Origin of the sequence: Collinsella sp. i05-0019-G5 (genome assembly GCF_042851345.1) — a bacterium.
In the GTDB taxonomy this organism is placed as follows: Bacteria; Actinomycetota; Coriobacteriia; order Coriobacteriales; family Coriobacteriaceae; genus Collinsella.
Genome location: NZ_AP031421.1, coordinates 2,001,024 through 2,231,709, shown reverse-complemented (window position 1 = coordinate 2,231,709; position 230,686 = coordinate 2,001,024). Strand labels below are relative to the sequence as shown.

Annotated in this window: 205 protein-coding genes, 3 tRNA genes and 1 riboswitch (2 of these 209 only partly in view); of the genes, 155 read left to right on the top strand and 53 right to left on the bottom strand. The window is 60.0% G+C overall.

From position 1 onward, the window contains the following. The 7 genes from ACGHIZ_RS10430 to ACGHIZ_RS10400 all read left to right on the top strand — a co-directional run. Positions 1–659, top strand: partial view of an aminotransferase class I/II-fold pyridoxal phosphate-dependent enzyme gene (locus ACGHIZ_RS10430; RefSeq protein ID WP_022093863.1) — the 3' portion only. 646 nt of this gene lie to the left of the window's left edge; only the last 659 of its 1,305 coding nucleotides appear in the window; its start codon lies off the left edge, out of view; it ends in the stop codon at positions 657–659. A gap of 66 nt (positions 660–725) precedes the next feature. Further along, positions 726–1,040 (top strand): STAS domain-containing protein, encoded by a 315-nt coding sequence (locus ACGHIZ_RS10425; protein WP_117769921.1) that lies wholly within the window; start codon positions 726–728, stop codon positions 1,038–1,040. A gap of 153 nt (positions 1,041–1,193) precedes the next feature. Further along, complete coding sequence (locus tag ACGHIZ_RS10420) at positions 1,194–1,778, top strand: twin-arginine translocase TatA/TatE family subunit (RefSeq protein WP_390447897.1); 585 nt, start codon at positions 1,194–1,196, stop codon at positions 1,776–1,778. After that, on the top strand, positions 1,778–2,572 hold the full coding sequence (gene tatC, locus ACGHIZ_RS10415; protein WP_199574408.1) for a twin-arginine translocase subunit TatC: 795 nt from the start codon (positions 1,778–1,780) through the stop codon (positions 2,570–2,572). Before ACGHIZ_RS10420 ends, tatC begins: the two co-directional genes overlap by 1 nt. 6 nt (positions 2,573–2,578) lie before the next feature. After that, the gene (hypA, locus tag ACGHIZ_RS10410) at positions 2,579–2,935 is read left to right on the top strand and encodes a hydrogenase maturation nickel metallochaperone HypA (protein WP_117565013.1); all 357 of its coding nucleotides are present in this window, start codon (positions 2,579–2,581) and stop codon (positions 2,933–2,935) included. A gap of 54 nt (positions 2,936–2,989) precedes the next feature. Then, positions 2,990–3,673 carry a hydrogenase nickel incorporation protein HypB gene (gene hypB, locus ACGHIZ_RS10405; protein WP_227790544.1) on the top strand — a complete coding sequence of 228 codons (684 nt, stop codon included), beginning with the start codon at positions 2,990–2,992 and terminating at the stop codon, positions 3,671–3,673. A gap of 54 nt (positions 3,674–3,727) precedes the next feature. After that, positions 3,728–6,322 (top strand): DNA topoisomerase I, encoded by a 2,595-nt coding sequence (locus ACGHIZ_RS10400; RefSeq protein ID WP_390447894.1) that lies wholly within the window; start codon positions 3,728–3,730, stop codon positions 6,320–6,322. A 125-nt stretch (positions 6,323–6,447) separates the two neighbouring features. On the opposite strand, the gene ACGHIZ_RS10395 is transcribed toward ACGHIZ_RS10400, so the two are convergent. Both ACGHIZ_RS10395 and ACGHIZ_RS10390 read right to left on the bottom strand, forming a co-directional pair. Further along, entirely contained in the window at positions 6,448–7,566 is a 1,119-nt protein-coding gene (locus tag ACGHIZ_RS10395; protein ID WP_138111757.1) for an IS1249 family transposase, read from the bottom strand. 280 nt (positions 7,567–7,846) lie between these two features. Continuing rightward, positions 7,847–8,830, bottom strand: a complete 984-nt coding sequence (locus ACGHIZ_RS10390) for a zinc-ribbon domain-containing protein (RefSeq protein WP_390399038.1) — start codon at positions 8,828–8,830, stop codon at positions 7,847–7,849. Positions 8,831–9,080: 250 nt separating this feature from the next. Here ACGHIZ_RS10390 and tmk point away from each other — a divergent pair, with 250 nt between their 5' ends. The 13 genes from tmk to ACGHIZ_RS10325 all read left to right on the top strand — a co-directional run bounded on the left by tmk (position 9,081) and on the right by ACGHIZ_RS10325 (position 22,943). Continuing rightward, positions 9,081–9,764, top strand: coding sequence for a dTMP kinase (tmk, locus tag ACGHIZ_RS10385; RefSeq protein ID WP_390447891.1), 684 nt, complete (start codon positions 9,081–9,083; stop codon positions 9,762–9,764). A 1-nt stretch (position 9,765) separates the two neighbouring features. Beyond that, positions 9,766–10,893: an ATP-binding protein gene (locus ACGHIZ_RS10380; RefSeq protein WP_118081558.1), complete on the top strand. Its 1,128-nt coding sequence runs from the start codon at positions 9,766–9,768 to the stop codon at positions 10,891–10,893. Further along, entirely contained in the window at positions 10,884–12,578 is a 1,695-nt protein-coding gene (gene ricT, locus ACGHIZ_RS10375) for a regulatory iron-sulfur-containing complex subunit RicT (RefSeq protein ID WP_118081560.1), read from the top strand. The genes ACGHIZ_RS10380 and ricT overlap by 10 nt, the downstream gene beginning before the upstream one ends. Positions 12,579–12,679: 101 nt before the next feature. After that, entirely contained in the window at positions 12,680–13,486 is an 807-nt protein-coding gene (locus tag ACGHIZ_RS10370; protein ID WP_118081562.1) for a ComF family protein, read from the top strand. Positions 13,487–13,497: 11 nt separating this feature from the next. Beyond that, positions 13,498–14,610 carry a hypothetical protein gene (locus ACGHIZ_RS10365; protein ID WP_118081564.1) on the top strand — a complete coding sequence of 371 codons (1,113 nt, stop codon included), beginning with the start codon at positions 13,498–13,500 and terminating at the stop codon, positions 14,608–14,610. Between the two features lie 733 nt (positions 14,611–15,343). Further along, complete coding sequence (locus ACGHIZ_RS10360) at positions 15,344–16,369, top strand: substrate-binding periplasmic protein (RefSeq protein ID WP_390449933.1); 1,026 nt, start codon at positions 15,344–15,346, stop codon at positions 16,367–16,369. A gap of 317 nt (positions 16,370–16,686) precedes the next feature. Next, the gene (gene hpf, locus ACGHIZ_RS10355) at positions 16,687–17,271 is read left to right on the top strand and encodes a ribosome hibernation-promoting factor, HPF/YfiA family (protein WP_035137685.1); all 585 of its coding nucleotides are present in this window, start codon (positions 16,687–16,689) and stop codon (positions 17,269–17,271) included. A 79-nt stretch (positions 17,272–17,350) separates the two neighbouring features. Continuing rightward, positions 17,351–18,304, top strand: coding sequence for a DegV family protein (locus tag ACGHIZ_RS10350; RefSeq protein WP_390447886.1), 954 nt, complete (start codon positions 17,351–17,353; stop codon positions 18,302–18,304). Between the two features lie 98 nt (positions 18,305–18,402). Continuing rightward, positions 18,403–19,482: an NAD(P)-binding domain-containing protein gene (locus ACGHIZ_RS10345; RefSeq protein ID WP_368131727.1), complete on the top strand. Its 1,080-nt coding sequence runs from the start codon at positions 18,403–18,405 to the stop codon at positions 19,480–19,482. A 5-nt stretch (positions 19,483–19,487) separates the two neighbouring features. Continuing rightward, on the top strand, positions 19,488–19,913 hold the full coding sequence (locus ACGHIZ_RS10340; RefSeq protein WP_346964050.1) for a hypothetical protein: 426 nt from the start codon (positions 19,488–19,490) through the stop codon (positions 19,911–19,913). A gap of 18 nt (positions 19,914–19,931) precedes the next feature. Beyond that, positions 19,932–20,630, top strand: a complete 699-nt coding sequence (locus ACGHIZ_RS10335) for a HEAT repeat domain-containing protein (protein WP_117564743.1) — start codon at positions 19,932–19,934, stop codon at positions 20,628–20,630. Positions 20,631–20,636: 6 nt separating this feature from the next. Next, the gene (locus tag ACGHIZ_RS10330; protein WP_117802809.1) at positions 20,637–21,722 is read left to right on the top strand and encodes an isocitrate/isopropylmalate dehydrogenase family protein; all 1,086 of its coding nucleotides are present in this window, start codon (positions 20,637–20,639) and stop codon (positions 21,720–21,722) included. A gap of 126 nt (positions 21,723–21,848) precedes the next feature. Further along, the gene (locus tag ACGHIZ_RS10325; RefSeq protein ID WP_161194361.1) at positions 21,849–22,943 is read left to right on the top strand and encodes a hypothetical protein; all 1,095 of its coding nucleotides are present in this window, start codon (positions 21,849–21,851) and stop codon (positions 22,941–22,943) included. 113 nt (positions 22,944–23,056) lie between these two features. Here the strand turns inward: ACGHIZ_RS10325 and ACGHIZ_RS10320 are convergent, their stop codons facing one another. Next, positions 23,057–23,293: a helix-turn-helix transcriptional regulator gene (locus ACGHIZ_RS10320; RefSeq protein ID WP_117847904.1), complete on the bottom strand. Its 237-nt coding sequence runs from the start codon at positions 23,291–23,293 to the stop codon at positions 23,057–23,059. A 9-nt stretch (positions 23,294–23,302) separates the two neighbouring features. Then, positions 23,303–23,980 (bottom strand): hypothetical protein, encoded by a 678-nt coding sequence (locus tag ACGHIZ_RS10315; protein WP_390447880.1) that lies wholly within the window; start codon positions 23,978–23,980, stop codon positions 23,303–23,305. A 664-nt stretch (positions 23,981–24,644) separates the two neighbouring features. Between ACGHIZ_RS10315 and ACGHIZ_RS10310 the strand changes: the two genes are divergently transcribed. The 8 genes from ACGHIZ_RS10310 (at position 24,645) to nagA (ending at position 31,336) form a co-directional block, all read left to right on the top strand. Then, complete coding sequence (locus ACGHIZ_RS10310; protein ID WP_035137680.1) at positions 24,645–25,088, top strand: PTS sugar transporter subunit IIA; 444 nt, start codon at positions 24,645–24,647, stop codon at positions 25,086–25,088. After that, positions 25,088–25,369 (top strand): preprotein translocase subunit YajC, encoded by a 282-nt coding sequence (gene yajC / locus ACGHIZ_RS10305; RefSeq protein ID WP_022094612.1) that lies wholly within the window; start codon positions 25,088–25,090, stop codon positions 25,367–25,369. Before ACGHIZ_RS10310 ends, yajC begins: the two co-directional genes overlap by 1 nt. Before the next feature lie 36 nt (positions 25,370–25,405). Beyond that, a complete protein-coding gene (agaV, locus tag ACGHIZ_RS10300) occupies positions 25,406–25,888 on the top strand; it encodes a PTS N-acetylgalactosamine transporter subunit IIB (protein WP_022094611.1) in 483 nt (160 codons plus the stop codon). A 90-nt stretch (positions 25,889–25,978) separates the two neighbouring features. Next, positions 25,979–26,779, top strand: coding sequence for a PTS sugar transporter subunit IIC (locus ACGHIZ_RS10295; protein WP_022094610.1), 801 nt, complete (start codon positions 25,979–25,981; stop codon positions 26,777–26,779). Next, a complete protein-coding gene (locus ACGHIZ_RS10290) occupies positions 26,769–27,851 on the top strand; it encodes a PTS system mannose/fructose/sorbose family transporter subunit IID (RefSeq protein WP_055251210.1) in 1,083 nt (360 codons plus the stop codon). Before ACGHIZ_RS10295 ends, ACGHIZ_RS10290 begins: the two co-directional genes overlap by 11 nt. Before the next feature lie 185 nt (positions 27,852–28,036). Then, positions 28,037–28,768 (top strand): GntR family transcriptional regulator, encoded by a 732-nt coding sequence (locus ACGHIZ_RS10285; RefSeq protein WP_022094608.1) that lies wholly within the window; start codon positions 28,037–28,039, stop codon positions 28,766–28,768. A gap of 114 nt (positions 28,769–28,882) precedes the next feature. Then, positions 28,883–30,049, top strand: coding sequence for an SIS domain-containing protein (locus ACGHIZ_RS10280; RefSeq protein WP_035137674.1), 1,167 nt, complete (start codon positions 28,883–28,885; stop codon positions 30,047–30,049). 117 nt (positions 30,050–30,166) lie between these two features. Beyond that, on the top strand, positions 30,167–31,336 hold the full coding sequence (nagA, locus tag ACGHIZ_RS10275; protein ID WP_117847910.1) for an N-acetylglucosamine-6-phosphate deacetylase: 1,170 nt from the start codon (positions 30,167–30,169) through the stop codon (positions 31,334–31,336). A gap of 75 nt (positions 31,337–31,411) precedes the next feature. Here the strand turns inward: nagA and ACGHIZ_RS10270 are convergent, their stop codons facing one another. Then, a complete protein-coding gene (locus ACGHIZ_RS10270; RefSeq protein WP_225093927.1) occupies positions 31,412–31,996 on the bottom strand; it encodes a flavodoxin domain-containing protein in 585 nt (194 codons plus the stop codon). A 156-nt stretch (positions 31,997–32,152) separates the two neighbouring features. Here ACGHIZ_RS10270 and ACGHIZ_RS10265 point away from each other — a divergent pair, with 156 nt between their 5' ends. From ACGHIZ_RS10265 to xerC, 4 genes are all read left to right on the top strand, one after another. After that, positions 32,153–33,034 carry an aldose 1-epimerase family protein gene (locus ACGHIZ_RS10265; protein ID WP_117847913.1) on the top strand — a complete coding sequence of 294 codons (882 nt, stop codon included), beginning with the start codon at positions 32,153–32,155 and terminating at the stop codon, positions 33,032–33,034. A gap of 59 nt (positions 33,035–33,093) precedes the next feature. Beyond that, positions 33,094–34,029 carry a hexose kinase gene (locus tag ACGHIZ_RS10260; protein WP_055251199.1) on the top strand — a complete coding sequence of 312 codons (936 nt, stop codon included), beginning with the start codon at positions 33,094–33,096 and terminating at the stop codon, positions 34,027–34,029. A 197-nt stretch (positions 34,030–34,226) separates the two neighbouring features. After that, positions 34,227–34,700: a YhcH/YjgK/YiaL family protein gene (locus tag ACGHIZ_RS10255; RefSeq protein ID WP_117772916.1), complete on the top strand. Its 474-nt coding sequence runs from the start codon at positions 34,227–34,229 to the stop codon at positions 34,698–34,700. 774 nt (positions 34,701–35,474) lie between these two features. Next, complete coding sequence (gene xerC / locus ACGHIZ_RS10250) at positions 35,475–36,458, top strand: tyrosine recombinase XerC (protein WP_250787256.1); 984 nt, start codon at positions 35,475–35,477, stop codon at positions 36,456–36,458. Positions 36,459–36,495: 37 nt separating this feature from the next. Here xerC and ACGHIZ_RS10245 read toward each other — a convergent pair whose 3' ends face one another. Continuing rightward, a complete protein-coding gene (locus ACGHIZ_RS10245; protein WP_390447876.1) occupies positions 36,496–37,275 on the bottom strand; it encodes a hypothetical protein in 780 nt (259 codons plus the stop codon). Between the two features lie 247 nt (positions 37,276–37,522). Here ACGHIZ_RS10245 and ACGHIZ_RS10240 point away from each other — a divergent pair, with 247 nt between their 5' ends. From ACGHIZ_RS10240 to ACGHIZ_RS10220, 5 genes are all read left to right on the top strand, one after another. Beyond that, positions 37,523–37,777, top strand: coding sequence for a helix-turn-helix domain-containing protein (locus ACGHIZ_RS10240; RefSeq protein WP_225093924.1), 255 nt, complete (start codon positions 37,523–37,525; stop codon positions 37,775–37,777). Between the two features lie 5 nt (positions 37,778–37,782). Then, positions 37,783–38,631: a DnaB-like helicase C-terminal domain-containing protein gene (locus ACGHIZ_RS10235; RefSeq protein WP_271807469.1), complete on the top strand. Its 849-nt coding sequence runs from the start codon at positions 37,783–37,785 to the stop codon at positions 38,629–38,631. 358 nt (positions 38,632–38,989) lie between these two features. Beyond that, positions 38,990–39,295, top strand: coding sequence for a plasmid mobilization protein (locus ACGHIZ_RS10230; protein ID WP_225093922.1), 306 nt, complete (start codon positions 38,990–38,992; stop codon positions 39,293–39,295). 9 nt (positions 39,296–39,304) lie between these two features. Further along, positions 39,305–41,209 (top strand): type IV secretory system conjugative DNA transfer family protein, encoded by a 1,905-nt coding sequence (locus tag ACGHIZ_RS10225; RefSeq protein ID WP_390447873.1) that lies wholly within the window; start codon positions 39,305–39,307, stop codon positions 41,207–41,209. A 26-nt stretch (positions 41,210–41,235) separates the two neighbouring features. After that, complete coding sequence (locus ACGHIZ_RS10220) at positions 41,236–42,171, top strand: relaxase/mobilization nuclease domain-containing protein (protein ID WP_225093920.1); 936 nt, start codon at positions 41,236–41,238, stop codon at positions 42,169–42,171. Positions 42,172–42,667: 496 nt separating this feature from the next. Here the strand turns inward: ACGHIZ_RS10220 and istB (ACGHIZ_RS10215) are convergent, their stop codons facing one another. Both istB (ACGHIZ_RS10215) and ACGHIZ_RS10210 read right to left on the bottom strand, forming a co-directional pair. After that, a complete protein-coding gene (gene istB / locus ACGHIZ_RS10215) occupies positions 42,668–43,219 on the bottom strand; it encodes an IS21-like element helper ATPase IstB (RefSeq protein WP_390449931.1) in 552 nt (183 codons plus the stop codon). Further along, positions 43,150–43,461 carry a hypothetical protein gene (locus ACGHIZ_RS10210; protein WP_390449949.1) on the bottom strand — a complete coding sequence of 104 codons (312 nt, stop codon included), beginning with the start codon at positions 43,459–43,461 and terminating at the stop codon, positions 43,150–43,152. The genes istB (ACGHIZ_RS10215) and ACGHIZ_RS10210 overlap by 70 nt, the downstream gene beginning before the upstream one ends. Before the next feature lie 345 nt (positions 43,462–43,806). Between ACGHIZ_RS10210 and ACGHIZ_RS10205 the strand changes: the two genes are divergently transcribed. From ACGHIZ_RS10205 to ACGHIZ_RS10185, 5 genes are all read left to right on the top strand, one after another. Beyond that, positions 43,807–44,667, top strand: coding sequence for a PqqD family protein (locus ACGHIZ_RS10205; protein ID WP_195404846.1), 861 nt, complete (start codon positions 43,807–43,809; stop codon positions 44,665–44,667). An 8-nt stretch (positions 44,668–44,675) separates the two neighbouring features. Next, entirely contained in the window at positions 44,676–45,764 is a 1,089-nt protein-coding gene (locus ACGHIZ_RS10200) for a radical SAM protein (protein WP_271807472.1), read from the top strand. Beyond that, a complete protein-coding gene (locus tag ACGHIZ_RS10195) occupies positions 45,765–45,968 on the top strand; it encodes a hypothetical protein (RefSeq protein WP_195404844.1) in 204 nt (67 codons plus the stop codon). Continuing rightward, a complete protein-coding gene (locus ACGHIZ_RS10190; protein ID WP_217108213.1) occupies positions 45,965–46,306 on the top strand; it encodes a hypothetical protein in 342 nt (113 codons plus the stop codon). The genes ACGHIZ_RS10195 and ACGHIZ_RS10190 overlap by 4 nt, the downstream gene beginning before the upstream one ends. 272 nt (positions 46,307–46,578) lie before the next feature. Beyond that, on the top strand, positions 46,579–48,216 hold the full coding sequence (locus tag ACGHIZ_RS10185; RefSeq protein ID WP_250787250.1) for an ABC transporter ATP-binding protein: 1,638 nt from the start codon (positions 46,579–46,581) through the stop codon (positions 48,214–48,216). A gap of 36 nt (positions 48,217–48,252) precedes the next feature. On the opposite strand, the gene ACGHIZ_RS10180 is transcribed toward ACGHIZ_RS10185, so the two are convergent. After that, a complete protein-coding gene (locus ACGHIZ_RS10180; protein ID WP_195404841.1) occupies positions 48,253–48,501 on the bottom strand; it encodes a hypothetical protein in 249 nt (82 codons plus the stop codon). Positions 48,502–48,797: 296 nt separating this feature from the next. Between ACGHIZ_RS10180 and ACGHIZ_RS10175 the strand changes: the two genes are divergently transcribed. Together ACGHIZ_RS10175 and ACGHIZ_RS10170 are read left to right on the top strand one after the other, a co-directional pair. Continuing rightward, positions 48,798–49,205, top strand: a complete 408-nt coding sequence (locus ACGHIZ_RS10175) for a hypothetical protein (protein WP_250787248.1) — start codon at positions 48,798–48,800, stop codon at positions 49,203–49,205. A 6-nt stretch (positions 49,206–49,211) separates the two neighbouring features. Continuing rightward, on the top strand, positions 49,212–49,757 hold the full coding sequence (locus ACGHIZ_RS10170; protein ID WP_390447869.1) for a hypothetical protein: 546 nt from the start codon (positions 49,212–49,214) through the stop codon (positions 49,755–49,757). A gap of 271 nt (positions 49,758–50,028) precedes the next feature. Here the strand turns inward: ACGHIZ_RS10170 and ACGHIZ_RS10165 are convergent. Continuing rightward, positions 50,029–50,104 (bottom strand) — tRNA-Thr (locus tag ACGHIZ_RS10165). Positions 50,105–50,261: 157 nt separating this feature from the next. Between ACGHIZ_RS10165 and ACGHIZ_RS10160 the strand changes: the two genes are divergently transcribed. Further along, positions 50,262–50,744 (top strand): PTS sugar transporter subunit IIB, encoded by a 483-nt coding sequence (locus ACGHIZ_RS10160; RefSeq protein ID WP_117772918.1) that lies wholly within the window; start codon positions 50,262–50,264, stop codon positions 50,742–50,744. 326 nt (positions 50,745–51,070) lie between these two features. Here the strand turns inward: ACGHIZ_RS10160 and ACGHIZ_RS10155 are convergent, their stop codons facing one another. Next, positions 51,071–52,123, bottom strand: coding sequence for an aldose epimerase family protein (locus ACGHIZ_RS10155; RefSeq protein ID WP_117772920.1), 1,053 nt, complete (start codon positions 52,121–52,123; stop codon positions 51,071–51,073). Positions 52,124–52,329: 206 nt separating this feature from the next. On the opposite strand from ACGHIZ_RS10155, the gene ACGHIZ_RS10150 reads away from it, so the two are divergent. Next, positions 52,330–53,094, top strand: a complete 765-nt coding sequence (locus ACGHIZ_RS10150) for a DeoR/GlpR family DNA-binding transcription regulator (protein ID WP_055251192.1) — start codon at positions 52,330–52,332, stop codon at positions 53,092–53,094. A gap of 196 nt (positions 53,095–53,290) precedes the next feature. Here the strand turns inward: ACGHIZ_RS10150 and lacG (ACGHIZ_RS10145) are convergent, their stop codons facing one another. Beyond that, positions 53,291–54,712: a 6-phospho-beta-galactosidase gene (lacG, locus tag ACGHIZ_RS10145; protein WP_197032106.1), complete on the bottom strand. Its 1,422-nt coding sequence runs from the start codon at positions 54,710–54,712 to the stop codon at positions 53,291–53,293. A gap of 75 nt (positions 54,713–54,787) precedes the next feature. Next, positions 54,788–56,566 carry a PTS lactose transporter subunit IIBC gene (locus tag ACGHIZ_RS10140; RefSeq protein WP_349099565.1) on the bottom strand — a complete coding sequence of 593 codons (1,779 nt, stop codon included), beginning with the start codon at positions 56,564–56,566 and terminating at the stop codon, positions 54,788–54,790. A 284-nt stretch (positions 56,567–56,850) separates the two neighbouring features. Between ACGHIZ_RS10140 and ACGHIZ_RS10135 the strand changes: the two genes are divergently transcribed. Further along, positions 56,851–57,852 carry a LacI family DNA-binding transcriptional regulator gene (locus ACGHIZ_RS10135; protein WP_147344011.1) on the top strand — a complete coding sequence of 334 codons (1,002 nt, stop codon included), beginning with the start codon at positions 56,851–56,853 and terminating at the stop codon, positions 57,850–57,852. 194 nt (positions 57,853–58,046) lie between these two features. Here ACGHIZ_RS10135 and lacG (ACGHIZ_RS10130) read toward each other — a convergent pair whose 3' ends face one another. Continuing rightward, the gene (gene lacG, locus ACGHIZ_RS10130; protein ID WP_117772926.1) at positions 58,047–59,486 is read right to left on the bottom strand and encodes a 6-phospho-beta-galactosidase; all 1,440 of its coding nucleotides are present in this window, start codon (positions 59,484–59,486) and stop codon (positions 58,047–58,049) included. Between the two features lie 66 nt (positions 59,487–59,552). Then, positions 59,553–61,328: a PTS lactose transporter subunit IIBC gene (locus ACGHIZ_RS10125; protein WP_390447862.1), complete on the bottom strand. Its 1,776-nt coding sequence runs from the start codon at positions 61,326–61,328 to the stop codon at positions 59,553–59,555. A 357-nt stretch (positions 61,329–61,685) separates the two neighbouring features. Between ACGHIZ_RS10125 and ACGHIZ_RS10120 the strand changes: the two genes are divergently transcribed. From ACGHIZ_RS10120 to ACGHIZ_RS10090, 7 genes are all read left to right on the top strand, one after another. Further along, positions 61,686–62,690 (top strand): LacI family DNA-binding transcriptional regulator, encoded by a 1,005-nt coding sequence (locus ACGHIZ_RS10120; RefSeq protein WP_225093907.1) that lies wholly within the window; start codon positions 61,686–61,688, stop codon positions 62,688–62,690. A 214-nt stretch (positions 62,691–62,904) separates the two neighbouring features. Beyond that, complete coding sequence (locus ACGHIZ_RS10115; RefSeq protein WP_055252615.1) at positions 62,905–63,243, top strand: PTS lactose/cellobiose transporter subunit IIA; 339 nt, start codon at positions 62,905–62,907, stop codon at positions 63,241–63,243. 300 nt (positions 63,244–63,543) lie between these two features. After that, on the top strand, positions 63,544–64,515 hold the full coding sequence (locus ACGHIZ_RS10110) for a hypothetical protein (protein ID WP_138113293.1): 972 nt from the start codon (positions 63,544–63,546) through the stop codon (positions 64,513–64,515). Between the two features lie 308 nt (positions 64,516–64,823). Further along, the gene (gene lacA, locus ACGHIZ_RS10105; protein ID WP_390447857.1) at positions 64,824–65,252 is read left to right on the top strand and encodes a galactose-6-phosphate isomerase subunit LacA; all 429 of its coding nucleotides are present in this window, start codon (positions 64,824–64,826) and stop codon (positions 65,250–65,252) included. Between the two features lie 63 nt (positions 65,253–65,315). Then, the gene (lacB, locus tag ACGHIZ_RS10100; protein WP_006234831.1) at positions 65,316–65,840 is read left to right on the top strand and encodes a galactose-6-phosphate isomerase subunit LacB; all 525 of its coding nucleotides are present in this window, start codon (positions 65,316–65,318) and stop codon (positions 65,838–65,840) included. A 375-nt stretch (positions 65,841–66,215) separates the two neighbouring features. Continuing rightward, positions 66,216–67,097 carry an aldose 1-epimerase family protein gene (locus ACGHIZ_RS10095; protein ID WP_390447855.1) on the top strand — a complete coding sequence of 294 codons (882 nt, stop codon included), beginning with the start codon at positions 66,216–66,218 and terminating at the stop codon, positions 67,095–67,097. A gap of 53 nt (positions 67,098–67,150) precedes the next feature. Next, entirely contained in the window at positions 67,151–68,086 is a 936-nt protein-coding gene (locus tag ACGHIZ_RS10090) for a hexose kinase (protein ID WP_390447852.1), read from the top strand. A gap of 257 nt (positions 68,087–68,343) precedes the next feature. Here ACGHIZ_RS10090 and ACGHIZ_RS10085 read toward each other — a convergent pair whose 3' ends face one another. The 3 genes from ACGHIZ_RS10085 to ACGHIZ_RS10075 form a co-directional block, all read right to left on the bottom strand. After that, entirely contained in the window at positions 68,344–69,645 is a 1,302-nt protein-coding gene (locus ACGHIZ_RS10085; RefSeq protein ID WP_390447849.1) for an ATP-binding protein, read from the bottom strand. 304 nt (positions 69,646–69,949) lie between these two features. Beyond that, positions 69,950–71,578, bottom strand: coding sequence for a UDP-glucose--hexose-1-phosphate uridylyltransferase (locus ACGHIZ_RS10080; protein ID WP_390447847.1), 1,629 nt, complete (start codon positions 71,576–71,578; stop codon positions 69,950–69,952). Continuing rightward, positions 71,569–72,774, bottom strand: coding sequence for a galactokinase (locus ACGHIZ_RS10075; RefSeq protein ID WP_368156624.1), 1,206 nt, complete (start codon positions 72,772–72,774; stop codon positions 71,569–71,571). The genes ACGHIZ_RS10080 and ACGHIZ_RS10075 overlap by 10 nt, the downstream gene beginning before the upstream one ends. A gap of 383 nt (positions 72,775–73,157) precedes the next feature. On the opposite strand from ACGHIZ_RS10075, the gene ACGHIZ_RS10070 reads away from it, so the two are divergent. After that, positions 73,158–74,144, top strand: a complete 987-nt coding sequence (locus tag ACGHIZ_RS10070; RefSeq protein WP_368156636.1) for a LacI family DNA-binding transcriptional regulator — start codon at positions 73,158–73,160, stop codon at positions 74,142–74,144. A gap of 129 nt (positions 74,145–74,273) precedes the next feature. After that, positions 74,274–75,434 (top strand): FprA family A-type flavoprotein, encoded by a 1,161-nt coding sequence (locus ACGHIZ_RS10065; RefSeq protein WP_390447844.1) that lies wholly within the window; start codon positions 74,274–74,276, stop codon positions 75,432–75,434. Between the two features lie 59 nt (positions 75,435–75,493). On the opposite strand, the gene ACGHIZ_RS10060 is transcribed toward ACGHIZ_RS10065, so the two are convergent. Continuing rightward, positions 75,494–76,297: a DeoR/GlpR family DNA-binding transcription regulator gene (locus ACGHIZ_RS10060; RefSeq protein ID WP_390398971.1), complete on the bottom strand. Its 804-nt coding sequence runs from the start codon at positions 76,295–76,297 to the stop codon at positions 75,494–75,496. A 335-nt stretch (positions 76,298–76,632) separates the two neighbouring features. Between ACGHIZ_RS10060 and ACGHIZ_RS10055 the strand changes: the two genes are divergently transcribed. Further along, positions 76,633–77,490: a ketose-bisphosphate aldolase gene (locus ACGHIZ_RS10055; protein ID WP_368156619.1), complete on the top strand. Its 858-nt coding sequence runs from the start codon at positions 76,633–76,635 to the stop codon at positions 77,488–77,490. 710 nt (positions 77,491–78,200) lie between these two features. Here the strand turns inward: ACGHIZ_RS10055 and vsr are convergent. Next, on the bottom strand, positions 78,201–79,190 hold the full coding sequence (gene vsr / locus ACGHIZ_RS10050; protein ID WP_390447841.1) for a DNA mismatch endonuclease Vsr: 990 nt from the start codon (positions 79,188–79,190) through the stop codon (positions 78,201–78,203). A 148-nt stretch (positions 79,191–79,338) separates the two neighbouring features. Between vsr and ACGHIZ_RS10045 the strand changes: the two genes are divergently transcribed. After that, positions 79,339–80,124 (top strand): ABC transporter ATP-binding protein, encoded by a 786-nt coding sequence (locus tag ACGHIZ_RS10045; RefSeq protein WP_275689291.1) that lies wholly within the window; start codon positions 79,339–79,341, stop codon positions 80,122–80,124. Beyond that, positions 80,114–82,318 carry an FtsX-like permease family protein gene (locus ACGHIZ_RS10040; protein WP_390447838.1) on the top strand — a complete coding sequence of 735 codons (2,205 nt, stop codon included), beginning with the start codon at positions 80,114–80,116 and terminating at the stop codon, positions 82,316–82,318. Before ACGHIZ_RS10045 ends, ACGHIZ_RS10040 begins: the two co-directional genes overlap by 11 nt. A 329-nt stretch (positions 82,319–82,647) precedes the next feature. On the opposite strand, the gene ACGHIZ_RS10035 is transcribed toward ACGHIZ_RS10040, so the two are convergent. Then, the gene (locus tag ACGHIZ_RS10035) at positions 82,648–83,613 is read right to left on the bottom strand and encodes a response regulator transcription factor (RefSeq protein ID WP_158558644.1); all 966 of its coding nucleotides are present in this window, start codon (positions 83,611–83,613) and stop codon (positions 82,648–82,650) included. Between the two features lie 329 nt (positions 83,614–83,942). Between ACGHIZ_RS10035 and ptcA the strand changes: the two genes are divergently transcribed. The 5 genes from ptcA (at position 83,943) to ACGHIZ_RS10010 (ending at position 90,117) form a co-directional block, all read left to right on the top strand. Continuing rightward, positions 83,943–85,016: a putrescine carbamoyltransferase gene (gene ptcA, locus ACGHIZ_RS10030; protein ID WP_390447834.1), complete on the top strand. Its 1,074-nt coding sequence runs from the start codon at positions 83,943–83,945 to the stop codon at positions 85,014–85,016. A 132-nt stretch (positions 85,017–85,148) separates the two neighbouring features. After that, positions 85,149–86,588 (top strand): APC family permease, encoded by a 1,440-nt coding sequence (locus ACGHIZ_RS10025; protein WP_117774343.1) that lies wholly within the window; start codon positions 85,149–85,151, stop codon positions 86,586–86,588. A gap of 367 nt (positions 86,589–86,955) precedes the next feature. Next, a complete protein-coding gene (locus ACGHIZ_RS10020) occupies positions 86,956–88,161 on the top strand; it encodes an agmatine deiminase family protein (protein WP_117635777.1) in 1,206 nt (401 codons plus the stop codon). A 374-nt stretch (positions 88,162–88,535) separates the two neighbouring features. Then, positions 88,536–88,718: a hypothetical protein gene (locus tag ACGHIZ_RS10015; RefSeq protein WP_147327489.1), complete on the top strand. Its 183-nt coding sequence runs from the start codon at positions 88,536–88,538 to the stop codon at positions 88,716–88,718. Continuing rightward, positions 88,708–90,117, top strand: a complete 1,410-nt coding sequence (locus tag ACGHIZ_RS10010) for an APC family permease (protein ID WP_117774345.1) — start codon at positions 88,708–88,710, stop codon at positions 90,115–90,117. Before ACGHIZ_RS10015 ends, ACGHIZ_RS10010 begins: the two co-directional genes overlap by 11 nt. 35 nt (positions 90,118–90,152) lie before the next feature. Here ACGHIZ_RS10010 and ACGHIZ_RS10005 read toward each other — a convergent pair whose 3' ends face one another. Continuing rightward, the gene (locus tag ACGHIZ_RS10005) at positions 90,153–90,344 is read right to left on the bottom strand and encodes a hypothetical protein (protein ID WP_117774346.1); all 192 of its coding nucleotides are present in this window, start codon (positions 90,342–90,344) and stop codon (positions 90,153–90,155) included. Positions 90,345–90,472: 128 nt separating this feature from the next. On the opposite strand from ACGHIZ_RS10005, the gene ACGHIZ_RS10000 reads away from it, so the two are divergent. The 4 genes from ACGHIZ_RS10000 (at position 90,473) to ACGHIZ_RS09985 (ending at position 96,303) form a co-directional block, all read left to right on the top strand. Next, positions 90,473–91,465 (top strand): helix-turn-helix transcriptional regulator, encoded by a 993-nt coding sequence (locus tag ACGHIZ_RS10000; RefSeq protein ID WP_117774347.1) that lies wholly within the window; start codon positions 90,473–90,475, stop codon positions 91,463–91,465. 315 nt (positions 91,466–91,780) lie between these two features. Continuing rightward, entirely contained in the window at positions 91,781–93,409 is a 1,629-nt protein-coding gene (locus ACGHIZ_RS09995; protein ID WP_158550994.1) for an amidohydrolase, read from the top strand. Between the two features lie 96 nt (positions 93,410–93,505). Further along, on the top strand, positions 93,506–94,882 hold the full coding sequence (locus ACGHIZ_RS09990) for an MATE family efflux transporter (protein ID WP_117774348.1): 1,377 nt from the start codon (positions 93,506–93,508) through the stop codon (positions 94,880–94,882). Between the two features lie 251 nt (positions 94,883–95,133). After that, positions 95,134–96,303, top strand: a complete 1,170-nt coding sequence (locus ACGHIZ_RS09985; RefSeq protein WP_197032249.1) for an ATP-binding protein — start codon at positions 95,134–95,136, stop codon at positions 96,301–96,303. 376 nt (positions 96,304–96,679) lie between these two features. On the opposite strand, the gene ACGHIZ_RS09980 is transcribed toward ACGHIZ_RS09985, so the two are convergent. After that, entirely contained in the window at positions 96,680–96,901 is a 222-nt protein-coding gene (locus ACGHIZ_RS09980) for a GNAT family N-acetyltransferase (protein WP_158558647.1), read from the bottom strand. Next, a complete protein-coding gene (locus ACGHIZ_RS09975) occupies positions 96,808–97,320 on the bottom strand; it encodes a GNAT family N-acetyltransferase (RefSeq protein WP_117840477.1) in 513 nt (170 codons plus the stop codon). The genes ACGHIZ_RS09980 and ACGHIZ_RS09975 overlap by 94 nt, the downstream gene beginning before the upstream one ends. A 340-nt stretch (positions 97,321–97,660) precedes the next feature. On the opposite strand from ACGHIZ_RS09975, the gene ACGHIZ_RS09970 reads away from it, so the two are divergent. Further along, a complete protein-coding gene (locus tag ACGHIZ_RS09970; protein WP_117635771.1) occupies positions 97,661–98,692 on the top strand; it encodes a 3-deoxy-7-phosphoheptulonate synthase in 1,032 nt (343 codons plus the stop codon). A gap of 492 nt (positions 98,693–99,184) precedes the next feature. Continuing rightward, entirely contained in the window at positions 99,185–100,108 is a 924-nt protein-coding gene (locus tag ACGHIZ_RS09965; protein WP_390447825.1) for an IS110 family transposase, read from the top strand. Here the strand turns inward: ACGHIZ_RS09965 and istB (ACGHIZ_RS09960) are convergent. Both istB (ACGHIZ_RS09960) and istA read right to left on the bottom strand, forming a co-directional pair. After that, positions 100,105–100,881: an IS21-like element helper ATPase IstB gene (gene istB, locus ACGHIZ_RS09960; RefSeq protein WP_390447822.1), complete on the bottom strand. Its 777-nt coding sequence runs from the start codon at positions 100,879–100,881 to the stop codon at positions 100,105–100,107. The genes ACGHIZ_RS09965 and istB (ACGHIZ_RS09960) overlap by 4 nt on opposite strands. Positions 100,882–100,889: 8 nt before the next feature. Next, a complete protein-coding gene (gene istA / locus ACGHIZ_RS09955; protein ID WP_390447819.1) occupies positions 100,890–102,128 on the bottom strand; it encodes an IS21 family transposase in 1,239 nt (412 codons plus the stop codon). Between the two features lie 134 nt (positions 102,129–102,262). Between istA and ACGHIZ_RS09950 the strand changes: the two genes are divergently transcribed. Continuing rightward, positions 102,263–102,667 (top strand): transposase, encoded by a 405-nt coding sequence (locus tag ACGHIZ_RS09950; protein WP_390449928.1) that lies wholly within the window; start codon positions 102,263–102,265, stop codon positions 102,665–102,667. 515 nt (positions 102,668–103,182) lie between these two features. Here ACGHIZ_RS09950 and ACGHIZ_RS09945 read toward each other — a convergent pair. Genes ACGHIZ_RS09945 through ACGHIZ_RS09935 form a run of 3 tightly spaced genes read right to left on the bottom strand, consistent with a single transcriptional unit; the run spans position 103,183 to position 107,851 of the window. Further along, a complete protein-coding gene (locus ACGHIZ_RS09945) occupies positions 103,183–105,039 on the bottom strand; it encodes an ABC transporter ATP-binding protein (protein WP_390447816.1) in 1,857 nt (618 codons plus the stop codon). Further along, positions 105,039–107,405, bottom strand: a complete 2,367-nt coding sequence (locus ACGHIZ_RS09940; protein WP_390447813.1) for an ABC transporter ATP-binding protein — start codon at positions 107,403–107,405, stop codon at positions 105,039–105,041. Before ACGHIZ_RS09940 ends, ACGHIZ_RS09945 begins: the two co-directional genes overlap by 1 nt. Next, positions 107,402–107,851, bottom strand: coding sequence for a MarR family winged helix-turn-helix transcriptional regulator (locus ACGHIZ_RS09935; protein WP_117646257.1), 450 nt, complete (start codon positions 107,849–107,851; stop codon positions 107,402–107,404). Before ACGHIZ_RS09935 ends, ACGHIZ_RS09940 begins: the two co-directional genes overlap by 4 nt. A 551-nt stretch (positions 107,852–108,402) precedes the next feature. Here ACGHIZ_RS09935 and pflB point away from each other — a divergent pair. The 11 genes from pflB to yihA all read left to right on the top strand — a co-directional run bounded on the left by pflB (position 108,403) and on the right by yihA (position 121,664). After that, entirely contained in the window at positions 108,403–110,454 is a 2,052-nt protein-coding gene (gene pflB, locus ACGHIZ_RS09930) for a formate C-acetyltransferase (protein ID WP_117758359.1), read from the top strand. An 85-nt stretch (positions 110,455–110,539) separates the two neighbouring features. Next, positions 110,540–110,791, top strand: a complete 252-nt coding sequence (gene grcA3, locus ACGHIZ_RS09925; RefSeq protein ID WP_117583521.1) for an autonomous glycyl radical cofactor GrcA3 — start codon at positions 110,540–110,542, stop codon at positions 110,789–110,791. Between the two features lie 301 nt (positions 110,792–111,092). After that, on the top strand, positions 111,093–112,103 hold the full coding sequence (locus ACGHIZ_RS09920; RefSeq protein ID WP_022094949.1) for a LacI family DNA-binding transcriptional regulator: 1,011 nt from the start codon (positions 111,093–111,095) through the stop codon (positions 112,101–112,103). A 183-nt stretch (positions 112,104–112,286) separates the two neighbouring features. Next, a complete protein-coding gene (locus ACGHIZ_RS09915) occupies positions 112,287–113,669 on the top strand; it encodes a family 43 glycosylhydrolase (protein WP_390447809.1) in 1,383 nt (460 codons plus the stop codon). A gap of 45 nt (positions 113,670–113,714) precedes the next feature. Continuing rightward, positions 113,715–115,166, top strand: coding sequence for a PTS transporter subunit EIIC (locus ACGHIZ_RS09910; RefSeq protein WP_052044095.1), 1,452 nt, complete (start codon positions 113,715–113,717; stop codon positions 115,164–115,166). Between the two features lie 101 nt (positions 115,167–115,267). Continuing rightward, positions 115,268–116,710, top strand: a complete 1,443-nt coding sequence (locus ACGHIZ_RS09905; RefSeq protein ID WP_238022595.1) for a glycoside hydrolase family 32 protein — start codon at positions 115,268–115,270, stop codon at positions 116,708–116,710. Positions 116,711–116,985: 275 nt separating this feature from the next. After that, entirely contained in the window at positions 116,986–117,840 is an 855-nt protein-coding gene (locus tag ACGHIZ_RS09900; protein ID WP_229107860.1) for a DegV family protein, read from the top strand. Between the two features lie 174 nt (positions 117,841–118,014). Beyond that, positions 118,015–118,833 carry a pyruvate formate-lyase-activating protein gene (gene pflA, locus ACGHIZ_RS09895; RefSeq protein WP_148346452.1) on the top strand — a complete coding sequence of 273 codons (819 nt, stop codon included), beginning with the start codon at positions 118,015–118,017 and terminating at the stop codon, positions 118,831–118,833. Between the two features lie 264 nt (positions 118,834–119,097). Beyond that, on the top strand, positions 119,098–120,216 hold the full coding sequence (locus tag ACGHIZ_RS09890; RefSeq protein ID WP_390447803.1) for a serine hydrolase: 1,119 nt from the start codon (positions 119,098–119,100) through the stop codon (positions 120,214–120,216). A gap of 78 nt (positions 120,217–120,294) precedes the next feature. After that, entirely contained in the window at positions 120,295–121,035 is a 741-nt protein-coding gene (gene mtnN / locus ACGHIZ_RS09885; RefSeq protein ID WP_390447800.1) for a 5'-methylthioadenosine/S-adenosylhomocysteine nucleosidase, read from the top strand. A gap of 38 nt (positions 121,036–121,073) precedes the next feature. Further along, entirely contained in the window at positions 121,074–121,664 is a 591-nt protein-coding gene (gene yihA, locus ACGHIZ_RS09880) for a ribosome biogenesis GTP-binding protein YihA/YsxC (protein WP_089572350.1), read from the top strand. Between the two features lie 259 nt (positions 121,665–121,923). Here the strand turns inward: yihA and thrB are convergent, their stop codons facing one another. Then, on the bottom strand, positions 121,924–122,805 hold the full coding sequence (thrB, locus tag ACGHIZ_RS09875) for a homoserine kinase (protein ID WP_006234874.1): 882 nt from the start codon (positions 122,803–122,805) through the stop codon (positions 121,924–121,926). A gap of 201 nt (positions 122,806–123,006) precedes the next feature. Continuing rightward, positions 123,007–124,524 (bottom strand): threonine synthase, encoded by a 1,518-nt coding sequence (gene thrC / locus ACGHIZ_RS09870; protein WP_346965434.1) that lies wholly within the window; start codon positions 124,522–124,524, stop codon positions 123,007–123,009. Between the two features lie 103 nt (positions 124,525–124,627). Here thrC and ACGHIZ_RS09865 point away from each other — a divergent pair, with 103 nt between their 5' ends. The 7 genes from ACGHIZ_RS09865 (at position 124,628) to ACGHIZ_RS09835 (ending at position 134,049) form a co-directional block, all read left to right on the top strand. Continuing rightward, entirely contained in the window at positions 124,628–126,016 is a 1,389-nt protein-coding gene (locus ACGHIZ_RS09865; RefSeq protein ID WP_117766542.1) for an aspartate kinase, read from the top strand. 174 nt (positions 126,017–126,190) lie between these two features. Then, complete coding sequence (locus tag ACGHIZ_RS09860) at positions 126,191–127,216, top strand: aspartate-semialdehyde dehydrogenase (protein WP_117640200.1); 1,026 nt, start codon at positions 126,191–126,193, stop codon at positions 127,214–127,216. 403 nt (positions 127,217–127,619) lie between these two features. Then, on the top strand, positions 127,620–128,198 hold the full coding sequence (locus tag ACGHIZ_RS09855) for a methylated-DNA--[protein]-cysteine S-methyltransferase (protein ID WP_346965235.1): 579 nt from the start codon (positions 127,620–127,622) through the stop codon (positions 128,196–128,198). A 227-nt stretch (positions 128,199–128,425) separates the two neighbouring features. Continuing rightward, the gene (locus tag ACGHIZ_RS09850) at positions 128,426–129,109 is read left to right on the top strand and encodes a response regulator transcription factor (protein WP_035137623.1); all 684 of its coding nucleotides are present in this window, start codon (positions 128,426–128,428) and stop codon (positions 129,107–129,109) included. 2 nt (positions 129,110–129,111) lie between these two features. Beyond that, positions 129,112–130,491 carry an ATP-binding protein gene (locus ACGHIZ_RS09845; protein ID WP_346965236.1) on the top strand — a complete coding sequence of 460 codons (1,380 nt, stop codon included), beginning with the start codon at positions 129,112–129,114 and terminating at the stop codon, positions 130,489–130,491. 85 nt (positions 130,492–130,576) lie between these two features. After that, the gene (locus tag ACGHIZ_RS09840) at positions 130,577–131,278 is read left to right on the top strand and encodes an ABC transporter ATP-binding protein (protein ID WP_271758486.1); all 702 of its coding nucleotides are present in this window, start codon (positions 130,577–130,579) and stop codon (positions 131,276–131,278) included. Positions 131,279–131,283: 5 nt separating this feature from the next. Then, entirely contained in the window at positions 131,284–134,049 is a 2,766-nt protein-coding gene (locus ACGHIZ_RS09835) for an FtsX-like permease family protein (RefSeq protein ID WP_346965237.1), read from the top strand. A 541-nt stretch (positions 134,050–134,590) separates the two neighbouring features. On the opposite strand, the gene ACGHIZ_RS09830 is transcribed toward ACGHIZ_RS09835, so the two are convergent. Then, positions 134,591–135,670, bottom strand: coding sequence for an ATP-dependent 6-phosphofructokinase (locus tag ACGHIZ_RS09830; protein WP_346965238.1), 1,080 nt, complete (start codon positions 135,668–135,670; stop codon positions 134,591–134,593). Positions 135,671–135,809: 139 nt separating this feature from the next. After that, on the bottom strand, positions 135,810–136,895 hold the full coding sequence (locus ACGHIZ_RS09825; RefSeq protein ID WP_390447789.1) for a carcinine hydrolase/isopenicillin-N N-acyltransferase family protein: 1,086 nt from the start codon (positions 136,893–136,895) through the stop codon (positions 135,810–135,812). Positions 136,896–137,056: 161 nt separating this feature from the next. On the opposite strand from ACGHIZ_RS09825, the gene ACGHIZ_RS09820 reads away from it, so the two are divergent. The 3 genes from ACGHIZ_RS09820 to ACGHIZ_RS09810 all read left to right on the top strand — a co-directional run bounded on the left by ACGHIZ_RS09820 (position 137,057) and on the right by ACGHIZ_RS09810 (position 139,521). Then, on the top strand, positions 137,057–138,442 hold the full coding sequence (locus ACGHIZ_RS09820; protein WP_390447786.1) for a M18 family aminopeptidase: 1,386 nt from the start codon (positions 137,057–137,059) through the stop codon (positions 138,440–138,442). 214 nt (positions 138,443–138,656) lie between these two features. Further along, a complete protein-coding gene (locus ACGHIZ_RS09815; protein ID WP_195624968.1) occupies positions 138,657–139,037 on the top strand; it encodes a translation repressor RelB in 381 nt (126 codons plus the stop codon). Positions 139,038–139,053: 16 nt separating this feature from the next. Then, positions 139,054–139,521 carry a PIN domain-containing protein gene (locus tag ACGHIZ_RS09810; RefSeq protein ID WP_195624967.1) on the top strand — a complete coding sequence of 156 codons (468 nt, stop codon included), beginning with the start codon at positions 139,054–139,056 and terminating at the stop codon, positions 139,519–139,521. A 235-nt stretch (positions 139,522–139,756) separates the two neighbouring features. Here ACGHIZ_RS09810 and ACGHIZ_RS09805 read toward each other — a convergent pair whose 3' ends face one another. The 3 genes from ACGHIZ_RS09805 to ACGHIZ_RS09795 all read right to left on the bottom strand — a co-directional run bounded on the left by ACGHIZ_RS09805 (position 139,757) and on the right by ACGHIZ_RS09795 (position 142,560). Next, positions 139,757–140,692, bottom strand: coding sequence for a D-2-hydroxyacid dehydrogenase (locus ACGHIZ_RS09805; protein WP_250787705.1), 936 nt, complete (start codon positions 140,690–140,692; stop codon positions 139,757–139,759). Positions 140,693–140,821: 129 nt separating this feature from the next. After that, a complete protein-coding gene (map, locus tag ACGHIZ_RS09800; RefSeq protein ID WP_055286839.1) occupies positions 140,822–141,709 on the bottom strand; it encodes a type I methionyl aminopeptidase in 888 nt (295 codons plus the stop codon). A 74-nt stretch (positions 141,710–141,783) separates the two neighbouring features. Next, the gene (locus tag ACGHIZ_RS09795; RefSeq protein WP_117640218.1) at positions 141,784–142,560 is read right to left on the bottom strand and encodes a radical SAM protein; all 777 of its coding nucleotides are present in this window, start codon (positions 142,558–142,560) and stop codon (positions 141,784–141,786) included. A 176-nt stretch (positions 142,561–142,736) separates the two neighbouring features. Between ACGHIZ_RS09795 and ACGHIZ_RS09790 the strand changes: the two genes are divergently transcribed. The 3 genes from ACGHIZ_RS09790 to ACGHIZ_RS09780 all read left to right on the top strand — a co-directional run bounded on the left by ACGHIZ_RS09790 (position 142,737) and on the right by ACGHIZ_RS09780 (position 146,009). Next, positions 142,737–143,534, top strand: coding sequence for an alpha/beta fold hydrolase (locus tag ACGHIZ_RS09790; RefSeq protein WP_158558631.1), 798 nt, complete (start codon positions 142,737–142,739; stop codon positions 143,532–143,534). A 211-nt stretch (positions 143,535–143,745) separates the two neighbouring features. Beyond that, entirely contained in the window at positions 143,746–145,629 is a 1,884-nt protein-coding gene (locus ACGHIZ_RS09785) for a diguanylate cyclase (protein ID WP_390447780.1), read from the top strand. Positions 145,630–145,652: 23 nt separating this feature from the next. Next, positions 145,653–146,009 (top strand): Hpt domain-containing protein, encoded by a 357-nt coding sequence (locus ACGHIZ_RS09780; RefSeq protein WP_117840239.1) that lies wholly within the window; start codon positions 145,653–145,655, stop codon positions 146,007–146,009. 105 nt (positions 146,010–146,114) lie between these two features. Here the strand turns inward: ACGHIZ_RS09780 and ACGHIZ_RS09775 are convergent, their stop codons facing one another. The 6 genes from ACGHIZ_RS09775 to ACGHIZ_RS09750 form a co-directional block, all read right to left on the bottom strand. After that, positions 146,115–146,924, bottom strand: a complete 810-nt coding sequence (locus ACGHIZ_RS09775; protein ID WP_117846427.1) for a gamma-glutamyl-gamma-aminobutyrate hydrolase family protein — start codon at positions 146,922–146,924, stop codon at positions 146,115–146,117. 52 nt (positions 146,925–146,976) lie between these two features. Next, the gene (locus ACGHIZ_RS09770) at positions 146,977–147,741 is read right to left on the bottom strand and encodes an amino acid ABC transporter ATP-binding protein (protein ID WP_117746439.1); all 765 of its coding nucleotides are present in this window, start codon (positions 147,739–147,741) and stop codon (positions 146,977–146,979) included. A gap of 37 nt (positions 147,742–147,778) precedes the next feature. Beyond that, positions 147,779–148,612 carry an amino acid ABC transporter permease gene (locus ACGHIZ_RS09765; RefSeq protein ID WP_117629933.1) on the bottom strand — a complete coding sequence of 278 codons (834 nt, stop codon included), beginning with the start codon at positions 148,610–148,612 and terminating at the stop codon, positions 147,779–147,781. After that, positions 148,609–149,268: an amino acid ABC transporter permease gene (locus ACGHIZ_RS09760; protein ID WP_022094657.1), complete on the bottom strand. Its 660-nt coding sequence runs from the start codon at positions 149,266–149,268 to the stop codon at positions 148,609–148,611. The genes ACGHIZ_RS09765 and ACGHIZ_RS09760 overlap by 4 nt, the downstream gene beginning before the upstream one ends. 138 nt (positions 149,269–149,406) lie before the next feature. After that, on the bottom strand, positions 149,407–150,399 hold the full coding sequence (locus ACGHIZ_RS09755; RefSeq protein ID WP_390447773.1) for a glutamate ABC transporter substrate-binding protein: 993 nt from the start codon (positions 150,397–150,399) through the stop codon (positions 149,407–149,409). Positions 150,400–150,856: 457 nt separating this feature from the next. Next, positions 150,857–152,638 (bottom strand): 1-deoxy-D-xylulose-5-phosphate synthase, encoded by a 1,782-nt coding sequence (locus ACGHIZ_RS09750; protein ID WP_390447770.1) that lies wholly within the window; start codon positions 152,636–152,638, stop codon positions 150,857–150,859. Positions 152,639–152,866: 228 nt separating this feature from the next. Between ACGHIZ_RS09750 and ACGHIZ_RS09745 the strand changes: the two genes are divergently transcribed. The 8 genes from ACGHIZ_RS09745 to ACGHIZ_RS09710 all read left to right on the top strand — a co-directional run bounded on the left by ACGHIZ_RS09745 (position 152,867) and on the right by ACGHIZ_RS09710 (position 162,885). Next, on the top strand, positions 152,867–153,424 hold the full coding sequence (locus ACGHIZ_RS09745; protein ID WP_117584135.1) for an HD domain-containing protein: 558 nt from the start codon (positions 152,867–152,869) through the stop codon (positions 153,422–153,424). Positions 153,425–153,427: 3 nt separating this feature from the next. After that, the gene (locus ACGHIZ_RS09740; protein WP_233502699.1) at positions 153,428–154,447 is read left to right on the top strand and encodes a putative ABC transporter permease; all 1,020 of its coding nucleotides are present in this window, start codon (positions 153,428–153,430) and stop codon (positions 154,445–154,447) included. 26 nt (positions 154,448–154,473) lie between these two features. After that, positions 154,474–154,620, top strand: coding sequence for a P-II family nitrogen regulator (locus ACGHIZ_RS09735; RefSeq protein ID WP_390447766.1), 147 nt, complete (start codon positions 154,474–154,476; stop codon positions 154,618–154,620). Between the two features lie 87 nt (positions 154,621–154,707). Beyond that, positions 154,708–155,565 carry an HAD-IIB family hydrolase gene (locus ACGHIZ_RS09730; protein ID WP_118094721.1) on the top strand — a complete coding sequence of 286 codons (858 nt, stop codon included), beginning with the start codon at positions 154,708–154,710 and terminating at the stop codon, positions 155,563–155,565. 471 nt (positions 155,566–156,036) lie between these two features. Further along, positions 156,037–156,162, top strand: coding sequence for a hypothetical protein (locus tag ACGHIZ_RS09725; RefSeq protein WP_255413239.1), 126 nt, complete (start codon positions 156,037–156,039; stop codon positions 156,160–156,162). 255 nt (positions 156,163–156,417) lie between these two features. Further along, positions 156,418–157,128: a TetR/AcrR family transcriptional regulator gene (locus ACGHIZ_RS09720; RefSeq protein WP_390447762.1), complete on the top strand. Its 711-nt coding sequence runs from the start codon at positions 156,418–156,420 to the stop codon at positions 157,126–157,128. 11 nt (positions 157,129–157,139) lie between these two features. Continuing rightward, positions 157,140–161,948 (top strand): acyl-CoA dehydratase activase-related protein, encoded by a 4,809-nt coding sequence (locus ACGHIZ_RS09715; protein WP_390447759.1) that lies wholly within the window; start codon positions 157,140–157,142, stop codon positions 161,946–161,948. Between the two features lie 481 nt (positions 161,949–162,429). Next, on the top strand, positions 162,430–162,885 hold the full coding sequence (locus ACGHIZ_RS09710) for a hypothetical protein (RefSeq protein WP_390447756.1): 456 nt from the start codon (positions 162,430–162,432) through the stop codon (positions 162,883–162,885). 56 nt (positions 162,886–162,941) lie between these two features. Here ACGHIZ_RS09710 and ACGHIZ_RS09705 read toward each other — a convergent pair whose 3' ends face one another. Next, positions 162,942–164,081, bottom strand: coding sequence for a DUF389 domain-containing protein (locus tag ACGHIZ_RS09705; RefSeq protein WP_390447753.1), 1,140 nt, complete (start codon positions 164,079–164,081; stop codon positions 162,942–162,944). A 308-nt stretch (positions 164,082–164,389) separates the two neighbouring features. Between ACGHIZ_RS09705 and ACGHIZ_RS09700 the strand changes: the two genes are divergently transcribed. Both ACGHIZ_RS09700 and ACGHIZ_RS09695 read left to right on the top strand, forming a co-directional pair. Next, entirely contained in the window at positions 164,390–166,909 is a 2,520-nt protein-coding gene (locus ACGHIZ_RS09700) for a CAP domain-containing protein (RefSeq protein ID WP_390447750.1), read from the top strand. 173 nt (positions 166,910–167,082) lie between these two features. Further along, a complete protein-coding gene (locus ACGHIZ_RS09695) occupies positions 167,083–167,841 on the top strand; it encodes a hypothetical protein (RefSeq protein WP_390447747.1) in 759 nt (252 codons plus the stop codon). A 201-nt stretch (positions 167,842–168,042) separates the two neighbouring features. On the opposite strand, the gene ACGHIZ_RS09690 is transcribed toward ACGHIZ_RS09695, so the two are convergent. Continuing rightward, complete coding sequence (locus tag ACGHIZ_RS09690) at positions 168,043–169,746, bottom strand: OPT/YSL family transporter (protein ID WP_390447744.1); 1,704 nt, start codon at positions 169,744–169,746, stop codon at positions 168,043–168,045. Positions 169,747–169,964: 218 nt separating this feature from the next. Between ACGHIZ_RS09690 and ACGHIZ_RS09685 the strand changes: the two genes are divergently transcribed. The 13 genes from ACGHIZ_RS09685 to ACGHIZ_RS09625 all read left to right on the top strand — a co-directional run bounded on the left by ACGHIZ_RS09685 (position 169,965) and on the right by ACGHIZ_RS09625 (position 181,734). After that, positions 169,965–170,816, top strand: coding sequence for a type III pantothenate kinase (locus tag ACGHIZ_RS09685; RefSeq protein ID WP_117840020.1), 852 nt, complete (start codon positions 169,965–169,967; stop codon positions 170,814–170,816). Between the two features lie 85 nt (positions 170,817–170,901). Then, entirely contained in the window at positions 170,902–171,426 is a 525-nt protein-coding gene (locus ACGHIZ_RS09680; protein WP_099432128.1) for a dCMP deaminase family protein, read from the top strand. Positions 171,427–171,598: 172 nt separating this feature from the next. Beyond that, on the top strand, positions 171,599–171,877 hold the full coding sequence (locus ACGHIZ_RS09675; protein WP_117637654.1) for a NifU family protein: 279 nt from the start codon (positions 171,599–171,601) through the stop codon (positions 171,875–171,877). A gap of 109 nt (positions 171,878–171,986) precedes the next feature. Next, positions 171,987–172,808, top strand: coding sequence for a prolipoprotein diacylglyceryl transferase (lgt, locus tag ACGHIZ_RS09670; protein WP_117637655.1), 822 nt, complete (start codon positions 171,987–171,989; stop codon positions 172,806–172,808). A gap of 135 nt (positions 172,809–172,943) precedes the next feature. Beyond that, a complete protein-coding gene (locus ACGHIZ_RS09665; protein WP_390447739.1) occupies positions 172,944–175,127 on the top strand; it encodes a DUF6020 family protein in 2,184 nt (727 codons plus the stop codon). A 164-nt stretch (positions 175,128–175,291) separates the two neighbouring features. Beyond that, complete coding sequence (locus tag ACGHIZ_RS09660) at positions 175,292–176,098, top strand: YebC/PmpR family DNA-binding transcriptional regulator (RefSeq protein ID WP_117584122.1); 807 nt, start codon at positions 175,292–175,294, stop codon at positions 176,096–176,098. Positions 176,099–176,264: 166 nt separating this feature from the next. Next, positions 176,265–176,810: a hypothetical protein gene (locus ACGHIZ_RS09655; RefSeq protein WP_118094713.1), complete on the top strand. Its 546-nt coding sequence runs from the start codon at positions 176,265–176,267 to the stop codon at positions 176,808–176,810. Next, positions 176,803–177,180 (top strand): DUF2273 domain-containing protein, encoded by a 378-nt coding sequence (locus ACGHIZ_RS09650; RefSeq protein WP_390447735.1) that lies wholly within the window; start codon positions 176,803–176,805, stop codon positions 177,178–177,180. Before ACGHIZ_RS09655 ends, ACGHIZ_RS09650 begins: the two co-directional genes overlap by 8 nt. 44 nt (positions 177,181–177,224) lie before the next feature. Then, entirely contained in the window at positions 177,225–177,746 is a 522-nt protein-coding gene (locus ACGHIZ_RS09645) for an Asp23/Gls24 family envelope stress response protein (RefSeq protein ID WP_390447732.1), read from the top strand. A gap of 205 nt (positions 177,747–177,951) precedes the next feature. Then, the gene (locus ACGHIZ_RS09640; RefSeq protein ID WP_390447729.1) at positions 177,952–178,974 is read left to right on the top strand and encodes a YitT family protein; all 1,023 of its coding nucleotides are present in this window, start codon (positions 177,952–177,954) and stop codon (positions 178,972–178,974) included. Positions 178,975–179,123: 149 nt separating this feature from the next. Next, complete coding sequence (locus ACGHIZ_RS09635) at positions 179,124–180,440, top strand: zinc-ribbon domain-containing protein (RefSeq protein ID WP_390447727.1); 1,317 nt, start codon at positions 179,124–179,126, stop codon at positions 180,438–180,440. A 195-nt stretch (positions 180,441–180,635) separates the two neighbouring features. Further along, positions 180,636–181,244: a DUF4234 domain-containing protein gene (locus ACGHIZ_RS09630; protein WP_138339567.1), complete on the top strand. Its 609-nt coding sequence runs from the start codon at positions 180,636–180,638 to the stop codon at positions 181,242–181,244. After that, on the top strand, positions 181,237–181,734 hold the full coding sequence (locus ACGHIZ_RS09625; protein WP_161115103.1) for a DUF2752 domain-containing protein: 498 nt from the start codon (positions 181,237–181,239) through the stop codon (positions 181,732–181,734). The genes ACGHIZ_RS09630 and ACGHIZ_RS09625 overlap by 8 nt, the downstream gene beginning before the upstream one ends. A gap of 106 nt (positions 181,735–181,840) precedes the next feature. On the opposite strand, the gene ACGHIZ_RS09620 is transcribed toward ACGHIZ_RS09625, so the two are convergent. Continuing rightward, positions 181,841–183,304 (bottom strand): M20 family metallopeptidase, encoded by a 1,464-nt coding sequence (locus ACGHIZ_RS09620; protein WP_390447722.1) that lies wholly within the window; start codon positions 183,302–183,304, stop codon positions 181,841–181,843. Between the two features lie 162 nt (positions 183,305–183,466). Between ACGHIZ_RS09620 and ACGHIZ_RS09615 the strand changes: the two genes are divergently transcribed. The 3 genes from ACGHIZ_RS09615 to groL all read left to right on the top strand — a co-directional run bounded on the left by ACGHIZ_RS09615 (position 183,467) and on the right by groL (position 187,573). Beyond that, positions 183,467–185,110 (top strand): amidohydrolase, encoded by a 1,644-nt coding sequence (locus tag ACGHIZ_RS09615; RefSeq protein WP_390447720.1) that lies wholly within the window; start codon positions 183,467–183,469, stop codon positions 185,108–185,110. Positions 185,111–185,545: 435 nt separating this feature from the next. Then, complete coding sequence (groES, locus tag ACGHIZ_RS09610; protein WP_022094351.1) at positions 185,546–185,839, top strand: co-chaperone GroES; 294 nt, start codon at positions 185,546–185,548, stop codon at positions 185,837–185,839. A gap of 96 nt (positions 185,840–185,935) precedes the next feature. Next, positions 185,936–187,573, top strand: coding sequence for a chaperonin GroEL (gene groL, locus ACGHIZ_RS09605; RefSeq protein ID WP_006234938.1), 1,638 nt, complete (start codon positions 185,936–185,938; stop codon positions 187,571–187,573). An 87-nt stretch (positions 187,574–187,660) separates the two neighbouring features. On the opposite strand, the gene ACGHIZ_RS09600 is transcribed toward groL, so the two are convergent. The 3 genes from ACGHIZ_RS09600 to ACGHIZ_RS09590 all read right to left on the bottom strand — a co-directional run bounded on the left by ACGHIZ_RS09600 (position 187,661) and on the right by ACGHIZ_RS09590 (position 189,420). Beyond that, positions 187,661–187,927 carry a helix-turn-helix domain-containing protein gene (locus ACGHIZ_RS09600; protein ID WP_390447717.1) on the bottom strand — a complete coding sequence of 89 codons (267 nt, stop codon included), beginning with the start codon at positions 187,925–187,927 and terminating at the stop codon, positions 187,661–187,663. Positions 187,928–187,961: 34 nt separating this feature from the next. Beyond that, positions 187,962–189,103 (bottom strand): IS3 family transposase gene (locus ACGHIZ_RS09595; RefSeq protein WP_390446814.1). Its coding sequence is split into 2 segments (ribosomal slippage): positions 187,962–188,845 and positions 188,845–189,103, totalling 1,143 coding nucleotides; the frame shifts between segments, so codons are not numbered across the junction. Next, positions 189,100–189,420, bottom strand: a complete 321-nt coding sequence (locus ACGHIZ_RS09590; protein ID WP_390447714.1) for a transposase — start codon at positions 189,418–189,420, stop codon at positions 189,100–189,102. Before ACGHIZ_RS09590 ends, ACGHIZ_RS09595 begins: the two co-directional genes overlap by 4 nt. A gap of 605 nt (positions 189,421–190,025) precedes the next feature. Beyond that, positions 190,026–190,216: riboswitch (FMN riboswitch) on the top strand. A gap of 5 nt (positions 190,217–190,221) precedes the next feature. On the opposite strand from ACGHIZ_RS09590, the gene ACGHIZ_RS09585 reads away from it, so the two are divergent. The 9 genes from ACGHIZ_RS09585 (at position 190,222) to ACGHIZ_RS09545 (ending at position 199,591) form a co-directional block, all read left to right on the top strand. Further along, positions 190,222–190,812 (top strand): ECF transporter S component, encoded by a 591-nt coding sequence (locus ACGHIZ_RS09585; RefSeq protein ID WP_055252299.1) that lies wholly within the window; start codon positions 190,222–190,224, stop codon positions 190,810–190,812. Beyond that, entirely contained in the window at positions 190,809–192,713 is a 1,905-nt protein-coding gene (locus tag ACGHIZ_RS09580; protein WP_390447711.1) for an energy-coupling factor transporter ATPase, read from the top strand. Before ACGHIZ_RS09585 ends, ACGHIZ_RS09580 begins: the two co-directional genes overlap by 4 nt. Next, positions 192,713–193,513: an energy-coupling factor transporter transmembrane component T family protein gene (locus ACGHIZ_RS09575; RefSeq protein WP_390447708.1), complete on the top strand. Its 801-nt coding sequence runs from the start codon at positions 192,713–192,715 to the stop codon at positions 193,511–193,513. Before ACGHIZ_RS09580 ends, ACGHIZ_RS09575 begins: the two co-directional genes overlap by 1 nt. Positions 193,514–193,543: 30 nt before the next feature. Further along, entirely contained in the window at positions 193,544–193,990 is a 447-nt protein-coding gene (locus tag ACGHIZ_RS09570) for a pyridoxamine 5'-phosphate oxidase family protein (protein WP_390447705.1), read from the top strand. Positions 193,991–194,034: 44 nt separating this feature from the next. Next, positions 194,035–194,445 (top strand): pyridoxamine 5'-phosphate oxidase family protein, encoded by a 411-nt coding sequence (locus ACGHIZ_RS09565; protein ID WP_368132201.1) that lies wholly within the window; start codon positions 194,035–194,037, stop codon positions 194,443–194,445. Between the two features lie 257 nt (positions 194,446–194,702). Continuing rightward, positions 194,703–195,773, top strand: a complete 1,071-nt coding sequence (gene argC / locus ACGHIZ_RS09560) for an N-acetyl-gamma-glutamyl-phosphate reductase (protein ID WP_390447702.1) — start codon at positions 194,703–194,705, stop codon at positions 195,771–195,773. A 134-nt stretch (positions 195,774–195,907) separates the two neighbouring features. Beyond that, a complete protein-coding gene (argJ, locus tag ACGHIZ_RS09555) occupies positions 195,908–197,176 on the top strand; it encodes a bifunctional glutamate N-acetyltransferase/amino-acid acetyltransferase ArgJ (protein WP_199579871.1) in 1,269 nt (422 codons plus the stop codon). Positions 197,177–197,257: 81 nt separating this feature from the next. Then, positions 197,258–198,238, top strand: a complete 981-nt coding sequence (gene argB / locus ACGHIZ_RS09550) for an acetylglutamate kinase (RefSeq protein ID WP_117583122.1) — start codon at positions 197,258–197,260, stop codon at positions 198,236–198,238. A 69-nt stretch (positions 198,239–198,307) separates the two neighbouring features. Further along, on the top strand, positions 198,308–199,591 hold the full coding sequence (locus tag ACGHIZ_RS09545; RefSeq protein WP_390447699.1) for an aminotransferase class III-fold pyridoxal phosphate-dependent enzyme: 1,284 nt from the start codon (positions 198,308–198,310) through the stop codon (positions 199,589–199,591). Between the two features lie 426 nt (positions 199,592–200,017). On the opposite strand, the gene ACGHIZ_RS09540 is transcribed toward ACGHIZ_RS09545, so the two are convergent. After that, a tRNA-Val gene (locus tag ACGHIZ_RS09540) sits at positions 200,018–200,093 on the bottom strand. Between the two features lie 187 nt (positions 200,094–200,280). Between ACGHIZ_RS09540 and asnB the strand changes: the two genes are divergently transcribed. The 13 genes from asnB (at position 200,281) to lysS (ending at position 212,250) form a co-directional block, all read left to right on the top strand. Then, a complete protein-coding gene (gene asnB, locus ACGHIZ_RS09535) occupies positions 200,281–202,161 on the top strand; it encodes an asparagine synthase (glutamine-hydrolyzing) (protein WP_368132196.1) in 1,881 nt (626 codons plus the stop codon). A 111-nt stretch (positions 202,162–202,272) separates the two neighbouring features. Beyond that, complete coding sequence (locus tag ACGHIZ_RS09530) at positions 202,273–203,835, top strand: Mur ligase family protein (RefSeq protein WP_117774379.1); 1,563 nt, start codon at positions 202,273–202,275, stop codon at positions 203,833–203,835. Between the two features lie 107 nt (positions 203,836–203,942). After that, positions 203,943–204,854, top strand: a complete 912-nt coding sequence (locus ACGHIZ_RS09525) for an HAD family hydrolase (protein WP_117774378.1) — start codon at positions 203,943–203,945, stop codon at positions 204,852–204,854. A gap of 51 nt (positions 204,855–204,905) precedes the next feature. After that, positions 204,906–205,790, top strand: coding sequence for a glutamate racemase (gene murI, locus ACGHIZ_RS09520; RefSeq protein ID WP_117774377.1), 885 nt, complete (start codon positions 204,906–204,908; stop codon positions 205,788–205,790). A 54-nt stretch (positions 205,791–205,844) separates the two neighbouring features. Beyond that, entirely contained in the window at positions 205,845–206,570 is a 726-nt protein-coding gene (gene rph / locus ACGHIZ_RS09515) for a ribonuclease PH (RefSeq protein ID WP_117774376.1), read from the top strand. 143 nt (positions 206,571–206,713) lie between these two features. After that, positions 206,714–207,355 carry an RdgB/HAM1 family non-canonical purine NTP pyrophosphatase gene (gene rdgB / locus ACGHIZ_RS09510; protein ID WP_022094898.1) on the top strand — a complete coding sequence of 214 codons (642 nt, stop codon included), beginning with the start codon at positions 206,714–206,716 and terminating at the stop codon, positions 207,353–207,355. Positions 207,356–207,358: 3 nt separating this feature from the next. Then, a complete protein-coding gene (gene dtd / locus ACGHIZ_RS09505) occupies positions 207,359–207,805 on the top strand; it encodes a D-aminoacyl-tRNA deacylase (RefSeq protein ID WP_089572532.1) in 447 nt (148 codons plus the stop codon). A 114-nt stretch (positions 207,806–207,919) separates the two neighbouring features. After that, entirely contained in the window at positions 207,920–208,216 is a 297-nt protein-coding gene (locus ACGHIZ_RS09500; RefSeq protein WP_006234957.1) for a Veg family protein, read from the top strand. Between the two features lie 2 nt (positions 208,217–208,218). Then, positions 208,219–209,115, top strand: a complete 897-nt coding sequence (gene ispE, locus ACGHIZ_RS09495) for a 4-(cytidine 5'-diphospho)-2-C-methyl-D-erythritol kinase (RefSeq protein WP_117774375.1) — start codon at positions 208,219–208,221, stop codon at positions 209,113–209,115. Positions 209,116–209,164: 49 nt separating this feature from the next. Beyond that, positions 209,165–209,241: transfer RNA gene (locus ACGHIZ_RS09490), tRNA-Pro, on the top strand. Between the two features lie 112 nt (positions 209,242–209,353). Beyond that, a complete protein-coding gene (gene tatA, locus ACGHIZ_RS09485) occupies positions 209,354–209,629 on the top strand; it encodes a twin-arginine translocase TatA/TatE family subunit (RefSeq protein ID WP_022094895.1) in 276 nt (91 codons plus the stop codon). A gap of 106 nt (positions 209,630–209,735) precedes the next feature. Further along, entirely contained in the window at positions 209,736–210,206 is a 471-nt protein-coding gene (gene greA / locus ACGHIZ_RS09480; protein ID WP_006234960.1) for a transcription elongation factor GreA, read from the top strand. Between the two features lie 79 nt (positions 210,207–210,285). After that, positions 210,286–212,250 (top strand): lysine--tRNA ligase, encoded by a 1,965-nt coding sequence (lysS, locus tag ACGHIZ_RS09475; protein ID WP_117840013.1) that lies wholly within the window; start codon positions 210,286–210,288, stop codon positions 212,248–212,250. Between the two features lie 428 nt (positions 212,251–212,678). Here lysS and ACGHIZ_RS09470 read toward each other — a convergent pair whose 3' ends face one another. After that, positions 212,679–213,773 (bottom strand): IS110 family transposase, encoded by a 1,095-nt coding sequence (locus tag ACGHIZ_RS09470; protein WP_118260311.1) that lies wholly within the window; start codon positions 213,771–213,773, stop codon positions 212,679–212,681. Between the two features lie 351 nt (positions 213,774–214,124). Between ACGHIZ_RS09470 and ACGHIZ_RS09465 the strand changes: the two genes are divergently transcribed. The 6 genes from ACGHIZ_RS09465 (at position 214,125) to ACGHIZ_RS09440 (ending at position 221,941) form a co-directional block, all read left to right on the top strand. After that, positions 214,125–215,693 (top strand): threonine/serine exporter ThrE family protein, encoded by a 1,569-nt coding sequence (locus tag ACGHIZ_RS09465; RefSeq protein ID WP_390447689.1) that lies wholly within the window; start codon positions 214,125–214,127, stop codon positions 215,691–215,693. Positions 215,694–215,914: 221 nt separating this feature from the next. Beyond that, positions 215,915–216,508, top strand: coding sequence for a DUF2798 domain-containing protein (locus ACGHIZ_RS09460; protein WP_117840012.1), 594 nt, complete (start codon positions 215,915–215,917; stop codon positions 216,506–216,508). A gap of 186 nt (positions 216,509–216,694) precedes the next feature. Further along, positions 216,695–219,337, top strand: a complete 2,643-nt coding sequence (locus ACGHIZ_RS09455; protein WP_117840011.1) for an ATP-dependent Clp protease ATP-binding subunit — start codon at positions 216,695–216,697, stop codon at positions 219,335–219,337. A gap of 126 nt (positions 219,338–219,463) precedes the next feature. Further along, on the top strand, positions 219,464–219,817 hold the full coding sequence (locus ACGHIZ_RS09450) for a type II toxin-antitoxin system RelB/DinJ family antitoxin (RefSeq protein ID WP_390447685.1): 354 nt from the start codon (positions 219,464–219,466) through the stop codon (positions 219,815–219,817). Further along, a complete protein-coding gene (locus ACGHIZ_RS09445; protein WP_117773490.1) occupies positions 219,814–220,335 on the top strand; it encodes a PIN domain-containing protein in 522 nt (173 codons plus the stop codon). The genes ACGHIZ_RS09450 and ACGHIZ_RS09445 overlap by 4 nt, the downstream gene beginning before the upstream one ends. A gap of 148 nt (positions 220,336–220,483) precedes the next feature. Beyond that, a complete protein-coding gene (locus ACGHIZ_RS09440; protein ID WP_117773489.1) occupies positions 220,484–221,941 on the top strand; it encodes an aminoacyl-histidine dipeptidase in 1,458 nt (485 codons plus the stop codon). 397 nt (positions 221,942–222,338) lie between these two features. Here the strand turns inward: ACGHIZ_RS09440 and ACGHIZ_RS09435 are convergent, their stop codons facing one another. Together ACGHIZ_RS09435 and ACGHIZ_RS09430 are read right to left on the bottom strand one after the other, a co-directional pair. Next, positions 222,339–223,115, bottom strand: a complete 777-nt coding sequence (locus tag ACGHIZ_RS09435; RefSeq protein WP_117773488.1) for a hypothetical protein — start codon at positions 223,113–223,115, stop codon at positions 222,339–222,341. Positions 223,116–223,117: 2 nt separating this feature from the next. Next, complete coding sequence (locus ACGHIZ_RS09430) at positions 223,118–224,644, bottom strand: hypothetical protein (RefSeq protein WP_117773487.1); 1,527 nt, start codon at positions 224,642–224,644, stop codon at positions 223,118–223,120. 156 nt (positions 224,645–224,800) lie between these two features. Between ACGHIZ_RS09430 and ACGHIZ_RS09425 the strand changes: the two genes are divergently transcribed. Together ACGHIZ_RS09425 and ACGHIZ_RS09420 are read left to right on the top strand one after the other, a co-directional pair. Next, positions 224,801–225,454 (top strand): DUF1648 domain-containing protein, encoded by a 654-nt coding sequence (locus ACGHIZ_RS09425; protein WP_390447680.1) that lies wholly within the window; start codon positions 224,801–224,803, stop codon positions 225,452–225,454. 509 nt (positions 225,455–225,963) lie between these two features. Beyond that, a complete protein-coding gene (locus ACGHIZ_RS09420; RefSeq protein WP_390447678.1) occupies positions 225,964–226,377 on the top strand; it encodes a hypothetical protein in 414 nt (137 codons plus the stop codon). Between the two features lie 38 nt (positions 226,378–226,415). On the opposite strand, the gene ACGHIZ_RS09415 is transcribed toward ACGHIZ_RS09420, so the two are convergent. Then, on the bottom strand, positions 226,416–226,994 hold the full coding sequence (locus ACGHIZ_RS09415; protein WP_117773484.1) for a manganese efflux pump MntP family protein: 579 nt from the start codon (positions 226,992–226,994) through the stop codon (positions 226,416–226,418). Between the two features lie 385 nt (positions 226,995–227,379). Here ACGHIZ_RS09415 and disA point away from each other — a divergent pair, with 385 nt between their 5' ends. The 4 genes in view from disA to cysS are tightly spaced (at most 3 nt apart) and all read left to right on the top strand, a layout consistent with a single transcriptional unit that may run on beyond the window. Further along, the gene (gene disA / locus ACGHIZ_RS09410) at positions 227,380–228,420 is read left to right on the top strand and encodes a DNA integrity scanning diadenylate cyclase DisA (RefSeq protein ID WP_369831362.1); all 1,041 of its coding nucleotides are present in this window, start codon (positions 227,380–227,382) and stop codon (positions 228,418–228,420) included. Then, positions 228,420–229,148 (top strand): 2-C-methyl-D-erythritol 4-phosphate cytidylyltransferase, encoded by a 729-nt coding sequence (gene ispD, locus ACGHIZ_RS09405; protein WP_390447674.1) that lies wholly within the window; start codon positions 228,420–228,422, stop codon positions 229,146–229,148. The genes disA and ispD overlap by 1 nt, the downstream gene beginning before the upstream one ends. Further along, positions 229,138–229,632, top strand: a complete 495-nt coding sequence (ispF, locus tag ACGHIZ_RS09400) for a 2-C-methyl-D-erythritol 2,4-cyclodiphosphate synthase (protein ID WP_390447671.1) — start codon at positions 229,138–229,140, stop codon at positions 229,630–229,632. Before ispD ends, ispF begins: the two co-directional genes overlap by 11 nt. A 3-nt stretch (positions 229,633–229,635) precedes the next feature. Continuing rightward, positions 229,636–230,686, top strand: partial view of a cysteine--tRNA ligase gene (cysS, locus tag ACGHIZ_RS09395; RefSeq protein ID WP_117773481.1) — the 5' portion only. The gene runs 416 nt beyond the window's last position; 1,051 of the gene's 1,467 nt are visible here — the first part of the coding sequence; the start codon lies at positions 229,636–229,638; its stop codon lies beyond the right edge, outside the window.

Below are 230,686 nucleotides of genomic sequence, written 5' to 3'. Positions count from 1 at the left end.
CCGCGCCCGATTTCCGCATCTTTTGGGACAACGCCTACTGCGTGCACGACCTGTACGACGAGACCGACGAGCTCGCCAATATCTTCGACCTCGCTCGCGCGGCGGGCACCGAGGACCGCGTGGTGGCTTTTGCCTCGACGTCCAAGATCACCTTCCCGGGCGCCGGCATCGGCTTCATCGGTGCGAGCCCCGCGGTCATCGCCGAGTTCTCCAAGCGCCTGAAGGCCGGCCTTATCAGCGCCGATAAGCTCAACCAGCTGCGTCACGTGCGCTTCCTTCCCACCATCGAGGCGGTCAAGGAGCACATGAAAAAGCATGCCGAGTTTTTGCGCCCGCGCTTTGAGGCCGTTGAGCGCAAACTCACCGAGGGCCTGGGCGATACGGGTTGCGCCACTTGGACACATCCCCGCGGCGGCTACTTTGTGAGCTTTGATGGTCCCGAGGGCTCGGCCCAAAAGGTCGCAGCGCTTTGTGCCGACCTGGGCGTCAAGCTCACGCCGGCTGGTGCCACCTGGCCTTATGGCAAGGACCCGCGCGACACCAACATCCGCATCGCGCCGAGCTATCCCACGGTCGAGGACCTGGAGGCCGCGCTCGATGTGCTGGTGCTGGCCGTTAAGCTTGTCGCTGCCGAGCTTGCGCGTGCCGAGCGCGCCTAACGCGTAGGGCCCCGCAAGTCCGCGCCTAGTACTATCCGCACTTTCGATACGTAAAGGAGCGTATACATGGATTTGGGTATTTCCACCAACCCCACGCCGGAGATCTACACCATTAAGGTAACCGGCGAGATCGATATCTCTAACGCCGATAGCCTGCGCAATGCTATCGACCTGGCGCTCGAGCAGCCCACTGAGGCCGTTGAGCTCGATTTTGCCCAGGTGAGCTACATCGATTCGACGGGCATTGGCGTGCTCGTGGGCGCCGCGCACCACGCGGTCGACCACGGTAAGCGCTTTAGCTGCACTAATGTGCAGCCCCAGGTGATGCGCGTGGTTCAGCTGCTGGGCGTCGACCAGGAGATTTCGATCACGGCGGCATAATCTTTGCCCCCAAAAGGGCGTGCCGTTTGGCATATGTTTGTGATGCGCTCGGACGTTTTGGCGTCCGGGCGCTATACTTGACCGAATGAATAGACGAGTTCCGGCCGAATGGCGCGGTGCGGGCTCGACTCACATCGAGCCTTGGAGGTATGTGTGTTTGGTATTGGAGAGGGTGAGCTCGCGATCATCGTGGTCTTCGGCTTTTTGCTGTTTGGCCCGGATAAGCTCCCACAGATGGGCCGCACGATCGGCCGTGCCATTCGTCAGTTCCGCGAGACGCAGGAAAAGATGACGGCCGTTGTTCAGTCCGAGATCATCGATCCGGTAAGCGAGGCTGCTTCGGCTCCGGTCAAGCCCAAGAAGGCTGCCGTCGATGACGATTCCGATGCGGACGAGGATGCCGTCGAGACGGCCGCGCCCGCAAAGAAGGAGACCTTTGCGGAGCGCCGCGCCCGCCTTGCCGCCGAGAAGGCCGCAAGCGAGGGTGCTGCTGGGGGCGAGAATGCTGCCGAGGAGCCTGCGACCGAGGGCACCGACGCCGGGTCCGCCGATGCCGCTGCCGAGCCCGAGACTGCTGCAGAGCCGGAGCCCGAGCCTGAGCCTGCAGAGCCCACGACGGCTGACCTCTACGCCCGTCGTCCCCGTAAGCGCAAGGCCGTCGTCGACCAGCTCGCTCGCGAGCTCGAGGCCGAAGACGACGCTGCTGCCGCCGACGCCCCGAAGGGAGGCGATGAGTAATGCCTATCGGACCTGCGCGTATGCCGCTCTTCGATCACCTGGGAGAGCTCCGTCGCCGCCTGACCATCGTGGTCGTGTCGGTGTTTGCCGCCGCTATCGTGCTGTATTTCGCCACGCCTGTTGTGCTCGACATCCTGGAAGATCCCATCCGCTCCTTTGTGCCGGACGGTAAGTTCTACATCACTACCACGCTCGGCGGCTTTGGCTTGCGCTTCTCGCTGGCCATCAAAATGGCCGTTGTCATGTGCACGCCCATGATCATCTGGCAGATCTTGGCGTTTTTCCTGCCGGCGCTTCGCCCCAACGAGCGCAAGTGGGTCGTGCCCACGGTGCTCGCCTCGACGGTGCTGTTCTTCCTGGGCGCAATCTTTTGCTACTTCATCATCATCCCTGCAGGCTTTGAGTGGCTCATCGGCGAGACCTCGGCCGTCGCTACGGCGCTGCCCGATCTGGAGAACTACGTCAACATGGAGCTGCTCTTTATGATTGGCTTTGGCGTGGCGTTTGAGCTGCCGCTCATCATCTTCTACCTGTCCGTCTTCCACATCGTGTCCTACGCGGCCTTCCGCAGTGCCTGGCGTTATGTATACGTTGGCCTGCTTGTGGGCTCGGCTGTGATTACGCCCGACGGCTCGCCCGTTACGCTGGGGCTCATGTATGGCGCCCTGCTCTCGCTCTACGAGATTTCGCTCGCCATCGCTCGCGTGGTCATTACCGCGCGCGAGGGCAAGGAGGGCTTGTTTGTGAGCCGTCTGGACCTGTTTTCGGACGACGAAGAGGACGACGAGGAGTAAATCGGTATGCACGAGGTTGGCATTGTCAACGGCATACTCGATACAGTGATTCGCGCGGCGCGTGGGGCGGGGGCCTCGCGCGCCGTTTTGGTAACGCTGCGTATCGGGGATATGACCGAGGTCGTGCGCGAAGCACTCGACTTTGCGTGGGAGACATTTCGCGACGAGGACCCGCTCACGCGCGGCTGCGAGCTTGCCGTGGAGGAGGTCCATCCACAAAGCGAGTGTCTGGACTGCGGCGAGGTCTTCGAGCACGACCGCTTCCATTGCCGCTGTCCCCAGTGTGGCGGCGCCAACGTGCGTCTGCTGCACGGCCGCGAACTCGACATCGCAAGTATCGAGATCGAGACCCCCGACGATTAGCCCGCCAGCAACCTGGGGACGGGGTATAAATGGTAGAAGTAAGGAGCGCCGAGTATGGCCGAGAAAACGATTGATATCGCGTCGCCGATCCTGTCGCGCAACGAGCGCCTGGCAGATCAGCTGCGTCAGCGATTTAATGAGACAAACACCTACGTGATCAACGTCTTGTCGAGCCCCGGCTCGGGTAAGACAACAACGATTCTGGGCACCAACGAGCGCCTGCGCGACAAGGCCGGCTTGCGCTGCGCCGTCATCGAAGGCGATATCGCCTCGGACGTCGACGCCATCACCATGAAGGAAGCCGGCATGCCTGCCATCCAGATCAACACGGGCGGCCTGTGCCACCTCGAGGGCAACATGATCATGGAAGCCGTTGACGCGTTCGACCAGGCCGTTGGGCTCGATAACATCGACGTCATCTTTATCGAAAATGTGGGCAACCTGGTCTGCCCAGTCGACTTTGACCTGGGCGAGAACCTGTCCATCATGATCCTCTCGGTGCCCGAGGGCGACGACAAGCCCATCAAGTACCCGGGCATCTTCCAACACGCCGGCGCGCAGCTGCTCAACAAGGTTGACGTGGCCCCGGCTTTCGATTTTGACATGGATAGGTATACTAAGACACTCGATGACCTCAATCCGCAGGCGCCGCGGTTTGCCGTGAGCGCGCGCAAGGGCGAGGGCATGGATGCCTGGTGCGATTGGCTCATCGGGCAGATTGAGCAAGCAAGGGCGTAAGTCGGCCGCCATACGGGCGGGCGTAGCCGCAGAGATACGAGATAGGAGCCTCTTTTGAAGCTCATCATCGCCGAGAAAAACGACGCCGCGCGTCAGATCGCCGAGCGTCTGTCCACGGGCAAGCCCAAAAAGGACAAGGTGTACAACACCGCCATCTACCGTTTTGAGTGGAAGGGCGAGGAGTGCGTGACGATCGGCCTTGCCGGTCACATCCTTGCGCCCGATTTTTGCGACAGTGTGCTGTTCGATAAAAAGCTGGGCTGGTATTCGGTCACCGAGGACGGCGAGATGCTGCCGGCCGACATACCCGATGGCCTGGCGCGTCCGCCCTACGATACCAAGCGCAAGCCGTTTCTTGCCGATGGCATCTCCATCAAGGGCTGGAAGCTCGAGAGCCTGCCCTATCTCACCTGGGCGCCCGTCATTAAGTTGCCGGCCGAGAAAGAGCTCATTCGCTCGCTCAAGAACCTTGCCAAGAAGTCCGACAGCGTCATCATCGCCACGGACTTCGATCGCGAGGGCGAGCTGATCGGTTCGGACGCCCTCAACAAGGTGCGCGAGGTTGCGCCCGACCTGCCGGTCGCCCGCGCCCAGTATTCTTCGTTTACCAAGGCCGAGATCACGCAGGCCTTCGATAATCTCGTCTCGCTCGACCAGAACCTGGCCGACGCGGGCGAGAGCCGTCAGCACATCGACCTCATTTGGGGTGCGGTGCTCACGCGCTACCTGACGCTCGCCAAGTTTGGCGGCTTTGGCAACGTGCGCTCTGCCGGCCGCGTGCAGACGCCGACGCTTGCCCTGGTGGTCGAGCGCGAGCGCGAGCGCATGGCGTTTGTGCCCGAGGACTATTGGCAGATCCGCGGCATGGGCGCCGCGCAAGGCGCTGCCGAGGACGATCGCTTTAAGATCGCGCACAAGACGGCGCGCTTTACCGACAAGGATGCTGCTGAGACGGCGTACGGTCACGTTGACGGCGCTACGACGGCAACCGTCGCCGCGGTGACCAAGCGCTCGCGTAAGCAGCAGCCGCCCACGCCGTTTGCGACGACCTCGCTGCAGGCTGCCGCCGCGGCCGAGGGCATCTCACCTGCGCGTACCATGCGCATCGCCGAGTCCCTCTACATGGCCGGTCTCATCAGCTACCCGCGTGTCGATAACACCGTGTATCCCGCGACGCTCGATCTGGGCGCCGTGGTGAGCGACCTGGCAAAGATCAACCCGGCGCTGGCGCCCGTGTGCAAAAAGGTGCTCGCCGGCCCCATGAAGCCCACGCGCGGCAAGGTCGAGACCACCGACCACCCGCCTATCTACCCCACGGGCGAGGGCGACCCGTCCACGCTCGACGGCGGCCAGCGCAAACTCTATGACCTCGTCGCCCGTCGCTTCCTGGCAACGCTCATGGGGCCCGCGACCATCGAGAACACCAAGCTCGAGCTCGACGTCAACGGCGAGCCGTTCGTGGCTTCGGGCGACGTGCTCGTGACCCCGGGCTTCCGCGAGGCATATCCGTACGGCCTCAAGCGCGACGAGCAGATGCCGCCGCTTGAGCAGGGCGACACGGTCGACGTGCTCGACATTAAGCTCGAGGCCAAGCAGACCGAGCCGCCCGCGCGCTACAGCCAGGGCAAGCTCGTGCAGGAGATGGAAAAGCGCGGCCTGGGCACCAAGTCCACGCGCGCGAGCATCATCGAGCGCCTGTATGCCGTGCGCTATCTCAAAAATGATCCCGTTGAGCCGAGCCAGCTGGGCATCGCCATCATCGACGCGCTGTCGCAGTTTGCCCCGCGCATCACGAGCCCCGATATGACCAGCGAGCTCGACGGCGACATGACCCGCGTGGAGCGCGGCGAGGATACCGAAGAGCATGTCGTGACGCACTCGCGCGCGCTGTTGGCCGGCGTGCTCGACGAGCTGCTCAAGCATACGCAGGAGCTGGGCGACGCCATCAGCGACGCCGTCACGGCCGATGCGCGCGTGGGCGCCTGCCCCAAGTGCGGCAAGGACCTGGTTATGAAGACGAGCGCCAAGACCCGCGGCAGCTTTATCGGCTGCATGGGTTGGCCCGACTGCGACGTGACCTATCCGGTGCCGAGTGGCGTCAAGGTGAGCCCGCTCGAGGGCGAGGCCGCCGTGTGCCCCGAGTGCGGCGCGCCGCGCATCAAGTGCCAGCCATTCCGCCAGAAGGCCTTCGAGATCTGCGTGAACCCCACGTGCCCCACCAACTACGAGCCCGATCTTAAGGTGGGCGAGTGCAAGGTGTGTGCCGAGGCCGGACGTCACGGCGACCTGATCGCGCACAAGAGCGAGAAGAGCGGCAAGCGCTTTATCCGCTGCACCAACTACGATGACTGCGGCGTGAGCTATCCGCTGCCGGCGCGCGGCAAGCTCGAGGCGACGGGCGAGACCTGCCCCGAGTGCGGCGCCCCCATCGTGGTGGTCAACACGGCGCGCGGTCCGTGGCGTATCTGCGTCAACATGGACTGCCCGACCAAGGAGAAGAAGCCCGCCCGCGGTCGCAAGACCACGACTAAGGCGAGCACGGCCAAGAAGACGACGGCGGCAAAGAAGACTTCGACCGCCAAGAAGTCGACTGCCAAGAAGGCTGCCGCCAAGAAGACGACTACCAAAAAGACCGCTGCCGGCAAGTAACCGAGCACATATCCGAGCACATATAGACACGGCGGGGCCGGGCGCGCAAATGCAAATGCGCGCCCGGCCCCACTTCGGCTTATAGGACAAAATGTGTGTCCCGATAGAACATCCGTTTCTATCCATTAATCAAGCCAGAACGGGTACGGGTCCCTGTGGTGGAGGTCCTCCCACACGGCCCTGTCGCCCCACTCCGGCCCTCCGTCCTCGCGCGACGGCGAGGCGGAGTAGACGCTGAACAGGAAGTCGATGTCCGCGTCGGTCGGCATCGCGGCGAGCTTCTCGCGCGCCGTCCTCGCGTCCCCCGAGTGCGCGTGGCACCACCAGAACACCGCCTTCACGCGCTTGACCGACGTCAGCCCCCGGTGGTTGCGCAGGACGGCCCTCAGCTGCGAGTTCACCCCTCCCTCGATCATGTTGTTGGTCGACGGCAGCGGGCCGGCCTTGGCCAGGGCGGGGTCGAGGTAGGTGAACAGCGTCCCCGCCGACACCAGCGACGACAGCGACGAGCGCGCCCGCCTCAGCCTCTCGTGGGTGTAGACCCTCCTGCCGTCCACCACGGTCCTGTCCTCCAGGAAGTCGGCCCAGAACCCGCACCAGTCGAGGTAGCGCTCGACCCAGAGCTCGGCCTGGTGCAGCGTCTCGATGCCCATGAGGTCGCGCGCGATGAGGTAGAGCTCGCGCCCCGCCTGGAGCTTCGGCCGCGTCGTCGTGTAGCGCTTGACCTGCGAGAAGGCGTGGAAGGTGCACCTCTGGACCCTGGTGCGCGGCCAGGTCTCGCGCACGGCTTTGGCGAACCCGCTCCCGCCGTCGGTGACGACCACCTCGGGCGCCGGGATCGGCGACATGAGGGCCGACCACGCCCTCGAGTTCTCCGACCTCGCCATGTACCAGGAGACCACCCTCTCGCCGCTGCAGCATATGAGCACGACGAGGTCGCGCGCGACCCAGATCCCGTCGACGTGGAGCACGCGGTGCAGCTCGCCGTCGGGGACGGGCATCGGCCAGACCTCCCAGAACTCGGCCGTCCTGCGCCTGAAGGACCGCCCGCCGCCCGGCATCGCCGCCTGGGAGTCCTTGGAGAGGAGCCACCCGAGGAACTCGTCCAGCCTCGTCGCCGTGTCGTCGTACCTCACCGTCGTCGACGCGCCGCAGGCCGTGCACCTCCACCGCTGGGACCCCGATGAGGTCCTGCCGTTGCGCTTGGTCCGACCGCCGCAGTAGGGGCAATAAACGGCCTTCATGGGCACCTCTTCCGAAAGGATATTTAACGGTTCCGGAAAAGGTTATCTACCTGCGGGAACGATAGGCAACCGGACACACATTCTGTCCGAGCGGTTAAAAGCGGGCACGGAATTTAAACGGCTGAAAAAGGGGCATCGACCTGCGCCGATGCCCCCAACGTGGACACACATTTTGTCCTATAAGCCCCACTTCTAAGTTGCGGTGAAATAGGGACTGTTTTTGCTGGCAAAAGGCCTAACTAATCTCTATTTCACCGCAAGTTTTGATCAGTTGTTGGGATTAGTTCACCTCGACGGGCTTGGCGCCGGGATAACGGTCCTCAAAGTCTAGGCGGTACTTATTGTCATTGGTGCCCGCCACGTTGTCGCGTGACAGCGGCGCCACGATCTCATTCTTGTGGTCCGCGGGCTTTGCGTACTTCAGGCTGATCTCCCAGGCATCGCAGATCGCGTCAATGCGGTGGTCCAGGTCGTCATACAGGGCAACGATGTCTTTCCAGGAGCTGTAGTTCTTGGAGCTCGTCGGGACGTCCAGGTCCTCGACGATGTCGTAATACTGCTCGATGGTGTCCTCCGTGCGCTCGGCGACGTCGGCGAGATTTTGACGGGCGGTGCGATCTTCTTCCAGATAGCTGCCATTGAAGGCCTGCGCGCAGGCGCGGACCTGGCTATCGAGATCTTCGAGCAGATCGTAGTATTCGCTCAGGCGACGGTAGAGGTTCTGCTCGGAGAGGGTTGCTTCGCCGTCGTCCTCGTCGTCCTCGTCGTCATCATCGTAGAGGCTATTGGGGTCGTCGAGAGGCTTGAGGTCATCATCGTCAACATCATGGTGCAGCTTAGTAATCTCGGCAGTCGTTTGCGTGGCGGCGTTGTCGAAAGGCTTGATCACAAAAAAGATGACCAAGGCGATGATAATTGCCACGAGCACAACGATAACGGCGATAAGCGCCTTGGTGCTGCTCTTTTTGGCGGCGGGGGCCTGTGGTGAATCAGGCGCGTACGTAGATGCCGGTTGCTGTTGGGGCGGGGTGTCCGCGACGGGTATGCGCTGCGTCGTTTCGACCGCTGCGGGGCTGGCGGCGGGGTCGGGGCGATAGGCGAGGGAGTCGTCCGGCTTAGCTTGCGGCGTATCGAGGAAGCCGGTCTGCTCAAACGCGGGTTGGCCATTGCTTGCGGTTGTCTGCTCAACGGGTGCACCGCATGAGGTGCAGAACTTGGCATCATCTGCAAGAAGTTTGCCGCACGAGGCGCAATACCGAGACATTGCCACTCCTTTCGCCACATTTCAAATCAATACGACGATTATACCCAGCGCTCAAAAAAGTCGGCAGTTAGGGACGTTCCTTTTCTGCCGGCACTTTAGGAACGTCCCTAGCTGTCGCCTAGTCATTTAAGAGCGTCCCCAATGACTACCCAATGACTAGGCCCGATTTGGGACGCACCGAGCACTGGGGTATCATGGCTTGGTTGATATATATCTGCATTTACGCGCCTTGTAGGAAGGGGCTGCGCCCATGGCTTTTGAGCCCGCTCAACATAGCTTCATTACGCTCGAGGGTGTCGATGGCGCCGGTAAATCTACGCAGGCGCGCCTGCTTGCCCGTGCGCTCGAGCTCGCTGGCTACCAGGTTGTGAGCCTGCGCGAGCCGGGCGGTACCGCCATCAGCGAAAAGATCCGTGCTCTGCTGCTCGACCCTGCCAATACGGCGATGGGCGACACCTGCGAGTTGCTGCTCTACGAGGCGGCACGCGCTCAGTTGGTGCACGAGGTCATCGCGCCCGCCCTTGCTGCCGGCAAGGTGGTCCTGTGCGATCGCTTCTACGATTCCACGACCTGCTACCAGGCGTTTGCCGATGGCCTCGATCGTCAGATGGTGCGCGATGCCAACAACCTGGCCGTCGCGGGTACGCACCCGGCGCTCACGCTCGTCTATCACATCACGCCCGAGCAGGCGGCGCTGCGCATGGCAGCCCGTGGCGCGGCAGATCGCATGGAGGCTAAGGGCATGGCCTTCCAAGAGCGTGTCTACCAGGGTTTTTGCGCAATTGCCGCCGAGGAGCCAAACCGCGTAAAGCTCATCGACGCCACCGCGACCATCGAGGAAGTCTTCGAGAAGACGGTCGAGCAGGTTCGCGCCTACGGCCTCGATATTTCCCAGGATGCTGTCGCCGCCGCGCTTGCCAAGGAGGCCGAGTAACATGGCCCCCGCTCAGGCAAGCCTGCTGGCCAAGCTCGACACCCAAGAGCGCGTGCGCGACTTTTTGACCAATGCCGTCGCCAGCGGCCGTGCATCGCACGCCTACCTGTTTTTGGGCGCCCCCGGCGCGGGCAAGCTCGATGCCGCGTGGGCGCTCGCCCAAGCCTTCCTGTGCGAGCAGGACGGCTGCGGCGCATGCGACAGTTGCGTGCGCGTTGCTCGGCATACGCATCCCGACGTGCACTATTACACGCCCGAGAGCGCCACGGGCTACCTTATTGCCCAGACCCGCGAGCTGCTCGATGACGTGCCGCTGGCACCCATTCGCGCCAAGGCCAAGGTCTACATCATCGATCGTGCCGAGCAACTGCGCGCTAACACCGCCAACGCGCTGCTCAAGACACTCGAGGAGCCGCCCGAGGGCGTTATGTTCATCTTGTTGGGCACCTCGGCAGACGTGATGTTGCCCACCATCGTGAGCCGCTGTCAGTGCGTGCCGTTTCGGCTGGTGTCGCCCACCGTGGCCGCGCAGGCCGTGAGCCGCGCGACGGGTCAGGATCTCGCGCGTTGCCGCATGGCGGTCGCCGTGGCGGGAAGCCCCACACGCGGCATCGAGTTCCTTAAGAGTGCCGAGCGCCAGGATGCTCGCCGCCAAATGGTCCGCGCCATCGATTCGCTCATCGCTGCCGACGAGGCTGATGTGCTCAGCCGCGCCAAGTCGCTCATCGTCGCCGTTAAGGCGCCGCTCGCCGAGGTCAAGTCCACACAGGAAAAGGTGCTCGAGCAAAACGCCGACTACCTGTCGCGTGGAGCATTGAAGCAGCTTGAGGACCGCAACAAGCGCGAACTCAACGCGCGCGAGCGTTCGGGTATCATGGAAGCGCTGGCGAGCGCGCGGACGCTCATGCGCGACGTGCTGCTGACACTTCAGGACGAGGCGGCCGACGTCGTGAACGAAGACGTGCGCGACACGATCGGGCGGCTTGCCGCCGCGACGAATGTTGCGGGTGCCACCCGGGCGCTCGAGGCGGTCGCGACCGCCGAGCGCAACATCGCCAGAAACGTTACTCCCCAGCTGGCCATCGAGGTCATGCTGTTCGATATCAGGAAGGCACTGAAATGCCGTTAGTCGTACCCGTTAAGTTTACCTACGCCTCGCGCGACCTGTGGTTTGATCCGCAGGATCTGGATATCCTCGAGGCCGATTATGCCATTTGCTCCACCGAGCGCGGAACCGAGATCGGCCTGGTCACGGCCGATCCCTTCGAGGTGCCGCAAGATGAGATCGGCCAGCCGCTCAAGCCCGTGCTGCGCGTGGCGAGCGACATCGACCTGCAGCTTGCCGACGACCTGGCCATCCAGGGCGACGAGGCCATGGTCGATTTCCGTCGTCTGGTCAAAGAGCTCGACCTCGAGATGAAGCCGGTCGGCGTCGAGTACCTGTTTGGCGGCGAGAAGGCTGTGTTCTACTTCGCGGCCGAGGAGCGCGTCGATTTCCGTCAGCTCGTCAAGGACCTGTCCTCGACGCTGCACATTCGCGTCGACATGCGCCAGATCGGCGTGCGCGACGAGACCCGCCTGGTGGGCGGCTATGCCCAGTGCGGCCAGGAGCTCTGCTGCACGCGCTTTGGCGGACAGTTTGAGCCGGTTTCGATCCGCATGGCAAAGGAGCAGGACCTGCCGCTCAACTCGTCCAAGATTAGTGGCGTCTGCGGCCGCCTGATGTGCTGCCTGCGCTACGAGTTCGAGGCGTACAAGGACTTTAAGAGCCGCGCGCCCAAAAAGAAGACGCTTATCGATACGCCGCTTGGCAAGGCGCGCATCCAGGAATATGACACGCCGCGTGAGCAGCTGGTGCTGCGCCTGGAGAACGGCAAAGTCTTTAAGGTCAACCTGGCCGATATGACGTGCTCGGAGGGTTGCAAAAAGAAGGCCGCCGAGCAGGGCTGCAACTGCCGCCCCGACTGCGTGACGCGCGACGTGCTCGAGCGCATCGAGTCGCCCGAGATGCGTCTGGCGCTCATGGAACTCGATCGCGAAAACGGCGTCGACGTGGGCGATGGCCTGTCGAGCGCCGATCGTCTGGCCGGCACATCGATGCCCAAGCGCCGTCGTCGCGATGCCGAATCCGATGCTCGCACCGCTCAGGGCCAGGGCGAGGGCCGTGGCCGTGGAAAGGGCCGCGGCAAGGCCGAGGCGCCCGAGACCGAGGGAGCAGCCGATGGCCGTCGCCGCCGCAAGCGCACGGCGTCCGTCGACAATGGCGAGGCCGCGGGTAAGAACGCTTCCCGCGAGCGCGAGGCTCAGCAGCCCCAGCAGCAAAATCGCGGCGGTGGCATGAACCCCACGCGCCGTCGTCGCCGTCACCTGTCGAGCGAGGAGCGCGAGGACGCCTTCCGCGCCGCAGCTGCTCGCGAGGCCGGTGCCGCTCCCAAGGGCGCCTCGGCCTCCGACGCGCCTGCCGACAAGGCTGGCAAGCCGCGTGGCGAGGAGGAGCGCGCGTCACGTCCGCGTCGTCGCCATTCCTCGGGCGCGCAGCAGAAACCCTCGATTCCTTCTGTGGCCGATCAGGTTTCGGATGGCGAAGTCAAGGTCACGCGCCGTCGCCCCGGCGATGGCGGAGGAGCTGCCGCCAAGGCTTCGCACGGCGGCGCTCGCGACGAGTGCGAACCGCGTGAGGATCGCGGCGGCGAGGGCTCGACCGACCAGGGTCAAAAGCGTCGCCGTCGCCGTCGCTCCCGCAAGCCGCGCCAGGACGGTGGCGAAGGCTCGACCCGCACCTCGTCCGTACCGCAACCGCCTGCCGGCGAATAACGTCCGTAAGCGGATGTAACCCGCCTGACCCCAGCACCTCTGGGTATCATGGCTCTACACCGACAACCCTCCCTTCGCCTTCGCGTAGGGAGGGTTGTGTCATGAAGAGACATCTGAACGTATTGACTCGCTTGCAGGGCGCAGGCGTCCTACCGTTTGCGGACGAATTGCTACCGCTTGCCGAGCGCGCGACGTATGAGGCGCTCGAGGCGTTGTCGCCCACGCGATGCGCTGGCTGCGAGCGTTCCGGTGCGCTGATCTGCCAGGATTGTCTGGCATCGCTCGCGCTCATCGATCCGTGTCATAGTTGCATCCGATGCGGCGCCCCGTTTGGGGATTTGCTGTGTACCGAGTGCTCGGTCGAGGGCACGTCTTCGGCAATGGCCGAGGCGCTCGATCGCTGCCTGGCGTGTGCCGTCTATGCACATCCGCTGCCGCGCATCATCAAGGCGTACAAGGATGCGGGCGAGCGCCGTCTGGCACCGTATCTGGCGGAGTTGCTCTACGACACTGCCTTGCATGCCCAGGTGGCAGCATCCGATCGCTACGGCGGTGTGTTGTCCGGTGCGGACGCGGTGGTGTTTGTGCCCGCGACTGCGGCGGCGTTTCGGCGGCGTGGATTCGACCATATGGAAGCAATCGCGCGCTCGTTTTGCGATCTTTCGGGTGTCCCGTTGCTGGACGCCCTGGTCAAATACGGTCATGGTGACCAGCGAGAGCTCGGCCGCGATGAGCGCCGGGAGCATGCCCGGGGCATGTACGAGACGGTCGAGGATGTGCGCGGCCGCCGTCTGCTGCTCATCGATGATGTCATTACCACGGGCGCGACCATGGCAGCAGCCTCGGCGGAGCTCAAGCGTGCCGGCGCCGCAGCAGTCGATGGCCTCGCTATCGCACGCGTTTGGTAGGGGGTGGTTTTGTGGCAGTGAAGATAGCGCGGCGCATCGAGCCGACAAGCGAGCAACTGGCGGCCTCCGTAGTCCTGACCGGTGCCTCGGCGCTGCGCATGATGCGCGCCGAGCGCCGACAAATGGGTTACATCAGCTGGAGAGACCTCGATCCCGATGAAGAGCGCCGTGTGCTGCATACATCGTCTCCCTCGGCCGAGGACATTTATCTTCCCGATTTGGTGCGGATCGGGGCCGTGAGTGGCGAGGTCCAAGAAGACTTGTGCCTGCTGGTGGGGTCGGCGAAGCAGCGTCGCCGCATGCCTGGTGCAAGCTGGTCCGTTTGTTCTACAGACCTGCCGGACGCCTCGATTTTGGAGGTGGAGCCGGGAGTGTACAGCTTGTCTCCCGAGGCCCTCTGTGCCGCCGTTGCGCGCGAAGTCGGCTGTATCCAGGCATTTGCCCTGGCCCAGGAGCTGTGCTCCAAGATTTCGCTGAGCGATCGCGGGCAGTATCTGCCCCCTTACAGCTCGCCTACCGTGAACAGGCTTGCAAAGGATAAGGACCAGCCGTCAGATGTGGGCTACTTTGAGGTCGAGCCAGTGCTGACGCCCGATCGCCTGGCAGATTACCTTGCGGCATGCAAGGGGAGCGCGGCCAAGCAGCTGCGGCGGCTGTGCCCCTTTCTGTCGGAAAACCTGCGCTCACCCATGGAATGCATCATGCTTGCCATGTTTTCGCTTCCGTTTTCTTATGGCGGATTTGCCTGCGGTCCCTTTAAGACCGACCACAAGATCGAGTTCAACGACCGTGCGCAGGCGATCTCGGGGATGCCGTATGCGGTTTGCGATGCCTATCAGGAAGCAGCTCGGTTTGACCTGGAATACAACGGTGAGCAGGGCCATTCGTCTCGCGGCGGGCGCATTCACGATGAAAAACGCAATACGGGTTTGGCGTCCATGGGAATCGAGGTCGCGACGGTCAACAACGAGATGCTCTGCGACATGGAAGCGATGGAAGCGCTCGCATGGCGCATCCACCAGCGTATGGGTAAACGATATCAGAATCGTGTAGAGGCTCGTCGAAAGAGGCAAGATGCTCTGCTGAATACGCTCCGAGCGTGCTTTGGGCTCAAGCCGGCGTAAAACTATGGCTTTATAGGGGGTCTGTTTATATGCCATGTGCAAAAAACGGCAAATATGAGTACTGTTACTAGATTAGTGACAGCAAAAATAAAGAAACTTGGGCCGAAAAACTGGATTCAGCGAAGAGATAATAAACGAATGTGGAATATCTTGGCGCCAAGCGGGCTGTGCGGAACTCAAAAAGGGCTCGTGGGGCGGAAATACGCTGCTACTAAATTGGTAGCAGTACTCATATTTGCCGTTTTTTGCACACGGCACCCTGAGACGGGTGCCCCGGGGCTCCCCGTGGGGGAGCTCCGGGCTTCATGGGGGCACGAATGGTCCGCCCCGACCTGCGAAATCTGTGCTCGCGATGCGAATGACGCCCCTAACCTTAAACTTTAGCTTGAACTTAGCTATAATGCGCTACGTTCCTACCAGGCTGTGGTTGCGGACGGACGAAATGCCCGTCCTAGTCCAAGACAGACGCGGTCAAAGGGATCCACGTAAGCGACCGCGTGCGCGCGGCGCGATCATGGCGCGTCCTAGATGTAAGCCGCACCGTCCGTTCTACTTTCTTTGGGGCAATACCGCCTCGCGGGCGAGCGGGCCAGTCGTGAAGGTGGCTGCGGCCTCCCGAGCAAACACCCCGGTGCGCAAGTGTGGGGTCAAATACCAGGTCAGCTGGTGGGAACAATCTGATATTCCGCGCAACGCACGGATCGTATACGACACAGAAGGCAGGGTAGTGGACATGGTGAGGGGCAGCTTGATGCACGCGGCTCGGTTAGGTGCTGGGACCGCAGCGGTCATCGCCGTTTTGGGCCTGAGCGGATGCGCGTTCAACCCGCTGTCTACGTTCACGACTCCCACGATCGACCAGATCGAGTACGAGACCGTCACGCCCGCGGTGTCGGATGATGCCCTGGTCACCCCCGGTACCCTGACGGTTGCCCTCGATACCTCCGATGCGCCGCAGGCCATGCAGGGCGCTGACGGCGAGCTCACGGGGTATGCAGTCGACGCTGCCCGCGCCCTCGCAAGCCGCATGGGCCTTAAGGTCGCCTTTGTCGATGCGTCCTCGGCGGGTTCCGCGCTCGGTGACAAAAAGGCTGATATCTTTATCGGCGAGATCAACTCCACGGATGGGGACGTTAGCTCGCTCGGCACGTGCCTGTACGATGCCGCTTCCGTGTTCGGTAAAACCAGCGATGGTGGGTCGCTGAGCGTTTCCACCGATACCCTTAACACGTCTACTCTGGGTATCCAGATGTCCTCGGCCTCGCAGGAGGCGCTTGCTAAGCAGAGCATCACCTCCAACCAAAAGACTTACTCCAACATCAACGAGTGCTTTGAGGCGCTCGAGTCCGGCGAGGTCGACTATGTGATCTGCGACTCCACGGCTGGCGGTTACCTTGCGCGACTGATGAGCGAGATCTCCTATGTCGGTGCGCTCGAGGCGCCCTCGACGCTTGGTGTTGCAGGCCTTTCGTCCAATGACGAACTGTGTCGTGCCGTGAGCGATGCCCTCGACGGTATTACGGCCGACGGCACGCTCGAGGCGGTCCACTGCGTCTGGTACGGCACGATGCCCTACGACCTCACCACTAAGACGGTTTCGGGCGCTAACGTGCAGCCGGGCGACTCTGAGTCCAGCGAGACCACATCCTCCGGCAGCGAGTCCTCCGATTCCAACAATGAGACCGCATCCTCCGAAGACAAATCGTCCAGCCAGGAAGACACCATCACCGACGACGACATTAACAAGCTTAATAGCTAGTTATTGCTAGGGGTGGTGTCTCCTATGCGCTAGGAGAGATGCCCCTTCACGGTTTCAACACGCACTGCCGGGTTTCCCCAATAGGGGAGCCCGGCTTTTTCATCTCTATAAAACCAGCAGGTCAAAGCCAATTTTCGGGACCAAATACAAAGTCGCCGGCTCCCTCCTATAGCGCACTTTGCCACAGAAAAGTGCGAGACTTCGGTATGCGGTATCAAGCAACCGTTATTCGGGTCTTTCGGAATCCGCGTGATTAAATGCACGGCAATGGGTACATAGCCAGTACAGTAAGTCCCCGAGGCAGATTGGAGCCACGTATGGATATCAAGGTTTCTGGACGCAAGACGACGGTAACCGATGCTCTGCGTGCGCATGTGGATGAGAAAATCGGCGAGGCGCTCAAGGTTTTCGATATCGAGCCCATGACGGTCGACGTTGTACTTCGCTATGAGAAGAACCCCTCGAACCCCAACCCGGCAATCGTCGAGGTCACGGTTCGTGCCCGCGGTTCGGTGATTCGCGTTGCCGAGCACGGTGCAGATATGTACGCCGCCATCGACCTCTCCGCCGATAAGGTCACCCGCCAGCTGCGCAAGTTCAAGACCAAGGTCGTGGACAACCGCCAGGGCGGTGCCAGCGCCGCGGATGTCGCGCCGGTCGAGCGCGTCGAGGATCTGGCCGACCTGCTGCTGCCCGAGGAGGAGGACGACCTGCTCGTCCGCGAGAAGGTTATCGACGTCACCCCGATGACTGAGGAGCAGGCGCTGGTGCAGACCGATTTGCTGGGCCACGACTTCTACGTGTTCGAGAACGCGACGACCGGTCTCATCAATGTGGTGTATCACCGTAAGAATGGTGGATATGGCATCATCAAGCCCCGCATCGAAACACTTGACGAGTAAAATACGTTAACTTGCATGAGTTAACGGTTGGCGGCAATCCCATGCGGGTGGCCGCCTTTTTACGTAAGGAGTCGCTTTGATGGACAAGGCCGCATCCGCCGGTCATTCGGACCGTTGCCGCATCGTCGTCGATACCTGCTGCGACTTTAGCCCCGAGGTCGCCGCGAACCTCGATGTCGATATCCTGGGTTTCCCCTTCATTATCGATGGCGAAGAGCGCACGGATGACATCTGGTCGAGCATCACACCCAAGGAGTTTTACGACCGCATGCGCGCTGGTGCCCGCGTGTCCACCTCGGCTGTGTCGCTCGGTCGCTATATCGAGTTCTTTACCGAGTGCGCCAAAGAGGGCACGCCCACGGTCTACCTGTGCTTTACCTCGGCGCTGTCGTCGAGCTACAACTCCGCGTGCCAGGCGGCAGATGCCGTGCGCGCCGAGTATCCCGATTTTGAGCTGTACGTGGTCGACAACGCTCTGCCCTGCGCGACCGGCGCGCTCTTGGCGCTCGAGGCCGTGCGCCAGCGTTCGGCGGGACTGACCGCCAAGCAGCTGGCCGATTGGGCAAACGAGGCAAAGACCTACGTGCACGGCTACTTTACGCTCGAGAGCTTCGACGCACTGGCTGCCGGCGGCCGCATTCCTCCCGCGGCGGCGCAGCTCACGGCAAAGCTCGACGTCAAGCCCGAGCTCTCCTACGACCTGGCCGGCTCGCTGTCGCTGATCGGCGTCAACCGCGGCCGCAAGAAGGCGCTCAAGTCCATCCTCAAGTCGTTCCGCGAGAACTACGTGCCCGATCGCACCATGCCCATCGCCATCATGACGGCCGATGCCGAAAAGGATGGTGACTGGCTCGAAGCCGCCATCCGCAAGGAGGAGGGTTGCGCCGACGTCACGATCATTCGCGGCTCCGTGGGTCCCACCATCGGCTCGCACGTGGGCCCCGGCATGGTGGGCTGCGCGTTTTGGGGTAAGAACCGCGCCGACAAGGCCTCGCTTTCCGACCGTATCGCCCGCCGCGTGCGCGGTCAGTAGGCAAGCGCTGCGTCCGTAATCGCCCTCGACTCCCAGCCCAAACGCTGGCACCGAGTATTCAACCTGGTAACAACACCCAACCCAAAAGGAAAGGTTTCATGGCAAACAAGCTCTCCGTCGCATTCATCGGCACCGGAATCATGGGTGCCCCCATCGCCGGCCACATTCTGGACGCCGGCTATCCCGTCACGGTCAACAACCGCACCAAGTCCAAGGCGGCGGCGCTTATCCAGCGCGGCGCCGTCTGGGCAGATACGCCGGCCGATGCCGCGGCGAACGCCGATGTCGTCTTTACCATGGTGGGCTATCCCTCCGAGGTCGAGGAACTCTACCTGGCGGGCGACGGCCTGCTCGCGTGCACTAAGCCCGGCGCGGTCTTGATCGACCTCACCACGAGCTCGCCCGAGCTTGCCCGTGACATTGCCGAGGCCGCCCAGGTTTCTGGTCGCATGGCGTTTGACTGCCCCGTCACCGGCGGCGAGTCGGGCGCTATCGCCGGTACGCTCACGGCTATCGTGGGCGCTACCGAGAACGACATTGCGCCGGTCCGCGACATCCTTGCCACCTTTGCGGCCAACATCTGCTGCTTCGACGGCGCCGGCAAGGGCCAGGCTGCCAAGCTCGCCAACCAGGTGTCGCTGGGCGCCTGCATGGTCGGCATGGCAGACGCCATGGCATTTGCCGAGCTGAGCGGCCTTGATCTGGAGAAGACCCGCCAGATGATCCTGGGCGGTACCGGCAAGTCCGGCGCCATGGAGAGCCTGGCTACCAAGGCGCTCGACGGCGACTACAAGCCCGGCTTTATGGTCGAGCACTTCATCAAGGACCTGCGCTTGGCGCTCGCCTATGCCGACGATCGCGAGCTTGCGCTGCCCGGCGCCGACGTGGCCTTTACGCTCTACGACATGCTCGATGCCATCGGTGGTGCCAAGCTGGGCACCCAGGCCATCACGGTCCTCTATAAGGAGGAGGCCGACGCCATCGCCGCCGGTCTGGACTGGTCGCAGTATCGTCCCGAAGAGCACGGTGCTCACGAGGACGGCTGCGGTTGCGGCGAGCACGGCGACGACCATGAGTGCGGTTGCGGCCACCACCATGGCGAGGACCACGAGTGCTGCGGCGGCCACGGCCATGATGATGGCCACGAGTGCTGCTGCGGCCACCATCACGGGGAGTAGCGCCCATGAGCTGGACGTTCGTGGTGCTTGCGCTGGTGCTCTTTCTCTTCGCGATCTACATTGGCTTTTTGTGCGGCCAGTGGGCGTGCGAAAAGCGCGTCATCACCAAGCGCGACTACTGGATTGCCAACTTTGCAGGCGCGGCGGCAGTCGTCCTGCTGACCTGGGTGTTCTCACTGTTCCCGCTGGTGCAGTTTGCGCCGATCGGCTGGCTCGGCGGCTTTATCGCCGGTCTTAAGATGAGCTTTGGCGAGTCCGTCGGTCCGTGGCGCAAACACGACGAGGTCTTTAACGTCAACAAGGCTCATCGCGCCGCCGCCGACGCGGGCGACGCTGAGGAACGCCGCCGTGCGCGTCGCAATGGCGCGGCCGACCGACAGCTCATCTCGGTCACCGATGACAGCAAGGGTGCTGGCAAGCACGCTAAGTAATAGTAAGAAGAGGTAACTATGGCAGAAAACAAAGACGAACAGCTCACCGACGAGGAGCTGGCACAGCTTCAGCTGGCAGAGGAGAACGAGAACGCCGTCGACCGCCTGGTTCAGGAGCTCGGCTGCCCCACGCGCCGCATCCGCCAGTTTGCCGCCCGCGTGCTGCATCTGCTTGCCGAGCGCGATCCCCAGCGCGTCGTGCCCTGCGTGCCCGCGTTGATCGAGGCGCTCGACCGCCCCGAGGCGCAGACCCGCTGGGAGGCCCTCGATGCCCTGACGGCGCTCGCCACCACCTGCCCCGAGCAGCTGGGCGATGCCTTTGAGGGCGCCGAGACCGCACTGTTCGACGAGATCTCCTCCACGCTGCGCTATGCCGCCTTCCGCCTGCTGTGCGTGTGGGGTGCCACGAGCGTCGAGCGTTCGCGCGAGGCTTGGCCCATCCTGGACGAGGCCATCCAGTGCTACCACGGCGACCTTGAGTATCGCGACATGCTCGGTTGCCTGTACGAGTTTTGCCAGGGCGAGATCGACGCCGAGGTTGCCGAGAAGCTTGCGCTGCGCCTTAAGTTCGATGCCGAGAACGGTAAGGGCAGCTATCTTAAGGCCCGTTCGAGCGAGATTTGCGAAATGCTTGTTAAACGTTTTGGCCTGGATCTCTCCAAAAAGAAGAAGCGTGCTAGCGTAAAAAAATCTGACGACGCCGAAGACGAGGAGTAACAGATTATGGCGCACGATGTAGTCCTGATTCCCGGTGACGGTATCGGTCCCGAGATTACGCAGGCCATGCGCCGCGTGGTCGAGGCCACCGGTGTCCAGATCAACTGGAACGTCCAGGAGGCCGGTGCCGGCGTCATGGACGAGTTTGGCACGCCGCTGCCCCAGCACGTGCTCGATGCGGTCGCCGAGACCAAGGTTGCCATCAAGGGCCCCATCACCACGCCGGTCGGCACGGGTTTCCGCAGCGTTAACGTGGCCCTGCGCAAGCACTTCGACCTGTACGCCTGCGTGCGCCCCTGCCTGTCGCAGCCGGGCGACGGCTCGCGCTTCCGCGACGTCGACCTGGTCATCGTGCGTGAGAACACCGAGGACCTCTACGCCGGGATCGAGTTCGATGAGGGCGCTGCCGAGGTCGAGGAGCTCTCACAGCTTGTCGAGCGCTCGGGTCAGAAGACCTTCGCCGCCGATTCCGCCATCTCAATTAAGCCCATCTCCATCGCCAAGAGCCGCCGCATTGTGGAGTACGCCTTTGAGTACGCCCGCCGCTGCGGCCGTAAAAAGGTGACGGCCGTGCACAAGGCCAACATTATGAAGGCGACCGATGGCCTGTTCCTGCGCGTTGCGCGCGAGGTGGCCGCCAACTATCCCGATATTGAGTTCAACGACAAGATCGTCGACGCCACCTGCATGGGCCTGGTCCAGAACCCCAACGACTTCGATGTCCTGGTGCTGCCCAACCTGTACGGCGATATCGTCAGCGACCTGTGCGCCGGCCTGGTAGGTGGCCTGGGTATGGCCCCCGGCTCCAACATCGGTGCCGACTGCGCCATCTTCGAGGCAACGCATGGCTCCGCGCCCGATATCGCTGGCCAGGATATCGCCAACCCCACGGCCGAGATTCTGTCTGCGGCTATGATGCTCGATCATCTGGGCGAGAACGATGCGGCCAATCGTATCCGCGCCGCCGTGTCCGCCACGCTCGACGAGGGTAAGCAGGTTACCGGCGACGTGCGTCGTGCCCAGACCGGCTCCGTCGAGGGCGCCGTGGGCACGCAGGCCTTTGCCGATGCCGTTATCGCGCACCTGGCCTAAGACATGCAGGCTGCAAACGCCTAAATAGTACTTAAGTGTTTGCGTATAACCTAAGAATCAATACGCCCGGCACTCTGTCGGGCGTATTCTATTGAAGACTATGTTTCCTAACAAGGAGTAACTGATATGGGTCTGATTCAAAAGAAGGACGAGAAGGACGAGATCGACGGCATCCAGATCATCGAGCGCGGCGAAGGCCCCGACGGTGACGAGGACGAGAAGATCGATCTGGTCGCCGGTACGTCTGCCGAGCACATTGCCGCCGGCACGACGGCCGAGGAGGAGGACGCCCGACTGGAGGCTCAGATTGCCGCGGATGCCGCTGACGAGAATCTGATGCCCGAGGCCCAGGATGAGGACGATGATATTCTGGGTTCCGATGAAGACGACCATGCATCCAGGCACAAGAAGACGATGATTGCCGCCTTTGTGGTTGCCGTCGTGATCGCCGCCGTGGTCGGCTTCTTTATTGGCAATGGCGGCTTTGGCGGCAAGGGTGTCGGCTCGTCGACCCTGACCGAGGACCAGCTCGATTCGACCGTGGCAAGCTATAGCTACAACGGCAAGAAGAGCGACATCACCGCGCGCGAGGCCATCGAGAGCCAGTACAGCCTCGACACCGTCAAGGATAGCGATGGCAACTACACCGCTCCTTCTGCCGACGTCATCCTGTCCTACGTGCGCAACAAGATCCTGCTCGACGCTGCCGAGGACGAGGGCATTACCGTCTCCTCTAAGGAGATGAAGCAGTACGCCGAGGAATCCATCGGCACTTCGGACTACAAGACCATGGCCACGCAGTATGGCGTGTCCAAGGACCAGGCCAAGCAGATCGTCCGCCAGTCCGCGACGCTGCAGAAGCTCTACAAGAAGAAGGTGGGCGATAGCTCCGCAAGCATGCCGACCGCCCCGACCGAGCCTGCTGACGGCAACGAGGAGACCGCGAGCAAGGACTACGCCGATTACATCATCAAACTTGCCGGCGACGAGTGGGATAGCGAAAAGGGCACCTGGAAGGACGCCGATAGCACCTACGCTAAGGCCTTCGCTGACGATGCCTTTACGGCTGATAGCGCTACCTACAAGCAGGCCATGACCGCCTATTACACCGCCTACCAGCAGTACTCTTCGCAGGCTTCGAGCGCCAGCTCCAAGTGGACCGAGTATGCTAACGGCCTGTATGCCAAGGCCAACATCAGCATCTATGGTCTGTTTGCATAAAGATCTGTCTGAGCCGCCGAGCGCGTAACCGAAATATCTGAATAAGCCCGCTAGAACGGATGTTGTTCTAGCGGGCTATTTGCGTTTAGGCGCTGGTGGCTAAATTATGCCTATCAATCTTTACGTCCAAAAAGGTTATCGGCTTCATCGTCAGGCATATATTCCAGTACATCGCCCGGTTGGCAGTCGAGTGCCCGACATATCGCGTCAAGAGTTGAAAAACGTATGGCAGAAACCTTGCCCGTCTTAATGCGTGACATATTGACCTGGGAGATGCCCACGCGTTCCGCAAGCTCTTTGGATGAGATCTTGCGTTCGGCGAGCATGCGGTCAAGCCGCAGAATAATCATGGATTCCTCCTAGAGCAACTCGTCATCTTGTTTTTGCAGGATATACCCGTAGCGGAAGATGCTGGCAATCAGGCAAATAATCAGGCCTGCAAAGAGCATGGAGGGCTCGAATAACTGGCCGGCGAACGCATCCGTAAAGCTGCCGCCAAATCCTAAGAGTATCATTCCCGTGATTACGGCACCAAGAAGCCTCACGGCAACGCCGACGATAAGGAATAAATGTCCTACTCGACGAAGTGTCTGGTTACATTCAAGGTCAAAGGGCCTGCCTTCCTTTTCAATGTTGAAGAAAAGCCTGCGCACGCTTATCGCGATGGTAAGCGCGAGGCATGTTATCAAGAGGCTCCCTATGGCAGTGTGGCCATCGTGTGCGACGAGCATAAGTGGGGCCTGCGCATCGGTACCGACAATAGCCAGGCACGGCCCTTCGCCGGCTTGAAGTTCTACGGATTGGAGGCACGACCCTTGGGAGAGGCCGGGCAATATAAGTAGAAGGTCAATCGCAATGACTGCGAGGAGTCCCAGAGCGAGCGCTGTGGTAATGCAGATTGTGGCCCATTTGCAGATGCGAGCGAGCTTCCTCAGTTTGGCTATCGTCTGTTCGCGGCTGATGGTTTCATTCGATATAGATGCGTTTCGGTGGACCATAACCTCTCCAATCGGCGTTTTGGATGATACTTGTATCATATCATAATTAACGATAAACGATAAATAATTACGTATACTGAGTAAGTAATGATTGAAAACGATTAGCGTGAGCTATTAGCTCATTTTGGATGCCGGAGTTTGGCGTTCGGGGGATGAGGACAAATGCCAAAAACTTCCCGTGATCGCGCAAGCGCTCCATCGCGCTTCCCTAATTCATCTGGGAAAACAACTGCAAACGATTGCAAGTAACCGGTGAACGGTCGAAAACTACCGTTCACCGATAATCTCAAAACTGGTTCTAACTGGTATTAAGTCAAAAAGACCAATTCACATATCTCCACAATGACCTGCAATTTTTCTTCACGCTATTTTTAGCCGCCCTGCGTTGTTTAGACACAGGAAAAGATCCGATCTTTTGCCATAGCATTTCGAAACGGTTTCAAAACCGCAGGTAGAAGTGTTAACGACCGGTAAACGGTCGATTTATCACCGTGAGCGGTGCAAAAACGTTTTACCGTATGAATCAAGGAAAGCGACCTCTTCTGGGGTGATATAGTGACAACAACACGTCACGTGGTTACTACCAGTTTAGAAACCACTGGTCTTCAAAGAACGCTTTCCAAGAAGCTTTAAGGGCGAGCGCCCGCTGGCTTCCGAAAATCATCGGACTCAGATTGTACACACCTTCGGAAGGGAAATTTGAATGGTTGGCTTTATTCTTACCGGTCATGGACAGTTCGCACCCGGCCTTGCAAGCGCTATCGCGATGGTTGCCGGCGACCAGCCTGCTTTTACCGTCGTTCCTTTTGAGGGCGACCAGGCCGCATCCTACGGTGAGGATCTCCGCGCCGCTATTACCGCCATGCGCGAGGAGTGCGATGGCGTGCTCGTCTTTACCGACCTGCTTGGCGGCACCCCGTTCAACCAGTCGATGATGATTGCCCAGGATGTCGACAACGTCGAGGTTCTGACTGGCACCAACCTTCCCATGGTTATTGAGCTTCTGTTCCTCCGAGGCAATGCCACGCTCGCCGAGCTTGGCGAGCAGGCCGTGACCGTTGGACAGACGGGCGTCACCGCCCAGACGGTCGCATCCGTTGCCGGCTCCGAGGAAGAGGATATCTTCGGCGACGAGGACGGCATCTAATGGCCGATTTCGGAGCCAACGTCCTGAGCTCCTCGGTCGCCCTTTTAGGCCTGCTTGTCATCATGGGCTTGATTTACACCATCTGGTCGCAAATCAACATGAAGAAGAAGCAGAAGTACTTCAAGGAGCTGCACACCGAGCTCAAGCCGGGTCAAGAGGTTCTTTTCGCCGGCGGTATCTACGGAACCGTCAAAGGCATCGAAGGCGAGAAGGTCCAGATCAAAGTCCGATCCGGAGCCGTCGTAGATGTTTCGCGTTACGCGATTCAGGAGATCAAGTAACTGTCGTCAGCAAATAACGAAAGGAAGCTGATCAACATGGCAGAACCCAACATTCTTCTTACCCGCATCGATAACCGACTGGTTCATGGTCAGGTTGCCACCCAGTGGAACTCCACCCTGGGCTCCAACCTCATCCTCGTCGCCAACGACGACGTGGCGTCCAACACCATGCGCCAGAACCTCATGAAGATGGCCGCTCCCGCCGGCGTCGCTACGCGTTTCTTCTCTCTGCAGAAGACCATCGACGTCATTGGCAAGGCGAGCCCGCGCCAGAAGATCTTCATCGTGGCCGAAACACCGGAAGACGTGCTTACGCTCGTCAAGGGCGGTGTGCCTATAAAGAAGGTAAACATCGGCAACATGCACATGTCGGAAGGAAAGCGCCAAGTCGCCACCTCCGTCGCAGTTAACGACGAGGATGTCGCTGCGTTTAAAGAGCTGCAGGAATTGGGGGTGGAGTTGGAGATCAGGCGCGTTCCGAGCACGCCTGTTGAGGACACGAGCAAGCTCTTCTCGTAATCCTCGTGATCCACGTTGTCAGGAGTGAAACCCTGACGTTCTGTACGTGAAATCCAAAGTGCGTACATACATTTTGAAAGGAGGAGCAAGATGGAATACTCGATCATCCAGATCGCTCTGGTCTTCGTCGTCACGTTCATCGCGGCAATCGACCAGTTTGACTTCCTCGAGTCTCTCTATCAGCCCATCGTCACCGGCGCCGTCATCGGTCTTATCCTTGGCGACCTTAACACCGGTCTTCTCGTGGGTGGTACCTATCAGCTCATGACGATCGGCAACATGCCGATCGGAGGTGCTCAGCCGCCTAACGCCGTCATCGGCGGCATCATGGCAGCCATTCTCGCTATCGCCACGGGCCTCGAGCCCAACGCGGCAGTCGGCCTCGCCATTCCGTTCGCTCTGCTTGGCCAGCTTGGCGTTACCCTGGTCTTCACGCTTATGTCCCCGCTTATGTCCACGGCCGATAACATGGCTCACAACGCGGACACCAAGGGCATCGAGCGCCTGAACTACTTCGCCATGGCTCTGCTCGGCCTGATCTTCGCTGTCGTCGTCACCCTGTTCTTCATCGCTGGCGCTACCATCGGTCAGACCATCGCTTCTGCCATCCCGACTTGGCTGCAGACCGGTCTCTCCGCTGCAGGCGGCATGATGCGCTTCGTCGGCTTCGCCGTCCTGCTCAAGGTTATGATGAACCGCGATATGTGGGGCTTCTTCCTCATGGGCTTTGGCCTCGCGCTCATCACCGTTGCCAACGATTCGCTGGCAACCCCTGCTCTGCTCATCCTCGCTCTCATCGGCTTCGGCATCGCTTTCTGGGACTTCCAGCAGCAGACCGAGCTGAAGGGTGCAGCTGTTTCTGACGGAGGTGACTTCGAAGATGGCATCTAATGAGTATGTGATCCCGGAGCACTACGAGGATCTCACTCCTGCTCCGCAGCTCGACCAGAAGACCCTCAACAAGATGGCTTGGCGCTCCTGCTTCCTGCAGGCATCGTTCAACTACGAGCGCATGCAGGCCGCTGGCTGGCTTTACTCCATCATCCCCGGTCTGGAGAAGATCCACACCAACAAGAACGACCTCGCGGCTTCCATGAGCCACAACCTGGAGTTCTTCAACACCCACCCGTTCCTTGTCACCTTTGTTATGGGCATCGTGCTTTCGCTCGAGCAGAACAAGGTTGACATCCCCACGATCCGCGCCGTCCGCGTCGCCGCAATGGGCCCGCTCGGTGGTATCGGTGACGCCCTGTTCTGGCTGACGCTCGTGCCTATCACGGCCGGCATCACCTCCAACATGGCCATCAACGGCAACGCCGCTGCACCGATCATCTTCCTGGTGATCTTCAACGTCGTCCAGTTCGCTCTGCGCTTCTGGCTCATGAACTGGTCCTACAAGCTTGGCACCAGCGCTATTGACGCTCTGACCGCCAACATGCAGGCCTTCACGCGTGCCGCTTCCATCATGGGCGTCTTCGTCGTCGGTTGCCTGGTCGTCACCATGGGTGGCACCCAGATCAACCTCCAGATCCCCAACGGCACCACCCGTGGTCTCTCCGCTACTACCGTGATCGTCTCCGAGAAGGAGGCCGAGAACTTCACCGGTATGGAGGGCATCGATACCGAGACCGCTGAGGCCGGTACCATCGCCATGACCGATAAGGACGGCAACGCCCTTACCGCTTCCGATGCCGACGGCAACGCTGTCGAGTGCGGCGTCACCGATCTGGGTAACGGCATGGAGTCCGTGACCTACGGCACCGTTACCGAGGATCCGGTCAACTTCTCTGTTGCCGACACCCTCAACACCATCGTCCCGAAGCTCGTCCCGCTTATGCTTACGCTGCTGCTTTACTACATGTTCGCTAAGCACAGCTGGACCCCGACCAAGGGCATTCTCCTGCTCTTCGTCCTTGGCATCCTGGGCGCTGGCCCGCTTGGTCTCTGGCCGAGCATCTGGTAAGGCTCTAGCTTGAGGGGTGTGTCCCTACGCGGCTCACACCCCGACCCCTTAAGCCATGTGTATGTTAAAAGCCGCGTGCTCGAAAGAGCGCGCGGCTTTTGTTTTCTTAATGATTCGGGTGTGGCAGACAGATAATGCATAACACCCTAGGTAGTTAGCCGAATTCGAGCAAAAGGGAGGATAGGATGGCGATCGGAGCGCGTAAGCAACCGCTGTACGATCAGCTGGTCGATATTCTGACCGAAAAGATTGACCATGAATATCGCGCCGGTGACATGATTCCTTCCGAGCGCGAACTTTCGGAGCGCTATGGTCTCTCGCGCACTACGGTACGCCTGGCTCTGCAGGAACTGGAGCGTTTAGGACTGGTGGTTCGGCAGCACGGTCGCGGTACCTTTGTGACCGACCGTTCGGCAAAAGCAACCAATCTTATGCAGTCCTACAGCTTTACCGAGCAGATGCGCGCGATGGGTCGAGAACCCGAGACCACGATTCTCGAGTTTTGCGAGATGGAGGCCGATAAGAATCTGGCCGAGCATATGGGATTGCGCATCGGTGATCGCATTTTTAAGCTCAAGCGTCTTCGCTCTGCCGACAACATGCCCATGATGGTCGAACGCAGCTATCTACCGGTTCGTCAATTTCTGTCCCTAAAGCGACCGCTGCTGGAGCGTAAGCCGCTTTACGATGTGATTGAGCAGGACTTTCAGCAAAAGATTCGCGTGGCCGAAGAGGAGTTCTATGCGAGCATAGCCCGTCCCACCGATGCCCACCTTTTGGGAATTGTCGAGGGCTCGCCTGTGCTCGATTTGGTCAGGACTACGTATAACGAGTCAAACGAGGTAGTGGAGTACACACTTTCGGTTGCTCGTGCCGATCAGTTTAAATACAAGGTTTACCACCAGCGCAGTAACTAGTGCTCGCATCGTTTCCATAGGGTGATTCTTTGCATTTAACTGGTTACTACCAGATAACCAACCGAAGTGTATAATTGCACGTCAGAGGATTACTTCTAGAGAGAGGTATTAGAAATGTTCGAGAAGAGTGTCGAGGAGCTCACCGAGCTCGGCGCCCAGATCACCACGGCCGAGATTGCTCAGCAGCCCGAGCTTTGGCGTGATACGCTCAACATCTATCGCGAGAACAAGGAGGCCATCGAGGCCTTCCTGGCCGAGGCTCGCGCTATGGGCGAGGGTCGTCTGTCCGTTGTCTTCACCGGTGCCGGTACGTCCGACTACGTTGGCGATACCTGCGCCCCGTACCTGCGTCACGCTGGCAACACTGATCTCTACGACTTTAAGCCCATCGCCACGACCGACATCGTGAGCGCCCCGCGCGACTTCCTGCGCGCCGAGGATCCCACGCTCGTGGTTTCCTTTGCCCGCTCTGGCAACAGCCCCGAGAGCCTTGCCGCCGTTGCCGTTGCCAAGGAGCTCGTCCACAACGTCAAGTTCCTCAACATCACCTGCGCTCCCGAGGGCAAGCTTGCCGTCGAGTCTGCCGATGATCCCAATGCGCTGACGCTGCTCATTCCGCGCGCCAACGACAAGGGCTTCGCCATGACCGGTTCTTATTCCTGCATGACCCTGCTCTCCACCCTTATTTTCGACACTGCCTCTGACGAGCAGAAGGCCGAGTGGGTCGAGACGATTGCCAAGATGGGCGAGGAGGTCATCTCCCGTGAGCCCGAGATCGCCGATTACCTGGCTGGCGATTTCAACCGCGTGACCTACTTGGGTTCTGGCTCCTTCGGTGGCCTTGCTCAGGAGAGCCAGCTCAAGATCCTCGAGCTCGCTCACGGTCTGGTCGCTACTTCCTACGACACCTCCATGGGCTATCGTCACGGACCTAAGTCCTTCGTCGACGATAAGACGCTCGTCTTCGTGTTCGTCAACAACGACGCCTACACCCGTCAGTACGACATCGACATCCTCAACGAGATCGGTGGCGACGAGATCGCTCAGCACACCATCGCCGTTCAGCAGGAAGGTGCCACCGTCTATGAGGGTGAGTCCTTCACCTTTAAGGGCTACGAGGCACTTCCCGAGGGTTACCTTGCTCTGCCGTTCGTGATGTTTGCCCAGGCTATCAGCCTGCTCAACTCCGTCCGCGTGGGCAACACGCCCGATACGCCGAGCCCCACCGGCACGGTCAACCGCGTGGTTAAGGGCGTGACGATTCACCCCTTCACCGCTTAATCGCGTCCCCCTGTAAGGGCGCCCGTCCGCTCATAACGGCGGGCGGGCGCTTTTTGTTTTACGTGAGCTGGGTATAAGCATTACCACAGTCAACTGCTTTAGAAGCGAGGAGTGCATATGAGCACGTACGCAATTAAGGCTGACAAGTTCTTCTTGCCGGCAGGCCCGCAACTGGGCGGCTATCTTATGGTCGAGGATGGCGTTTTTGGCGCCTGGCAGGCCGACGAGCCCTCTTGCGAGATTAAGGACTACACGGGATCGTGGATCGCACCGGGTATGGTCGATACTCACATCCATGGCTTCTACAACCACTCAACTACCGATAACGATCCCGAGGGCATCGATATCAGCTCAACCGAGCTCGCCCGTCGCGGTACCACCAGCTGGCTGCCCACGACGTTCACCGATGGCGTCGAACAGATCAAGGACGCCTGCGCTGCTATCGCCAAGGCGGACGAGGGCCGCGGCCCCGACTTCTGCGGTGCCCGCATTCAGGGCATCTACCTGGAGGGCCCCTTCTTTACCATGAAGCACGTGGGCGCGCAGAACCCCGCTTACCTGATTGACCCCTCCGAGGAGGTTTTCGACCAGTGGCAGGAGGCTGCGGGCGGTCGCATCGTTAAGAGCGCCATGGCCGCCGAGCGCGACGGTGCCGCTGCTTATGCGGCTGCTCTGAACGCCAAGGGCGTGGTGACCAGCATCGGTCACTCCGACGCCACCTACGATGAGTGCATCGCCGCTATCAATGCCGGTGCCAGCTGCTTTACGCATACCTATAACGGCCAGCGCGGTCTGCATCACCGTGAGCCCGGTGTCGTGGGTGCTGCCATGTCCACGCCCGAGACCTACGCCGAGATCATCTGTGACGGCAAGCACGTAAACCCTGCCGCCATCAAGGCACTGCTGCAGGCAAAGGGCTGGCAGCACACGGTGCTCATCACCGACTGCCTGGGCTGCGGCGGCATGCCCGAGGGCAGCTACACCAGTGGTGGCATGGACGTCATCATGAAGGACAACCTGTGCTGGCTCGCCGACGGCAAAAGCATTGCCGGCTCGGTGCTCACGCTTGCCCAGGGCGTCAAGAACATTGTCGATTGGGGCATCGCCAGCGCTGATATCGCCATTCGCATGGCAACCGAGGTGCCGGCTCGCTCTGCGCACATCGAGGATAAGTGCGGCAGCATCATGCCGGGTCGCGACGCCGACTTTGTCGTGTTCGACCATGAGCTCACCCTCGTCGAGACGTATGTTGGCGGCCAGAGCGTCGGCAACGCCTTTACCGATTAACGATAGAAAAAGACGGCGGGCCCGAATCTGCTCGGACCCGCCGTATGGGTTAAACGCTCAAAAGCACCTTAACAGTTACAGCTTGTTAACGATCTTCTTTGCCGTGCGCTTGACGCCGGCCACAAGACCCCCCGCGGGATGCTCCTTTTCGTATGCTAGACGCTTCTCGCGCTTGGCGTACTCTTCGACGATGATGTCGCCATACTCGTCTTCGATCTTGTCGAAGAAGTCGACGGCGCCCTTAATTTCCTCAGCGGTCGGGTGTCCCTTCTGGACGCCGCCGGTGAGTTTGAACGGCCCCCACGTATCAAAGCCGGGACAGCCGTAGACGCCCATAAAGATGGCCTGCCTCATGCGGCAGATGCCATCGATATCCTTGCCGTACCACTTGTTTTTGCCACCGTAGGTCATAAGGCCAAACACCTTGTCCTGCGGCTGCAGCACGTTCGTGAGCACGCGTGCCATGTCCTTGTCGATCTCGGAGTAATAGATGCCCGTGGCGACACCGATCAGATGGTATTCGTGCAGGTCGGGGTACTCGTTTTTACCGAGTGACTTCACGTCGAGGGTATCGATCTCGGGGTGCGCCTCGACGATGGCGTCCACGAGCTTTTTCGTATTGCCGTGGTGGTGTGAGGCATAAAGGATGATGGTTCGCATAAGAAGGCCTTTCAGCTGTAATTGCATCAATGTCTGTATGGTACCCCGTTGCATGGCTGGGAAACCGGACGCATCGATGAACGTGCGGGTTTGTCCTTTGGTCAGGGCCGAGACGGGTTCTTGCGAGCAAAAAGCAGTTGTTCGAAAGGATGGACAATGGAATACGCTCTCTCCAACGATTCGATTTCTATCAAGGTCTCCACGGCCGGTGGTTCGTTTACCTCGATTGAGGCTGGAGGTCGCGAGTACTTGTGGCAGGGCGATCCCGCCGTGTGGTCCGGCCAGGCACCGATTTGCTTCCCGATTTGCGGAGGTTTGCGCGATAACAGCGCCATGACGTTTGCCGGACATCATGTGAAGCTCGCCCGCCATGGGTTTGCGCGCAAACAGGAGTGGAAGCTGCTGAGCCAGAGCGAGAACGAGCTGGCGATGTGCCTGGCTTCGGAGGATAACGCCGCGCTGCTGAGCGATTATCCGTATCCGTTTAAGCTTGTCGCCCGCTATACGCTCGAGGACGCCGCCGTGCGCGTCTCCTATGAGGTTACCAACGAGGGCACCGAGGACATGCCTTTCTTTATCGGTGGACACCCCGGCTTTAGGTGCCCGCTCGATGAGGGCGAGGCCTATACGGACTACGAGTTGCGTTTTGAGAAAGACGAGGCTGCTGAGCTTTGCGCTGCCGTCCCCTCGACTGGCTTGATTGACGTGACCAACCGCTCCAAGAACCCCATGGTGGGAAAGACGCTGCCTCTGTCACATGAGCTCTTCGATTTTGCGGAGACCATCTTTGACGTGCTCGAGAGCCGTCAGGTCACGCTTTCCAAAAAGGGCGAGGACAAGGGTGTTCGCCTGAGCTTTGAGGGCTTCCCGTACCTCATTGTGTGGAGCAAGCCCGAGGGTGATTTTGTGGCAGTTGAGCCCTGGGGCGGTCTTTCGACCTGCTCCGATGAGGACGACGTGCTTGAGCACAAGCGCGGCTGCCTTATCGCCAAGCCCAAAGAAACCATCGTGCGCTCGTTCACAATCGAGATTCTGTAGTCGCATGTAGCCAATTCGTTTTGCAAGGCATAAGGAGCCTGCGAGATAAGGAGCTAGAAATGATCCTCACCGTTACGATGAACCCGTCCGTCGATACGCGCTATCAGCTCGATGAGCTCATTATCGACGACGTCAACCGCGTGACGCCCGAAAAGACCGCCGGCGGTAAGGGCCTCAACGTGGCCCGCGTCCTGGGCCAGCTGGGCGACGATGTCGTGGCAACCGGCTTGCTTGGTGGTCATATGGGCGCCTATATGGCCGAGCTCATGGATGCTAACGGCATTAAGAATGATTTTGTGCCCATCAAGGGCGAGACTCGCATTTGTCTCAACATCCTCCACGCCGGCAACCAGACCGAGCTGCTCGAGAGCGGCCCGACGATTGCCCCCGAGGAGCTCGATGCCTTTACCGCCAAGTTCGCCGAGCTTGCGAGCAAGGCCGATGTCGTTACCATCTCGGGTTCGCTGCCCCGCGGCGTCGAGGCGGACTACTACGCTAAGATCACGGGCATTGCAGAGAACGCCGGCGCCAAGGTGCTGCTCGATACCTCGGGCGCCTCGCTCGAGGCTGCGCTCAAGTCCGAGGTCAAGCCTGAGCTGGTTAAGCCTAACCTGACCGAAATTAACGGCCTTCTGGGCACGAGCTTTACCACCGACGATGTGGACGAGCTCCGTTCCGCGCTCGCCTCTGACGCCCGCTTCTCCGATATCCCCTGGGTCGTCGTATCTATGGGCGCTGCCGGCTCCGTTGGTTTCCATAACGGCCGTGCGTTCCGCGCCAAGACCCCCGATATCCCCGCCGTTAACGCTACGGGCTCTGGCGATTCGACCATTGCCGGCTTCGCACATGCGATTGCTGCCGGAGCCGACGACGAGACGGTGCTGCGTACCGCCAACACCTGCGGCAAACTCAATGCCATGGATCCCATGACTGGCCACTTGGTTATGGATCGTTGGGACGAGGTTTACAACGGCGTTGTCGTGACCGAGCTGTAGGAGCTTGTGCTGCGGCCCCGGCATCGGTTGCCAGCTCATGTCGACGACAAGTGCAGTAGCATTATGCCGGGGCGCGACGCCGACACTGTCGTGTTCAATCCCGACCTTACCCTGGTCGAGACGCATGTGGGTGGCAACAGCGTCGGTAATGCGTTTGCCGAGTAGCCGCCAAAGAAACGATCCGAGAGGGGATTTAGATGATTTACGGTGCATTGGGCGATATCGAGGAGTACCGTGGAATGCTCAAGGGCCTCGACGTGCTGATCGACTGGCTCGAGGAGAACGATCCGGCGAAGCTCGAGGTCGGCAGCCATCCGATTCTGGGCGACAAGGTCTTTGCGAACGTCATGGCTCCCACGACGCGTCCCGAAGCCGAGGCTCACTATGAGACGCATCAGCGCTATCACGACCTGCAGATCGACGTCGAGGGTCGCGAGGCCTTTAAGGTTGCCACGGGCAGCCTGACGCTGGTTCAGGAGTTTGACGAGAAGGACGACTACGATCTGGTCGATTCCGACGCCTCGATCGCCGGCGATCTTGCTGACGACAAGTTTGCGCTGTTTGTTGCCGGCGAGCCTCACATGCCCACGCTCGAGTTCCAGGGCGATGGCGCGCAGCCGGTCAAGAAGATTTGCTTTAAGCTGCTTGCAGATGCTTACTGGGAGGAGTAGCGCGCTGCTCGGCTGAGCTGTTCGTGTTGCGAGCGTTATCCCTTGGGGGAGCTCGCTTGGGCCCCGCTGAACGCGGTTCCTTTGGGGATTGCGGTTGGCGGGGCTTTTGTTGAGTAGGAGAGTTTCCGGCGGCGTTGTGCTTGGATTGGCGGAAGCGCGCCCGAAATCAGCAACAAAAAAGCCGCCCGAAGGCGGCTATCTTGTGCAATGGAGCCAGCGACCGGGCTCGAACCGGTGACCCCCGCTTTACGAGTACGTGAATTCGGCATTTGACGAGATGAGGCCAATTTCACTGAATTAAAAGGAAGCGCAGGTAGAAATAGGTAATTAACAATTATTGAGCTAGCTATTAGAATCATATTTCCCACTATTTTCACACTTAGAGAGACTTGAAAGTGTGAAAAGTTTCGATTAGGCTTGCTGGCAAAGCTTTAAAGGCTTTGCCAGCAAGCCTAATCGAAAATCTAACGAGGGATATGATTGCAGGGATTGATAAAAAAGACCGCTCGCGGCACATCGGAATGCATCGATAAGAGCAAAGGCGTCTATCGGATTTATTTTTCCCTGGGAAAAGATCCGGAGACAGGACGGTACCGCCGTAGTCCGTCACGCAGGGTTCACTGCAGAAGCAAGAACCCGAAAAACTGGCCGAGTGAAGTCGCCAAGGCGCTGGAGGCCTATAGAGCTGAACTTGAGGGCGCTTCCAACCGTGGCAATGGTCCTCTGGGCCTATCAGATTATGCGGACAGGTTTCACGCGAACAGGGAGTCGACCATGGGATCACCTCTTGCTTATGAGCGTGAAGGTTTGGACATTCGTCACATACGCGAGCTGTTCGGCAATCCCGATCTCACTCGGCTTAAATCGGATGACGTTCGCACTGCTTATGCCAAGGCTAGAAAAGAAGGCCGATTCAGCGAAAGTGAAATTCGCCGCATCCACATCAAGCTCAAACAGGTAATGGAGGATGCCGTCGATAACGACCTCGTGGGCAAAAACCCTTGTAGGGGAGTGAAACTGCCCAAGCAGAATGTCGAGGCTCGTAAGGCGCTGAGCGCCGATGAGGCGGCAAGGCTTCTTGCGGTCCTTTTGGAGGAGAAGCCATCTTCCTTTATCACATGCACAATGCTTCTACTTCTCTGCGGTTTGAGGAAGGGGGAGGCCCTTGGTCTCTCATGGGAGGATTATGACCCCGACGCCAAGACTCTGAGGATAGTAAAGCAATATACGAACGACAGGACATTGAGGCCGCCTAAATCAAAGATGAGCAGGCGTAAGATTTCGGTTGGAAATGAACTTGCCGACTATCTGGACAGGTGGAAAGCCATTCAGCGGAGTGAGTTCGATTCCTTTGCAGTGGGGCAGACTGGAGAAACGCCCATTGTCCATTCCATTGGGATCGTTGACGCCGCCAACGGCAAACGGGCTCTTGTGACCCGGATGGATGGACATAACTATTCAAGGGCGTTTAGGCTGTTTGCGGCGAAAAACGGCTTCGGTACTTTTAAGGAGAGCAGGGAAGTCATTGGGAGTGACGGCGTCAAACGTACCCGCTATACGGGTTATAGCGGGCTGAAGCCTCATGAGCTTAGACATACGCAAGCGACTTTGCTCGTTGGTGCCAATGCGGACATTAAGACGATCCAGGCGCGTTTGGGCCATGCTAGCCCATCGACGACGCTGTCTATCTATAGCCACTTTATCGAGGCAAATGACCAGAAGGCAGCATCAGTGCTGGATGATCTGCTGAAGGGCTAAAAAGGGCTAAAAAAGAGGCCCCAAAGGGGCCTCTTTTTTAAGCGACATTGTTTCGGTAGATCATTGCGCCATATGGCGGCTCCAGCTCCATAGACTGATAGTAGCTGGCATCTAGAAGGTTGAAATAACAAATGATGGGGGCGGCTAGGTGCTCGTCCATATTTAGGTAATGTCCCTCATCATCTGTGACCAGTTTGACCTCGTCGCGCATCACGTCGGTCATGCGGGGCCAGAGTTTGGTTGCGCGCTGCAATTTGTCCTTTTGACTGTACTCTCCGTTATGGAAGAAGGCAAAATGAGGCGCATCGTATTTTGCGCCGCCGCGAATTTCGATAATTCCGACCTGGCTGCAAGACTTCGCGCATTCCTCTGTTTCCAATAAAGTCCAAGAGGAGGGGAGGACAGCGTAATCGCCGCCGAGGAGATCGACCCGTCTCATTCCCTGGGGCCTCTCCTCTTTCTCGCAATATAAAGAGAAATGGTCGTGGAGCCTCTGGAATTGCTCTCGATAAAGTTCCAATTGACTAAAACTCATTTCTTCTGATCCGTCAACGGGAAGGGCCTTCATTTCATTGGTGATTTGCCGAGCTTCCCTGAGGCACGCCTCATCGAGGGCCCTGGCGACCCTCGGCTGCAACCCCGTGAGCAGGTTGCATAGATAGTCGATAGCCTCGCCGGTGCTTCTGACTGATTCGGGGTTCTTGAGGCGTAGCTCTTCGATTTTCTCCGGGGTCGTCGCCTGAACAGTTGTTCCGAACTTAATTTTCCGCATCTTACTTCCGGATAATGGTAAACGTCCCATAACCACTCCAATCATCGTTGTATATATATTAAATCAGTCAGACAATAAAGTCTATACAGTCAGAAAGTGAATTAGAAATTAGAACTGTAACTAGATATGATTGTGCAACAGACAGTGTTACAATATAAACAGTAAGCGCCTGACCAGCTTGTTTGAAAGGAGTTATTTTATTTTCGGTCATTGATTAAAAAGCCGCCCGCCCTTCCCTATCTAAGTTTGGCGACGAAGGGGGAGGGGCGAGCTAGCCTGAAAGGATTCTACCATGATTGTAGAGCCTGAACCGTACGCTGCCGTACAAGCATCAACTGCGGTTTCTTCTGATTCCAACTTGGGCCACGAGCGCCTTCTTGGCATCGCTGAAGTGTGCAAGATAACCGGCTTGAGTCCGGTTACGGCCTCGAAGATGATGAAGGAGAGCGGGCGCGCGATTGCGTTGCACCGCCGCATTTACATCCTTGAATCGAGCTTCTTTGCATACCTCCATGAATTGGAGGCGAGCGAACCGTGCCGGCTTTAAATCCCATGAGCGTCGGCCTCGACGAGACCGCCTTGCGTATCTTAAAGAATAGGCCGCTTGGGCATATCGAACACGGTGCGCTGGATACTATCCTCGGAGGTCTTCGTCAATACCTGTGCATCGTCCCCGGCGGACCCGGTACGGGTAAAACAACGTTTATGCAGCAAATCGCCGACGGATGGGCCATTGCTGGCCATCCGGTGGTCATCTTTGAGGGCGAGCTCGGGCGAGACAGCATGCTCGCGAAGAGCCTCACCCGCATCTCGGGCGGCGAGCTCACGCACGATGATATGAACGGCGATGGCATGTCTGAGGACAAACGCGGGCTCTTCGAGAAGGTTCTCGACATTTACGCCCGCAGCATCGCCGAGCGAATGTATATCATTCCTGGTGAAATTAAATATGCCGGGATGCGAAAGGCAATCGAAGAGGTTGCCGATAAACATGGCGAACCGCCACTGGTTATTGTTGATTACGCGCAAATCGTCTCTTTGCCGCAGGAACTGCGCATTGCCGACGAGCGTATCGGTCTCAAGCTCGTCGCTTCCGAGCTCCGCCGAATCGTGGATGAGGCCCATTGTCCGCTCTTCGCTATCTCATCAATTAACCGCGTTAATTACGACAAGCAGACCACCGGGCTTCAGGCGATAGGCGGGTGCAACATGTTCGAGTATTCGGCAGATCTCGTTATGTCGCTTTCTATTAAGGGCGATAAGCCCGAAGAGCGTAATGCCAATATGTTGCTTAAAAAACGGCCCGTCATTGCTTCAATCACAAAGAACCGTTACGGTTCCTGCGGTATTGTCGAGTTTGAGTTCAACGCACCAGCAGCGATGTTTACCGAAATCGGCTAATTATGGAGCCCGGACCCTACATTGGTGGATACCGGGCTCCCAATCCATGCTTGTCGTCCGATGAGCTCGCGCGCGCCGAGAACAGGGATCTTCCTCTGCTCTCGGCCGATGAGCTCATTTGGGAATGGAAGCGCCTGCTCGATGCTCTCGATATCTATAGAGAACAATGGCGACCATACCGTATATATCTCGGCAGCTTGCCGGGAGTCCCCTTCGATGTCTGGGCGAGGGTGAGGATTGGGCGCATCGGTCAGATGCTCCAAACAATTTCAACTTAATAAAAGGGGCGGGGCCGATGCGTCGGCCCCGCTCGGATTGGATGGTTATGACTTCCATGAATACGCATATCAATGTACGGATGAGTGAGTCGCAGCGTAAGGCTATCGAGGAGAAGGCGGCGGCCATGAACATGCCGGCGTCCTCCTTCATGCGCGATGCCGCCCTGCTCTGCGGCGAGAAGCCGGTCAGGGTCGCCGACGCGGGGGAACTTGCCGGTATCAGGACTGAGTTGAAGAAGATCGGCACGAACCTCAACCAGGCGGTCCGCGCCCTCAACACCTACGGGTCCGATCCGGTCGTCCTCAATAATCTCAACCGGGCGACATCAATCGTCTCGACGGCGGTGGGCTGGGTCAACGACCTACTCGCCCGTGCGAGAGAGTAGGTGGTTCTCGTGAAGGAGAAGGTGGTCATGGCGCTGGTTTTCGCAGCGCTGCTTACCGCGGGGTTTGCGCCACTTATCGCCATTCCCCTCGATTGCATGATCCTCGGATTTCCAATCGAGCTGAGCTCGATCGGATTCACCCTGAGCGTGGATAACACCATTTGGTGGTGGATTAACGTGGGGCCTCATTGCGTCCCTGGCTGTCTCGCCTCGTTCGCGCTGTTCCTGTCGGTATTCGTGCTCATGCAGCTATCGGCTTCCTCGAAGGAGCGAGCCGCCGACGGAGGTGTACTTGGGGAGGCGCGGGTGAAAACGGGGCCGGAGACCATCCGGGGCTCGGAGATTTGGGACGGGCACGGACAGCCGAAAAGCAGAGGATTCGTGTACGGGTTTGAGAAGACGCTGTTCGGCTCCAAGTATCTGTTCGAACCGAGGCGGCACATGTTCCTCGACGGCTCAACGGGTGCCGGAAAATCAAGATCGCTGCTGATCCCGACAATTGATCTGCTGACGTATGGGGCGGATGACGGGGAATCGAGGCCGCAGACCATTATCGTGTCCGATGTGAAGAGTGAGCTCATCGAGTTGACGGGCGACGAGCTGGAGCGTCGCGGGTACCGGGTGCTTCTGCTGGACGCCCAGCATCCCGAGAAGAGCGACACGTTCAATCCACTGGAAATGGTCGATAGGCTCGCGAACGGGGGGAATCTGCCGGGGGCTGAGCAGGCCGCGGATGCCGTCGCCCGTATGCTCATCGCCGGGGAGGGCGATGCGAAGGCGAGCCACTGGACGGAATCCGCGCGGTCGCTGCTCGCCGCGACGATCCTTCTGGTCGTGCTGGACGAGGGCTGCCCGCGGGGCTGCAAGCACCTCGCGACGGTCTACCACATCATGTGCCTGGGGACGGAGGGGGCCGGCGAGGATCCGTGTGAGCCGCTGAAGGGCCTGTTCCGTTCCCTGCCGCAGGGGCATCCGGCCCGCTCGCGTGCCTCACAGTTCATCTCGAGCGGCGGCAACGAGCTGAGGAGCATCGTTTCCACGCTAAAGGTCAACCTGAGGATCTACGCTTCGGCGCCGATTGCGCGAATGGTCTCGGGCGATGATATCGATCCGAGTAGAATCCTGAGCGAGAAGACCGCGCTGTTCCTCCACGTGATGGACGAGGGCTCCCCCTACAACGCGATCGCGGCGGTCCTGTTCGAGCAGCTCTACGCTGCCGTGTATTCCATCGCGGACGCAGCTGGTGGAAAGCTGCCGCGGCCGGTGTCCATCCTCGGCGACGAATGGGGGAACCTGCCGAAGGTCGAGTGCCTGCCTAGCCTTCTCAGCCTTGGGCGCTCGTACGACCTGTTCTGGATGGGCGCAGTCCAGAACATCTCTCAGCTGAACAAGTACGGCGAGCGCGACGGACGGAAGAAGATCCTGGCAAACTGCGGCGTCAAGGTCGCCATGAAACTGGGCGAGGCCGAGGACCGCCAGTATTTCACCGAGCTAGTCGGGAAGACGACGCGGCACACCATGGGAACCAGCTCGAGCAGGGGGCCTTCGGGCGGTACGGGGTCGACATCCTACAGCGAGCACGCCGACGACCTGATTCATCCTTGGGAGTGGACGGAGATGTCCCCCGACAAGGACGGCGTCATCGTGGTGAAGACCGCGGAGAACGGCGTGGGCAGGGAACATGCGGGGTGCTTCCGGGCCCCTGTCTGCGATTGCACGCGGATGCCGACGAAGGAGCACTTCGATCTGGGGACGCGCGAGCACGAGGCGGCCAAGAGGATGGAATACCAGGCCAGGCTGATATCAAGGCAAATGGGTCGTGAGGACGGCGTCGATCTCTGGACTCCCGAATTCGAGGAAGAGGCCGCGGAGCCGCCTGTTGCCGACGGATGGTCCGGCCTCTTCGTCGACTGACGGCGGTTTTTGAAGGGAGTTGGAAAATGACCGCAATCAAGCAGGCGAGCGTCATGAGCGGGGAGCACCTCCAAAACCTCAAGCGGTATTTCGATTGGGACAGGGAGAAAGTCCTGGACCACGATACCCAGCACATCATCGATGAGGATCGATGGTTCGAGGAAATGGACGCCACCCGGGAGGCGGCCGGGCACAACCGGCCCGGGAAGCAGGGCGCAAGGTGCACGTACATGCAGCATCAGGTGATCGGCTTCAACCCGGACGAGTGCTCCTGCAACGGCGGGCCGATGACGCCCTCGCGTTGCATGGAGTACGCGAGGGACTACATCGCCAAGCGCTATCCCAACCAGGAGATCGTGATTGTGCTGCATGAGGAGAGGTGCAGGTCGGATGGATCGGCCCGATTCGCCGCTCACCTCGCCATCAATAGGACGGACCTCGAGACTGGGCGGCGTCTGAACGACGGGCCGGCGAGGGCGGCGGCGAAATCCCGCGTGAGAACGGTGAAGGAGCTCGATACGAAGTACGGCCTGAGCCAGCTCGAAAGGGGCCTCTCGAACTCGAAGGTGCACGCGCGCCAGCCCGGTCGCGAGGAGCGCGAGATGGCAAAGAAGGGGAGATCCGACAAATCCGAGAACGCAAGGGTCCGAGCGATTGTCGCCCAGAGGGCAGAGGAGGTCGGGAGGCTCAAGAGCTGCCCCGACCGCTTCGGAGAGTTTGCAAGGCGGTTGGAATCGGATGGGATCGAGATCGCCCGATCCAAGCGGGGGGCGCTGCAATACCGCTATCACTCGGAGTCCCTCGGCAAGACGAGGAAGATCAACGGCGCGAGGCTCGGCTACGCCGTCAACCGCTCGACCGGGCGGATTATGAGGTTCACGGCAAGGGGAATCGACCTTGCCATACGGGCCGCGTGGGAGCTGGCTCGCGAGGGTGTGGATGACGAAAGAGGCCGGGACTGACTTTCATATCTGAGGTCCGTGCAACAGCCGGTAAGCCTGTTGCACGGTTCTGCGGGAGCGACTTTGGAGCGGTTCGCACATCCCGGCTTCGGCCGGGCAAGATATTCCGTTGCACGGAATACATATCTTGCATGCCCCGAGAAGCGTAGGCCGAATCGACCGGAGTGCAACGGGACAGGTGAGCGGAGGCGCAGTGATGGCGACCCAGGGGAGCCATCGAACGGAGCCGGAGCGAGAGCCGGCGGGGCGATCGCGAGTTGAAGCCGAGTGATTGTCCCGCCGTTCACGGCCCGCCGGCGGCGGCCCGGGGTTCCAAGGGGACTCGTCCCTTTGGCGCGAAGGGGTCCGGGGATGGCGCGAGACATCCCCGTGAAACGCCGCGACGGGCACGCCCCTGTTAGCGTCAATCTAATTTTCACCAGTTTCACTAATCAAACGCGCCGTTCGCGCAAAGGCGGCTTCACCGCTTGCGCTAACGTATTTTCACCGATTCCGGTCACGCCTTGACGGGTCCGTCCCTCGGCAGGTCCTTCAGCCTGTAGGACCTGCCGGCTATCTTGACCAGGTGGCAGTGGTGGCAGTGGTGGCACACCCTGTCCGCGATCGCGCTCGCCGTCACGTCGTCCCCGAACACCCTGCCCCAGCCGCCGATCCCCACGTCGGCGGTGATGATCGTCGAGCGCTGCTCGTAGCGCGTCAATATCAGCTGGAACAACAGGTCCGCGCCCACGCTGCCGACGTCGAGGTAGCCGAGCTCGTCGATGATCAGCAGCCTCGAGTGGGCGTAGTACTTGAGCCTCTTCTTGAGGATGCCGCGCGACGAGGCGTCCTCCAGGTCCTCGACGAGCCGGGCGCAGTCCACGAACCTGACCTCGCGCCCCGCCCTGACGGCCTCAATGCCCAGCGCGACGGCGAGGTGCGTCTTGCCCACGCCGGGGCTCCCCACGAGCAGGACGTTCTCGGCCCGCTCGACGAACCTCAGGGTCGCGAGCTCCTCGATCTCTGCGCGCGGGACCGACGGCTGGAAGTCCCAGTCGAAGTCCGCCAGCCCTTGACGTAGGGGAACCCCGACGACCGAATGCGCTGGTTGGTGATCCTGACCTCCCGGGCGGCGACCTCGACGCGCGTCATCTCCTCGAAGGCGGAGGCGAAGCCCCGCTCGCCCGCGGCGACCATCCTCACGTAGTCGGGCAGGGACGCCGCCATCTCGTGCAGCCCGAGCGCGGAGAGGTCGACCTCGCCAGGTCCATCGCGCGCCACAGCCGCGGCCTTGGCGACCTGTCGTAGCATTCGCTGCCCTCCCGCAGACGGGGCACCGCAGCCCGAAACTCGTCCACGGCCTGACGCCGACGATTATCCTGCCGCCGTCGATGCTGGCGTACTCGATCACGGTGTGGACCAGCGCGAGCGCGCGGCTTAGTATCCTGTTCATGCGTCAGGGCCTTTCCGGTAGGTTGATGTAGCAAGCGAAATCCTACCCTGCCCGGCGCGGAAACGGCCCCCTCTCGGCGCCGTTTCCCTTATATGCGGAACTTTTTTGCATCCACCTGCGGAAAAATTGATGTCTCGTCCACAGAAACTACCGAAGAGCCTAAAATCGGCTCATATTCAAACAGACACAAGGAGGGATTAATTATGGAATGGAGCTTTGACGAAATAAGGGGATTTATCCCGAAATCGATTTCTCTCCCATACTCAAGAGAGGAAAAGAACGGGTACCGCTCTGTTCTAACCGGACGCGATGAGCTGAACTATATCATGTTGAACGGAAGCGGGAGCTACATCGTCTCTCTGTGCGATGGTAAAAACACCGTCGAAACAATCCTTAATCGGATGTGCGACAAGTTTCCAGACGCCAATCCGGACATGCTCAAATCTGACTTAGCCTCGGCAATGAGAGGTTTCAGCGTATCGAGACTAATAGGATGGGTCAAAACTCCGACCGAAAATGGCACACCCATTGCCGATGAGATTTGCGTGGACAATGGGACCCATATACGGCTTGCCCAAGAAAACGATATTCGCCTGATTTGCTCCCTGGCAAGCCAGGCGAGCTCATCAGAACCAGAAAGTCCCACAATTGTCTACGGTTGGCCTCTTTCCGTCGAGCAGTATGAACGACCGCTAGAGGTGCGAAACGGATTGTTCAATCTGAGCAAGGAATTTTTCATTGTATATGAGTCAGGGAGACCAACCGGTCTACTCGGCCTCGCCCCCTCCAGCAATCCCTTACTCAGATACGCAGACATCTGTCTTCTTTTGTGCCCCGCAAGCATCGCCGTTCAATGTATTGCCGCTGCGGCCAGCTTCTATCGTCAAGAATTTTGCGATGTTCCCAATTTTTTCCACCTGAACCTAACCAGCAAGGAAATTGCATCAAACGAAGGAATTCGAAATCTTATCAATGAGCCAGAATTCACTTGCGCTGGCACTTTTCCAGGTGAGTGCAGCGACGGCGACTGCATGAATGTATACTGTTTTTCAGAAGTCTGTTAAGAGGAACCATGGGACGAGTTTCGGAAAACAAGTACACCAACGTTCTCAGAGCGCCACATCACGTCGCCCTTGACATAACAAACAAGTGCAACTTGAGATGTCTGCACTGCTATAACAGCAGCGGCGAGAATGAGGTCATGCACGACGAGTTGACCTCAGATGAACTTTTTGTTTTCGCAAAGGAAATGGCAGACATGTCGCTTTACAGCATGTGTTTCTGTGGAGGAGAAACCTTGTTGCGCAGTAAAGATATCTTGCGCTGCCTTCCCATATTGCGAGATGGGAATGTTGCAGCGAGCCTGGTAACCAACGGGCTTCTCCTCACGGAATCCCTTCTCCGAGATTTAGAAGATTCCGGACTCAAAAGCATCCAATTTAGCCTAGACGGCATTGGGTCAGCTCACGATAGGCTGAGGGGACATGAGGGAGCCTTCGAAATCGTCGAAGAAGCAGTTGCCACCGTACTCAACCATTCCGATTTGCACCTTGCTATCGCATTTACGCCCACGTCGTTCAACACCGAACAGTTTCCCGATGTCATCTCACTATTAGATGAGATTTTCACCAAATCTAACAGGCCGAAGAGGACGCCGGGTGACTTTATCGAACTACGTGTCCAACCCCTCATGGTTTTGGGCCGTGCGCGAAAGAACACATTTATTAGACCGGACTATTCCCAATACCGTACGTTGATTCACGCCATTCAAGAGGACGACTTCCTTCGGAAGCACCCGAATGTCCGACCGCAATGGGGCGACCCCGTCGACCATCTAATTCGCTTCTCTGATAACCGATATCTATTAGATCAGGTTTCAGTGCACGCAAACGGCGACATCGTCGTTTCTCCGTATATCCCGTTAGTGGTTGGCAACATCAGAAACCACCCTCTTGAGGATTACTGGAACAACGGACTTAGCTCAATTTGGTCCACAAAACTGGTTCAAGACCTCTGTAACCACATGTGGACCATTGACGACATGGAGCGTATGTCCGACACAATTTGCGATATAGATATGGGAGGTGATCTACACGTTGACCTGATTGATGATACCGCGGATGAACTGTTGAACTCATCGTTGAAGGAGATGTTGGGTTAAATGTACGAGAAGCCCGTAGTAGACAACATGAATCCGACCAGAGCATCGACTCTTGGAACGGAAACTTGGTTCGACATGTATTACATCGTGTGGGGAGCAAATGTGGCGGTCGGAGTCACCGCAGTTGGAGCCTATGAACTGGTCCTCATCACTTTTGCCGCAGCACTTCCCCTCAGCGAGCAAGGTGGCCAAGACGAGCAATGAGTCCTGAAGCGCTAAGATCATCCATTGGCGGCATGGTAGGAGGAATCTGCTTTCTCGTTGTCGGGGTGTTAATGGTAAAGACCGGCAATCCCGGCCTGATTCACAGTTACCATATCGCTCATATTCCAAGCGAGAAGATTCCTCTTGTTGCCAGATTGGTCGGACTCGGAATAGCGTTGACGGGAGCCGGTCTCGTTCTCGCGGGCATCATTGCCTTTGCGTCCCAAATCCCATTATCGGCATCGGCGGCTTTCATTCTGCCGCTCATCATAATCTTTGCCGGTCTTGGCGTCTCCTTGCTAACGATCGTAGTGTTCACATTTCGACCATGGTCATAATGGATTTCCTATTGCATGAAACTTCAGGCGCATGCCCAACAAACAATGAAAAAATTTACAGCTTTAGTCGGACGGCTGTTTTATTTTTCAGCCGTCCGACTGCCGTGCGCGGCCTATTGATCGAACATAAAATTCCCGTTTCTATGAGGATCCAGCTCGCAAAGACTCTCTATGGAAGCGCTCGTGCCGATTAGTCGCCGCTTCGTTTCCACCGAACCGCGGTGTAAGGTGTCATCAGTTGGTATTTCATACCTGATAGATTGGGGCCATTCTTGATTCGGTACGTCTTATCGAAGTTTAGTAAAACAAAGGGTGCTTTCACGTTCATTGCCATCACGACGATTGGAATCGCCCTTTCCTATGCCGCACCATATGTGAACGGAAAGTTCTTAGATTTCCTTCTTGCCAATCGCAGCGAGAAGGATGCTGTGCTTTTTGCGCTCTTCGTAGCTTCAATAGGGGTCTTTTCTGCCTTATTTTCATATTTTGCAGGAACGTTATCTATCCGTATATCCACAAAGCTTTCTTTTGACCTACTCAGGGAAACCGTCTTGCGCTTTGAGCGAGTTAATTTTCTGACGAACCGAACAACCGACTCAGCCTATACGACGCAAAGGATTTTCACTGACTCAGGTGTTGTTTCTTCTTTCGTTCTAACAAACTTTATCAGCGCTCCCCTGTCTGTTGTCGCCATTCCTTTCGTGTTGCTCGTCATATGGTCGGTTGATCCACTCCTCGCACTATTCTCCATCCTCCTTCTTGTGGCATATCTCTTCGTTATTACCGGATTGCGAAAGCTTCTATATAAAGTCATGTACGAGAAGAAGGAGGCAGATAGCGCTTTCTATGCCGTAATAGCATCGCAGTTGAATCAGATTCTCAACATTCAGTTAACGTCTTCATACAATAAAAGCGAGCTAGCACTTGACACCGGATTTGAAAAGTATTTTCCAAAGGTCTTGCACTCGGGAAAGCTCTCATTCTCACTAACATCGATTGACAGCCTTTTTGCTGCCGTGTTTCAAGCGATAATACTCATCGTATCCGGAGTGCGAATCATCAATGGAACCATGACGATAGGCGAATACACCATCGTCGGTGCATATTTTGCCGTCCTATTTAAAACCTTGAAAAACACGATGAACCTGTTCAAGTCCTATCAGGATGCCAAGGCTTCGTGGGACAGGATGAGCGCCATGGGAAAGGTAGGACCGGAACCAGAGCAAGATCAGACAGGTTTAGTCAAGATTGACACAATAAATCGCATTTCTGTTTCCAAGTTGGATTTTACGGTACCCCTTCCAGACGGATCTCCCCGAAAGGTTCTTGACGGATTTTCCTTCGATTTCTCCGGCCCTGGAACATACTGCATAACCGGAGAAAATGGAAGAGGAAAAACGTCGCTCCTTTACCTGCTCCTTGGGCTGTATCCATCGGCAGGCAAAGTAACATACAACGACATGCCGATTGAAAAATGCAATTTGGATTACATACGTTCAGACACGATATCGTGCTGCCCCCAACCGTGCTTCGCTCCAGATGAGACGGTTCGGGACCTGTTGGATTATTTCAACACCCCATTTTTTACAAAGCACCAGCATATGAATGAGCTACCGTCGTTGACAACCAGCATAGAGGGCTTGCTTGAGAAACGTTGTCCTGAACTTTCGGGTGGTGAGCTGCGCCGTGTATACTTGTGGTCGGCAATTTCCCGTAATCCATCAGTCTTGGTGCTCGATGAGCCTACAACTGGATTGGATGAAACAAGCCGAGCCGAACTCGCTTCGTATGTCAGAAACAACAAATTGAAACAGCTCATTATCATTGTTTCACATGATAATGAGCTGGCAAATGCAGCGGAAACGATCGTCAGTCTAGATAACGCGTCACACCGTTGCGCAAATCGATAGGACCGCATCGAGTCGCAGCAATTGCAGAAGGCTAAGCTATAATGATTGCCCTTTACCCATGCGTATCTCAAGGCCTTCGATGATGATCCTTGATACCGTGGTGTTGTGTTCCGCCGCGTAGGTGCTCATCTCTTGCTTCTGCTCTTCCGTAACCCAAAAGGTGATGCACTCCCCTTTCTTGCGACTTGTCGAATCCCCTTTGTTTCGTGTGTCTTGATTACCCATGAGGGTCATGCTCGCCTCTCCAACGGGCATGACGCGGCGAGTTGGCTTCTTAATTGCCACCGTAAATCTCCTTATCCTCCTCGATGCCCTCCTTCACCTGTTTGAGTAATTGTCCTCTTTGACACCGGCGATATTGCGCTTACACACCGTCCGCTCACATCCCGAATATTGCCGTTCGGCACCGCCGATATTCCCGTCGGCACCGTCCCCCTGGTACGTTCCGGCTGTCCATGCAGCCGAGACCAAGGAGGTACAGCATGGCGAGAAGGATAAGGGCCAGGGAGGCCCTCAGGCTCCGTGCGTCCGGCCTGTCGCAGAACGCGATAGCCCGCGCGGCGCATTGATTGGAAGGCTGTATGGACGTCAGGCTGCTTGGAAAGAAAAACGAGGGCGAGGGCCTTGGGGTCGCTGTTCTCGTTGATTCGGCTTTTGCAGAGTTAAAAGACAAGAGCGATGAGCAGTTGGCGGAGGCCCAGAGATTTTTGATTGACTTTATGAAAAAAGTTGCTCGGCTAAAGGGAGTGAGAATTGATCGGCCCCATTTCCTCCGCTCGGAGCTGAGGAGGAAGGGTGTCCATAAAGATGTCGGCGAGTTTGCCGTGGAAACGACCCCCGTTACCGCCGGAATCGATGTGGGCCTGATCGATAGAATTGCTAGAGAAGTAATTGATTATGAGGCAAAGAAGTCAACCGCCTTTTCCTTTGCAGCGGGTCTTCCCGGAGGTGTCGCGATGGTGGGCACCATTCCTGCCGATATTACGTAATACTACGTGCACGCATTCAGGATTATGCAGAAACTGGCATACCTGTATGGCTGGCAGACCTTTTTTGAAGAATGTGACGACGTTGATGACGAGACTCTCTACGAAATGGCAGTGTTGCTCGGTGTGATGATGGGTGTAGGCAGCGCGAATTCGATGCTAACCGTAATCGCCAAAAACGCCCAAGAGGCGGTCGCGAAAAAGGTCGCTCGCCAGTCGCTAACCAAGACCAGTTGGTATCCGATCCTGAAGAAGCTCTTGAGCTTCATGGGTATCAAGATAACAAAGCAGACGGTGGGGGATGCCGCTGGCAAGGTTGTTGTGGGCGTCGGTGGCGTAATCTCTGGTGCTATCACCTTTATGGGTCTTTCAAAGGGGTCGGCGCGCTTGTGTAGGCAGCTTAAGTGCTTGCCGCAGGCAAACGAGCGGATTCCTGGCACTGGGTACTATGAAAAGGATGAGGCCGCGGTTGCCAAGAAGAGGATTGACGTAGCGGAACCCCTCTTTATCGAAAAGTTCGGATTTTACTCCCATATTCTACGGCTCTATTGTTGAATATGCTGACCGGCTGGAGGAGTCACTGGCGACTAGAGAAGCGAAGCTGGATGCATATAATCCGGACGTTCTTCTCTGATACTCAGCGGAATTAGGCTATGCGTAACAGGATTGTTGTTCGATCTAATGTGAACGTTGGATGATGCTAACTATTTATGGAAAACAGTTAAAAAAGTTTTTCACCCCTTTTTCACTCCTCGGAGAAGGAGGAAAGAGACGCGAAAACAAAAAAGCTCAAAAGCAATTACGCTTCTGAGCTGCACTAATGCAATGGAGCCAGCGACCGGGCTCGAACCGGTGACCCCCGCTTTACGAGAGCGGTGCTCTACCAACTGAGCTACGCTGGCGGCCATGTGATGGCGCAACTGAGGCGTCAACGGCTGTCTATGATACGGGACATCGCAAATCCGCGCAAGTGTTCTGACGGCTTTTCTCACTTTAAATGCACTAATATTGGAGACGCGATGTCTTGCTCTTACGGGTCTCAAACAGAATGGGGCAGCGATGACTCAACCCAAGATTCTTCTCGCACGCATCGACGACCGTTTCATTTACGGACAAGACGTTGAGCTGTGGAACGAAGCCGTGGGTTCCAACCTTGTCCTAATCGTCAACGATGAGATCGCGGCAGATTCGCGCCAATGGGCACCCATGAGGGTGGCGGCGCCAGAAGGCGTTTGGACGCGGTTTTTCTCGGTGCAAAGGACCATCGACGTCATTCATACCGCAACGCCTCGCCAATTGATTCTGATCATGGTGGCCTCACCCTCCGATGCGCTCGCGCTGGTTAAGGGCGGTGTGCCGATCACCAAGATCAGCATTGGTCATATGCAGGCAGGGGAGGGCAAGCGTCCCGCAACGCCCGCAGTTGCCGTAGACGACACAGACGTCGCTGTTCTCAGAGAGCTGCAAAAGCTCGGCATAGAACTAGAAATCCGCTATCTCCCCAGTTCCGCCCCCGACCCCATCGGCAATCTGTTCAACTGATCCCTTGGGGACGGAGGAAAACGGATCATTTTGCCTTCGTAGGGGATCTGTGTGGCGCTGTCCGCCAAAACTATGCCGGTTTACTACGATGAATTGCTTATCGCCGAGCATGCCAAATTTGCAGAGAATAAAACCGCAGGTAGACGAGTTGCTAATTTTTTATAAACCAGCGCGTGGTCGGACATAGTGGGTTCATCGTAGTAATTCGGCATAGTTTTGTTATGTCACCAATTCGGTGGCATCGAAAAGAAGGATTTAGGCATGAAGCAGCGCCCGTCGGCGGTGGTGCCGGCGGGCGTTGCTGTGCGAGATGTCGCGTTGTGGGCCTAGTGCCTCATAAAGTGGTATTCGATCATATTGCTGTAGGGGTGACCCGGACCCACAATGCCCTGCGGGAACAGCGGCTGGTGCGGCGTGTCGGGGTACATCTCGGCCTCGAGGGCAAAGCCGGCGCCCCAGCCATAGTTGGCATCGTCCTTGGCGTGCTCGTCGCCCAGCCAGTTGCCGGTGTAGAGTTGCACGCCCGGGGCGGTGGTGTAGTAGTCCAGCTCACGACCGGTCCACATCTCCTCGACATGTAGGGCGCGACGCAGGTTGCGGCCGTACTGATAGCCATCGATGCACAGGCAGTGATCGTAGCCACGGGCCTGCTTAATCTGCGGGTCGTCGGCCTCCATGCCGGGTGCGACGGGGCGCAGCTCGCGAAAGTCAAACGGTGTTCCCTCGACCGGAGCGATTTCGCCGGTGGGGATGTTCTGCTCGTTAATGGGCAAGTAGTGGGCAGCGTTGGCGATAAAGAAGTGCTCACAGTCCATGCCGGCGTTATGGCCGGCAAGGTTAAAGTACGTGTGGTTGGTCATGGACACGTAGGTGGCGCGGTCGCTCTCGCAACCATACTCGATGCGGAAGACTCCGGTGCGCGTAACGGTAAACACAGCCGTAAAGATTCGGTTGCCGGGCAGGCCCAGCTCGCCATCCTTAAGCGAGGTGGTCATGCGCACGGCGTTGTGAGTCTCGTCGAGCTCAACGTCCCATACGCGCTTGTGCAGACCATGCTCAAGATCGCTGTGCAGGTTGTTGACGCCTTCGTTGGCCGGCATATGCCAGTCCGTGCCGTCGATGGTGATCGTGGCGCCCGCGGTGCGGTTTGCCACGGGGCCGATGGTCGCGCCAAAGCAGGCGGGGTTGTCAAAGTAATCCTCGAGCTTATCGAAGCCCAGCACCACATCGCGCACGTTGCCGGGAATGTCGGGCACATCGATACCCAGCACGGTGGCGCCATAGTCCATAATGCGAACGCAGATCTCGGGCCCGTTGAGGGTGTAACGATGAACGGGGGTACCGCACGGCGCGGTGCCGAAAAGCTCGGAAGTGATCATTTGGTTCCTAACATCGAGGTATTTCCGACAAACTGTAGCGCGAACAGGTGAGATTATCACTACACCCCACTAAAGCAGGGGGTATTTTTCTCAAAAAAGTGATGATTGGAGCTGTGCTGGCGTTGATTTTTGACGCGCACGAGTCTGATACAATTTGTTCGTTACTGTTTGAATGATATGTGCGCAAAGAACGGCGAGGATTCATCGTGATTAAGGCGGAGCGACAGGATAAGGTTCGTCAGCTGCTCGAGGAACAGGGCACGGTCTCGGTCAAGGAGATCTCGGACGCACTGGGCGTCTCGGATATGACGATCCGCCGCGATCTTGAGGAGCTTGCGAGCCTAGGTGAGATTGAGCGCGTGCACGGTGGAGCCCGTAGCGCGCAGGGCCGTCCACATGCTATGTTGCGCCACGAGTATTCGCACAGCGAAAAGCGTACCAAGCATGCCGAGGAAAAGCTGCAGATCGCGCGCCGCGCCGTTGAGCTCATCGAGGAGGGCTCGACCATCTTTTTGGGTACGGGCACCACGGTTGAGCAGATGGCCTCGATGCTGCCGGCGTTTCGCCTGCGCATCGTGACCAATTCGCTTTCGGTGTTTAACTTGCTTGAGGCGCGCGAAGACTGCGACCTGTGCCTCGTGGGCGGCATGTACCGTCGCCGCACCGCCGCTTTTGTGGGACCAACGGCCGAGGATACCCTGCGTGCGTTGGGCATCGACGCGGCGTTTATCGGCGCCAACGGCATTCTGGATGGCGATGTGTCTACGTCCAATATGGACGAGGGCCGTATCCAGCAGCTCGCCTTTAGCAAGGCAGACTCGCGCTACTTGATCGCCGATTCAAGCAAGATCGGCAAGCGCGACTTCTACACCTTCTGCCGCCTGGACAGCTTGGACGCCGTGGTGTGCGAGCCGGGCATCGCCGCCGAGAATCGCGCCGCCATCGAGGAACACACGCAGGTCATCTGCTAGCTTAGGTATTACAGATCTAGATATTTCGAACCGGGTGCCCCCGTTCATCTCAATCTGTAACAATTGGGGCCGAAAATCCCTGCTAGATGTTACAAATCGAGACAAACGGCCTGCTCGGGTCGAGCCAAAACAAAAAAGCCGCATGCGAACCCGTGGAGGGATTCGCATGCGGCCGACAGGGGGTATGCGGCTTGAATTAGGCCATGAGCAGGCCGGTCTCCGCGACGTTCTTGTACCAGTACGCGCTCGCCTTGGGATAGCGCTTCTGGGTCTCGAAGTCGATGTAGAACAGGCCGTAGCGCTTGTTGTAGCCGTTGGTCCAGGAGAACTGGTCCTGCAGCGACCACACAAAGTAACCGTCGACGTTTACGCCGCCGTCGATTGCCTTGAGGATCCATGCGAGATGCTGGCGCATGTAGTCGATGCGAGGGGCGTCGTCGATAAAGCCGTCCTCGAAGTCGTCCTTATAGCCCATGCCGTTCTCGGTGATGTAGATCTTCTTGTAGTTGGGGTAATCGTTCTTAATGCGGAGCAGCAGGTCGTAGAGGCCCTCGGGATAGATGATCCAGTCCCAATCGGTGGTGGGTACGCCTTCGCGCACGCATGACTCGCCCACGCCCTTGAGGAACCAGCGCGAGGAGCCCTTGTCGCCGGTGCCATTGTGGTTGATGTCGTTTTCGCCCTCGGCGGCACGCAGGAACTGGCACTTGTAGGTGTTGACGCCCAGGCAATCGTTGTAGGGGAGCGCGGCGGTCAGCGCGGCGATGTCCTCGTCGCGGACGTCGAGCTCGCCGCCGGCGATATGGGCCAGCTTGGTCGCGGCCTCCATGGTGTCGGCTGCATAGTGGCCGCGGAAGGTGGCGTCGAGTACCCAGCGGTTGTTGATGACGTCGGCCATACGAGCCGCCTCGCAGTCGGCAGCGCTGTTGGGATCGAGGGGATACTTGGGCTCCAGGTTCTGGACAATGCCGATCTCGCCCTCAAAGCCGCCCTCATGGAAGGCGACGACAGCCTTGGCGTGGGCCACCATCATGTTGTGCATGAGCTGGAAGGCCTTGTCCAGGCGGTACTTCTCGCCGTGCGGCCAGTTGCCGACGATAAAGCTGCCCTCGGCGGTTGCGGGAATCTCGTTAAAGGTAAACCAGTGCTTGACCTCGGTGAACTCGGCAAAGCAGAACTTGGCGTACTCGACGAAGGCGTCGATGGTCGTGCGCGTCAGGAAACCCTCGCCGCCGTTCTGGTAAAAGGCCTCGGGCGTATCGAAGTGATCGAGCGTGACATAGGGGATAACGCCAGCTTTGTTGCAGGTGGCGAAAAGCTCGTGATAGAAAGCGACACCCTCGGGGTTAATCTCGCCGGTGCCACTGGGGAAGATGCGGCTCCAAGCGATGGAGACGCGAATGCCGTTAATGCCGAAGCGCTGGCACAAGTCGATATCGACCGGATATTTGTTGTAGAAGTCGCTTGCGGGGTCGGGGGAGAAGCGACCCTGAGCAGCCAGGAAATCGTCCCAGGGCACTTTGCCCTTGCCGTGCGTGCGGGTCTCACCCTCAACCTGGTAAGCGGCGGTGGCGCCGCCAAACACAAAGCCGTCGGGGAACTGCATGGGGTTGGTCATGAGTCATCCTTTCTGTGGGATACGAATAGGGAGAGGTGCCCGAACTGGGGATCCGGGCACCAACAGAGGGAGGAACTAGTCGAGGTTCTCGCGGAGCCACTTGATGGCGCCAGCGGGGTCGCGAGTAAGGTCGATATATTCCTTACCGCGCGGGGCGAGCAGCTTAATGCCCAGACGATCGGTGTCGGCCTTCATGTCGTTGTAGTAGCTACGAACCTGCGGAGCGAGCACGATGACGTCGTACTGATCCATGATGGCAGTGTGCTGGCCATAGGCGCCTGCGGAGGAAGCGATGTTCTCTCCGGTCTGTGCGGCACCTTCCTTGATGGCGTTGGCAAGCATGGCAGAGGTGCCGGCGCCGGCGCACAGGACGAGGACCTTCAGGCCATCGACATCCTTCTTGGCGGATGCATCGGCAGCGGGCTCGGGCTGATCGGCGACAGGCTTGCTGTCGGCGGCGGCAACGGTCGTCTCGACGGAAGCGGTAGCCTGCTCGACAGCGGGCGCAGGGGCGTTGGCGGCGATGGCGGCGGCACCATCGGACTCGAGACCCAGCTCGGCGGCGCGCTCGGCCTCCTGGTCGCAGAGCAGCTTATCGTATGCCTTCAAGAACGGTAGGTAGATGATGGCGTCCAGCAAGATGATGATCGCGACAAATACCAGGGCGATAAGCTGGAAGTTCGTGGTGATGAAGATGCCGATGGGGGCAGGGGTAGCCCAAGGCACCACGAAGGAGAAGCCGTTCATGCCCACGTTGTCGATAAAGAACTTGGCAACACTCACGTTGACGCAGCCGGCGGCAACAAAGGGGATGAGCATGTAGGGGTTAAGGATCATCGGCGCGCCAAAGAGCAGCGGTTCGTTGACAGCGAAGGCAACAGGAACAATCGAGGCCTTACCGACGGCTTTGAGCTGCTTGGACTTCATAAAGAGAATCAGCAGAAGCGGCACGATGAACGTGGCGCCGGTGCCGCCGAACTCACCCACGAGCGACATGTTGAAGGTGAGGGAATGGGCGGGGTGACCACCGGCCAGCAGAACCTGCAGGTTCTCGGCCTGGTTGGCAAGACGGATGGGGTCGATGCCCGGCTGGACGATCGAGGGGCCGTGGACGCCGATGAACCAGAAGAACGCGGTGGCTGCCTGGATAAGGATAAGGCCAGGATAGGTTTCTGCAGCGGTAAAGAGCGGGGAGAGCAGTTTGATAAGCAGCTCGGAGAACGGAACGCCCATGAGGTTGCGCACGACGACATCGATAATGCCGCAGATGATGACGGCGCCGCCAAAGGGGATGATGTCGCGGAAGTTCTGAGCGATGGCGCCCGGGACCTCCTTGGGCAGCTTAATGGTCAGATCGCGCGAGACGCAGAATTTGTAGACCCACACGGTAATGAACGCGGCGATATAGGCCGAGAACAGACCGCGCGTACCCATGCTGGTGCAATCGAAGACCGAAAGCTCGGAGCCGTTGAACTTGGTGGTGAACTGCGTAACAGCGAGCAGCAGCATGCTGCACTGGGCGGCCACCATGGTGGAGCCGTCGTTGAGCACCTTGCCGGCGGGCATGCGACGGTTCATGGAAGCCGTGAAGTTCTTGGCGGTGGTGCCGGCAACCATGATGCCCATGACGCCCATGGTGAAGTTGTACAGCTTGTTGCACCAGTCGATGAGCGGCTGGGGCAGCGTGATGCCAACTACGCCGGGAAGGGTGGCAATGAGCAGAAAGATCGAAGAGGTGAGGACAATGGGCATGCACCCAAGGAATCCGTCCTTAATAGCCTGGAGGTAGATGTTCCTCGAGATCTTCTCAAAGAACGGCTGATGCTTTTCGAGCATCTTTACGATGGCGTCCATAGAGCTCCTTTGCTACTTAATGCGCGACGCATGTGGATGGAACTGGTCGTCGATGGATGGTCAGGACTGCCCGGAAACCTTCCTGCTTAAGGAAGGCATTGCCAAATGACAACGTTGTCATTTCGTTAATGACAACGTAAGACATTTTTGGAAGAGCAACAAGGATTTACGGGTGAACGGTCGATATTGTCCGATAAACGGCTGATTTGTCAGTCGGGCAGGTAGTGTATGCTAGAACACAAAAAACAAGCGATGCAAAACCGACTGGAGAAGCAGTGGCAACGATGGACAAGAAAAACGTCTCGATGAACGATGTGGCGATTGCCGCAGGTGTTTCTCTCAAGACGGTGTCGCGTGTGATCAACGAGCCCGATAGCGTGCGAGAGTCGACACGCGATAAAGTCCATTCCGCAATGGAGGCGCTCGGGTTTCGAACCAACTTTGCCGCGCGTTCGCTCAAGTTGGGCCGTTACGGGTGCATCGGCGTGGTGATGTTTCACTTGTCGGGCGGCGCCGTGGACATGATTGACGGTATCGCCGATGCCGCCGAAGAACGCGGCTTTGCGCTCACGATGATCAAAAAGCGGGCAGGGGAGAAGATGACCCTTGCCGACGCAGCGCGCAGGATGTCGCAGCTGCCTGTTGATGGCATGATCTTCAATCTGCGCCAGATGGTCGATGACTTTGATACCTTTGAGGCGCCGAAAGACCTCAAGACGGTGATTATCACACCGATGGAACATCCTACCTGCTCTACCGTCAGTGACGACCAAGAGGGCGGCGCGCGTATGGCGTGCGAGTACTTTTTGGACCACGGTCACAAGAACGTGTACTTCGTTTCGGGTAAGAAAGAGTCGCTGTCGAGCCAGTGCCGTATGAAAGGTTGGCGTGCGGCACTCGAGGCACGTGGCATTGAGCCGTCCGAGCCTCTGCAAGGCGATTGGAATGCGGATAGTGGCTATGCCGCGGGCCTTGTGCTTGCCGATAAACCCGATTGCACGGCGATCCTCGCTGCTAACGACTGCATGGCAAACGGTGTGATGATGGCTCTACGTGACAAAGGGCTCAGTGTGCCCGACGACGTGTCCGTGATCGGCTTCGACGATGAGCTCTACAAGACGATTCCCAACTCGATTCTGACGTCGGTGAAGTTTCGCCACCGCGAGCTGGGCATCCGTGCGCTTAACGAGGTCGTTGCGGGTTTGGAAGCCCCGAGCTCCAGAAGTCGTACGCTTGTCTCGGGCGTGTTGGTCGAGCGTGCGAGCGTGCGGGATTTGCGGGCGTAGGCGTGCTCGGCTCGTTCATCTCAACCTGTAACAGGTAGGGCCGAAAATCTCAGCTAGATGTTACAGATTGAGACAAACGTGCGGTACGGTCTGCCCAAAAAAGGCCGGGGGCGGCGCGTCGTGTGACGTGCCGCCCCCGGCTGAGAAATGGGGACAGGTTATGTGAGCGGGGCAATTCCGCTGGTCGCAAGCCGCTAGTCCAGACGACGGGTCTGCGCTACGTGCTTATACCAGTAGGCGCTTGCCTTGGGCGTGCGCTTCTGGGTTTCAAAGTCAACGTAGAAGAAGCCATAACGCTTGTTGTAGCCATTGGTCCAGGAGAACTGATCCTGCAGGCTCCACAGGAAGTAACCGCCCACGTTGACACCCACCTCCATGGCCTTGAGCAGCCAGCGCAGGTGCTGCTCGATGTAGTCGATGCGCGGCTGGTCGTCCACAAAACCGTCCTTGCAGGGGTCCTTGTAGCCCATGCCGTTCTCGGTGATGAAAATCTGCTTGTAGTTGGGGTAGCGCTGCTTAATGTAGACGAGCAGGTCGAACAGGCCCTCGGGATAGATGATCCAGTCCCAGTCGGTGGTGGGGATGCCGGGCTTGTTTACGTGCTCGCCAATACCCTTGACGCGCCAGCGGCCGGTGCCCTTCTCGCCCGTACCGTTGTGGTGCAGGTCGTTCTCGCCATCGTAAGCCTTGAGGAAGCGACACTGGTAGTTGTTAACGCCCAGGTAGTCGTTGTAGAGCGCGGCCTCGCGCATGATTTTCAGATCCTCGTCCGGGATCTCGATGGTGCCGCCCGAGACGGCAGCCAGGCGGTTGGCGCACTCGAGGGTGTCGGGAGCATAGTCGCCGCGGAAGGTGGCGTCGAGCAAGAACTGGTTCTGCAGCACGTGCTCGTTATTGGCGGCTTTGATGTCGGCGGGGTCGTTCTCGTTGAGCGGATACTTAAACTCCAACGACTGGATGACGCCGATCTTGCCCTTAAAGCCGCCGTTGTGGAAGGCCAGTACGGCCTTGGCGTGGGCGAGCATCATGTTGTGCTCGCACTGGAAGGCCTCGGCAAGATGCGCCTTGACGCCACCGGGGAAGGTGCCCTCGATGTAGGTGTTGGAGGCGTTCGCCCAGATCTCGTTAAAGGTGAACCAGTAGGTCACCTGGTCGGCGTACTCCTTAAAGCAGAAGGTGGCAAAGTCCACAAATGCGTCGATGGTCTCGCGGTTGAGGAAGTCGCCCTTCTCAAAGAGGGGCAGCGGCGTGTCAAAGTGATGCAGCGTGACGAACGGCTCAACATGGTGCTTATGGCATTCGGCGAAGAGGTCGTGGTAGAACTGGACGCCCTCGGGGTTGATCTCGCCGGTGCCGTTGGGGAAGATGCGGCTCCAGGCGATGGAGAGGCGGATGCCGTTGATGCCAAACTCCTCGCACAGTTCCAGGTCGACGGGGTACTGGTTGTAGAAGTCCGAAGCGGGATCGGGGGAAAAGCGCCCCTGGGCCTCCAGGAAGTCGTCCCAGGCAACCTTGCCCTTACCGTGAGTGCGGGTCTCGCCCTCTACCTGGTAGGCAGCAGTGGCGCCGCCAAAGACAAAGTCCTCGGGAAACTGCGCAGGCGGGTTAGTGACGCTAGCAGGGTTAACGGACATGATGATCCAATCGTCTAAATTGAAGGGCCAGCCGGTCTTGGATGGTCGGCTGGCCCTGAGCGTTACTTACTTCGAGAGTTGCTCGCTTACGAAGGCGAGAGACTTGTCGCCGTTCTGGGAGAGCTCGATGTACTGCTTGCCACGGCAGGCGACGCACTTGTTGCCCACGCGCTCGCAGTCCTTCTGAAGGTCGGCCAGGTAGCTTGCGGCCTGCGGGGCCAGGACGACCAGGTCAAAGTCGGGGAGCATGTCAACGTGGTTGCCATAGGCCTCGGCAGCGGTCTCGAGGTTAATACCGCGCTCCCTGGCAGCCTTGGCCAGCGCGTTGGCGAGCAGGCCCGAGGTACCGCCGCCCTGGCAGAGTACGAGCACGCGCCTGCCGTTGAGGTCGCTGGCGGTCGCAGCCTCGGTGGCGGACGCTGCGGAAGCGGCGGGGGAGTCGGCCTTCACGGCCTCGGCAGCAGCGCCGGCGGCAACGCTCTTGGCGTCAGCCTTGCCCTGGAAGGCATCGTTGAGCTTGGCGGCCTTCTCGGCGTTCTTGGCGGCGAGCTCCTCCTGGGAGATCTCGGCCTCCTCGGCGCACTTCTGGGCGTCATAGGCACGGAAGAACGGGTAGTACAGAACGAAGTCGATGACCAGGATAAGGGCGAGCATCACAAAAGCGAGCGGCTGGAAGCCCAGGCCCATGATGGTGCCGATGGGGCCGGGGACGGTCCAAGGCAGGGTGTACATAAAGCCGTTCATGCCCAAGAAGTCGATAAAGATCTTGAGGATCCAGATGTTGGCGATCGGGGCAAAGACAAACGGGACAAAGAAGACGGGGTTGAGCACGATGGGCGCGGCGAACAGCAGCGGCTCGTTGACGGCAAAGCAGACGGGGACGATGGCGGCCTTACCGACGGCGCGCATCTCCTGAGACTTGGCCAGGAAGCAGAACATAAAGACCAGGACGAGCGTGGCGCCGGTGCCGCCCATGCAGACGACGAAGTACTGGGCACCCTGGGTCAGGACAGCGGAAGCGTGCTGGCCAGCCTGGAACGCAGCCAGGTTGTCGGTCATGTTGGCAACGAGGGCGGCGGCGATGGCGGGCTCGACGATCGAGGGGCCGTGGACGCCCACGAACCAGAACAGGCTCATGGCGCCGTAGATCACAGCGAGGCCGATGTAGCCATCGGCAGCGGTGAACAGGGGCTGGAACACCTGGATGACGCCCTGGGCAAAGCAGAAGCCAAAAGCAGCGCGGAAGGCGATGTCAAAGACCCAAAAGACGGTGATGCAAACGGAGAAGGGGATGATGTCCTTAAAGGTCTGCGAAATGTTGGGCGGAACCTGCTCGGGCATCTTGACGGTGATGTTGCGCTTAATGAAGAACTTGTAGATGATGCCAGTCACAAACGCAGCGATGAAAGCGGTCAGCAGGCCCTTGGAACCAAGGTAGGTGGTGTTGAAACCGCTGGCGGCGTCCGTGGCGATCGTGTCGCTCGAAAGGAGCAAGAAGCCGATGATGGCCGCGCACATGCACGAGATGAAGTTGATCTGGTTGTTCTTGGGCAGATCGCGGTTCTGAGCGTCGGCGAAGTGCTTGGCCGTGGTGGCGGCGCAGGCGATGGCCAGGATGCCCATGGAGTAGTTGTAGCACTTCCACAGGGCGTTGTTGATGTCATCGGGCCAGTAGAAACCCCAGATGTTGGGGACCGAGGCTACCAGGCAAAAGATGGACGAGAAGATGATGATGGGGATGACGGAGATAAAGCCGTCGCGGATCGCCTTGAGGTACTTGTTGCGGGCGATCGCGTTGAAAAAGGGCTGGCCCTTTTCGATGATGGCGATGAGTTGCTCCATGCAATGCTCCTAAGAGTCGGTGGGTTAGCAACGATGGTAGCTTTTGGCGTTCGGTTGCCAAAATGTTGACGTTGCCATTTTGTGACACAAAAAAAGACGCGAACCGGTGGTTCCTGTGCCTGCGAACCGTCGATTCCTTACGCGTAAACGTTTGAGCCGCCCGGTGGCTCTGTGTTTGCACAATGGCAACGTTAACATTTGGGCACCAAAAGCCGTTCGGGGAAGCAAAAATGTCGGTGAACGGTAGGTTTTGGGTGGTGAGCGTATGGTGGGGGAGGCGTTGGATATACTTGAAGGCGTTTCATTTGAATGCGCAGGGTGCCACCAATGGCATCGTTGACATAGAAAGATCAATCTATGGCCGCTGTTAAAAAATCGGTATCCGTCAAAGACGTGGCGCGCCTCGCGGGCGTCTCGGAGCAGACGGTCTCGCGCACCGTGCACGATTCGCCCAGCGTGCGCCCCGAGACCAAGGAACGCGTGCGTGCCGCCATGCGCGAGCTGGGGTATCGCCCCAATTTTGCCGGTCGATCGCTGCGCCGTGGCAGGTTTAAGACCGTCGGCGTCGCCATGTTCAACATTACCGGTACCGGCAACCTCGACCGTATGGAGGGCTTTGCCGCCGCGGCCGACAAACATGGCTATGCCATCACCCTCACTAAAGTAGACGGGCATCCGTATACCCTCGAGAGCGCATCGTCGCGCATGAGCGCACTGCCGGTGGATGGCATGGTTGTGATTATGAACCGCATGCCGGCGGACTTTGGAACCTTCGAGCCGCTGCCCGGCATGCAGACGGTGCTCGTTACGATGTTGGAGCACCCGCTCTGTTCGACGGTCGATAACGACCAGTTCGATTGTTCGCGCCAGGTGGTCGAGTACTTGCTGGGGCGGGGGCACAAAACCGTGCACTTTATCTCGTGTCCCGAGCGCTCGCTTTCGGGCATGCGGCGCGAGGAAGGCTGGCGCGAGACATTGCGTGCGCATGGCATTGAGCCCCCGCAGCTCGTGCGCGGCGATTGGACGGCACAGAGCGGGTATGCTGCCGGTCAGGCTCTGGCGGACGATCCGACCTGTACGGCCATTTATGCCTCCAACGATGCCATGGCATATGGCTGCATCCGTGGGCTCGAGTCGCGCGGGAAGCGCGTGCCCCAGGACGTGAGCGTGGTGGGTGTTGATGACAGTCTGGGCGACATCGTGCCCGATTGTCGCCTGACTACGGTGCGCTTTGACAACAAGCGCGTCGGCATGTGGGCGGTCGATAAGATCGCCGGTGCCGAGGGCGTTGAACCCGGTGTGGAGCACATGCTGTTTCCGGGCGTACTCGTCGAGGGCGATACGGTGCGCGATTGGCGCTAGGGCACGGGCCTGTTTGGGTTTCCGCTAATTGTGTTCGATATTGTTCAGATTGGTTTAAAAACCGTTCGCGGGCGAAAAGTGACCGTTCATAGCTTGAAATTACGTTTTGCGCTGTTCTTTTTTGTTTGAATGTTAATGTTTCTGCCATACAGAACGCAGCGCGTATGCCCGGACGCGATGCTCTCCATTGGTTCATATGTGAAAGGAACGCAATATGGCAACCAAAGAAGAAATCTCGATGGTTGGATTCGAGATTGTCGCATACGCAGGTGACGCCCAGACCGATCTGCTTGCAGCGCTCGATGCTGCTCGCGAGGGTGACTTTGAGAAGGCCGAGCAGCTGCACAAGGATGCCAGCGATGCGCTCATCGGTGCCCACGACACGCAGACCAAGCTGCTTTCGCAGGAGGCCGGCGGTGGCGAGATGGAGATGACCTTCATCATGGCTCACGCTCAGGACACCCTCATGACCACTATGATCCTGGAGAAGCAGGCCCGCTTTACCATCGATGCCTACAAGCGCATCGCCGAGCTCGAGGCCAAGCTCGCCTAACGAGCCCTCACAACCAAGTCCCCTTCCATAAGCCCTGCCGCTATCCGCAGCAGGGCTTTTTCTGTCCTCCTCCAAGTTGCGGTGAAATAGGGACTGAATAGGGGCCGACGGGCGCAAAACAATCCCTATTCCACCGCAACTCATCCGGAGATAGTCATTGGGGACAGTCTTGGTGCGCTCTGTTCGTCTTCCCGTTCGTTTTTTGCTCGGTGGGTATACTTCCTTTCGCATTAAGCCCCGGACTGAGGAGGTATCCAAATGCCGGATAACGGGTCAATACAAAAAAGAGACGCGCACGAGATGGCTCATGGGCGTCCTGTCCAGATAACCGAGCACACGACGGTAACCGAGCTGCAGCCCAGTCTGTCCGATGTCGTGTGCGCAAACAAAAAGCTGCAGATTGGCTTTATCGTTGCGCTCGTGGTACTGGCGCTGCTGTCGGGCTTTGTAGCTCGTCCGCATTTCGCCGATACCAAGACTTGGGACTCCACCATCGAGGTCATCGATCAAAAGAAGGGCAATGTTTTGGCGCTCACGACCTCGTGCGTCGCCCTATCTGCGGGTATCACTGCGCTGCCGGGCGATACGGGAACGCCGGTTGCCGAGCAGCTCGCGCAGCTTTCGGGTAACTTGGGCATCGTGCTTGCCGTGCTCTACCTCGAGAAATACCTGCTGACCATTTTGTGGTCGGTTGGCCTGGGCATCCTGATCCCGTTTGCGCTGGTGCTCCTTGCGGTGTCGCTCGGCATTCACGGGCGCTGGAGCACGAGCGCCGTCCTGCGCCGCGTGGCGACTCGCGTGCTGGTGGTCGCCACGATCGGCATGGCGTTGGTGCCTGCAAGCGTATGGGTGTCGCAAAAGGTCGACGAAACGTATCGAGTGAGCATCGAAGCGGCCGAGCAAAAGGCGGCCGACGCTGCGGGTACGGCAAATAGTGATAGCTCCAAAGCAAGCAAGAAAAAGACCGAGTCCACAGAGTCCAAGAACGTGCTTGAGCAGCTTGCCGACGGTGCCTCAAGCCTGGTCACGTCGGTAACCAGTGGTGCCAAGCAGATGACCGACGAGATCGTGCAGCAGGTGACCGACCTTATCGAAGGCGTCATCGTGATGATCGTGACCTCGTGCGTGATTCCATTGCTGGTGCTCGCGGCGTTTTTGTGGCTGGGGCACACCCTGCTGGGGATTGATATTTCCGGCCCGGCGAACTATTTGACGGGTCGCTTTCTGAGCGCTCCGTCCAAGCACGCCAAAAAGGGCGGGCAGTCCGAGTAGCTAAAACAGCTGTATATACCGGGGAATACCGCCGAAGGGCGGCCGAGACACGTTCTCGGCCGCCCTTTTGTTTGTTGAATACGTGGCAGGGCGGGCTTTCCCCGATTCCAAACGGTCAGCAATCATCCGCGAACGGTATTTGTTCAAAAAAGAACAAAGACAAACAAATAATTCTTGCAGTTGATGTTCGAATGTGTTCAAATAAACATGAACAGTGAAGAACCGCACATTCAGATGCCCGGACCTGAACGCGATTCAACACTTCCAAACAGAAACTACGCACCTGCGTATCTCTCAAGGAGGATGTCATGAGGGTTGTAATCGCTTCCGATGCCGACGGTATGTCGATGAAGGAGTCCATCAAGGAGATGCTCATCGCCGACGGTCACGAGGTCGTCGACTATTCCGAGACCCCTGCCGCGGACTTTGTCGATTCCGCGACCGCCGTTGCCAAGGACCTGCTGGAGCACAAGGATTCCCAGGGCTTCGCATTCGATAAGTACGGCGTCGGCTCCTATATGGCCGCCGTCAAGATCAAGGGCATGGTCGTCGCCAACATTTCCGACGAGCGTTCCGCTTACATGACCCGCGAGCACAACGGCTCGCGCATGGTCACCATGGGCCCGGGCGTTGTGGGCACCGAGGTCGCCAAGAAGATCGCCCGCGAGTTCCTGCGCGCCCAGTACGCCGGCGGCCGTCACCAGATCCGTGTCGACATGCTCAACAGGATGGCCTAACGAGAGCCACCGAGAACTCGAACTTCTACCTCAACTTGTGAATTCAGACGAAAGGACGTTCTGATGAAGAAGACCATCGCAATCGGTTGCGACCATATCGTTACGGACGAGAAGATCTATCTGGCCGACCGCCTGGAGCAGGCTGGCTACAAGGTGCTCGACTGCGGCACCTACAGCCACACCCGTACGCACTATCCCATCTACGGCAAGGCCGTGGGCGAGGCCGTTGCCAGCGGCAAGGCCGACTTTGGTGTGGCCCTGTGCGGCACCGGCATTGGCATCACCAACGCCGTCAACAAGGTCCCCGGCGCCCGTTGCGCCCTGGTCCGCGACATGACCTCTGCCCTGTATGCCCGTCGTGAGCTCAACGCCAACATCGTGGGCTTTGGTGGCAAGATCACCGGCGAGTTCCTGATGGCCGACATCATGCTTGCCTTCCTGGAGGAGCCCTACGAGAAGACTCCCGAGCACGATGCCCTGATCGCTAAGATCGACGCCTGCAACAAGGCCGATGCCGAGGCTCAGGCCGACCCGCACTTCTTTGACGAGTTCCTCGAGAAGTGGGACCGCGGCGAATACCACGACTAAGGAGGTTACGCGGTTTTACCAAACCGCGTAACCGGCCGACGCTGCGAAGCCATCTGGTGGGCAATCTGCCGTTCAGCTTCGACGGCATGACCAGAAGGTCAATGCCGCCTTGCTTCACGGCACCTTGCCTCACCAGCTGGCTTCTCGCTGACGTTGGGGGTACCTGTGGGGTTACCGCTGTTGTTGCGAAGCTTTCTGGTTCGGTAAGCTGCTCCGATAACACGTTTGCTTGCTGAGCTTGTGTGCTTCGTTTTGGTGGTACCCGGCATTCTGCAGCTTTTCAATTGACGGCTCGCGTTTCTGTGAGGGGGCGCGGGCCGGTTTTCTATCAGCCCTATTGACTTGGCGGGCTGTCGTAAGAAAGGGAAGGCTCCTATGGAGTTTGTTCTTGATAACGGTTCTATCCGCGTAGCACTGAGCACGGCGGGCGGGTCGTTCACTTCTATTGCGGCCAACGGCCGTGAGTACCTGTGGCAGGGTGACCCGGCGGTCTGGTCGGGCCAGGCGCCCATTTGTTTCCCGATCTGCGGTGGCCTTCGTGACGGTCACGCAATGACCATGGGCGGCCGCGAGGTAAAGCTCGCCCGCCACGGCTTTGCGCGCAAGCAGGAGTGGAAGCTCGAGGAACAGACCGACAACATGGTTGCGCTGAGCTTAAGCTCTGCCGACCATGCCGAGTTGCTCGAGCAGTACCCGTATCCGTTTAAGATCGTTGCTCGTTACACGATCGATTCGGAAAAGGTGGCCGTGTCGTACGAGGTGACCAATGAGGGCACCGAGGACATGCCGTTCTTTGTGGGCGGTCACCCCGGCTTTAAGTGCCCGCTCGACGAGGGCGAGTCCTATGACGACTACGAGCTTCGTTTTGAGCAGCGTGAGGCCACCGACCTCTGCACTGCCGTTCCCTCGACGGGCCTGATTGATGTTGAGCATCGCAGCAAGAACCCCATGATCGGCCAGAACCTGCCGCTTACCCATGAACTCTTTGACTTCGCGGAGACCATCTTCGACGTGCTCGAGAGCCGCGTGGTTACGCTGACCAAGAAAACCGAGGACAAGGGCGTGCGCCTGACGTTCCCCGATATGCCGTACCTGATTGTGTGGAGCAAGCCCGAGGGCGACTTTGTGGCTGTTGAACCGTGGGGTGGTCTGTCCACCTGCTCCGACGAGGACGATATCCTGGAGCACAAGCGTGGCTGCCTGGTGGCCAAGCCGGGAGAGACTGTCACCCGCGGCTTTGAGATCGAGATCCTTTAACGAGTTATCGTATGTTTGGGGCGGGTCATGCCGCCCCGGAACAGGAGTTCAACATGATTCTGACCGTTACCATGAACCCGTCGATTGATACGCGCTATCAGCTCGACAAGCTGATCATCGACGATGTTAACCGTGTGACGCCCGAAAAGACCGCTGGCGGCAAGGGCCTCAACGTGAGCCGTGTGCTGCTGCAGTTGGGCGACGATGTGCTCGCGACCGGTCTGCTCGGCGGCCACATGGGTGCCTATATGGCCGAGCTTATGGATGCCGACGGCGTCAAGAACGACTTTGTGCCCATCGCCGGCGAGACGCGCATTTGCCTGAATATCCTGCACGAGGGCAATCAGACCGAGCTGCTGGAGAGCGGCCCGCAGATCGCCCCGGCCGAGCTCGAGGCCTTTACGGCCAAGTTCGCCGAGCTTGCAGCGAAGGCGGACGTTGTGACGCTTTCGGGCTCGCTGCCGCGTGGCGTCGATGCCGGCTACTATGCCGAGCTCGTCAGGATCGCCGAGGAGGCGGGCGCCAAGGTGCTGCTCGACACCTCGGGTGCATCGCTGGAGGCCGCGCTGGAGTCCGACGCAAAGCCCGAGCTCGTAAAGCCCAATCTGACCGAGATTAACGGCCTGCTGGGTACGTCCTTTACGACCGATGATGTCGATGCCCTGCGCGAGGCGCTTGCCGCCGATGACCGTTTTGCCGGTATCCCCTGGGTTGTCGTTTCGATGGGCGCTGCCGGTTCGGTGGGCTTCCATGAGGGCCGCGCGTTCCGCGCCAAGACGCCCGCGATTGCGGCTGTGAACGCGACGGGTTCCGGCGACTCGACCATCGCCGGCTTTGCGCATGCCATTGCTGCTGGTGCCGACGACGTCACGGTGCTCAAGACCGCCAATACCTGCGGCAAGCTCAACGCCATGGATCCCAAGACCGGCCACCTGGTCATGGACCGCTGGGATGAGATCTTCAACAACGTTGAAGTAACGGAGCTGTAGGGTTACGCGGTTTTACCAAACCGCGCAACGGCTCGACGCTGCGCGGGCCGCATTTGGACAATCTGACGTTCAACTTCAAGGGCGCGACCAGAAGGTCAGCGCCCTTTCGTTTCACGTCACCTTGTCTCAAATGCGGCCCGCTCGCTGCCGTTGCCAAAACATCGGCGTTGCCTTGCTTCGGGAATGCGGCAGATAGGGACGTTCCTTTTTTGCCGGCAGTTTGGGACACTCCTTACGGGGCACCCCCTCCACAGCGCCTATGCTAGCTTGTCGATTTGCCCAATCTCCCAGAGCGGAATGTTGACGAGCGTGCCTTCGTCTCTATATGCCGCTAACGATGTTCTCACGCAGCGCTCGAGCTTGAACTTCTCGCAGGCAATCCTCAGGCTCTTTGCTTTGAGATTCTCTGCCGCCTTGACCTCGAGCGGAAGCACGGTCCCCGCATGGTCGACGGCAAAGTCAGTCTCTGCATTGCCGGAGGAGGATGACCAATACGCGGGAGTTTTGCCTTGGAGCAAAAGCTCCTGTGCGACGTATTGCTCGGTCAGCGAGCCTTTGAACTCCGTAAAAACAGCGGGCCCGTTCAGAACAATGGCTGGCGAGAGGCCGGAGAGTGCTCCGAGGATGCCGGTGTCGATGCAGAACAGCTTGAAGCCCGAGAGATCCTCGTAGCTTGTGAGCGGTGCTCTTAGGGCGGAAACACGTGGTACCTTATGAACGATTCCATAGTCCATGAGCCACTGGAGGCTTTCCTCAAAATCGCGTGCGCGCGCCCCGGGGCGGAGCGCACCGTAGACGAACTTCTTGTTTTCCTTTGCGAGCTGGCCGGGAAGGGATTTCCAAACCAGCCTCATGCGCTCGACGATGCGGGCTGGCGCATGCTTGCCAAAATCGGATTCGTAAGCTTCGATGATTTGCTGCTGAAGCCTGCGGGCCTCGATGAAATCGTGGGAGGCGGCGAAAGCGGAGACAACTTCTGGCATGCCACCGACAACGAGGTATTCCTTGAGCAGGCGCTCGAGCTTTTCGGAAACGTTTGCCAGCAGGTCCATGTCTGCGGCAAGGATGGCATCTGCGAGCGGATCGCCATCGACGGCACGAACGAACTCGACAAACCCCATGGGGCGCATGGTAAGCTGGTCGATCTTGCCGACGGGGAACGACTCGTTTTCGCGTCGGAGCGCGAGCCCCATATAGGAGCCGGCTGCCATGATATGGTATTCCGGCGCCAGCTCGTTGAAGTATTTGAGCGAGGTGATGCCACGCGGTGCCTCTTGGATTTCGTCGAAGATGATGAGTGTGTCTGTCGGCGTTATGGTCTGGCCGCGCAGGAGCTCTATCTGGGAGATGATGCGTTTGGGGTCAAGGCTTCCGTCGAACAGCGAACGTGCGCCCGGTTCGAGCATAAAGTCAAAGCGGATGACGTTTTGATACTGCTGGCCTGCGAATTCGTTAAGAAGCCAGGTTTTTCCCGTCTGGCGGGCCCCCTTAAGCAGGAGGGGCTTGCGGTTTGCCCTAGATTTCCAAGCGATGAGTTCGTCCATTAGCTGTCGCTGCATACTGCCTCCTAACGATCATGGTTAATATAAGACTGTTTTGGTCTTTCCATTGAAAAATGTGGGAATGAACCACGTCTTTCCATCGAATAATGTGGGAGGCAATCACGTTTTTCCATCGAATAATGTGAGGGTTTAGGTAGGCATCTGGGGACGTTCTTTTTCTGCCGGCAGTTTGGGACACTCCTTGTTTTGGTGCAAATTAGTTACCCTTGCATCAGAAAACGGCACCCGTCGGCGATGTTGCCGGCGGGCGCCGTTGTCTTGAAGACGAAATGATCCGTTTTCCTTCGTCCCCAGGGGATCATTACAGTGAGTCGATAAAGCGCTGCTGGGCGGCGCGGCCGGATTCGTCCCATTTAAAGACGCCGGCGTTGTCGAGTACGTGGCCAAACACCACGCCGACCTCCTCGTGCAGGATGTCGATGGCATTATCCGCCGTAAGATCGTCGGCGCGGCGAGCAAAAACGTCCTCGGCCCATGCGGCGTGGCTGTGGCAAAGGTCGTCGCCCTCGAGCGCGCTGGCAAGGTCGTAGCTGGCATCGGCCTTGGCCGCCAGCAGGTGCTCGCGGACAGCGCCGAGCTCGGGAACCAAGCGCGGCGGCAAAATCGCCAGGCCCATGACCTCGATCAGGCCGATGTTCTCCTTCTTAATGTGGTGATACTCGGCATGCGGGTGGAACACGCCCAGCGGATGCTCGTCGGTCGTGATGTTGCAGCGAAGCGCCAGGTAGGCCTCGTAGATCTCGCCGCCGGCATTGCCGCGGGAGTCGACGCGGCGGATGACCGGCGTCACGGTGTTGTGCGCCACGCCGTCGGCCGTGTGCGCGATGACGCCCACCGACTCATCGGTCCACTCGCGCCAGGCGAGGATAATCTTCTCGGTGGCATCGAGCAGCTGAGCGCGGTCGTGCGAGCGCAGGCGCAGCACCGAGAGCGGCCACTGCAGCACAGTGCCGGTGACCTGGTCAAAACCGGGCACGCTAAACTGCGAGACCTCGGCGGCATGCATCATGGGGAACTCGTGCGCGCCGCCCTGGAAGTGGTCGTGCGACAGAATCGAGCCGCCCACGATAGGCAGGTCGGCGTTGGAGCCGATGAAGTAATGCGGGAACAGGTCCACAAAGTCGAGCAGGCAGGTCAAGCCCTTGCGGTCGACGTGCATCGGACGATGCTCGGAGCTCATGGCAATGCAGTGCTCGTTAAAGTACGCGTACGGACTGTACTGGAAGCCCCAGCGCTCGCCGTCGAGCTGGATGGGGATAACGCGCAGGTTCTGACGGGCGGGGTGGGCGCCGCCGTCGGCTGTTGCGGAACGTCCTGGATAGCCCTCGTTTTCGATACAGAGCTGGCAGGCGGGATACTTCTCGCCCGTGTTCTTGGCCGCACCGGCCGCGGCGATATCGCGCGGGTCCTTTTCGGGCTTGGACAGGTTGATGGTGATCTCAAGATCGCCCCAGTTGGTGGGGGTGCTCCATTTGATGTTGCGCGCGATGGCGGCACGGCGCACGTAGCCGGCGTCGCAGCACAGGCCGTAGAACCAGTCGGTCGCGGCGCGGGGCTCGTTGACGCCCATACGTCCGTTGAACTCCTCGTTTACAACCGAAGGCCTCGGCATGAGCGCGCCCATGATGCGCATGGTGATGCGGTCGCGGCCCGACACCGTGTCCTCGGCGGCACCGTTGGCAACGGCAGCCTCGGCAAGCGCGGCAAGCGTGCCTTCAAGGTCAAAGTCGGGCAGGGTATCGGGGTGCAAGAGCGAGAGTTTTTCGACCTGGAGCGCCCAGGCCATGTCGAGTGCGGGGCCCGTGGCGCCGATGCACTCCAAAATGGTGTTGTATGCCCAGATGCGATCGTCCTGGCCGATCATCGATCGGTGGATAGCGTACTCGATCAGGTTCTGCGCGGCCTCGCGCACGTCAGTCATTACAGCCATGCCGCGTAAGCCCCCTTGTCAGAAATTGCGTAGTGGCGGGCAGAGCCCTCGCCCAGCCAGCCGTTCATCTTGGCAATGAAGGTGTCGACCAGATCGAGCGGCACGAAGGCCTGGATGGTACCGCCGAAGCCGCCGCCGTGGATACGGACGGCGCCGCGGCCGTCGAGCACATGCTCGGCCAGTGCCAGGGCATACATCGAGGGCTGCTCGGAGCCCAGCTTGGCAACGACATTCTGCAGGTACATGGCAGAGCTGGCGCCGGACTCGCGCGTCAGGACCAGGAACTGGTCGATGTCGCCGGCGTTCAGGGCAGCCCAGCGCTTGTCGACTAGGCCGTTTTCGTACCAGTAGTGAACGGCGCGCAGGCAGGCACGGTCGCCCAGCTTGGCGCGCAGCTCGGGGAGTTTGGCGTCAAAGTCCGCCACGTTTACCTCGCACAGACGCGCCTTGCCAAACTCGGCGGCGACGTCCTGCATCTCGCGCGGAACGGCGGCGTAGTCGTCGGTAGCTGCCACATGGTCGGCACCGACCTTAACGAGCACGAGCGCATAGCCGTGATCCTCAAAGTTGAGTTTGAGCTTCTGGGTCTTGGGCTGGGCCTGATCCTCAAAGTCCATGTAGGCGAGTCCGCCCAAGCAAACGGCGGCCTGGTCCATCAGACCGCAGGGCTTGCCGTAGTAGTTGTTCTCGGTGCGCTGGCTCATCTGGGCGAGCGTGACGGGCTCAATGGCGGGCGCGCCCCAGAGCGTCTCCATGGCACGACCGTACGCGGCTTCGACGGCGGCAGAGCTGGAAAGGCCGCCGCCCGAGGGGACGGAGCAGGTAAAGGCAAAGTCGAAGCCTTTGGGCTCAACGCCAAGGGCTGCGACCTCGTGGGCCATACCGCGCACGAGGCTTGCGGACGTGCCCTTCTCGGACTCCTGAACGTCTAGCGTGTCGAGCGCGATTTCAAACGTGGGATAGCCCTCGTCGGCTACGCGAACCTTGTTGGAATCGGTTGCCACGGCGATGCCGTCGACGGCGACATCGAGCGAGCCGGCGATAACGTGGCCACCCTCGTGGTCGGTGTGGTTGCCGCTGATCTCGGAACGGCCGGGCGCGTGCACGTAGAGCACCTGGCGGTCGCCGATGGGGCCAAACTCCTCCTCGAACAGCTTGGTGAGCGTGGCGAATGTCTTTTCGTCGGGGGTGGTCATGGGAGTCCTTTCCTTGGCGCGCACGGGTGGGTTTTGCGTCGTTATGAGTACGTTAACAACTTGAAGCGGCATGAACCAAGTGTTCACAATACCGCACGCTACGGGCTATGTTAACGTACTCATAACACATCGCTTGTCACTTTTTGAGAATCTGGTAATCGGTAGAAATTCAGCCGTGAACGGTACTGCCGTATGGACTTATAAAGCAGAAGAGATGCAGATAGAAAAAGTAGAGTACGTTAACATGCGTCCGACGATAGCGGGCCTCGGCGCGGGATGTATTTCTGCCCGGGCCGGCATTCACGCTATTCAGATCTCGCAAGGGTGAAGGTGATCCTGTGGCAAGGCGCCCGTCCAACGATACCAGTTCGCGTCCGGTCTCCATGGCCGACGTCGCCCGCGCTGCCGGCGTTTCGCAGCAGACGGTCTCGCGCGTTGCCAACGGCTTGCCCAATGTGAACGAGCAGACGCGCCAGCGCGTACAGGCCGCGATGCAAGAGCTCGGCTTTCGTCCGAGTTATGCCGGTCGCTCGCTGCGCGACGGCCGTTACCATTCGGTCGGCCTGTGCGTCAACGATGTGACCAAGTTCGGCAACCTCTCAATGATCGACGGCATCGCCAGCGCTGCTCGTGAGCATAATTGTGCCATCACGCTGGTCGAGATGTCCAAGACCGAGGAGTTTTCGCTTGCCGAGGCCACGCGTCGTATGGCCGCATTGCCGGTGGACGGCATCATCATCGGTATGAGTCGCATGGCGCCCGATTTTGAGACGTTTGATCCACTGCCGGGCATTGGCACGGTCATCGTTACCATGTACGCGCACCCGCGGGTGACCACGGTCGATTCCGACCATTACGGCTGCTCGCTATTGCTTATGGATCACCTGTTTGAGCTAGGGCACGAGCAGATTCGCTATATTGGCGGCCCGTCATTCTCGGTCGACGAGCAATTTCGTCGCGCCGGTTGGCAGGATGCACTCGAGCGTAAACACATCGAGCCGGCAGAGCCGCTCGAGGGCGACTGGTCTGCCAACAGCGGCTACGAGGCCGGCAGGTACCTGGCCGAGCACGATCGCACCATGACGGCGATTTACGCGGCAAACGACCAGATGGCAAATGGCGCGATTGCAGCGCTGCGCGATAGCGGTCTGCGCGTGCCCGAGGACGTGAGCGTGGTGGGCGTCGACGATTCGCTCGATGATTTTGTGGCACACAACGAGCTCACGACCGTGCGATTCGATCTACATCAGCGCGGACGCGAGGTGTTTGAGCATGCGGTTCCCGAGGCGGGTACGGCGGGCAAAACCGTTGCCATCCGTATTCCCGGCCAGCTCATCGTTCGACATAGTACGGCGGCACCGCGCGCATAGTTTTCGCAGGTCAACGGTGATATGTTGAACATCAATAACAATCGGTAAGGATGTCGGTAGATAGCTGTTGGGATGTAGCCGAGTGCTATGATAGACGGGCTCTTTTGTCTATCTAGGAGGCTTTGCCTGATGGAGATCACCAAGGATATCCGCTACATTGGCGTCGACGATCACGACATTGACCTGTTCGAGGGCCAGTACGACGTGTCCGAGAACGGTATGGCATATAACAGCTACGTTATCTTGGGCGACAAGATCGCTGTCGCCGATTCGGTCGACGCCGGCTTTGTCGACGAGTGGCTCGGCAACCTCGAGGCCGTGCTTGATGGCCGTACGCCCGACTACCTGGTTGTCCATCATATGGAGCCCGATCACTCCGCCGGTATCGCCGCCTTTATGGAGCGCTACCCCCAGGCGCAGATTGTGGCCAGCATGGGCGCTTTCCGCATGATGGTCAACTACTTTGGCACCGACTTCCCCGAGCGCAAGATGGTCGTCAAAGATGGCGACGTGCTCGACCTGGGCGGCCACAGCTTGACGTTTGTCGGCGCCCCCAACGTGCACTGGCCCGAGGTGCTCTTCTCCTATGAGGCCACCGACAAGGTGCTCTTTAGTGCCGACGGTTTTGGCAAGTTCGGTGCTAACGACATCGAGGATCCCGAGGGCTGGGCTTGCGAAGCGCGCCGCTACTACTTTGGCATCGTCGGTAAGTTCGGCAAGTTCGTGCAGGCCGTGCTCAAGAAGGCCGCCGATCTGGATATCCAGATCATCTGCCCGCTCCATGGTCCTGTGCTGACCGAGAACCTGGGCTATTACCTCGACACCTACAACACCTGGTCGAGCTATCAGCCCGAGGACGAGGGCATCACGATTGCCTATGCGAGTGTGTATGGGCATCTGAAGGCTGCCGTTGAGGAGCTCGCATCTGCGCTCGAGGCCCGCGGCCAGAAGGTCTCCGTCTTTGACTTGGCTCGCGATGATATGGCTGAGGCCGTTGAGGACGCGTTCCGCTACGACCGCCTGGTGCTCGCCTCCATCACCTATCAGGGCGAGATCTTCCCGTTCATGAGCACCTTTATCCATACGCTTGCCGAGCACGCCTATCAGAACCGTACAGTTGCGCTCGTCGAGGCCGGTTCCTGGGCGCCTGCCGCTGCCAAGGTTATGACCAAGGAGCTCGAGGGCATGAAGGACATCACCCTGACGCAGAACAAAGTGACCGTGCTGGGCTCGCTCAACGACGCCTCGCGCGCCCAGATCGAGGCCCTCGCCGACGAGCTTTCCAAGTAGCGACACATTCACTTCTGATGCTCAACCACCACAAAGGAGACCTTTGTGGTGGTTTTTGTTTAAGCGTCAGCGATGAGGAGATTTGGGCGGGCGTCGTCGACGATCTCGGCGATTGAGGTGGCAACGGCATGATCGGGGTCACGGTCCATCACGATGGTGTCGACATCTGCCAGCTCGGCAAAGCGGTACATGCCACGTCCGTTAACCTTGCTGGCGTCCATGAGGGCGACGCTTTGACGGGCGGCGCCGACCATAGCCGCTTTGGTCTCGGCCATCTGCGGAAAGTCGGTCGTAAAGCCGCAGCGGGGGACAAAGGCGCCGGGGCACATGACGGCAAGGTCGGCGTGGACCATTTGGAGCGCCTGCATGGTAAGTGGGCCGTACAGATAGCGATGACCTTTGCGTAGTGCCCCACCCAGCATGACGACATCGACCGAGGGCATGCTCTCGTCGATATAATCGGCGATGGTAATGTCGGCCGTGATGACGGTGATGCCGTCGCGCTGATCGAGGAGCCGGACGAACTCGAGCGCCGTGGTGCCCGAGTCGACAAGCAGCGTGTCGCCATTGCCGACGAGCTCGATGGCGCTTTGCGCGATGGCCTGCTTGGCGGCGACATTGACGTTGATGCGGCGATCCTGGGTGGATACGGTCAGTCGCTTCTGGAGAGACACGGCGCCACCATGCGTGCGGCGCAACTTGCCGGACTCGGCGAGCGCGTCCAGGTCGGCGCGGGCGGTAACGGAGGACACGCCAAAGGTCTGGGCGATTTCTGCCACTTGCACCGAGGCGTTATGTTCGAGCATTTCCATGATGGCGGAACGACGCTCATCGGCGAAAGCTCGGGTTGTCGCATGGGCCATAGCTGCTCCATTCTCAACCGAAATTTGCAGGAATTGTGTTGAGTCTATTTTCGTTCATTTTCTTTTTGAGTAAGAAAACGCCTTTCGATTACTTATCTTTTCTATAAAAGAAAGACGCTGAACGCCCAAAATTCAATATCGAATACGCCCACTCGGCTCCAATTCCTTCCGTTTACTTTTCAAAAACGACTGTATTGACCTGCATGGGCTCAATATCTCGCGCGTGTAAAGCCGCTGAATTTCATACAATGAGCGCAGTAAAACGCAAGGTAAAACGCCTTGTGAACAACTACGCCCGATGTCCAGATGCGGGCGAGGGAGAGGAGCAAACGCTCATGGCACTTGTTACCACCGAAAAGATGCTCAAGGACGCTCAGGCCGGCCACTACGCCGTCGGCGCGTTCAACGTCGAGAACCTCGAGTTTGTTATGGCCGTTCTGGCCGCTGCCGAGGAGACCAAGTCCCCCGTCATCATGCAGACCACCCCGGGCACCATCAAGACCGCTGGTCTGGACTACTTCTACGGCATGGTCAAGGCTGCCGCCGAGCGCGCTTCCGTGCCCGTCGCTCTGCACCTCGATCACGGCGATGGCTATGACCGCTGCATGCAGGCTTTCCGCACGGGCTACACCTCTGTCATGATCGACGGTTCGCACGAGTCCTTCGAGGACAACATCGCCCTGACCAAGTCCGTCGCCGCCGCTGGCCGCGCCATGGGCGTGCCCGTCGAGGCTGAGCTCGGTAAGGTTGGCGGCAAGGAGGACGACGGTCCCGCGGTTGAGGGCGAGAGCCCCTACACCGATCCGGCCGAGGCCAAGGAGTTCGTCGAGCGTACCGGCTGCACCTCCCTCGCTATTGGCGTTGGCACCAGCCACGGTGTGTACACGAGCGATCCGCACATCGAGCAGTCCGTGGTCAAGGCCATTCGCGACGCCGTCGACGTGCCGCTGGTTCTGCACGGCACCTCCGGTGTGCCCGATGAGCAGGTTGCCGAGGCTGTGAAGAACGGCATCTGCAAGGTTAACTACGCCACCGAGCTGCGTCAGGCCTACACCAAGGGCTTCATGGCCTACATGGCCGAGAACCCTGCCTGCTTCGATCCCAAGAAGCCGGCCAAGGAGGGTATGCGTGAGATCACCGAGCTGGTTAAGATCCGCATGACCAACCTTAACTCTGTGGGCAAGGCAGAGTAACAGCAAGGGTACTCCGATCCCACCGGACGGCTTGGGCGGGTCCCCGTACTTAGTTTCCAAAACGTCCTCGCGCATGAAGGCCCCCGTTGCCTCGCTTCTACGAAGCGTTGGCGACGGGGGCCTTCGCGCTGCGGAATGATTTTGGAAACTAAGTACGGGGACCCGCCCAAGCCGTCCTGCTCGATTGCCCTTGTGGCGTTAGGGCAGAAATGGGTGGGGCGTTAGGGCTTCTTTGCTGATGGGGGATTGGTATGCCCGGGCTTGGTTGGGGAAGGTTTTGTCTAGGGATGCTTGGAGCTTTTCGAAGGATGCTCGCAGGTTGAGTTCCTGGTCGGTTGAGCGTTTGGTTTTTGTGGTGGGGGAGTCGAGGAGGCCGTTTCTCTGTGTCGGGGGGAAGGAGAAAAGGTCTGCATGTTTTAGGGATGGCTGCTGTGCTGCGTCATTGGAAGAATGCATGCTTATGCGGCCTCCTCGATGTCCACCAAAAGGTTGCGCACGGGGTATGCTGCTAGATCCCGTGCGTTGGCAGTATTATGCCGCGGCTGCTGCAAAGAAGCGCTAAAGAAAGGCTTAACCTGGTTTGGTGTTACGATGAAACCGCAGGTCAAAGCTATCGAGTAACACTCTTGAAAGGTTTTGGGCTTAAGGGCTTTCTAAGGTTTGTGGCGTGGATGTGGCTCGCCTGTGCGGGGCGTGTGGACGGCTCGTTCCTAGCGCTGCGGCTCTGCGGCCCGCACCTGCTCGATGACCTTTTCCATCGTGCCGTCGATGCGGTCTTTTTTGAGTTCGCATTCCCAGATGGTTATAGGCGTCCAGCCCATTTGAGTGAGTGCTGCCACGGCAGCGCGGTCGCGCTCGACGTTGCGACGGAACTTTGCCTCCCAAAACTCAACGTTGCGCTTGGGCTGGCTAGGGTTGCACTTGGGGCAGCGGTGCCAAAAGCAGCCGTTGACGAAGATGGCGATCTTGCGCCCGGGGAAGGCGATGTCGGGTTTGCCGGGAACCTTCCATTCCAAGCGATAGCCCGTAAGGCCCGCGGCGCGCAGGCGCTGTCGTACGAGCAGCTCGGGCTTGGTGTTTGCACGCTTGTTGCCCTTCATGGACTTTTTTATAGCGGCGCGACGGCGCACGAGTTCACGCTCGTCGGCGGAAAGGTCCGAGGTGTCGATGCCGTCCAACAGACCGGGCTTTGGACGCTTTTTGCTGCGGCGCTTAGGTGCGCGCTTGGGCTTGGTGGCGGGCTCGTCGGTCGCGGTGGCCTCGGCGTCGTTGGCAACGCCGTTGGCCTCAAGCCGGTCTTCCTTCAACTCAATTAGGGCATCAATGAGTCCCTTGTCGGCGGGCATCCACTCAACGGTGGCAAGCGAGGTGCGCGGAATCCAGCGGATATCGAGCTGGCGGTCGTGCTTCTGGGGCTCGCCAGACTCTTTAGCCAGCGAGCAGTAGTAGCACTCCATGGAGAGATGAAAATCGGGGTAGTCGTACTCAACGGTATAGAAATCGCGCAGATTGGTGACTTTTACCTGCAACTCTTCCATGAGCTCGCGGCGTACGGCGTCCTCGGGCGACTCGCCGCGCATGAGCTTGCCGCCCGGGAACTCCCAAAGTCCTCGCATGTCGCCGTAGCCGCGCTGCACGGCAAGCAGCTCGTCAGATCCTTCCTTGCGAATGATCCCAGCGGCAACATGAACAGTTTTCAACAGGAGTCCTCTCTCAACATCAACAAGTGACAGGCTAGCTACCCGTACCTTACACAACGGTAAGGCAAGCGTAAGCCATATCGATGGTAGCCGACTCGTCTTCTTGCGACTATAGATGCCGTAGACTAATCGCAAGAAAGGACTCGGTATGCAAACCACGCACATGGCGACCCCGGTACTGGAGGTCGCGCATCTCGAAAAGGTATATGGAGCGCTGGGCAACGTGACCCGCGCGCTCAACGACGTCAGCTTTACCGTCAACCGCGGCGAATTCGTTGGCATCATGGGCGCCTCGGGCTCGGGCAAGTCGACGTTGCTCAACTGCGTCTCGACCATCGATAGCGCCACAAGTGGCACGATCCGCATCAACGGCCAGGACGTGACGCGCATGAAGCAGGCCAAGCTTTCGCAGTTTCGCCGCGAGGAGCTCGGCTTTATCTTCCAGGATTCCAACCTGCTCGATACGCTCACGGCACGCGAGAACATAGCCCTGCCGCTCACCATCGCCCGTGTGAATTCGGCCGAAATCTCGACCCGCGTGCAGGACGTGGCCGCGCGTCTGTCCATCAGTCAGGTGCTCGACAAGTATCCCTACCAGATGTCCGGCGGTCAGCAGCAGCGCGTTGCCGCGGCTCGCGCGCTCGTCACCGACCCCACTATGATTATGGCCGACGAGCCCACCGGCGCCCTCGATTCCAAGAGCGCCCGTTTGCTGCTCGAGAGCCTGGAGGCTCTTAACCGCCGTCTACGCGCCACCGTGCTCATGGTCACGCACGACAGCTTTGCCGCCAGCTACACGAGCCGTGTGCTGTTTATTCGCGACGGCAAGATCTTCACCGAGCTGCGCCGCGGCGACACCGATCGCCGAGAGTTCTTCGACCGCATTATGGAGGTCGTTGCCATGATGGGCGGTGAGGGCTCCGATGCTCTGTAAACTCGCTTGGGGTAACGTCCGCCGCGCCGGCCGCGACTACCTCGTCTACCTTTTGACGCTCACCCTGGGCGTCACGGTCTTCTATGCCTTCAATACCGTCTCGATGCAGGTCGACATTGCCGGAATCGATGAAGAGGGCTTGGTGCAGGTTATGGGCAGCATGCTCGGCGACCTGACGTACTTTTTGGCCGGTGTCATGGCCTTTTTGATGGTGTATGCCAATAACTTCATCATGAAACGCCGCAAGAAGGAGTTTGGCCTGTATCAGGTGCTCGGCATGGGGCGCGGACGCGTCGCCACGATCATGGCGCTCGAGACGGTGATTGTCTCGGTCGTGGCCTTTGTCGCCGGCATTGTGCTGGGTGTGGGACTCTCCCAGCTCATGACGTTCTTTACGGCCTCGCTTTTTAAGACACAGATCGCCAATTTCCACTTCTTTTTCTCGGTGCATGCGTTCAATCTGACCCTTGCCTGCATGCTCGTAATGTTTGTGCTTACGCTACTGCTGAACCTTCGCGCCGTGCGTCGTACCAAACTCATCGAGCTTATGGGTGCCGAGCGTCGCAACGAGAGCATCAAGACGCGCAACCCCTGGATTGCGATTGCCATCTTTGCCGTGGGCGTGGTGCTTGTGGGTGTGGCCTATTACCGTCTGCTACGTGATGGGTTCCCGCTAACCGCGACGGACAGCAAGCTGCAAGAGGCCATGAACCAGTTTGGCATTACGACCGCTATGGTTACCGTGGGCACCTTTGCCCTGTTCTGGGGACTCTCGGGCATGCTCATCAAGCTGCTGCAGAGCCTGCGCGGCGTGTATTGGCGCGGCCTCAACATGTTTACCGTGCGCCAGCTTGCGGCCAAGGTCAACACGGTGTGCTTTTCGATGGGCGTCATCGCGATGCTCCTGTTTTTGGCCATCACCTCGGTGACGTGCGGTATGTCGATTGCCAATGTGATGAACGAAAACCTGGAGCGCTATAACCCTGTTGACGTGTCACAGACGTATGTCTATTACACGCCCGATACGCTCGACTACTACAAAGAGTACGTCAATCCGTCTGATGAAGCCGATCGCATGGTGCCGGCCGATACAACGGTCGATTTGTACCCCGCATGGCACGGCAGGGACAGTTCGGCGGACAACAACGACGAGACCGGCAAGAAGGTCGATATCGCCGATGTTGCCGGTGAGCATGTGCAGATCGATTCGTATCTGAGTTACCCGTTTGGCAGCTCGAATCCTTCGGTGACCCCAAGTGAGATGTGCAAGATCATGGGCGAAAAGCTTCCCAAGGCGTTCGGGGGTAGCAATGCCGATACGATGGGTCTGTTTGTGACGCCGGCGAGCCAGTACAACAAACTGCGTCAGATGATGGGTGAGGAGCCGGTGCACATCGGTCACGACCAGTATCTGCTCACGTGTGATATGGGCGGCGAGCTGGTCGACCTGTACACCAAGTATATGGCTGGTGGCCATGCCCTTACCTTGGGCGGGCATACGCTCAAGCCCGCAACCGATAAGTCGGACGAAGATACGGCGGCCATCGCCAACTCGGCGATGGGCAGTAATCTGGGTACCGTCGTCGTTGCCGACGAGCTGTTGTCCCAACTTAATCTGCAGCCGTATTCCAGTAGCCTGCTCGTTAACTACAAACAGGGGATGGATACGACCGAGGCAGACGAGAGCATTAAATACACTCTGCTCGACGATCTGCTCGTTGACGGCAAGAAGCCGGGGTCGTGGGGAACCTTCATCACACGCTCCGAGATGTACACGCAAACAGCGCAAATGAACGGTCTTATTAGCTACCTAGCCATCTACATCGGCTTTGTATTGGTCGTTGCATGCGCGGCGATTCTGTCGATCCAGCAACTCTCCAACGTGGCCGATGGCAGCCGCAGCTATCGTGTGCTGGCACAGATCGGCTGCGACGACCGCCAGATTCGCCATTCGGTGATGGCGCAGCAAGCGGTATTCTTCCTGTTCCCGCTGGCAGTGGGCCTAGCGCACTCCTTTGTGGCACTTAAGGTGATCATCGAGCTGGTGAGCATATTCGGAAATATGAGCATCGGCGGCACCGTGGGCCTCACCTGTGCGATCTTCCTGGCAGCCTATGGTGGCTACTTCCTGGTGACGTACCTCATGAGCGCCGGCATGGTACAAGCTGCCATCGCCACCCGCTACAGCGAGTAACAAGCGGGCAAAACCGTCGCAAAACCAACGCGAACAGCCGCCGCGAACGGGGTCCGGACCCTTTTCGCGGCGGTTTTTTGTCTATCGGATGCCTCTCAGATGCAAGTGAGTAGACTTTTTTGGACTTGTCGAGCACACCGCGCCAAACGCTCAATAAAACCGCAGGTCAGGGCGGTGGTGTTTTGGGGCGTGCTCGGCATCCCGCCAAAAGCCTACTCACTTGGTTTTACTGCTAGAAAACCGCCGCGAGGGAAAGTAGCTCCCTCGCGGCGGTTTTGGCATTTGCCCAGATAAAACCTGCCAAAATAAACCTGTCCCTTTTTGGTAGGTTATCGTTTCCAAAAGTGGAGGATGAGCGTCGTGCGGTTTTGCTGCTCAGTTTTGACCAGGATGTTGTGGATATGGGTCTTGACGGTGCCCACGGCAAGGAAGAGCTCGTCAGCGATCTCTTGGTTCGATTTGCCCAACACAACCAGACGCATGACTTCGGTTTCGCGGTTGGAGAGCTTGTAGGCGTTGCGATAGAAGGGCATCTGCTCTTCGATGTGTCGATCAAGATCGCTGACGTTCTTTTCCTCGGGCGCCTCCTGCATGCGAATCGAAAGCACGTGATAGGCATAGATGATCAGCAGAATCGCAAAGTAGCACGCAAAGATGTTCTCGCTAAAGTTGCGCTCGGACAGGTACAGCTGCAGCCAAGAGGGTGCCAGGCTCATGGGAACAACAAGGATGTTGTAGAAATCCTCGGCAACGATGCACCCGACCAGAATGGCGCCGATAATGAGGTGCTTTCGTTGATTGTTGACGCGCGCCTTAAGCTCGACCTGCGTGCTTTTATGCGCCGTCCAAAAGATATACAGTCCCACAAATACAAGGAATACCTGACGCATCGTGTAGTAGAGCCATTGATGCATGGGGCCGTAGGGGACAGCGACAATGACCAGCAGCTCGCTCAGGAAGAACGTTGCGACGGGAATAACAAACTGCTTTTTTGAATGTTTGTCGAGCAAGTCCATGGCAATGAGCCAGATAAAAGCTTGTGAAGCGGTCGCCACAAGGGTCCGCAACACAGGCATGGTAATTGAGTAATAGTCGCTGGCTGGAAAACTCTGGTTTTGCAACGTGTATTCAAAAAAGAAGATCTCGGTCATCTCGATGGCATAGCAAATAAAAACGCCGCTGCCATAGATAAAGAAGCGTCGACGAGACGAGGCATAGGCGGCAAGCGAAAGCACTGCCGTCACAATACAGATCACGAGTATCGCTAGGGTATAGAAGAACATCAGGGTGTTCATCTGCCACCGTCCCATCTCATTTCATCTATGGCCGAGCCCTGTATACCTTGTGGGATATAGACGTCTCAACCCTTCGTTCCATTGCGGATTAGGCGCCGAGATACAGCATAGCCGTATACCGTTCGCGGTTCTAGATAGTAAACCCCCTGCAAGCTGGCTACCTGCGGGTTTATATTGGTTTAGAGGGGGTGTAACTCCGTGAACGGTCTTTAATCCCGAATAAACTAGGTAAAAATTGCATACGGGTGAATGATGGTCTTGTCAACACGAGGCGTGATGTTCGAGCGCCTCATAGCAATAGTCGGCACGACCGGCGGAAAGGAATCGACATGGCGCTGCCTAAGGATTTCATCGACACCAACGACTTCACCAAAGAGCAGATCCTGGCTATCGAGGATCTTGGCCTGGCAATGAAGAAGGCCATCAAGGTTGACGGTTATTATCCGCACCTGCTCCGCAACCAGAGCCTTGGCATGATCTTCCAGCAGGTTTCCACCCGCACCCGTCTTTCCTTCGAGACCGCTATGACCGACCTCGGCGGCCATGCTCAGTTCTATGGCCCTGGCACCATCCAGCTCGGCGGTCACGAGTCCCTGGGCGACACCGCTCGCGTTATGGGCTCGCTGCTCGACATCATGATGGCTCGCGTTGACCGTCACAAGGACGTCGTCGGCCTCGCCGAGGGCTCCGCTGTGCCCGTCATCAATGGCATGTCCGAGTTCAACCATCCCACGCAGGAGATGGGCGACCTCATGACCATGCTCGAGAACCTCCCCGAGGGCAAGAAGATCGAGGACTGCACCCTGGCCTTCATCGGCGACGCCACCCAGGTCTGCGTCTCCCTCATGTTCATCGCCTCCAAGGTCGGCATGAAGTTTGTCCAGTTTGGACCCAAGGGCCACCAGATCCCCGACGGCGGCCTGCACGTTGGCACCGTTGAGGAGCGCGCCGAGTTCGGCAAGCAGATGATGGCCGTCGCCGAGGAGAACTGCAAGGTCTCCGGCGGCTCCGTCGTCATCTCCGACGACATCGAGTGCATCAAGGGCGCCGACTTCATCTACACCGACGTGTGGTATGGCCTGTACGACGAGGAGGTCTCGGGCGAGAACTACATGGACGTGTTCTACCCCAAGTATCAGGTCACCATGGACATGATGAACTTCGCCGGCCCCAACTCCAAGTTCATGCACTGCCTGCCGGCCACTCGCAACGAGGAAGTCGTCGACGAGGTTATGGACGATCCCGAGCGCTCCCTGTGCTGGGTCGAGGCCGAGAACCGCAAGCACTCCATCCGTGCTCTCCTCGCTGCCCTGGGCAAGCGCACCCCGCTCAACGACGAGGGTGTCGAGTACTCCGCCAAGGCCGAGCTTCACGCCGCTCTCGAGGCTCTCGAGCAGCTCTAAGCCTTAAGCCTGCTAAACGCACGTTTGCGGGCGGCGGATGCTCGTCTCCTGTCGCCCGCTCACCGAGGCTCAGGCAATTGCCTTAGTACCTTGGGCCTCGGATCTGTCCAAGACTGAGCGAAGGAGCTCATCATGAGCGACGGAAAGAAAAAGCTTTCCTTTTTGACGGTCATTTCGACCATCATCTGCGTCGTCTTCGTTTGCGAGGCCGCCGCTCCTGCTGCTGCCATTGGCAACCAGCAGTTCTTCTGGTGGATCTTCCTGATCCTGACCTTCCTGCTTCCTTATGGCATGGTTGTTGCCGAGCTCGGCACCACCTATGACGGCGAGGGCGGCATTTACGACTGGGTACGCGATGGCCTGGGCGACAAATGGGGCGCCCGCATCTCGTATTACTACTGGGTCAACTACCCGCTGTGGATTGCCTCGCTGGCTACCATGTTCCCCGACATTTTGGGCATGGTCTTTGGCGTTGAGTTCAACTTGATCGCCAAGATGGGTATCGATCTTGCCTTTGTGTGGATCGTCTACCTCATGGGCCGCTCCAAGGCGGCCGACTCCGAGTGGGTCCTTAACGGTGGCGCCATCATCAAGGTCGCCGTCGCCGTTATCGTTGGCGCTTTGGGCATTTGGTATGCCATGGAGAACGGTTTTGCGAACGACATGTCCGCTGCCACCTTCCTGCCCGAGCTCACCAACACCAACGCTCTCGGTTACCTGTCGATCATCATCTTTAACTTCATGGGCTTCGAGGTCATCTGCACCATGACCGATGACATGGCCGATCCCGCTCGCGATATTCCCAAGGCTATCATCGTCGGTGGCCTGTCCATCGCCGTGATCTACCTGTTCGCTGGCTTTGGCATCGGCGCTGCTGTGCCGGCCGATTCCATCGACCCCGACTACGGCATGATTTATGCAGTCCAGACCATGGTGGGCGACTCCATGATCTTTAAGGTCATCTGCATTGCCTTCCTGATCACCCTGTTCGCCAACATGGCTGCTTGGTCCTTCGGCGTTAACTCCGTTGCTCGCTACGCTGCCGAGCACGGCAACATGCCCAAGGTCTTCGCCTCGATGATCTCTGATGACGACATGCCCAACGGTGCCAACCTGGTCAACGCCGTCGTTGCCTCCCTGGTGCTGTGCCTGCAGCTCGTTCCCATCGATGCCATCTCCAACGGCGTCTTCTGGATGCTCTTCGGCACCTCCGTCGTCTTCCTGCTGCTGACCTACATCCCGATGTTCCCGGCGTTCCTCAACCTTCGCAAGAACGACCCCGACCGCGAGCGCATCTTCACGTTCCCGTTTAAGGGTGCCATGATGAAGGTCATGCTGGCCATCCCTTGCATCGAGCTGATCCTGGCCATCGTTGCAACGCTGGTGCCGTTCTCTGCCGCTGAAATTGGCGACAAGCTCCCGATGATCGTTATCTTCATCGTGCTTCTGCTCATCGGCGAGGTTGTCCGCGTCGTCAGCGCTAAGGGCCGCGAGACCGAGTACAAGGGCCTCACTCCCGAGCTGGCAGCTCAGCGTCTCGCTGAGGAGGCCGCCGAGGCCGAGGAGAACTAGAGCACCCGGTTCTGGGGCTCCAACCCTCCTCGCGTACCAACGTGCGCTTCGTCGGGCTTGTCGCTCCCGACTCCAGGCACTCTAGCCTCTTCGAGGGCGTGCCCAAAGCGACAAATTTGCTCACTATTTCCTGGGGCGGGTGCGAGCGATAGCTCCGGTAACCACCGCCCGCCCCAACCTCTCTCTCGTATCCTTCGTGCGTTTGTCTCCACGCACTTGGTTACGTTGCCGCTCGTCGGTGCGGCTCCGTGAAAACCGGCACCGGGCGCCCCGACCTTTGCCGGGGGACGGGCGCCCACTATCTCTTGGTTTTAGGCTGCGGGTAATCCGCCCGCGGCAAACGATCGTTCGATTTGGAGGAAATCTTATGCGTACGATCACCGAGTCCGAGTCCACCCCCAAGGCCGACGGCTTCTTTATGCCCGCCGAGTTCGCCCCGCAGGATCGCGTGTGGATGGGCTGGCCCCACCGCACCGACACCTGGGCCCACGGCGCCAAGCCGGCTCAGAAGCAGTATGCCGCCATCGCCCGCGCCATCTCCGAGTTCACCCCGGTCTATATGTGCGCCAACCAGGTCGACTATGCCAACTGCAAGGCCGTCTTCGAGAACGACGAGAACGTCACCGTTATCGAGATGACCACCGACGACGCCTGGTTCCGCGACACCGCCGCCACCTACGTCATCAACGGCAAGGGCGAGAAGCGCGCCAACCACTGGCACTTCAACGCCTACGGCGGCCTCGTCGACGGCCTGTACTTTCCGTGGGACAAGGACGAGCAGATCGCCCTCAAGATGGCTGAGCTCTCCGGCTGCCGTCGCTATCGTCCCGACGACATGATCCTCGAGGGCGGCTCCATCACCGTCGACGGCGAGGGCACCCTTGTCGTGACCGACCAGTGCCTGCTTTCCCCGGGCCGCACCTGCTCTGCGGTTCTGGAGGAGGAAGAGGATCCCGAGTCCATCTGGCCCAAGTTCCACAAGAAGTTTGAGCCTTGGAGCGAGGAGCTTCGCGCCTACATGGACGAGCACCTCAAGGATTACCTGGGTGTCGAGAAGGTCATCTGGGTCAAGGAGGGCATCGACCCCGAGGAGACCAACGGTCATATCGACGACGTTGCCACGTTCATCGCTCCGGGCGTCATGGCCTGCATCTGGACCGACGATCCCGAGTATCCGTTCTACGAGCAGTGCCACGCTGCCTACGAGACCCTCTCCAACGCCGTTGACGCCAAGGGCCGCAAGATGAAGGTCTACAAGCTCTGCATGCCCGTGAACCCGCTGTTCATGGACCAGGCCTCCTGCGACACCATCGACGCCGACGAGAACGCCGAGCCGCGCGTCCCCGACGAGCCGCTGATCGCGTCCTACATGAACTACCTGGTCACCAACCACGGCGTCATCGTCCCGCAGTACGGCGACGAGAACGACCAGCTGGCCGTCGACACGCTCCAGAAGATCTATGACGAGGTCTGGGGCGAGGGCGTCTACAAGTGCGTCGGCGTCCAGTCCGAGCAGGTCGTCTTCGGCGGCGGCAACATCCACTGCATTACGCAGCAGGAGCCGTCCGCGTAATTGTCTGGCTTCCCGAGGCACGGCACCTTGCCCTTCAATCGTCGGGCATGACCCTTAAGGTCTATGCCCTCCTCTTTCAGGGCAATCTGCCGCACCTCGGAAACCCAGCCGATCAATCGGACAGTCGATGAATCGCACCGTGACCATCTCGGGGCATTGATGGTCGGTTTATTCGATGTCTTGGTCGGCTGGGTTTTTCTTTGGGCACTCCGTTGCCTCCACTTCGGAGTGCCCGCCTCTTTGATTGAGTACGCGTCTGATCTGGGATTTATTGCGGGTTAGGCCAATTGTTCGCTTGAATATCCCAGGTCAGACGCGTCTTCAATTGCCAAAAGATTCCGGTCGCAATCGCGGCCGTTTTGATCGGAGTATCTATGTACCAGCGTATCGTTATCTACACGCGCCTGTTCCGCGAGCGTTGGTCCAACAATTGCATCCTCTCTTCTCTTTGGGATGGCACCTGCACCGGTGACGCGGCCTGCAACCCTACCTTGGGCTGCGCCTTCGGTACAGATGCCATCCTTTTTGCTGTAGGGGGAGCGTGTCGTGGCAGGTAAAAAGTTCTCCCTGTTCGAGGTCATCCTCTCGGTTATCTGCGTTGTCTTTACCATCGAGGCGGCCGCTCCGGCATCTGCCATGGGTAACGTGCAGTTCTTCTGGTGGATCTTCCTCATCATTACGTTTTTGCTTCCCTATGGCCTGGTGGTGGCCGAGCTCGGTACGGCGTTCGATTCCGAGGGCGGTCTGTACGATTGGGTTCGCCTGGGCTTGGGCGACCGTTGGGGCGCCCGCTGCTCCTGGTGCTATTGGGTCAACTTTCCACTGTGGGTGGCAAGTATCGCCTGCATGTTCCCCAGTGTCATCAATGCGGTATGGGGCATCGAATTTTCGCTTGGGGTCCGAATTGCCATCGAGCTTGCCTTTGTGTGGGGCGTCACGGTCATGGCAATGCAGCCGGTGGCCGAGGCCGATTGGGTCATGGATGGCGGCGCCGTCATCAAGGTGCTCATTACCGCCGTGGTGGGAATCGTCGGCATCTGGTTTGCCTGCAATAACGGCTTTGCCAACGATATGTCGTTTAAGACCTTTGTCCCCGATCTGGGAGACACTAACTCACTGACGTATCTTTCAATCATCCTATTCAACTTTATGGGCTTTGAGGTGGTCGCGACCTTTGCCAGCACGATGAAGAACCCATCGCGCGATATCCCCAAGGCGGTTATCGCCGGTGGCGTTGCCATCGCGGCGATCTACATTATCTGTGGCATCGGTATTGGAGCCGCGGTTCCCACCGAGCAGCTTTCACTCGATTCGGGCATTGTGGACGCGGTTGCCGCCATGGTGGGGCGCGCTCACCCGCTGACGATGGTCGTGGGCGTGGCCTTTTTGGTGACGCTGTTCGCCAACATGATCTGCTGGAGTTTTGGCGTCAACAACGTGGCGAGCTATGCCGCGCGCCACGGCAACATGCCGCGCCCCTTTGCGCTGGTGTCCAAGAAGACCGGCATGCCCAACGGCTCAGCACTCATTAACGGTTGTTTTGCCAGCTTGGTGCTGCTACTTCAGATTCCGCTGGGCGAAGGTTCCGACGTCTTTTGGGTCTTCTTCTCGATGAACGTCGTCTTTCTGCTCATGAGCTATATCCCGATGTTCCCGGCGTTTTGGCGCCTGCGTAAATACGACGACCGCCCACGTGTGTTCCGCGCGCCCTTCGAGGGCAAGGTGCTTGCGGTAGCGCTTGCGGTGCCGGTGGTAGAGCTCGTGCTTTCGATTGTTGCGACAATCGTGCCGCTTAACAGCTCGCCCGCCGAGATGTCAAAGTTGCCGATCCTCATGGGTGTGGTGATCGGCGTGTTGCTGGGCGAGGTTTCGCGCCTCATATCGCGCCGCGGCCGCAGCATCGACAATCCCGGCGTTGGCGCAAGGGGGACAGGTCGCTTTGCGCCAAAACAGTAGCGCCGCGAGTTGTGCGGTGCTAGATGCATCTTGGATTACTGCTCACGCTGCTCGGGATCAGATGCGAGCTTGGGTGCAAAGTAGGGGACGTGGCCCAGGTAGGGGCAGCTGTCCGAACGCGCCTCAACGGCGCAGGGGACATCGTCGTAGGTCATGGAAGAACCGAGTCGGGTGATGGCCTTGGCGGCGGGCGCGACGAGCATCTTGAGCGGAGCGATCGGTGCCATGGCATCTCCTTTCATCGGTGAGACACAGCTTGTTTATCTAAACGATACAGTACGTTTAATCGGTGAGTCTAATCTTGCGGCAAAGAATCTGTCAACATCCTCACAGCATCTAGACAGGGGAGGCGGGCATGAGTTTCGCGTTCTATATCTACACCACGATTATCATGGGTGTGGCTCTGGTGACCAGTGCCGTGGCATTGGTGGTTTGGCTCATGACGCACCGTCGCGACAGCCTAGTGGCCGCGGCGGGCTTTTTGCTCTACATGCTCGATATGTCGGTCATCTTTTTTGACGAGTACACTCGGCTCAAATATGACTACGCCGTTACCTTTAGCGAGCCGCTGCAGCACCCCTTGCTGCGCTGCGTGCTCGGTATTGCCATCTATGCTTGCATTGTGCTGTGGATGTTTGCGCGCTTGCGCAAAAGGCCGACGTCGCGCATGCTCGGACTTGTTATCGTGCCGTTTTCAATCTTGCAATTGGTGCTGGTGCCTCGCAGCGGTGCTGCCGGAGAGATGCAGCAGTATCTCTTTTGGCTCACGCGTGACCTGGGCAATGTAGGATGTCTTGCCTATGCCGCCTGGCATTACCGGCACAGGGCCACGCGTGTTGAGAAACTCGACCTCGACCGCTCAAAGCTCTTTTGGAAGGTGGCACTCGTTCTTGCGTTTTGCGTAATCGCCGAGGACACCTACATGATTTTGCTCTGCCGCCCCGACTCTCAAAACCCCGTCATCAGCCTCTTTTTGTGGTATCTGTCCGAGCGCAATATCTCCGAAAACGTGCTGCTCGTGGCATGCGCGGTCCAACTCTTTTGCCAGTTTAGCCATATCCTGCGCGTGTATGCCCGTCATCCGCGTGCCGATGAGGACGTGGCGGCCGAGAGCGCACGCTCTGGGGACGATCTAGCATCACGCGTTGTGATCTATGCCGATGCCCGTAAGCTGTCGCGGCGCGAGCAGGAGGTGCTCACGCTGGTGCTGAAGGGCAACGACGCCCAAAACATCGCCAGCGAGTTGGTCATCAGCCCTGGCACTGTCAAGGCGCACTTGCATCGCATCTACGTTAAAAGCGGTGTCTCCAACCGAGATGACCTCATAGATGCCTTTTGGCGTTCCTAGTCCTATTCTTCCTTGCATGCGGGTCTTGCCGTGTGGGCGGGCACGCCGTTGGGCGTAATGACGCGGTAATAATCTCAGACAATAAACCTGCAGGTAAAGCGTGTAAACCTGCTTAAACTGACCGTTTGCGATCCCTGGCCTTGGCACGGATTTGCCCCTGTGTATCAATGGGTGTAGCGCGAAGCCGCGGACGTGGGACAGACGTCCGAGCACGGCTTGTAGGCACGCGCCGATGCGGGAGCGCTACGCTCCCAACCGAGTGCCCACGCGGGCGGTGCGTCCGCGTTGCAACCAAAGATGCCTGAGGAGGCTCACATGGACAAGGCTGATGTAGTTATCAAGAGCAACGCCGTCTTTACCGGCGATGGGCTCGAGCCGTTTAAGGGCGGCGTTGCCGTGCGCGGTGATAAGATTGTTGCCTGCGGTGACGATGCTCACCTGGCACCGTTTATCGGTCCCGATACCGAGGTGCGCGACTTTGGCGACCAGCTCGTCATGCCCGGCCTGATCGACTCACACACGCATTTTGCCCAGGGCGCGTTTATGACCGACCCCGATTTTGCCGTCAACCTCATCGACTGCACCAGTTTTGAGATGGCGATGGAACGTGTCGTGGCGTTTGCGGCCGACCATCCCGATAACGAGTGGATTCTGGGCTGCCAGATTATCCAGTTCCAGTGGGATGTCCCCGAGATGCCCACAGCCGCGATGATCGATGAGTACATCTCGGACCGCCCGGTCTTTCTGCAGCAGGTTGACCTGCATACCTTTAGTGCCAATACCTGCGCCATCAACAAGGTGGGAGTAACTTCGCAGACGCCCGATCCCGCAGGCGGCAAGATCCTTAAGGATGCCGAGGGCAATCTGACGGGCGTGTTTTCCAACAACGCCGGCGTCTTCTTTATGGACGAGGTCTACGACCCAGCGCCCGAGGTTGTTGACGCGTCGTTTGCAAAAACCGCCCGGCGCGCCAATGCCCTGGGAATCACTACGGTCGGCATGGTCAATCCTACGTTTGTGAGCATGGAAAACCCGTATGCGGTGTTGGCAGGTCTTAATGCCAAGGGCGACTTGCCACTGCGCGTGTTCCTGTACACCGATCTGTTCGAAAACGAGTCCTTAACGCTCGAGCAGATCAAGGAGAAATACGCCTTCTCGGGTACGCAGGTCGAGTGGCACGGCTTTAAGCAGTTTCTTGATGGCGTGTGCTCCGACCACACCGCTTGGATGCTTGAACCCTATAGCAATGCGCCCGATACCTGCGGTGAGCCCGCGGAGGATCCAGAGCGCATCCGTGCCGCCATTGTCAGGGCGCAGGAATGGGGCGTTGACACGCGCGTCCATACGATCGGCGATCGCTCGGTGCGTTTTGTGCTTGATTGCTTTGAGGAGGGCGAGCGCTTGCATGGTAAGCGGGGTTGCCGCCACTCCATGGAGCACAACGAGACGGTTCAGCCCGAGGATCTGCCGCGCTACGCGGAGCTTGGTATATGCCCCGGCATGCAACCGTGGCACATGCTGCTCGATATGGCTGACCTTGCCAAGGACGATGCCGTGGGCCCCGAGCGTGCAGCGCTTTCGTGGCCCCTGCACAGCCTGCTTGCCAGCGGTGCCGTGGTGCACTTGGGCAGCGACTTCCCCGTTGTGGGCTTGGAGCCCATGGAGGAGGTGTACGGCGCGGTCTTCCGCATGCTCGAGGACGGCTCCAACCCCGAGGGCTGGTTCCCCCAGGAGCGCATTACCATGGCCGAGGCCCTGCGCGCCTACACCTACGGCAGCGCCTACGCCATGCATGCCGAGGATCGCATCGGTACGCTCGCATGCGGCAAACAGGCTGATATCTGTGTGCTCGACCGCAACCTCTTTGACTGCGAACCGGCTGAGGTCCTCGAGGCCACGGCGTCTCTCACGATGATTGCCGGCAAGGTGGTCTACGAGGCCTAGCGGGGCTGCTGCATCGCTGGGCGGTGCCACAGCCTGTGCGTGCCGCCCATCCATTCATCCATCCATTCATCAATCTCTCATGGAAAGGGGAGAACAATGGCAGAAGAGACAACCGCCGCTGTTGAGGAGGAGCGTGAGCTTGCCTCGCAGCCGATTCCCGGCCTGGTGCGCAAGTACACCATCATCACCGGCCAGGGTATGCTCGCCCAGATTATCATGGTGGTCCTTGAGGGCCTCGTGATGGGTTGGGGCCTGGGTGCACACGGCCTGGCCTGTGTTTCGATCATCATGTCGGTCGAGTACATTAACCTGGCCTTTGGCAACCTGTTTGGCACCGGCGTGCCCGCCGTGGTGGGCAACCTTTTGGGTGCCGGCGACATTAAGGGCGCCAGCAAGGCGTTTAGCCAGGGTTTTTGGCTTACCACGATTGTGAGTGTGCTGCTTGCTGTGGTGATGGCTGTGTTTACCGAGCCCATCTGCGCATTCTTCGGCGCCACGCCCGACATCATGACCGATACCGTTGCCGGCGTGCGCACCTTCTCCGTGCTGCTGCCGCTCACGGTCATTGGTCAGATGGTCACCGCCGTCATGCGTGTGGACGAGAAGGTTCAGATCCAGGCCAACCTCATGACCGTGTCTGCCATCGTCGCTATCTGCTGGCTTGCGCTTTCCACGTTTGTGCTCAAGCTTGGCGTTATGGGAGCTGGCGTGTACTACGGTCTTTCCATCGGTATCTGGGCCATCGGTATCTTCTGGTTCATCGGCGGTAAGAAGTCGCAGCTCCAGATCAACGCCGCCGACCTCAAACTCGACATGGCCATCTGCGGCCAGATCATTAAGATTGGTTTCCCGTTCTTTTTGGTGCAAGCTGCCACGTTCATCTTCAACACCGTTGCCAACTCGTTGCTTGGCCAGCTCGGCGGCGACATGGGTTCGCTCTACATCGCGGCCTTTGGTGTGATCAACGGCTACATCCTCTACATTACCATGATGGTCGCCCAGTGCTTCTCGTACGGCCTGCAGCCCATTGCCGCCTTCAACGCCGGCGCCAAGGCGTGGGCGCGCCTCAAGGAAACGCTCTCCTGCACGCTTAAGTACCAGGTCGTGACGCTTGCTGCGGTGTCTGCTGTGCTATGGGTGGCCGCAACGCCGGTCTGCGCCTTTTTTGCTGGTAGCGACCCGGCGCTCGTCGAGGTTGCCGCCAACGCCACGCGCATCGTTATCCTGGCCGTGGCCCTGGGCTATCTTGCCATGACCATGTCGATGTACTTCCAGGCGGTTGAGAAGGTGGGTATCGCCACGTTCACCGGTCTGCTCCGCTACGTGATCTGCTCCGTGCCGCTTATGTACCTGCTTGGCAACATGATGGGCGTTCAGGGTGTCTGGTTTGCCTTGGTGGCGGCTGACGCCATCACTGGTCTTATCTCCATCGCCCTCGCCGTCCGCGAATCCAAGCGACTTGCCACGCTCTAGACTCGGACACGGCCGGCCCGCGATAGTCGAATAAGTCAACTCGCCTGCAAGCCACCGCAATGGGGACAGTTCCCATTGTGGTGGCTATTGTTATTTAGGGTCTGAGATTTCGGCTCTATAAATAACGTTTTTGAACTGGGCTACTATAAGATTGTGGAAAACACTACTACAAGATTATGGAAAACGCTACTGCGAGATTATGGCAAATGATACTATACGATTATGGTAACAGCGTTATAAGGGGCGTTGATATGGCCGAGTACATTAACAGGGATTTGCATGAGTTGCTCATTCGCATGGCGGGTTGGTTTCCTGTTGTGTCGTTGACGGGGCCTAGGCAGAGCGGAAAGTCTACGCTGGTTAGGCATGCCTTTCCCGACTATTCCTATGTCACGCTTGAGGACCCCCAAACGAGGCGCGCGGCCTTGGAGGATCCGGTGAGTTTTATCCGCAACCGAAAGGGCGGACTCATCATCGATGAGGCGCAATACGCCCCGGATTTGTTCTCGATGATCCAGGTTGTTTCGGATGAGCGGGGAGATGCCGGTCAATACATCCTTACGGGATCGCAAAACTTTTTGATGATGAAAAGCATCGGCCAGTCTCTTGCCGGGCGAGTCGGGATCTTAAAATTGCTGCCATTTTCGTTTCGAGAAGCGGAGAGGGGCCAGCAGGGGCAGTTGGAAGTGGATTTGTTTGCGCTCGAAGGGGGATACCCTCGCCTGCGTTCCGCCGGAATGCCGTCCTCGGTTTATTTCCCCAGCTATATTGATACCTATGTTGAGCGCGATGTTGTGGGCTTGCTTGACGTGCGCAATAAAGCGGAGTTTCATAAGTTACTGTCCATAATTGCCCAGAGCGCCGGTGCTCTCATTAATATATCTTCGCTTTCTCGAGATACGGGTGTGAACGTATCGACCATTAAAAGCTGGTTGTCTATCCTGGAGCAGAGCTACCTGACGTTTTCACTGCAGCCTTATTATGCAAATGCCAGGAAACGTTTGACTAAAACGCCCAAGCTTTATTTTTACGACACGGGGCTGCTCTGCTACTTGCTCAAAATTGGATCACTGGAGCAACTTTTGGAGAGCCCTTATCTGGGGGCAGTTTTCGAAAACCTCATCGTTTCCGAAACGGCGAAGAGCCATCTCAACGTGGGCGAGAATCCCGAGTTGTATTTCTATAGGGACGACGGCAAGCGAGAAATCGATTTGCTCGACTGCACAAACTCAGGGAGTCCCAAGGCTATCGAAATAAAATCATCCAGAACGTATCACGATAAGTACGCCCGCCATTTACAGGCTGTATGCGATGAGATCGACATTGCAAAAGATGCGCGCTATGTTGTGGCCCGCGTGGATTCAACGTATGAGTCGAAAGACTGTAGCGTGGTCTCGGCGCGTGATTGGCTTTTGCGATAACAAGTTCGGCGTATTAACAACTGCCGCGAAGGGTCCGGATCCCTTTCGCGGCGGTTTTTTGCCGATCCGGTGCGCCTCAGATGCAAGTGAGTAGACTTTTTTGGATTTACCGAGCACATCGCGACAAATGCTCGGTAAAACTGCAGGTCAGCGCTGTGGCGATTTGGCGTGTGCTCGGATTCCTGCAAAAAATCTACTCACTTGGTTTTTGCTGTTAGAAGGCCGCCGCGAGGGAAAGTAGTTCCCTCGCGGCGGCCTTGGTGTTTTCCCAGATAAAACCTGCCAAAATAAACCTGTCCCTTTTTGGCAGGTCTCTATTTGGTATGGCTGACCGGTTTGGGCTGTCTTGGAGAAAGCCCATGAGGCGGCACACAGGCTAATCCTGCGTGTCGCCTCCGTACATGTAGACGATAAAGCCGTCGCCGGTGTCTTGGCTGTGATCTTCTAGGATGCGCTTCATGTTGAGGTGCTCGTAGAACTGCCAGTCAGAGTTGCAGTCGCTCATCAGGAAGAACTTGGTGCAGCCTGCCCGGGCGAGCTCGGCGCGGGCAAGGTCGATGAGCGCGCGGCCGAGCCCTTTGCCCTGCCACTCGGGCACGATGATGATGAGCCCTGGGCATACTCATTGCCCGTGGCGGCAAAGCGGTCGGCCGTGGCCTTCTCGCGGCTGTCGCCAAAGAGCGAGCCCTCGAGCTTGGCGTCGGCGGTCTTTGCCATCTCGGTTGCCTGGGCGAACATCTCGTCGTAGCAGGGCACCCACGTGGGATTGGTACGCGGCTTGCCGTCCTCGAAGATGCCGATGCAGCAGGCGGCGATAATGCGGCCCTCGGCCTCGGCGACAAGCGCGATAGGTGAGCGCTGTAGCTGCATGGTGATGTTAAAGCGCGCGCAGAAATCGGCAGCTTCGACGTCACCGCGGTTGCGCAGCGTGTTGCACCACAGCTGGTTGTAGATGGCGGCGATGCCAGCCAGGTCGTCGAGCGTGGCGGCGCGCAGGGTTACGTTGTCAAGGCTCATGGAGGCTCCTTCCAAGGTGGGTCAGGCCACCTCTGAGTGTGACATGGGCGCGCCGTCGCCGCATCAATCATTCGGCAGACGAGTCCCGTTCCCTCGGGGACGGAGGAAAAGGGGCCACGAGCGAGGATTTTCGGACGCTTGCTCGACGAGAGTGGATAATCTCCCACTTTCAGCGCGATCCTAGGCCAAAAACGGGAGATTATCCACTCTCGTGGTAAGCGACCCGCGCGTTATCCATTCCCTTTTTGGTTGGTCGTGCTTGCACTTTAGCGTGCGACAGCGGATAATGCCGAGCATTCGACGATTCAAGCTTAGACTTCTTTGATTGAGGAGGCCCCGCATGGCCATGGAATTTAAACGCAGGCTGCCGATCCCCATGGAGATCCGCGAGGAAATGCCGCTGTCCGCTGAGCTTACTGCTAAGAAGCAGGCATTCGACGCCGAGGTCGCCAAGGTCTTTACCGGCGAGGACGCGCGCAAGGTGCTCATCATCGGACCGTGCTCTGCCGACCGCGAGGACTCGGTCCTCGAGTACATGAACCGCCTGGCCAAAACCGCCGAGGAGGTCAAGGACAAGCTCATCATCATCCCGCGCGTCTACACCAACAAGCCGCGCACCAAGGGCACCGGTTACAAGGGCCTGCTGCACAACCCCGATCCCGAGGCGCCCGACGATCTGCTCGAAGGCGTTAAGGCCATTCGCCACATGCACTTGCGCGTCATCGAGGAGACTGGCTTCTTCACTGCCGACGAGATGCTCTACCCGTCCAACTACCAGTACCTCGTCGACCTGTTGAGCTACGTCGCCGTGGGTGCGCGTTCGGTCGAGAACCAGGAGCACCGTCTGGTGTCGAGCGGCATTTCGGTGCCGGTGGGCATGAAAAATCCTACAGCCGGTTCCACTACCGTCATGCTCAACTCCATCTACGCCGCCCAGGCGCACCAGAGCTTTATCTTCCGCAACTGGGAGGTCGAGTGCGACGGCAACCCGCTCGCGCACGCCGTCATGCGCGGCTACATCGGTCTCGACGGTCGCACTTACCCCAATTACCACTACGAGCACCTGGAGCGCCTTGCCGAGCGCTATACCGAGCACGCCGGCTACGCCAACCCGGCGGCGGTTATCGACTGCAACCATGACAACTCGGGCAAGCGCCCGCTGGAGCAGTATCGCATCTGCAAGGAAGTGCTCGACAGCTGTCGCCGCAACGAATCCATCTCCAAACTGGTCAAGGGCTTTATGATCGAGTCCTACCTGGAGGATGGCAACCAGCCGGTCGACGGCGGCGTCTTTGGCAAGTCGATCACCGACCCGTGCCTGGGCTGGGAAAAGACCGACTATCTGATCCACGAGATCGCGGAGCGTGTTTAGTTACGCGGGTTTACCAACCCGCGTAACGGCTCGACGCTGCGCGCCGCCCAGAGCGACAATTTGTCATTCAAAAGGCAAGGCATGACCAGAAGGTCAATGCCCTGCCTTTTTCATGCCAACTTGTACGCTCTGGACGGCGCTCGCTGTCCGTCCTCTACCTGCGGAGTTGTCCTGCTCCAGGGCACTCATTGGGGACAGACTTAAATGAGTGCTCGCAGAATGAGAGTGGATAGTCTGCCGTTTATAAGTAGTTGTTGGGGACGTTCTTGTTGTTTGACTAGTCGTTTAAGAACGTCCATTACAGTCGAAATTGTCAGCCCGGGCCCGTCTCGGGCTACGATTGAGGCGCGCCCAGAACGGGCCGCCGACCGGGCGCCCGCGCACGGCCGAACGTCCCTGCCCCCGAGAGGGCCCGTTGGGTGCTGCCGGCGCGGGACGCGCCGCCCCCGACGGCTGATAGGAAAGTGCCGGGCAGGTGCCGCGGCTGGTAATGTGAGTGCCGAGGGGGAGGCCATCCGGTCGAACGACTACCGGAAGGATACCACCGTGAAAGCGCCATCCACCAGGCCCGCGGCCGTGCTCGGCCTGGACGTCGGCAAGTCATCGCACTGGGCCTGCCTGATCGACCGCGACGGGGAGGTGCTGGCCAGCGCCCCCGTCCGCAACAGGGAGGCCGAGCTCGACGCGCTGTTCGCCTCCGCGCCCGCCGGCACGCTCGTCGTCGTCGACCAGTTCCGCAACATAGGGTCCCTCGCCGTGAGGCGGGCCCGCGCCGCGGGGCTCGGGGTCGCCCACCTGCCCGGGCTCGCCGCCAGCCGCGCCGCGGGCCTGTTCGCCGGCGAGGCCAAGACCGACGAGCGCGACGCCGCGGTGATCGCGCGGACCGCCCTGGGCGTGCCGGACTCCCTGTCGGGGGTCCCGGGCCGCGGCGAGGCCCTCGAGGCCGCCCGCGCCCTCTCGTCGCAGCGCGACCACGTCGTCGCCTGCGCGACCAGGGACAAGAACCGCCTGCGCGCGGTGCTGCTCGAGTCCTGCCCGGCCCTCGAGGCCGCGGTCGACCTGTCGGACCGGCGGTGGCTGGAGCTGCTCGCCGGGTTCGGCGGGGCGTGGGGGATCGCCCGCTCCGGGGCCGGGGGCCCGCGGGCCGAGGCCGCCGGGGAGGCCGCGGCCGCCTCCACCGCGCCCCCGCCGGCGCTCGTCGAGGCCGAGAACAGGCAGGTCAGGTTCCTGGCCGCCCGGATATCGGAGGCCCTCGACGAGGCCGGGGCCCTCGAGGCCGAGACGGCGGGGCTGCTCGAGGGCGACGATGTTAGCGTCAATATATTTTTCACCATTTTCACCAACGTATTTTCGCCAATCGCGCCAACGCGGATGCGCCGGATTCGCCAACGCGGATGCGCCGCTTTCGGCGCCTAGGCTCCCTCCTCCTTCCCGTCCTCGCCGCCGATGGATACGTCCTTCAGGCGGTACGACCGTCCCGTTATCTTGATCATCGCGCAATGGTGGCAAAGCCTGTCGGCCACCGCCGAGGCCGTGACGTTGCTGCCGAACACGTCGCCCCACCTGCCCACCGGCACGTTGGTCGTGACGACGGTCGACCGCTTTAGCGCGTAGCGCCTGTTGACCAGCTGGAACAGCAGGTCGGCGCCCTCCTTGCCGATGTCGAGGTAGCCGAGCTCGTCTATTATCAGCAGGCTGCAGTGCTCGTAGAACCGCATCCTGCGCGCCAGCGCCTCCTTCGCCGAGGCGTGCTTGAGGTCCTCGACCAGCCTCGAGCAGTCGGCGAAGTACACCTGCTTGCGGGCCATCACCGCCTCGTGGCCTATGGCTATCGACAGGTGGGTCTTGCCGACGCCCGGGCTGCCGACGAGCACGACGTTGTCGCCGCGGTCGACGAACTCGAGCGTGGCCAGCTGCTCGACCAGCCCGCGGGGCACGCTCGGCTGGAAGCCCCAGTCGAAGTCGGCCAGCGTCTTTATGTAGGGGAAGTTGGCCATCCTCAAGCGGCGCTCGTCGTCGGCGCGCCGCTTGAGGGCTATCTGGGCGTCGGTGAGCTCGAGCATGGCGTCGACCAGGCCCTTCCTCCCGTCGGCGACGAGCCTGACGTACTCGGGCACCGACGACGCCATGCCCTCGAGCCCCAGCTCCTCGAGGTTGGCCGCCAGGCGGTTGAGGGGGCTGGCCTGCACGGCGGCGCTCACAGCGAGCCCCCTATCGAGTCGAGCAGGCCGAGGTTGGCCGCGGCGGCCGCCTCGATGTCGCCGGCGGCGTCGCCGAACCACCGCTTCCCGGCCATGGCCTCGGCGTAGTGCGCCGGGTCGTAGGCCGGCCCGCCCGCCACGTGCGTGGCCACCAGCTCGCCGCCGACGTAGCAGTCCATCGCGCCGCCGGGCATGCAGACGATGCGGGCGGGCCTGCCGATGCAGCGCCTGGGCACCGACATGGGCTCGCCGTGCGCGCTCACCAGCATCGTGGCCGGCACCCTGGCCACGCGCACCACGTCGCCCATCGCCTCCTCGAGGGCGCGCAGGTTGCCGACGGGCAGCAGCGCGTCCTTCTCCTCCATGAACAGCGCGGAGGGCGGCAGCCCCGTGGTCTCGTTGGGCTCGGAGTTGCTGGCGTCCTCGATCCGCGCGACGATCTCGTCGATGTCGTCCCAGCCGTCGAAGTCGCCCTGGTAGGCCGCGAGCCGCGACAGGAAGCGGTTCGACGACTCGACCTTGCCCTTCGTCTGGGGGCTGCGCGGGCGGCACAGCTTCAGCTCGAAGCCGGCGGCCTTGGCGAACTCGTATGCGCGCTGGACCTTGAGGCGCCTGCCGCCCTTGACCGTCACCAGGGCGGACATGTTGTCCGTGACCCACTCGCGCGGCACGCCGCCGAGCCTCGCGATCGTGGCGTACATGCACCTGACCAGGTCGTCGGTCGTCCTGGTCCCCGACCGGATGAATATGTGCCTGCGGGAATGGCCCAGCGTCGCCGCGAACACGTTGAACTCGAACAGCTCGCCGTCGCGGTTCGCCATCTTGACGGACTCCTTCCAGTCGAACTGCAGCTGCAGTCCGGGCGGCGTCTCGAAGCGCGGGTGCGGCTCCGGGCCGCCGGAGGCCCCGACGGCGATGCCGTTCTTGCGCATGAACTGGGTGAAGGCGTTGTAGCCGGCCAGGTCCTCGCCGGGATACCTGTGCAGCAGCCACTCGTGGATGCCCTTCTTGGTGACTCCCGGCAGCTGCGCCTTGGCGGCCACCTCCTCGATGTGCGCGTCGAACGAGCCCGCCCTGTCGCCGCGCCCGTCGCGGGGCCGCCCGCCCTCGGCCCTCCAGTACGACGCCACGGTGTGCCTGTCCTTGCCGTAGCGCTTCGCTATGTCGCTGAAGTTGGGCTTTATGCCCGCTTCCCTGTACATGTCCAACTCTCCGATCAGGCTCTTCTCCGCCACGGCCCGCTCCTCCCGAAAGCATCGTCCGCTCGTCGATCGAAGCGTAAGCCCCGGCGTTGGTGGAAATGGTGAAAATGCGTTGGCGCAAATGGCGGGATTGCGTTGGCATGATTGGTTGTTGAGCGTTGGTCAAAATGGTTGTTTTTACAGTAGCGCCAACAGACGAGACCTACGCGTGCCTGCTCACCGTGCCCGGCATCGGGCCGAGGACGGCGGCGCAGCTCGCGGTATCGGTCGACATCGCGAGGTTCCCGGACCACGACCACCTGGCCTCGTACTGCGGCATAGCCCCGAGGGTGAGGAGCTCCGGCACGTCGGTGAGGTCGGTCAGGGCGTCCAGGCGGGGCGACGCGAGGCTCAAGTCTCTTCTGATCTTCTCGTGCAACAGCCTGGTGAGGTCGTCGGGGCGCTACGGCGAGTACTACCGGGCCTGCAGGGCGCGGGGCATGGGGCACGGGCGGGCGCTCAAGGCCGTCGCGAGGAAGCGGCTCAGGGCGATATACGCCGTGATGCGCGACCGGGTGCCCTACCGGGAGTAGCGTCGAAGGTTGACAAAACTATAGGAACACCCAATGACTACCTTTCAAACCTGGCAGTTGGGGACGTTCCTTATGTGCTGGCACTTGGGGAAACTCCTTGCGCCAGCGGACGCGGTTTGCTTGCTGGTATTGCCAGATTGTTGGGCGTTCTCCAAGCCCTGTGGGCAAAAAATGCCAAATATGAGTACTGTTGCTGCTGTAGTGCCATATTGCTCCCACAAAATAATGGACATAAAGTAAATATGTTCATTAACGCTAGTACATATAAGCCTGATACAGAGCTGATTGAGCAATGTGGAGGTGCATACAAGCTACAAGAGCGGTGTTTTGGGTCGTTTTGGATGTTACTAAAAAAGTAACAGTACTCATATTTGCCATTTTTTGTCCACGGGGCCTTGAGGGAGGGCGTCAATCAGGTCCCAGGGGAGGCGGTTCGAGGGCTGCAAAACAAAAACGGGGACGCAGATTGTCCTGCGTCCCCGTTCTAGGGCGTTATTCGTTCCCTGCGGCAGAATTTACGCCGCTTCGTCGAACTGCGAGTTGTACAGGTCGGCGTAGAAGCCGCCCTGGGCGAGCAGTTCGTCGTGTGTGCCCTTCTCGACGATGTCGCCGTCGCGGATCACCAAGATCACGTCGGCGTTACGGATCGTGGACAGGCGGTGCGCGATGACAAAGCTTGTACGGCCTTGCATCAGCGCATCCATGGCGCGCTGAATGAGCTCCTCGGTGCGGGTGTCCACGTTGGAAGTCGCCTCGTCTAGAATCAGCGCCGGGCGGTCGGCCAAAATGGCACGGGCGATGGTCACGAGCTGGCGCTGACCCTGCGACAGGTTAGTGCCCTCCTCGTTGATCATAAAGTCGTAGCCACCGGCGAGCGTATGGATAAAGTGGTCGCAGCGTGCGGCGCGTGCGGCGGCCTCGACCTCGGCGTCGGTCGCATCGGGGCGTCCGTAGCGGATGTTCTCGCGGATGGTGCCGTTAAACAGCCAGGTGTCCTGCAGCACCATGGCAAACTCGCCGCGCAGCGCCGCGCGGTCCCAGTCGCGCACGTCGACGCCTTCGACGCGCAGCGAACCGCCGTCCACGTCGTAAAAGCGCTGCAGCAGCTTAATGAGCGTGGTCTTGCCGGCGCCGGTGGGGCCGACGATGGCAATGGTTTGGCCGGGCTGCGCCTCGCAGCTAAAGTCGTGGATGATGGTCTTGTCGGGCGTGTAGCCAAACTTGACATGGTCGAACTCCACGTGGCCGGGGCGCTTTTCGGGAATCTGCGCGTCGGCCTTTTGCTCCTCCTCGGGCGCGGCCAGGAACTCAAAGACGCGCTCGGTGGCAGCGGCCATCGACTGCATCGTATTGCTCACGTTGCCCAGTTGCTGTACGGGTTGCGTAAAGTTGCGAACGTACTGGATAAAGCTCTGGATGTCGCCGGGCGTGGCATTGCCGGTCAACGCGAGCTGTGCGCCCACCACGACGACGCCCACATAGCCCATGTTGCCCACCAGGCTCATAAGCGGCATCATCAGGCCCGACAGGAACTGCGAACGCCAGCCGCTAATAAAGAGTCGGTCGTTTTGACGGTCGAACTCCTCGATCGAGGCCTCGGCGCGGTCGAACACCTGAATGACGTTCTGGCCAGCAAAGTCCTCCTCGATAATGCCGTTGACGGCGCCCAGAACCTGCTGTTGCTCGCGGAAGTACGGCTGCGAGAAGTGAATCATCACGACCAGGATTATCGCGGCGGCCGGCAGCGTGAGCACGGTGACGCCGGTGAGCGGCAGGCTGATCGACAGCATCATGACGAGGACGCCGATAATCTGCGTCACCGACGTGATGAGCTGCGTCACGCTCTGGTTGAGCGACTGGCCCAGCGTATCGACGTCGTTAGTGATGCGGCTGAGCACGTCGCCCTTGCTGTGTCCGTTAAAGTAGCTCATCGGAACGACGGCGATCTTGGCGGCGATCTCCTTGCGCATGCGATAGCAGATCTTTTGCGTGACGCCGGTCATGAGCCAGCCTTGGATCAGGCTGCAAACAGAGCTCGCCAGATACAGGCAGAGCAAAAAGCCGAGCGTCTTGGCGATCCAGTCAAAGTCAACGTCGCCGGTGCCGTTGACCTTGGCGACCAGGCCTTCGAACAGCTTGGTCGTAACCTGGCCGAGCACCTTGGGTCCCACAATGTTAAAGATGACCGAGCATACGGCAAAGGCGACGGCGGCAAACACGGCAATCTTGTGTTGGCCGATATAGCCGAGCAGCTGCCTCATGGTGCCCTTAAAGTCCTTGGCCTTTTCGCCACGACGCATGCCGCCCATGCGGCCCATGGGACCACGCTGGCGGGTGGGCTTGGGAATCTGAGTCTTGGTCTCGTCTGCCATTAGCGCTCGCCTCCTTCCATGACGCCTGCAATTTCTTCTTGGGTAAGCCCCAGCTCCTCGGCGGAAAGCTGCGACTGTGCGATCTCCAGGTACGCCGGGCAGCTGCGCAGCAGCTCCTCGTGCGTGCCGGTGCCCACTACGTGGCCGTCGTCGAGCACGATGATCTGGTCGGCGTGCATGATGGTCGCGATGCGCTGGGCCACGACCACGAGCGCGGCGTCGGTGACGTTTTTGGCCAACCCCTCGCGTAGGCGCGCGTCGGTCTTGTAGTCGAGGGCACTAAACGAGTCATCGAACACCACGATCTCGGGCTTTTTGGCCAACGCGCGGGCGATGGCCAGACGCTGGCGCTGACCACCCGAAACATTGGAGCCGCCCTGGCTGATAGGGGAGTCGTACCCGTCCTCGCGCTCGGCGATAAAGTCCTCCGCCTGGGCGACGCGTGCTGCCTGGCGCATATCCTCGTCACTCACCATGTCGCCGGCAAACTTGAGGTTGCTCTCGACGGTACCCGAGAACAGACGACCCTGCTGCGGGATGTAACCAATGCGGCGGCGCAGCTCGGAAAGGGTCATGTCGCGCACATCGATGCCGTCGAGCGAAATGCTGCCGCCCGTGACGTCGTACAGGCGCGGAATCAACTGCACGAGCGTGGACTTGCCCGAGCCTGTGGAGCCAATGATGCCGAGCATCTGACCGGCATGCGTGGTGAAGTTTACGCCGCTGATGACGTCGGCGCGGGCATCGGGATACTGGAAACTCACGTCGCGGAAGGTGAGCTCACCGCGCGGCGCGTTGGCTGCGGGCAGTTTGGGCGAGGCGGGGTCGTTGATGCTCGTGGGGCAGGTGATGACCTCTTCCACGCGCTCGGCTGCGACCTCGGCGCGGGGCAGGATGACCGAAACCATGGTGAGGATCATAAACGCCATGACGATTTGCATGGTGTAGGAGATAAACGCCATCATGTTGCCGACCTGCATCACGCCGTCGGACACGCCCTGCGCGCCAAACCAGACGATGAGCACGGTGATGCAGTTCATGACGAGCATCATGAGCGGCATCATAAAGCTCATGGCGCGGTTGGTGTAGAGCTGCGTGGTCATCAGATCGAGCGAAGCCTTGTCAAAACGCTCGAGCTCATGTTCCTCGCGGTTGAACGAGCGGATGGGCATAAGACCGTCGAGCAGCTCGCGGGCGGTAAGGTTCACGCGGTCCACAAAGCTCTGCATCTTTTTGAATTTGGGCATAGTGAGGCCCATAAGCACGCCGACGACGGCCGAGACCGCGATGATGGCCACGGCGATGGTCCACTCCAGGCCGGTATGGTTGGCCAGGACGCGCGTGACGGCGACGATGCCCATGACGGGGGCCATCAGACACATGCGGATAAACAGGGTTGCGGCCATCTGGATCTGCTGAATGTCGTTGGTGCAGCGGGTGATGAGCGAGGCCTGGCTAAACTTGCCCACCTCGGCCGGCGAGAAGTGCATAACCTTGTTGAAGGTCTCGCGGCGCAGGTCGCGGGCGATGGAGCAGGCGGTGCGCGAAGCCACGGCGCCGGTCAGGATGGTGGCGACGAGCGACACGAGGCACAGCCCAAACATCGTGGTCGCCATGCGGCCCAGGTAGGCGTTCTGCACGTCGGCGGGGTCGATGCCTTGCGCTTTGTACTCTTCTTGTACGTAGGTCACGGCGCGCTGGGTGACGATGGACCCCGACATGGAGCCCATTTTATCTGCCATTTCGTTGGCGCTTTCGACGAGCTTGCTTTGGTCTACCAGACCGCCTTCGATGCCCAGACGCAGGCTCTTCATGGTGATCTTACCGCCGTCTGCATCAATCTGCTTTTGCATGTTCTGGGCCGCCGTGGCCTTCTGCTGCATCTCGGCGAGCTGCTCGGGCGTCATCGCCGCCATTTGCTCGGGCGTGGGCATGGCCTGAGCGGCGTCGCTGTCTTTCTCGCTGGACGTGCCGGTCATGTCGCCCATGGAGTCGGCGTCGATGCCTTGGTTGAGCGAAAGGACGACGGTCTCGGGCAGGCTCATAATGTCGGCGAGCTTGCTGCCGTCGGCGCGCTCGTCCTCGGTGCCCTTGTACGTGCGAATCCCGTTTTTGTCTGCCTTGCCAAACGCAGCCTCTACCGTCTTGGCGTCTTTGGCGCTCATAAAGAGTTCGAGGTCGTCGAGCGATTCGGAGCGGATGGTGTCGGGCACGGGCGAGGCGATGCCGCCTTGCTGCACGCCCACGTCGACGATGTCGCTCATATAGGTAGGCAGCGCCAGATCGGCGTTGCAGCTGATTACGATAAGTACGATAGCTGCGAACAGTGCCAGGACATGCTTTTTAAAGAGCTTGAGAATCCTCACTCGGCATCTCTCCTTTCTTGGTTGCGGTCGATAATTTCGTTGGCACGTCTTAGAAGGCGCACCATCTCTTGGGTATCTGTTTCGCCGAACTGCTCAAGGAAGGCCGCGGTGCGGTCCTCGAATTCCCGACGCTTGATCTCGAGATCATGGAATCCCTTGTCGGTCACCGTGACGTGTACGCGACGACGGTCGGTCTTTGAGTGCTCACGCTCAACCCAGCCCTTGGCTTCGAGAGCGCGTAGGATATTGGCGATGCGGGCGCTCGAGACCCAGGCACGATTGGCGAGTTCGCTCGGCGTGAGCGAGCCGCCAGCGAGCATGAGAGCGCGCATGACGGCCATCTCGCCGCCGAGAGCTTTGTCCGCAAAGCGCGAAATGCGCTGATGCATGCTGCCAAACTCAGTTAAGAGTTGACGCCCAAGCTCATGGAAATCGGTATCTTCCACCGAAAACCCCTAACACTAGAAACTATTTTCGGTGGAAGATGATACCCCTGCACGCGCACCCTATACGGTAGATTTTTGGGACATGTCTAGAAAACTACCTTTAGGCGACCTCCGTGCACCGTCGGTACCAGCAAAGTTAGGGGTAGATCTCTAGGCATGTCCCAAAGCCTACTCAGAGGCACTTTACCCTGCTAAAACTGGCATAACAGCTAGAGTGAACGTCGTACAAAGGCAAGGAAATATACCAAACAAATCGGTGAACGGTAGTTGCTCGCGCTCGCATTTCCTGCGGATTTGTTAAAAACGCCCTAATGGTATAAAAAAAGAAACATATAACAGCCCTGATGAAGGGGGTGGCTATGTTATCCTTCTCAAACGGGTGAAATCTTGGGTTTTGGGTTGCAGTTCCAAGGTGGACAAACGTTTTTCCCTGTACCAATGTGTGGTGAAGAACGGAAGAAGCCGGTAGTGCAAGCCGATAATTCAAGAATTCAATAAGCAGCGGTGTGAGAGAGCGCCGCATTACACGTAACTAGGAGCGTGGTTACACAATGCAGGAGGCATGGGAAGGCTTCAAGGAAGGCATCTGGACGGGAGAGGTTGACGTCCGAGACTTCATCCAGAAGAACTACACCCCCTACGAGGGCGACGAGTCGTTCCTCGCCGGCCCGACCGAGCGTACCAAGGAGCTGTGGGGCGAGGTTCTCGACCTGCTGCTCAAGGAGCGCGAGCAGGGCGGCGTCCTCGATATGGACACCAAGACCGTCACGGGTATCGTGAGCCACCCCGCTGGCTACATCGATAACGCCCATCGCGACAAGGAGACCATCGTCGGCCTCCAGACCGACAAGCCGCTCAAGCGCGCGCTGCACGTCAACGGCGGTATCCGCATCGCTTGCCAGGCTGCCAGCCAGCACGGCTACAAGATCGACGAGAACGTTGTCGAGCGCTACACCTTCGAGCGCAAGACTCACAACGCCGGCGTCTTCGATGTCTACACCCCCGAGATGCGCGCCTGCCGCTCGGCCCACATCATCACCGGTCTGCCCGATGGCTATGGCCGCGGCCGCATCATCGGCGACTACCGTCGTGTTGCCCTGTACGGCGTCGACTACCTGATCAAGGACAAGGAGGCCCAGAAGGCTTCCACCCCGACGGTCATGACCGCCGACAACATCCGCGATCGTGAGGAGCTGCAGGAGCAGATCCGCGCCCTCGGCGAGCTCAAGATGATGGCCGAGACCTATGGTTTCGACATTTCCAACCCTGCTACCAACACGCAGGAGGCCATCCAGTGGATGTACTTCGCCTACCTCGCTTCCGTCAAGGAGCAGAACGGCGCCGCTATGTCCATCGGCCGTACCTCCACGTTCATCGACATCTACGCTGAGCGCGACCTTGCCAACGGTACCTTCACCGAGGAGCAGATCCAGGAGTTCGTGGATCACTTCATCATGAAGCTCCGCATGGTCAAGTTTGCCCGTACCCCCGAGTACCAGGCCCTGTTTACCGGCGATCCGCAGTGGGTCACCGAGTCCATCGGCGGCATGGGTGTTGACGGCCGTACGCTCGTTACCAAGATGAGCTACCGCTACCTGCACACGCTCGAGAACATGGGCACCAGCCCCGAGCCCAACATGACCGTTCTGTGGTCGACCCGTCTGCCCGAGAACTTCAAGAAGTTCTGCGCCAAGACTTCTGTCGCCAGCTCCTCGATTCAGTACGAGAACGACGACCTCATGCGCGTCTACCACGGCGACGACTACGGCATTGCCTGCTGCGTGTCCTCCATGCGCATCGGCAAGGAGATGCAGTTCTTCGGCGCCCGCGCCAACCTGGCCAAGTGCCTGCTGTACGCACTCAACGGCGGTGTTGACGAGGTCTCCAAGAAGCAGGTCGGCCCCAAGTATCGCGCCGTCGAGGGCGATACGCTCGATTACGACGACGTTGTGGCCAAGTACAACGACATGATGAAGTGGCTCGCTGGCGTGTACGTCAACTCGCTGAACATCATCCACTACATGCACGACAAGTATTGCTACGAGCGCATCCAGATGGCTCTGCACGACAAGCACGTGCACCGCTGGTTCGCTACGGGCATTGCTGGCCTTTCCGTCGTGGCTGACTCCCTGTCCGCCATCAAGTACGCCAAGGTCCACCCCGTCCGCGACGAGAACGGCATCATTGTCGACTTCGAGACCGAGGGCGAGTTCCCCAAGTACGGTAACGACGACGACCGCGTCGACCAGATCGCTCACGACGTTGTGCACCAGTTCATGGAGTACATCCGCATGAACGACACCTACCGCAACTCCGTGCCCACGACCTCGGTTCTGACCATCACCTCCAACGTCGTGTACGGCAAGAAGACCGGTTCTACGCCTGATGGCCGCAAGGCTGGCCAGCCCTTCGCCCCGGGTGCTAACCCCATGCACAAGCGCGATAGCCACGGCGCCATCGCTTCGCTGTCTTCGGTTTCCAAGCTCCCGTTCCGCGATGCTCAGGACGGCATCTCCAACACCTTCTCCATCATCCCGGGTGCGCTCGGCAAGGAGGACCAGGTGTTCTTTGGCGATATCGACCTTGATCAGCTGGGCGAGTAACTATTGTTAGTGCTATACTAACAATAACGATTACTGATTAGTGCGCCGGTTTCGGCCGGCGCCTATCGATCGAAGGAGACACATTATGAAGGTTTCTGAAGTTTCCGAGACTCAGGCCGATAACCTGGTCCACATGCTCGACGCTTACGCCGAGAAGGGTGGCCACCACCTGAACATCAACGTCTTCAACCGTGAGACGCTGCTCGACGCTCAGGCTCACCCCGAGAAGTACCCGCAGCTGACCATTCGCGTTTCCGGCTACGCCGTGAACTTCCACACGCTCACCAAGGAGCAGCAGGACGAGGTCATTTCGCGTACCTTCCACGACAAGTTCTAAAGGGGTTTAACTCCCGCAGGATCGCCGGGCCGCTTTGGGTTACTTTCCAAAACGTCCTCGGACATGCAAAGGGCTCCGCTGCGCGCTTCGCGCGGCGGAGCCCTTTGCGTCCTGCGGAAATGTTTTGGAAAGTAACCCAAAGCGGCCCGGCGGGGGTCCTGTGTAGTCACCCTTTAGGCGGAACTCTCCTAATTATTTGGATGAGTCGTTTACTTACTTGTGCTGTTACCGTCTTCCCGCTGTTGTTGGGGTATGCTTTGTTCGTATGTAAACGTTTGACATGTTGATGGGGGAGGGTGCTATGGCTCGCGAGGGCGCTCGTTCTAAGGATTCTGCTAAGCCTGGCATCAAGGAAGTTGCAGCGGTGGCGGGGGTTTCGCCTACTACGGTATCTCGCGTGCTTAATAATCGCGGCTATATTAGCCAAGAGACCCGCGATAAGGTCCATGCCGCGATGGAGCGCATCAACTATACGCCCAACGATATCGCCCGTGCCATGCTCAACGGTCGCCTGAATCTTATCGGTATGATCGTTCCCTTTGTGAGCAGCCCGTTCCATGCTCAGGTTGTGCAGGCGGTCGAGCGCACGTTAGCGGAAAACGGCTTTAAGATGTTGCTGTGCAACAGCGCCAATCGACCTGATCTTGAGCGTTCCTATATCGACATGCTCCGCCGCAATATGGTCGACGGCGTAATCGTCAACTCCCTCAATATCGGTGCTGAGGCATATGCCGAGATGGGCTTGAGCCTGGTTGGCATCGACTGCGATCTTGGCGAGGGCTCTGTCCAGATTGCAAGTGACAGCTATGGCATCGGCGAGCTCGCCACGCGCCGTCTGATTGATGACGGCTGCAGGCGTATCCTGTGCCTGCGCAGCAATAGCCGCATGCGCATGCCTGCCAATAAGCGTACCGATGCCTACCTCGATGTTGTTGAGCAGGCCGGTTTGTCCGCGCTTGTCCGTGAGGTTGAGTTCGTTAAGCCCGACGACGAAAAGGGCGCGGTCGTTGCGAAGATCCTCGATGAGAACCCCGATATTGACGGCATCTTTGCGGGAGACGATACGATGGCGGCCATCTGTCTCAACGTGATGAAGCAGCGTGGCTTGAGCGCTCCAGACGATATTAAGGTCGTGGGCGCGGATGGTGCCCGCCGAACTATGACGTTTATGCCTGACTTAACAACCGTACGTCAAGATATCGATCGCATCGGAGAGCTCGCGGCGCAATCCATCATCGCTCTTATTAACGGCGATAATCCCGAATCGAATATCAAGCTCCCCGTTGAACTCATTGAGGGCAAAACCGCGTAGTTCATCCTGTGCCAAAAGAATTCCTCAAACGCCTCCGATGACCGTTCGCCGGCATATGTCAACCGTTTACCGACGACTGGAACTGCGAAAAGACGTATTGATATGAAAACGTTTGACATATGAAAACGATTGACATATCTTGCCATTGTACCGAGTTAGTATGTCGTGGAAAGGAAGTCTCGGATGCACAAGGTGTATTACCAGCCTGAGGGAATTTGGGTAGGCGACATCATGCCGTACGGCGAGGACGGCACGTTCTATCTCTATCATCAGCGTGACACGCGTAACCCCGAACCTTTCGGAGAGCCGTTTGGCTGGGCACTCGCTACGACCAAGGATTTCGTCAACTACAAGGACTTTGGCGAGAGCCTTGAGCGCGGCGGCGACGAGGAAGTCGACCAGTACATTTATGCCGGCACGGTGTTTAAGGTGGGCGACAAGTACCATGCGCTCTACACTGGTTGCAATCGCGATAAGGTCCGCGCACGTTTGATGAAGCAGGTTCTTCTTCACGCAACGAGCGACGACGCCGTCAAGTGGGAGAAGAACATCGCCGAGACGCTGCTTCCGCCCCAGGAGGGTTACGATGACCGCAACTGGCGCGATCCCTTTGTGCTTTGGGATGAGGGGAACGAAGAGTACATGCTCATCCTCGGCACGCGTGTGGGCGAGGACAAGCGTCTGATGACCGGCCGCCTGGTCAAGTTCACCTCCAAGGACCTGGATACCTGGGAGTTCCAGGGCGACTGGTGGAATCCGGGCCTGTACACCATGTTCGAGATGCCTGATCTCTTTAAGATGGGCGACTGGTGGTACCTCGTCTTTTCCGAGTACAGCGACGGCAACAAGACCCGTTACCGCATGTCTCGCTCTATCAACGGTCCTTGGATCACTCCTGCGGACGATTCCTTCGATGGCCGCGCGTACTATGCCGCGCGTACCGCATTTGATGGTGAGCGCCGCGTTCTCTTTGGTTGGGTTCCTACGCGTGACGAGGGCGGTGACCCCAGCTCTTACCTGTGGGGTGGCACCTTTATGCCCCTCGAGATCGTTCAGCGTGCCGACGGAACGCTCGGCACCAAGCTCCCCGACAGCATGCTTGGCGCCTTTGGCGAGGGCAAGGCTGTCGAGACCTTTGAGCTTTCCTGCGAGTCGGGCAAGGTCGAGCAGGTGCTCGCCGCGGATGCCGGCTCCACCTACTTGCTCGATGCCGACATTGAGCTCGGCGGTAACGCTGCCGGCTTCTCGGTCAAGTTCGCCGAGGACGCCGAGACTGGTCTTGCCTATGAGTTCCGCGCCAACCTGCGCGAGGGCAAGCTCGAGTTCACGCCGGCTCCCCAGTACCCGTGGTTCCAGGTCAACAACATGGGCCTCGAGCGTCCGTTGTTCTTTAAGGGCGAGGGCACTCACCATGTGCGTCTGGTCGTCGACGACGACATCGCGACCATCTTTGTCGATGATGTTGCGCTCAACGCTCGCTTCTGCAACAAGCAGGGCCAGGGTGTGGCGCTTACCGTCACCGACGGTGCGCTCAAGTGCGCAAACGCAACGATCGCGTCTCTGTAGCGGCAACGAACCGTTTTATGATTTAGAAAAGGAATGGAGAGGAACATGGACTACAAGGCAGTGTCCCAGCAAGTCGTCGACAACGTCGGCGGACTGGAGAACATCGAGGGCGCCACGCATTGCGTGACCCGTCTGCGTCTGGTGCTCAAGGATACGAGCAAATACAACAAGGCCGAGCTCGAGAACATCGATGGCGTCAAGGGCGTGCTGTACAACAGCGGCCAGCTCATGATCATCTTCGGTACCGGTACCGTCAACAAGGTTTACGATGAGTTTATGGCTCTGACGGGCGTTAAGGAGATCAGTGCTTCCGAGGTCAAGGGCGCCGAGGCGGACAAGAAGGGCAAGTTCTTCTCGGTCCTCAAGGTATTCTCGGACATCTTTATCCCCATCATTCCCGCCTTCGTCGGCGCTGCAATCATCATCGGCCTTAAGTCGCTGATCGTTGCCAACGGCCTCTTTGGCATGGAGGGCAGCCTCGCCGATCACAGCGAGTTCCTCAAGAACCTCGCAAGCTTCTTTGCCATTATCGCCACCACGTTCGACTACCTGCCTGTCCTGGTTATGTACAGCGCGGTCAAGCGTTTTGGCGGTAACCCGATCCTGGGCATCCTCGTCGGTATCGTCATGGTTCACCCGAGCCTTATGAACCGCAACACGTTCGTTATGGACCCGACGGGTGCTGAGTACTGGAACTTCGGTCCGCTATCCATTCCCATGGTTGCTTTCCAGGGCGGTGTGTTCCCCGCAATCCTGACTGCCTGGTTTATGGCCAAGGTCGAGAAGATTGCCCAGAAGTACATCCCCGAGGTCGTTTCGTTCGTCTTTGTCCCGACCGTTACCCTGATTCTTGCTAACGTTGCCCTGTTCACCGTGTTCGGCCCGCTCGGCAACCTGATCGGTGACGTCCTCGCCGGCGTAATCGATATCCTGTACAACAGGATGGGCGTCTTCGGTGCCTTTGTCTTCGCCGCGTTCCTGCAGCCGCTCGTCGTTACCGGTACGCATCAGTTCATCCAGGGTATCGAGGCAAACCTTGTTGCCACGACTGGCTTCAACTACATCCAGGCCATCTGGTCGGTTTCCATCATCGCCCAGGGCGGCGGCGCCATCGGTATGTACCTCATTCACAAGAAGCACTCCAAAGAGCGCAACATCTGCATGTCGTCCTTTATCCCGACGCTGGTCGGAATCTCCGAGCCCGCTATCTTTGCTGCAAACATGCGCTATTCGATCATTCCGTTCATCTGCGCATGCATCGGTGCAGGCTGCGGCGGTGCCTTCGTCAAGCTCTTTGAGGTGCGCGCTATCGGTCAGGGTCTGACCGGCGTGCTTGGCCTGCTCATCGTCACGCCCGAGACCCTCGTGTGGTATGTGGCTGGCAATCTCATCGCCTTTATCGTGCCGATCGTCTTGATCTTTGCCTACAACAAGGCAAAGGGCGTGCCGACCACCGATGAAGAGGGCGCTGGCGCTGGCTTCGACGTTAGCTTCTAGTTGAGCCGTTCAGTGTAATCTGAGGATAAGTCCATTTGAGGAAGGGCGTTCGACTCGTGTGAGTCGAGCGTCCTTCCCCATAGACGAGAAAGTCAACGGCGATGTTAAATCAAAAAAACAAGGTGACACGCGCGGACTATGAGCAGTGGCGTGTCGGACAGGATGAGACGGCGGCTCGCATCGCGTCCGACCCCGATAGGCTTCTGTTCCATGTGGAGCCTGAGCTTGGCTGGCTCAACGACCCCAACGGTTTGGTTCAGATTGGTGATACGTATCACATCTATCATCAATACGATCCGTTCGATGCTGCGCATGGCGGTCCAGTGCTTTGGAACCATCTGACGACAAAGGATTTTGTGACGTACGAGAATCACGGCCCCGTGCTGTTCCCCGATTCCGATTTGGATTCGAGCGGAGCGTATTCTGGTTCTGCCTTTGTACGTGATGGCAAGATTCACTACTTCTATACCGGCAACGTCAAGCATTTTGACCGCGATGATTACGACTACGTGTTGACGGGCCGTGAGCAAAACCAGATTCATATGGTTGCCGAGAATCCCGACGAATTGGGCGAGAAGCGCATGGCTGTTGGACCAGTCGATTACCCCGACGATATCGGTACGCACGTGCGCGACCCCAAGATCCTTGAGCACGATGGTATCTACTACATGGTTCTGGGCGCTCGTACGAAAGACGACCGTGGCTGCGTGCTTGTCTATACTTCGCGTGATTTAGGGGTCTGGAGCTATGCGACGCGCATTGAGCTGGGCGAGAAGTTTGGCTTTATGTGGGAGTGCCCTGATCTGTTTGAGCTTGATGGCGAGCTTATTCTCGTTTGCTGTCCGCAGGGTGTGCCTGCCGATGGCTGGCGTTACCGCAATCCGCATCAGTGCGTGTGGTTCCCCATCGAGGCCGATTGGGAGGCGCCGAGCTTTAAAATCGTCGGGAAGGGCATGCCCCCGATGGTCGATGCCGGTTTTGATTTCTATGCTCCGCAGTCCTTTGAGGATGCTGCAGGCCGGCGATTGATGATCGGATGGTCGGGTTGCCCCGATGCGACGGCGGAAAACCCGACGGTGGCGCGCGGGTGGCAGTGCGCGTTGACGGTGCCGCGAGAGCTGAGCATGCGCGATGGTAAGCTCTGCCAGCAGCCGGCGCACGAGATTGAGAGGATGCGCGGCGACTGCGTTCGCACGACAGGCGGTGAAACCGTTGAGGAGCCGGGCCGCCTGTTTGATCTCGTGGTTTCCTGTGAGGGCGCCAAGATGGTTGAGCTCGAGATTCGCAAGGGTGTCTTTGTGCGCTATGCGGACGGGATGCTTACCCTCGACATGGGTGACGAAGGCTATGGGCGCGACCAGAGGTCGATTGAGCTCGGCGAGCTTCGCGACCTGCGCGTGCTTTCGGACACTACGATGGTCGAGATTTTTGCCAACGGCGGTGAGGCGGCACTTACGAGCCGTACCTATTCGTCGGCGGTTCCGGCGATGGCGCTGCACGCCGAGGGCGCGGCGTCGATGGATTTCTACCGCCTCGCTCATTAACCGTGCATGGAGCACGATTGGACTTGTTGGGCGGAATGTGTCGCAGTTGCCGCGGCCAACTACCGTTTATCGCGTATAGCGACCGTTTGCGGAATAAGTAACACTCCTTAATAAACCGTGTAAAATCTCAGTTAAGCACGGAGTTTTCCAGGGAGACGCTGTCCTTTGTTATGTGCAAAGGGCGGCGTCTCTTTGGCGCTTAGATGCCGTTGTGCAACAGCGCGACGCGCGTGTCATGTATTGAAAAGCCAATGTCGAGATGGGTCGTGATAAGAATGGGCAAGTATGTAATCGTGGTTGAGTCTGGGTCGGATGTAACGCCGGAGCTCTGCGAGCGCTACGGCATCGTGCGCGTGCCCATGCATGTCACGATTGGTGACGAGACCGTCGAGGACGGCTCGATCGATCCGCTCGAGATTTATTCGCGCTGCAACGAGTTTGGTGTGATGCCCAAGACCAGTGGCTGTTCGCCAGCGGATTTTGCGCATGTGTACGACCGCATCCATGCCGAGCAACCCGACGCGACTATTTTGCATCTTGCATATTCCGAGGCCACGACCTGTTCGCATCAGTCCTCTAAGATTGCGGCTCAGGGGCGCGACTACGTGTTCTCCATGGACACGCGCTTTGTCTCGGTGGGCCAGTCGCTCGTTGTCGTCGAGACCGCCAAGTATATTGAGGCTCATCCCGATGCCACCGTTGACGAGATCTTTGCATTTACCAACTCCGTCATGGACCGCGTGTTGCTGGGTTTTGTTCCTACGGACCTTGCCTTCCTTAAGGCGGGCGGTCGCTTGTCCAACGTCGCATTCCTTGGTGCCCATCTGCTCAAGATTAAGCCCTGCATTGAGGTGACGGGCGGTAAGTTCGTGGCGACCAAGAAGTTCCGCGGTTCTATGCTCAAGTGCGCCCGCGCCTTCATTGACCACATGGTTGCGAAGGGCGAGATTGACTACTCGCACATTGGCCTGGCGTATTCGGTGGGCCTTTCCCAGGAGCTGCGCGATGACATGGAAGTCTATGCGCATGACCTGGGCTTTAAGGACGTTACCTGGACTCAAGTCGGCGGCGTCATCTCGAGCCACTGTGGCCCGACCGCCTTCGGTGCGGTGCTCACGCTTAAGGCGTAAAGGCCGCAGGCGAGCGTTCTTCAGCCTGACATCTCGACGTAGACCCCAGCCATGGTGATGGGGGATAGATTAAAACGTGCCATTCTAGCCCGAGACGTTTAAACGCAAGCGCATGGGCTAGAATGGCTCTGGCATTTTAATTGGTTGCATCCAAGGAGAGGCAAGGTAGCGGGAATGGCTGAGATGACGCTTGAGGGTGTGGACGCTCGTCCTGAGGATTCCGCATTTGCCCTAGGCCGCGTGCATTCAATCGAGACGATGGGAACGGTCGACGGACCCGGCATCCGCTTTGTGGTGTTTGTTCAGGGCTGTCCCATGCGCTGTGCGTATTGTCACAATCCCGATACTTGGTCGGTTAGCGGCGGCACCATGGTGACCGTCGAGCACCTTATGGACGAGTTCCAGAGTAACCATGAGTTTTACCGCAGCGGCGGAATTACGGTTTCGGGCGGCGAGCCACTTCTGCAGCCCGAGTTTTTGGCCGACCTGTTCCGTGCAATGCACAACAACCCCGATGGTCGTGTACATACCTGCATGGATAGCTGTGGCTACGCCTTCGACCCTCAGCATCCCGAGAAGTTCGATGCCGTTCTCAACGAGACCGACATGGTGCTGCTCGACATCAAGCATGCCGATCCGGCTGAGCATAAAAAGCTGACCGGCTGCGATCCTGCACGTATCCTGGCGTTTGGCGATGAGCTTGCCCGTCGCAAGATCAAGGTCGTTATCCGCCACGTGGTTGTGCCGGGCATTACCGACACGGTGGAGGAGTGCGAGAAGCTCGGTCGCCTCATCGCTCCATGGCACAACGTGGTGGGCCTGGAAATGCTGCCATATCACACGATGGGTGTCGTCAAGTACGAGCAACTGGGCATTCCCTATAAGCTCGAGGGCGTGCCCCAGATGGATACCGCGCGCATGCCCGAGCTGCGCAATGCCGTTATGACCGGCATGAAAAAGCGCCGTGCGGAGCTCAAAAACGCTATCGGATAGCATGCCATTTTCGTTCCCCAAGGGCACTCATTGGGGACAGACTTAAATGAGTGCCCCTGGGCACCTAGTTGATTGCTAAAGAGCCCCGTCCTTAAAAGACTGCTCTCTGGGTTGCGGTGAGATGCGCAACAGAATCGTGCCATTTGGATAAATACGCTTGTGGTTTCTTTAAAGACACCTTAAACGCCGCTGAATATCTTTGGAAAGAAATGCCTGCTCGGTATCATACTGCTCGTATATAAACGGTGGCAGTCAGGAGACCACGTGCGAAACATCGCATCGCGGGACGAGTATGTGCCGCAGCATGGCAGCAGATATAAGACGAAGGGCACGTCTTCGCGTGGCCTTGCCGGCGCTCGCATCCGCGTGAGGAAGATTGCCGCCATTGGGATGCTAACGTCGGCGGTTATTATCCTCGGAATTACCGTTAAAACCTACGCCTCGGAGCGAACGGTGCGCCCAGATGCGTCAACGGTACAGCTGCAAAACGAGAAGGTTTCAAAGTCCAAAGCGTCGGCAGATCAAGCTCTGTCGACGGCAGATCTCAAGACGAGACTTTCGAAGGCGGACTTCAACGATATCCCTTCGGGTGATACCGTTCGGACCTTCTCGTTGGTGGATAACAAGACTCCTGCCTTGGAGGATGAGAGCCTTGCCTCGCTCCAGGATGCCCTGTGTCGGGCGCAGGAGCTGGGCGACGTGGGTGTAGTGTTCTACGACCTATCGAGCGGTAGGGGCGTGACGTATAACGCCGATGTCGAGGTGTATGGAGCGAGCAGCTACAAAGCGCTGTATGCGCTCTATATTTGCGAGACGTTGGTCGAATCGGGGCGGGTGTCGCTCGATGGGCCTTTAGCCACGTATGGTGGTTGCAGCATGGGCTGGCAGACGGTGCGCGACCTTATCGAGAATGCCGTCGCCAACTCAGACAACGATTCGTTTATCGCGTTACGCGCGGCGTTTGACCATGATGGCTATGAGGATTGGATTGCCAATCTGGGTGTTGATGACGAAACGGCACTGAATCCGATGAGTGATTTTCCGACCTACTGCCCGCGCACTTCTGCGAGGTTATGGCGTGAGATGAGCGAGTATCTGAGCATGGATACCGAGACTTCACAGTGGTTGTCGGGCCTTCTGACATCAACATCGCGCTCGTTTATTCGCGATGGCATTGCGGACGAGCAGGTTTTGGTGCGCAACAAGGCAGGCTGGATTAGCGAGGATGGTTACTATTCGACATGCGATGCAGGCCTCATCGACATCGATGGCCGTACCTATGTCATGAGCGTCATGACATCGATGCCATGGAGTGACCGTTCGAGCGAGGTTACGGCCGCGATTGCAAAGGCTCTGTTTGATACGCGAGCTGCACTGGCTTAGCGTGTTCGTTTGGCGAGGTCAAACAAAATGCTGGTACCATACCTTGGTTGAGAATTTCGTATAGGTTTGGGGAATGGTATGGCTACCATCGCGATTATCGGTGCGCTCGAAAAAGAGATCATGCAGATTAAGGAAGAGCTGAGCGACGTTTGCGAGGCACGGGAGGCGGGCTTGACCGTTGTGAGCGGTGAGCTCGACGGCCTGACAGTTGTCGCCACAACGGCGGGCATGGGCACGGTGAACGCCGCTGCTGCAACACAGCACCTCATTAGCAAGTATGCTCCGCAGGCTGTTGTGTTTTCGGGCATTGCGGGCGGTTTGAACCCCAAGCTCCATATCGACGACGTGGTCATTGGCAAACGCCTACGCTATCTGGATACCGATACCGCGCTTATCGCCGAGTCCGCACCGGGGCTCGAGGAGTTTGGCTCGACGCCCGCGCTGGTCGATATTGCCGCCGACGTGCTTGCTGAGCGTGGGTTTGTTGACGCTTCGACAAATGCAGTCGCTTCGAATGAGGGCACCAAGCAGTTCCTGGTCGGCACGATTGCCACGGGTAACCGTTTTGTGACGGGCGCCGCCATGCGCAACGACGCTATCGAGGCGACGCATGCCGATTGTGTCGGCATGGAGGGCGCGGCAATTGCCCATGTCGCAACCAAAAATGGTGTCGATTGCCTGGTGTTGCGCGCTATCAGCGATAATTGTGACGAGGCGTACGATGCAATTTGCGAGCGAGAGTTCGATCTGTTCGAGTACGCGCGTGTCGCAAGTGACATTACGCTCGATATCGTCCGCCGCATTGCCGCTGTGCAATAGCGCGTCTATTTGTAAGAACCTACGACCAAGGAGTGTCCATGGCCGATTCCATTAACTACCAGCTTGCCAAGTTCGTCGCCAGCTATGGCAAGGTTTCGCAGATTCCCGAGTCCACCTGCCCCGAGGTGAGCTTTGTCGGCCGCTCCAACGTGGGCAAGTCGTCGATTATGAACAAGCTATTTGGCCGCAAGAACCTAGTCAAGGTTTCCAGTACGCCGGGCAAGACGAGCAACATCAACTTCTTTGAGGCCGACGACGTGCATTTCGTGGACCTGCCGGGTTACGGTTTCGCCCGTCGCTCCAAGGCCGAGCGCGACCGCTGGGCCGAGCTTATCGGCGACTTTTTCGACTCCGAGCGCAGCTTTAACTTGGTCGTCTCGCTGGTGGACATTCGTCACGATCCCAGCAAGCTCGATCATGACATGATCGACTACCTGCAGGGCAATGAGTTCAACTTTATCGTCTGCCTCACCAAGGCCGACAAGCTCAGTCGCACCCAGCAGGCCCGCCAGGCAGCAGCCATCAAAAAGCAGCTCAACGTTCCGGCCGAGAACGTAATCATCACAAGCTCCCAGACCGGCGTGGGTATCGACGAACTCAAGCGCCGCATCGCCGAGGCCTGCCTCTAGTAAGGGCTCCAGCCTAGCAAGAGCCCCTATCAATAAAGGGCCATATATTTCAGCCCGGCGCCCCTTCAAAGCGTGGGTCCCTGTAGACATCCTCAGCAAGGTAGGCGCAGGGACGGTCGGGATGTTCCCTCAAAATCATTCCGCAGCGCGAAGACCCCTTGTCCGTCGCTCCGTAGGAGCAGGACAAGGGGCCTTCATGCGCGAGGACGATTTTGAGGGAACATCCCGACCGTCCCGGACAGGTATATGAGGAGGATGTCTACAGGTACTCGATTTGAGCGCCTTCCGTGTCGCACGTGAGGATATGCGTGTCGCACTTGGGGAACTGCTCGCGCAGCTTGACCTGCAGGAACTTTGCCACGATGGTGTCGTCGGTCACAGCCATGAGGGTCGAGCCCGAGCCGCTAATCCAGATGGTCTTAGCGCCGCCGTTAAGGCAGGTGTCGCGCACGGCGTTGTAGTCGGGGATCAGGCGGCGACGATAGGGCTCCTGGATGCGGTCGTCGTTGGCGGCGGCAATCAGGTCCAGGTCACCAGTCTCCAAGCCGCGCGTCATGCCGGCGATGCGGCCCATCTGCCACACGGCGGTGGAGAGTGGAATCTCCTGCGGCACAACCTTGCGCGCCTCGCTCGTATGCACCTCGTAGGGCGGAATCACGGTAATAAAACGCAGGCGATCGCTCACCTCGTAGCGCAGGCACTGGGGGAGCGAATCGGTCGGCGTAAAGGAACAGACGGCGCCGCCCAGGATAGCGGGGGCGACGTTATCGGGATGGCCCTCGACTTCGGTGGCAATGCGAACCAGCTCGGCGCGGTCGACGGTGTGGCCTGTCAGTGCGGCGGCGGCCATAATGCCGGCGACGACGCAGGTGGAGCTGGAGCCCAGGCCGCGGGCGACGGGCACGTCGGTCTGGATGTCGATGGCAACGGGAAAAGCCGGCTCGCCCCATGCAGCCAGTGCATCGACAAAGCTCACGTAGACCAGGTTGTTCTCGTTTTGGAATTCCTCGGGGCAGCCCGTGATGGTGAGTTTGTCGGCGCGCTCGAAGGTGAAGTGCGAGTAGAGGCTGACGGCCATGCCGAGGGTGTCGTAGCCGATGCCTAGGTTGGCGCTGGTTGCTGGGACGGTGATTTTGATCATGTGGGTCCTCCTGGGCGGGTCTGGCCGTTTAGTTCGCTGCTCGGGCAGTCCTGGCTCGCTCGGAAAGCACATTAAGTGCTTTCCGGCTCGTGCGGAACTCGCGACGAACTAAACGGCCAGACCCGCTCGCATGCTCGTCATTATCCCAAAAGCTAAATAAAAAGAAGGTGCGCCGGCTTTCGCCGGCGCTTAATGAGGGATCTAGTTGGTGCTCATTCGTTTTGCTGCGGACTCGACGTAGCTTGCCATCTCATCGACGTCGCAGACGTCTTCGAAGCGGACGGGCTTGGACTCGAGTTCGGCGAGCTGGGCTGGGGCGACCGTGTTGGTTGCCTGCTCGAGCACGCGCATGGCCTCAAAGTCGTCCTCGGGAACGTCGAGGCCCAGGGCATCGCAGCAGGCGCGCGGGAACTTGTAGGGGCTGGCGGTCGAAAGCAGCACGCGGGCCTTGGCGCCCTCGGTGGGGGCGACCTGCTCAAAGACGTGATAGCCGCAAGCGGTGTGCGGGTCGATCACGTAGCCGTTGGCATCCCAGCAGCTCTTGATGGCGGCGCGAACCTCGTCCTCGCTGGCCCAGCCGCAGCCAAATACGCTCTGGATCTTGGCCAGCAGCTCGGCAGGCACCTCGTAGCGACCGGTCTGGGCAAGCTGCTCCATAAGGCCGGCAACGAGCTCGCAGTCGCCGTCGGACAGGAAGTAGAGCATGCGCTCCAGATTAGAGCTAATAAGGATGTCCATCGACGGCGAAATGGTCGTGAAGAACGGACGGTTGCGGTCGTAGACGCCGGTGGTCAGGAAGTCAGCGAGCACGTTGTTCTTGTCGCTGGCCACGACGAGTTTGGCGACGGGCAGACCCATGCGCTTGGCGTAGTAGCCGGCCAGGATATCGCCAAAGTTGCCGGTCGGTACGCAGAACTCCACGGCATCGCCGGCCTCGATGGCGCCGGCGCGCAGCAGCTGCGCATAGGCGGCAAAGTAGTAGACGACCTGCGGCACCAGGCGGCCGACGTTGATGGAGTTGGCGCTCGAAAGCACGGTGCCGGCGGCCTCCAGGCGCTCGGCCAGCTCCTTATCGGCAAAGATGCGCTTGACGGCACTCTGGGCGTCGTCGAAGTTGCCGCGGATGCCGCAGACGGCGACGTTGCCGCCCTCCTGCGTGGACATCTGCAGATTCTGCACGCGGCTGACCTTGCCCTCGGGATAAAAGACGGTGATGCCCGTGCCCGGGGCGTCGGCAAAGCCGGCGAGTGCTGCCTTGCCTGTGTCGCCCGACGTGGCGGTGACGATCATGATGCGCTCGGCGCCGCCGTCCTTGGCGGAAGTGCGGGCCATCAAGCGGGGGAGCATCTGCAGGGCGACGTCCTTGAAGGCGCTCGTGGGACCGCCAAAGAGCTCCATCACATAGGTCTGAGGGGCGTCAGCGCCCGGCGCAGCGTCGAGTTTGACGAGCGGCGTAACCTCTTCACTCGCGAACGTGCCGCGGTATGCCTCGTCGACACACGCCGAAATTTCTTCGGCCGTGTAATCATTCAGTAACATTCCCAACACATCTTGAGCGATTTCAAAGTACGATTTATCTGCAAGCGAGCTGATATCGACCTGCTGGGTGCCGAGCTCGTCCGAGACAAACAGACCCCCGTCGGGAGCGATGCCGGTGCGGATTGCCACCTTACTTGAGCACGATAAAGTGCGTCCTCGTGTACTATGATAAGTTCCCATATAACACTGCTCCTCGGATGCCTTGGTCCCAATCGGTGAACCCATGGTATCAGAGCGCGCAAAACAGGTTTGCAGAGGCTTTTAGAAAGGTAACCTCCAGCCCATGATTAAGATTGCCAAGTTTGGCGGCTCGTCGGTCGCCGACGCCGAACACTTCAAGAAGATCAAGGCCATCGTCGATGCCGACCCTGCCCGCCGTTTTGTGGTGGTTTCTGCCTGCGGTCGCCGCTTTAAGGGCGACACCAAGGTGACCGACCTGCTCTACCTGGTTAACGCACACGTTAAGTATCACGTGTCGTGCGAGGAGCTACTCGAGGACATTGGCCAGCGCTACTTTGATATCGCTGACGAGCTGGAACTCACCTATCCCATCCGCGAAGAGTTTGCGGCCTTTGCCGAGCGCGCCCGCTCGGGCGGCTACTCCACCGAGGAGCTCGTGAGCCGCGGCGAGTACTTCACCGCTCGCCTGATGGCCGAGTATCTGGGCCTGCCGTTCCTGGATGCCGCGACGGTCGTTGCGTTCCATCACGACGGTACGCTCAGCATGAACCGCACCTCCGAGCTGGTGCAGGAGTACGGTCAGCAGGGCGGCTTTGTTATGCCCGGTTTCTACGGCGCGACGCGTGAGGGCCAGATCAAGCTGCTCGATCGTGGCGGCGGCGATATCTCGGGCTCGATTTTGGCTAAGTGCCTGGGCGCCGACCTTTACGAGAACTGGACCGACGTCTCGGGTTTCTATTCTGCGGATCCGCGTATTGTTCCGGAGGCTCAGCCCATTGCGCGCGTTACCTACGAGGAGCTGCGCGAGCTTTCGTACATGGGCGCAAGCGTCCTGCACGAGGAAGCCGTGTTCCCCGTGCGCGAGGCAGGCATTCCGCTGGTCATCAAGAACACCAATGCGCCGCAGGATCCCGGCACCATCATTAGCGAGACGGCTGATGAGGGCGAGGCAGAGCCCATCATTACCGGCGTGACCGGCAAGCGCGGTTTTGTCGCCATCAACGTGGCCCGCGACCGCACCAAACCGCGCGTCGGCTTTATGCGCCGCGCGCTTTCGGTCTTCGAGCGCTATGACGTTTCCGTCGAGCATATGCCCACCGGCGTCGACCGCTTTGGCGCCGTGGTGCAGGAGCAGGACGTTCACGATTCACTGTACTCGCTCGTGGGCGACATTCAGCAGGAGGTCGAGCCGCTCGAGATCGAGGTTGTCGAGGGCCTGGCACTTATCGCGACCGTCGGCCGTAACCTGCGCGGTCGTGCCGGCATCTCGGGCCACCTGTTTGGCATGCTTGGCCAGGCTGGCGTGAGCGTGCGTATGATTTCGCAGAGCTGCGACGAGATCAATATCATCATCGGTGTGGAGGAGAAGGACTTTGATCTGGCGATTCAGACCATTTACCGCGCCTTCTCCGACGAGAACGGCATTGTGAAGGTCTCCGATCTGGAGGCTCCCGCGCCGGTCGATCCCGCCCTGGTCGCGCTCCACAAGTAGCTGCCATCCCGTTGATTTTTTGGGACATGTCTCATAAATCTACGGCGGGGCGTTTCGTTTCGGTTTCGTTTCGACGGGGCGGGTTTCGTGCCCGCCCCGTTCTTGTATACACTGGCAACAATAATCGGCCTGCTCGGCGTGCGGGCAAAAGCCACAACCTTTAAAGGGGGAAGCATGAAACAGTACACGGTTGCTATTTTGGGCGCGACGGGAGCCGTGGGCACCCAGATGCTCGAGTGCCTCAACGAGCAGGAGTTTCCGGTCGGTAAGCTCAAGCTGCTGGCGAGCGCGCGCTCTGCGGGCAAGACCGTTGAGTTCCGCGGCGAGCAAATCGTGATTGAGGAGGCTTGCCCCGAGGCCTTTGAGGGCTGCGATATTGTGCTTGGTGCTGCCGGCGACGATATCGCCAAGGAATTGCTGCCCGAGGCCGTAAAGCGCGGCGCTGTCGTGGTCGACAACAGCCATGCCTTCCGCATGGATCCCGAGGTGCCACTGGTCGTACCCGAGATCAATGCCGACGATATCAAGTGGCATCACGGCCTTATCGCCAACCCCAACTGCGCGACCATTATCGGCCTGGTTCCCACGTGGCCGCTGCATCAGCTCGCTGGCGTGAAGCGCATGATCGTCTCGACGTACCAGGCGGCTTCGGGTGCTGGCGCTCCCGGTATGGCCGAGCTCGAGGCTCAGCTGGCCGCCCTGGGCCGTGGCGAGGAGATTCCCGAGCCGCGCGCGTTTGCCGCCCAGCTCGCGAGCAACCTGATTCCGCAGATTGGCGGCGTCAAGGAGGAGGGCTTTACCTCCGAGGAGATGAAGTTGCAAAACGAGGGCCGCAAGATCATGCATCTGCCCGAGCTGCGCGTGAACTGCACCTGTGTGCGCGTGCCCGTGCTGCGCTCGCACTCCGAGAGCATCACGCTTGAGTTCGAGCGCGACATCACGGTGGAAGAGGCCCGTGCCGCGCTGGCTGCCGCTCCGGGTGTCAAGCTAGTTGACGACATGAGCGCCGAGGATGCGCACGACCGCTTCCCCATGCCGATGGACACCTCCGACCAGGACCTGATTTGGGTCGGTCGCGTACGCCGCGACATCTCGAACCCCGAGGCTGCGCGCGGCATCACCTTCTGGTGCTGCGGCGACCAAATCCGTAAGGGCGCGGCAACCAACGCCGTCCAGATCGCTAAGCTGCTCTGCGAGTAGTGTGACCTGTCCGGCGGGGGCCGGGCTTGGTTTTCAGAACGTCCTCGACCATGTGTGGCGCCTTGTCCTGCTCCTTCGGAGCCGCGGACAAGGCGCCACACTGGTCTGCGGAGTGTTCTGAAAACCAAGCCCGGCCCCCGCCTGCGGTGACGCTGCTGCAAGCGACCTGCGATGGGGCCGTTGTTGGTTGGGGCCGCTGGGCTGATGTGGGGGCACGTGGCTGTTGCGGGCCCTGATCCCGGCGGCGGCTTCGGCGCTTTGCGCCTGCCGCCTTGGGGGACTGTGGGGCGCGGCCGGCAGCTGCGGCGCGTTCGCGCCTGCTGCCTAGGGTGACTTTGGGGTCGATTGGGGTTGTCTGCACAATTCGCGGTATTATGTTGCGGAGTTTTGAAAGGAGCCGCTGGTGGTCACGACGACGTTTGCTTCGCCTTTGGGCGAAATCTTGCTTGCCGCTGATGGCCGCGGTCTGACGGGACTTTGGTTTGAGGGGCAGGAGCATTTTGGCTCCACGCTTCTCCGGGAAGACTCCGAACATGTTGAAGGCGCCGACGCGGTTTCCGGTACCGGTGGCATGTCGTCGGTAAGTCCCGCAAATGGTGCGGCCTCTTCGGTGCTTGAGCGTTCCTGGGCTTGGCTGAATGCTTATTTTGCGGGGCAGGAACCTCGGTTTACGCCGCCGTTGCATTTGATTGGCACGGCGTTTCAGCATGAAGTTTGGTACGAGCTGCTTTCTATTCCGCGTGGCGAGGTCGCCACGTATGGCGAGATCGCCCAGCGTGTTGCGGCTCGACATCGTGTGCCGGGAAATGAGGCACCCGTTGTGTCTCCCCGTGCCGTGGGGGCCGCGGTCGCGCGTAATCCCATTTCGATTATTGTGCCGTGCCATCGCGTGGTTGCCGCCGATGGTTCGCTCAACGGATATGCCGGCGGCCTCGACCGCAAGGAGTGGTTGCTTCGGCTTGAGGGCGCGTACGAGGACTAACGTTCAAGCACTTTGCATGGCCAAGACACCCTGAAAGAACGAGTCGCCGTCCTTTCGCGGCCGGCATGCGTCCAAGCGCTCGGCATATGTGCCTTAAGTTTGGCTAAGCCCTATCCAGCGTTTTAGAAACGTGCAGGTTGAGCAGCTAAGGCTGCGCTAAGGCGGCTGGCGGTGCGCTATCATCGGCAATATCGAAATCTGTATAGCCGCGCGCCAAAGGAACAACTATGAAGCTGATGCTTGCCGAGGACGAACCCGGCCTCTCCCGTGCCCTTACCGCGATTCTTCAACATAGCGACTACGAGGTCGACACTGCCCTCGACGGTCTGACGGCGCTCGAATATCTGCTCGCCAACGACTATGACGCCGCAATCCTGGACATCATGATGCCCGGCATGGATGGCATTGAGGTGCTCAAGCGCACACGCGCCGCCGGTAAGCGACTGCCCATCATCATGCTCACGGCAAAAAGCGAGGTGTCCGATAAGGTCGAGGGCCTGGATGCCGGTGCCAACGACTACCTGACCAAGCCGTTCGCCGCCAAGGAGCTGCTCGCACGCATTCGCGCCATGACGCGTGCCGCGACGGCAATTGACGCCACGACGCTCAGCGTGGGCAACGTGCGCCTCGACACGGCATCGTGCACACTCGTGGGCCCTTTGGGCGAGGAGCACCTGGCCAATCGAGAGTTTCAGCTTATGGAGCTCTTTATGCGCAACGCCGGCACGCGCATGCCCACCGAGCGTCTGATGCTCGGGGTTTGGGGTGAGGACGCGCCCGAAGGCGCCAACGTGGTGTGGGTCTACATCTCGTACCTGCGCAAAAAGCTGACGGCGCTTGGTGCCAACGTGGCCATCCGTGCATCGCGCAACCAGGGCTATTCGCTCGAGGTTGTTGAAGAGGGCGAATAGGCGTGAGCGCGAGTGCGTGGTGGAAGCGCACGACGGCAAAGCTCGGCATGGGCGCGGACTCGGGTAATCCGGGGCGCGCCGATGCTGCCAGTGCAATGGGACGTCGCCTGCGTCGTAAGTTCATCCTGGTTGCCATGGGTGCCGTGACCGCCGTGCTTACGCTTATCATCGCCGGCATCAATATCGTCAACTACTCGCATGTCTGCAAGATGGCCGACGCTCGTCTGGGCTATATCTTGGCGGGCAAGGACGGCATCGATTGGACGGATGAGCCTAAGGCCGATCCCGGTCAGGATGCGGTTGCCGGCAAGGTTGCTACCGGTAACCGGGCAGCCGTTCGCGATGGGCATTTTGAAGGCATGACGGCGGAGTCTCCCTTCGACACGCGCTACTTTACGGTGTCGATTGCCGGCGGGCAGGTGACCGATGTCAACACGGCTCGCATTGCCGCGGTGGGCGCCAAGCGTGCCGCCCGCATCGCTGCAGGACTGTATTCCAAGGGTTTGACCTCGGGCTTTTCTGGTAACTACCGCTATACGGTTACGGTTCAGGGCGACGAGACAACCTATGTATTCGTCGACTGTTCACGCGAGCTCACAAGCTTCCATTCGTTTTTAAGCGCGAGCGTGGCCATCAGCTGCATTGGCTGGCTGGCGGTGTTGGCAATTGTGGCGGGTGCCTCGGGCGCGGTGATTCGACCGATGGTCGAGAGCTACAGCAAGCAAAAGCGCTTTATTACCGATGCGAGCCACGAGATCAAGACGCCGCTGGCCGTGATTGATGCCGCTAACGAGGTACAGGAAATTGAGAGCGGCGAGAGTGAGTGGACGCAGAGCATTCACGAGCAGGTCGCGCGGCTGACGGCACTTACGGAGCGTCTGGTATTTTTGGCTCGCATGGACGAGGGCTCGGCGGGCTTTGCCATGACATCGTTTGATCTTTCGGAGGCGGTGGACAAGGCGGCGGCGCCGTTTGAATCGGTGGCGGTTTCGCGCGGCAAGCGGCTGTCGACGTCGATCGCGAGCGGTGTGCGGGCCCATGCCGATGCCGCGGCAGTGGCGCAGGTTGTTGAACTACTGCTGGACAATGCCACACGCTACGCAAGCGAAGACAGCGTTATCGAGCTGAGCCTGCGTGCTGTTTCGCGCGGTGCGGGCAAAGGCTCGGCCGAGCTTGTCGTTTCGAACGCCGTGGACGAGCTGCCCGAAGGCGACCTAGATCGATTGTTCGACCGCTTCTATCGTGCGGACGTGTCGCGCAGCTCCAAGACGGGCGGCTCGGGCGTGGGCCTATCCGTGGTGCGTGCCATCGCCGAAGCCCATGGTGGGAGCGCTTCTGTCTGCGGCCACGGCAACCAGATCACCTTCACCGTCCGCCTCTAAAACCTGCCAAAATGAACCTGTCCCTTTTTGGTCGGTGCGAAATGGGTAATACTAAGGAGTTATCCGACCAGATGGGAATTAATCGATGGCTTATATCGAATTCAAAGACGTCATCAAGGCGTACGGCGAGGGCGATGCCCGCATTCACGCGCTCGACGGCGCGAGCTTTACCGTTGAGCGCGGCGAGCTCGCCATTATCCTGGGCGCCTCGGGTGCCGGCAAGACTACGGCGCTCAACATCCTGGGTGGCATGGATACGGTAACCTCCGGCACTGTGACGGTGGACGGGCGCGACGTGAGCTCCGCTAACGAGGCGCAGCTCGTGGAATACCGCCGCGCCGACGTCGGCTTTGTCTTCCAGTTCTACAATCTGGTCCCCAACCTGACGGCGCTCGAAAATGTTGAGCTTGCGGCGCAAATCTGCCCTGATTCGCTCGATGCCGAGCAAACGCTTTGCCAGGTTGGCTTGGGTGAGCGCCTCGCCAACTTCCCCGCGCAGCTTTCGGGCGGCGAGCAGCAGCGCGTGTCCATTGCCCGCGCACTGGCAAAGAACCCCAAGCTGCTTTTGTGCGACGAGCCCACGGGCGCACTTGACTATAAAACCGGCAAGCAGATCTTGCAGCTGCTGCAGGACACTTGCCGCAAGCAGGGCATTACGGTCATCATCATCACCCACAACTCCGCGCTGGCGCCCATGGCCGATCGCCTGATCCGCTTTAAGAACGGTCGCGTGGAGAGCGAGACGGTCCAGCAAAATCCCGTGCCTATCGAGACGATCGAGTGGTAGCGCCCATGGATCAGGACCGCCAAAACAGCCAACGCCGCGACGCGCAGAACACGGAGCGCGAGCAGGATTTTACGACCTACCGCACTGCCCAAAGCTCAAACGATATGGTGCCGACGGTGTTTCGCCGCGGTGTCTACCGCACGATTCGCGGCAGCCTCAAACGCTTCTTGTCTATCGTCGTGATCACCGCGCTCGGCGTGAGCGTGATGTGCGGCCTTAAGGCGGGTTGCGAGGACCTGTGCGATTCGGTTGACGCCTACTTCGACCAGCAAAATGTCTATGACATTAACGTGCAGTCGACCTATGGCCTGACTGACGATGATCTCGACGCCATCCAAGAGGTCGATGGCGTCGAAACGGCCGAGGGCATCTACACCGAGACCGCCTACACCGCCGTGGGCACAACGCGCGAGCGCGTGGTCGTGCAAAGTCTCTCCAAGGAGAATATCGATCAGCCAGTGCTCGTGAACGGCGATTTGCCCGAGAGCGCCGATGAGGTCGCGGTGACTTCGAAGTTCCTGAAGGCTTCGGGCAAAAAGCTCGGCGATACGGTGAGCTTTGCTGCCAACGATGCGAACTCGTCGAACCAAAGCGCCAAGGATCAGTTTGCCGATGGCGATTACACCATCACGGCCGAGGTTCTCGATCCCACTGATGTGAGCTCCGACTCGACGGTCAACGCCTTCCGTGCCGCCTCGGCGGCGGACTATAAGTTCTATGTGAGCGAGGACGCCGCGACATCTTCTTCCTACTCCGCGGTCCACGTGGTCGTCGAGGGAGCCAAGGATCTCAACTCATATTCGGATGCCTACGCGGCAAAGATCAATGAGGTCAAGGGCAATATAGAGAAGATCCGCGAGGAGCGTGAGAAGGCGCGCGCTCAGGAGCTGACGGTCGACACGCCGACAAGCTTGGATGCGGCCGAGCGTCAGGCCGCCATGCTCTTTGGGATCGAGCAGGACAACATCAATCGCATGGCCGAGGGCAGCGACGAGCGTGCGCAGGCGCAAGCCGACCTGGACCAGCGCCGTGCCGCCGCCGACCAACAGTTTGCCGACGCCCGCGCCGAGCTTTCCGACCTGGGCGAATGCACCTGGTACATCCAGGACCGCGGCAATATCGCAAGCTACTCGAGCGTGGAGAGCGATAGCTCGTCAATTGAAGCCATCGCCACGGTGTTCCCGTTCATCTTCTTTATCGTCGCCGTGCTCATCAGCCTTACCACCGCCACGCGTATGGTCGAGGAGGAGCGCACGCTCATCGGCCTGTATAAGGCGCTCGGCTATTCGCGCGGACGCATCCTGTCCAAATACGTGGACTATGCGCTGTGGGCTTGTCTGATCGGCGGCGTGCTCGGCAACATCATCGGATTTGTGGGCCTGCCGCTGTTCCTGTTTACGGTGTTCGACGACATGTACTCGCTGCCCCAGATGCTGCTTTCGTACGACATCGTGTCCTCGATCGTCTCGGTGGCGCTGTTTGCCGTGGGCGTGGTGGGCGCCACGATTATCGCCTGCCGCCACGAGATGGCCGAGACCCCGGCCTCGCTTATGCGTCCCAAGGCCCCGCGCGCTGGCTCGCGCATCTTGCTCGAGCGCATCGGCTTTATCTGGCGCCGCATGGGCTTTTTGAACAAGGTCGCTGCACGCAACCTATTCCGTTACAAAAAGCGCGCCTTTATGACCATCTTTGGCATCGCGGGCTGTACGGCGCTTGTGATTTGCGGCATGGGCATCCGCGATACGTCGGTGGCGCTTTCGCCCAAGCAGTACGGGCATATCACGCGCTATGACCTGCTGGCGGTTGCCAATCCCGACGATTTTTCGCAGACGTGCGCGGCATTGGATGAGCGAAGCGCAGCCAAGGATTCCGACGTGACCGTGACTTCGACGCTGCCGATTATGACCGACAACGTCACCTTTACATTTGGCGGCAAGAGCGAGACCGTGCAGCTGATCGTGGTGCCCGATGACCGCACGAACGACCTGGACGACTACGTGCGTCTCGAGGATGAGTCCAAAGAGCCACTGTCTTTGCGTGACGGAGACGTGTATCTGAGCAAGAGTTCACAGCTGGTTCTTGGGATTCAGCCGGGCGACACGGCGCAGGTCCAGGATTCGTCGCTCAACGTCGCCAAGGTCAAAGTCAGCGACATCTCGCTCAACTATTTGGGCAACACGCTCTATATGACGCAGGGCACCTATGAGCGCGCGTTCGGCCGAAGCGCGCGTCTTAACGGCATCTTTGTGCTGCTTAAGGGCTCGTCGGCCGACCAGATTGCGTTTAGCAAGAATCTTAAGAGTGACGGTTGGCTCACCATCTCGAGCACGGCCGAACATTGGCAGAACTACGAGGCGAACTTCACTATCATCAATTCCGTCGTGGTGCTCGTGACCTTTATGGCGGCGTGCCTGTCGTTTGTGGTGGTGTTTACGTTGTCCAACACGAATATCTCCGAGCGCGAGCGCGAGCTGGCGACCATCAAGGTGCTGGGCTTCCGCCGTGGCGAGGTACACCATTACGTCAACAAGGAGACGTTGATCCTCACGGCGATTGGCACCGCACTGGGCGTGCCGCTGGGTGGCCTGCTTGCCGAGAGCTTTACGTACATCCTGCAGATGCCGTCGCTGTACTTTGACGTTGAGGTCGAGCCGCTAAGCTACGTGCTCGCCGTAGTGCTTTCCTTCGGCTTTACGTTTATCGTCAACCTCGCCACCAACCGAACGCTCAACAAGATCGACATGGTCGGCGCCCTCAAGAGCGCCGAGTAACCTGTCCTGGGATTCAAGTTCTAGCGAGCTGCCGACGCGCCCGCAGCAGCATTTTTGCATAAACCGCCCCGCCAAATGCATACTTTGACGGGGCAGTTGCTTTTTGCCCACAGGTACCCCAGGGGGCGCCGTGCAAATTCCGGAGTATTCAGCGTCCCGGGGTCCGCGGGCGCGGGGGCGGGGGTGCAAAACTGCGCTGAAAGCCCCGATTCTGAGTCCCAACGCCTCTAGAGCCGCTCGTTTTTTTACAGGATGCGGCCCATGGTGCCTGCCTTTCGCCCAAAATCCAGTATGCAGGCACCCTCGGCTGCTGAATACTCCCAAAAATGCACGCCGCATCCTACCCCAGGCACCCGCAGCAAGAAGACGAATAGTCTCGGCCTCCCCAGTCACCGTAGGAGGCCCCAGAGCTTACCTCCCAAATCTTTCCGCAGGACGGAAGGATCCCGCCGCGCGAAGCGCACGGCGGGATCCTGACATGTCCGAGGACGATTTGGGAGGTAAGCCCTGGGGTCTCCGATGAGAGCAGTTTCGGCCGAGGCTATTCGCCGCCGAAGCTGATGCCCAGCGCCTTGGCCTCGCGCACCAGATCACTCTGGGGGTCGACATACTTGAGCTTGCCGGCGACTTCCTCGAGCGGCATGTGGCACATCTTGCCGTCACGCAGGGCGATCATGTAGCCAAACTCGCCGCGTAGGCAGCCGAGTGCCGCCTCGACGCCGCACTGGGTCGCAAAGATGCGGTCCTGGGCGTCGGGCTGGCCGCCGCGCTGCGTGTGGCCGGGGATGGCGACACGGGTCTCGCGACCAGTCTTGGCTTCGATCTCCTTGGCGATGTCGTAGACAATCGAGGGGCTCGTACGCTCGGCGAGCTTCTTCTTGTACTCCTTCTTGGACAGCGCCGCGTCCTCCTTGGAGATGGCGCCCTCGGCGACGGCCACGATGGTAAAGCGGCTGCCGGTTTCCATGCGATGCTCGATGGTCTTGATGACGTTATCCATGTCGTAGGGGATCTCGGGAATCAGGATGACATCCGCGCCGCCCGCGACGCCGGCGTACAGTGGAATCCAGCCAACCTTGTGGCCCATGATCTCGATAACGAACACGCGCCCATGGCTCGAAGCGGTGGTGTGGATGTCGTCGATGCACTTGGTGGCGACGTCGATGGCGCTCGTAAAGCCAAACGTCAGCTCGGTGCCCCAGGTGTCGTTATCGATGGTCTTGGGCAGGGCGATAACGTTGAGGCCCTCTTCGCGCAGGCGGTTGGCGGTCTTGGTGGAGCCGTTGCCGCCCAGCATAAACAGGCAGTCGAGCTGCAGCTTATGATAGGTGTGGACCATTGCGGGTACCTTCTCGACGCCATCGGCCTCGGGAATATCCAGACGCTTGAACGGCGTGCGGCTCGTGCCCAGGATGGTGCCGCCGCGGGTGAGGATGCCGCTAAAATCGGCGGGCGACATGACGCGGAACCTGCTGTAGATAAGGCCCTGGTAGCCGTCCTCAAAACCATAGATCTCGATAGGTTCTTCGCTATTGGTCATAAGCGTTTTGACGATGCCGCGCATGGTGGCGTTGAGCGCCTGGCAGTCGCCGCCACTGGTAAGAAGACCGATCCTGAGCATGATGAATCCTTCCGGGCAAGTTATAACATGCGCATAAGTTTACCCCCGCACACTGTTGATACGGGGGTAAAACGTGTTAGCTCAAGCGTATGGAAATGTAAGCAACGTCAGGGAACGTAAGGTCGACGGGCCTGGCTCCTTACAGTGCGAAGGCATCGACGTTGCCCCAGTGGCGGCGCAGCGTGATGGCGGCAGCGGGCTCGGTATTGTCAAAGACGACCGACCACTGCGTGTTGCTGGTGATGTCTTCCGGATTGGGCTTTTGCGCCGCAGCGCGTAGGGCCTTCCAAGCGACTGCCTCGTCTTGGGCGCCGACATGGGCGTCAAGGACATCGGCGATTGCGACGGCGCGCTCTTTACCATGGCCCAGCTCGCCATTCTTTTGGTTGGGCAGCACTTCGTCGCCATAGCAGGCGTAGAAGTTCGTGACCTGGCGAACAGGGGTCGCTTTGAAAGCACGGTCCGGATCGCGCGGATCCCACTCTACTACGCGCGCGTCACCGGCGGCGTCGTTGATAAAGAAGTGGTAATCGCGTCCTGCCATGGCGTGCATGTCGTAGGCGGAAAGCAGGTCGACAGCTTCTTGCGTGGTGGCGGCACGGTCGAGCACCAGACGGATGGCGAGTGAGGTATTGATGACGGGGCGTTGCGCGTCCTGGTCACAGGGCTTGGAATCCAGAGTGAGTACGGCAATGGACACGCCGCATTCGTTAACACCGTCGAGCTGGGCAAACGGGCCCATGAGTGCGGCGGCACGTCCGGCGACGGAGTCAAGCGGAGTGTTATCGCCCAGGTTGTTAAGGGCGGCAAACCCGATGGAGGCATAGCCGTCGCGTGGGTGATTGCGCACCAGCAGTGCCGAGGTGTCGTCCTTAAAGTCGTAATTGCGACCGGTGCGCACGCGGCCTTCGGCATCTACGGCGACAAAAGCGCTGCAGGCAAACTGGGGCGCCTGGACATGTACCGGCACACCGGGCAGCACCTGCGCCACCACGGCATCGATGTAGGCCTGGTCGTCGCGCACGCCAGCGGCGATGATGCGATCAAGATCGTAGTCGTAGGCGATGTCGATTGCGTACAGGTCATAGCTATCCGCGTAGCCGGTCAAGCGTTTGAGCGACGCGGCGGACTTGATTTGCTTGCGGTAAACGATACCGGTGGCAGCGGCAAGGCCGACGGCGACTCCCGCGACACCGCAGGCGATGGCAATGTTACGTGGCTTCATGACGGCTCCTCTCGTCCTGTTAGCGTAATTGTCGCAAAAGGAGCGCGGGCATGATGGCTCAACTTGGTGAGCGGCGCGGGATTAAACATGGAATGAAGAGTGCGGCGCTGGCGTGGCGGGGTATGCTGGAGGGGACCATCAACCCAGCGAAAGGGGAGAGCATGACGGATCAGGAAACGCCCGAGCGCGCGCACGTGACGGCCGACGATATCGAGGCCGCCAACGACCTTATCGACTTTATCGAGGCGTGCCCCAGCATGTTCCATACGGCGGCGACCATTATGGCCGAGCTCGACGAGGCGGGCTTTACCTACCTGCCCGAGAATGCGGCGTGGGACATCGAGCCAGGCGGGCGTTATTACACGCAGCGCAACACCTCGAGCGTTGTTGCCTTTAAGGTGGGCGAGGACCTGGCTGCTACGTGGGGCGAGGACGGCGTTGCCGGCGACTATCATTTTCAGCTCACGGCGTCGCACAGCGATTCGCCGACGTTTAAGGTCAAGGCCGTGCCCGAGCTCGACGGCGCAGGCGAGACGCTGCGCCTGAACACCGAGGCCTACGGCGGCATGATCGACTACACCTGGTTCGACCGCCCGCTGGCGCTCGCGGGCCGCGTGTTGGTACGCGAAGGCGACCGTATTGAAAGCCGCCTGCTTGCCACCGAGCGCGAAGTCGCGATTATCCCGAGCCTTGCCATCCATATGAATCGTGGCGTTAACGAGGGCTTTGCGCCCAACCGCGCCGTCGACCTGTGCCCGCTCATCAGCGCCGGTGAGCTTAAGCAGGGCGATTTTGATGCCCTGGTTGCCGACGAACTGGACGTTGAGCCCGAGCAGATCCTGGGCCGCGATCTGTTCCTGGTCAATCGTCAGGATGCGCGCATTTGGGGCTGGGCCGACGAGTTTATCTCGACGCCCAAGCTTGACGACCTGGCCTGCGCCTACACCTCGCTGCAGGCATTTTTGGGTGCCGAGAACGCGCACGACGTTTCGGTCTTTTGCTGCTTTGATAATGAGGAGGTTGGCTCCGAGACCAAGCAGGGCGCCATGTCGACGTTCTTGGCCGACGCGCTGCGCCGCATTAACGGATCGCTGGGCTTTGACGACGAGTCGTATCATCGCGCCCTTGCCGCATCGATGCTCGTGAGCTGCGACAACGCGCATGCCGTGCACCCCAACCACGCCGAGAAGTGCGACGCCCGCAGCCAGGTGGTGCTCAACGGCGGTATCGTCATCAAGGAGGCAGCCAACCAGCACTATTGTACCGATGCCTTTAGCCGCGCGGTGTTCCAAGCTATTTGCGATGACGCCGACGTGCCCACGCAGGCCTTCGCCAACAAGAGCGATATGGCCGGCGGATCCACGCTCGGCAATCTGTCCAATATGCAGGCGAGCATGCATGCCGTGGACGTGGGCCTGCCGCAGCTGGCCATGCACTCGAGCTACGAGACCGGCGGCGTGCGCGACGTGATGTACGCCATCCGCGCCCTCACGGCTTTCTACGAGCGAAACCTAACCATCAACGGCGCCGAAAGCGCGGAGCTCTAAAACCTGCTAAAAGGGACAGGTTTATTTTGCAGGTTTTATCTGGGCAAATGCAAAGGGTGAAACCGAGCTAGATCGGTGGTACGTGGCCGCCGAGGTGCAGTGCACCTCGGCGGCTTTTTGTGCACAGAGTGCGGCTAATGCTAATAAATACTATACGTGCTTTACGTATCTACCATAGAGTTTTATGATGATTTTAAAGTATTAAGGAGGGGTCATGACCACAACAGCCGCTCAGATCAACGTACGTCTCGATGCCGATCTTAAAAGGAGCGGGGACGCCGCTCTCTCCAGGGCCGGTATGACGCCGAGCCAAGCGGTGCGAGCGCTCTGGCAGCTTGCAGCGTCGCTGGCCGATCGCCCCGGTGCGCTCGAGGATATCCTGCTGCCCAGTCGTGTCCGGGCGGAACAGCGCGAGCGCGAAAAGGCCGCTAAACGTAAGCTCGAGCTCATGGATCAGGGGTCGAAGCTGTTCGCTGCCGCTTGCCGTGAGTCGGGAATCGATATGGTCAAGGCTCAGCCCTCGGGCGATGAAGAACTCAAACGGAACGCCTACGCGGATCGCTACGGCGAGGAGATGAGCTGGCTCTATGAGTGAGGCTCCAAGGCGCATCTTGGTTGACACCAACGTGTGGCTCGATTACTTCATTCCCTCACGACGTGGTCGTTCGGTGGCGATTGAGTTTTTACGCGATGCATGCACGGCGCAGGTGGATTTGCTGTATGCGGCGACATCGTCCAAAGATCTGTTCTATTTGATTTCGAGCGAACATAAGGCGTGGTATCGGCGCGAGCATGGCTCGCTATCCCAAGATGCCGCCGTGGCGGCGACATCACTTGCATGGGATTGCCTCGACGTGTTGTCGCAACTTGCCACGCCGGTACCCTGCGACCTGAGTGACATATGGATGGCGAGCAAGCAGCGTAAGCTCCATAGCGATTACGAAGACGATTTAATCATTGCGGCAGCAATGCGCGCAAAGGCAGACCTTCTGGTCACCAACGATGCCAAACTCTGTTCACACGCACCCGTCGCAGCAATGAGCGCAGAAGACGCAAAGAATTACTTAGCAACGCTCTAGCAATTTGAAGACCCTGCAGGTCGAATAAAAGTCAGCGAGAGCCCACAGGTAGGGCCGCGCCAGCAAAGCGCCGCAGGTTGAACAAAAGTCAGCGAGAGCCCGCCAGAGTGAGCAAGGTGCCTTGAAAGAGGAGGGCATTGACCTTCTGGTCATGCCCGACGATTGAAAGGCAGATTGCCGCTCTGGCGGGCTCGCAGCGTCGAGGGGTTCCGGCGTTTGGAAAACGCCGGAACAATCAGTGTTCGATCCAGCAGCGCAGGGTCTCGCCGGCCTGCAAGTGACGCAGATTCTCTGCGGCAATGTCGACCACATTGTTGAGCGTAGCCTCCAAGTGGAACCAACCGGAGACGTGCGGCGTGATGAGCATGTTGGGCGCATCCCACAGCGGGCTTGCGGCGGGCAGCGGCTCGGGGTCGGTGACGTCGACCGCGGCGCCGGCGAGATGTCCCGACTCCAGAGCGGCAACCAAGTCCTCGGCGACCACAAGATCGCCGCGACCGCCGTTGGCAAAGAAGGCGCCCGGCTTCATCGCGGCGAAGAACTCGGCGTTCGCCAGGCCGCGGGTCTCGGGTGTGCTGGGCATAAAGGATGCGACGACATCGGCCTCGGCCAGGCGCTCAGACAGGGCATCCATGCCGTCCATGTCCTCAAATACAATGGGGTAGACGAGCGGATGGCGCTTGATGCCGCGGACGTGTGCGCCCATGCTGCGGCAGAGCGTGGCAAAGTGGCCGCCGATATCGCCTGCGCCCAGCACCAGCACGTTGGCATTTTTGAGCGAGGTAACCGGCCCCAAATCCTCCCAGCGATGCTCGCGCTGCAAGTCGTGATAGCCGGGCAGGCGCTTCATCATAGAAAGAACCATGGCAAACATGTGCTCGCTTACGGCCTGGCCGTAGGCGCCCACCGAGCAGGAAAGCTTAGCGTCGGCTGGCACGGTGCCGGCGGCCAAGTAGTCGTCATAGCCGGCGGTCTGCAATTGCAACAGCTGGAGGTGCTTGCACGCGGTAAGCAGGGCAGGGTCGATGTTGCCCAGGATCACGTCGGCATCGGCGACCTGCTCGTGCGTGGCGGCGTCGGCGCTCGTGTAGATAAAGTCCTCGCCCGGAGCGCTCGACTCAAGAATTGCGCGATGACGGTCGTTGACGGGCAACAAAACCAGAATGTTCACAAGCAGTCCTCTCCGCTCGACCTGCCAAAAAGGGACAGGTTAATTTTGGCAGGTTTTATCAGGCAAAACGCTCAAATAAAACGCCGGATGCAAGACGGGCGTGCCCGTCGGCATCCGGCGCATCCACAGCTACCAGCTGAGCAGCTCGTAACCGTCCTCGGTCACCACGAGCTGTACCTCGCACTGGGCCGAATCGCTACCGTCCTTGGTGCGCACACACCAGCCGTCGCCCTTGCTGATCTTAATGTCGGGCGCTCCGGCATTGACCATGGGCTCGATGGTAAAGACCATGCCCGGAGCCATAATGGTGTCCACATCGGGCGCCTCGGTGGTAAAGCCCACAAACGGGTCCTCGTGGAACTCCTTACCGATGCCGTGTCCGCCGTACTCGCGCACCACGCTAAAACCGGCGTCCTCGACCGTCTTTTGCACGGCCTCGGCCATCACGGACAGCGGTAGCCACGGCTTGACGGCGGCCAGACCCGCCTCCACGCTGGCGCGAGTGACGTCGACCAGGCGCTGACGCTCGGCCGAGACCTCGCCGATGCAGAACATGCGGCTCGAGTCGCTAAAGTAGCCGTCAAGAATCGTGGAACAGTCCACGTTGATGATGTCGCCCTCGTGCAGCACGTCCGTATCACAGGGGATACCGTGGCAGACCACATCATTGATCGAGGTGCACACGCTTTTGGGGTAGCCCTCGTAGTTGAGATCGGCCGGCGTGCCACCGTGCTCGACGGTGTAGTCGTAGATCATCTGGTCAATCTGGTTGGTGGTCATGCCCGCGGCGATGTGCTCGCCTACGTAGTCGAGCACGCCCACGTTGATGGCGGCGGAGCGCTTGATGCCCTCGATATCGGCGGGCGTCTTGTAGAGCGTACGGGGCAGAACCTCCCAGCCCTCCTCCCACAGGCGCTCGAGGCGCTCGTCGAAGGCGCTGTGACATTTCTTATATTTTTTGCCGCTGCCGCACCAGCAGGCGTCGTTGCGGCCGGGTACGGGTCCTTTGTCATACATGGCTAACTTCCTTTCATCCGCAGCTAGTATAGCCCACCCCATCAGCCAAGTACCGGGTAGTCTGTGCGGTTCTGCTAGTAGCTCACCTGGCAGGGGATGCCGAGCGCGCGCACGCGTGCGGCGATTGTGTCGAGCACCACGGGCGCTGCTTTGGCAAGGCCGGCGACCGGTGTCTCGCGCGCCACCGTGTAGATGGTCGCCTCCTGCGGGCGAATGCGCTCGAGCGCCGCGAGCCAAGGGCCGACGTACGCTTCACCAGTGTTATCGAGGGACTTGCCCTGGTACTCGCCGTTCAAAAAGATCGTCTGGATAATAACGTGGCCGTTAAAGCTCGCGAACGTCTCGATCTGGTGCTCGACGTCGTAGGGGCCAACGGGCTGGTCGAGCAGCTGGATAAAAGCCGGGTCGACCGTATCGAGCTTGAGGATGTTGTCGTCGACCATCATGAGCGCATCGTGCACAGCGGGCTGGTCAGCGCGCGTGCCATTGGAGAGCACGGCGATCTTGGTGTTCGGGGCCAGCTGGTCGCGAAGTGCGATGGCGCCGGCGATAGCCTGCGGAAACTCCGGTGCGGCGGTGGGCTCGCCATTGCCGGCGAAGGTGATTACATCGGGCAGCTCGCCCTCGGCTGCCATCTCGCGCAGCTTGGCCTCGAGTGCGTCGAGCACCCCGGCGGCCGTGTTATACGGCTCATGGCAGGGGCGCTCGGCGTTAAGGCCGTTCTCGCAGTAGATGCAGTCGAACGTGCAGATCTTGCCCGACGCCGGCATCATGTTGACACCGAGCGAAAGGCCCAGGCGGCGACTGCGCACCGGTCCAAAGATGGGGCTGGCATTTAAAAACGTAGACATAGGCATATGCTCCTTGGGACAGTTGTGCCTAAGCATAGCATCGGTGCCAAAGTCTGATTCGGGCTTGTGCTTTTCAGATTTCGTTTTTTCACGCTGCCCTCGATGTCCGCGCTATGAGAGGTTCCCGGTTGGGTACAGTTAATGCGTTAACAAGGTGCAAGGCGATGGGGCACAACATGGATTTTACGGTCGAGAATGCGGGCACCACGATTGCCTGTCGCGAGTTTGCCGAGCCGGGCGTGCCGTCGGATGCGCCTGCCTTGGTGTGCGTGCACGGCGCTTGCGTCGACGGCACATTTTTTGACGGGATCGCCCGCGAGCTCGCCTGCGGCTATCGCGTAATTGCCTACGACCGCCGCGGTTGCGGCGAGAGCGGCGATGCCGCGGACGGGCGCTACGACCTCGCCGCCCAGGCCGCCGACCTGCAGGCCGTTATCGAGCATGTCGGCGCCCCGGCAAATGTCCTCGCGCACAGCGCCGGTACGCTGGTGACCCTGGAGCTTCTCCGTACAAACCCGGCCATTGTCTCGCGCGCGATGCTGCACGAACCCGCCGTGAAAAACGAGGGCGCTGGCCTGGGCACGGCCCCGGTTTTGCTCGAGATGATTGCTGCGGGAAAGGTCTCGAGGGCATTAAGAGCCTTCCTGAGTGCCATCAGTGATTCGGATCCTCAAGCTCCCAAGACAACCGAGGCGGAAGCCAAGCATGCCCTGCGCAACGGCCGCAGCTTTATGGCAAACGAATACGGGATCATTATGACCTGCGTTCCCGATTGGGATCGCGTCCGCGCATCGAAAACAGTGGCCGCCGTGTTTTTGGGCGAGCTCTCGATTGGCACGCCCCGCGAAGCGGGCACGAGAGCGTCGGCTGAGCTTTTGGGCTGTCCGCTCGTAACGGTCCCCGGCGCGCACAACGGGCTGCGCGATCGACCGGTAGCGGCTGCCCAGGCCGTCCGTGGCGTCCTAGGGTTCTAGCAGCCGCAATAATCAAAACGGGCTTTTCCCGTAAACATTTCGACCGTGTTAACAGATGCGCCCAGAACCTTACGGCTGCGGCTTCAGCCCTACCGTCTGCCAACTCATGAAAAAGAAACGGTATTCACGTGCGTACCTGCATCGACAAGGTGCTACCCTTGTAACATTTGGCACCCACTGCTACCAAGCAAAACTACTGAAAGGGCCCCCTATGCTCAATAATCACGAGGCCAATCTAACCGACGAGGAGGCTGCCGCCGAGGTCGCCCGTGTCGCGAAGACCTACCCCGTGGTGCGTTTGCTGTCTGTCGATCAGATTAAGGGCGATCCTAACTGCCTGCTCGCCGGCGAACGGTGTCCCTGTCTGCGCCAGTCAAGTCTTGAAGCCTTGGCGGCGGGTTCCGATGAGGTGTCGGAACGGCTGCTCAACGATGGCGTTGAGTACCGCGCTCGCCTGCGCTCTTTGATGGTTGAGGGCGAGCCTCACGTTCTGCTGATGGTGCGTCCGATTGATGAGCAAGAGGCCGCGGAAGAGGACCTTGTCTACACCGACGTGCTGACGAGCGTGCGCAATCGCCGATATTACGAGGAAAAGCTTCGCAGCGCCCGCATGAATGCCGGCGTTGCGATGATCGACGTTGATGATTTTAGGGCCTTCAACGATACGTGTGGCCGTCATGCCGGCGACCTTGCGCTCGGTGCTGTGGCGACAGCCATACGCAGCGGAATCCGTTCGACTGACGAGCTTGTGCGCTATGGCTGCGACAAGTTTGTGGTTGTCATGCCCAATATTCCCTCCGATGACTTCACCCGTCGCCTGCATCAGGTGTCCGATGCCGTTCATTCCACGATTATTCCGGGCCATGAGTACGTGAGCTTGACGGCATGTGTTGGTGGCGTTCGCATTCATGGCGAGACGGTCGATGAGGGCGTTGGCCGCGCTGCTCAGTTACTGAGCCGCGCTAAGGCAAAAGCCGGTACGGTCGTGACCGATGCCGATTCCATCGAGGCCTTCCAAAGCGAAAAGCCTTTGGTGCTTATCGCCGATGACTCCGAGATGAACCGAGCCATTCTCAGCGAGATGCTCAAGGACGAGCATTGCATCCTCGAGGCCGATAACGGTCGTGCGGCGCTCGACATGGTCGACCGCTATGGCGATGAGTTGTCGCTCGTGCTGCTGGACATTGTGATGCCGGGCATAAGCGGCTTTGAGGTGCTGGCCGATCTGTCGCGCCGATCGGGTATCGATAATCTGCCTGTCATCATGATTTCGAGCGAAGATTCCGATGATGCGGTTCTGCGCGCGTACGAGCTGGGCGCCTCAGACTATATCAACCGCCCGTTTGACTCCCGTGTCGTGCGCCGCCGCGTAAGCAACACCATCCGCCTGTACGCCAAACAGCGCCGCCTGACGAACCTGCTGTCCCAACAGTACAACGAGCGCGTCAAGAACAGTCGCATGCTCATCGACATCATGGCCGGCGTCATGGAGCTTCGCAACGGCGAGAGCGGTAGGCACGTTACGAACATCGAAAAGCTGACCGAGCTGCTGCTTGGCTATCTGGTCCAGCGTAGCGGCACGATCTCCCTCGACAATGAGGAACGCTCCACGATCGCCCTGGCTTCGGCGCTGCACGATATCGGCAAGATGTCGATTGACGATGCGATCCTCAACAAGCCCGGGCGCCTCACGCCCGAGGAATTCGAGATTATGAAGACGCATACCACGATTGGCGCCAACATGCTGCTCGAGCTGGGCAGCCATCACGCCGGCAATGCGCTTATGGAATATGCGTACCAGATTGCGCGTTGGCATCACGAGCGCTGGGACGGCAAGGGTTATCCCGATGGCCTTAAGGGCGACGAAATTCCCATCGCCGCGCAGGTGGTTTCGGTGGCTGACGTGTACGATGTACTGACGAGCGTGCGCGTGTACAAGGATGCTATCCCGCACGAGGAAGCGATCCAGATGATCTTGGACGGTAAGTGCGGTACCTTTAACCCGCTGCTGCTCGACTGCCTGCTCGAGGTGCAAGACCGTATTGCCGAAACATTGGCGCGCCCTGCTGAGGTCGTTGCGCTTCCTACGATTTAGTTTGACCAAAGGAGTTTTAACCCATGATTTCCATGCGTGAGGCGTATGAGAAGATTGGCGCCAATTATGATGACGCGTGCGCTCGGCTGATGGGCGAGGAGATGCTTGCCCGCTTTGCCCTCAAGTTTTTGGATGACGAGAGCATGGACAAGCTGGAGGCCGCCATGGCGGCAGGAGACGCCAAGGAAGCGTTTATGGCAGCTCACACGCTCAAGGGCGTGAGCCAGAACCTGGGATTCGATAATCTGTACGAGCCGGCGGTCGTGGTGACCGAGGCGCTGCGCGGCGCCGATGCCGTTGACGGCGCTCGCGCGGGAATGCATGCGTTGCAGCAGCAATATGCGGCTACGATGTCGGCCCTGCGCGAGGTGGCCGAGTAAGAGGCTGTGAGCCTTGGGCTGCGTGCCAGCCGCGTACAGGCAAAAGGGCGCCCCGCCGGACCATGTGGCCGGCGGGGCGCCCTTGTCTGTTGTGCGGTTCGCGAACTAGCGGGCCTGCTTTACCTTGGTCGCTGCCTCGACAAACGACTTCCACAGGTTAAAGTCGGTCTCGAGCGTCTGCCAGGTGTACTCGGGATGCCATTGCACGCCCAAGCAGAATGGCTGGCCTTCGACCTCGATGCACTCGGGAACGCCGTCGGTTGCCTTGGCGACCAAACGCGTGCTCTTACCCAGATGATCGACGCAGCAGTGGTGTGCGGAGTTGGTCTGGATCAGCCTGTGCCCGCCAAGCGCGCGCTCCAGCAGCGAGCCCGGCACGACCTCGACGGGATGCACGGGGTCGTTGAGCACGTGGGTATGGCGCCACTGCGTGCGGCCCTCGCGAGCGCCCAGGCTCGGCACGTCCATGCACAGGGTGCCGCCAGTGGCGACATTGAGCAATTGCGTGCCACGGCAGGTGGTAAAGAGCGGCTTTTTGGCGCGGAGCACCTCGCCGACCAGCTTAAACTCAAAGCTATCGCGGATCTCGCAGCAGAGGGTGGGGTCGTAGGGTCGTTCATCGCCCCAGCGTTTGGGGTTGACATCCGGGCCGCCGGGAATAGCGATACCGTCGGCGATATCGACGTAATGGCGGATGACCTCAATGTCCTCGGTGATGGACATCTGCAGCGGCAGGCCGCCGGCGGCAAGGATGGCATCGACAAAGACACTTGCGATTTCCTCGTTGGGGGAGAGCGTCTCGCTTAAAAACGGCTTCGCCTCTTCCCAGCGCGGCGCGACGAGGATGAGCGGGCGGTCGGCGGGATCGACGTCGACGTGCGGGGTGTATGACGATGAAGTGCGAGTTCCGATCATAGGTGTTGCTTTCGAGTTTGGATGGTCATGGCGAGCGAACATGGCAATTGGGTTAGTGGCCCTTGATGGAGTTGAGGAAGTCCTGGGCGCGCTTGGTCTGGGGATGGTCGAAGAACTCATCGGGCGTGCCGGTTTCCACGATCTGGCCATCGGCCATAAACACGACACGGTCGGCCACGCGGCGGGCAAAGTTCATCTCGTGCGTAATGACGATCATCGTCATGCCCTGCTGCGCCAAGCGCACCATGACCTCGAGCACCTCATTGATCATCTCGGGGTCAAGGGCACTCGTGGGCTCATCGAAGAGCATGGCCTTGGGCTGCATGGCAAGAGAACGGGCGATGGCCACGCGCTGCTGCTGGCCGCCCGAAAGCTGTGCGGGTACCTTGTCGGCCTGCTCGGCCACGCCCACGCGGCTCAGCAGGTCCATGGCGCGCTCACGAGCCTCCTCCTTGGACACGCCCAGCACATCGACCGGTCCCAGCATGACGTTCTGCAGTACCGTCATATGTGCAAACAGGTTGAACTGTTGGAACACCATGCCCAGCTCGGCACGCATGCGGGCAAGGTCTTTGCCTTCCTGCGGCAAGGGCTCGCCCTCGATGAGGATCTCGCCCGAGTCGATGGTTTCCAGGCGATTGATGGTGCGGCACATGGTCGACTTGCCCGAGCCCGAGGGGCCGATCACCACGACGACTTCGCCGCGGTCGACCGAGAGATTGATGTCGTTGAGAACGTGCAGGTCGCCGTAGTGCTTATCGACGTGCCTGAGCTCGATCAGCGGCTGATTGCCGGTGGAAGAGGTGCTCTGTGCCATGGTGCTCGGCTCCTTATGACTCGAAATGGTAAAAGCGTTAGCGGATGATCGTCGCGCCGGTCTTGTGCGAAACGTAGACAGCGGCCTTGTTGATCGCGACGTTGATGAGGATGTAGATGACCGCGATAACCAGGTAGACCGACACGAGGGCGTCGTAGTTGGTAATGAGCACGCGGGCATTTTGCATGAGGTCGGGGTAGCTCACCACATAGGCGACGGTGGTGTCTTTGACTACGACCACGAGCTGCGAAATCAACGACGGAATGATAAACCGAATCGCCTGGGGCAATACGATTTTAAAGGTGATTTTGGCCTTGGAGAGACCGAGCGCCTGGGCTGCCTCGACCTGACCACGCGGCACGGCGTTGACGCCGGCGCGGAAGATCTCGGCAAGTACGCCGGCTGCAGCGAGCGCGACGGGAAGCGTGAGCATCCAAAACGACGGCAGTGAAATCTTGTACTGAGGCAGCACCAAAAAGAAGAAGTAGATGAACAGCAGGCTCGGCACGCCACGGAAGAAATCGGTGAGCACGCGGCAGACCAGCTGCAGCGGCTTGATGTCGCTGGTACGGCCGAGCATGAGGGCTAAGCCCAGTACCAGCGCGATGGCGCCGGCGGTGAGCGCGACCTTAACCGTGCCCTCAAAACCGGCAAGCAGGAACTTCCAGGTGGTGAGGTGCGTAAAGAAGTACCAGTAATGGACCGAAAGCTGGCCGGTCACATAAAAGCGCTGCAGTACCAGAGCGATGAGCGCGGCCACGGCAACAAGTGAGATGGCGGTGCCGACGCGAATCTTGGCGCGCATCTTGGGGCCGGGAGCCTCGTAGAGCGCATCGCGCATGGTGAGCGCAGAGGTGGAGTGCTTGCTCATCGGAGGATCCTCACCTTCTTATCGATATAGTTGCCAATGTGGCTCACCACAAAGGCCGTGCCCAGGTAGCCGAGCGCCGAGATAAAGAACGCGGCGACGCCGCCGAGCGAGCGCGTGTTGATGTAGCTCACCACGCCGGTGAGCTCCTGCGGTTTAAGCGGCACCTGACTGCCGAGCGCGGTGGTGAGCATGACGGCGATAAAGAGGTTGGTCATGGGCAGCACGCTCGAGCGCAGCGCCTGCGGAATCACGATCTTGGCGAGGATACGGCTGAAGCTCATGCCCAGCGAGCGGGCGGCTTCCACCTGGCCGACACCGACGGTGTTGATGCCGCTCATAAAGTTCTCGGAGCCAAAGGCAGAACCCAAGAGCACTGTGGCGACGATGACGCAGGTGCGGTAGGGCAGGACGACCTTGAGCGGCGGCAGCGCGTAGACGACGATAATGAGCAGCGCGATGCCGGGGATGTTACGGAAGACCTGGACATACAGGTCGCCAAAGACGCGCAGCGGCTTGAGCGGCGACACGCGCATCACGGTGACGGCGACGGCCAGCACCATGGCGATGGCAAACGACTCAAGCGTCATGCCCCAGGTTGCTAGCAGCGCGTCGATATAGTTCTGGCCATAGAGCGACCAGAGCTCGGAGAGACTCATGCGGACCTCCCGCCGGTAAGGAAAGGGGCTCCCGTGTGTACGGAAGCCCCGACAACTCAGTGAGGAAACAGTTTAGCGCAATAAAGCGCATCGTGCGTTTCCATATGGTTTCGTAGCGGCCGTTACTAGGCTCGCTGCCTAGGCGCCGATCTCGGGCAGCTCGGGAACATTGGTGTCGCCCGTACGGTCACCAATGCAGATCTGCCACAGCTCGGTCCAGGTGCCGTCATCCTCGATCTTCTTAAGGAAGTCGTTGACAAAGGCGACACCGTCGGAATCGAGCGGCAGGCCGATGCCGTAGGGCTCCTTGCTGCCGAAGGGCTTGCCGGCAATCTTGTACTTGCCGGGCTCGCGGACCAGGGCGCTCTGCTGCATGTTGTTGTCGATGACGTAGGCATCGACGCGGCCCTGCTGGAGTGCCTGACGTGCCTCCTCGTCGGTCTTGAACTCCTGCTGGCTGGCCTTGGGGGCAAACTCCTCCAGGATGGCGGGGCCGTTGGAGCCGGACTGGACGGCGACGTTCTTATCGGCCAGGTCGTCGACGCCCTTGATGTCGTCGTTATCGGTGAGCACCAGGATAGCCTGCTGGGTGTAGTAGTAGGGGCCGGCGAAGGAGACGAGCTTCTTGCGCTCGTCAGTGATGGTGTAGGTGGCAAAGACGGCGTCGACCTGGCCGTTCTGCAGGACGGACTCGCGCGTGTCCGAGGTCACCTGGGTGATCTCGACCTTGTTCTCGCCCAGAATGTAGTTGGACAGGAGCTGTGCGATACCGGCGTCGAAGCCGCGGGTCTGACCGTCCTTCTCGTTGAGGAGGGAGAAGAGCGTGGAGGTCTGGACGCCACCAATCGTAAAGACGCCGGCATCCTTGACGGCCGTAGCCCAGGTGCTGGCGGCGATGGCGTCGTCATCGGCCTTGGGGCCGTCGTTGACGAGCTTGTCGAATGCCTTGGCGTCGAGCGTGGCGGAAACCTCGGTATCCTCGGAGCTCTTGGAGGAACCGGCGGAACCCTTGTCGGCCTCGGTGCTGGTGTCGGAGCAGCCGGCAAGACCAAGGCCGGCGACGGTTGCGAAGGTGGCGGCGACGAAGCCGCGGCGGTCGAGAACGACCTGCTGGGAGAGGTTCTTGCTCATGGTAGAACACCTTTCTCAATAAAATCCCTAGCGGTTGAGTAGAGTTATACCCTATCCCACTCAAATGGGTCAACACGAAATAACTCAGAAACATACTTACCTTATGGGTTATTCTACCTACCAAAAAGGGACAGGCACCTTTGTGGTGGTTCTGGCCGATGCAGCGGCATGCCTTGCTGTTTTGTCTCGATCTGTAACATCTGCAGCCATTTTTGCCGAGTAACTGTTACAGATTGAGATTTTCTCTTCAGGGGGATTCGAATGTCTCGATCTGTAACAGTTAGACGGACAAAAGCTCCCTTTCTGTTACAGATTGAGATAAAGGTTTGGGACTAAGACGTCTTATCTAGATCTGTAACAGTTAGACGGGAATTCGGGCCCTAGATGTTACAGATTGAGATAATCGCGCCGCGAAAATAAAAACCTCCGCAGGGATGCTTCCCTTGCGGAGGCTTTCTTACTCGTTGAGTAGTCTCACGGCTTCGGCGGCCATGGTCTCGACCGTCATGCCGTTCTGAGCGAGCAGCTCGTTGGGGTCGTAGCGGTCGGGGAAGCCCTTGGCGATGCCGAAGGTGCGCGTGCGCACGGGCGTGCAGGCCAGGTAACACGCCACACGCTCGCCCCAACCGCCGTCCAAGACGCCGTCCTCGAGGGTGACGACAACGCGATGCTCGGCGGCAAGGCTGTCGAGGAACTCGCGGTCGAGTTCGGTTGCGAAGCGCGGGTTGACGAGCGTGGCCTCGATGCCGTACTCGGCAGTCAGACGGTTTGCCACGCGCTCGCCCAGCTCAAAGAAATCGCCAAGCGCGAGCACGGCAACGTCGCGGCCCTGGCGCACGACGTTGTAGCGAGCGACGCTGTAGTCGGTGCCTTCGGCGGGCGCAAGGTCGGGACGGCTCACCAGGCCAATGCCCGGTACGCGGATCGCCACGGGATGCTCGCGGTGGTCGAGCGACCAGCTCAGCATGGACAGATATTCCTCCATGCAGGCCGGCGCCAAGTAGCGCATGTTGGGAAGACCGCCCAGCATGGAAATATCAAAGAACGAAAGGTGCGTCTCGGATGTGGTGCCAAAGATCGACGCGCCAAACACCAGGATGGTTGCGGGGACATCGTTGAGGCACAGGTCGTGCCACAGCTCGTCGTAGGCGCGCTGCAAAAACGTGCCGTACACACCAAAGACTGGCTTGGCACCCGAGCGCGCAAGCGCGGTGGCAAAGGTGACGGCGTGCTCCTCGGCAATGCCCACATCGACGAACTGTTTGCCGGCGGCGGCGCGAAGCTCGGGTGTAAAGCCCATGATGTAGGGCGTGGCGGCCGTGATGCCCACGACCTGCGGATCGTGCTCGATGACGGCGCTGAGCGCCTCGCCCGTAATGTCGGCATAGGTGCGCGGCGCAGGCTCGCTCGGATGGCCCGGGCAGAGCTTGCGCCCAGTCGCCATGTCAAACGGACCCACATGATGCCAGCGCTCGGGGTCGCTCTGGGCTGGCTCAAAGCCCTTGCCCTTTGCGGTGGAGACGTGCAGCACGATGGGATGATCGATATCGCGCAGCTCCTGCAGCGTGTCGACCAGGGCCAACACATCGTTGCCGGTGTCCAGATAGCAGTAGTCGAGCCCCATCGCGCGGAAAACGTTGCGCTCACAGGTGCCGTTGCTGGCGCGTAGCTCGGCCAGATTGCGATACAGGCCACCGTGGTTTTCGGCGATGGACTGGTCGTTATCGTTGACGATGATGATCAGGTTGCTGTCGAGCTCGGCGGCATTGTTAAAGCCCTCAAACGCCAGACCGCCCGAAAGCGAACCGTCGCCAATGATGGTGATGACGTTGTACGCATCGCCCGCCAGGTCACGAGCGTGCGCCAAGCCGCAGCCCAGGCTCACCGACGTGGAGGTGTGGCCCATGGCGAACAGGTCGTGCTCGGACTCGTCAGGATTGGCAAAACCAGAGGCCTCGCCGTAGCGTGCCGGGTCGATATAAGTGTACGCGCGCCCAGTCAGCGCCTTGTGGGCGTAGGTCTGGTGCGAAACATCAAAGACAATCTTGTCGATGGGGGAGTTAAACACGCGATGGAGCGCAACTGTAAGCTCAACGACGCCCAGGTTGGGGGCAACGTGCCCGCCGACGGCGGCGGAGCTTTCGAGGATGGCGTGGCGGATCTCGCCGCAGAGCAGCGGAAGCTCGGCGCGATCGAGAGCCTTGACGTCCTCGGGCGTTGTCGTTTGCGTAAGCAGCATCGTTGTGGGTTACTCCATGCGAATCGTGCGCCGGCACTCCCTCGGCCGGCACAATTGCACAAGACAGTCTCGCACATTTTGGCGTTTGATATGTGACGGCGGCGCGGTAATTCGCCAACTGGTGGGGCAAAACGTTTTGTCCGATGCCATACTGGTAAATTCGATGATGATTTTATTCATTGCGCGCAGGCCGCGGCTTGCCGCCGAGCGCCGCCGGAAGGAGGCCGCATGTCCGATACCGTTCGTGCCGAGAAAATCGCGCGCGAGGTCGACGATGCCGCCCGTCAGCTTGCCCAGGCGGGCCGCTTGGACCTGATGCATGAGTTTATCCAACATGGCGATGTGACGGTCTATACGCATGTGACCTCGGTAGCGCGGGCAAGTCTGTCCTTTGCCGAGCGCCTGGGCCGCGTCGGTATCTCCGTCGACCGCTTATCGCTGCTGCGCGGGGCCCTGCTGCACGATTACTTTCTCTATGACTGGCACGATCCCGACCCAAGCCATCGACTGCATGGCTTTCGTCACCCGTTTTTTGCCTTGGCGCGTGCGGAGGAAGATTTTGAGCTGACGCCGCGCGAGCGGAATATTATCGTACGGCATATGTTTCCGCTGGTACCGGTGCCGCCGACGTGTCGTGAGGCATGGATTGTGTGCCTGGCGGATAAATGGTGCGCACTGCGCGAGACGATTGCCGGCCGTCTGCCGCGCAAAGGCGGCGCGAACGATTTGAACGAGGGCCCGAGTGACGGCTCGAGCAAAGAATCGAACGAAAAGAGGAGTGGGTAGACGGTGGGAACCGCGATCGACATGGCATTTGACGGCGCGACGCTTGCCGCCTGTCCGCTCTCGGCGCTGGTACTCTCGTTTGCCTTCTACGGTTTTTGCGGCTGGGTATGGGAGTCGACAGTCTGCGCCATGCTCAACCACGGACGCTTTGCCAACAGCGGCTTTTTGCTAGGGCCGTGTTGTCCCATCTACGGTGCGGGCGGCATTGCGTGCTGGTTGCTGCTGCGTGGAATCCCAGACGCCTCGAGCCAGTTTGTCGCTGCCGCGCTCGTATGCAGCGTGATCGAATATAGCGTGGGCGTGCTGTTGGAAAAAACGACGGGTGCCCGGTTTTGGGATTACTCGCATCTGCCGTTTAACCTGCACGGACGCATCTGCCTGTACTGGGCCTGCGCGTTTGGCTTGGGTGCGTTGTGTATTTGCCGTTTAGTGGAGCCGGCATTGCTGGGGCTGCTTGGCCATCTGCCGGTGCTAATCGTGCGCTTGGCCGCCTTTATCGTCGCGGTCGCGATGATGGTCGATGCGGTGTGCTCGTTGGCGAGCTGGCGGCGTCTGTCCGATCAGCTTGAGCGTGTGCGTGCCGACCTTGCCGACCGCATCAATGAGTCGCTTGCCGACGCCTCCGACTCTATGCTCGAACGTATTCCCGATTCGGCGATTGACTCGGTGGCGCAGACGCATATCCGCGGTCGCGCCGTTAACGCTTGGCTGGCCGAGCTGGGCGACGCGGCGCTCGATGCCCTGCGCGAGAAGACTTCGATGCCGACGTTTATCTCGGATGGTGCTCGCGGCCTGGCGCTCGCTGCCCGCCGCGTGGCCGATGCCGCGCCGAGCATGCCGCGTCCGTCGCTCGGTCGTCGCCTTGCCGGCAAGCGCATGAGCCGCCCGGTACCGAGCGTGTCACTCAGCCGCCGCGACCTACGCTTCTTTAACGCCTTCCCGCGTCTGCGCATCAATCGTTACGAGGGTGTCATTCGAGCTACCGACCTCCGCGACCGAGCCCGCGAGCTGTTCCGGCGCTAGCTGGGACGGGCGCGCTCACGGCTCCCTTGCTTGCGTATTTCCCGTTGGTTTCGCGTCCGTTGCCGCTCCGTTTCCAAGATTACGGCACCGTTGGAGATGGCACGATCTGGGTCGAGCCGGTCGAAGAAGTCATCCGCATCCGCACCGGCGAGCACGGCCCCGCCGCGGTGTAGGACAATCTTTCGCCTGACGGGCGTGCCTCTCTTGGGGCACGCCCGTTCTCGTCTACAATATCGTGCAGACGAAGGAGAGGCACGCTCATGATCAAGATGTTCGCGAGTGATTTAGACGGAACGCTGCTGAACGCACTGCATGAGGCGGATGGGACCATCCGCCGTGCCATCCGCGAGCTGACCGGGGCTGGCTTGCATGTGGTTCCCGCGACTGGACGCTCGACGTTGCCGATCGGCGAGCATGGCTTTACGGGCCTGGCGCTTGACGCCTGCTGCTCCAATGGGTCCATCGTGCGCGACAGCCATGGTGAGGTGCTCAAGACCTGGACCATCGATCCGCAAGTCACTGAGGAACTGCTCAAGGCGTTTCCGGACATTTGCTTTGATTGCTCCACGCCCGATGGCATGTACTCGAGCGGTTCGTTCGAGATGCATCAGGCGGGCTTTAAAAAAGACAGTCCTATCAAGCGCATCGTGATGCGCGGCATGCGTGCGCGTGGCGGGTATCACGAGGAACAGTATTTCGACCAGTCGATTGGTGACATCCTGCGCCACGATGTGTGCAAGATCAACTGCCGTGTGACCTCGCCCGAGTTGGAGCGTGACCTTAAGGCATATCTTGCCGAGCGCTCGGACCATGTGGTCAACGCGCCGTTCGATCCGGTGATGTTCGAGATCACGGACGTGGCATGCAACAAGGGCGAGAGCGTGGCCTGGCTGGCGGGCTACTACGGTATTGCCGAGGACGAGGTCGCGGTCTATGGAGACGGCGGCAACGACATCGCCATGCTCAAGCGTTTCCGCCACAGCTACGCGACCAAAAACGGCAGCGATGCAGCCAAGGTCGCCGCGAGCGCAACTATCGGCAGCTGCATGGTCCACGCCGTCCCCAAACACATGCTCGCCACCATGCGCACGCAGAACTCCCGCACCATCATCGAATAATGTGACAAAGGGACTGTCCCTTTGTCACATGGGAGATACCGGCTTTTGGCGTATAGGACTATTACGCTTTCGCCACCAACAAATTTCGAGTTATTCGGCCTGTCGGAGGACGTTAAATGGCTAAAGATGCCCTCTCGGGAACATTCATGCCTCTAATGGTGTTTGATTCGGTGACGTAAGTGCGCAAATGGGCATGTATACGCTCAAATAAGGACAAAAACCCTCAGATAATCCCGGCGGTGCATTTATACAGAACCAGTAGCGTGGCCGAATAACTCGAAAAATGTAGGTGGCAGTTCGGCGACAAGCTCGGGTATGGCAAAGGAACTGTTCCTTCGCCATACCCGAGCTCCGATCTTCTGAAATACGAACAAACATTCGCATATCTAACTGCGCTTTGATAGAATCGGTATCGTTGACGGCAGTTCCATGTGCCGGGCAGCGCCCTCCATCTGATGGGAGGTGATGCCCATGACCGATTTGATTGATTTCGTGAAGCTCCTGACCGCTTTGGTCTCGCTCCTCACGACGCTTATCGGACTTTCCGAGGCACTCAAGCAACGTTCGAAGCAACGTAAGAGGGGTCGCCGCCGTTAAGACGTTGACCCCCTAAAACAAGCAACGGCGCTGCCCAGCTTTCCAGAACTTGGGCTGCCGTCGACACTATTCTACCCACGAATGACATTTTGGACAATCGACAATGCCGCTTCTAAAAGCTGAGCGCAACCTAATGTGACAAAGGGACAGTCCCTTTGCCACAATCTAAATATTGCCTTTACGTGTTGATGCACACGGTGTGCAATAATACTCGCACTGTGCAATAGCGCACAGGCTGAGTAACAAGGAGGACGCTTGTCCCAGCTCGAGAAATGCGACCGCCGATCCCTTCGCTCGCAGCGTGCCCTTCGCCAGGCACTTGCCAGCGAGCTTGCCGAAAGCGGCGACCTTTCACGCATTAATGTCGCGTCGCTCACCGAGCGCGCTGGCCTTACGCGTCGCACGTTCTATTCGCACTACCGCGATATCCCCGACTTTATCAATCAAATCGAGGACGGATTGCTGGCCGAGATCCGTGAGCGCATTGAGCTCATCACCGCAGCTCAGCTGCCCGATCTTTACCGTAACATTGACGAGCTCGAGCCGGCGCCCGGTTCGGTTGAGCTGCTGCGTTATCTTGCGGCCAACCGCGACTTAATCGGTGCGCTGCTGGGTCCGGGCGGCGACCAGGCCTTCATTAAAAGGATTATCGACACCGCACGTGAGGCCGTGGCGCCGCGTGCGCAGACGGGCATTTTGGGCCTGGCGTTAGGCACGTTCTTTGACTACTACGTCACCTACGTCGTGAGTGCCGAGGTCGGCCTGATTCAGCGCTGGTTTGAGCGTGGGCTCACCGAATCGCCCGAGACCATAGCGCGCATCATGACGGTTATCGCCTTTGTGCGCCCCGGCGACCTGTATGGCCAACCCATCGATATCAACGTGCCGGAATACGGCATGAAGCTATTGAATCTGCAGCTCGAGGACGCGGTCGACACCGCCGCAACCGTCGAGTCCAACAACTAAGAGGAGAGACAATGAGCAAACTCGTCGAGGGCATTAAGGACCGCATGGTCGCTGCCGCACGCGAGGCCGCGCCCGCCGTGGTGGACGCCGCGCAGAAGGCCGCGACCGCTGCTGCCGAGAAGGTTGCCGAGGCTGTTGCCGAGGCCAAGAATGCGGCGGGAGAGACGCTTGCCGCCGACGCAGCCACGCCCAACGTTGCCGAGTCCGTAACCGCCACCGCCGCTGAGCCCGTAACCGCCGCCCGGCCCCCCGAAGGCACGATCTTCAACCCTGAGAACGCCCGTGGTAACCTGCACCTGGGCATCGACGTGGGCTCTACCACCGTCAAGCTCGCCGTGCTCAACGACGACAACCAGATCGTGTACGCCAAGTACCAGCGCCACCACACCGACGTCCGCGCCTGCGCCCGCGACCTGTTCGAGGGTGCTGCGACCGTGCTGCCGACGGCCCAGATGACCTGCGCCATTACCGGTTCGGGCGGCTTGCTGCTGTCCCAGTGGCTCGACCTGGAGTTTGTCCAGGAGGTCATCGCCAGCAAGCGCGCCGTCGAGACCCTTATCCCCGCCACCGATGTCGCCATCGAGCTGGGCGGCGAGGACGCCAAGATCATCTACTTCGATAACGGCATCGAGCAGCGCATGAACGGCACCTGCGCCGGCGGCACGGGCGCGTTCATCGATCAGATGGCCACTCTGCTGCACACCGACGCGAGCGGCCTCAACGAGCTTGCGGCCAACGCCACCACCATCTATCCCATCGCCAGCCGCTGCGGCGTCTTTGCCAAGACCGACGTGCAGCCGCTGCTCAACGAGGGTGCCCGCCCCGAGGACGTCGCCGCTTCCATCTTCCAGGCCGTCGTGACCCAGACCATCTCGGGCCTGGCATGCGGCCGCCCCATCCGCGGCAACGTCGCCTTCCTGGGCGGCCCGCTACAGTATCTCTCCGAGCTGCGCCACCGCTTCTACCTCACGCTCAACCTGGACGAGGAGCACCGTATCGTGCCCCAAAACGCCCACCTGTTTGTGGCGAGCGGCGCCGCCATGGCGCACGAGTCCAATAAGCTCAGCACGTTCCCGCAGCTCATTGAGGCCATCGATGCCCTGGGCGACACGCAGGGTGCCGAGGTCGAGCGCTTGGACCCGCTCTTTGCCACCGACGAGGATTTTGCCGAGTTCAAAACCCGCCACGACACCGAGGTCGTCCCCAAGGGCAAGCTCGACGGCTACACCGGCCGCGTGTTCATCGGTATCGACGCCGGCTCCACCACCATGAAAGCCGCGCTCGTGGGCGAGGACGGCCAGCTGCTGCACACCTGGTACGGCAACAACAACGGCGATATCCTGGGCACGGCCAAGGTCATCATGGCCGATTTCTACAACTACATTCCCGCGGGCTGCACCATCGGCCACGTGACCACCACGGGCTACGGCGAGGCGCTGCTCATCGAGGCCCTCAAGGCCGACTCGGGCGAAATCGAGACCGTTGCGCACCTGCGCGGCGCCAAGGCGTTCCTGCCCGGCGTCGAGTTCATCTTGGACATTGGTGGCCAGGACATGAAGTGCCTGCGCGTCAAAGACGGCGTGATCGAGCACATCATGCTCAACGAGGCCTGCTCGTCGGGTTGCGGTAGCTTTATCGAGAGTTTCGCCGTGTCTATGAACATGGACGTGCGCGCGTTCGCCGATGCCGCCATCCATGCCAAGGCCCCGGTCGATTTGGGCAGCCGCTGCACGGTCTTTATGAACTCGCGCGTCAAGCAGGCGCAAAAGGAAGGCGCCACGGTGGGCGACATCGCGGCCGGTCTGTCCTATTCCGTCATCAAGAATGCCCTGTTCAAGGTCATTAAGCTGCGCGACCCCAAGGAGATCGGCAGCCAGGTAATCGTTCAGGGCGGCACCTTTATGTCCGACGCCACGCTGCGTGCATTTGAGCAGCTCACCGGCGTTCATGCCGTGCGTCCCGACATCGCCGGCTGCATGGGCGCCTACGGTGCGGCCCTGCTCGCTCGCGATCGCGCCGGCGCCGACGGCACCTCGACCATCCTTTCGGCCGAGGACATCGCGCACCTCACCGTGACGCAAAAGCACGTCCGCTGCGGCCGTTGCTCTAACAACTGCCAGCTTACCGTCAACGACTTTGGCGGCGGCAGGCGCTTTATCACCGGCAACCGCTGCGAGAAGGGCGCCGGCCACAAAAAGCAGAAGACCGAGGCACCCAACCTCTTCAAAAAGAAAAACGAGCTGCTCTTTGACCGCGAGGTACTGAGCCCCGACGAGGCCCCGCGTGGCACCGTCGGCATCCCCCGCGCACTCAACATGTACGAGAACTACCCCTTCTGGCACGCGTTCTTTACGCGCCTGGGCTTTAGCGTGCAGCTGTCCGACCAGTCGAGCAAGAAGACCTACCAGGCGGGCATCGAGTCCATGCCGTCCGAGAGCGTGTGCTATCCGGCAAAGATGAGCCACGGTCACGTGATGAACCTTATCGACCGCGACGTCGACTTTATCTGGATGCCGTGCGTGCGCTGGGAGCGCAAGGAGGATCCGACCGCCGGCAACTGCTATAACTGCCCCATCGTCATGAGCTACCCCACGGCGCTGGCGCTCAATATCGACGAGATTCGCGAGCAGAACATCGAGTTCCTGTACCCGTTTGTGCCCTATCACGACAAGACCGAGCTCAAGCGCCGCCTGTATCAGGTGCTCGCCGTCGACCGTGTGGCCGATGCCGAGGCTGGTCGCGGTCGCGTGCGTGGACCCAGGATCACGCGCTCCGAGGTTGATGCCGCCGTCAACGCTGCCTTTGAGGCCGATGCGCGTTTCCACGAGGACATCCAGACCATGGGCGAGGAGGCTCTTAAGTGGGTCGAGGACCACGGTGGCCATGGCATTGTGCTCGCCGGCCGCCCCTACCACAACGACCCCGAGATCAACCATGCCCTGCCTGAGCTTATCTCGAGCTTTGGCTTTGCGGTCTTTACCGAGGATTCGCTCGCGCATCTGGTAAAGCCCGAGCGCCCCATCCGCGTCGTCGACCAGTGGATGTACCACAGCCGCCTGTACGCCGTCGCCCGTTTTGTGACGATGCGCAACGACCTGGACCTGATCCAGCTCAACTCTTTCGGCTGCGGTCTGGACGCCCTGACCACCGATCAGGTGCAGGAGATTCTGGAAGCCAGCGGCAAGATCTACACCGTGCTCAAGATCGACGAGGTATCCAACCTGGGCGCCGCGCGCATCCGCATCCGCTCGCTCATGGCCGCGCTTAAGGACCAGGAGGCCGAGCGCCTGGCCGAGGCCACGGCCGCGGGCGAGGCCTACGAGCAGGGCGACGCCGCGCCGGTGGCTCCCTCCAAGGATGCCCCCGCGTTCGCGAGCCGCAAGTACACGTTCGAGGCGCAGCGTGAAAGCGCCTCGACCGCGTGGCCCAAGGTGCCCTTTACCGAGCAGATGCGCGAGGAGGGCTACACCATCCTGTGCCCGCAGATGGCGCCGATCCACTTTGACCTGGTCAAAGAGGTGTTCCGCGGTGCCGGCTACAACTTGGAGCTGCTGCCCTCGACCGATCACGATGCCGTCGAGGCCGGCCTGCGCTACGTGAACAATGACATTTGCTACCCGTCGATCCTGGTAACGGGCCAGATTATGGAGGCCATCGAGAGCGGCAGGTACGATCTGTCCAAGACGGCCGTGGTTATCAGCCAGACCGGCGGCGGCTGCCGTGCCACCAACTACATCGCGCTCATCCGCAAGGCCCTGCGCGAGAGCGGCCACCCCGAGATCCCGGTGATCTCGCTTTCGGCCGTGGCGCTCGGCGAGGACAACCCTGGCTTTAAGATTACGCCGGCGCTGCTCAAGCAAGCAGTCTACGCGGTGCTCTTTGGCGACGTGATGATGCAGATGCTCTATCGTTGCCGCCCGTACGAGGCTACGCCCGGTGCCGCCAACGCGCTCTACGAGGAGTACATGGCGCGCGCCCGCAAGCTGGCGCCTAAGTTCAACAGGCACAACTACACCAAGCTGTGCCGCGAGGCCATCCGCGCGTTCGACACCATGCCGCTCGTGGGCGAGGGCACCAAGCCACGTGTGGGCGTGGTCGGCGAGATTCTGGTCAAGTTCCATCCCACGGCCAACAACCACGTGGTCGACGTCATTGAGCGCGAGGGCTGCGAGGCTGTGGTGCCGGGTCTGCTCGACTTCTTCCTGTACTCCATGAGTAACGCCGAGCTACAGAAGGACGAGCTGGGAAGCTGTGCTACCACGCGCGCTGGTATGCAGGCGCTCATCAAGCTCGTGGACTGGATGCGTACGCCGGTGGAGGAGATGCTCGAGAAGTCCCGCCGCTTCGAGGCGCCCGAGCGCATCGGCACCATGGCCGACAAGGCCCGCACGGTGCTTTCGGTGTGCAACAACATGGGCGAGGGCTGGCTGCTCACGGCCGAGATGCTCGACCTGATCGATCATGGCGCACCCAACATCATCTGCACGCAGCCCTTCGCGTGCCTGCCTAACCACGTGGTGGGTAAGGCCGTGATCAAGGAGCTGCGCCGTCAGCATCCCGAGAGCAACATCGTCGCGGTGGACTATGATCCTGGTGCGTCCGAGGTCAACCAGCTCAACCGTATTAAGCTTATGATCAGCGTGGCAAAGGAAAACATGCGCGCCGGCAAGGGCTTTAAGCTCGAGAAGGTGGCGCCGCTCGCGATGGACGAGGTCACCGGCCAGATGCGTGCCCACGATGGCTGCGCGAGCTGCGGACCGGCCAGCGAGGAGGCCGTTGCATCGGTCGCCGAGCGTCTGGGACGCGGCATTAAGAAGTAGTTGGCCTGCTATGGGCTAGATATGAGACAAACGGGTGGCAGCCGTGCCGGCTACCACCCGTTTTTGCTGGACATATGTTGCGCAAATGGCGTTGCAGGCGCTTTCAGCGGACTCGGATTTCGGAAGTATGCGGCAAAATTTGAATAGGCCGAGCACACTGGATATGTCCAAGCTCTGTACCTGCGGTTTTATTGGCGAAAAACCGGGGTATGCTCGAGAGTTCCGGAATTTGCCGCATACTTCCGAAAACAATGCCTCGGTGGCGCCAAAAATAGCCTCCGGAACCCTGAGATAATGAACATATGTAGCCGTTCGCCGCAAATTACCGTCCGTTCATGGAACCTATCTCCAACGAGTTGTAACCATATGGTTTGATGTTGGAAACATATGATTGCCGGCAGGCCGTAGGTGACGTTCCCCCTGATATCGGAGGTTCCGGGTATGTTTCGTGCTCCGTTAAACAACTATCGGTTGGGCTAACATGGATCGCCGTGTTATTTCGATAACCCTTGCAGTGGTCTGCCTTGCTGTGCTCCTGGGCGCTACAGGGCTGTTTGCTATAAGCCGAGAAACGTCCTATATGCAGGAATGCGTTTCCGAAGGCTTTGCCATTGACGGTTACTATCGGGATGACAAAACGAGTCGGGAAACCCTGGCTTTTCTTGAGGAGGACAACTGTCGATGGCAGCTGGTCGACCAAGACGGAATCTGCACAGACGGGCAGTTTAAGCGTACGGATGACCCCAACATCCTGATATTAAAAAAGGAAAACGGCGAAGAATTCGGTACGGTCCACGTGGCGTATATTTCGCGACGCCGCGATCAGGGTTGGCTCTACCTATTTAGAGATACCAAGGTGACCCGTTTTTATCTGGTGGGCACCGAACCGGCGTTTATGGTGGAGTCTGGCGATGTCGATGTCGATGTGGACAGTTGATTCACGGCAATAAAACAGCGAGCGGGGCGCAGGCATGAACTGCGTCCTATATCAGGTCACTTCACGTCAAACTCTACGCGATCGAGCTCGGGCACGTTGAGGTCGATGAGCTTGCGAGCGACGTGACGGTCGTGTGCCCCAAGCGCCTCGCCTGTCGTCACGTGAGCGACAATCTCGCGCTCGACGATACCCTCCTCCTCGCCTTCGGTAGCCGAGGTCTCGACGGCGACGGTGTAGTCCTTAAAGCCCGGTAGCACCGCGGCGAGCTCACGCGTGGTCTCGGTGACGCCGTAGCCGTCCTGCACGCCGGCCTGCGCCGAGCCAATGGAGCCCGCCGTCATGACGATGCAGGGGATGGCAAAGATCACCGTGCCCACGATGATGCGGCGGCGCACCTTGCGCGATAGCTCGTCGACCTCGGCATTTTCCTCGGCGGTCACAATGCCGTCGCCGTTGAGGTCGCGCTTGAGGGGCACGCGCAAGATAAGCAGTACGGCTTCGGCCGCCAGCGCGATAAAGACGACGTTGATGCCAAATTCGTAGAGCGCCGAGAGAAACAGCGACCCGCTCGCGATGGCGATGCCGTAACCCGCCGCGCAAAGGGGCGGCATCAGCGCGGTCGCTACGGCCACACCGGCGATGAGCGTGGCGGGTTCCTGGTCGCGTGAGTTGCCCAGGCCGCCCGCAAAGCCGCCCGCGAGCGCGACGGCAAGGTCCCACACGGTGGGCGTCGAGTTGTCGATAATGGCGGCCGTGGTGGTGCCAAGGGGCGAGAGCTTAAAGTACAGCGTGGACGTGACCAGGCAAAAGGCCGTCTGCAGCGCAAGGCCGGCGACGGCTTCGACGGTAATCTCGCGGTCGAGCGTGGCAATGCCGTATGCCATGGCAAGAACCGAGCCCATGAGCGGGCAGATGAGCATGGCGCCCACGATGGCGATGTCCGAGTCGATATCGAGGCCGATGCTTGCGATGAGCATGGCGATGATGAGGATGCATAGGTGGGAGCCAGTCAGACGCGCTCCGTTTACAAAACGCTTGCGGATCACGTGATAGGGCGCGCGTCCCTCGCGAATGTTGAACGCGCGCTTTAAAAAGCGACCAGCCTGTTCGGCAGCCTCACTATGGGCAGGGCGGATGCCATGGCGCCGGTGATGGCGTTCACGCAGTCGCTTGAGCTGTTGTCTATCGAGTTCCATGTCCACCTCGTTCCAGCGCGGTCCGCGCAACGCGTCCGTTGTCCTAACTCTACACCGTGGCGGGCGGGGTGTCTGTTGGATGCGGAATCCGATAGGGCGGATGACGCGGGAGCAAATGCAAATCACAGGCTCAATTCGATCCCGCAAGAATATGATGCACCAGCTCCTTCAAATGTGACGAAATTGTGAAGCACGAGAGCGCGAATTTCAAAAAAATCCGCTGGTGACCAATGTTGCGCAACAGAATTCAAAAATCGGCACCTACAGTTTGAAGCGTATGGATACATCCGTGTCAAAGGGAGAAAGCCATGGCAAACTACAGTCCACAACACTTTGAGCCTCGGGCTAAGGCCGTCAACGTCAAGGGCGTTGCCAACCGCGCCGTCGCAACCGTTTTGACAGCGGGCCTCATCGCTCAGCCGCTCATGTCGCCGCTGGCGGCAATCGCCGCACCGACGGCAGATAACGGCGATTCTGTTCAGGGGGGTAGTTCTGTAGAGAACACCGTTGCCGCCGGTAACCAAGCGGTCGTAAAGACGGCTGCCCAGCTGGTCGAGGAGTCGGCAAAGCAGCTCAAGGACGCTCAGGCCGCCTACGATGCGGCTCAGAAGAAGGCCGACGCGGCGGGCCAGTCTCAAAAGCAGGCACAGCAGCAAAAGAATCAGGCCTCACAGGCTGTGAGCGACAACGAAATCGAGCAGAACGCAGCAGAAGTCGCCGCGCTCCAGGAGAAGATTGACGAGCTCAAAGCCGCCGTCGAAAAGGCAGAGCAGCAGCAGAAGAAGCTGGGCGACCTGAACGATCAGCTCGATCAAGCCAACAAGAGTGTCGAGGATAAGACCCAGGCGCTCAAGGACGCCAAGGCAAAGCAGGATGAGGCCAAGAAGGCCCTCGATGATGCCCAGGCCAAGCTCGAGGCCATGGGTATGGACGAGTACGAGGCCGCCAAGAAGGCCGTCGAGGACGCGCAGGCAAAGCTCGATGACGCCAATAAGGCCGTTACTACTGCACAGGACAATCTGGACCAGGCCAAGGCTGCCGAGGCCAGCGCCCAGCAGGAAAAGCGGAATACCGAGGCCGCTCTGACTTCCGCCCAGGCCAAGAAGCAGGAGACTGCCGCTGCTCTCGCAGCCGCAACCACCGCGCGCGATAACGCCCAGCAGAAGTTCAACCAGGCGCAGGCCGCGCTCGATGCTGCCGTCTCGGGTACGGGTGTTGACCTGAGTGCGCTTGAGGCCGCCAAGAAAGCTGCTGCTGGTGAGCTCAAGACCGCGCAGGCGGAGCTCAATGCCGCGACGGATGCCGACGCCACCGCACAGACAAATCTGCAGGCCGCCCAGGCTGCCGTCGCTGCCGCGCAGCAGAAGCCCAACGCCGCCAACGCTGCTGTGGCATCTGCCCAGTCTGCATACGATGCGGCAAACAAGGAGTACAAGGACGCGGCCAGTAAGCGTGACGCCGCGAAGACGGCATACGAGCAGGCCCAGCAGACCGAGGCCGACAAGAAGGCGGAGTACGATAAGCTTGTCGAAGTTCGCAAGCAGAAGCGCAGCGAGTGGGAGGCAGCCTGCGCTGCTTCGAACGCCGCGGAAAAGGCTTATGACGCTGCTAATGTCCAGGTTGAGGCTCTTGAGCAGCAGATTGCTGACCTCAAGTCCAACATGACCGTTGACCAGGAAGTCATCAGCCAAGGTATACTCGGCTTCATGAACTATATTAGCGACGGCAGCCAGTTCACAGCCACGCAGAAAAAGAACGCCCAGGAAGCCGTATCGATGCTGACCGGTGCCGCTGACAAGGCCGAATGGTATGACCAGTACGTCGATCAGGACATGTCTCGCGACACCAACCCACTTTCCTTGGAGCAGATGCGCAACGCCCTGACATATCTCGACACCCAGAACAACCTCCGCAAGGCGAACGGTCAGTCGGCGCTCAGCGTCAGCCTCCGCATGACTGCGGCAGCCGCCCTTAATACATCATATTCATCGAACATCTGGGGACACTCGAACTGCTATTTCGACAACGGGGAAAATCTTGCCGGCGGAGGCGGCGCATATACCGGCGGCGAGACCGAGGATACACTCGGTTGGCCCTACACCGGCCTCTACACACAGGAGAAGGAGGCATTCGATAAGTACGTCGCGCAGTATGGCGACGCACTTGGAAGCCATCGATATGATTCCTGCTATATCTATCAGCACTACAACAGCATCTACCATGAGTGCGGGCACTATCTCAACATTATCGATGCCGGTACGAAGGCTATCGGCATCGCAACCGGTAGCGGTAAGAACACCGATTCCGAGGTAACCATCTTCGATTACAGTGCTGATGACACTCAGGCTGATTTCACTGTCTCCGAGTTCAAGAAGCTCCTTAACGACTACATCGATTCCGCTTACAACGCAGGCGGCACGCAGGAGCAGAAGGAGCAGCTGAAGCAGCTGCAGAATAAGCTGGCGGAGGCGCAGAAGAACTTCGGTACTACTAAGAAAGCTTACTTTGCAGCGGTAAATAAGCAGGATGCGGCGCATGACGCCTATACCGCGGCCGACACAAACGTGAACACCGCCAAGGGCGAGTACGAGAAGGCTAAGTCCGGCACCGCCGCCGCGAAGACGGCATACGACGCCGCCGAAGCCAAACTCAAGGGCATCGACGTCAAGACGCCCCAGACCAAGCTCGATGCCGCCAAGAGCAAGGCGCTACTGCCCAGGCAGCTCTCGATAAAGCAAACGCCACGCTTGCCGACAGCAAGACGAAGGCAGCCGATGCCGCTGCTCACAAGGCGAAGGCTCGCAGCGCCCGCGACGCCGCCAAGGTAAAGTCCGATCAAGCCAACGAGGCGTATGACAACGCCACGGCTTCGGTCAAGGACCTTACCGCCAAGCGCGATGCCGCCAAGACGGACCTTGCGAACAAGCAGGTCACGCTAGACGAGGCCAAGAAGGCTGACGGTGCTGCCCAGGCTGGCGTTGACAAGGCCCAGGCCGCAGATGTGCACGCCGCGACCGCTCTTTCGGACGCCAAGCAGGCAGTTGCCGCCAAGAAGCAGGCCCTGTCCGACGCGCAGACGAAGGCCAAGGCCGCCGAGGACGAGCTTGCCACCGCAAACAAGGCCTTCGAGCGCTTCGCCGGTGTCCAGAAGGCGGTCGACGACGCCAAGGCCGCCTATGACGCTGCCGTCGCCGGTGTCGCCGATGCCCAGAAGCAGCTCGATGCCGCCAACGAAGCCGTCGTCGATGCGAACCTCGAGATCGTCAAGGCCAAGGCCGAGCTTGCCAACGACGAGGCACTCAAGGCCGATCTTGAGGTTGTCGACCACAAGGCATCCCTTGCCGCGGGCACGACGGGCAACGAGAAGCTGGTCAAGCTGAACGCTGCCTACGCTCGCTATAAGGCCGCCGTCGATGCCGCCGCTGGCCTCAAGGCTGCCCTGAGCGATGCCGATACCAAGCTGTCCGATGCCAACGACGCCTATGCCGCCGCTCTTGCCGAGCTTGGCGATGCCAAGGATGCCCTGGCTGCCGCGCAGGCCGAGTACGACAAGTATCATCCCAAGGCCGAGCCGCAGGCTAAGCCTCAGGTTGCGCAGGCTGCCGCAAAGGCTCCTGTCGCCAAGAAACAGGCCGCGCCTGCCGCGCTCGCCCAGACCGGTGATGACTCCGCACTTGCGGGCGAGGTCTTCGTTATCGGCGGTATTACACTCGTGGCTGCGGGTGTGACGCTGGGCGATCGTCGCCGCAAGCAGATGTAGCGTTTCGAGCGTAGATTCTGCAACGAACTTCGGTTCATAGCAGGAACGCTTCGATAGCTTAACCGATAAGGCCGGCGCGCTGTTAAACGCAGCGCGCCGGTCTTTCTTTGCGTTGGTATCAAAAAGCCCGGTCGGTAGCCGCGAAAGCTACCGACCGGGCAAATCGTAGGCAATATGGTTGCTGTCGAGCAACTGCTCAGCTTATCCCAGCAGGCTCAGGCCCACGGAGACAAACGCCAGGATAACGCCGACGATGGACTCGCCGCCCAGCAGGCCGCTGGCAACGACCAGGCCCTGCTCCTGGAAGGCGGCGTCCTTGGCAGCCTTCTCCTCGTCAGAAAGACCAGCAGTGGCGTCGCGGTGGGCGGACCACTTGTCGTAGGCGAGTTTGACGCAGGAGCCCAGGAATGCCGTGAGTGACATGTAGAACGGCAGGTACACGCCCAGGCCGATCATCATGGCCGGAATGCCGAGCCAGTACATGACGATGCCGGCGATAAAGCCGCCAACGAACCACGGCACGCTCGGGATGCCCGAGACCATGGTGGCGACCACACTTGCCTGCGCGGCAACAAAGCTCTTGTCGGGGCCAAAGGCGTCCGGACCATAGGCGGTGACGAGCGCGACCATGACGGCGGCGGCGACCAGGGCGCCCACGATGCCGCCGATGGCCTGGCCGACCCACTGTGCTCGCGGGTTGGTGCCCAGCACGGCACCGGCCTTAAAGTCGTTCATGACGTCGCCCGCAAGGCCGCACGCCACGGCCACGATGCCGGCGATAAAGAACAGCTTGACCTGAGCGATCTGTGCGAAGGCTGCCACGATGAGCATGACGATGAGGCCGAAGATCTCCATGGGGTCGATGCCTGTCTGGCCGCAGCTCTGCGCGCTCATGATGGTGGTGACAAAGGTGAACAGCGTGACGATGACGGCCGGAACGGGGCCAAGGTCAAGCACGATGGCGATGATCACGGCGATGGCGGCAGCGCCCAGGCCGATGATACCGGCGTCGAGCTTGAGGGAGCCCGAGATGAGCGACTGCTCGTCGGTGTCGGTGGAGCTGTCGGCGGCGAGACCGCGGACGATGCCGGCGACCTGCGGCAGGATGTCCTTGAGGACGACGGCGACGCCAAAGCCCATCATGAGGCCCATGCCCAGGGACTTGACGATGCCCTGCGCAGTCACAACGTCGAACAGACCGGCAGCGGTGCCGCCGACGACGATGCCAAAGTTGCCCAGCAGGGCGCCGGCAAACCAGAAGGCGACCGGGGCGAAGCCCACGAGGAAGCCGACGGAGAGCAGCATGGGCGAGTTGTAGATGCCAAAGGTCACGCCGGGGATATTGAGCGTGCACAGCATGCTGGGCACCACGCCCAGGGCGTCGCGAAGCACACTGTAGATGCCTGCAATGGCCATGGAGCCAAAGAGCTGCTTGCCGGTCTTGCCGCCGGCCTCGGTTGCGCGCAAGGTCTGAGCTGCGGCGTTGCCGGTGGGGAACTCAAGCGCGGCGTCCACGATAAAGTGACGGTGGATGAGCGCGGTGGCCAGCAGGCCCAGGATGGTGCCGGCGAGCGCCACGATAAACATGTCGAGCCAGCTAATCTGGTCGGCATAGCCCAGCATCCAGGCGCCCGGGATGGTAAACGCCAGACCGCCGGCGACCATGGCGCCCGCGGACATGATGGTGTGGGTGACGTTTGCCTCGTTGAGGTTGGCGTTGCCCATGAGTTTGAGGAAGAACAGCGAGATGACGGCAGCAAAGACGATCGGCCAGGGGAGTGCGCCCATCTTGAGGGCGGTGTAGGCCGAGCTTGCCGTGATGATCACGCAGCCAAGGACGCCGATGACGACGCCGCGCAGCGTGAGTTGCCCGCGCATCGAAGCGCGGTTCGAGGGATTGCTCATATAAAACTCCTTTGCGTATATCCGCTTCCCCCGGGAGCGCCGCTACGGATACGGCGCGGGAAGTCGGGTTACCAAGGGCCGCCGCGTGAGCTCGCAAACGACCGCGCACCAGTATAGCCGCAAGGCAGCGCGTTTGGGAGGGGCGTCTTTTAACTGCCCCTGCTTGCCGGATGGAACTGCGGGGATATACTGCTGGGCAGACGAAAGGAGCGCCGACGATGCTTAATGGGTGCGCATATATATTGACGGTCGACGTGGGCAACACGTTCATTCGCTTTGGCCTGTTTGCCGAGGATTCGGCCGCGGCGCAGGAGCGCCCGCTCGCGACGTGCGAGATCACCACGCCGTCGAGCATCACAGCTGACGAGGCGCGCATGAGGCTCGCGCAGGTCACGGCCGCGCTGGCGGCCGATGCGGGCATGCCGGGCGCACTTGTGCCCACGGCTGCCGTGCTGAGCTGCGTGGTGCCGGCGCTCGAGCGCCCGTGGAAGGCGGCGCTTTCCCGCACCTGCACGGGACGCGTGCTCACCGTGGGGCCGGGCCTCAAGACCGGCATGCCCGTACACTACGACGATCCGGCCGAGATCGGCCCCGACCGCATTGCCGACGCCGTGGCGGCCCGTGCCGTCTACGGCTCTCCGTGCATCGTGATCGACTTGGGTACCACGACCAATATCGAGGTCATCGACGCGCGCGGCACCTTTGTGGGCGGCGTCATCGCGCCGGGTCTGGCGCTTGGCGCCCGCTCGCTTTCGGCTGCTGCGGCGCGTCTGCCGCAGGTCGAGCCCTCGGCACCCACGCATGTGATCGGCCGCAACACGCGCGAGGCCATGCGTTCGGGCGTGGTTCTGGGCGAGGTGGCCCGCATCGACGGCATGCTCGACATGGTGCTCGCCGAGATGCGCGCGACCAAGGCCGCGGGGGAGGGCGACGTGCCCATCGTCATTACCGGCGACGATGCCGAGGCGCTCGCGTCGCTGGTCGGCCACAGCCTGACGGTAGACGACGCGCTGACGTTGCGAGGACTCGCCGAGCTCTACCGCATCAACCAAAAGCCCCGCCGCGTGTAAAAGTGAGGGCGCCGGTGGGACAAACGCCCCCCACCTTTCACCTGCTACAATGGGTCAAACTATTGCGATTACGGAGGTGTCTGCCATGTCGGACGATCTTCATCAAACTTCGTCAGGCAAGCGCCTGGACGTCATTAGCTGGGACGAGTTCTTTATGAGCGTGGCCATCGCCGCACAGCGCCGCAGCAAGGACCCCAACACGCAGGTGGGTGCGTGCATCGCCAGCACCAACCACCGTATCCTTTCGGTGGGCTACAACGGTACGCCCTCGGCGCTCAACGACGACTTTTTCCCGTGGGGTACGAGCGACGACCCGCTGCAGGACAAGCACAACTACGTGGTCCATGCCGAGGCCAACGCCGTGCTCAACTACCGTGGCTCGCTCAAGGACCTCGAGGGTTCCACGGTCTACGTCACGCTGTTCCCGTGCCACGACTGCGCCAAGATTTTGGCGCAGGTGGGTGTGGGCGAGGTTGTCTACCTGGACAACAAGTACGCCGACACCGACGACGGCCGCATCAGCCGCCGCATTCTCGACTCCTGCGGTATTAGCTACCGCCAGGTTATCGTCGATGTTCACATCGGTACCGAGGGGCAGGCTCAGCAGTAGCGCGTGACAATGCCAGCTGGTAACAACAGGCAGCTAAAAGATCCCCGTCCCAAATTGACTGCTCGTGAAAGTCGTGTCCGCGCGCATGGATGGCTCGTGAGCGGGTACATGGCTGTAGTAACATAGCCCCTGTCCGCGGGCGTGCCCGCGTTATTGTGAGAAAGGAGCCCCTGTGGCTGTTAACGAAGAGCTGCTTAAGAAGGTTCTTGAAGAGATTCGCCCCAACCTGCAGGCCGACGGCGGCGATATGGAGTATGTGGGTGTTGACGACGAGGGCGTCGTCAAACTGGAGCTGCAGGGTGCCTGCGCCGGCTGCCCTATGAGCGCGCTGACCCTGTCCATGGGTATCGAGCGTATCCTCAAGGAGCATGTGCCCGGCGTTACCCGTGTCGAGCAGGTTAATGCCTCCGGCGAGACCGACGACCTGTACGACGAGTACGCGCCGTTCTAAGATGCGAAAGCTGCGGACGGCATACTCCGCATAGACGTTACGCCCAAATATGCGGCTGCGAGCGCAAGGCCCGCGGCCGCATTTGTATGTAGGGAGTAGGAGGGTCGACATGCTCAACGACTTCTACCATATGCTTGATCCCGTCGCGATTTCGGCGGGGCCCATCACGATTTACTGGTATGGTCTGGCCTATGTGGTCGGCGCCCTGCTCACGGCGGTCGTCATGTATCGCACGCAGCGTCGCTGGGGCTTTAGCATCACGATTGACGACCTGACGAGCGTCGTGGTCGGTGTGGTCTTTGGCCTTATCATCGGCGCCCGCCTGTTCTACGTCATCTTTTACGGCGACGGCTACTACTGGGCACATCCGCTCGAGATCTTTGCCACCAACGAAGGCGGCATGAGCTTCCACGGTGGCCTGGTCGGCGGCATTATCGGCGGCATCATCGTTTGCCGCATGTATAAGCTCGACGCATGGACTCTGGCAGACCTTGCTGTCATCGGCGCGCCGCTGGCCTTGTGTCTGGGCCGTTGTGCCAACTTTGTCAACGGTGAGCTGTGGGGCAAGCCGACCGATCTGCCCTGGGGTGTAGTCTTTGGCGGGACTGCGGGCGATATGCCGCGTCACCCCTCCCAACTCTACGAGGCATTTCTTGAGGGCATTGTGCTCTTCTGCATCCTGCAGGTGCTCAGCCGCAAAAAGCCGTTGCTGCCCCAGGGCACGTTTATGGGCGTGTTTGTGATGGGTTACGGCATCGTCCGCTTCCTCGTCGAGTTCGTGCGCGTGCCCGATGCCCAGCTGGGCTATCTGCTGGGCGGCGTCATCACGATGGGTCAGCTGCTGAGCCTTCCGCTCGTGATTGCGGGCCTGGCGCTCGTCATCTTTGCCCTCCGCCGCAACCGTCCCCAGCGCATCTACCTCGACTCCTAACCACCACAAAGGGGACAGGCACTTTTGTGGTGGTTTGCTGGGCAACGATGACAGAACCGTAACGTTTCCCCAGATAAAACCTGCTAAAATAAACCTGTCCCTTTTTGGCAGGTTTCTAGAAAGGCTCTTTGGACTGTGAAGGATTCCGATCTCTCCACAACGGCTGCGCGCGACGCGGCCCGCATCGTCTGGTTTAAGCGCTACCCCGCCAAGCAGACGCTCATCGCATTTCTGCTCGCGCTGTTGGCGACCACGGCGTTTTCCATCGATCCCGCCCCGGTGTCGAGCAACGCAGTCTTGGCGATTGACCCCAAAGCCTCGGGCATGCTGTACGTGTGCTACGAGGTGCTCCTCTCGTTTGCCGGCCATACCGACGCGGTCATGCTGCTTGCGCTTGCCTGCCTGCTCACGCTGCCGTTTCGCTACGTATTCTTTGGCCGTGGCGACACCTGGCGCCCGTCGATCATTCTGCCGTCGCTGTTTTTCGCCATCTGCATGGTGTTCGGCCGCAGCTACGACCTCACCGACTCGGCCGAGATTGTTCTTGGCGACAGGGCCCGCATCATCTGTGCCTGGATTGGCGGCGCGGGCTGGATGCTCTTGGCGATCGTTGCCTTCTACCTGGCTTTTGAGTGTCTAGATTGGCTGAGCTCTCGGCGCATTCCGTTTTCCGAAGCGCACTTTGGCCGCGTATGGCGTGTGGCTCACGCCGTGCTCTCGGCCCATCCCTTTGCCGGGCCCTTCCTGGTGCTTATGATCGCCTGGGCGCCCACGCTCATCGCTTCGCTGCCCGGCCTTTTTATGGGAGATACGGGTGCGCAGATTCGCCAGTGGTTCAACTATCCCAACGGCACGAGCGACTACCTGCGCCTACTCAACCCCAATGTCCTGCTCAACGGGCATCACCCGGTCGTGCACACGGCCATTATCGGCTCGTGCGTTCAACTGGGGCTTTCGGTCTTTAACAGCGCCAATGCGGGGCTTGCCATCTACACCTGCGCTCAGTTCGTCATTACGGCCGCCTGCATGGCCTATTCCGTCTCGTCGCTGCGCAAACTGGGCGTGAGCCTGCCGGTCCGCGGCGTGATCTTGCTGTTCTTTGTGTTTATGCCCATGTTCTCTAACTACGCGGCGTTGCTAACCAAAGACGTGCTCTTTGCCGACGCGTTTTTGGTGCTGTTGGTGCAGACCGTGAAGCTCGTGGCCTGCGGCCTGCCCCGTCGCGATGCCAATGCCGAGCGTGCGGGCGAGAAGGCCCCCGTGCTCTTTGCGCGCCATGACTGGCTGTTGTTTGCGCTTGCTGCCATGGGTTCCACGTTTTTGCGCAATGGAGGCCTGGTGTTTCCGCTGGCGGCGTGTATGATCGCGGCGGCGTTTTGCGCATGGGATGCACATGTCGCTCGTCGTGCGGCTAAGCAGACGGGCACCGCGGTCTCATGCGTCACGCCGCGATTCCGCTGGGTTGGCGTCCTCGCGGTGCTCGCGCTCTGCCTTGCCTCTAATATGTACTTCACCAAGGTCTTTATGCCGGCGCACGACATCACGCCCGGCTCCAAGCGCGAAATTCTCTCGATTCCGTTCCAGCAGACGGCTCGTTTCGTTCAAAAGCACGATGGCCTCAACTCGGGTGTCAACCCCACGGTAAAGGAGGACGGCACCATCGTGGAGGCGCCCTGCGACGGTTTGGTGACCGACGAGGAGCGCGTCGTGATCGATCGCGTGCTCAAGTACGAGAACCTGGGCCGCCGCTACAACCCTGACAAGTCCGATGCCGTCAAGAACTGCTTTAACGAGTACGCCTCGCAGGAGGACATCAAGGCCTATTTTGAGGTCTGGGCGCAGATGTTCAAAAAGGATCCCGAGTGCTATATCTCGGCGCTCATCAATAACTATTACGGCTACTTTTATCCGAGTGCCCGCGATGCCTGGGTCTACAGCACGGCGCGTAGTGCCGAGATCATGGCGCGTCCCGACAACCTCAAGTACTTCGACTTCCATCCGGTTGACAGCAACGTGGTGCGCTGGTGTGACCACCTGATCAATCTGTACCGTGTGGCGGTGCAGCGCATCCCGTTTATTTCGCTCACCATGAGCTCGGCCACCTATGTGTGGATCATGATTGCCGTGGTGGTCTACCTGCTGCGTCGTCATTCATGGCGTGCGCTGGCGATCTGGGTGCCGCTGTTGGGCGTGCTCGCCGTGTGCCTGATTGGTCCGTGCAACGGCTCGACCTACATGCGCTACCTGTATCCGGTCATCGCCTGCATGCCCTTCGCCATCGGCGCCACCGTCACCCGCAGCGACTTCCTCTGGTCCTAACTTGGTGCATTGGGGTCAGGTTTCTTTGCACCAAAGGGGACATCATCACGACGCCTTCATTTTGGGGTTTATCTCGCAGGCTAGTAGGTATATCATAACGACGTTTGTTTATATTGCCCGAGCATCTGCGCTGGGCTTTAGGTCGAAACCGATAGGAGACACGTATGTCCGGACACTCTAAGTGGGCCACAACCAAGCATCGTAAGGGCGCGCAGGACGCCAAGCGTTCCGCCCTCTTCTCCAAGCTCAGCCGCAACATCACTGTTGCTGCCCGTCTCGGCGGTGACCCGCTGCCCGAGAACAACGCCAGCCTCGCCGCTGCCGTTGCCAAGGCCAAGGCTCAGTCCATGCCTAAGGACAAGATCAAGTCCGCTATCGACAAGGCTTTTGGTTCGGGTGCTGACGCCGCCGTCTACGAGAACATCGTGTACGAGGGCTACGGTCCCGCCGGTGTCGCCGTCTACGTCGACTGCCTGACCGACAACCGCAACCGTACCGCCGCTGATGTCCGTTCCGCCTTCTCCCACGCTGGTGGCAACCTGGGCACCTCCGGCTCCGTCGCCTTCCAGTTTGAGCGCAAGGGCCAGATCGTCGTCGCCAAGGAGATCCTGGATGAGAACGCCAAGAAGGAGACCATGATCGCCAACGGTGCTGCCGGTGACGAGGATGAGTTCATGATGGCTATCGCCGAGGCCGGTGGCGAGGACTACGAGGATGCCGGCGAGGAGTGGATCGTCTGGACTGCTGCCAACGAGGTCATGGCTGTCTCCAAGGCGCTCGAGGAGCAGGGTGTCCAGGTCAAGGGCTCCGAGACCACCATGGTCCCGACCACCCCGACCGAGGTTTCCGGCGCCGACGCCAAGAAGGTCCAGCGCCTCATCGACCGTCTTGAGGAGCTCGACGACGTCCAGGACGTCTACAGCACCATGGACATGACCGACGAGGTCATCGCTGCCCTCGAGGAGGAGTAGCGCCAGCACGGATTGAGCCGTGCATATCTGGGCATAATGAAGCGAGCATGCAAGCCTCGTGGAATAGATGAGCCGGATCCGCGTGCGTAGAGCACCGGACCCGGCTCTTTTATAATGATGCGAACCGTTTTGCATTTCGAGAGCCGAGATTTGAAGGGAGCGCCGCGTGCGCGTACTCAAACGAGCCCTAGCGATCGTGTATCTTGCCGCCACCATCGTGGCGCTGGGTACGCTTGTCTGCCAGTTTTGGGGGCCGTATACGTATCGCTTTATGCTGCTGATGCGCGACCCCATGCCGCGCATCGTCGTGACGGCGTGCGCCGGCGTCGTGGCGATCGGCGTACTGCTGAGCTTTTTCCGCCTGATGTTCGCCCGTCGCGAGCCGTCCTGCGTGCATCCGGCGGGGGAGCGCAATATCGAGGTTACCCTTGCGGCGCTTTCTTCGTGCGCCAGGGTTGCTGCCGGGCGCGACGACCGCGTGATGGTCGAGCATGTCGAGGCTCGCGTCCAAGGCCCCGACGATTCGCACGTCCGTTTTAAGGTCGAGGCTATCGCGCTTGACGATAAGGACGTGGCATCTCTGGCTACCGCGATGCAGCAGCGCATCGAAGAAGCCTGCGATACCATGCTCGGCGCGCCGGGTACGACCGCGCGCGTCCGTTTTTTGCCGTCCAAGACTACCGTCCAGACCGTGGAGGTTTCCGGTGAGTGATACCAATCAAGATAAGACCGCTCGTACGCCGCGCCTGACGATTGACCAGAGCGCCGCGCCGGCAGGCGAGGTCGTCGATTCCAAGGTAGAGGGTGCCGAGTCGCATGACGCGGTCGCCGACGATTTTGATGAGGCCATGGGTCTCATCAAGGGTACGGGGGCGGCTATCTGGAGCTATGCCGTCCGTCATCCCAATACCACGCTCGGAGCCGTCGCTGGTTTTGTGCTCGCTGTGCTGGTTCTCACGCTCGGCCTGTGGGATACGCTCGTCATCGCATTCTTTGTGCTGATCGGCGCCGTGATTGGCCAGATTCGAGACGGCGAGAACGGGATCGTCAACTTCTTCGGTCGTCTGTTTAGCGGCCGCTAGCATGTATTCGACCGCCGCGTGTGCGGTGGGCATAAGGAGGAACCATGGCTTTTAACACGAAGGTCGATGTGGCCGATACCGAGCTCGAGGCGGACGAGACCGTCGCTGCCGAGGCCGAGGACGTAACGCTCGAGGACGAGGCGCTCGTCGAGGCCGAACCCGCCGACGATGCGGACGAGGACGATGAGGAAACAGACGAGTCTGAGGATTCGCTGACCTATTCCAACGGTGTGATCGAGAAGATCGTCGCCATGGCCACCCGCGAGGTGCCGCACGTCCTGGGCATGAAGGGCAACCTCATGCACTTTGTGCAGGAGCAGTTCGGTGCCGAGAATCTGACCAAGGGCGTGACGGTCGAGGTCACCGATGACAACCGCGTGGTCGTCAACATTTCCGTCATTATCGAGTACGGCGCCTACGCGCCCGCGATTTTCGACGACGTTAAGGCGCGCGTGACCGAGCGTCTGGCTGCGATGACCGGCCTTGAGGTGGCAGGCGTCAACCTGCGCATCGAGGATGTCATCACCCCCGATGAGTACGAGCACCGCACCAACCAGCACGAGTAACCTACCAAAAAGGGATGTTTATTTTGGCAGGTTTTATCTGCGAAAACGTCAAACGGCCGGCCGCACGGATGTATGTGCGGCCGGCCGTTATTTGTATGTCCCCGATGTAGGCATACCGCTCGTCTAACTAGGGGTTGCAATCGTCGTGTTCCGCGTTACCCTAATGGGCGCATTGTTTCCAAATTGTTAACGAGGGGTTGCCGTAATGGCTGACGAGCACGAAACAGAAAGCCAGGCATGGGCGATTGAGGCTGCCGCGGCAGAGGCGGCATCGCGAGCTGCCGAGGAGGTACATCGTCCTCCCGTGGTGCCGATGGAGCGCGTGGTTGATCGCACCGATATCGAGCGCGGCGAGCGTGCCGGCCAAAAGCGTAGCCAGGAGCCAGGCTTCCCGCGCTTTTTCGCCGAGCTCAATCTGGGCCTGATTCTTACGGCTTTTGCCATCGTTGCGTTTAAAACCCCTAATCACTTTGCTTTTGGCGGCACCTCGGGCGTGTCGGTTATTCTGTCCACGCTGTTCCCGACCCTGCCCGTCGGCGTCTTTATGTGGATTATCAACGCGGTTCTCGTCGTTTTGGGCTTTATCTTTTTGGAGCGCAAGACAATCCTGTGGAGCGTCTTCGCCTCGTTTGCGCTGTCTGCCTATGTTTCGCTGTTCGAGCTCTTTATCCCGACCGATGTCTCGATGACAGGCGATATGTGGCTCGACCTGTGCTTTGCTGTCATCTTGCCGGCGCTCGGCAGCGCCATCGTCTTTGATATCGGCGCCTCGACGGGCGGCACGGATATCCTCGCCATGATCCTCAAGCGACGCACCACGCTCGAGATTGGCCGCGCGCTGTTGCTGGTCGATATCGGCATCGTGACCATCGCGGCCTTCTTGTACGGTCCGCGCGTCGGTCTGTACTGCGTGCTCGGCCTGTTTGCCAAGACGCTTGTGGTCGACAAGGCCATCGAGAGCATTCACCTGCGCAAAGTCTGCACGATCATTTGCTCCGAGCCGCGCAAAGTTGAGGAGTTTATCGTCAAACATCTCAACCGTACGGCGACTATCAGCCGCGGCTACGGTGCCTTTTCGGGCAAGTGCGTGACGGTGATCATGAGCGTGCTGAGCCGTCGCGAGGCCGTGCAACTACGCCGCTATGCGCGCGAAGTCGATCCGGGCGCCTTTATCACGATTGTCGACAGCTCCGAGATCGTCGGCAAGGGTTTCCGCGGCACGAACTAGCGCGGACGTATTCAACGAACCGCCTGCTGGCGCCGTGTACCTTGCAAATCGGTCGTCTTTGAGTATTTGACCCCACATTGGGCAATAATGATGCTAAAGACAACGTTTGCGATCCAAGTGATTCGTTCAAGATGCGAAGGGATGATTCTATGTTCTGCTCGCAGTGTGGCGCCCCCATGGGCGATAACGACAAGTTCTGCGGCGTGTGTGGCGCTCCTAATGCCGGTGCCGCTGGCCCCGCTCCCCAGGGACAGCCTCAGCCCCAGCAGTTTGTTCCGCAACCGCCCGTGGCGAATGCGCCAAAGGGCTGTGTGGCTCAGGCGTTCCAAGATATGACTAAGACTCCGGGCGTGCTTCAGCGTGTATGCCAAATCGCGTTTTTGCCGGCGCTGATTTGCGTTGTGTCGGTGCTCGTGCTGTTTATTCCCGTTATTGGCGGCATTGCGGCTGCCATCGGCTTTTTGGCAGCTTGCATTGCGAGTGTGTGCGGTTCCGGCTTTGGTATCGAGTGGGGCCGTGATCTGTCGCTCAAGGTCGATGACGGCATGGACCGTCCGCTGATGCGTTCCACGTCGTTTGGTCTCGGAGTCTTTTCGAGCGTTATTTCGGTCGTGCTCGAGGTTATCGCTGCCATTCCCGTTATCGGTGTAGTGCTTTCGCTGGCGGAGGGCGCGGTAATTGGCGCCGCAGGCTCGTATTCGTATTACGGCTCTTATGCGCTCGAAGCTGCGCTGTTTGGCTCGCTTGGCCTGCTTGTCCTGGCGCTAATTGCCTCGGCGATTCTGGGTGTCTTCTTTAAGATGTTCGCCGACATTGCCGTGATGCACTTTGCGGTGACCGGGCGCGTCGAGAGCGCGTTTTCGCTCGATAAGGTCTGGGCGGCCTTTAAGCACAACAAGACCAAGCTGTTCTGTGCTTCGTTCCTTCCCGAGTTTTTGACGGGCCTGGTTTCCAACGCCATTACGTGGATCTTGACAGCTGTCTTTGGTGCCATCGCCGGAATTGGCGCGTACGGCTATTACTATCGCCCCACGGGTATCGAGGCGATTGTTACCGCCGGTGGTGTCACGCTCGTATTGTTCCTGGTGCTGATTGCATTCGTCACGGTGTTCCTTACGGTCTTTGGCAAGATGCTCAAGCACCGTGCCGTTGGCTATTGGGCTGCACGTTATGCAAGCGAATGGGCCGATGAGGACAAGGACGACGTTTTGACTTTTGTGCTCCCGGGTGAGAAGAAGCCTGCTCCTGCGGGATTCAATCCCACGGCAGCCACTGGTGCTGCGCCTGCCCCGGCGCCCGCGCCTGCACCTGCCCCGGCACCCGCGCCTGCCCCTGCCCCGGCACCTGCTCCTGTCCCCGCACCGGCGTCCGAGGCGACGCCTGCGGAGCCCGATTGGGATGCCGTTGCCACGCCGGCGGATGAGCCGGGCGATAATCCTGCTGCCGAAAACAATCAAACCGAATAGCCGGTCGAGGCGCCCTGGGCAACTGAGCCCGGGGTGCCTTTTTCTACTGCGAAAGCAAGAAAATGCCTGGGAAAACGGTTGCAGCAAAATTTCTCGGAAATTGGTCAATGTTGCGCAACAACGTCGCGGCTATTGTTGAGAACGTAGACGTGTAAGGTTTGAAGGCATGCGACGCCTTAGGAAAAGGAGAGGCTCATGTTCTGTCCCACTTGTGGTTCTCCCATTTCGGATGATGCCAAATTCTGCCCTGTTTGCGGATCCGCCGTTGGTGCCGCTTCTGCCGCTGCGGCCCCGCAGCCCCAGCCCGCTCCGGCCCAGGCTATTCAGCCCGCGCCCCAGCCTCAGCAGCAGTACACCGGTCAATACGCCCAACAGTCCGCATCCGCTCCGATGGGCTATGACCCCATTAAGGCTGACCGCAGCCTGATCGGCTGGCTGCTGCTCTCTCTTGTGACCTGCGGTATCTATTCGTTCTACTTCCTGTATTGCTTGGCACGCGACGTCAACACGTTGTGTCAGGATGACGGCGATTACACGCCGGGTCTGGCGGAATTCATCCTTCTATCGTTTGTGACCTGCGGCTTCTACGCGTACTACTGGTATTACAAGATTGGCAACCGCCTGCAGGCCAACGCTCCTCGCTACGGCCTGGTGTTCCAGGAAAACGGCACCACCGTTCTTCTGTGGCAGATCTTCGGCGCGCTCCTGTGCGGCCTTGGTCCCATCTTCGCTATGAACATCGTCATCAATAATACCAATGCCATGGCAACGGCTTACAACACCCGCCTTGGCGCTCGTGCCTAACAATAAGGGCGGCGTGAACAGCTTCCAGGGACATAGGGGCACGGCAGAGCTCCTTCGCCGCGCCCTTTTTTGCACCGGCGCGCTCTTTGTCGCCTGGCTCGCGCTCTACCTGCTCGACATTGGCTGCATTTTTCGATTGATGACGGGCATTCCTTGTCCGGGATGCGGCATGACGAGGGCGTGGCTGGCGGCGCTGCGCCTCGATTATGCGGCTGCCTTTGCCTACCATCCGCTGTTTTGGGTGGTGCCGATTGCGTTTGTGCTCGCGTTCGTGCGCGAGGAGGTGGCATCGAGCAAGCTAAAGCGTGGTATCGACATTGCGGTCACCGTGTTGTGCGTGCTGGTCGTCGTCGTATGGATCGTGCGCCTCGTCAATCCGGCAGATGCCGGTCTGCTCTTTGGCGGCTATGCGCCCGCCGGAGTTCCCGACGATATCATCCACCTCGAACCCCCACGCTGGCTCACCATCCTTCGCTCTTACCTGGCGTGACGGAGGACGCGCTAGAAAAACGGTCGACACATAAGCGGGGGCGAACGTTGAGATAACGTCCGCCCCCGCTTTGCTTTAGCCAGGCTGTTATGGATGGGCGTGACGGCTACTCGTCGCGCTTTTCCTCGTGGCGAGCGGCAGCCCGCGCATCGTGGATGCCCTTGATTGCAGCATGGCGGGCGGTGCGAGCATCGTGCATGGCGTCGCGCGCCTCAGCGGCCGTGGCCTTGGCAGAGCGCAGCTTGGCTGCCAAGTCGGGGTTGGTCTCGGCAACCGCGGCGATCGTGGGGCCGTCGAGCTCCTCTTGCGTGGGCTCGGCCAAAAAGTCGATAGCATACTGGGCGGCCACCATGGAGCCCTTTGCCAGCACGGTCTCGTCAATCTTGTAGAAGCAAGAATGTTGGGCGTACGTGGCGCCAATCTGGGGGTTGCGCGTGCCAACAAAGGCGAGCACGCCCGGCACGCGGCGCAGGTACTCCGAGAAGTCCTCGCCCGAAAGCGTGCCGCGATAATGGCCTTCGCCCGCGGGGCCCAAGCACTTGACCACGGCCTGACGACAACGCTCGCTCGAGGCGACGTCGTTTTCGACCTTGTAGTTGGCGATGGTGTAGTCGGTAAGTTCGGCCTCTGCGCCCAGGGCTGCCGCGGTGTGCTCCACGATGCGGCGCATAAGCTCGGGCATTTCCTCGTGCGTCTTGTCGCCATAGGTGCGCACCGTGCCGGCGAGGTAGGCCGTGCCGGCGATAACGTTGCGCGCGGTGCCGCCGTGCAGCTCGCCGACGGTGATGACAGCCGGCTCGTAGGGGCTGATCTCGCGCGAGACGATGGTCTGCAGGGCGTTGACGATCTCGGCAGCCACCATAACGGCGTCGTGGCCGCGCTGGGGCATGGCGCCATGGCACGAGGTGCCGCGGACATCGATGCGGAACCAGTCGGTGTTTGCCATGCGCGGGCCGGGCTCACAGCTCACGGTGCCGGCGTCGACTTCGCTCCAGATATGCGCGGCGTAGGCACCATCGACGCCGTCGAGCACGCCCGTGCCGATCATGAGCTTGGCGCCCTGGCCGTTTTCCTCGCTGGGCTGGAAGACGATGCGGACCTCGCCGTGGATGTCGTCGGTCATATGGCGCAGGATCTGCAGCGTGCCGAGCATCATGGCGATGTGGCAGTCGTGGCCGCAGGCGTGCATGCAGCCCTCGTTGACGCTGGCAAACTCCTCGCCGGTCTGCTCGGTAACGGGCAGGGCGTCGATGTCGGCGCGCAGTAGGATACGGCGGCGCGGCGTGCCGTCCTCGCGATAGGCGTCGGGCGCGGTGCCGCGAAGGGTCGCCACCAGGCCCGTCTTGAGGGGACGCTCGTAGGGGATATTCATGGCGTCGAGCTGGTTGGCGATGTCGGAGGTCGTGCGCTCCTCGGCAAGGCTCAACTCCGGGTGCTTATGGAAGTGGCGGCGCTGCTTGATGATGTAGGGCTCAAACTCGGTGGCGATATCTCGGATGGCCGCGGTGACATCGTCTGCCGCGCGAGCCTCGGTCGCCGCCATAATCTGCTGTGCCTTGGTCTTCGTCATGGTCGATTTGCTCCTTGCTGGGTTGATCGCAAAATCGTACAGGCTCTCTCCAGTATGCCACCTGCCGCTAGGGCTGGTAAAGTTGCCGTTTGCCGCTTGGGGTTTTGTAACAAGAGTGGGGGAGTACACTCGGGGGTGTTGAATTTCCTGCCAGAGATGGGGATGCCCATGCAGCATATCGATCGGATTATCCGCTCCAAGAACGTCTTTACCGCGCAAGACGGCATCGATACCGCCCGCGAGCTGGCGATTGCCATCGCAGGCGACCGTATCGTCGCAGTCGGAAAGCCCGATGACGTGATTGCCGCCGCTCCCGCCGCCACGCCGGTTATCGATTACGGCGAGCAGTTTGTCTGCCCCGGTTTCCATGACGCTCATCTGCACTTCTTCCATACCTCGGTTGGCTCCTCGCCGTACATGCTCATGGATATGGGCACGTCCGAGGCGGCACTGGTGCAACATGCGCTCGAGTTTTCCCAGGACCTGCCCGACGACGCTTGGGTTGTGACGCAGGGCTGGCGCGACTACCGCTGGGACCCGCCCGAGCATCCTAGCAAGGCGTCGCTCGATGCGGCATTCCCCGATCGTCCCTGCGTTATGTACTCGGGCGACGGCCACACGCTGTGGCTCAACAGCTGTGCACTCGAGGCGCTCGGCGTCACGCGCGACAGCGAGCCGCCAGCGGGCGGTAGCTACGACAAGGACGCAAACGGCGAGCTCACGGGCATTGCTCACGAAGCGGCTGCCATGCAGCTGTTGCCGCGCTGCCTTGAGTGGCTGGGCGAAGATCGCACCGCAAGCGCTTACGCCGATCAAATGAGGCGCATGGCCGAGCAGGGCATCACCTCGATCTGCGACATGTCGCTCATGCCCATGCCGGGATGCGACTTTATCCGCGACGATGTCTATGACAAATTGCAGACGGCCGGCAAGCTGGGCATTCGTGCCCATCTGTTCCCCACGCTGCTGGATGACCAGTCGCGTCTAGAAGAGCTCCAGGTACGTTACGCGAACAACGCGCTGCTTTCGGCGCCGGGTTTTAAGCAGTTCTTCGACGGCGTGTCGAGCGAACACACGGCATATCTCACCGAGCCCTATACCAATCCGCGCTTCCCGGGCGACCAGGGCCGTCTGACGGTCCCGGCTGAGCGCATGCGCAAATTGGTTCTGGCGGCCGCGGAGCGTGGTCACACCGTGCGCATCCACGTCATCGGTGACGGTGCGATTCATGCCGCGCTGGATATCTTCGAGGAGGCCGCCGACCTGTACGGGCTGCCCCAGCACGGCCATAACACGCTCGAGCATCTGGAGAACCTCCTGCCCGAGGACATCGATCGCTTGCGCAAGCTCAACGTGGTTGCCTCGAGCCAGCCCTGCCACATTACGCTCGACCCGGGTGGACCGGAGCGCGATCTGGGCCTTGAGCGCAGCCGCATCATGTGGCCGTTCGCAACCTATAAGCAGCGCGGCATTCGCCAAGCCTTCGGTACTGACAGCCCTATCACGCCCGTTACCAGCATGAACGTGCTCTACACGGCTATCACGCGCCAGGACCCCAAAAGCCACTGGCCCGAGGGCGGCTGGTTGCCGAGCGAGCGCATCGATGCGGCAACAGCCCTGCGCAACTACACCCTGGGCAGCGCCTATGCAGCGGGCGACGAGCAAAACCTCGGCAGCTTGGAGCCCGGCAAGTACGCCGACCTGGTAGTCCTGGACCAAAACCCGCTTACCATTGACCCCCAAGAACTCCAAGCCACCAAAGTCCAAGCCACCTACCTGGCAGGTAACTTAATCTACGAGCGCTAGCCCCATACCCCACCCACAAGGGGCGCGTTTCAGCAACGTGCCCCTTTCTTGTTCGCACCATCCGCATCGCCATTTTGCTGTACTGACTTTTCTGAATGCCGGGCCCGAATTAGTTAACCTGGCTCCCGTGTGGCTCCGGAGGGGCGGGGCATAAGGTTTATCGCGAGTTCCGCACGAGCCGAAGGCCACTTAATGTGGCCTTCGTGCGAGCAGGACTGCCCGAGCAGGAAACCTTATGCCCCGCCCCTCCGGAGCCACACGGGAGCCACTGCTAAGTTATCCCCCGGCATTCAGAAAATCTAAGTGCCAAAAAATAAGATTTTTTGACTCTGTGTTGTATAACCCGCCATTCGTGGGTACCATTCAACGCGTACGCAAACAAAAAGGGTTAACCCGCGCGGCATGACCGCGCGGCCCACAAAGGAGGAAACAAGCATGTCGTCTTTGAAGCCGCTTGCAGATCGCGTCCTGGTCAAGCCCGACGAGGCCGAGCAGAAGACCGCTTCTGGTCTGTATATCGCCAGCAACGCTCAGGAGAAGCCGCAGCGCGGCACCATCGTTGCCGTGGGCGCCGGCAAGGTCAACGACAAGGGTGAGCGCATCCCCATGGACGTCAAGGTTGGCGACGTTGTCATCTACGGTAAGTTCGGTGGCAACGAGGTCAAGGTCGACGGCGAGAAGTATCTGCTCATGCGCGCCGACGACATCTACGCTGTCGTCGAGGCCTAGTCTCGTCAGAATCTCTGATTCGTCTTTGAGCGCGCTCGCCGCATAGGACTCGGAAGCGGCGACGCGAGTCACATTTCTATTGGAGGATTACCCACTATGGCAAAGAACATTACGTTCAACACCGATGCCCGCGCTAAGCTCGCAAAGGGCGTCAACACTCTGGCCGACGCCGTTACCGTCACCATGGGCCCCAAGGGCCGCTACGTTGCGCTGCAGCGCACGTTCGGTGCTCCGACCATCACCAACGACGGCGTTTCCGTCGCTAAGGAGATCGAGCTCGAGGACAACATCGAGAACATGGGCGCTCAGCTGGTGAAGGAGGTCGCCACCAAGACCAACGACACCGTTGGTGACGGCACCACCACCGCAACCCTGCTCGCCCAGGCCATCGTCAACGACGGCCTGCGCAACGTCGCCGCTGGCGCCAACCCGCTGGCCATCCGTCGCGGCATCGACAAGGCCGTCAACGCCGCCGTCGCCGAGATGAAGAAGCAGGCCAAGCCGGTCGAGACCAAGGAGCAGATCGCTTCCGTCGGTACCATCTCTGCCGGTGACCCCGAGGTCGGCGAGAAGATCGCCGAGGCCATGGAGGTCGTGGGCAAGGACGGCGTCATCACCGTCGAGGATTCCCAGACGTTCGACATCACCATCGACACCGTCGAGGGCATGCAGTTCGACAAGGGCTACGTCTCCGCTTACTTCGTCACGGATAACGACCGCATGGAGGCCGTGATGAAGGATCCGTACATCCTCATCACCGACCAGAAGATCTCCAGCGTCCAGGACATCATGCCTGTTCTCGAGGCTGTCCAGCGCGCTGGCCGTGGCCTGCTCATCATCGCTGAGGACATCGACGGCGAGGCTCTGCCTACCCTGGTCCTCAACAAGATCCGTGGCGCCCTCAACGTCTGCGCCGTCAAGGCCCCGGGCTACGGCGATCGCCGCAAGCGCATCCTCGAGGACATCGCCGTCCTCACCGGTGGTCAGGCTGCCCTGGACGAGCTGGGCGTGAAGGTCGCTGACATCACCGCCGACATGCTCGGTACCGCTAAGTCCGTCACCATCTCCAAGGACAACACCGTCGTCGTCGGCGGCGCTGGCTCCAAGGAGGCCATCGACGCCCGTATCGCTCAGATTAAGGGCGAGATGGAGAACACCACCTCTGACTTCGACCGCGAGAAGCTCCAGGAGCGCCTGGCCAAGCTCTCCGGTGGCGTTGCCGTCATCAAGGTCGGCGCTGCTACCGAGTCCGAGCTTAAGGAGATCAAGCATCGCGTCGAGGATGCCTTGCAGGCTACCCGCGCTGCTGTCGAGGAGGGCATTGTCGCTGGCGGCGGCGTCGCCTTCATGGACGCTGCTCCTGCACTCGACGCTGTCGAGATCGACGACCCCGAGGAGAAGATCGGCGTCGACATCGTCAAGAAGGCTCTGACCGCTCCGGTCGCCACCATCGCCAAGAACGCTGGCTTTGAGGGTGCCGTCGTGGTCGACAAGGTTGCCGAGCTGCCCGCCGGCCAGGGTCTCAACTCTGCCAACGGCGAGTGGGGCGATATGATCGAGATGGGCGTCCTCGACCCCGTCAAGGTCAGCCGCGTCACCCTGCAGAACGCTGCTTCTGTCGCCAGCCTGATCCTCATCACCGAGGCCACCGTCTCCGATGTGCCCAAGAACACTCAGCTTGAGGACGCTATCGCTGCTGCCACCGCTGGTCAGCAGGGCGGCGGTATGTACTAAGGCCGACAAGGTCTAGAACTCCCACCGGGAATCCGGGGGCGTGACGGGGCTTCTCTCCGGAACGTCCTCGGACATGCAAAGAGGCTCCTATTTGGCAAGGTGTTTTTTAGAATCCATTTTGCGCTCGGCCTCGAAGGCCCGCCTGTCCCAATCGAGCGGAAGTCCGGCCTCGACCCATGCCTCGTAGGCCCTCCTTATGGGCTTGAGCTCCCTTTGGCCCCTCTCCAGCATCGAGATGTACTTCTCGCTGGTTCCCAATATGGACGCCGCCCTCACCTGGCTGACCTTCGCCGCGCGCCTGGCCGCCACGAGCTCCGAGGCGTCCTCGGGCCTCCTGATCTCGTGCGGGTGCATCAGCGCCCGGTACGCCTCCCTGGATTGGCAACACCTATTTGGACGATTCCGGGAGGGACAGCCCCGCCTCCCTGAACTCGACCGGCGACATGTAGCCCAGCGTCGAGTGGATCCTGAAGTTGTTGTACCAGTGCACGTAGTCCGAGAGCTTGGCCCGGAGCTCGCGCGTCGTGCCGAACGTCTCGCGGTGGACGAGCTCGGCCTTCAGTATCCTGTTGGTCGACTCGTCGACGGCGTTGTCGTAGGGGCAGCCCTTGGCCGACAGCGACCTCTCTATGCCGAAGGCCTCGAGCATCAGGTCGATCTCGGCGTTGTCGAACTCGCTGCCGCGGTCCGTGTGGAACACCTCGATGTCCGAGATCGGGAAGGAGAGCGTCGCGAACGCCGACTTGACCAGCCGGGCGTCCTTCCTGGGCCCGGCGGAGTGGCCGACGATCTCCCTGTTGTAGAGGTCGACGAGCAGGCAGACGTAGTTCCACGACGCCCCCACGCGCACGTAGGTCAGGTCGCTGCATATATGGGTGCGCGGCGCCCTGCCGCAGAAGCCGCGCGCGACGACGTTCGGCACGTCGGCCTCGTTGACCGCCCCGGGGTGCACCTTGAACCTCTTCCTGCCGTATGCGCTGACCAGGCCGTTCTCCCTCATGATGCGGCAGACCCGGCGCCGGCTGACGGTGACGCCCGACCGCTCGAGCGACGCCTTTATCTTGCGCGAGCCGTACCGGCCCTTGCTGGCGGCGTGGGCCGCGACCACGGCCGGCGCGGCGGGGTCCGGCGCGGCGGGCCGGCCGGGCCGCGAGCGCATGGAGTAGTACGTCGACCTCGCGACGCCGAGGAGCCTGCACTGCGCTGATATGGGGTAGCGGCCCTCGTTGGCCGCTATGGCCCTCACTTTCGAGCGTATATCAGCGCCGCTTGTTTTAAGACGTCGACCTCCATCCGGAGCCTGCGGTTCTCGCGCTCGAGCTCCAGGATCCGGTTCTGCTCGGGCGTGCGGTTGTCCGCGGCGCGCGGCGAGCCGGTCGCGTTTATCGACTTGATCCACCTCTCCACGGTGCTCTTGCCGAGGTCGTACTCGTCCATGATCTCGCGCTTGGGCTTGCCGGCGTTGTAGAGGTCGACTATCTGCCTCTTGAACTCGTCGGTGAAATGCCTCGGGTGCCTGGGGTCCCTCATATACGGCCCTCCCGTCTCCTGCGCCCCTCCCGGAACTGTCCACACCAGTGTAGCCAATCCAGCATCCCCAGCGACGCGAGGTGCCTGGTGAGGCCCGCCCCGTAGGACGACGTCCCCTCCATCGCGACGCAGGCCGGCTCCCCGGCCGCCGCGATCGCCCCGGCGAGCGCCTCGTAGCCCGCCGCGTCGGCGGGGAACTGGCGGGACAGGACCTTGCGGCCCCTCCAGTCCAGGACGCACAGCCAGTGCGAGTCGGCGTGGGTGTCGACCCCGCAGAAGACCGGCCCGCGGGCGCCGGGTGCCGATTCGGTTCTCATGTCTCGCTCCGTTCTTTCCGTGCTCGCCTGGACCGGGCAGACGGCACACTGACGGGGCGCGATAGAATGCGGTTGTTCGGGCCCGCGGTATCGCTCCATGCTCCTATTAGGTCATGCGGCGGTCTCGGCTCGCCGCGGCCCGCGCGGGACATGTCAGGAAACGAGGGCAGCCCTGTGGGCGCCAGCGGAATGTGGGGTCACCGCGCGGTCCGCATCTGATGGTGTCGACGTCAATGGTATACGGGTGCATCATCGACGTCTTCAATACAGAAAATATCAGTGCGGAATGTTCCGGAGAGAAACCCCGTCACGCCCCCGGATCCCCTGCGTTTACGGCCTTGGGGTCGGCGTGGGCGGAGGACTCGGTTGTTGGGAATACGTGTCCCGGTCGCTGTTTCGCGGCTTTGCCGCGAAAGGCGCGCCACTTTGGGGCGAGTGGGGGATGTGGTTGTTGCGGTGACTTGTCCCTTTCGCTGTTTCGCGCTTTGCGCGAAAGGCGCGTTACTTTGGGATGGGTGGGGAACGTGGTTGTTACGGCAACTGAACCTCATCATAAATTACCCTTGGCATACTTGCGCGAAAGCCTGCTCGTGCTACACTTGCAATTGCTGTTTCAGGGCGGGGTGAAATTCCCCACTGGCGGTAAATCGGGCGGTGCCAAAGGGGTGCCGTGGCGCAGGCGAGGACCTGCGTCGAGCCGATGAGTCCGCGACCCGTGCGTGTGTTGGTTCGCATGCAGGCTGAACTGGTGAAATCCCAGTACCAACGGTTAGAGTCCGGATGAAAGAGGCAGGTGATCTTATGTCTGAACAGTCGCAGCATATCCATTTTGAGAACACGAATAGGTGGAGCACCAAACAGCTCGTTACCATGGCGTTGATGTGCGCCTTGGGCGCCCTGTTTATGTATGTGCAGCTGCCTATCCTTCCTTCGGCGCCGTTTTTGACCTACGATCCGTCGCTGGTGCCGGCGATGGTGTGCGGGTTTGCCTATGGCCCCGGTGCCGGTACCGCTGTTGCCGCCATGGCGATCGTTATCCATGCGCTTACCACGGGCGATTGGGTCGGTGCGCTTATGAACTTGGTTGCCACGCTGGGCTACATTCTGCCCGCGGCTATTGTCTACCAGAAGATGCATACCTATAAGGGTGCCGTGATTGGTCTGGTGCTCGGCGTTATTGCCGCTACGGCGTTGTCTATGGTCGCAAACCTTACCATTGGCGTATGGTTCTGGTATGGCTCGGTCGATGTGATCGCCCCGCTTATGATTCCTGCCGTGCTGCCGTTCAACCTTATCAAGACCGTGCTTAACTCGGTATTGACGCTTGCGGTGTATAAGGCGGTCTCCAACCTCATCACGCCTAAAAAGGACCAGGTCAAAGGCCGCGCATGATTGAGTGTCGGGGCGTTTCCTTTAGCTATGACGGTGCCGCACCGGCACTCGACGGCGTCGATCTAAACATCGAGGACGGCGAGTTTTTCTGCATCCTCGGTGGCAATGGGTCGGGTAAGTCGACGTTTGCCAAGCATCTGAATGCGCTGCTGCAGCCCGATGCGGGCACGGTACGCATCAACGGCATGGATGCGTCCGACCCCGAGCTGGTCTACGACATTCGCTCGACCGCGGGCATGGTATTCCAGAATCCCGATGACCAGCTGGTGGCAACGCTTGTCGAAGATGACGTTGCGTTTGGTCCCGAAAACCTTGGCGTGCCGTCGGCGCAAATTGCGCGGCGTGTACGCGAGGCGCTGAAGGGTGTGGGCCTGGTGGGCTTTGAGCGCCACGAGACCCATGCGCTTTCGGGCGGCCAAAAGCAGCGCGTGGCGCTTGCCGGCGTGCTCGCCATGGAGCCGCGCGTGCTCATTTTGGATGAGGCTTCTTCGATGCTCGATCCGCGTGGACGCAAGGGCCTCATGAAGGCTTGCCGTGCGTTGCATGATCGCGGCATGACCATCGTGATGATTACGCACTTTATGGAAGAGGCCGCCGAGGCCGATCGCGTTGCTGTCTTCCAAGCGGGCCGCGTTGCCATGCTCGGTAAGCCCGAGGAAATCTTGACGCGGGCGGACGAACTTGCGCAGCTCAACCTGGATATGCCGGCGTCGTGCTGCCTAGGTAGGGTACTTCGTGAGAAGGGCGTTTCCGTTTGCGCGCAGGTGCGCGAGGCAGATATGGTCGCCGAGATTGCACAGGCTTATGCCGAGCGGAGCGGGACGAACATCGCAGGGCAGCCTTCCGCATCCGATTCCCATGTGCTTGACAATGGATCCTCTGCGGCCGACGGGATAGCCGCGTCGGAGCTCGTTATCGAGATTTCGCACCTCTCGCATAGTTACTCGCTGAGCGCCCGCGAGCGCCGTCGCTGGCGTAAGCGCTCGGCCACTGCGGACGCATCGAGCAAACAGGCCCTTTGGGGCAACGATCCAAACAGCCCCTGGGCACTGCGCGATGTTTCGCTGACGGTGCGTCGCGGTGAGTTTCTGGGCCTGGCGGGTCATACCGGCTCGGGTAAATCAACGCTGGTTCAGCATCTCAACGGGTTGATTCGTCCGCAGGAGGGAAGCGTTTGCGCGCTGGGGCTCGACCTGTCAAACAAGAAAGACGCCGCCGCGGTTAAGGCCAAGGTCGGCGTGGTGTTTCAGTATCCCGAGCGCCAGCTATTTGCCGAGACCGTGGCGCAGGACGTGGCGTTTGGCCCGCGTAACCTTGGTCTGCCGCAAGACGAGGTCGCGCGCCGTGTCGCATCATCGCTTGCACGCGTGGGCCTCGACCTTGCCGCGATAGGCGACAAGAGCCCCTTTGAGCTTTCGGGCGGCCAGCAGCGGCGTGTGGCGTTTGCTGGCGTGCTTGCTATGGAGCCCGAGGTCCTAGTACTCGATGAGCCCATGGCAGGGCTCGATCCGGCTGCGCGCAGGGATTTCCTAGGGCTCATCGGTCGACTCCATCGCGAGGGTCTGACCGTTGTCATGGTTTCGCACAGCATGGATGACCTGGCAAATTGTTGTGACCGTATCGTTGTGATGAACGAGGGCGCGGTGTTTGCCGAGGGAACGCCCTCGCAGGTTTTTGCGCACGCGAACGAGCTCAAGTCGATTGGCCTGGGCGTTCCCGCCGCCCAGCGTATGGCGCTGGCGCTTGCGAAGGCAGGCGTGCCGCTGCGCTTTGACGGCCTCTATACGGTTGAGTCGCTGGCAGACGAGTTGGTAGACCTGCTAATCGGTCGCTCGGGCGGTCCTTCTAACGTCGCGGACATTGCTAATTCCAAGACGGTCGCGCGAGAGGAGGGCTGCTGATGGAGGCGTTTTCGTTTGGCAGTTACTATCCCGGCGATAGTGCAATCCACCGCCTGGACCCGCGAACCAAGTTGCTCTTGGGCTTTGTGTTTCTGATCACGACGCTCACGGTCAGTGGCTTCCGCGGACTGGCCCCGGTCGCAATTTTCGTTGTGCTGACCTATGCCGTGTCTCGGGTGCCGGTTCGTCGCGTTCTGTCGTCGATGGCGCCGCTGCTGGCAATCGTCGTCGTGGTCGCGGTGCTCAACTTGTTTACCGATCAGAGTGGGCGCATCCTGTGGCAGCTCGGCTTTCTGCAGATAAGCGAGGGCTCACTGCGTTCTGCCGCCTTTATGGCGTGCCGCCTGACGTTGATGATGGCCGGTATGAGCGCCATTACACTCACCACGCCGACGCTCGACCTCACCGCGGGCTTTGAGCGCCTGCTCGCGCCGTTTGCGCGTGTGGGACTTCCTGCGCACGAGCTCGGCATGATCATGGGTATCGCGCTACGCTTTATGCCGCAGTTTGCCACTGAGATGAAGCAGACGGCCGATGCACAGGCAAGCCGCGGCGCGCGCGTGACGGGCGGTCCGCTCGGCGGCGTGCGTATGCTCGGCAGTGTGGCGATTCCGCTGTTCACGGGCGTGTTCCGTCATGCCGAGACGCTTTCGGCCGCCATGGATGCACGCTGCTATCACGGCGAGCAGGGCCGCACGCGCCCGCATGCGCTTGCATTTGGCCGCGGCGATGCGTTGGCGGCGGTGGTGACGGCGTTGCTGCTCATCTGCGTCATCGTTATCAATCTTCAACTTGTTTAGGCGCGATTCGGGCGCAAGAAAGGGGTCCCTATGACCGACAACGACCGCACGGCTCAGCTTGAGCGCGCCTGTTCGTATCTCAGGCGCATTCCGGCGTGGTATCTGGCCACGACCGATGCAAGTGACGGGCATCAGCCTCGCGTGAGGCCGTTTTCGTTTGCCATGGTCGATGACGGTAAGTTGTGGTTTTGCACGTCGCGCGACAAGGACGTGTGGGCGGAGCTGAGTGCGAATCCCAAGTTTGAGGTATCGGGCTGGAAGCCGGGGGAATGTTGGATCGTATTGACCGGCGAAGCCGCACTTGAGGACGACGCAGTTGTGAGCGACAAGGTGCGTCAAGCGGGCTTTAAGCACATGGTGGGCATTGGCGAGGAACACGAGAGTGCCAACGACGGCCGCCTTGCTTTCTTTTCGGTCCGCAATATTGCCGCGCGCTTCTGTGATATCGACGGCAGCGAGGAGCGCCTGGAGCTCTAGCTCGCACAAACCAGGTTCCCAAACTAACTAGTACAGGAGGAAACGTGGACGGATTGAATACGGTGTTGGAGTATCTGACGTCGGTGCCGGCATGGTATTTGGCGACGAGCGTTGACGGACAGCCTCATGTGCGTCCGTTTTCGTTTGCGCAGATCCAGGATGGCAAGCTGTGGTTTGTGACGGCGCGCACCAAAGATGTGTGGCAGGAGCTGCTGCAAAACCAGCGCTTTGAGGCCACGAGTTGGTGGCCGGGCCATGGTTGGTTGATCCTGCGCGGGCGTGCGGGGCTGGAAGACCGGGCTTCGAGCGAAATGCGCGAGGCCGGATGGAAGCATCTTGAGCGCTTGAGCGAGCACTATGAGGGGCCTAACGACCCCGCGCTCGTCTTCTTTAGCGTCGAGGATCCCGAGGCATTTATCTGCAATCATGACGAATGGGTGCCGGTTGAGCTCTAGCCAGCTGGCTCATCCTAACAACTTAGTTTTCGCATGGGCGGACCCCGTGTTGCCTGGCACCGTAAGGAGTGCCGGTCAATACGGGGCCCACTCTATTTGTCAATTCCTTCAAGCGAATGTGTCGGGAATGTTTCAATGCATGAACATGCAAGCTATTTACGTATTCATGCATCTTTTGGTGCTAAAGTTTCAACCCATCTCATAACGACTGCTGCGAAATGCGCATCGGTGCATAAATCGCAGACAAGGAGTCTGATATGTCTTTGAAGGTTGGAATCGTCGGCGCGGCTGGATATGCCGGAGCCGAGCTCATTCGCCTCGTACTCGGCCATCCCGAGTTTGAACTTGTTGCCATTACGTCCAACGCCGATGCCGGCCAGCCGCTGTCCGCGGTGTATTCGAGCTTTGCTGGCGTGAGCGATCTGGTTTTCACCACGCATGACGCCCCCGAGCTCAAGAGCTGCGATGCGGTTTTTCTTGCCGTGCCGCACACGGCTGCCATGGCGCAGGTGCCCGCGCTCCTTGCCGCGGGCGTTTCCTGCTTTGATCTTTCGGCCGATTACCGTCTGAGCGATCCGTCCGTCTTTGAGGCATGGTATGCCGCCGAGCATACGAGCCCCGAGCTGCTCAAGACCCGTGCCTTCGGTCTGCCCGAGCTGTTCTGCCAGGACTTGGAGACCGCCGCATCCGACCATGCCGACGGCAAACCCGTGCTGGTCGCCTGCGCCGGTTGCTATCCCACCGCAACGAGCCTTGCCGCTGCGCCCGCCGTGCGCGCGGGCTGGGTGGCCGAGAACGGTCCCGTGATTGTCGATGCCATTAGCGGCGTGACGGGCGCCGGTAAGTCCTGCAACGCCCGCACCCATTTTTGCAGCGCCGACGAGAACTTGGAGGCCTACGGCGTGGGCAAGCATCGCCACACGCCCGAGATTGAGCAAATCCTTGGCCTGACCGATCGCGTCGTCTTTACCCCGCACCTGGCACCGCTCAAGCGCGGTCTGCTCTCCACGGTGACGCTGCCGCTCGCGCCGCAGGCTATCGATACCTTGACCCTTGAGGACGTTGTCGACCATTACAAGCAGTTCTACGCCGGTCGCACCTTTGTGCGCGTGCTCGATGCCGGCCAGCAGCCCAAGACGGCTTCGGTCGTCGGCACCAACGCTGCCCAGATTGGCCTCGCGCTCAACAAGCGCGCGGGCGTGCTGGTGGCGACGGGCGCCATCGACAATTTGTGCAAGGGCGCTGCGGGCCAAGCAGTCCAGTGCGCCAATATCGTCTTTGGCTTTGACGAGCGACGAGGCTTGCCCACAGTGGCGTGCCCGGTGTAGCACATTCGATTGTTAACGATTTGGTAGTCGGGCATCGAATGGGGCGCCACTCTTAAGCTGGTCTCATGATCACGACTGGCATGGCGCACCAACCGATGTCCGTTTTTTGTTTGACATAAGGAGTCATAAAGACGATGAATACCGAGCTGTTTGATATCAAGATTCGCGCCGTCGAGGGTGGCGTTACGGCTGCGGCTGGTTTTAAGGCTGCAGGCATCCACGCTGGGTTCCGCAAGAACCCCGAGCGTCTGGATTACGCGCTCGTCGTGCCCGATAAACCCTGTCCCGGTGCTGGCGTGTTTACCACCAATCGCTTTTGCGCGGCGCCCGTGCAGGTGAGCCGTGCCAACCTGGGCGGTACCGACAAGGGGTACGGTATCATCGCCGGCATTTCGGTCAACTCTGGCAATGCCAACGCCGCCACGGGTGAGACCGGCCTTGCATGCGCGCGCGAGACGTGCAGCATCGCATCGCAGGTCATCGGCTGCGAGCCTCAGCAGATTCTGATTGCCTCCACGGGTGTGATTGGCCAGATTCTGCCGATCGACACGTTTGAGACCGCCATTCCTGCTGCCTACGAGGCGCTCTCCGCCCACGGTGGCGCCGATGCCGCTCGCGCCATCATGACGACCGACACGCACTCCAAGGAGTACGCCGTGTCCTACGTCAGTGAGGCTGCGGGTCATGCGAGCAATGTCTATACGGTAGGCGGAATGTGCAAGGGCTCGGGTATGATCATGCCCAACATGGCCACCATGATCGCAGCTATCACCACCGATGCCCCCGTCGAGCCGGCGGCACTTCATGCCCTGCTGCTCTCGACCGTCAAGCAGACCTTTAACAAGGTAACGGTCGATTCCGACACCTCGACCAACGACACCTGCATCATGCTTGCCTCCGGTGCCGCTGCCGCAGATGCCGAGCCTATCGTCGAGGGCTCCGATGCTTTTGACGAGTTGGCATTTGCCGTGCACGAGGTGTGCGAGAGCCTGGCGCGCAATATTGCCGCCGATGGTGAGGGCGCATCCAAGCTTGTTACAGTCAACGTTACCGGCGCCGTGAACGACGAGGAGGCCGATATCGCCGCCCGTGCCGTTGCCAACTCGCCGCTCGTTAAGACCTGCATCGCCGGCCACGACTGCAACTGGGGCCGCGTTGCTATGGCGCTTGGCAAGTGCGGCGTGAAGTTTAATCAGGAAGACGTTTCCATCGACATGATGGGCATGCCTGTCTGTCGCGACGGTCTGACTGTTCCCTTTGACGAGGACGAGGCTCTACGACGTTTCGAGGCGCCCGAGATCGTGATCTCGGCCGACCTGGGCGCAGGCGACGCGGCAACGACCGTGTGGACCTGCGACCTCACGCATGAGTACATCTCCATCAACGGCGACTACCGTTCCTAGATTCCGGGCACGCTGCGCATCTTGCCGCGATTGCGGACAGCGGAGCACGGCGCGATAACGATATGAAAGACGAGGCAGATTATGAAATTCGCACGCGATTGTCGTTCGAGCGAATCCAACGAAGCAACCGCGCAGCTGCTGTTCGAAGCGCTGCCGTGGATTAAGAACCTGACCGGCAAGACGGTTGTTATCAAATATGGCGGAGCCGCCATGGTTGATGAGCAGCTGCGCCGCGACGTGATGAGCGACATCGTTTTGCTCAAGATCATCGGTATGCGCCCCGTCATCGTGCACGGCGGCGGCAAGGCTATTAACGAGGCGCTGAGCCATTACGATATTCCCGTCGAGTTTAAGAACGGCCAGCGCGTGACCACGCCGGCGACGATGGATATCGTGCGCGAGGTGCTGGGCGGCAAGGTTAACCAGGAGCTGGTTGCTGCCATCAACCACCACGGCAACCTGGCCGTGGGCGTGTCGGGCAGCGATGCCGGCACGCTCATCGCCGAGCCGCTCGACCCCGAGCTCGGTCGCGTGGGCAAAGTGACGCACGTCAACACCGACTATATCGAGCGCCTGCTCGATAGCGAGTACATCCCCGTCATCGCTACCGTCGCGGCGGGGGAGGACGGCGGTTTCTTCAACATCAACGCCGATACCGCCGCCGGTGCCGTTGCGGCAGCGCTCCACGCGCACAAGGCGATCTTTTTGACCGACGTCGACGGCCTGTACAAGGACTTTAGCGATAAAGACTCACTCATCTCCAACCTAACACTCGACGAGGTTAACGAAATGCTCTACGGCGGCGAGGTCGATAAGGGCATGATTCCCAAGCTGCGCGCGGCCGTCGATGCGCTTGCCGGCGGCGTATTTCGCGCTCACATCATCAACGGTACCACGCCGCATTCGCTGCTGCTGGAGCTGCTGACCGATGCCGGCGTCGGCACCGTGATCCATTCCACCGAGACGGCTTACGAGTTCGATACGCATCCGCATCCGCTTTCGACGTTTGCTGCGCGTCTGACCGAGAACCTCGACGAGGTCGAGAAGCTTCAGACGGTCTAACTGACCCTCAGCCGCCCCATTTCTGCACCCATAGGCCTGCGCCGTCCGGCGCTCAACGAAAGGCATCCCATGTCACTTGCAGCTCAGCAATCGCTTGAATCCCATTACGTTATGCATACCTTTGGCCGCTCTCCGGTCGAGTTTGTCGAGGGTCACGGCATGAAGCTCACCGGCGACGATGGTCGTGAGTACCTCGACTTTCTTGCCGGCATCGGCGTGTGCAGCCTAGGTCATGGCGACCCGGCTGTGCTCTCGGCGCTCGAGGCACAGACCAAAAAGCTCATGCATGTCTCCAATTACTTCTACATCGAGCAGCGTGGACAGGTCGCGGCGCTGCTGTCCAAGCTTGCTAACGACGACGTAGATGGTGCGCGCGTGCTTGCCGATGCCATTGTCGCCGGCGATGAGACCACGGCAGCTGCTCTTGGTGCCCCGGCTGCGGATGAGCAGGTTTGGGAGACCTTCTTTGCCAACTCCGGCGCCGAGGCCAACGAGGGCTCGATGAAGCTCGCGCGCCTGTACGCCAAGCGTGCCGGTAACGGCGGCAACACCATCGTGTGCATGCGCGGCGGCTTCCACGGCCGTACGCTCGAGACCATTGCCGCCACTATGCAGGATTGGCTGCAGGATAGTTTCCGCCCGCTGCCGGGTGGCTTTGTGGCCTGCACGCCCAACGATATCGATGAACTGCGTGCGAAATTTAAGCAGCTGGGGAGCGAAATTTGTGCCGTGATGCTCGAGCCGATTCAGGGCGAGAGCGGTGTGCACCCCATGACCGAGGAGTTTATGGCGGCAGCGCGCGACCTGGCACACGAAGTGGGCGCCGTGCTTATCGCCGACGAGGTCCAGTGCGGCATCTTCCGCTCCGGCAAGCCGTTTGCATTCCAAACCTATGGCGTGGAACCCGACATCATGAGCCTTGCCAAGGGCATTGCTGATGGCGTGCCCATGGGTGCCGTCGTAGCAAAGAAGGAGATTGCCGACGTGTTTAAGCCGGGCGACCACGGTTCGACTTTTGGCGGTAGCTGCTTGGCCATCGCGGCGTGCGCCGCGACGCTCTCCGCGCTCGTGCACGGCGATTATGCCGACCATGTTGCCAAGGTAGGCGCCTATATGGAGGCAAAGCTCGCCAAGCTGCCGCACGTGACCGAGGTGCGTGGCCGCGGCTTGATGCTCGGCTGTGATCTGGATGATGCCGCGGGCGACGCGCATGATATTGTTGCCCGCGCGCTGGCCGCCGGTGCCGTGATCAACGCTACGGGTGCGCATACGCTGCGTTTCCTGCCGCCACTCGTCTGCGAGGAAGCCGACGTGGACAGTCTGATCGAGATCCTGTCGGGTGTTTTGGGCTAACGCGGCGCAATAACTCAATTTGGACCGAGTTCCGGACTGCGGACGTGCCCTATGCGGCATGATTCAGCGGTCTGGAGCCCGTTTTGCCTTAGATTTGCTAAGGCAGGGAGACCTGCTGGTCAAAAAACATCAAATATGAGTACTGTTACCGATTTGGTAGCAGCAATTTTGGACTAATAAGGCCAGATGGCAAGTCGAAATGGCGATGAATACACGATTTTGATCTGACTGTTAGTCCTTATAATGGACATATGTTGCGTAACCTAAGCAAACACTATCTGTTTATATGTTGCAAGCAAAGTAGCAGTACTCATTTTTGCCATTATTTGGCCACGGACCTTGAAATAAGGGGTCCTTAGGGTTCGAATCCCATGCGCTGGGCCCAAACAAAAAACGGTCCCCTTGCGAGGACCGTTTCCAATTCAGTGGTGGGCGATGAGGGATTCGAACCCCCAGCCTTGTGCGTGTAAAGCACCTGCGCTAACCGTTGCGCCAATCGCCCGTGCGGAGAGAGTATAGCAAAACAATCGCCCCATTCACCTCATATCCATTAAAGGTAACCGGCGCGTGTCACAGCGGAGCTGATTCAGTTGAGATTGCCTGAACATTCCGCCCCTCTTTACGCCCTCGGGTATACTCAAAAGCTACTGATTCGATTTGATGCCCAGCAACAGCAGAGGGGATAGTATATGTGCGGTTTTGTCGGTTTTGTCGGTGGGACGGATAACCAATCCGAGGTGCTCACCAAGATGATGGACCGCATCGTCCATCGCGGTCCCGACATGGGCGGTCAGTTTATCGACGGCCGCGTTGCCCTGGGCTTCCGCCGCCTGTCGATCCTCGACCTGACCGAGGCCGGCGCTCAGCCCATGGCCAATGAGGACGGCAGCGTCGTCATTGTCTTCAACGGCGAGATCTACAACTTCCAAGAACTCCGTTCCGAGCTCGAGGCCAAGGGCTACAAGTTCCACTGCGGCGCCGACACCGAGAGCCTCCTGCACGGCTACGAGGAGTGGGGCGAGGCCGTTCTCGATCGCCTGCGCGGTATGTACGCCTTCGTCATCTGGGACAAAAAGAAGAACAAGCTTTTTGGCGCCCGCGACATCTTTGGCATCAAGCCGCTCTACTACTATCCCATGGCCGATGCGGGCGACGGCGCTCCGGGCGTGCTCTTTGGTTCCGAGATCAAGAGCTTCCTGGACTACCCGCACTTCCACAAGGCGGTCAACAAAAAGGCTCTGCGTCCGTACATGACGCTGCAGTATTCGGCAACCGAGGAGACCTTCTTCGAGGGTGTCTACAAGCTGCCGCCGGCGCACTACTTTACCGTCGATATCCCGACCGGCAAGATGAACATCGAGCGTTACTGGGATTGCGATTACTCTGCCGTCGAGAAGCCGTTCGAAGAGTATGTCGATGAGCTGGACGAGGTCGTGCACGAGAGCGTCGAGGCCCATCGCATCGCCGACGTCAAGGTCGCGTCGTTCCTCTCCGGTGGCGTCGACTCCAGCTACATCGCCGCTTGCCTCATGCCCGACAAGACCTTCTCGGTGGGCTTTGACTACAAGAACTTCAACGAGACCAACTACGCCAAGGAGCTTTCCGATAAGCTCGGCGTCGAAAACGTTCGCAAGATGATTACCGCCGACGAGTTCTTCGGTGCGCTCGAGGACATCCAGTATCACATGGACGAGCCGCAGTCCAACCTGTCTTCCGTGCCGCTGTGGTTCTTGGCCGAGATGGCCCGCAAGGACGTCACCGTGGTGCTTTCGGGCGAAGGCGCCGACGAACTCTTTGGCGGCTACGCCTACTACGAGGATACGGTCCCGGTGCGCAAGTACAAAAAGATGGTGCCGCTGCCCGTCCGTCGCGCGCTCGGTAACCTGGCGCTGCATATGCCGTACTTCAAGGGACATAACTTCCTGGTCAAGGGTGCCGAGATCCCCGAGAAGTCGTTCCTGGGACAGGCTCTGGTATGGCCGGAGCGCGAGGTCGACGGCGTGCTCAAGCCCGAGTACAACACCGGCGACGGCGCCTTTGAGCTCGCTGCACCCATCTACGCACGCGTGAAGGGTCAGCCCGAACTGGTCAAGAAGCAGTACCTGGACATGAACATGTGGCTCCCGGGCGACATTCTGCTCAAGGCCGACAAGATGTGCATGGCGCACTCGCTGGAGCTGCGCGTGCCCTTCCTGGACCGCAAAGTCATGGAGTTCGCCGAGCACATTCCCGATCGCTACCGCATCAACGAGAACGGCAACAAGCAGGTACTCCGCCACGCTGCCAACAAGTCGCTGCCCGATGAGTGGGCCACCCGTCCCAAGGTGGGCTTCCCGGTGCCGATTGTCTACTGGCTGCGCGAGCAAAAGTGGTACGACTATGTCAAGGAGTACTTCACCGCGCCGTGGGCAAGCGAGTTCTTCAATACCGACGAGCTCATGCACCTGCTCGATCTGCACTTTGCGGGCAAGGGCGATTTCCAGCGCAAGATCTATACGCCGCTCGTGTTCCTAGTGTGGTACAAGCGCTTCTTTATCGACGAGGACCAGCCCGCTGTTCAGGCTGCCTAGCCTCGGCTTACGAACGCCTGCGCGTAACGGCTCCTCCGGGAGCCGTTTTTGCGTGGGTGCGTTTCAGTTACTATAAAACCGTCCCTGCCAAATGGCTGAGAAAGGTGAAAGATGCACCATTCGGATTCCGCGACCGTGACCACGGTCGATACGCTTGCCAAGCTTCTCGATGTGTGCGGCGAGCTGCGCGCATCAGAGCAGGTTGACGAGCGCGCCGTGACCGGCTGCTCGTTTGATTCGCGCGCGGTCTCGGCAGGTGACGTATTCTTTTGCAAAGGTGCTGCCTTTAAGCCCGCGTTTTTGAGCATGGCGCTCGATGCGGGCGCCGTCGCATTTGTGTGCGAGGAGTCGCTGGTCGAGTCTCTGGAGCCGCTGGCGCAGGAGAGCGGTGCTGCGATGCTGGTTGTTGATAGTGTTCGCACGGCCATGGCCCTGTTGCCGCCGGAGGTCTACGACCGTCCCGACCACGACGTCAAGATCGTGGGCATCACCGGCACCAAGGGAAAGACCACGGCCGCTTTTATGCTCCAGTCCATCATCAAGGCGGCGGGCGAGTCCTGCGGCATGATCGGCTCGGTGAGTACCGACGATGGTATCGAGTGCTACGAGAGCACCAACACCACGCCCGAGGCCCCCGAGGTTTGGCGCCATATCGCCAACTGCCGCACGTCCGGTCGCCAGTCCATGGTCATGGAGGTCTCGAGCCAGGCGCTCAAGTACCAACGCGTCGAGAATCTGCCGTTTGACGTGGCGTGCTTCCTCAACATCGGCCGCGACCACATCTCGCCGATCGAACACCCCACGTTTGAGGATTATTTTGAGAGCAAGCTTAGGATCTTTGACCAGGCAAAGACCGCCGTGGTGAATCTGGGCACCGATGAGGTTGACCGTGTGCTAGAGGCAGCGTCGACGGCCGAGCGCTTGGTGACCGTTGGCGTCGAGCATCCCGAGGCAAGCCTGTGGGCGAGCGATGTCCGCATGCTCGGCTTTAACATCGAGTTCAACTTGCACGGCATGAGCGCCGACGAGCCCGAGGCGGGGGAGAAGGTCCTGCTGGGTATCGCGGGCGACTTTAACGTGGAAAACGCGCTGGTCGCTATCGCCGCTGCGCGCGAGATCGGCATCGGTATCGAGGCTATCAAGAAGGGCCTCTCCAAACTGCGTGTGCCGGGCCGCATGGAGGTCGTGGAGTCGAAGGACGGCCGCGTGATCTGCGTCGTTGACTATGCGCACAACCAGCTTTCGTTCCGTTCGCTTTTCTCGTCGGTCAAGCGCGCGTTTCCCGCTAGCCCCGTCATTGCGCTGTTTGGCGCCGCCGGCGGCAAGGCGCAGGAGCGCCGCGAGCAATTGCCACGCGAGGCCGCACCGTATTCCGACCTGATGATCTTTACGAACGAGGATCCAGCTCACGAGGACCCGATGAAGGTCTGTCGCGAGCTTGCCGAGCATGTTCCCGACGATACGCCGAACAAGATCATCCTCGACCGCGAAGCCGCTGTGCATGCGGCGTTCAAGGCGGCGCGCGAGGAGTACGTCAACCCCGATGCTCCCACCATTGTCTTGCTGCTGGCAAAGGGTGACGAGGAGCTCATGCACGTGGGCGACGAGTTCGTGCCCATCGAGAGCGACCTTTCGCTGGCCAATCGCCTGATCGATGTTACCCAGTTTGACTAATGAACCATGATGGCGGCGGCGCCCTGAGTGCGCTGTCGCCATAAGCGTGTTCCCTCAATCAAAACATGCCGTCCAAGTCCAAACCCTTCTACGTAAACGGAGTAACCATGTCCCACAACACCTTGCCGACCGTTGCCGAGCTTTCGGGCGAGATGCGCGAGCGCTTGGCCAAGGTCAAGTACGTCTTTACCGACCTGGATGCCACGATGCTCGCGCCCGGCTCGTGCGTGCTGCGCGACAACGACGACAACCCCTCGACCAAACTCGTCGAGGCCGTCGTGGCGCTCGCTCGCGCTGGCATTCAGGTGGTTCCCACCTCGGGCCGCAACCGTACCATGATCCACGAGGACGCGCGCGTGCTCGGCCTCAACTCCTACATTGGTGAGATGGGCGGCCTGGTCATGTACGACCTCAAAGCCAACGATTGGGAGTATCTGACTGGCGACATGCCTTACGACCCCGCCTGCGGCCTTACTCCGCACCAGGTGATCGAGCAGACCGGCGTGTGCGAGAAGATTCTTGCCCGCTGGCCGCACAAGATCGAGTATCACAACGACATGTCGACCGGCTACAAGTACCGCGAGGTCACCGTCGGCATGCGCGGCGATGTGCCCGACAATGAGGTCCAGGCCATCCTGGACGAGGCCGGCTGCGGCCTGGTGTGGGCCTGTAACGGTCACCTGACGCATCTGTCCAAGCCGACGACGCTCGAGCTCGATCGCGTCGAGGACGGTCGCGCGTTTAACATCAATCCCGCCGGCCTCAACAAGGGCGTTGCCATCGCGCGCTTCTGCGAGCACCTGGGGATCGAGCGCGAGGAGACGCTCGCGCTCGGCGATTCCGAGTCCGACTTCTACATGGCCGATCACGTGGGCACGTTCTGCCTGGTCGAGAATGGCCTGACGAGCGCCGGTGCGCCCGAGTTCCTGGCTGCTTGCGAGAACGCTTTCGTTACGCGCGGCAAAATTGTCGACGGTTGGGCGGCGACGGCAGAGCTGCTGGTCGCGGCGCGTTCGTAGCGCGGCGTCGCCGCACTTGGACATGTCTTTTCGAGAGAGACTGGTGAGGTAATGTCCGATATCGAGAATCCGACAGGCGACACGCGCCCGATTGGCGTGTTCGATTCTGGTTTGGGCGGTCTGACGGTTGCGCGCGCCATCGCGACGGTGCTGCCGCGCGAGTCCGTCTACTACTTCGGCGACACCAAACGCTGCCCCTACGGCACGCGCACCGAGGATGAGGTGCGCTCGTTTGCGTTGCAGGCGGGCCGTTGGCTGTCGAAGCACGACGTCAAGATTATGGTCATCGCCTGCAACACGGCGACAGCTGCGGCCTTGCGTCTGGCCCAGCAGGTGCTCGACGTTCCCGTGATCGGCGTGATCGCGCCGGGTGCCCGTGCGGCAATCAACAGCACCCGCACGCGTCGCGTGGGCGTGCTCGCCACCAACCTCACCATTCGCTCGGGCGCTTACACGCGCGCCATTCAGGACCTAGATGCCGGCGTCGACGTATACGGCTGCCCCGCCTCGAGCTTTGTCGAGGTTGTCGAACACGAGCTCGCCTCGGGTGCGCATCTGCAAGAGCAGTGGCTTGAGAACGAGGACATCTTCGATACGCCTGCCGTGCGTGCGCTGGTGGGTGCCACGGTTGAGCCACTGCGCGACCACGGTATCGATACCGTGGTGCTCGGCTGTACGCATTTTCCGCTGTTGGTGGGACCTATCCGCCATGCGCTGGGGCCTGGGGTACGCGTCGTGAGTTCCGCCGAGGAGACCACGCGCGAGCTGACCGATATCCTCACGCGCCGCGAGCAGCTGGCGGGCGTCGCCGCCGAGCCGCAGCATCGTTTTGCCACGACGGCCGATAACATTGCCGAGTTTGCGGTGGCGGGCAGCTTTATCTTTGGTCAGCCGCTCAAGAGCATTGAGCATATCGATATCGATGAGCTGAAATAGATGTAAGGCCGCCGTCAGAGCCTTCGCCACACCTTTTGCCGAAAGGATTTTTCTATGGAGTACATGCAGGTCAACCGCGCCAACGGTCGCGCCGCCAACGAGTTGCGCCCCGTTAAGCTCACCCGTGGCGTCATGAAGCACGCCCACGGCTCGTGTTTTGCCGAGTTCGGTGACACGCGCGTGTTGTGCGCCGCCACAATCGAGGAGGGCGTGCCGGGCTGGCGAAAGGGAGCTAAGGTCGGCTGGGTGACCGCGGAATACGCCATGCTGCCGGCGTCGACCGGCAAGCGCTGCAAGCGCGAGCACGCCAACCGCAAGGGTCGCTCCATGGAGATCGAGCGCCTCATTGGCCGCAGCCTGCGTACCGTCGTCAACATGAAGGCGCTCGGCGAGTACACCGTCACCGTCGACTGCGATGTGATTCAGGCCGATGGCGGCACGCGTACAGCGAGCATCACCGGCGCCTGGGTGGCGCTGCACGACGCCCTCGCCATGTGGGTCGAGGCGGGCAAGATCGAGCGCATCCCGCTTACCGGCCAGGTGGCTGCAATCTCCATGGGCGTTGTCGACGGCAATACGCTGCTTGACCTCGATTATTCCGAGGACAGCCATGCCGAAGTCGACATGAACCTCGTCGCCACCGACACCGGTGAGATGATCGAGCTCCAGGGCACTGGCGAGCAGGCGCCCTTTGACCGTAAGCGCCTCAACGCCCTGCTCGACCTGGGCGACAAAGGCATCGCCGAGCTCATCGAGCTTCAGCGCCAAGCCATCGCCTAACCTGCCAAAAAGGGACAGGTTTATTTTGACAGGTTTTATCTGGGAAAACGTCGAAGTATAAGACTGCCGTTGATTGAGAGGGGAGAGGCGGAGGCCCTCGTCGCCCTCGGCGCGGCATTGCTATAGAGACAAGGAGACCACTCATGGCACTTGAGAAGATCGACATCGACACCCTCGACCCGGCGGCGACCATTGTCGTGGCAACGGGCAACGCCCATAAGCTCACCGAGATCGAGGCCATTTTAGGCAAGGTCATGCCCGAGGTTCGCTTTGTGGCGCTCGGCCAGCTGGGCGATTTTGAGGACCCCGAGGAAAACGGCACGACGTTTTTGGAGAACGCCATCATCAAGGCGCAGGCTGCCGTCGAAGAGACGGGGCTCATGGCCATCGCCGACGATTCTGGCTTGGTCGTCGACGCGCTTGACGGCGAGCCGGGCGTGTATAGCGCGCGCTATGCGGGCGTGCACGGAGACGATGCCGCCAACAACGCCAAGCTTCTCGTTAACCTGGAAGGCGTGGCGGACGAGGACCGCACCGCGCGCTTTATGAGCGTCGTTGCGCTTATCGACACGGATGGTCTGGTCACCTATGGCGAGGGCGCCTGCGAGGGCGTTATCGCACACGAGGGCCGCGGCGATCACGGCTTTGGCTATGACCCGCTGTTCCTGCCGGTCGACACGCCGGGCAAGACCATGGCCGAGCTGACGGCGGACGAGAAGAACGCCATCAGCCATCGTTTCCACGCGCTCGAGCATCTGTCCGCCAAACTGACGGGCGAGGAGTAGGCCGTGCGTGCGGTGGTGCAGCGCGTACTCAACGCCGGCGTGACGGTCGACGGCGAGTGCGTGGGCAAAATTGGGCGCGGCTATCTGGTGCTGCTGGGCGTGGGCCACGGCGACACGCGCGCCGAGGCCGATAAGCTGTGGGGCAAGCTCCGCGGCTTGCGCATTAACGAGGACGAGAACGGCAAGACCAACCTGGCACTTGCCGATGTCGACGGCGAGGTTCTCGTAGTGTCGCAGTTCACGCTGTTCGCCGATTGCCGTCACGGCCGCCGCCCATCGTTTACGGATGCCGGCGCCCCCGATGTCGCCAACGAGCTCTACGAGTACTTCCTGACGCTCGTTCGTCAAGATGTCGAACACGTGGCGCATGGCATCTTTGGCGCCGATATGAAAGTCGACCTCGTCAACGACGGCCCATTCACCATCGTCCTCGATACCGACAATCTGTAAGTAGCCAAATTAGCTACTTGCGCGTGGTCGCAACAGGGTGCTATAGTATTAGAGTTTTGTCTATCTTAGGGGTATTATCCCCTTTTTGAATTGCACCTTCTGGAGGCCCTGTTCATGGAAGAGATGGAAGTCAATCACGTCGACGACATCCACGAGAAGCTGACCGATATGGTGGGCGATCGCGTCAAGGTGAAGGCCAACATGGGCCGCACCCGCGTCGTCGAGCGCATGGGCACCATCAAGAGCGTCCACCCCGCCGTCTTTATCGTCGAGGTTGACGAACGTCGCGGCCGCAAGTCGCGTCAGTCCTACCAGTATATCGATGTCCTCACCGGGCAGGTCGAGCTGTTCGACCCCGAGAGCGGTGAGCACATTTTTACCCCGCTCGGCAATCAGCTCGAGGAGCACTAACGGTGACCGATCGGTCCCTGACTCTTTCCGCGCCGGCAAAGATTAACCTCTACCTGGGGGTTCATACCGAGCGCGATGACCGCGGCTACCACAGGGTCGATTCCCTGATGGCAGCCGTCGGTCTTTCCGATTCCGTGACGGTCGCGCCGGCGCAGGCGCTGACCGTCCAGACGGTTCCGGCATCAGATTTTCCCATGCAAAAGAATACGGCGTATCGGGCTGCGGTTGCTATGGCCGAGCATTATGGTTGCGAGGCAAACATCTGCGTGACGATTGAGAAGCGCATTCCATTGTGCGCCGGCTTGGGCGGCCCCTCGACGGACGCGGCCGCGGTCATTGTCGCCTTGGCGGAGCTCTGGGGAATTGATCGCACCGACCCCGCGCTCGACGACATTGCGCGGGGTATTGGTGCTGACGTCCCGTTCTTTTTGCACGCGAGCCTTGCGTTCTACGTAGGTGGGGGAGACGTGCTGGCAACTGAGTATCCCGCGCTGCCCGCAACGCCCGTCGTGTTGGTCAAGCCGCGCGAGGCAAGCGTTTCAACAATTGAAGCCTATCGACGTTTTGACGAGGCTCCGGTGCCTGCAGACAAGCCCGGCGCGATAGCTTCTGCCTTGCATGCTGGTGATGCCGAGACGGCATATGCGCTCATCCATAACAACCTAGGTGTCATTTCCGCACAGATGGAGCCGCAGATTCAAACGGTTCTCGATTGGCTGCGTAAACAGGACGGCACCGTTGCTGTAGATGTGTGCGGATCGGGTGCCTGCTCATTTGCCATTTGCGACACCGCCGCCACGGCCGAAAGGCTTGCCGACGCTGCCCTGCAAAACGGCTGGTGGTCCTGCGCGACGGAGCTCATTCCCAACACGGTTCGCATCGAAGTGCCAAAGAAGTAAAAATTTCTCTAGCACACGACGGAAATCTTTGTTACTATAGTCGAGCTAACGGGTTGTGGCTCAGTTTGGTAGAGCACTGCGTTCGGGACGCAGGGGTCGCTGGTTCAAATCCAGTCAACCCGACCAGAGCATGAGGAGGGACCGCTTCTTGCGGTCCCTTTTTTTAGCTATTGTTGTGATACCGCGATACCCGCGGTATACTCATTCGAGCTTGTCTCGCTGTATTGTGGAGGTCTACATGTTTGGACTGAGGGCTCCTGAGCTCATCATTATTCTCGTCGTTGTCCTGATTATCTTCGGGCCCAAGAACCTGCCGAAGCTCGGCAAGTCCCTCGGCTCTACCGTCAAGAATATCCGCGAGGGTATGGAGGGCGACGATAAGGCCGAGACCAAGCAGGCCGAGGAGGTCGTGGTCGAGCAGTCCGAGGAGGACAAGGAGATCGCTGAGCTCGAGGCCAAGCTCGCTGCTGCCAAGAAGAAGCAGGCAGAGGACAGCGACGCGGACGCAGAGTAGTCCCATCCCTTTGGGGTGAGCACCTGACCGGCTTGCCCGCAGGCTAGCCGGTCTTTTTCGTTTTGTTGACAGTTGATTGTTTGATCAGAGTTGGGGAGATATCCGTATGGACGCAAGCCAGATCGTACTGACCGCTGAGGGCCGCCAGAAGCTCGTCGAGGAGCTCGCTTGGCGTGAGGGCGATTACGCCAAGGAGATCGTCGAGGACATCAAGGAAGCCCGCGCGTTCGGCGACCTTTCGGAGAACTCCGAGTACGATGCCGCCAAGGACAAGCAGGCCCAGAACGCCGCTCGTATTGCCGAGATCCAGGCCATCCTTGCCAACGCTCAGGTTGCTGCCACCACAGGTGATCTGACCGTCTCCATCGGTTCCACCGTTTCTCTGATTGATCCCAACGGTGAGGTCATGGAAGTCACGCTCGTCGGTACCACCGAGACCAACTCGCTCGAGCACAAGATTTCCAACGAGTCTCCGGTCGGCCACGCCATCATCGGTCACGGCGAGGGCGACTCCGTCGAGGTCGTTACGCCTTCCGGCAAGACTCGCGTCTACACCATCGCCAAGATTGCACGCTAGACCACGGTCCCGCGTAAAGGTATGTTTTCGCTCCCTGGGACCGAATCCTGGGGAGCGTTTTAGTTTGAGGAGCTAACTTATGGCAGAGAACCAGAACGCCGCAGATCAGGCATCGACGCTCAACGACGAGCGCGCCACCCGCCTGGCCAAGCGCGCCGCCCTGTTCGAGGCGGGCCAGAACCCCTATCCCGAGCACTCTGAGCTTGAGGACTACGTTGCCGATATCGAGGCTAAGTACGCCGAGCTTGCCGATGGCGAGGACACCGAGGACGTCGTGAAGATCGCCGGCCGCGTGGTCGCCAAGCGCGGTCAGGGCAAGATCATGTTCATCGTCGTGCGCGATGCGACTGCCGAGATTCAGCTGTTCTGCCGCATCAACGACATGGACGAGGCTGCATGGAATACGCTCAAGTCCCTCGACCTGGGCGACATCCTGGGCGTGACCGGCGTGGTTGTGCGCACCCAGCGCGGCCAGCTCTCCGTTGCCCCTAAGAGCGCGACCCTGCTTGCCAAGGCCGTTCGTCCGCTGCCCGAGAAGTTCCACGGTCTTTCCGACAAGGAGACCCGTTATCGTCAGCGCTACGTCGACCTGATCGCCAACGACGATGTCCGCGAGACCTTCCGCAAGCGTTCGCAGATTCTCTCCACCTTCCGCCGCTTCATGGAGTCCGACGGCTACATGGAAGTCGAGACCCCCATCCTGCAGACTATCCAGGGCGGCGCCACGGCTAAGCCGTTCATCACGCACTTCAACGCGCTCGACCAGGAGTGCTATCTGCGCATTGCTACCGAGCTGCATCTCAAGCGCTGCATCGTCGGCGGCTTTGAGCGCGTGTTCGAGATTGGCCGCATCTTCCGCAACGAGGGCATGGACCTCACCCACAACCCCGAGTTCACCACGATGGAGGCCTACCGTGCCTTCTCCGATCTCGAGGGCATGAAGGCGCTTGCCCAGGGCGTCATCAAGGCTGCCAACAAGGCCATCGGCAACCCCGAGGTCATCGAGTACCAGGGCCAGACCATCGATCTTTCCGGTGAGTGGGCAAGCCGCCCCATGACTGATATTGTCTCTGACGTGCTCGGCAAGAAAGTCACCATCGACACGCCGGTCGAGGAGCTTGCTGCCGCCGCGCGCGAGAAGGGCCTGGAGATCAAGCCCGAGTGGACTGCTGGCAAGATCATCGCCGAGATTTACGATGAGCTGGGCGAGGACACCATCGTCAACCCGACCTTCGTGTGCGATTACCCCATCGAGGTCAGCCCGCTTGCCAAGCGTTTTGAGGACGACCCGCGTCTGACGCACCGCTTTGAGCTGGTTATCGCCGGTCACGAGTACGCTAACGCGTTCTCCGAGCTCAACGACCCGGTCGACCAGGCCGAGCGCTTTGCCGCTCAGATGGCCGAGAAGGCTGGCGGTGACGACGAGGCCATGGAGTACGACGAGGACTACGTGCGCGCCCTCGAGTACGGCATGCCTCCCGCGGGCGGCATCGGCATCGGTATCGACCGCGTGGTCATGCTGCTCACCAACCAGGCCTCCATCCGCGACGTCCTGCTGTTCCCGCACATGAAGCCCGAGAAGGGTTTCCAGTCCGGTGCTGCTGCCGCCAAGGCCGCCGAGGCCGGCAACGCCTCGAGCCCGTTCGTCAAATCGCTCAAGCCTACGCTCGATTACTCTAAGATCGCCGTCGAGCCGCTGTTCGAGGAGTTTGTCGACTTTGATACCTTCTCCAAGAGCGATTTCCGCGCCGTGAAGGTCAAGGCGTGCGAAGCCGTCAAGAAGTCCAAGAAGCTGCTGAACTTTACGCTCGACGACGGTACCGGTACCGACCGCACCATCCTTTCCGGCATCCATGAATACTATGAGCCCGAGGACTTGGTCGGCAAGACCCTGCTCGCCATCACCAACCTTCCTCCGCGCAAGATGATGGGCATTCCCAGCTGCGGCATGCTGATCAGCGCTATTCACGAGGAGGAGGGCGAGGAGCGCCTCAATCTGATTCAGCTCGACGCTTCCATCCCCGCCGGCGCAAAGATGTGCTAACTAGTTACGCGGTTCTACGAACCGCGTAACGGCTCGACGCTGCGCGCCGCCCAGGGCGACAATTTGTCATTCAAAAGGTAAGGCATGACCAGAAGGTCTATGTCTTGCCTTTTTCATGCCAACTTGTTCGCCCTGGACGTCGCTCGCTCATATGACCCAATCCACTGTCAAGGGCCACAATGGCCCCGCCGACCGCTTGCAATCGGTCGGCGGGGCCTGCCGTTAAACCCGTCCCGGTCCGCCCCCGGCATGTCATCGACGCCTTCGGCTCAGTCTCATATCCGCGGATACCGCTCCGGCGGCCCGCAATCCTCTCCTTCGGCGGGGTTCCCCTAGTCTGTCTTCGCGCATGCGGCGGCCGCCGCGCGCACAGCGAGAACGGGGGTGTCCCCGAAGGCTGCCCGGCTCGCCGGGACGGGGGCTTATGTCTATTCCGCGCCCTCCCGGCACATCGTGCCGAGGGCCCACAGCCACCTCACGAGCTCGGCCGCGGTGGCCGCGTTCGCCTTCGCCTGCGGCATCCCGCGGGCGATCATCTCCTCGCGGCGGCGCAGGAGCCTCTCGGACCCCTTCCTCCCGTGCATCCTTATCTCGAGGGGCACGCCGGAGCCCTTGGGCATCAGCTTCGGCTGGTGGCCGGCCTGGGCATAGCACCAGGACCCCTCGACAGCCAGCTTCCTGACGAGCGCGTTGCCGGCCCCGCTGATTCCGCCGAGGCGCACGGAGTCCGCGCTCGACCTCTGCTTCGGGGCGAGGCCGAAGTAGGCCGTCACCTGCCTGCCGGAGCGGAACCTCGAGAAGTCGCCGACCTCGGACGCGAAGGCGGCGGCGAGCGCGAACCCGCACCCCTTGATCGACTGGAGCGCCTCGACCTCGGCCGAGAGGGGGCCCGCCGCGACGGCGGCCCTGTATTCGGCGAGGAGGGCCTCCCTCGTCTCGTCGGCCGCCTCGACCTCGTTCCTCAGCGCCGCAAGCGCCCGGATGCCTCCGTCGTCGGCGGGGTGTATGCCGTCGAGCCACCTGAGGAAGCCGTACGTCCAGTACTTCCGGGGGTTGCCGGCCGGCGTCGTGCCGCCGTAGACATAGCCGCGGCGGGCTAGGAACGCCAGGAGCCGCTGCTTCGCCGCCGCGAGCCTCGCGGTCGCCGCGTCGTGGGCGGCGGCGAGGTCCCTGAGCCCCTCGATCTCGGGGGACGGCACCCATACCGGGGTGACGTCGTGCGACAGTATCGCCTTGGCCATCCTGGCCGCGTCGTTGCGGTCGTTCTTGGACGAGAGGTCGGCAGCCGACCTCGGGACCTTGGAGACGGCCGCGACGACGCAGTCGACGCCGAGCCCGGAGAGCTCCCTTTGCGGGGCGAAGCCGAGGTAGCCGCTCTCGTAGGCGGCGAGCGACGGGCCGGGGAAGCCCGACATCCACTCCGCGACCTCGCCCCAGGGGTTGCCGCGGAACCTCCTCGTCACGGCCTCGCCCGTCTCCGCGTCGAGCGCGCAGACGGTGGTGGACCTGAGGTGCACGTCCATTCCGAAGGCGGTAGAATATCTAGGCACGGGAGCCTCCCAACCTCGTTGCGGCGCGGCTGCGCCTCTGGCACTTCAACAACATTGTCGCAGTCCCGACCCGCGGTCACGAGCGGGGGCTCCTGTCGTTTCCGTGCCCCTGGATTGGGTCATAGTGTCTGTCCGTCCTCTACCTGCGGCGTTGCCTTGGTTGGCACTTAGGGACGTTCTTAAACGACTAGCCATTCAAGAACGTCCCCAACGACTACCTAACGGCTATTGCGTACATGACTCACATGACAGTTGTCTCTTTTATGTTTCCTTTAGCCGTCGCTGCCTAGGATGGGAGTTAGTCGGCAGGAAGGGAGCGTCTGTATGGACGATGCGAGCGAGCGCGCGATCGAAGAGGACATGCTCGATCAGTTCAATTACTTTGATGATGAGGACGAGGAGCTGATCGACCGTCGCGAGCCAGCGCCGCTTGATTCCTTTGATCTGGTCGATGAAGAGGCTGATGAGGTTGAGGATGAATCGACGGAACCCCCACAGCCTTCGCGCCTTGACTCACTGCCTTCGAGAGCCCCCATGCACCACGGTGTCCGTGCCGGCGCGCTCCATATGAAAACTGACTGGCGCCAGATCGTGACCGCGGGCGATGAGCTTGCCGTCGATGCGCCACTTACCGACAAATCATCCATCATCTGCCGCACCGGTATGCTTATGCTCGCGAGCGGAACGGGTGCCTGGCGTGTACGCGATACCATGAACCGCGTCGCCGCCGTACTCGGTGTCACCATCCACGTTGACTTAAGTCTCCTGTCGTTTGAGTGCGCCTGCATCGAAGGCGGCCACTGCTTTAACGAGGTCGTCAGCCTGCCAACAACGGGCGTCAACACTCATCGCATTTGGATGATGGAGAGCTTCCTAAAGGAAATCGAGACTTATGGGCGCCGGTTTACCGTGCATGAGTATCACGAGATGCTCAAGACCGTTGAGAGTTCAAAACCTGATTACGCGCCTTGGCAACAGGGCCTTGCGGCGGCCTGCGCCTGTGGCGCCTTTGTCTTTTTACTTGGTGGCGGTCCCATTGAGATGGCATGTGCGTTCGTGGGCGCGGGCGTCGGCAACTTTGCCCGTTCTCATATCCTCAAGCAGGGCCTCGGCCAGTTTAGCGCGTTGACGATTGGCGTCGCGCTGGCCTGTATCTCGTATTTACTGGCGTTGCTCGGCCTTGGCCAGGTCATTCCGGGGGCAATGTCGCACCAAGAAGGCTATATCGGCGCCATGCTCTTTGTCATCCCCGGCTTTCCCCTCATTACGGCAGGCCTCGACATCGCAAAGCTCGATATGCGAAGCGGCATCGAGCGTCTTTCGTATGCTGTGTCAATTATTGTGATGGCGACCCTCGTAGGCTGGATGGTTGCCGAGTGTGTGGGACTGGCGCCGGATGACTTCGCCCCGCTCGGCCTCTCACCGTTGGCTCTTACGCTCTTGCGCATACTGATGAGCTTTATCGGTGTATTTGGCTTCTCGGTTATGTTCAACAGTCCGATAAAGATGGCCGCGGCGGCTGGGCTCATCGGTGCCGTGTCTAATACCTTGCGCCTTACGCTCGTCGATGCGCCGACGCTGTTTCCCTTTCTGGGCCTGAGTGCAGGCATGCCTCCCGAGGCGGCGGCGTTTATCGGCGCGCTGGTGTCGGGACTGCTTGCGAGCCTGGCCGAAATCAAGCTCACGTACCCGCGCATCGCCCTCACGGTGCCATCGATTGTCATCATGGTGCCGGGACTGTATCTGTATCGCTCGATGTACTACATGTGCACGTTTGACACGGTTAATATGCTTGGCTGGTTTGTGCGTGCGGTGCTCATCGTGGCGTTCCTTCCCGTCGGCCTGAGCGTAGCGAGAACTCTCACCGATCCCCGCTGGCGCCACACCAGCTAATTGGTGCAAGGGGGACAGGTTACTTTGCACCAATACGCCGAGCATCTCCACAAACTCAACGCTTACGAAGCGCGTGTTGTTCGTGTTAGGGTAGTTCCACCACATAAGTAGTCGCAGACGCACGTACCGCGGGCGGGCGAGATGAAGTCCCAGTAACTCCATCTCGCCTGCCCGTTTTTTTGCACGCGCCGCGGCGTAACACAGAAAGGATTTCGCCCTTTATGCCTATCAACAAACGAGAGAGCCTGCTGTTCACCTTTATCATGTGTTTTTGTATGGTGCTCTGGATGAGCATCTACAACGTTGCCCTGCAGCATGGGGCCATCAACGGCGAGGTTGTTGCCGCTGCATGGCTTGGCTTCCCCGTTGCCTACGTCTTTGCCATGTGCTGCGACTGGTTTATCGCCAGCCCGCCAGCCAAAGGCTTCGCCTTCAAGTTCCTGGTTACTCCGGGCAAGAGCTCGCCGCTCGCTATGACGCTCGCCGTCAGCTCCTGCATGGTCGTCCCCATGGTCATCATCATGTCGCTCTACGGCGCCTGCGAGGGCCTGTTCCATATGCCCGGCGGCCCGCTTGCCAATTTGCAGGCGCTGCCGATGATGTGGCTCGTCAACATTCCGCGCAACTTTATCATGGCCCTGCCCTGGAACCTGCTGGTGGCCGGTCCGGTTGCCCGGTTTGTCTTCCGTCGCGCCTTCCCCATGGGCACGGTCTTTGCCGAGCCGCACATGGAGCTCGTGCACATGCCGGGTGCTCCCGCTGCCGAGGAGGTTGCCAACATTTCCGAGGGCATGGACGTCGAGCCTGCCTGCTAGGCAACGCTCAGAACCAGACCCCCAAACAGACCGGAGCGATTCCTTTTTTGTAGACGTTGTCGTATGGCTCCGTGCGGAAAAGGTCCCAACGGTTAACATATACTCCATATGGGTAAAGAGACCAAAGCGCTGCCGCGGGGCGGCGCTTTGCGTTTGAAAAAACTAGCTCGTCTAAGAGGAACTAGCATGTTAGACCGTTTTACCGATCGCGCGCGCAAGGTCATGTCCATGGCCAAGCAAGAGGCGCTCGATCTACACTCAAATAAAGTGGGTACCGAGCATCTGCTGCTCGCGCTCGCTAAGGAGGACGAGGGCATTGCCGCCGAGGCACTGCGCTCGCTCGATATCTCCTACGACGACATCATGGACACCCTCAAGGAGGTCCAGACCACCGTTCCCGAGCCCAGCGAGGAGACCGAGGCCGCCAAGCTCGCCTTTACGCCGCTCGTCATTAGCGTGATGGAGCGTTCCTTCCGTGTGGCGCGCGAGAACAACCAGACCTATGTGTCGACCGAGCACCTGCTCATCGGTATCGTCGAAGAGGGCAACGGAATGGCCATGGACATCCTCATGCGCCTGGGTGTTTCGTCCGCTTCTATCAAAAAGGCCATCGAAAAGCTCACCGCCAAGGACCAGGACAAGAAGCGTCCGCTCGCCGGAGCTGGCGCCGGCCGCCCCGGTGCGGGCCTGCCGTTCTTTAGCGGCTCGGACGCCTCACAGCAAAAGGGGGACGGCACCGACACGCTCAAGCAGTTCGCCACCAACCTCACACAGAAGGCGCGCGACGGCAAGCTCGATCCCGTGATCGGTCGCGAAAAGGAAGTCCAGCGCATGATGGAGATCCTTTCGCGCCGCACCAAGAACAACCCGCTTATCTTGGGTGATCCCGGCGTGGGCAAGACAGCCATCGTCGAGGGCCTGGCTCAGCAGATTGCCGCCGGCAACGTGCCCGAGAACCTCATGAACCAGAATATCTGGACACTCGACCTGCCGGGTCTTGTTGCGGGCGCCAAGTATCGCGGCGAGTTCGAGGAGCGTCTCAAGAACGTGATCCAGGAGGCGACCGAAGCCGACGACGTTATCTTGTTTATCGACGAGATGCACACCATCATCGGTGCCGGCTCTGCTGAGGGTTCTATCGATGCGAGCTCCATGCTCAAGCCCGTTCTCGCACGCGGTGCCTTCCAGATCATCGGCGCCACCACGGCCGAGGAGTTCCGCAAGTACCTCACCAAGGATCCGGCCTTTGAGCGTCGCTTCCAGACAATCGATGTCGAGGAGCCGAGCGTCGAGGACACGGTCAAGATCCTGACCGCGCTCAAGCCGCGCTACGAGGAGCACCACCATGTGCGTTACACACAGGGTGCTATCGAGGCCGCCGCGAACCTCTCCAACCGCTACATTCAGGACCGCTTCCTGCCCGATAAGGCCATCGACCTTATCGACGAGGCCGGTGCCCGCGCCCGCATCGCCGCTAACCGCGCGCCCGAGCCGGTGCGCGAGGCCGAGCATCGCGTCGAAGAGCTCAAGGCTGCCGCACAGGAGGCCACCGAGAGCGACGACATGAACAAGGCTGCCGAGATCACTGAGCAGCAAAAGGCTGCCGAGATTGAGGTTGCCGAGGCCAAGGCTGCCTGGACGGCCGAGCTCGACGCGAGCCCGCTCACCATCGACGTCGCCCAGATCGCCGACATCGTCTCCGTGACCTCGGGTGTGCCGGTGTCTTCGCTCACCGAGAGCGAGAGCCGTCGCCTGCTGCAGACCGAAAGCGTGCTCAAGACCCGCATTATCGGCCAGGACGAGGCAGTCGAGGCCGTTGCCAAGGCCGTGCGCCGCAGTCGCTCGCCGCTCAAGGACCCGCGTCGCCCCGGCGGCAGCTTTATCTTCCTGGGTCCCACCGGCACGGGCAAGACCGAGCTCGCCAAGACGCTTGCCGAGTATCTCTTTGGCAGCAAGGACGCGCTCATCAGCTTCGACATGTCGGAGTTTGGCAGCGAGTTCGAGGTCTCCAAGCTTATCGGTAGCCCCCCGGGCTACGTTGGCCATGACGAGGGCGGTCAGCTCACCAAGGCCGTGCGCCGTCATCCGTACTCGGTTGTGCTGTTTGACGAGATCGAGAAGGCGCACCCCGATATCTTCAACATTCTGCTGCAGGTGCTGGAGGAGGGCCGCCTGACCGATAGCCAAGGCAAGACGGTCGACTTCCGCAATACCGTGATCATCATGACGTCCAACGTGGGCGCCCGCGAGATTGCGCAGGATGCGAGCGTTGGCTTTGGCACCACCGGCGAGCACGGCCTTACCTCGAGCGAGATTAAGGGCCGTGCGATGGGCGAACTCAAGCGCCTGTTCCGCCCCGAGCTGCTCAACCGTATCGACGACATCGTGGTGTTCCAGAAGCTTTCGGGCGAGAATCTGACCAAGATCGCGCACCTGCTGGTGGACGACTTGCGTCAACGCCTGATTGCCAACGGCATGAACATCAAGCTCACCGATGCGGCCTACGACAAGATTGTGGCCGAGGGCACCGACCTCACCAATGGCGCGCGTCCGCTGCGCCGCGCCATCCAAAAGCTCATTGAGGACCCGCTGTCCGAGGAGCTGCTGGCCGGCGAGTGGGGCGAGGGCGATACCGTCCTGTGCGATGTGGCCGACGGCAAGTTTGTCTTTAGCCACGGCACGGGCGAGATTCCGGCACCGCGTCCGGTCGGCGCGCTCGGCGGCGATACCGCTCCGGCGGCGCCGCACACCGGCAACGCCACGCCCGTAAGCGGCGGCGTGACCTCGGGCCCCGGCGGCATGATGCAAGCCGGCTCTGGCGCGCTGTAAAGTGTGAAATAGTCTGAATGAAGGGGATGTTCCAGCTGGGACGTCCCCTTTCTGGTAAAGGCGGCATTCATCCTAAATGCTATACTAAGTAAAGGAAAGCGTATAGCAAAAGGAGCCAACATGTCTATGTCGATACTAGACTCACGGCCGGTTCAGATGAACGTGCGCATGGATCGCCAACTCAAGGATGCCGGGGACGCCGTTTTGGCACAGATTGGCATGACGCCGTCGCAAGCCGTTCGGACACTTTGGGAGTATCTGGTCGTTAACGGACATATGCCCTCGAAGGGAGACGCGGCGGCTCCAGTTTCTGACGGAGTGGAGCCCCGGCGCATGGAGTCAAGGGCCGCGCAAGGCAGCCATATCGTTCGCGATTCGTGCCTCAAATACGGCATCCCCATCCCTGAGTTCTCGGGAGACTATGACGACCTCTATGAGGAGGCCATGGCGGAGCGCTATCCCGAGTGGGTGGAACTATGAGCACAGAAGGCGTCCTCAAGCTGTTAATCGATACCAACGTATGGATGGATTATTTTTCTGGCAGGTCCGACCGTACGGCAAATGTCGCCCATCTGATCGAGATTGCCGACGCCTCGGAGCGGATTGCCCTGTTTGCCTCGTCGCTTTCGGTCAAAGACGTTTCATATCTTGTCTCGGCGGCAATCAAGCAGGAGTGCCGAAGAAAGACTGGCTCACTGAGCGATAACGCCATTGCGGCGGCAGACGAAACGGCCTGGGCATGCGTTCGACAGATGCGCGAGCTAGCCCTCATCGCCCCGGTCGGTGCAGATGAGGTCTTCGACTCCTTTGTGTTCAAGTATCATCACAACGACTTTGAGGACGACCTGATACTGGGCGTCGCTAATCGCATTGATGCCGATTACGTCGTGACGGAGGACAAAAACCTCATTAAACATACCAATGGCGTATGCATAAACGTTGATCAAGCTTTGAGGTTGGTTGAAGGGTCCAACGCCCCTTCGGTGCGGCCCGTCTAACCTGCTTTATCTTAATAAAGTAGCGTTTCCCCGCCGTTAGCCGATGATGCGAGGGCGCTCGGCGTTTTCGACTGGTTTATGCACGCAAAGTCTGGGAATATACAAGGCGCATGTCTTACTGTCTAACCAGTTGCGCCAAGGAGGCACCATGGATTACAAGATTACCGGCTACGAGCCCGCCCAGCTGTTCCATTTCTTTGAGGAGGTCAGCGCGATCCCCCGTGGGTCTGGCAACGAGAAGGGCATCAGCGATTTCCTGGTTGCGTTTGCCAAGGAGCGCGGCCTCGATGTGTACCAGGACGAGGTCTACAACGTCATCATTCGCAAGCCCGCTTCTGCCGGCGCCGAGAATGCTCCGGCCGTGATGCTGCAGGGCCACATCGATATGGTGTGCGACAAGTTGGGCTCCGTTGAGCACGACTTTACGACCGACGGTATCGACCTGGTCGTCAAGGACGGCGTCCTCACCGCTAACGGCACCACCCTGGGTGCCGACAACGGCATTGCTGTCGCTCTGATGCTCACTGTTCTCGATGACGATTCGATCGTTCACCCCGCCCTCGAGTGCGTATTCACCACCGACGAGGAGACTGGCCTGGTCGGTGCCGAGACGCTCGACAAGTCCCAGATTAGCGCCCGCACCATGATTAACCTTGACTCCGAGGAAGAGGGCGTTGCCACCGTCAGCTGCGCCGGCGGCGTCGTTGTTACCTACGCCTGCCCCATCGTGCGCGAGCACAAGACCGGCAGCACCCTCACGCTCGACATCTCCGGCCTACTGGGTGGTCATTCCGGCAACGATATCAACCTAGAGCGCGGCAACGGCAACCTCATCATGGCCCGCATCATCGACCGCCTGATGGTTGCCGGCGAGCCCGCCATCGTTAGCTTTAACGGCGGCACCAAGGACAACGCCATCAACCGTGAGTGCAAGGCTGTTCTGGTCTACGCCGACCACGCTGCCGCCGAGGCCGCGGCCCAGATCGCAAAGGGCATCATCGCCGACGTCACTGCCGAGCTCGAGGTCTTCGACCCCGGCTTTACCTGCACCGTCGAGATTGCCGATAACGCTGAGGTCGAGGCCATGGACCAGAAGTCCGCGCTTGCCCTCATCCGCGCCCTGCGTCTTGCCCCTAACGGCGTGATTCGCCGCAACGTCGCCACCGACGGCTCCGTCGAGGTTTCCTCCAACATCGGTGTGGTTGCCACTTCTGACGACGAGGTCAAGATCATGCTGTCCCCGCGCTCCTCGATCACCTCGCTGCAGGACGAGTTCAAGGACCGCCTGCAGACGCTGGCCGATGTCCTGGGCTTCGACGCCAAGTTTGAGTTCGAGTATCCCGGCTGGAGCTATGCCGAGCATTCGCCGGTCCGCGACGTCTTTGTCGAGAGCTATCGTGAGCTCTTTGGCTCCGAGCTGCGCATCGAGTCCATTCACGCCGGCCTTGAGTGCGGCCTGTTTGCCGAGGCCCTGCACGGTCTGGACGCCATCGCCGTGGGCCCGACGCTCTCCGATGTCCACACCCCGGACGAGAGCATGGAGCTCGCTTCTGCCGAGCGCTTCTACGAGCTGCTCATCGACGTCCTCAAGCGCCTTGCCGCGTAAAGGTCACGCCGGCAGCGGTCCGAGCCACGTGCTAGCGGATTGCAAATGACATTACGAGAGGGGACACCCGGTCTTTTGCGACAGGTGCCCCCTCTCTTCTTTTAAGAAATGGGAAATTGCCTGGCGTCTAACCCATATCACCCTTTAGTCAATTTGGAACGTGTCTCTATAGTTTTGTCCACTCTCCCGGGACGACCCCGCCTTCCTTGAGGCGCGTCGGGAGGCTCGGCGTTACAGAGACGGCAAGGCCGGACGGGGATTACCTCTTCGCGATGGAGGGGAACCCCCGGCGCTGGAGGGCGACGGGGAAGAGCCATGCGATCAAAACGGGGAGCAGCGACTGCCGAAAGTTGATCGTCTCGCACAAGCGCCAGCACGACATTCGGGCTTTCGGATCCTAGGGAGCGGATGGCCGGGGCGGAGATTCCGGTTCAGAGTCAGAGAAGAAGAGGTGAAGGCTTGAGCCCCGGTGGAGGGAATTAGTGCCTTCCCGGGCGTAGCGCCATGTCTCCTCCACGGTATCGCCCGGAACCTTTACGTCCCCGCTTCGGAGCAGATTGATGAAACCCTCGGGGTCGTTCCGGTATTTCTTGCCGAAGGCTGCGGAAAGCTGCCTCTTCTCGTCATCGCTGAATTCGCGTACGGAGCCGTAGAGCGCATGCTCGAGGTTGCGGGACATGAAGTAGACTCTGTAGGGGACTGCGTGTTTTCTGTGCTTGAGCTCGCGCGTGCCCGCGAGCTCAAGCAGCGCGGCAGACTTTCTCTCGTTTCTGTCTACCACCCTAGCGGTGTCCCGGGCGGTGATAGAGTCGCGGCCATAGACGAATCCATCGCAGTCCCCCTCGACGATGCACTCGTTCGGTATGAAGGCGCCGTCCAGGTCGACGATGTGGATGATCCGGTCGAGGTCGGTCCATTCGTACTCGTGCCGCGACGCGATGCGGTCGACGACGAACTGGCGCACGGTGTCGCGCACCCTGTCCTTGACGGCGAAGGAGGCCTCCCATGAGAAGGGTCGCACCGTGGTAACGTCGCAGTGGAAGGCGAGCGCCCTCGCCTCGGGCGGTGCACCGTTTGCGGCGAAGTTGAGCGCGGCCTGCATGGGCTCGAGGAGCGCGTTTTCATCGCTCGGCCCCTCCACGAGAATCAGGACGACCCGCTTCTCCCTTGCCATGGTCACTCGCCTCCCATGGAGGACAGAAGGGAGTCGAAGTCGAGGGCCTGGGGGCTTCCAGCCTCAAGGAGGGCGGAGCCTATCGCGGAGGTTCTGGTCGGCTCGTACAGCTGTTCCTTCTGCCCCCCGAGGTTGATGGCTCTCAGGTATTGGTTCCTGAGGTTGTTCGAGGGTGCCATGCCCCGGAACCCGATGTAGCGGTTGTTGGGGTTGGAGGTCGAGAAGACGAGGCATCCGACCGGGAGACATTCAAGCGCTCGCAGGTTGTGAGCGGTGAAGATGAGCTGGCCCTTGCCCTGCTCGGTCACGACTTCGAGGAGCTCGCCGAGCAGGAACTCGAACACTCCGGAGTCGATCTCGTCAACGACGAGACAGGCGCTGTCGTCATTGAAGACGTTTATCAGCCAGCCGAGCATCGATGCGATCTTCTTGATTCCTTCCGATTCTGTTCTGAAGGGGACGCGTACCCCCTGCCGGCATGATAGGAGCTCGACGCGCTCGCCCGGTGTGCCGTCTTCCATCGTTTCGCCGTGGAGGGTGTTCACTTGGATGCTGAGTCCCGGAACGATTGCCCCAAGCGCGCAGTTGATGGTCTCGACGGTCTTGCGGACCGAGTCGCAGACTTCTGAGGGGAGGACCGTTGTCTGATCGATAGGGAGTGACACGTCGCGGATGACAGGGGCCTTTCCGGCCTCCTCGGGTGACCATCCGCCTGTGCTGCTGCCCGGGGAGGCGAGGAGGAAGATGTTGAACGCCAGCGCCGCGCTTCGGCGCGTGTCACAGACCCTCATCTTATCGTCGGCGAACCTGTTCAGGAGCGTCGTGGAGTCCATGAGTGGAACCAATACGCTCTCGTACGCCGTCCTCGCCGCCTCGGATAGGGAGTTATTTCCGAGGCGCTCGAGATAGGACTTTCTCGCGGCGACCGCGAAGGCGACCATGGCGTTCGAGAACAGCTTCGAGGAGCCCTGCAGGTCGGGGGAGCGCCGTGCGACGGTGAGGTCGAGGTCGGCCTCCCTTCCGGCGAGATTTCTGAGTGCCCGCCACCTGTTGACGGGCTTCAGGTTCTGGCTGTCCTCGGTATCGGCCGCATCGTAGGCGGCGAGCCTTCTCTTGACGAGCCCCTCGGCGCGGACGGAGAGGTCCTCGGAGAGGAGGCGCGGTCTGTCGTCGAGCCTGTCGAAGGAGAACGAGTAGCAAACTGTGAAGGGCTTCCCGGCCGCTACGGTGCCGCCGAGCCCGCCTACGAAGCCGAGCGAGGAAGGGGAACCCTCCGTCACCTCGACCTCGATGCTGATTTTGGCGCACTCGGCAGAGGGGCCGATCAGATCGACGCTTTCACGGTCGAGCGGAAAGCCGCACATCAAATCCTGGACTCGCGCGAGGGATTCGACGACGGCGGTCTTGCCCGATCCGTTCTGACCGTATATTCCCATCACGCTGGAACCGAAGGGGCTGTCCTTGAAGCCGATCGTGCCGTTAGCAACGTTTTTCACATTTGAGAGCTCTATGGAGCGAATACGGATCATGGTGCCCTCCTTGAACACAATTTATATTACTATATATCGAATAATCGATATAAAATCAAGATAACAATTATTAAGAATGGAAATGAGATCAACCAATAATTAAAACAAATTTGCATTCAAGCTATTATTTTTACTTGATTTAAGACGGAGTGGAATGTGAGCGCACAAGGAGATGCGGAATCGATGAGAGCCTCAAAAAAAACTACTGCAGTGTTATCATCTTTCATCCTCTCTATTCTTCCATTTCTGATTCTATGGGCGGCTTGGTCAGCCCTCCCTGATACAATTCCCGCTCATTGGAGTGGGGGTGTGGTTGATCGATGGGGTAATAAGCTTGAATTGCTGGTTGTTCCGCTGTTTTCTCTGATTGGTTCTATTGCAATTTCTGTGTACCTTATTGTTTCCACGCGGCGAAGAGAGTTCGCGGATTTCTCTGTTCGAATGCGACGGGACTTTCTTGCGTGCTATATTTCTAGCCTTCTTTTATCGACAACCTGCTCAGTGATAATTGCCGTTTGGGTTCAGTTGATTCTTACGCAAAACACTGCGGTTGATGGGGGGCTTGGACTATCGATCCTGTATTCCCTTCCCGGGCTATATGTGATCTTGTGCGCTTTGCCGCCTTTTTATGCGAGCGGCGAGAGCAAAAAGGCAGAGCGCCTGATAACAGTTCTTATTGGCGGCGCGGAGATTGTTCTTTGTGGAATAGTGTTTGAAGGTTCGGCTGCCTCTTATGCGATGATTGGACTGATGATTCTGTTCTGTGCGTTTGAGATTGTGTCACAGGTAAGGGATAACCGGTCCTTATGAGTTGAATTACGCGCGTGCGGATATAAAGGTTGGCATGTTAAGCTGGTCGTTTTCTCGTTCTGGGACATTTGCAGTAGGATGAGTGGGACTAGGCGCGCTGCGGTGTGATGGTGACGGTTGAGACTTGTATCGCTGCAAATCCGCTGATGCACATTTTGCTATTGGGCTTGAAGGTGGGACCGACAGGCCTTTGTTTGGGATGTTCTGGTCGTCCAACGCGTGTTGCACGGCTTTATATTGTTACGCTCGTTCGGCGCTCCGTTGGAGCATTTCCGGGTTTGTCGGCATCATGACTTGGCCAAGTGACACGCTTGCCGGGACGGTTGTAACGCCGCGCCGGTTCCGTGTGCTCCTTCGTTGTTGGCCTGTCCAGCCGGGGGCGGATTCGGCCTCATGTTGTGGCGCACGGCCTTCAGGGGCTTCCCCTGGCGAGCTATGTTCGTCCGTATGGGTAAGGGTCGGTTTGAGCTGACAATCCCGTGCCGGAAGGGGCTTGCACCATGCGTACGATGATAGAGATTGAGTGGCTGGACGGCCGTGTGACGAAGGTGCCGGAGCTCGTCCTGGGCGATGCGTTCGGCGAGAGCGTCCAGGCGGAGCTCGATTTCGGGTTCGATGACGTGTCGGAGGGCCTTTGGGTCGAGGTGCGCCATCACGAGCCGGATGAGGGCTCGGGCGGCGACCCGCGCGGGAGGGGCTGCGCGCTGTACGCGGACTGCCGGTGCAGCCTGGTCGAACCGTCGGACCTCGAGCGCGTCTTCTGCATCCTTTACGAGGGGCAGCCGAGGGTCTGCCGCGTCGCGGGGGAGCTAGGGGTCCCCGTGTCGGCGGTGAACGCGGCCGCTGCGTGGGAATCCGGGATGGGGGCGGGTTTCGAAACGCCTGCGGAGGGGAGAACCCCGTTGGGCGGGGACTATTCGTGATGCTACTGGCGTTGAGTTTTGAGCGATTGCGTTTGGCGTTACAGCGCCAAAATCCCCAGATGCTCAAGCAAGATCTTAAGCCCGATGAGGATGAGCACGATGCCGCCCACGATGGTGGCAGGTTTTTCGTAGCGCGCGCCAAAGGTGTGGCCGATCGCTACGCCGGCGATGGAGAAGATAAACGTTGTGACGCCGATAAGCGATACAGCGGGAACGATGTCAACCGAGAGCGCCGCAAATGAGATGCCTACGGCTAGGGCGTCGATTGAGGTGGCGATGGCGAGGATCAGGTACTCGCCCAGGTCAATCTTTTCGGCATCCTTGCCGTCGCCTTCATTCTCGTCCTCGGTAAAGGCTTCCCACAGCATTTTGCCGCCGATAAAGGCCAAAAGGATAAAGGCGATCCAATGGTCGATGGGTCCGATGATGCCCATGAATTGACTGCCAAGCGCCCATCCGATTACGGGCATGCCGGCCTGAAAGCCGCCAAAGAACAGGCCGAGCACCGCGGCGACTTTAAGGTCGATCTTCTTCATGCCAAGGCCCTTGCAGATGGATACGGCAAAGGCGTCCATCGAAAGGCCAACGGCGAGCAGCACGAGCTCTGCGAGTCCCATAGTCTGGCTCCCTCTCTGCGGGCGGGCCCGCGTGTACCTCTTGGGGGAGTAACAAAAAAGACCCGTGGCGTACGCGTTGCGCGCACAGCCACGAGTCTCGTTCATTAAGGCAAGCCAGGCCGCATCGGCCAGTGTGTTGACTTACCGCGCCACCGGAGGCGAACCCGGTCACGCGACTACTCCCTCATTCATGTGAATCCCGATGCTACCACATAAGCAGCTCATTTGGGTTGGGGCTCTTTTGACTACCCCAGCGGTGTTCGCTCATTCTGTAAGCATCGGATTTCGCAAGCGCTGCGGGGGCAAACCGTGAGAAACTATTTAGCGTTTATGGAGCGTATACGATGGGAGCGATGCCTTGGATAAGAACGAGCTGCAAAAGCGTATGGAACAGGCTATTCGCCTGACTGCCCCCGGCCAGCCGATCCGCACCGCCCTCGACATGATCATTGCTGGTCACCTGGGCGCTCTTATTTGCGTCGGCGACACCGAAAACGTACTCGCTGCCGGTAACGACGGCTTCCCGCTCAACATTTCGTTTACCTCGAACCGCCTGTTCGAGCTTTCCAAGATGGACGGTGCCATCGTCATCGATGGCGACCTCACCCAGATCCTGCGCGCCAACTTCCACCTCAATCCCGATCCCTCGCTCGCCACGAGTGAAACGGGCATGCGTCACCGTACTGCCGCTCGCATGTCGGTGCTCACCGACGCCATCGTGATCTCGGTTTCGGCTCGTCGTGCCGTCGTCAACGTGTACGTCCACGGCAAGAGCTACGAGATCCAGCCCGTCACCACCATCATGAGCTCGGTCAACCAGCTCGTCGCCACGCTCCAGACTACCCGTCAGTCGCTCGATCGCTCCCTGCTGCGCCTGACGGCCCTCGAGCTCGACGACTACGTTACGCTCGCCGACATCACCGGCATTTTCTCGAGTTTCGAGATCATGCAGCAGGCAAAGACTGAGCTTAAGGATTGCATTGTCAAGTTGGGCAACCAGGGCAAGCTCGTGCAGATGCAGCTCGAGCAGCTCGCCGGCTCCAGCATGGATACCGAGTACGACCTGATGATTCGCGACTACGCGAGCGATTCTTCCGAGGCCAATGCCGAAAAGATCCGCGCCAACCTGAGCCGTATGACGCCCAAGGACTTGTCCGACCCGCAGCATGTGGCGGCGGTTCTGGGTTACGACGACCTGGACGAGGACTCCGTCATGACACCGCTGGGCCTGCGCACGCTTTCGCGCGTGTCCGTCGTGCGCGACGGCGTGGCCGAGAAAATCGTCGACGAGTATGGATCGCTGCAGGAGCTCATGGACGACATCAGCGAGGATCCGGAGCGCCTGGGCGACTTTGGCGTTAACAACCCTGCCATTCTTGCGGACTCCCTGTACCGCATGAAGGGCACCAAACAGGGGAACGCATAATGGCGCCCGTATGCGCCGTGGTCGTTGCCGGTGGCAGCGGCCAGCGCTTTGGTAACCCCGGTGGCAAGCAGCTCGTCAATGTAGCGGGTCGTCCGCTTATGAGCTGGTCCATCCGCGCGTTCGATCGTAGCGACAAGGTCGGCCACATCGTGGTGGTGTGCCCTGCCGAGCGCCGTGCCGAGATGCGCCGCCTGGCCATCGACCCGTTTGACTATGACACGCCCATCAGTTTTGCCGATGCCGGCGATACCCGCCAGGACTCCACCCGTGCCGGCGTGCATGCGGTACCGGCGGGTTTCGAATATGTCGCCATCCACGACGGCGCCCGTCCGCTCATCACGACCGAGGTCATCGATCATGCGATCGACGTGCTTGTGGGCGACCGCTCGCTCGACGGCGTCGTGTGCGGCCAGCCCGCGATCGACACGCTCAAGATCGTCGACGGCGACAATATCGTCGAGACGCCGCCGCGCGAGCTCTACTGGGCCGCGCAGACGCCGCAGATCTTTAGCGTCGACGCCATGAAGCGCGCCCACACCGCAGCTATCACCGAGGGCTTTATCGGGACCGACGATTCTTCGCTGGTCGAGCGCATGGGCGCCCGCGTCCGCTGTGTCCAGAGCCCGCGCGATAACCTTAAGGTGACGGTGCCCGAGGACCTGCGTCCCGTAACCGCGATTCTGCTTGGCCGCATGGCCGAGGGAGAGGACCTTCCCCATGTTCAGTAACCTGCGCATTGGCCACGGCTACGACGTCCACCGTTTGGTGGATGGGCGTCGATGTATCATCGGCGGGGTCGACATTCCCTACGAGCGCGGCCTGCTGGGCCACTCGGATGCCGATGTGCTCGCGCATGCCTTGGCCGACGCCATTCTGGGCGCCTGCCGCGGGGGAGACATCGGCAGGCTATTTCCCGACACCGATCCCGCCTACGAGGGTGCCGATTCGATGGTGCTGCTCGCTCGCGTGATGGACTATGCGCGCGAGCTGGGCTTTGAGTTTGTCGATGCCGATTGCACCATTGCCTGTCAGCAACCCAAGATCACTCCGCACCGCGATGCCATGCGCGCCAACCTTGCCCATGCCCTGGGCGTTGACGTCGAAAACGTGGGCGTCGCCGCCACTACGACCGAAAAGCTCGGTTGGGAAGGCCAGGGCGAGGGAATCGGTGCCTGGGCCGTCTGCCTGCTACAGAAAACCGTTAAGGAGTAACGAATGCGTATCTACAACAGCGCTACCCATAAAAAGGAAGAGTTCCAGCCCATCGAGTCCGGCAAGGTCCGCATGTACGTGTGCGGCCCCACGGTCTACGACAACATCCACATCGGCAATGCCCGCACGTTCATCAGCTTTGACGTGATTCGTCGCTGGCTCATCGCGAGCGGCTACGAGGTCACGTTCGCCCAGAACCTCACCGATGTCGATGACAAGATCATCAAGCGCGCCAACGAGCAGGGCCGAACGGCCGCCGAGGTCGCGACGGAGTTCTCCGACAAGTTTATCGGCGTCATGCGCGCCGCCAACGTGCTCGATCCCGATGTGCGCCCCCGCGCCACCAAGGAGATCGGCCCCATGATCGCCATGATCAAGACGCTTATCGAGCAGGGCCACGCTTACGCAGCCGATAACGGCGATGTGTACTTTGCCGTGCGCAGCGATCCCAACTATGGTCAGGTCTCGGGCCGCAACATCGACGACCTTATGGTTGGCGCGCGCATCGAGGAGAACGAGGACAAGAACGATCCGCTCGACTTTGCCCTGTGGAAGGCCGCTAAGCCCGGCGAACCCAGCTGGCCGAGCCCCTGGGGCGAAGGCCGTCCCGGTTGGCACACCGAGTGCGCCGCCATGGTGCATCGCTACCTGGGCACTCCGATCGACATCCACGGCGGCGGCTCCGACCTTGCCTTCCCGCATCACGAGAACGAGTGCGCTCAGGCCACCTGCGCCTGGCACCAGGGCTTCTCCAACACCTGGATGCACACGGGCATGCTGCTGGTCGACGGCGAGAAGATGTCCAAGTCGCTCGGAAACTTCTTTACGCTGGCCGAGGTGCTCGAACAGCACTCTGCCGCGGCCCTGCGCCTGCTGATGCTGCAGACGAGTTATCGCTCGCCGCTTGACTTCTCCTGGGAGCGTCTGGATGGTGCCGAGAACTCGCTCACACGCATTGCCGGTACGGTCGAGAACCTGCGCTGGGCCGCGAACCATGCGACGGCCGATGCCGATGAGGCAGCATCCGAGGCGTTTGCCGCTAAGGCCGCCGAGG

What these genes read in the sequence shown, in the direction of transcription:
- tmk (WP_390447891.1), top strand. Translation starts at nt 9,081, where the DNA reads ATGGCTTTTGAGCCCGCTCAACATAGCTTCATTACGCTCGAGGGTGTC.
- ACGHIZ_RS10075 (WP_368156624.1), bottom strand. Translation starts at nt 72,774, where the DNA reads ATGACCACCCCCGACGAAAAGACATTCGCCACGCTCACCAAGCTGTTC.
- ACGHIZ_RS09970 (WP_117635771.1), top strand. Translation starts at nt 97,661, where the DNA reads ATGGCCATGGAATTTAAACGCAGGCTGCCGATCCCCATGGAGATCCGC.
- ACGHIZ_RS09745 (WP_117584135.1), top strand. Translation starts at nt 152,867, where the DNA reads ATGTCCGATACCGTTCGTGCCGAGAAAATCGCGCGCGAGGTCGACGAT.
- ACGHIZ_RS10280 (WP_035137674.1), top strand. Translation starts at nt 28,883, where the DNA reads ATGTTCGAGAAGAGTGTCGAGGAGCTCACCGAGCTCGGCGCCCAGATC.
- ACGHIZ_RS10060 (WP_390398971.1), bottom strand. Translation starts at nt 76,297, where the DNA reads ATGGCCCATGCGACAACCCGAGCTTTCGCCGATGAGCGTCGTTCCGCC.
- ACGHIZ_RS10340 (WP_346964050.1), top strand. Translation starts at nt 19,488, where the DNA reads ATGAGCTGGACGTTCGTGGTGCTTGCGCTGGTGCTCTTTCTCTTCGCG.
- xerC (WP_250787256.1), top strand. Translation starts at nt 35,475, where the DNA reads ATGGGATCACCTCTTGCTTATGAGCGTGAAGGTTTGGACATTCGTCAC.
- ACGHIZ_RS09690 (WP_390447744.1), bottom strand. Translation starts at nt 169,746, where the DNA reads ATGAGCAATCCCTCGAACCGCGCTTCGATGCGCGGGCAACTCACGCTG.
- ACGHIZ_RS09780 (WP_117840239.1), top strand. Translation starts at nt 145,653, where the DNA reads ATGATTTCCATGCGTGAGGCGTATGAGAAGATTGGCGCCAATTATGAT.
- grcA3 (WP_117583521.1), top strand. Translation starts at nt 110,540, where the DNA reads ATGAAGGTTTCTGAAGTTTCCGAGACTCAGGCCGATAACCTGGTCCAC.
- lacG (WP_197032106.1), bottom strand. Translation starts at nt 54,712, where the DNA reads ATGACCAACCCCATGCAGTTCCCCGACGGCTTTGTGTTTGGCGGCGCC.
- thrB (WP_006234874.1), bottom strand. Translation starts at nt 122,805, where the DNA reads ATGATCAAAATCACCGTCCCAGCAACCAGCGCCAACCTAGGCATCGGC.
- hypA (WP_117565013.1), top strand. Translation starts at nt 2,579, where the DNA reads ATGCACGAGGTTGGCATTGTCAACGGCATACTCGATACAGTGATTCGC.
- argB (WP_117583122.1), top strand. Translation starts at nt 197,258, where the DNA reads ATGAAATTCGCACGCGATTGTCGTTCGAGCGAATCCAACGAAGCAACC.
- ACGHIZ_RS10055 (WP_368156619.1), top strand. Translation starts at nt 76,633, where the DNA reads ATGGCACTTGTTACCACCGAAAAGATGCTCAAGGACGCTCAGGCCGGC.
- ACGHIZ_RS10195 (WP_195404844.1), top strand. Translation starts at nt 45,765, where the DNA reads ATGTACGAGAAGCCCGTAGTAGACAACATGAATCCGACCAGAGCATCG.
- ACGHIZ_RS09440 (WP_117773489.1), top strand. Translation starts at nt 220,484, where the DNA reads ATGGATTACAAGATTACCGGCTACGAGCCCGCCCAGCTGTTCCATTTC.
- ACGHIZ_RS09760 (WP_022094657.1), bottom strand. Translation starts at nt 149,268, where the DNA reads ATGAGTCTCTCCGAGCTCTGGTCGCTCTATGGCCAGAACTATATCGAC.
- yihA (WP_089572350.1), top strand. Translation starts at nt 121,074, where the DNA reads ATGGCCGATTCCATTAACTACCAGCTTGCCAAGTTCGTCGCCAGCTAT.
- ispD (WP_390447674.1), top strand. Translation starts at nt 228,420, where the DNA reads ATGGCGCCCGTATGCGCCGTGGTCGTTGCCGGTGGCAGCGGCCAGCGC.
- ACGHIZ_RS10110 (WP_138113293.1), top strand. Translation starts at nt 63,544, where the DNA reads ATGGCTCATGGGCGTCCTGTCCAGATAACCGAGCACACGACGGTAACC.
- mtnN (WP_390447800.1), top strand. Translation starts at nt 120,295, where the DNA reads ATGGCTACCATCGCGATTATCGGTGCGCTCGAAAAAGAGATCATGCAG.
- ACGHIZ_RS10350 (WP_390447886.1), top strand. Translation starts at nt 17,351, where the DNA reads ATGGACAAGGCCGCATCCGCCGGTCATTCGGACCGTTGCCGCATCGTC.
- ACGHIZ_RS10380 (WP_118081558.1), top strand. Translation starts at nt 9,766, where the DNA reads ATGGCCCCCGCTCAGGCAAGCCTGCTGGCCAAGCTCGACACCCAAGAG.
- ACGHIZ_RS10040 (WP_390447838.1), top strand. Translation starts at nt 80,114, where the DNA reads ATGCTCTGTAAACTCGCTTGGGGTAACGTCCGCCGCGCCGGCCGCGAC.
- ACGHIZ_RS09420 (WP_390447678.1), top strand. Translation starts at nt 225,964, where the DNA reads ATGATAGAGATTGAGTGGCTGGACGGCCGTGTGACGAAGGTGCCGGAG.
- ACGHIZ_RS10200 (WP_271807472.1), top strand. Translation starts at nt 44,676, where the DNA reads ATGGGACGAGTTTCGGAAAACAAGTACACCAACGTTCTCAGAGCGCCA.
- ACGHIZ_RS09450 (WP_390447685.1), top strand. Translation starts at nt 219,464, where the DNA reads ATGTCGATACTAGACTCACGGCCGGTTCAGATGAACGTGCGCATGGAT.
- ACGHIZ_RS09920 (WP_022094949.1), top strand. Translation starts at nt 111,093, where the DNA reads ATGGCTCGCGAGGGCGCTCGTTCTAAGGATTCTGCTAAGCCTGGCATC.
- ACGHIZ_RS09430 (WP_117773487.1), bottom strand. Translation starts at nt 224,644, where the DNA reads ATGATCCGTATTCGCTCCATAGAGCTCTCAAATGTGAAAAACGTTGCT.
- murI (WP_117774377.1), top strand. Translation starts at nt 204,906, where the DNA reads ATGTCCGATATCGAGAATCCGACAGGCGACACGCGCCCGATTGGCGTG.
- ACGHIZ_RS10295 (WP_022094610.1), top strand. Translation starts at nt 25,979, where the DNA reads ATGGAATACTCGATCATCCAGATCGCTCTGGTCTTCGTCGTCACGTTC.
- thrC (WP_346965434.1), bottom strand. Translation starts at nt 124,524, where the DNA reads ATGGGAACTTATCATAGTACACGAGGACGCACTTTATCGTGCTCAAGT.
- ACGHIZ_RS09585 (WP_055252299.1), top strand. Translation starts at nt 190,222, where the DNA reads ATGTCTGAACAGTCGCAGCATATCCATTTTGAGAACACGAATAGGTGG.
- ACGHIZ_RS10425 (WP_117769921.1), top strand. Translation starts at nt 726, where the DNA reads ATGGATTTGGGTATTTCCACCAACCCCACGCCGGAGATCTACACCATT.
- ACGHIZ_RS10120 (WP_225093907.1), top strand. Translation starts at nt 61,686, where the DNA reads ATGGCCGCTGTTAAAAAATCGGTATCCGTCAAAGACGTGGCGCGCCTC.
- tatC (WP_199574408.1), top strand. Translation starts at nt 1,778, where the DNA reads ATGCCTATCGGACCTGCGCGTATGCCGCTCTTCGATCACCTGGGAGAG.
- ACGHIZ_RS09545 (WP_390447699.1), top strand. Translation starts at nt 198,308, where the DNA reads ATGTCACTTGCAGCTCAGCAATCGCTTGAATCCCATTACGTTATGCAT.
- ricT (WP_118081560.1), top strand. Translation starts at nt 10,884, where the DNA reads ATGCCGTTAGTCGTACCCGTTAAGTTTACCTACGCCTCGCGCGACCTG.
- pflA (WP_148346452.1), top strand. Translation starts at nt 118,015, where the DNA reads ATGGCTGAGATGACGCTTGAGGGTGTGGACGCTCGTCCTGAGGATTCC.
- ACGHIZ_RS09570 (WP_390447705.1), top strand. Translation starts at nt 193,544, where the DNA reads ATGACCGACAACGACCGCACGGCTCAGCTTGAGCGCGCCTGTTCGTAT.
- ACGHIZ_RS10220 (WP_225093920.1), top strand. Translation starts at nt 41,236, where the DNA reads ATGACCGCAATCAAGCAGGCGAGCGTCATGAGCGGGGAGCACCTCCAA.
- hypB (WP_227790544.1), top strand. Translation starts at nt 2,990, where the DNA reads ATGGCCGAGAAAACGATTGATATCGCGTCGCCGATCCTGTCGCGCAAC.
- ACGHIZ_RS09465 (WP_390447689.1), top strand. Translation starts at nt 214,125, where the DNA reads ATGGACGATGCGAGCGAGCGCGCGATCGAAGAGGACATGCTCGATCAG.
- ACGHIZ_RS09580 (WP_390447711.1), top strand. Translation starts at nt 190,809, where the DNA reads ATGATTGAGTGTCGGGGCGTTTCCTTTAGCTATGACGGTGCCGCACCG.
- ACGHIZ_RS10310 (WP_035137680.1), top strand. Translation starts at nt 24,645, where the DNA reads ATGGTTGGCTTTATTCTTACCGGTCATGGACAGTTCGCACCCGGCCTT.
- ACGHIZ_RS09765 (WP_117629933.1), bottom strand. Translation starts at nt 148,612, where the DNA reads ATGAGCAAGCACTCCACCTCTGCGCTCACCATGCGCGATGCGCTCTAC.
- ACGHIZ_RS10260 (WP_055251199.1), top strand. Translation starts at nt 33,094, where the DNA reads ATGATCCTCACCGTTACGATGAACCCGTCCGTCGATACGCGCTATCAG.
- lacA (WP_390447857.1), top strand. Translation starts at nt 64,824, where the DNA reads ATGAGGGTTGTAATCGCTTCCGATGCCGACGGTATGTCGATGAAGGAG.
- ACGHIZ_RS09915 (WP_390447809.1), top strand. Translation starts at nt 112,287, where the DNA reads ATGCACAAGGTGTATTACCAGCCTGAGGGAATTTGGGTAGGCGACATC.
- ACGHIZ_RS10205 (WP_195404846.1), top strand. Translation starts at nt 43,807, where the DNA reads ATGGAATGGAGCTTTGACGAAATAAGGGGATTTATCCCGAAATCGATT.
- ACGHIZ_RS09435 (WP_117773488.1), bottom strand. Translation starts at nt 223,115, where the DNA reads ATGGCAAGGGAGAAGCGGGTCGTCCTGATTCTCGTGGAGGGGCCGAGC.
- ACGHIZ_RS09945 (WP_390447816.1), bottom strand. Translation starts at nt 105,039, where the DNA reads ATGGCAGACGAGACCAAGACTCAGATTCCCAAGCCCACCCGCCAGCGT.
- ACGHIZ_RS09820 (WP_390447786.1), top strand. Translation starts at nt 137,057, where the DNA reads ATGACGGATCAGGAAACGCCCGAGCGCGCGCACGTGACGGCCGACGAT.
- ACGHIZ_RS09500 (WP_006234957.1), top strand. Translation starts at nt 207,920, where the DNA reads ATGGAAGAGATGGAAGTCAATCACGTCGACGACATCCACGAGAAGCTG.
- ACGHIZ_RS09905 (WP_238022595.1), top strand. Translation starts at nt 115,268, where the DNA reads ATGTTAAATCAAAAAAACAAGGTGACACGCGCGGACTATGAGCAGTGG.
- ACGHIZ_RS10325 (WP_161194361.1), top strand. Translation starts at nt 21,849, where the DNA reads ATGGGTCTGATTCAAAAGAAGGACGAGAAGGACGAGATCGACGGCATC.
- ACGHIZ_RS09530 (WP_117774379.1), top strand. Translation starts at nt 202,273, where the DNA reads ATGCACCATTCGGATTCCGCGACCGTGACCACGGTCGATACGCTTGCC.
- ACGHIZ_RS09470 (WP_118260311.1), bottom strand. Translation starts at nt 213,773, where the DNA reads ATGGACGTGCACCTCAGGTCCACCACCGTCTGCGCGCTCGACGCGGAG.
- ACGHIZ_RS10190 (WP_217108213.1), top strand. Translation starts at nt 45,965, where the DNA reads ATGAGTCCTGAAGCGCTAAGATCATCCATTGGCGGCATGGTAGGAGGA.
- ACGHIZ_RS09575 (WP_390447708.1), top strand. Translation starts at nt 192,713, where the DNA reads ATGGAGGCGTTTTCGTTTGGCAGTTACTATCCCGGCGATAGTGCAATC.
- ACGHIZ_RS09815 (WP_195624968.1), top strand. Translation starts at nt 138,657, where the DNA reads ATGACCACAACAGCCGCTCAGATCAACGTACGTCTCGATGCCGATCTT.
- ACGHIZ_RS10140 (WP_349099565.1), bottom strand. Translation starts at nt 56,566, where the DNA reads ATGGACGCCATCGTAAAGATGCTCGAAAAGCATCAGCCGTTCTTTGAG.
- ACGHIZ_RS10345 (WP_368131727.1), top strand. Translation starts at nt 18,403, where the DNA reads ATGGCAAACAAGCTCTCCGTCGCATTCATCGGCACCGGAATCATGGGT.
- ACGHIZ_RS10240 (WP_225093924.1), top strand. Translation starts at nt 37,523, where the DNA reads ATGATTGTAGAGCCTGAACCGTACGCTGCCGTACAAGCATCAACTGCG.
- lacB (WP_006234831.1), top strand. Translation starts at nt 65,316, where the DNA reads ATGAAGAAGACCATCGCAATCGGTTGCGACCATATCGTTACGGACGAG.
- map (WP_055286839.1), bottom strand. Translation starts at nt 141,709, where the DNA reads ATGTATGACAAAGGACCCGTACCCGGCCGCAACGACGCCTGCTGGTGC.
- ACGHIZ_RS09825 (WP_390447789.1), bottom strand. Translation starts at nt 136,895, where the DNA reads ATGAAGCCACGTAACATTGCCATCGCCTGCGGTGTCGCGGGAGTCGCC.
- groL (WP_006234938.1), top strand. Translation starts at nt 185,936, where the DNA reads ATGGCAAAGAACATTACGTTCAACACCGATGCCCGCGCTAAGCTCGCA.
- agaV (WP_022094611.1), top strand. Translation starts at nt 25,406, where the DNA reads ATGGCAGAACCCAACATTCTTCTTACCCGCATCGATAACCGACTGGTT.
- ACGHIZ_RS09900 (WP_229107860.1), top strand. Translation starts at nt 116,986, where the DNA reads ATGGGCAAGTATGTAATCGTGGTTGAGTCTGGGTCGGATGTAACGCCG.
- ACGHIZ_RS10360 (WP_390449933.1), top strand. Translation starts at nt 15,344, where the DNA reads ATGGTGAGGGGCAGCTTGATGCACGCGGCTCGGTTAGGTGCTGGGACC.
- ACGHIZ_RS10210 (WP_390449949.1), bottom strand. Translation starts at nt 43,461, where the DNA reads ATGCTACGACAGGTCGCCAAGGCCGCGGCTGTGGCGCGCGATGGACCT.
- ACGHIZ_RS10090 (WP_390447852.1), top strand. Translation starts at nt 67,151, where the DNA reads ATGATTCTGACCGTTACCATGAACCCGTCGATTGATACGCGCTATCAG.
- ACGHIZ_RS09630 (WP_138339567.1), top strand. Translation starts at nt 180,636, where the DNA reads ATGTTCTGTCCCACTTGTGGTTCTCCCATTTCGGATGATGCCAAATTC.
- ispF (WP_390447671.1), top strand. Translation starts at nt 229,138, where the DNA reads ATGTTCAGTAACCTGCGCATTGGCCACGGCTACGACGTCCACCGTTTG.
- ACGHIZ_RS10000 (WP_117774347.1), top strand. Translation starts at nt 90,473, where the DNA reads ATGAGTTTCGCGTTCTATATCTACACCACGATTATCATGGGTGTGGCT.
- ACGHIZ_RS09725 (WP_255413239.1), top strand. Translation starts at nt 156,037, where the DNA reads ATGACCGATTTGATTGATTTCGTGAAGCTCCTGACCGCTTTGGTCTCG.
- nagA (WP_117847910.1), top strand. Translation starts at nt 30,167, where the DNA reads ATGAGCACGTACGCAATTAAGGCTGACAAGTTCTTCTTGCCGGCAGGC.
- ACGHIZ_RS09645 (WP_390447732.1), top strand. Translation starts at nt 177,225, where the DNA reads ATGGCTTTTAACACGAAGGTCGATGTGGCCGATACCGAGCTCGAGGCG.
- ACGHIZ_RS10270 (WP_225093927.1), bottom strand. Translation starts at nt 31,996, where the DNA reads ATGCGAACCATCATCCTTTATGCCTCACACCACCACGGCAATACGAAA.
- ACGHIZ_RS10115 (WP_055252615.1), top strand. Translation starts at nt 62,905, where the DNA reads ATGGCAACCAAAGAAGAAATCTCGATGGTTGGATTCGAGATTGTCGCA.
- lgt (WP_117637655.1), top strand. Translation starts at nt 171,987, where the DNA reads ATGCTCAACGACTTCTACCATATGCTTGATCCCGTCGCGATTTCGGCG.
- ACGHIZ_RS10230 (WP_225093922.1), top strand. Translation starts at nt 38,990, where the DNA reads ATGAGTGAGTCGCAGCGTAAGGCTATCGAGGAGAAGGCGGCGGCCATG.
- ACGHIZ_RS10045 (WP_275689291.1), top strand. Translation starts at nt 79,339, where the DNA reads ATGCAAACCACGCACATGGCGACCCCGGTACTGGAGGTCGCGCATCTC.
- argJ (WP_199579871.1), top strand. Translation starts at nt 195,908, where the DNA reads ATGAATACCGAGCTGTTTGATATCAAGATTCGCGCCGTCGAGGGTGGC.
- ACGHIZ_RS09680 (WP_099432128.1), top strand. Translation starts at nt 170,902, where the DNA reads ATGTCGGACGATCTTCATCAAACTTCGTCAGGCAAGCGCCTGGACGTC.
- ACGHIZ_RS09990 (WP_117774348.1), top strand. Translation starts at nt 93,506, where the DNA reads ATGGCAGAAGAGACAACCGCCGCTGTTGAGGAGGAGCGTGAGCTTGCC.
- ACGHIZ_RS09795 (WP_117640218.1), bottom strand. Translation starts at nt 142,560, where the DNA reads ATGTCTACGTTTTTAAATGCCAGCCCCATCTTTGGACCGGTGCGCAGT.
- ptcA (WP_390447834.1), top strand. Translation starts at nt 83,943, where the DNA reads ATGGCGCTGCCTAAGGATTTCATCGACACCAACGACTTCACCAAAGAG.
- ACGHIZ_RS10005 (WP_117774346.1), bottom strand. Translation starts at nt 90,344, where the DNA reads ATGGCACCGATCGCTCCGCTCAAGATGCTCGTCGCGCCCGCCGCCAAG.
- ACGHIZ_RS09995 (WP_158550994.1), top strand. Translation starts at nt 91,781, where the DNA reads ATGGACAAGGCTGATGTAGTTATCAAGAGCAACGCCGTCTTTACCGGC.
- ACGHIZ_RS09700 (WP_390447750.1), top strand. Translation starts at nt 164,390, where the DNA reads ATGGCAAACTACAGTCCACAACACTTTGAGCCTCGGGCTAAGGCCGTC.
- ACGHIZ_RS09835 (WP_346965237.1), top strand. Translation starts at nt 131,284, where the DNA reads ATGGATCAGGACCGCCAAAACAGCCAACGCCGCGACGCGCAGAACACG.
- ACGHIZ_RS10320 (WP_117847904.1), bottom strand. Translation starts at nt 23,293, where the DNA reads ATGATTATTCTGCGGCTTGACCGCATGCTCGCCGAACGCAAGATCTCA.
- ACGHIZ_RS10160 (WP_117772918.1), top strand. Translation starts at nt 50,262, where the DNA reads ATGACTCAACCCAAGATTCTTCTCGCACGCATCGACGACCGTTTCATT.
- ACGHIZ_RS10095 (WP_390447855.1), top strand. Translation starts at nt 66,216, where the DNA reads ATGGAGTTTGTTCTTGATAACGGTTCTATCCGCGTAGCACTGAGCACG.
- greA (WP_006234960.1), top strand. Translation starts at nt 209,736, where the DNA reads ATGGACGCAAGCCAGATCGTACTGACCGCTGAGGGCCGCCAGAAGCTC.
- ACGHIZ_RS10025 (WP_117774343.1), top strand. Translation starts at nt 85,149, where the DNA reads ATGAGCGACGGAAAGAAAAAGCTTTCCTTTTTGACGGTCATTTCGACC.
- ACGHIZ_RS10175 (WP_250787248.1), top strand. Translation starts at nt 48,798, where the DNA reads ATGGACGTCAGGCTGCTTGGAAAGAAAAACGAGGGCGAGGGCCTTGGG.
- groES (WP_022094351.1), top strand. Translation starts at nt 185,546, where the DNA reads ATGTCGTCTTTGAAGCCGCTTGCAGATCGCGTCCTGGTCAAGCCCGAC.
- ACGHIZ_RS10370 (WP_118081562.1), top strand. Translation starts at nt 12,680, where the DNA reads ATGAAGAGACATCTGAACGTATTGACTCGCTTGCAGGGCGCAGGCGTC.
- ACGHIZ_RS09730 (WP_118094721.1), top strand. Translation starts at nt 154,708, where the DNA reads ATGATCAAGATGTTCGCGAGTGATTTAGACGGAACGCTGCTGAACGCA.
- ACGHIZ_RS09415 (WP_117773484.1), bottom strand. Translation starts at nt 226,994, where the DNA reads ATGGGACTCGCAGAGCTCGTGCTGCTCGCCGTTGGCCTTTCGATGGAC.
- ACGHIZ_RS10155 (WP_117772920.1), bottom strand. Translation starts at nt 52,123, where the DNA reads ATGATCACTTCCGAGCTTTTCGGCACCGCGCCGTGCGGTACCCCCGTT.
- argC (WP_390447702.1), top strand. Translation starts at nt 194,703, where the DNA reads ATGTCTTTGAAGGTTGGAATCGTCGGCGCGGCTGGATATGCCGGAGCC.
- ACGHIZ_RS09985 (WP_197032249.1), top strand. Translation starts at nt 95,134, where the DNA reads ATGGCCGAGTACATTAACAGGGATTTGCATGAGTTGCTCATTCGCATG.
- ACGHIZ_RS09790 (WP_158558631.1), top strand. Translation starts at nt 142,737, where the DNA reads ATGGATTTTACGGTCGAGAATGCGGGCACCACGATTGCCTGTCGCGAG.
- ACGHIZ_RS09640 (WP_390447729.1), top strand. Translation starts at nt 177,952, where the DNA reads ATGGCTGACGAGCACGAAACAGAAAGCCAGGCATGGGCGATTGAGGCT.
- ACGHIZ_RS09975 (WP_117840477.1), bottom strand. Translation starts at nt 97,320, where the DNA reads ATGAGCCTTGACAACGTAACCCTGCGCGCCGCCACGCTCGACGACCTG.
- hpf (WP_035137685.1), top strand. Translation starts at nt 16,687, where the DNA reads ATGGATATCAAGGTTTCTGGACGCAAGACGACGGTAACCGATGCTCTG.
- ACGHIZ_RS09620 (WP_390447722.1), bottom strand. Translation starts at nt 183,304, where the DNA reads ATGACGAAGACCAAGGCACAGCAGATTATGGCGGCGACCGAGGCTCGC.
- ACGHIZ_RS09865 (WP_117766542.1), top strand. Translation starts at nt 124,628, where the DNA reads ATGATTAAGATTGCCAAGTTTGGCGGCTCGTCGGTCGCCGACGCCGAA.
- ACGHIZ_RS10070 (WP_368156636.1), top strand. Translation starts at nt 73,158, where the DNA reads ATGGCCGACGTCGCCCGCGCTGCCGGCGTTTCGCAGCAGACGGTCTCG.
- ACGHIZ_RS10290 (WP_055251210.1), top strand. Translation starts at nt 26,769, where the DNA reads ATGGCATCTAATGAGTATGTGATCCCGGAGCACTACGAGGATCTCACT.
- lacG (WP_117772926.1), bottom strand. Translation starts at nt 59,486, where the DNA reads ATGTCCGTTAACCCTGCTAGCGTCACTAACCCGCCTGCGCAGTTTCCC.
- yajC (WP_022094612.1), top strand. Translation starts at nt 25,088, where the DNA reads ATGGCCGATTTCGGAGCCAACGTCCTGAGCTCCTCGGTCGCCCTTTTA.
- ACGHIZ_RS09455 (WP_117840011.1), top strand. Translation starts at nt 216,695, where the DNA reads ATGTTAGACCGTTTTACCGATCGCGCGCGCAAGGTCATGTCCATGGCC.
- ACGHIZ_RS09785 (WP_390447780.1), top strand. Translation starts at nt 143,746, where the DNA reads ATGCTCAATAATCACGAGGCCAATCTAACCGACGAGGAGGCTGCCGCC.
- ACGHIZ_RS09850 (WP_035137623.1), top strand. Translation starts at nt 128,426, where the DNA reads ATGAAGCTGATGCTTGCCGAGGACGAACCCGGCCTCTCCCGTGCCCTT.
- asnB (WP_368132196.1), top strand. Translation starts at nt 200,281, where the DNA reads ATGTGCGGTTTTGTCGGTTTTGTCGGTGGGACGGATAACCAATCCGAG.
- ACGHIZ_RS10335 (WP_117564743.1), top strand. Translation starts at nt 19,932, where the DNA reads ATGGCAGAAAACAAAGACGAACAGCTCACCGACGAGGAGCTGGCACAG.
- ACGHIZ_RS10315 (WP_390447880.1), bottom strand. Translation starts at nt 23,980, where the DNA reads ATGATACAAGTATCATCCAAAACGCCGATTGGAGAGGTTATGGTCCAC.
- ACGHIZ_RS09840 (WP_271758486.1), top strand. Translation starts at nt 130,577, where the DNA reads ATGGCTTATATCGAATTCAAAGACGTCATCAAGGCGTACGGCGAGGGC.
- ACGHIZ_RS10080 (WP_390447847.1), bottom strand. Translation starts at nt 71,578, where the DNA reads ATGGCTGTAATGACTGACGTGCGCGAGGCCGCGCAGAACCTGATCGAG.
- rph (WP_117774376.1), top strand. Translation starts at nt 205,845, where the DNA reads ATGGAGTACATGCAGGTCAACCGCGCCAACGGTCGCGCCGCCAACGAG.
- ACGHIZ_RS09525 (WP_117774378.1), top strand. Translation starts at nt 203,943, where the DNA reads ATGTCCCACAACACCTTGCCGACCGTTGCCGAGCTTTCGGGCGAGATG.
- ACGHIZ_RS10285 (WP_022094608.1), top strand. Translation starts at nt 28,037, where the DNA reads ATGGCGATCGGAGCGCGTAAGCAACCGCTGTACGATCAGCTGGTCGAT.
- ACGHIZ_RS10235 (WP_271807469.1), top strand. Translation starts at nt 37,783, where the DNA reads ATGAGCGTCGGCCTCGACGAGACCGCCTTGCGTATCTTAAAGAATAGG.
- ACGHIZ_RS10125 (WP_390447862.1), bottom strand. Translation starts at nt 61,328, where the DNA reads ATGGAGCAACTCATCGCCATCATCGAAAAGGGCCAGCCCTTTTTCAAC.
- tatA (WP_022094895.1), top strand. Translation starts at nt 209,354, where the DNA reads ATGTTTGGACTGAGGGCTCCTGAGCTCATCATTATTCTCGTCGTTGTC.
- ACGHIZ_RS09910 (WP_052044095.1), top strand. Translation starts at nt 113,715, where the DNA reads ATGGACTACAAGGCAGTGTCCCAGCAAGTCGTCGACAACGTCGGCGGA.
- ACGHIZ_RS10390 (WP_390399038.1), bottom strand. Translation starts at nt 8,830, where the DNA reads ATGTCTCGGTATTGCGCCTCGTGCGGCAAACTTCTTGCAGATGATGCC.
- ACGHIZ_RS10255 (WP_117772916.1), top strand. Translation starts at nt 34,227, where the DNA reads ATGATTTACGGTGCATTGGGCGATATCGAGGAGTACCGTGGAATGCTC.
- ACGHIZ_RS09755 (WP_390447773.1), bottom strand. Translation starts at nt 150,399, where the DNA reads ATGAGCAAGAACCTCTCCCAGCAGGTCGTTCTCGACCGCCGCGGCTTC.
- ACGHIZ_RS09590 (WP_390447714.1), bottom strand. Translation starts at nt 189,420, where the DNA reads ATGAGAACCGAATCGGCACCCGGCGCCCGCGGGCCGGTCTTCTGCGGG.
- ACGHIZ_RS10015 (WP_147327489.1), top strand. Translation starts at nt 88,536, where the DNA reads ATGTACCAGCGTATCGTTATCTACACGCGCCTGTTCCGCGAGCGTTGG.
- ACGHIZ_RS09770 (WP_117746439.1), bottom strand. Translation starts at nt 147,741, where the DNA reads ATGGCACAGAGCACCTCTTCCACCGGCAATCAGCCGCTGATCGAGCTC.
- ACGHIZ_RS10035 (WP_158558644.1), bottom strand. Translation starts at nt 83,613, where the DNA reads ATGAACACCCTGATGTTCTTCTATACCCTAGCGATACTCGTGATCTGT.
- ACGHIZ_RS10135 (WP_147344011.1), top strand. Translation starts at nt 56,851, where the DNA reads ATGGACAAGAAAAACGTCTCGATGAACGATGTGGCGATTGCCGCAGGT.
- ACGHIZ_RS09775 (WP_117846427.1), bottom strand. Translation starts at nt 146,924, where the DNA reads ATGATCGGAACTCGCACTTCATCGTCATACACCCCGCACGTCGACGTC.
- ACGHIZ_RS10020 (WP_117635777.1), top strand. Translation starts at nt 86,956, where the DNA reads ATGCGTACGATCACCGAGTCCGAGTCCACCCCCAAGGCCGACGGCTTC.
- ACGHIZ_RS09615 (WP_390447720.1), top strand. Translation starts at nt 183,467, where the DNA reads ATGCCCATGCAGCATATCGATCGGATTATCCGCTCCAAGAACGTCTTT.
- ACGHIZ_RS09600 (WP_390447717.1), bottom strand. Translation starts at nt 187,927, where the DNA reads ATGCACCCGCACGAGATCAGGAGGCCCGAGGACGCCTCGGAGCTCGTG.
- ACGHIZ_RS10065 (WP_390447844.1), top strand. Translation starts at nt 74,274, where the DNA reads ATGGAGATCACCAAGGATATCCGCTACATTGGCGTCGACGATCACGAC.
- ACGHIZ_RS10085 (WP_390447849.1), bottom strand. Translation starts at nt 69,645, where the DNA reads ATGCAGCGACAGCTAATGGACGAACTCATCGCTTGGAAATCTAGGGCA.
- ACGHIZ_RS09860 (WP_117640200.1), top strand. Translation starts at nt 126,191, where the DNA reads ATGAAACAGTACACGGTTGCTATTTTGGGCGCGACGGGAGCCGTGGGC.
- disA (WP_369831362.1), top strand. Translation starts at nt 227,380, where the DNA reads ATGGAACAGGCTATTCGCCTGACTGCCCCCGGCCAGCCGATCCGCACC.
- ACGHIZ_RS10265 (WP_117847913.1), top strand. Translation starts at nt 32,153, where the DNA reads ATGGAATACGCTCTCTCCAACGATTCGATTTCTATCAAGGTCTCCACG.
- lysS (WP_117840013.1), top strand. Translation starts at nt 210,286, where the DNA reads ATGGCAGAGAACCAGAACGCCGCAGATCAGGCATCGACGCTCAACGAC.
- pflB (WP_117758359.1), top strand. Translation starts at nt 108,403, where the DNA reads ATGCAGGAGGCATGGGAAGGCTTCAAGGAAGGCATCTGGACGGGAGAG.
- ACGHIZ_RS09635 (WP_390447727.1), top strand. Translation starts at nt 179,124, where the DNA reads ATGTTCTGCTCGCAGTGTGGCGCCCCCATGGGCGATAACGACAAGTTC.
- ACGHIZ_RS09705 (WP_390447753.1), bottom strand. Translation starts at nt 164,081, where the DNA reads ATGGAACTCGATAGACAACAGCTCAAGCGACTGCGTGAACGCCATCAC.
- ACGHIZ_RS09715 (WP_390447759.1), top strand. Translation starts at nt 157,140, where the DNA reads ATGAGCAAACTCGTCGAGGGCATTAAGGACCGCATGGTCGCTGCCGCA.
- ACGHIZ_RS09685 (WP_117840020.1), top strand. Translation starts at nt 169,965, where the DNA reads ATGCTTAATGGGTGCGCATATATATTGACGGTCGACGTGGGCAACACG.
- ACGHIZ_RS09460 (WP_117840012.1), top strand. Translation starts at nt 215,915, where the DNA reads ATGCCTATCAACAAACGAGAGAGCCTGCTGTTCACCTTTATCATGTGT.
- ACGHIZ_RS09750 (WP_390447770.1), bottom strand. Translation starts at nt 152,638, where the DNA reads ATGCTGCTTACGCAAACGACAACGCCCGAGGACGTCAAGGCTCTCGAT.
- ACGHIZ_RS10395 (WP_138111757.1), bottom strand. Translation starts at nt 7,566, where the DNA reads ATGAAGGCCGTTTATTGCCCCTACTGCGGCGGTCGGACCAAGCGCAAC.
- rdgB (WP_022094898.1), top strand. Translation starts at nt 206,714, where the DNA reads ATGGCACTTGAGAAGATCGACATCGACACCCTCGACCCGGCGGCGACC.
- ACGHIZ_RS09660 (WP_117584122.1), top strand. Translation starts at nt 175,292, where the DNA reads ATGTCCGGACACTCTAAGTGGGCCACAACCAAGCATCGTAAGGGCGCG.
- ACGHIZ_RS09710 (WP_390447756.1), top strand. Translation starts at nt 162,430, where the DNA reads ATGGATCGCCGTGTTATTTCGATAACCCTTGCAGTGGTCTGCCTTGCT.
- ACGHIZ_RS10330 (WP_117802809.1), top strand. Translation starts at nt 20,637, where the DNA reads ATGGCGCACGATGTAGTCCTGATTCCCGGTGACGGTATCGGTCCCGAG.
- ACGHIZ_RS09830 (WP_346965238.1), bottom strand. Translation starts at nt 135,670, where the DNA reads ATGCTCAGGATCGGTCTTCTTACCAGTGGCGGCGACTGCCAGGCGCTC.
- ACGHIZ_RS09445 (WP_117773490.1), top strand. Translation starts at nt 219,814, where the DNA reads ATGAGCACAGAAGGCGTCCTCAAGCTGTTAATCGATACCAACGTATGG.
- ACGHIZ_RS09950 (WP_390449928.1), top strand. Translation starts at nt 102,263, where the DNA reads ATGGTTGTTTTTACAGTAGCGCCAACAGACGAGACCTACGCGTGCCTG.
- ACGHIZ_RS10245 (WP_390447876.1), bottom strand. Translation starts at nt 37,275, where the DNA reads ATGATTGGAGTGGTTATGGGACGTTTACCATTATCCGGAAGTAAGATG.